198 protein-coding genes, 5 tRNA genes, 1 other RNA gene, 1 CRISPR repeat array and 1 riboswitch (1 of these 206 only partly in view) are annotated in these 230,686 nt (G+C 44.8%); of the genes, 27 read left to right on the forward strand and 177 right to left on the reverse strand.

All coding sequences use genetic code 11. The features are described 5' to 3' along the window. Positions 1-585: 585 nt before the first annotated feature. The 20 genes from DW694_RS01220 to DW694_RS01310 form a co-directional block, all read right to left on the reverse strand. A complete protein-coding gene (locus DW694_RS01220) occupies positions 586-828 on the reverse strand; it encodes a hypothetical protein (protein WP_015525915.1) in 243 nt (80 codons plus the stop codon). 124 nt (positions 829-952) lie between these two features. After that, a complete protein-coding gene (gene radA / locus DW694_RS01225) occupies positions 953-2,326 on the reverse strand; it encodes a DNA repair protein RadA (RefSeq protein WP_021650957.1) in 1,374 nt (457 codons plus the stop codon). Beyond that, positions 2,320-2,733 carry a hypothetical protein gene (locus DW694_RS01230; protein WP_015525913.1) on the reverse strand — a complete coding sequence of 138 codons (414 nt, stop codon included), beginning with the start codon at positions 2,731-2,733 and terminating at the stop codon, positions 2,320-2,322. The genes radA and DW694_RS01230 overlap by 7 nt, the downstream gene beginning before the upstream one ends. Positions 2,734-2,829: 96 nt before the next feature. Then, positions 2,830-5,295 (reverse strand): ATP-dependent Clp protease ATP-binding subunit, encoded by a 2,466-nt coding sequence (locus DW694_RS01235; RefSeq protein ID WP_114001469.1) that lies wholly within the window; start codon positions 5,293-5,295, stop codon positions 2,830-2,832. Positions 5,296-5,306: 11 nt separating this feature from the next. Further along, complete coding sequence (locus DW694_RS01240) at positions 5,307-5,684, reverse strand: GntR family transcriptional regulator (protein ID WP_015525911.1); 378 nt, start codon at positions 5,682-5,684, stop codon at positions 5,307-5,309. A gap of 72 nt (positions 5,685-5,756) precedes the next feature. Next, complete coding sequence (locus DW694_RS01245) at positions 5,757-6,530, reverse strand: SseB family protein (protein WP_015525910.1); 774 nt, start codon at positions 6,528-6,530, stop codon at positions 5,757-5,759. A 185-nt stretch (positions 6,531-6,715) separates the two neighbouring features. Beyond that, on the reverse strand, positions 6,716-7,990 hold the full coding sequence (purD, locus tag DW694_RS01250; protein WP_022426209.1) for a phosphoribosylamine--glycine ligase: 1,275 nt from the start codon (positions 7,988-7,990) through the stop codon (positions 6,716-6,718). Between the two features lie 32 nt (positions 7,991-8,022). Beyond that, positions 8,023-8,646: a phosphoribosylglycinamide formyltransferase gene (gene purN / locus DW694_RS01255; protein ID WP_022426210.1), complete on the reverse strand. Its 624-nt coding sequence runs from the start codon at positions 8,644-8,646 to the stop codon at positions 8,023-8,025. Next, the gene (purM, locus tag DW694_RS01260) at positions 8,640-9,665 is read right to left on the reverse strand and encodes a phosphoribosylformylglycinamidine cyclo-ligase (protein ID WP_015525906.1); all 1,026 of its coding nucleotides are present in this window, start codon (positions 9,663-9,665) and stop codon (positions 8,640-8,642) included. The genes purN and purM overlap by 7 nt, the downstream gene beginning before the upstream one ends. Before the next feature lie 49 nt (positions 9,666-9,714). Further along, positions 9,715-10,215, reverse strand: coding sequence for a 5-(carboxyamino)imidazole ribonucleotide mutase (gene purE / locus DW694_RS01265; RefSeq protein WP_015525905.1), 501 nt, complete (start codon positions 10,213-10,215; stop codon positions 9,715-9,717). 123 nt (positions 10,216-10,338) lie between these two features. After that, the gene (locus DW694_RS01270; RefSeq protein WP_182465466.1) at positions 10,339-12,423 is read right to left on the reverse strand and encodes an aminopeptidase; all 2,085 of its coding nucleotides are present in this window, start codon (positions 12,421-12,423) and stop codon (positions 10,339-10,341) included. Then, complete coding sequence (locus tag DW694_RS01275; RefSeq protein WP_118752432.1) at positions 12,401-13,012, reverse strand: HD domain-containing protein; 612 nt, start codon at positions 13,010-13,012, stop codon at positions 12,401-12,403. Before DW694_RS01275 ends, DW694_RS01270 begins: the two co-directional genes overlap by 23 nt. A 3-nt stretch (positions 13,013-13,015) precedes the next feature. Then, positions 13,016-13,330, reverse strand: coding sequence for a hypothetical protein (locus tag DW694_RS01280; protein ID WP_015525901.1), 315 nt, complete (start codon positions 13,328-13,330; stop codon positions 13,016-13,018). Next, positions 13,314-13,787: a VanZ family protein gene (locus tag DW694_RS01285; protein ID WP_022426214.1), complete on the reverse strand. Its 474-nt coding sequence runs from the start codon at positions 13,785-13,787 to the stop codon at positions 13,314-13,316. The genes DW694_RS01280 and DW694_RS01285 overlap by 17 nt, the downstream gene beginning before the upstream one ends. A gap of 64 nt (positions 13,788-13,851) precedes the next feature. Further along, the gene (locus DW694_RS16800) at positions 13,852-14,004 is read right to left on the reverse strand and encodes a hypothetical protein (RefSeq protein WP_022426215.1); all 153 of its coding nucleotides are present in this window, start codon (positions 14,002-14,004) and stop codon (positions 13,852-13,854) included. A gap of 70 nt (positions 14,005-14,074) precedes the next feature. Beyond that, positions 14,075-14,749 (reverse strand): orotate phosphoribosyltransferase, encoded by a 675-nt coding sequence (pyrE, locus tag DW694_RS01290; protein ID WP_015525899.1) that lies wholly within the window; start codon positions 14,747-14,749, stop codon positions 14,075-14,077. A 139-nt stretch (positions 14,750-14,888) separates the two neighbouring features. Beyond that, positions 14,889-15,785: a dihydroorotate dehydrogenase gene (locus tag DW694_RS01295; RefSeq protein WP_092069490.1), complete on the reverse strand. Its 897-nt coding sequence runs from the start codon at positions 15,783-15,785 to the stop codon at positions 14,889-14,891. Between the two features lie 5 nt (positions 15,786-15,790). Continuing rightward, complete coding sequence (locus tag DW694_RS01300; RefSeq protein ID WP_021650964.1) at positions 15,791-16,585, reverse strand: dihydroorotate dehydrogenase electron transfer subunit; 795 nt, start codon at positions 16,583-16,585, stop codon at positions 15,791-15,793. A 15-nt stretch (positions 16,586-16,600) separates the two neighbouring features. Further along, on the reverse strand, positions 16,601-17,527 hold the full coding sequence (gene pyrF, locus DW694_RS01305; RefSeq protein ID WP_118516102.1) for an orotidine-5'-phosphate decarboxylase: 927 nt from the start codon (positions 17,525-17,527) through the stop codon (positions 16,601-16,603). Continuing rightward, positions 17,524-18,822: a dihydroorotase gene (locus tag DW694_RS01310; RefSeq protein WP_015525895.1), complete on the reverse strand. Its 1,299-nt coding sequence runs from the start codon at positions 18,820-18,822 to the stop codon at positions 17,524-17,526. The genes pyrF and DW694_RS01310 overlap by 4 nt, the downstream gene beginning before the upstream one ends. A gap of 325 nt (positions 18,823-19,147) precedes the next feature. Between DW694_RS01310 and DW694_RS01315 the strand changes: the two genes are divergently transcribed. Then, complete coding sequence (locus DW694_RS01315) at positions 19,148-19,348, forward strand: cold shock domain-containing protein (protein ID WP_015525894.1); 201 nt, start codon at positions 19,148-19,150, stop codon at positions 19,346-19,348. A 144-nt stretch (positions 19,349-19,492) separates the two neighbouring features. Here the strand turns inward: DW694_RS01315 and DW694_RS01320 are convergent, their stop codons facing one another. Then, positions 19,493-19,747, reverse strand: a complete 255-nt coding sequence (locus DW694_RS01320; protein WP_015525893.1) for a hypothetical protein — start codon at positions 19,745-19,747, stop codon at positions 19,493-19,495. Positions 19,748-19,864: 117 nt separating this feature from the next. Next, positions 19,865-20,704 (reverse strand): DegV family protein, encoded by an 840-nt coding sequence (locus tag DW694_RS01325; protein WP_021650968.1) that lies wholly within the window; start codon positions 20,702-20,704, stop codon positions 19,865-19,867. 159 nt (positions 20,705-20,863) lie between these two features. Here DW694_RS01325 and DW694_RS01330 point away from each other — a divergent pair, with 159 nt between their 5' ends. Continuing rightward, positions 20,864-21,367: a DUF5721 family protein gene (locus tag DW694_RS01330; RefSeq protein WP_022426217.1), complete on the forward strand. Its 504-nt coding sequence runs from the start codon at positions 20,864-20,866 to the stop codon at positions 21,365-21,367. Here the strand turns inward: DW694_RS01330 and DW694_RS01335 are convergent, their stop codons facing one another. The 25 genes from DW694_RS01335 to DW694_RS01450 all read right to left on the reverse strand — a co-directional run bounded on the left by DW694_RS01335 (position 21,368) and on the right by DW694_RS01450 (position 46,896). Next, positions 21,368-21,700 (reverse strand): sporulation initiation factor Spo0A C-terminal domain-containing protein, encoded by a 333-nt coding sequence (locus DW694_RS01335; protein WP_044961168.1) that lies wholly within the window; start codon positions 21,698-21,700, stop codon positions 21,368-21,370. It lies immediately after the preceding gene. 280 nt (positions 21,701-21,980) lie between these two features. Further along, positions 21,981-24,035 (reverse strand): molecular chaperone HtpG, encoded by a 2,055-nt coding sequence (htpG, locus tag DW694_RS01340; protein WP_118752433.1) that lies wholly within the window; start codon positions 24,033-24,035, stop codon positions 21,981-21,983. A gap of 239 nt (positions 24,036-24,274) precedes the next feature. Further along, positions 24,275-27,256 (reverse strand): LPXTG cell wall anchor domain-containing protein, encoded by a 2,982-nt coding sequence (locus tag DW694_RS17085; RefSeq protein WP_243269242.1) that lies wholly within the window; start codon positions 27,254-27,256, stop codon positions 24,275-24,277. Positions 27,257-27,376: 120 nt separating this feature from the next. Continuing rightward, a complete protein-coding gene (locus DW694_RS01350; protein WP_015525887.1) occupies positions 27,377-27,634 on the reverse strand; it encodes a hypothetical protein in 258 nt (85 codons plus the stop codon). Position 27,635: 1 nt separating this feature from the next. Beyond that, positions 27,636-28,439, reverse strand: coding sequence for a Cof-type HAD-IIB family hydrolase (locus DW694_RS01355; protein WP_021650974.1), 804 nt, complete (start codon positions 28,437-28,439; stop codon positions 27,636-27,638). Next, positions 28,432-29,097, reverse strand: coding sequence for an HAD family hydrolase (locus DW694_RS01360; protein ID WP_044961208.1), 666 nt, complete (start codon positions 29,095-29,097; stop codon positions 28,432-28,434). Before DW694_RS01360 ends, DW694_RS01355 begins: the two co-directional genes overlap by 8 nt. Before the next feature lie 8 nt (positions 29,098-29,105). Further along, positions 29,106-29,711, reverse strand: coding sequence for a Maf family protein (locus tag DW694_RS01365; RefSeq protein WP_022426223.1), 606 nt, complete (start codon positions 29,709-29,711; stop codon positions 29,106-29,108). Positions 29,712-29,900: 189 nt separating this feature from the next. Continuing rightward, on the reverse strand, positions 29,901-31,568 hold the full coding sequence (locus DW694_RS01370; protein ID WP_015525883.1) for a glutamine--tRNA ligase/YqeY domain fusion protein: 1,668 nt from the start codon (positions 31,566-31,568) through the stop codon (positions 29,901-29,903). A 114-nt stretch (positions 31,569-31,682) separates the two neighbouring features. Next, positions 31,683-31,755 (reverse strand) — tRNA-Thr (locus tag DW694_RS01375). A 164-nt stretch (positions 31,756-31,919) separates the two neighbouring features. After that, complete coding sequence (locus DW694_RS01380; RefSeq protein WP_059085171.1) at positions 31,920-32,273, reverse strand: hypothetical protein; 354 nt, start codon at positions 32,271-32,273, stop codon at positions 31,920-31,922. A gap of 84 nt (positions 32,274-32,357) precedes the next feature. Beyond that, positions 32,358-32,942, reverse strand: coding sequence for an RNA polymerase sporulation sigma factor SigH (gene sigH, locus DW694_RS01385; RefSeq protein WP_059085172.1), 585 nt, complete (start codon positions 32,940-32,942; stop codon positions 32,358-32,360). A gap of 36 nt (positions 32,943-32,978) precedes the next feature. Beyond that, positions 32,979-33,704 carry a 23S rRNA (guanosine(2251)-2'-O)-methyltransferase RlmB gene (rlmB, locus tag DW694_RS01390; protein WP_227573913.1) on the reverse strand — a complete coding sequence of 242 codons (726 nt, stop codon included), beginning with the start codon at positions 33,702-33,704 and terminating at the stop codon, positions 32,979-32,981. Between the two features lie 10 nt (positions 33,705-33,714). Then, a complete protein-coding gene (locus tag DW694_RS01395) occupies positions 33,715-34,140 on the reverse strand; it encodes a ribonuclease III domain-containing protein (protein WP_021650980.1) in 426 nt (141 codons plus the stop codon). Further along, entirely contained in the window at positions 34,125-35,534 is a 1,410-nt protein-coding gene (gene cysS / locus DW694_RS01400; RefSeq protein ID WP_118752434.1) for a cysteine--tRNA ligase, read from the reverse strand. Before cysS ends, DW694_RS01395 begins: the two co-directional genes overlap by 16 nt. A 1-nt stretch (position 35,535) precedes the next feature. Continuing rightward, entirely contained in the window at positions 35,536-36,027 is a 492-nt protein-coding gene (gene ispF, locus DW694_RS01405) for a 2-C-methyl-D-erythritol 2,4-cyclodiphosphate synthase (protein WP_044961210.1), read from the reverse strand. Positions 36,028-36,097: 70 nt separating this feature from the next. Further along, on the reverse strand, positions 36,098-37,363 hold the full coding sequence (locus DW694_RS01410; protein WP_118752435.1) for a sn-glycerol-1-phosphate dehydrogenase: 1,266 nt from the start codon (positions 37,361-37,363) through the stop codon (positions 36,098-36,100). Between the two features lie 348 nt (positions 37,364-37,711). After that, a complete protein-coding gene (locus DW694_RS16805) occupies positions 37,712-37,873 on the reverse strand; it encodes a hypothetical protein (RefSeq protein ID WP_182465467.1) in 162 nt (53 codons plus the stop codon). 17 nt (positions 37,874-37,890) lie between these two features. Continuing rightward, positions 37,891-37,966, reverse strand: a riboswitch (cyclic di-GMP riboswitch). A gap of 199 nt (positions 37,967-38,165) precedes the next feature. Beyond that, entirely contained in the window at positions 38,166-38,543 is a 378-nt protein-coding gene (locus tag DW694_RS01415) for a RidA family protein (protein ID WP_044961177.1), read from the reverse strand. A gap of 91 nt (positions 38,544-38,634) precedes the next feature. After that, a complete protein-coding gene (locus DW694_RS01420; RefSeq protein ID WP_286186730.1) occupies positions 38,635-40,101 on the reverse strand; it encodes a serine hydrolase in 1,467 nt (488 codons plus the stop codon). A gap of 123 nt (positions 40,102-40,224) precedes the next feature. Next, positions 40,225-42,591, reverse strand: coding sequence for an ATP-dependent DNA helicase (locus tag DW694_RS01425; protein ID WP_118752479.1), 2,367 nt, complete (start codon positions 42,589-42,591; stop codon positions 40,225-40,227). 178 nt (positions 42,592-42,769) lie between these two features. Then, the gene (locus tag DW694_RS01430) at positions 42,770-42,991 is read right to left on the reverse strand and encodes an HPr family phosphocarrier protein (protein ID WP_015525837.1); all 222 of its coding nucleotides are present in this window, start codon (positions 42,989-42,991) and stop codon (positions 42,770-42,772) included. A gap of 334 nt (positions 42,992-43,325) precedes the next feature. Beyond that, positions 43,326-44,645, reverse strand: coding sequence for an aspartate kinase (locus DW694_RS01435; RefSeq protein ID WP_015525836.1), 1,320 nt, complete (start codon positions 44,643-44,645; stop codon positions 43,326-43,328). A gap of 182 nt (positions 44,646-44,827) precedes the next feature. After that, positions 44,828-45,109 carry a DUF2325 domain-containing protein gene (locus tag DW694_RS01440; protein ID WP_015525835.1) on the reverse strand — a complete coding sequence of 94 codons (282 nt, stop codon included), beginning with the start codon at positions 45,107-45,109 and terminating at the stop codon, positions 44,828-44,830. A gap of 143 nt (positions 45,110-45,252) precedes the next feature. Beyond that, a complete protein-coding gene (tsaA, locus tag DW694_RS01445; RefSeq protein WP_021650988.1) occupies positions 45,253-45,942 on the reverse strand; it encodes a tRNA (N6-threonylcarbamoyladenosine(37)-N6)-methyltransferase TrmO in 690 nt (229 codons plus the stop codon). An 87-nt stretch (positions 45,943-46,029) separates the two neighbouring features. Further along, a complete protein-coding gene (locus tag DW694_RS01450) occupies positions 46,030-46,896 on the reverse strand; it encodes a GGDEF domain-containing protein (RefSeq protein ID WP_182465468.1) in 867 nt (288 codons plus the stop codon). Positions 46,897-47,031: 135 nt separating this feature from the next. Here DW694_RS01450 and DW694_RS01455 point away from each other — a divergent pair, with 135 nt between their 5' ends. Beyond that, complete coding sequence (locus DW694_RS01455; protein WP_022426090.1) at positions 47,032-47,286, forward strand: hypothetical protein; 255 nt, start codon at positions 47,032-47,034, stop codon at positions 47,284-47,286. Positions 47,287-47,360: 74 nt separating this feature from the next. On the opposite strand, the gene DW694_RS01460 is transcribed toward DW694_RS01455, so the two are convergent. From DW694_RS01460 to ppdK, 12 genes are all read right to left on the reverse strand, one after another. Beyond that, positions 47,361-48,104 (reverse strand): DeoR/GlpR family DNA-binding transcription regulator, encoded by a 744-nt coding sequence (locus tag DW694_RS01460; RefSeq protein ID WP_044961183.1) that lies wholly within the window; start codon positions 48,102-48,104, stop codon positions 47,361-47,363. 71 nt (positions 48,105-48,175) lie between these two features. After that, positions 48,176-48,433: an HPr family phosphocarrier protein gene (locus DW694_RS01465; protein WP_015525831.1), complete on the reverse strand. Its 258-nt coding sequence runs from the start codon at positions 48,431-48,433 to the stop codon at positions 48,176-48,178. A 38-nt stretch (positions 48,434-48,471) separates the two neighbouring features. Beyond that, positions 48,472-50,385, reverse strand: coding sequence for a fructose-specific PTS transporter subunit EIIC (locus DW694_RS01470; protein ID WP_015525830.1), 1,914 nt, complete (start codon positions 50,383-50,385; stop codon positions 48,472-48,474). Between the two features lie 20 nt (positions 50,386-50,405). Next, complete coding sequence (gene pfkB, locus DW694_RS01475; protein ID WP_118752480.1) at positions 50,406-51,317, reverse strand: 1-phosphofructokinase; 912 nt, start codon at positions 51,315-51,317, stop codon at positions 50,406-50,408. Positions 51,318-51,581: 264 nt separating this feature from the next. Continuing rightward, complete coding sequence (locus DW694_RS01480) at positions 51,582-52,376, reverse strand: aminotransferase class IV (RefSeq protein ID WP_118752437.1); 795 nt, start codon at positions 52,374-52,376, stop codon at positions 51,582-51,584. An 86-nt stretch (positions 52,377-52,462) separates the two neighbouring features. Further along, complete coding sequence (gene pabB / locus DW694_RS01485; protein ID WP_118752438.1) at positions 52,463-53,884, reverse strand: aminodeoxychorismate synthase component I; 1,422 nt, start codon at positions 53,882-53,884, stop codon at positions 52,463-52,465. A gap of 4 nt (positions 53,885-53,888) precedes the next feature. Continuing rightward, a complete protein-coding gene (locus DW694_RS01490) occupies positions 53,889-54,476 on the reverse strand; it encodes an aminodeoxychorismate/anthranilate synthase component II (protein WP_044961185.1) in 588 nt (195 codons plus the stop codon). A gap of 153 nt (positions 54,477-54,629) precedes the next feature. Further along, positions 54,630-54,839, reverse strand: coding sequence for a DUF1858 domain-containing protein (locus tag DW694_RS01495; protein WP_015525823.1), 210 nt, complete (start codon positions 54,837-54,839; stop codon positions 54,630-54,632). A 144-nt stretch (positions 54,840-54,983) separates the two neighbouring features. Further along, a complete protein-coding gene (locus tag DW694_RS01500) occupies positions 54,984-56,345 on the reverse strand; it encodes an MATE family efflux transporter (RefSeq protein WP_353615787.1) in 1,362 nt (453 codons plus the stop codon). A 38-nt stretch (positions 56,346-56,383) separates the two neighbouring features. Beyond that, a complete protein-coding gene (locus DW694_RS01505) occupies positions 56,384-56,848 on the reverse strand; it encodes a GtrA family protein (RefSeq protein ID WP_118752441.1) in 465 nt (154 codons plus the stop codon). 141 nt (positions 56,849-56,989) lie between these two features. Beyond that, complete coding sequence (gene rsmH, locus DW694_RS01510) at positions 56,990-58,042, reverse strand: 16S rRNA (cytosine(1402)-N(4))-methyltransferase RsmH (RefSeq protein ID WP_110102119.1); 1,053 nt, start codon at positions 58,040-58,042, stop codon at positions 56,990-56,992. A 191-nt stretch (positions 58,043-58,233) separates the two neighbouring features. After that, positions 58,234-60,864 (reverse strand): pyruvate, phosphate dikinase, encoded by a 2,631-nt coding sequence (gene ppdK / locus DW694_RS01515; RefSeq protein ID WP_059085207.1) that lies wholly within the window; start codon positions 60,862-60,864, stop codon positions 58,234-58,236. A 271-nt stretch (positions 60,865-61,135) separates the two neighbouring features. Between ppdK and DW694_RS01520 the strand changes: the two genes are divergently transcribed. Next, positions 61,136-62,014 (forward strand): aldose 1-epimerase family protein, encoded by an 879-nt coding sequence (locus DW694_RS01520; RefSeq protein WP_022426297.1) that lies wholly within the window; start codon positions 61,136-61,138, stop codon positions 62,012-62,014. A gap of 90 nt (positions 62,015-62,104) precedes the next feature. On the opposite strand, the gene DW694_RS01525 is transcribed toward DW694_RS01520, so the two are convergent. The 4 genes from DW694_RS01525 to DW694_RS01540 are packed head-to-tail and all read right to left on the reverse strand — an operon-like array spanning position 62,105 to position 67,331. Continuing rightward, on the reverse strand, positions 62,105-64,285 hold the full coding sequence (locus DW694_RS01525) for an alpha-galactosidase (protein ID WP_118752442.1): 2,181 nt from the start codon (positions 64,283-64,285) through the stop codon (positions 62,105-62,107). 27 nt (positions 64,286-64,312) lie between these two features. Further along, complete coding sequence (locus tag DW694_RS01530; RefSeq protein WP_015525816.1) at positions 64,313-65,155, reverse strand: carbohydrate ABC transporter permease; 843 nt, start codon at positions 65,153-65,155, stop codon at positions 64,313-64,315. Beyond that, complete coding sequence (locus tag DW694_RS01535) at positions 65,155-66,033, reverse strand: sugar ABC transporter permease (RefSeq protein WP_022426299.1); 879 nt, start codon at positions 66,031-66,033, stop codon at positions 65,155-65,157. The genes DW694_RS01530 and DW694_RS01535 overlap by 1 nt, the downstream gene beginning before the upstream one ends. Before the next feature lie 2 nt (positions 66,034-66,035). Next, positions 66,036-67,331, reverse strand: coding sequence for an extracellular solute-binding protein (locus tag DW694_RS01540; RefSeq protein WP_022426300.1), 1,296 nt, complete (start codon positions 67,329-67,331; stop codon positions 66,036-66,038). Positions 67,332-67,792: 461 nt separating this feature from the next. On the opposite strand from DW694_RS01540, the gene DW694_RS01545 reads away from it, so the two are divergent. Continuing rightward, a complete protein-coding gene (locus tag DW694_RS01545) occupies positions 67,793-68,665 on the forward strand; it encodes an AraC family transcriptional regulator (RefSeq protein ID WP_118752443.1) in 873 nt (290 codons plus the stop codon). A gap of 31 nt (positions 68,666-68,696) precedes the next feature. Here DW694_RS01545 and DW694_RS01550 read toward each other — a convergent pair whose 3' ends face one another. The 8 genes from DW694_RS01550 to DW694_RS01585 form a co-directional block, all read right to left on the reverse strand. Continuing rightward, positions 68,697-70,091 (reverse strand): glycine--tRNA ligase, encoded by a 1,395-nt coding sequence (locus DW694_RS01550; RefSeq protein WP_092069375.1) that lies wholly within the window; start codon positions 70,089-70,091, stop codon positions 68,697-68,699. A gap of 193 nt (positions 70,092-70,284) precedes the next feature. Next, positions 70,285-71,043 carry a DNA repair protein RecO gene (recO, locus tag DW694_RS01555; protein ID WP_118752444.1) on the reverse strand — a complete coding sequence of 253 codons (759 nt, stop codon included), beginning with the start codon at positions 71,041-71,043 and terminating at the stop codon, positions 70,285-70,287. 2 nt (positions 71,044-71,045) lie between these two features. Next, complete coding sequence (gene era / locus DW694_RS01560; RefSeq protein ID WP_015525809.1) at positions 71,046-71,954, reverse strand: GTPase Era; 909 nt, start codon at positions 71,952-71,954, stop codon at positions 71,046-71,048. A 68-nt stretch (positions 71,955-72,022) separates the two neighbouring features. Further along, positions 72,023-74,944, reverse strand: coding sequence for an insulinase family protein (locus tag DW694_RS01565; RefSeq protein ID WP_092069361.1), 2,922 nt, complete (start codon positions 74,942-74,944; stop codon positions 72,023-72,025). 141 nt (positions 74,945-75,085) lie between these two features. Continuing rightward, positions 75,086-75,664, reverse strand: a complete 579-nt coding sequence (locus DW694_RS01570) for a DUF6553 family protein (RefSeq protein WP_015525807.1) — start codon at positions 75,662-75,664, stop codon at positions 75,086-75,088. Positions 75,665-75,721: 57 nt separating this feature from the next. After that, the gene (locus DW694_RS01575) at positions 75,722-76,315 is read right to left on the reverse strand and encodes a DUF5662 family protein (protein WP_021977109.1); all 594 of its coding nucleotides are present in this window, start codon (positions 76,313-76,315) and stop codon (positions 75,722-75,724) included. Beyond that, entirely contained in the window at positions 76,266-78,191 is a 1,926-nt protein-coding gene (locus DW694_RS01580) for a Type II secretory pathway, pullulanase PulA and related glycosidase (RefSeq protein WP_059085211.1), read from the reverse strand. The genes DW694_RS01575 and DW694_RS01580 overlap by 50 nt, the downstream gene beginning before the upstream one ends. 62 nt (positions 78,192-78,253) lie before the next feature. Further along, positions 78,254-79,009, reverse strand: a complete 756-nt coding sequence (locus DW694_RS01585; protein WP_015525806.1) for an exodeoxyribonuclease III — start codon at positions 79,007-79,009, stop codon at positions 78,254-78,256. Between the two features lie 200 nt (positions 79,010-79,209). Between DW694_RS01585 and DW694_RS01590 the strand changes: the two genes are divergently transcribed. Continuing rightward, positions 79,210-79,584: a DUF1292 domain-containing protein gene (locus tag DW694_RS01590; RefSeq protein ID WP_015525805.1), complete on the forward strand. Its 375-nt coding sequence runs from the start codon at positions 79,210-79,212 to the stop codon at positions 79,582-79,584. Between the two features lie 94 nt (positions 79,585-79,678). Here DW694_RS01590 and DW694_RS01595 read toward each other — a convergent pair whose 3' ends face one another. The 22 genes from DW694_RS01595 to cas3 all read right to left on the reverse strand — a co-directional run bounded on the left by DW694_RS01595 (position 79,679) and on the right by cas3 (position 102,177). Further along, a complete protein-coding gene (locus tag DW694_RS01595; protein WP_015525804.1) occupies positions 79,679-80,191 on the reverse strand; it encodes a deoxyuridine 5'-triphosphate nucleotidohydrolase in 513 nt (170 codons plus the stop codon). Between the two features lie 42 nt (positions 80,192-80,233). Beyond that, complete coding sequence (gene nrdG, locus DW694_RS01600) at positions 80,234-80,728, reverse strand: anaerobic ribonucleoside-triphosphate reductase activating protein (RefSeq protein WP_015525803.1); 495 nt, start codon at positions 80,726-80,728, stop codon at positions 80,234-80,236. After that, positions 80,729-82,822 carry a polyribonucleotide nucleotidyltransferase gene (locus DW694_RS01605; RefSeq protein ID WP_015525802.1) on the reverse strand — a complete coding sequence of 698 codons (2,094 nt, stop codon included), beginning with the start codon at positions 82,820-82,822 and terminating at the stop codon, positions 80,729-80,731. A 197-nt stretch (positions 82,823-83,019) separates the two neighbouring features. Further along, positions 83,020-83,286, reverse strand: coding sequence for a 30S ribosomal protein S15 (gene rpsO, locus DW694_RS01610; RefSeq protein ID WP_015525801.1), 267 nt, complete (start codon positions 83,284-83,286; stop codon positions 83,020-83,022). A gap of 155 nt (positions 83,287-83,441) precedes the next feature. Beyond that, positions 83,442-84,341 (reverse strand): bifunctional riboflavin kinase/FAD synthetase, encoded by a 900-nt coding sequence (locus tag DW694_RS01615; RefSeq protein ID WP_015525800.1) that lies wholly within the window; start codon positions 84,339-84,341, stop codon positions 83,442-83,444. A gap of 34 nt (positions 84,342-84,375) precedes the next feature. After that, positions 84,376-85,263 carry a tRNA pseudouridine(55) synthase TruB gene (gene truB / locus DW694_RS01620; RefSeq protein WP_114001444.1) on the reverse strand — a complete coding sequence of 296 codons (888 nt, stop codon included), beginning with the start codon at positions 85,261-85,263 and terminating at the stop codon, positions 84,376-84,378. A 10-nt stretch (positions 85,264-85,273) separates the two neighbouring features. Then, on the reverse strand, positions 85,274-86,230 hold the full coding sequence (locus tag DW694_RS01625; RefSeq protein ID WP_110102007.1) for a bifunctional oligoribonuclease/PAP phosphatase NrnA: 957 nt from the start codon (positions 86,228-86,230) through the stop codon (positions 85,274-85,276). A 9-nt stretch (positions 86,231-86,239) separates the two neighbouring features. After that, a complete protein-coding gene (rbfA, locus tag DW694_RS01630) occupies positions 86,240-86,608 on the reverse strand; it encodes a 30S ribosome-binding factor RbfA (RefSeq protein ID WP_015525797.1) in 369 nt (122 codons plus the stop codon). Positions 86,609-86,620: 12 nt separating this feature from the next. Continuing rightward, positions 86,621-89,314, reverse strand: a complete 2,694-nt coding sequence (infB, locus tag DW694_RS01635; protein WP_015525796.1) for a translation initiation factor IF-2 — start codon at positions 89,312-89,314, stop codon at positions 86,621-86,623. Positions 89,315-89,356: 42 nt separating this feature from the next. Beyond that, positions 89,357-89,674, reverse strand: coding sequence for a ribosomal L7Ae/L30e/S12e/Gadd45 family protein (locus DW694_RS01640; protein ID WP_021650310.1), 318 nt, complete (start codon positions 89,672-89,674; stop codon positions 89,357-89,359). Continuing rightward, a complete protein-coding gene (locus tag DW694_RS01645) occupies positions 89,661-89,939 on the reverse strand; it encodes a YlxR family protein (protein ID WP_015525795.1) in 279 nt (92 codons plus the stop codon). Before DW694_RS01645 ends, DW694_RS01640 begins: the two co-directional genes overlap by 14 nt. Next, positions 89,939-91,132 (reverse strand): transcription termination factor NusA, encoded by a 1,194-nt coding sequence (gene nusA, locus DW694_RS01650; RefSeq protein ID WP_015525794.1) that lies wholly within the window; start codon positions 91,130-91,132, stop codon positions 89,939-89,941. Before nusA ends, DW694_RS01645 begins: the two co-directional genes overlap by 1 nt. A gap of 41 nt (positions 91,133-91,173) precedes the next feature. Continuing rightward, positions 91,174-91,638 carry a ribosome maturation factor RimP gene (gene rimP / locus DW694_RS01655; RefSeq protein WP_021650312.1) on the reverse strand — a complete coding sequence of 155 codons (465 nt, stop codon included), beginning with the start codon at positions 91,636-91,638 and terminating at the stop codon, positions 91,174-91,176. A 216-nt stretch (positions 91,639-91,854) separates the two neighbouring features. Continuing rightward, a CRISPR array of direct repeats spans positions 91,855-93,327; the repeat unit is 32 nt; unit sequence ATTTCAATCCACGTTCCCTCGTGGGGAACGAC. A 160-nt stretch (positions 93,328-93,487) separates the two neighbouring features. Further along, a complete protein-coding gene (cas2, locus tag DW694_RS01660) occupies positions 93,488-93,778 on the reverse strand; it encodes a CRISPR-associated endonuclease Cas2 (protein WP_059085214.1) in 291 nt (96 codons plus the stop codon). Between the two features lie 9 nt (positions 93,779-93,787). Continuing rightward, a complete protein-coding gene (gene cas1c / locus DW694_RS01665; RefSeq protein WP_015525792.1) occupies positions 93,788-94,819 on the reverse strand; it encodes a type I-C CRISPR-associated endonuclease Cas1c in 1,032 nt (343 codons plus the stop codon). Next, positions 94,816-95,481: a CRISPR-associated protein Cas4 gene (cas4, locus tag DW694_RS01670; RefSeq protein WP_059085215.1), complete on the reverse strand. Its 666-nt coding sequence runs from the start codon at positions 95,479-95,481 to the stop codon at positions 94,816-94,818. The genes cas1c and cas4 overlap by 4 nt, the downstream gene beginning before the upstream one ends. Then, positions 95,481-96,392, reverse strand: coding sequence for a type I-C CRISPR-associated protein Cas7/Csd2 (gene cas7c, locus DW694_RS01675; protein ID WP_059085216.1), 912 nt, complete (start codon positions 96,390-96,392; stop codon positions 95,481-95,483). The genes cas4 and cas7c overlap by 1 nt, the downstream gene beginning before the upstream one ends. Next, positions 96,389-98,125, reverse strand: a complete 1,737-nt coding sequence (gene cas8c, locus DW694_RS01680; RefSeq protein WP_118752445.1) for a type I-C CRISPR-associated protein Cas8c/Csd1 — start codon at positions 98,123-98,125, stop codon at positions 96,389-96,391. Before cas8c ends, cas7c begins: the two co-directional genes overlap by 4 nt. Next, positions 98,122-98,784: a type I-C CRISPR-associated protein Cas5c gene (gene cas5c / locus DW694_RS01685; RefSeq protein ID WP_015525785.1), complete on the reverse strand. Its 663-nt coding sequence runs from the start codon at positions 98,782-98,784 to the stop codon at positions 98,122-98,124. The genes cas8c and cas5c overlap by 4 nt, the downstream gene beginning before the upstream one ends. A gap of 19 nt (positions 98,785-98,803) precedes the next feature. Continuing rightward, positions 98,804-99,244 (reverse strand): hypothetical protein, encoded by a 441-nt coding sequence (locus DW694_RS01690; protein WP_059085218.1) that lies wholly within the window; start codon positions 99,242-99,244, stop codon positions 98,804-98,806. After that, on the reverse strand, positions 99,228-99,695 hold the full coding sequence (locus tag DW694_RS01695) for a DUF3990 domain-containing protein (protein WP_015525783.1): 468 nt from the start codon (positions 99,693-99,695) through the stop codon (positions 99,228-99,230). The genes DW694_RS01690 and DW694_RS01695 overlap by 17 nt, the downstream gene beginning before the upstream one ends. Before the next feature lie 331 nt (positions 99,696-100,026). After that, positions 100,027-102,177 (reverse strand): CRISPR-associated helicase Cas3', encoded by a 2,151-nt coding sequence (cas3, locus tag DW694_RS01700; RefSeq protein WP_330591130.1) that lies wholly within the window; start codon positions 102,175-102,177, stop codon positions 100,027-100,029. Between the two features lie 135 nt (positions 102,178-102,312). Between cas3 and DW694_RS16810 the strand changes: the two genes are divergently transcribed. After that, a complete protein-coding gene (locus tag DW694_RS16810) occupies positions 102,313-102,453 on the forward strand; it encodes a hypothetical protein (protein WP_173733046.1) in 141 nt (46 codons plus the stop codon). 70 nt (positions 102,454-102,523) lie between these two features. Here DW694_RS16810 and DW694_RS01705 read toward each other — a convergent pair whose 3' ends face one another. From DW694_RS01705 to DW694_RS01720, 4 genes are all read right to left on the reverse strand, one after another. Beyond that, positions 102,524-104,770 carry a DNA topoisomerase (ATP-hydrolyzing) gene (locus DW694_RS01705; protein WP_118071137.1) on the reverse strand — a complete coding sequence of 749 codons (2,247 nt, stop codon included), beginning with the start codon at positions 104,768-104,770 and terminating at the stop codon, positions 102,524-102,526. Positions 104,771-104,785: 15 nt separating this feature from the next. Further along, positions 104,786-106,711 (reverse strand): DNA gyrase subunit B, encoded by a 1,926-nt coding sequence (locus tag DW694_RS01710; protein ID WP_022426613.1) that lies wholly within the window; start codon positions 106,709-106,711, stop codon positions 104,786-104,788. Positions 106,712-106,998: 287 nt separating this feature from the next. Then, positions 106,999-108,903, reverse strand: coding sequence for a GGDEF domain-containing phosphodiesterase (locus tag DW694_RS01715; RefSeq protein ID WP_118608264.1), 1,905 nt, complete (start codon positions 108,901-108,903; stop codon positions 106,999-107,001). Then, complete coding sequence (locus DW694_RS01720; protein WP_118608263.1) at positions 108,890-110,569, reverse strand: GGDEF domain-containing protein; 1,680 nt, start codon at positions 110,567-110,569, stop codon at positions 108,890-108,892. The genes DW694_RS01715 and DW694_RS01720 overlap by 14 nt, the downstream gene beginning before the upstream one ends. Before the next feature lie 213 nt (positions 110,570-110,782). Between DW694_RS01720 and DW694_RS01725 the strand changes: the two genes are divergently transcribed. Beyond that, a tRNA-Glu gene (locus tag DW694_RS01725) sits at positions 110,783-110,854 on the forward strand. 225 nt (positions 110,855-111,079) lie between these two features. Further along, complete coding sequence (locus DW694_RS01730) at positions 111,080-112,243, forward strand: ComEC/Rec2 family competence protein (RefSeq protein WP_118608262.1); 1,164 nt, start codon at positions 111,080-111,082, stop codon at positions 112,241-112,243. A gap of 127 nt (positions 112,244-112,370) precedes the next feature. On the opposite strand, the gene DW694_RS01735 is transcribed toward DW694_RS01730, so the two are convergent. Genes DW694_RS01735 through DW694_RS01755 form a run of 5 tightly spaced genes read right to left on the reverse strand, consistent with a single transcriptional unit; the run spans position 112,371 to position 119,878 of the window. After that, the gene (locus DW694_RS01735) at positions 112,371-114,524 is read right to left on the reverse strand and encodes an RNA degradosome polyphosphate kinase (protein ID WP_118752446.1); all 2,154 of its coding nucleotides are present in this window, start codon (positions 114,522-114,524) and stop codon (positions 112,371-112,373) included. Positions 114,525-114,540: 16 nt separating this feature from the next. After that, the gene (locus DW694_RS01740) at positions 114,541-116,076 is read right to left on the reverse strand and encodes an HD domain-containing protein (RefSeq protein WP_118752447.1); all 1,536 of its coding nucleotides are present in this window, start codon (positions 116,074-116,076) and stop codon (positions 114,541-114,543) included. A gap of 34 nt (positions 116,077-116,110) precedes the next feature. Next, positions 116,111-117,430 (reverse strand): ATP-binding protein, encoded by a 1,320-nt coding sequence (locus DW694_RS01745; RefSeq protein ID WP_021650328.1) that lies wholly within the window; start codon positions 117,428-117,430, stop codon positions 116,111-116,113. A gap of 22 nt (positions 117,431-117,452) precedes the next feature. Next, positions 117,453-118,583 carry a prephenate dehydratase gene (gene pheA / locus DW694_RS01750; RefSeq protein ID WP_021650329.1) on the reverse strand — a complete coding sequence of 377 codons (1,131 nt, stop codon included), beginning with the start codon at positions 118,581-118,583 and terminating at the stop codon, positions 117,453-117,455. Further along, positions 118,580-119,878, reverse strand: a complete 1,299-nt coding sequence (locus DW694_RS01755; protein ID WP_022426607.1) for a folylpolyglutamate synthase/dihydrofolate synthase family protein — start codon at positions 119,876-119,878, stop codon at positions 118,580-118,582. Before DW694_RS01755 ends, pheA begins: the two co-directional genes overlap by 4 nt. Positions 119,879-120,131: 253 nt before the next feature. Between DW694_RS01755 and DW694_RS01760 the strand changes: the two genes are divergently transcribed. The 4 genes from DW694_RS01760 (at position 120,132) to DW694_RS01775 (ending at position 123,397) form a co-directional block, all read left to right on the forward strand. Further along, positions 120,132-120,533, forward strand: a complete 402-nt coding sequence (locus tag DW694_RS01760; protein ID WP_022426606.1) for a hypothetical protein — start codon at positions 120,132-120,134, stop codon at positions 120,531-120,533. A 69-nt stretch (positions 120,534-120,602) separates the two neighbouring features. Continuing rightward, positions 120,603-121,526 carry an aspartate carbamoyltransferase gene (pyrB, locus tag DW694_RS01765; protein WP_022426605.1) on the forward strand — a complete coding sequence of 308 codons (924 nt, stop codon included), beginning with the start codon at positions 120,603-120,605 and terminating at the stop codon, positions 121,524-121,526. Beyond that, the gene (locus DW694_RS01770; RefSeq protein ID WP_015525765.1) at positions 121,520-121,957 is read left to right on the forward strand and encodes an aspartate carbamoyltransferase regulatory subunit; all 438 of its coding nucleotides are present in this window, start codon (positions 121,520-121,522) and stop codon (positions 121,955-121,957) included. The genes pyrB and DW694_RS01770 overlap by 7 nt, the downstream gene beginning before the upstream one ends. A gap of 555 nt (positions 121,958-122,512) precedes the next feature. Then, positions 122,513-123,397: a hypothetical protein gene (locus DW694_RS01775; RefSeq protein WP_059085225.1), complete on the forward strand. Its 885-nt coding sequence runs from the start codon at positions 122,513-122,515 to the stop codon at positions 123,395-123,397. An 89-nt stretch (positions 123,398-123,486) separates the two neighbouring features. On the opposite strand, the gene rnpB is transcribed toward DW694_RS01775, so the two are convergent. From rnpB to purF, 26 genes are all read right to left on the reverse strand, one after another. Next, positions 123,487-123,837, reverse strand: an RNA gene (gene rnpB / locus DW694_RS01780) — RNase P RNA component class A. Positions 123,838-123,905: 68 nt separating this feature from the next. Further along, positions 123,906-125,279, reverse strand: a complete 1,374-nt coding sequence (locus DW694_RS01785) for a sodium-dependent transporter (RefSeq protein WP_092069463.1) — start codon at positions 125,277-125,279, stop codon at positions 123,906-123,908. 678 nt (positions 125,280-125,957) lie between these two features. Continuing rightward, positions 125,958-126,992 (reverse strand): selenide, water dikinase SelD, encoded by a 1,035-nt coding sequence (gene selD, locus DW694_RS01790; RefSeq protein WP_330389301.1) that lies wholly within the window; start codon positions 126,990-126,992, stop codon positions 125,958-125,960. A gap of 215 nt (positions 126,993-127,207) precedes the next feature. Next, positions 127,208-128,875, reverse strand: a complete 1,668-nt coding sequence (locus DW694_RS01795; protein WP_182465469.1) for a nucleoside kinase — start codon at positions 128,873-128,875, stop codon at positions 127,208-127,210. Between the two features lie 148 nt (positions 128,876-129,023). After that, on the reverse strand, positions 129,024-129,806 hold the full coding sequence (locus tag DW694_RS01800) for a Nif3-like dinuclear metal center hexameric protein (RefSeq protein WP_118752448.1): 783 nt from the start codon (positions 129,804-129,806) through the stop codon (positions 129,024-129,026). Next, positions 129,793-130,521 (reverse strand): class I SAM-dependent methyltransferase, encoded by a 729-nt coding sequence (locus tag DW694_RS01805; RefSeq protein WP_243113438.1) that lies wholly within the window; start codon positions 130,519-130,521, stop codon positions 129,793-129,795. Before DW694_RS01805 ends, DW694_RS01800 begins: the two co-directional genes overlap by 14 nt. Beyond that, positions 130,514-131,641: an RNA polymerase sigma factor RpoD gene (rpoD, locus tag DW694_RS01810; protein WP_021651146.1), complete on the reverse strand. Its 1,128-nt coding sequence runs from the start codon at positions 131,639-131,641 to the stop codon at positions 130,514-130,516. Before rpoD ends, DW694_RS01805 begins: the two co-directional genes overlap by 8 nt. Positions 131,642-131,680: 39 nt before the next feature. Next, positions 131,681-133,474 (reverse strand): DNA primase, encoded by a 1,794-nt coding sequence (gene dnaG / locus DW694_RS01815; RefSeq protein ID WP_118752449.1) that lies wholly within the window; start codon positions 133,472-133,474, stop codon positions 131,681-131,683. Positions 133,475-133,493: 19 nt separating this feature from the next. Continuing rightward, entirely contained in the window at positions 133,494-134,504 is a 1,011-nt protein-coding gene (locus DW694_RS01820) for a deoxyguanosinetriphosphate triphosphohydrolase (protein ID WP_015525757.1), read from the reverse strand. Positions 134,505-134,793: 289 nt separating this feature from the next. Beyond that, positions 134,794-134,878: transfer RNA gene (locus DW694_RS01825), tRNA-Leu, on the reverse strand. 27 nt (positions 134,879-134,905) lie between these two features. Continuing rightward, a tRNA-Leu gene (locus DW694_RS01830) sits at positions 134,906-134,990 on the reverse strand. Positions 134,991-135,109: 119 nt separating this feature from the next. Then, entirely contained in the window at positions 135,110-137,353 is a 2,244-nt protein-coding gene (locus tag DW694_RS01835) for a leucine-rich repeat domain-containing protein (RefSeq protein ID WP_182465470.1), read from the reverse strand. Positions 137,354-137,491: 138 nt separating this feature from the next. Next, positions 137,492-137,576, reverse strand: a tRNA-Leu gene (locus DW694_RS01840). Positions 137,577-137,848: 272 nt separating this feature from the next. Continuing rightward, entirely contained in the window at positions 137,849-138,175 is a 327-nt protein-coding gene (locus tag DW694_RS01845; RefSeq protein ID WP_015525755.1) for a cupin domain-containing protein, read from the reverse strand. A gap of 306 nt (positions 138,176-138,481) precedes the next feature. Then, the gene (locus DW694_RS01850) at positions 138,482-139,705 is read right to left on the reverse strand and encodes an LL-diaminopimelate aminotransferase (RefSeq protein WP_021651140.1); all 1,224 of its coding nucleotides are present in this window, start codon (positions 139,703-139,705) and stop codon (positions 138,482-138,484) included. Positions 139,706-139,711: 6 nt separating this feature from the next. Further along, on the reverse strand, positions 139,712-141,151 hold the full coding sequence (gene gatB, locus DW694_RS01855; protein ID WP_118752451.1) for an Asp-tRNA(Asn)/Glu-tRNA(Gln) amidotransferase subunit GatB: 1,440 nt from the start codon (positions 141,149-141,151) through the stop codon (positions 139,712-139,714). Next, complete coding sequence (gatA, locus tag DW694_RS01860; RefSeq protein ID WP_118752452.1) at positions 141,148-142,620, reverse strand: Asp-tRNA(Asn)/Glu-tRNA(Gln) amidotransferase subunit GatA; 1,473 nt, start codon at positions 142,618-142,620, stop codon at positions 141,148-141,150. The genes gatB and gatA overlap by 4 nt, the downstream gene beginning before the upstream one ends. A gap of 15 nt (positions 142,621-142,635) precedes the next feature. Next, a complete protein-coding gene (gene gatC, locus DW694_RS01865; protein ID WP_110102034.1) occupies positions 142,636-142,929 on the reverse strand; it encodes an Asp-tRNA(Asn)/Glu-tRNA(Gln) amidotransferase subunit GatC in 294 nt (97 codons plus the stop codon). A 14-nt stretch (positions 142,930-142,943) separates the two neighbouring features. Next, the gene (gene aspS / locus DW694_RS01870; RefSeq protein WP_059085246.1) at positions 142,944-144,275 is read right to left on the reverse strand and encodes an aspartate--tRNA(Asn) ligase; all 1,332 of its coding nucleotides are present in this window, start codon (positions 144,273-144,275) and stop codon (positions 142,944-142,946) included. A gap of 130 nt (positions 144,276-144,405) precedes the next feature. After that, positions 144,406-144,960 (reverse strand): ANTAR domain-containing protein, encoded by a 555-nt coding sequence (locus DW694_RS01875; RefSeq protein WP_015525749.1) that lies wholly within the window; start codon positions 144,958-144,960, stop codon positions 144,406-144,408. A gap of 38 nt (positions 144,961-144,998) precedes the next feature. Continuing rightward, positions 144,999-146,321: a glutamine synthetase family protein gene (locus DW694_RS01880; protein ID WP_118608257.1), complete on the reverse strand. Its 1,323-nt coding sequence runs from the start codon at positions 146,319-146,321 to the stop codon at positions 144,999-145,001. Between the two features lie 229 nt (positions 146,322-146,550). Then, positions 146,551-148,038, reverse strand: coding sequence for a glutamate synthase subunit beta (locus DW694_RS01885; protein WP_118608256.1), 1,488 nt, complete (start codon positions 148,036-148,038; stop codon positions 146,551-146,553). A gap of 13 nt (positions 148,039-148,051) precedes the next feature. Next, positions 148,052-152,605, reverse strand: a complete 4,554-nt coding sequence (gene gltB, locus DW694_RS01890) for a glutamate synthase large subunit (protein ID WP_118752453.1) — start codon at positions 152,603-152,605, stop codon at positions 148,052-148,054. Beyond that, entirely contained in the window at positions 152,602-154,230 is a 1,629-nt protein-coding gene (locus DW694_RS01895) for a CTP synthase (RefSeq protein ID WP_022426745.1), read from the reverse strand. Before DW694_RS01895 ends, gltB begins: the two co-directional genes overlap by 4 nt. Positions 154,231-154,551: 321 nt before the next feature. Further along, positions 154,552-154,776 carry an HPr family phosphocarrier protein gene (locus tag DW694_RS01900; protein WP_022426744.1) on the reverse strand — a complete coding sequence of 75 codons (225 nt, stop codon included), beginning with the start codon at positions 154,774-154,776 and terminating at the stop codon, positions 154,552-154,554. A gap of 288 nt (positions 154,777-155,064) precedes the next feature. Next, positions 155,065-156,459 (reverse strand): amidophosphoribosyltransferase, encoded by a 1,395-nt coding sequence (purF, locus tag DW694_RS01905; RefSeq protein WP_015525743.1) that lies wholly within the window; start codon positions 156,457-156,459, stop codon positions 155,065-155,067. A 391-nt stretch (positions 156,460-156,850) separates the two neighbouring features. On the opposite strand from purF, the gene DW694_RS01910 reads away from it, so the two are divergent. Then, a complete protein-coding gene (locus DW694_RS01910) occupies positions 156,851-158,953 on the forward strand; it encodes a glutamine synthetase III (RefSeq protein ID WP_118608254.1) in 2,103 nt (700 codons plus the stop codon). A gap of 293 nt (positions 158,954-159,246) precedes the next feature. Beyond that, positions 159,247-160,971, forward strand: a complete 1,725-nt coding sequence (locus tag DW694_RS01915) for an ammonium transporter (protein WP_022426742.1) — start codon at positions 159,247-159,249, stop codon at positions 160,969-160,971. Between the two features lie 111 nt (positions 160,972-161,082). On the opposite strand, the gene DW694_RS01920 is transcribed toward DW694_RS01915, so the two are convergent. From DW694_RS01920 to DW694_RS01960, 9 genes are all read right to left on the reverse strand, one after another. Next, on the reverse strand, positions 161,083-161,733 hold the full coding sequence (locus tag DW694_RS01920) for a trimeric intracellular cation channel family protein (protein ID WP_118608253.1): 651 nt from the start codon (positions 161,731-161,733) through the stop codon (positions 161,083-161,085). Positions 161,734-161,949: 216 nt separating this feature from the next. Beyond that, positions 161,950-162,462, reverse strand: coding sequence for a transcription repressor NadR (locus DW694_RS01925; RefSeq protein ID WP_021651124.1), 513 nt, complete (start codon positions 162,460-162,462; stop codon positions 161,950-161,952). Between the two features lie 188 nt (positions 162,463-162,650). Next, on the reverse strand, positions 162,651-163,505 hold the full coding sequence (gene nadC, locus DW694_RS01930) for a carboxylating nicotinate-nucleotide diphosphorylase (RefSeq protein WP_021651122.1): 855 nt from the start codon (positions 163,503-163,505) through the stop codon (positions 162,651-162,653). Positions 163,506-163,606: 101 nt separating this feature from the next. Next, positions 163,607-164,866, reverse strand: a complete 1,260-nt coding sequence (locus DW694_RS01935) for an FAD-binding protein (protein ID WP_059086302.1) — start codon at positions 164,864-164,866, stop codon at positions 163,607-163,609. 73 nt (positions 164,867-164,939) lie between these two features. After that, positions 164,940-165,845: a quinolinate synthase NadA gene (gene nadA, locus DW694_RS01940; protein ID WP_118608252.1), complete on the reverse strand. Its 906-nt coding sequence runs from the start codon at positions 165,843-165,845 to the stop codon at positions 164,940-164,942. A gap of 360 nt (positions 165,846-166,205) precedes the next feature. Then, positions 166,206-167,126 carry a sugar phosphate isomerase/epimerase gene (locus DW694_RS01945; RefSeq protein WP_015525733.1) on the reverse strand — a complete coding sequence of 307 codons (921 nt, stop codon included), beginning with the start codon at positions 167,124-167,126 and terminating at the stop codon, positions 166,206-166,208. Then, positions 167,123-169,231 carry a cytidylate kinase family protein gene (locus DW694_RS01950; RefSeq protein ID WP_118752454.1) on the reverse strand — a complete coding sequence of 703 codons (2,109 nt, stop codon included), beginning with the start codon at positions 169,229-169,231 and terminating at the stop codon, positions 167,123-167,125. Before DW694_RS01950 ends, DW694_RS01945 begins: the two co-directional genes overlap by 4 nt. A gap of 45 nt (positions 169,232-169,276) precedes the next feature. Next, a complete protein-coding gene (locus DW694_RS01955; RefSeq protein WP_021651116.1) occupies positions 169,277-170,110 on the reverse strand; it encodes a sugar phosphate isomerase/epimerase family protein in 834 nt (277 codons plus the stop codon). Positions 170,111-170,312: 202 nt separating this feature from the next. Next, positions 170,313-171,317, reverse strand: a complete 1,005-nt coding sequence (locus DW694_RS01960) for a Gfo/Idh/MocA family oxidoreductase (protein WP_118752455.1) — start codon at positions 171,315-171,317, stop codon at positions 170,313-170,315. A 512-nt stretch (positions 171,318-171,829) separates the two neighbouring features. On the opposite strand from DW694_RS01960, the gene DW694_RS01965 reads away from it, so the two are divergent. Further along, positions 171,830-173,113 (forward strand): O-acetylhomoserine aminocarboxypropyltransferase/cysteine synthase family protein, encoded by a 1,284-nt coding sequence (locus tag DW694_RS01965; protein WP_118752456.1) that lies wholly within the window; start codon positions 171,830-171,832, stop codon positions 173,111-173,113. Between the two features lie 189 nt (positions 173,114-173,302). Here DW694_RS01965 and DW694_RS01970 read toward each other — a convergent pair whose 3' ends face one another. The 3 genes from DW694_RS01970 to DW694_RS01980 form a co-directional block, all read right to left on the reverse strand. Beyond that, entirely contained in the window at positions 173,303-173,596 is a 294-nt protein-coding gene (locus DW694_RS01970; protein ID WP_118752457.1) for a phage holin family protein, read from the reverse strand. Between the two features lie 212 nt (positions 173,597-173,808). After that, on the reverse strand, positions 173,809-174,819 hold the full coding sequence (locus DW694_RS01975) for a GGGtGRT protein (protein WP_015525727.1): 1,011 nt from the start codon (positions 174,817-174,819) through the stop codon (positions 173,809-173,811). A 40-nt stretch (positions 174,820-174,859) separates the two neighbouring features. Further along, positions 174,860-175,552 carry a hypothetical protein gene (locus DW694_RS01980; protein ID WP_015525726.1) on the reverse strand — a complete coding sequence of 231 codons (693 nt, stop codon included), beginning with the start codon at positions 175,550-175,552 and terminating at the stop codon, positions 174,860-174,862. A 246-nt stretch (positions 175,553-175,798) separates the two neighbouring features. On the opposite strand from DW694_RS01980, the gene DW694_RS01985 reads away from it, so the two are divergent. After that, entirely contained in the window at positions 175,799-176,536 is a 738-nt protein-coding gene (locus DW694_RS01985) for a TraX family protein (RefSeq protein ID WP_118752458.1), read from the forward strand. A gap of 123 nt (positions 176,537-176,659) precedes the next feature. Here DW694_RS01985 and DW694_RS01990 read toward each other — a convergent pair whose 3' ends face one another. From DW694_RS01990 to DW694_RS02020, 7 genes are all read right to left on the reverse strand, one after another. Beyond that, positions 176,660-177,328: a transferase gene (locus DW694_RS01990; protein ID WP_021651109.1), complete on the reverse strand. Its 669-nt coding sequence runs from the start codon at positions 177,326-177,328 to the stop codon at positions 176,660-176,662. Continuing rightward, complete coding sequence (locus DW694_RS01995) at positions 177,325-179,376, reverse strand: DNA topoisomerase (protein ID WP_118752459.1); 2,052 nt, start codon at positions 179,374-179,376, stop codon at positions 177,325-177,327. Before DW694_RS01995 ends, DW694_RS01990 begins: the two co-directional genes overlap by 4 nt. 1 nt (position 179,377) lies before the next feature. Next, positions 179,378-180,133: a formate/nitrite transporter family protein gene (locus DW694_RS02000; RefSeq protein ID WP_118752460.1), complete on the reverse strand. Its 756-nt coding sequence runs from the start codon at positions 180,131-180,133 to the stop codon at positions 179,378-179,380. A 181-nt stretch (positions 180,134-180,314) separates the two neighbouring features. Then, positions 180,315-180,551, reverse strand: a complete 237-nt coding sequence (locus tag DW694_RS02005; RefSeq protein ID WP_118752461.1) for a DUF3343 domain-containing protein — start codon at positions 180,549-180,551, stop codon at positions 180,315-180,317. 99 nt (positions 180,552-180,650) lie between these two features. After that, positions 180,651-181,736 carry an aspartate-semialdehyde dehydrogenase gene (gene asd / locus DW694_RS02010; protein WP_015525720.1) on the reverse strand — a complete coding sequence of 362 codons (1,086 nt, stop codon included), beginning with the start codon at positions 181,734-181,736 and terminating at the stop codon, positions 180,651-180,653. A 93-nt stretch (positions 181,737-181,829) separates the two neighbouring features. Next, the gene (gene argH / locus DW694_RS02015; protein ID WP_015525719.1) at positions 181,830-183,209 is read right to left on the reverse strand and encodes an argininosuccinate lyase; all 1,380 of its coding nucleotides are present in this window, start codon (positions 183,207-183,209) and stop codon (positions 181,830-181,832) included. Between the two features lie 151 nt (positions 183,210-183,360). Further along, positions 183,361-184,026, reverse strand: coding sequence for an epoxyqueuosine reductase QueH (locus DW694_RS02020; protein ID WP_059086312.1), 666 nt, complete (start codon positions 184,024-184,026; stop codon positions 183,361-183,363). A 129-nt stretch (positions 184,027-184,155) separates the two neighbouring features. On the opposite strand from DW694_RS02020, the gene DW694_RS02025 reads away from it, so the two are divergent. Both DW694_RS02025 and DW694_RS02030 read left to right on the forward strand, forming a co-directional pair. Then, a complete protein-coding gene (locus DW694_RS02025; protein ID WP_118752462.1) occupies positions 184,156-184,923 on the forward strand; it encodes an ABC transporter ATP-binding protein in 768 nt (255 codons plus the stop codon). Beyond that, positions 184,916-185,710, forward strand: coding sequence for an ABC transporter permease (locus DW694_RS02030; protein WP_118752463.1), 795 nt, complete (start codon positions 184,916-184,918; stop codon positions 185,708-185,710). The genes DW694_RS02025 and DW694_RS02030 overlap by 8 nt, the downstream gene beginning before the upstream one ends. A gap of 29 nt (positions 185,711-185,739) precedes the next feature. Here the strand turns inward: DW694_RS02030 and DW694_RS02035 are convergent, their stop codons facing one another. Beyond that, entirely contained in the window at positions 185,740-188,166 is a 2,427-nt protein-coding gene (locus DW694_RS02035; RefSeq protein ID WP_286186753.1) for an EAL domain-containing response regulator, read from the reverse strand. A gap of 159 nt (positions 188,167-188,325) precedes the next feature. Then, entirely contained in the window at positions 188,326-188,979 is a 654-nt protein-coding gene (locus DW694_RS02040) for a DUF3786 domain-containing protein (RefSeq protein WP_015525717.1), read from the reverse strand. Between the two features lie 356 nt (positions 188,980-189,335). Here DW694_RS02040 and DW694_RS02045 point away from each other — a divergent pair, with 356 nt between their 5' ends. Together DW694_RS02045 and glgD are read left to right on the forward strand one after the other, a co-directional pair. Beyond that, a complete protein-coding gene (locus DW694_RS02045; protein ID WP_118752464.1) occupies positions 189,336-190,475 on the forward strand; it encodes a glucose-1-phosphate adenylyltransferase in 1,140 nt (379 codons plus the stop codon). A 1-nt stretch (position 190,476) separates the two neighbouring features. Then, on the forward strand, positions 190,477-191,598 hold the full coding sequence (gene glgD / locus DW694_RS02050; RefSeq protein ID WP_015525715.1) for a glucose-1-phosphate adenylyltransferase subunit GlgD: 1,122 nt from the start codon (positions 190,477-190,479) through the stop codon (positions 191,596-191,598). Between the two features lie 86 nt (positions 191,599-191,684). Here glgD and DW694_RS02055 read toward each other — a convergent pair whose 3' ends face one another. Together DW694_RS02055 and DW694_RS02060 are read right to left on the reverse strand one after the other, a co-directional pair. Further along, positions 191,685-192,395 carry a hypothetical protein gene (locus DW694_RS02055; RefSeq protein ID WP_015525714.1) on the reverse strand — a complete coding sequence of 237 codons (711 nt, stop codon included), beginning with the start codon at positions 192,393-192,395 and terminating at the stop codon, positions 191,685-191,687. Positions 192,396-192,565: 170 nt separating this feature from the next. Continuing rightward, entirely contained in the window at positions 192,566-193,564 is a 999-nt protein-coding gene (locus DW694_RS02060) for an acyltransferase (RefSeq protein WP_015525713.1), read from the reverse strand. A 234-nt stretch (positions 193,565-193,798) separates the two neighbouring features. Between DW694_RS02060 and DW694_RS02065 the strand changes: the two genes are divergently transcribed. The 4 genes from DW694_RS02065 to rfbD all read left to right on the forward strand — a co-directional run bounded on the left by DW694_RS02065 (position 193,799) and on the right by rfbD (position 198,063). After that, on the forward strand, positions 193,799-194,980 hold the full coding sequence (locus DW694_RS02065) for a methyltransferase domain-containing protein (protein WP_118752465.1): 1,182 nt from the start codon (positions 193,799-193,801) through the stop codon (positions 194,978-194,980). 129 nt (positions 194,981-195,109) lie between these two features. Next, positions 195,110-196,006, forward strand: coding sequence for a glucose-1-phosphate thymidylyltransferase RfbA (gene rfbA / locus DW694_RS02070; protein ID WP_015525711.1), 897 nt, complete (start codon positions 195,110-195,112; stop codon positions 196,004-196,006). A gap of 93 nt (positions 196,007-196,099) precedes the next feature. Then, positions 196,100-197,134: a dTDP-glucose 4,6-dehydratase gene (rfbB, locus tag DW694_RS02075; RefSeq protein WP_015525710.1), complete on the forward strand. Its 1,035-nt coding sequence runs from the start codon at positions 196,100-196,102 to the stop codon at positions 197,132-197,134. Beyond that, positions 197,131-198,063: a dTDP-4-dehydrorhamnose reductase gene (gene rfbD / locus DW694_RS02080; protein ID WP_118752466.1), complete on the forward strand. Its 933-nt coding sequence runs from the start codon at positions 197,131-197,133 to the stop codon at positions 198,061-198,063. Before rfbB ends, rfbD begins: the two co-directional genes overlap by 4 nt. Positions 198,064-198,183: 120 nt before the next feature. Here the strand turns inward: rfbD and DW694_RS02085 are convergent, their stop codons facing one another. The 4 genes from DW694_RS02085 to DW694_RS02100 all read right to left on the reverse strand — a co-directional run bounded on the left by DW694_RS02085 (position 198,184) and on the right by DW694_RS02100 (position 205,166). Next, positions 198,184-199,809, reverse strand: coding sequence for an LCP family protein (locus DW694_RS02085; protein ID WP_118752467.1), 1,626 nt, complete (start codon positions 199,807-199,809; stop codon positions 198,184-198,186). A 219-nt stretch (positions 199,810-200,028) separates the two neighbouring features. Continuing rightward, positions 200,029-201,867 carry a glutamine--fructose-6-phosphate transaminase (isomerizing) gene (gene glmS / locus DW694_RS02090; RefSeq protein ID WP_118752468.1) on the reverse strand — a complete coding sequence of 613 codons (1,839 nt, stop codon included), beginning with the start codon at positions 201,865-201,867 and terminating at the stop codon, positions 200,029-200,031. 81 nt (positions 201,868-201,948) lie between these two features. Further along, on the reverse strand, positions 201,949-203,337 hold the full coding sequence (gene glmM, locus DW694_RS02095; RefSeq protein WP_015525706.1) for a phosphoglucosamine mutase: 1,389 nt from the start codon (positions 203,335-203,337) through the stop codon (positions 201,949-201,951). 128 nt (positions 203,338-203,465) lie between these two features. Then, on the reverse strand, positions 203,466-205,166 hold the full coding sequence (locus tag DW694_RS02100; RefSeq protein ID WP_114001421.1) for an AAA family ATPase: 1,701 nt from the start codon (positions 205,164-205,166) through the stop codon (positions 203,466-203,468). Between the two features lie 388 nt (positions 205,167-205,554). On the opposite strand from DW694_RS02100, the gene DW694_RS02105 reads away from it, so the two are divergent. Continuing rightward, the gene (locus tag DW694_RS02105; RefSeq protein ID WP_349073068.1) at positions 205,555-206,097 is read left to right on the forward strand and encodes an Rpn family recombination-promoting nuclease/putative transposase; all 543 of its coding nucleotides are present in this window, start codon (positions 205,555-205,557) and stop codon (positions 206,095-206,097) included. Between the two features lie 15 nt (positions 206,098-206,112). Here the strand turns inward: DW694_RS02105 and DW694_RS02110 are convergent, their stop codons facing one another. From DW694_RS02110 to DW694_RS02195, 18 genes are all read right to left on the reverse strand, one after another. After that, a complete protein-coding gene (locus DW694_RS02110) occupies positions 206,113-206,679 on the reverse strand; it encodes a VanZ family protein (RefSeq protein ID WP_021651080.1) in 567 nt (188 codons plus the stop codon). Positions 206,680-206,699: 20 nt separating this feature from the next. Next, positions 206,700-207,938 carry a nucleotide sugar dehydrogenase gene (locus DW694_RS02115; RefSeq protein WP_021651079.1) on the reverse strand — a complete coding sequence of 413 codons (1,239 nt, stop codon included), beginning with the start codon at positions 207,936-207,938 and terminating at the stop codon, positions 206,700-206,702. 35 nt (positions 207,939-207,973) lie between these two features. Continuing rightward, the gene (gene rfbC, locus DW694_RS02120) at positions 207,974-208,576 is read right to left on the reverse strand and encodes a dTDP-4-dehydrorhamnose 3,5-epimerase (protein ID WP_021651078.1); all 603 of its coding nucleotides are present in this window, start codon (positions 208,574-208,576) and stop codon (positions 207,974-207,976) included. Between the two features lie 5 nt (positions 208,577-208,581). Beyond that, positions 208,582-210,021: a flippase gene (locus tag DW694_RS02125; RefSeq protein ID WP_021651077.1), complete on the reverse strand. Its 1,440-nt coding sequence runs from the start codon at positions 210,019-210,021 to the stop codon at positions 208,582-208,584. Continuing rightward, positions 210,014-211,297 (reverse strand): DUF6337 family protein, encoded by a 1,284-nt coding sequence (locus DW694_RS02130; RefSeq protein WP_021651076.1) that lies wholly within the window; start codon positions 211,295-211,297, stop codon positions 210,014-210,016. The genes DW694_RS02125 and DW694_RS02130 overlap by 8 nt, the downstream gene beginning before the upstream one ends. A gap of 38 nt (positions 211,298-211,335) precedes the next feature. After that, a complete protein-coding gene (locus tag DW694_RS02135) occupies positions 211,336-212,316 on the reverse strand; it encodes a glycosyltransferase family 2 protein (RefSeq protein WP_021651075.1) in 981 nt (326 codons plus the stop codon). A 44-nt stretch (positions 212,317-212,360) separates the two neighbouring features. After that, positions 212,361-213,167: a glycosyltransferase family 2 protein gene (locus DW694_RS02140; protein WP_044961266.1), complete on the reverse strand. Its 807-nt coding sequence runs from the start codon at positions 213,165-213,167 to the stop codon at positions 212,361-212,363. A gap of 29 nt (positions 213,168-213,196) precedes the next feature. Next, positions 213,197-213,928: a hypothetical protein gene (locus tag DW694_RS02145; protein ID WP_147420720.1), complete on the reverse strand. Its 732-nt coding sequence runs from the start codon at positions 213,926-213,928 to the stop codon at positions 213,197-213,199. Positions 213,929-214,033: 105 nt separating this feature from the next. Next, positions 214,034-214,567, reverse strand: coding sequence for a hypothetical protein (locus tag DW694_RS02150; protein WP_147238608.1), 534 nt, complete (start codon positions 214,565-214,567; stop codon positions 214,034-214,036). A gap of 147 nt (positions 214,568-214,714) precedes the next feature. Continuing rightward, complete coding sequence (locus tag DW694_RS02155) at positions 214,715-215,485, reverse strand: glycosyltransferase family 2 protein (protein WP_114001417.1); 771 nt, start codon at positions 215,483-215,485, stop codon at positions 214,715-214,717. Between the two features lies 1 nt (position 215,486). After that, positions 215,487-216,335 carry a sugar transferase gene (locus DW694_RS02160; protein ID WP_353615789.1) on the reverse strand — a complete coding sequence of 283 codons (849 nt, stop codon included), beginning with the start codon at positions 216,333-216,335 and terminating at the stop codon, positions 215,487-215,489. A gap of 20 nt (positions 216,336-216,355) precedes the next feature. Continuing rightward, the gene (locus DW694_RS02165) at positions 216,356-217,639 is read right to left on the reverse strand and encodes a DegT/DnrJ/EryC1/StrS family aminotransferase (protein ID WP_118752469.1); all 1,284 of its coding nucleotides are present in this window, start codon (positions 217,637-217,639) and stop codon (positions 216,356-216,358) included. A gap of 41 nt (positions 217,640-217,680) precedes the next feature. Next, on the reverse strand, positions 217,681-219,888 hold the full coding sequence (locus DW694_RS02170; RefSeq protein WP_353615790.1) for a nucleoside-diphosphate sugar epimerase/dehydratase: 2,208 nt from the start codon (positions 219,886-219,888) through the stop codon (positions 217,681-217,683). Positions 219,889-219,991: 103 nt separating this feature from the next. Continuing rightward, positions 219,992-221,410: a sugar transferase gene (locus DW694_RS02175; protein WP_118752470.1), complete on the reverse strand. Its 1,419-nt coding sequence runs from the start codon at positions 221,408-221,410 to the stop codon at positions 219,992-219,994. Between the two features lie 95 nt (positions 221,411-221,505). Further along, positions 221,506-222,300 carry an immunoglobulin-like domain-containing protein gene (locus DW694_RS02180; RefSeq protein ID WP_118752471.1) on the reverse strand — a complete coding sequence of 265 codons (795 nt, stop codon included), beginning with the start codon at positions 222,298-222,300 and terminating at the stop codon, positions 221,506-221,508. A gap of 51 nt (positions 222,301-222,351) precedes the next feature. Further along, positions 222,352-223,086, reverse strand: a complete 735-nt coding sequence (locus tag DW694_RS02185; RefSeq protein WP_114002398.1) for a Wzz/FepE/Etk N-terminal domain-containing protein — start codon at positions 223,084-223,086, stop codon at positions 222,352-222,354. A gap of 12 nt (positions 223,087-223,098) precedes the next feature. Further along, positions 223,099-223,815, reverse strand: coding sequence for a CpsB/CapC family capsule biosynthesis tyrosine phosphatase (locus tag DW694_RS02190; RefSeq protein WP_015525687.1), 717 nt, complete (start codon positions 223,813-223,815; stop codon positions 223,099-223,101). A 36-nt stretch (positions 223,816-223,851) separates the two neighbouring features. Further along, complete coding sequence (locus DW694_RS02195) at positions 223,852-224,577, reverse strand: polysaccharide biosynthesis tyrosine autokinase (RefSeq protein ID WP_015525686.1); 726 nt, start codon at positions 224,575-224,577, stop codon at positions 223,852-223,854. Between the two features lie 299 nt (positions 224,578-224,876). On the opposite strand from DW694_RS02195, the gene DW694_RS02200 reads away from it, so the two are divergent. After that, entirely contained in the window at positions 224,877-225,755 is an 879-nt protein-coding gene (locus tag DW694_RS02200) for a homocysteine S-methyltransferase family protein (protein WP_022426289.1), read from the forward strand. 156 nt (positions 225,756-225,911) lie between these two features. On the opposite strand, the gene ptsP is transcribed toward DW694_RS02200, so the two are convergent. The 4 genes in view from ptsP to DW694_RS02220 are tightly spaced (at most 33 nt apart) and all read right to left on the reverse strand, a layout consistent with a single transcriptional unit that may run on beyond the window. Next, on the reverse strand, positions 225,912-227,564 hold the full coding sequence (gene ptsP / locus DW694_RS02205; protein ID WP_022426290.1) for a phosphoenolpyruvate--protein phosphotransferase: 1,653 nt from the start codon (positions 227,562-227,564) through the stop codon (positions 225,912-225,914). A 29-nt stretch (positions 227,565-227,593) separates the two neighbouring features. Beyond that, on the reverse strand, positions 227,594-228,634 hold the full coding sequence (locus tag DW694_RS02210; protein WP_118752472.1) for a spermidine/putrescine ABC transporter substrate-binding protein: 1,041 nt from the start codon (positions 228,632-228,634) through the stop codon (positions 227,594-227,596). 33 nt (positions 228,635-228,667) lie between these two features. After that, complete coding sequence (locus DW694_RS02215; protein ID WP_118752473.1) at positions 228,668-230,521, reverse strand: extracellular solute-binding protein; 1,854 nt, start codon at positions 230,519-230,521, stop codon at positions 228,668-228,670. Between the two features lie 12 nt (positions 230,522-230,533). Next, a protein-coding gene (locus tag DW694_RS02220; RefSeq protein WP_118752474.1) for an ABC transporter permease crosses the window boundary here: on the reverse strand, positions 230,534-230,686 show its end. The gene runs 666 nt beyond the window's last position; 153 of the gene's 819 nt are visible here — the last part of the coding sequence; its start codon lies off the right edge, out of view; the stop codon is at positions 230,534-230,536.

Raw genomic sequence — 230,686 nt, forward strand, 5'->3', positions numbered from 1 at the left:
AATCCCTGTATTCTTCGATATTTATGGTGGTACGCTGGGCCGATCTGGCCCTGTATTCTTCGATATTTATGGTGATACGCTGTGCCGATCTGGTTCCTGTATTCTTCGATATTTATGGTGATACGCTGTGCCGATCCCGTTTCTGTATTCTTCGATACTTATAGGAATATTCTGTACCAGTCTGACATTTCAGGACAGGACGCCCAGTCCGCTTCCATACCCCGCATGTTTTTTCCTGTCGGCTGGAAGCGTCAGCCAGAGGAAGGTGGCATCGGGCCGGGCTGCTGCGGAGGAGGGGTGATTACTACTAGGGCTCCGTGAGACGGCTAAAAGCATTGCGGCAGGGCCAGAACTCGCCTGCGGCTCAGACAGCAGACCCTGCCGCAATAACGCCGTCTCCCGCAGCCCTAGTAGTATCCCCCGACGGAGTCCCTGCCCGGAGCGATGCCACCTTCCTCTGGCGTCCCTCTCCATCCCAACAAAAAAAACGGCACCCGGCAGTTCCAACACTGCCAGACACCGAAACCAAAACACCCGTCAAACAGACCTATACAATATATAATCAACATTCGCTATCCGCTCAACTCAATTACCACCAGAAAGTTCTCTCAGCAACTCAAGATCGCTGGCCTGCACTTTAATATTCGTAGTCAGCTTCTCACCCTCAGGGCTAATATACGTCACCTCAAGAATGCTCCCCTCACGAATCCCACGCCGGGAAACCGCACTACAAAATGCCGGAAACTTCGGATGATTCTGTTTAAATGTATTCCATGCATTCATAACCTTCATCATATTTCCAATATTTCCAATATTACCAATACCCATAACCAACACCAGCCTTTCCCTTACTATCATCTATGTTTTTTTATCTATTAACCCAAACACAGCCGCCGTACAAACCATACAGCGGCTGACCACATGATCCTATTCAAAATAACCTGCCGGAAACTCACAACCCTCTGATAAAAGAAATCGCATCCCGGATCCCAGCCACATAAACCAATTTAATTCCTTTAATACTCTCTGTAGCCGTCCGGTTCACCTCAGGAAGTATCACCGTCTCAAACCCAAGCTTTTTCGCTTCCTGCACACGCTGTCCGGCCATACTCACTGCACGAACCTCGCCACTCAGACCAATTTCACCAAACGCCATCACAGAATCCGGGATCACGATCTCCTTCGCACTGGAAATAATAGCAAGACAAATACCCAGATCGATCGCCGGCTCTGTCATCTTCATGCCACCCGCAATATTCACATAAGCATCCGAAGCAGCAAGATGAACTCCCGCCTTCTTCTCCAGAACCGCCATCAAAAGATTCACACGATTAAAATCCGTACCAACTGCTGTTCTTCTCGGAATTCCAAAATTACTCTGACACACCAGAGCCTGGATCTCCACCAAAATCGGTCTCGTCCCCTCCATAGAACATGCAACAACAGACCCCGAAGCATTCTCCGGTCTTCCATTCAAAAGGAACTCGGAAGGATTCTTCACTTCTTCAAGTCCGGAATTCTGCATCTCAAAAACACCAATTTCATTGGTAGAACCAAAACGATTTTTCACCGCACGCAGGATCCGGTAAGAAGCATGCCTGTCTCCCTCAAAGTAAAGCACAGTATCTACCATATGTTCCAGTACACGAGGACCTGCCACATTTCCCTCCTTGGTCACATGACCCACGATAAAAATGGACACTCCCATACCCTTAGCGATCTGCATCAGTACATTGGTAGATTCCCTCACCTGAGAAACACTTCCCGGTGCAGACGAAATATCTTCATGAAACATCGTCTGGATAGAATCCACAACAGCTACATCTGGTTTCGTCCGCTCAATGATCTCCCGGATATTTTCAAGATTCGTCTCACAGAGCAGTTTCAATTTATCATTAAACGTTCCAAGCCGATCTGCCCGGAGCTTGATCTGTCTAAGAGACTCCTCACCAGAAATATACAAAACAGAAATCCCCTGTGAAGATAAATTTCTGCACACCTGCAACAACAATGTAGACTTGCCAATACCAGGATCTCCACCTACCAAAACAAGGGAGCCGGGGACGATTCCGCCTCCCAGCACCCTGTCAAGTTCACCGATTCCGCAGCTCTGACGTTCATCTGAAGAAAGACTGATATCTTTCAGAACTACAGGCTCCGTTTTCTTTTGTGTAGTTTTAATACTCCCTGAGGAAGATTTTTTGGAAGAAACCGTTTCCTCCACAAAAGTATTCCATGCCTTGCATGCCGGGCACTGCCCCATCCACTTGGCTGATTCATACCCGCATTCCTGACAAAAATAAACCGTTTTTTTATTTTTTAGCATTTTACAATTTTAACTTCTGCTTTGGTGTTCGCATCCAGTTCAACACTGAAAGAAAGCTTGCCGCCCAGGTTTGTGGTCATTGTACCTGTACTTACATCATCAATAAATACCTGATACTCTGTCTCAGCTTCCAGTTCAACAGTAATCTGAGAATCCTCAAAGCCCTGAACCTCAAAACTCATTGCTGTTCCATCCTGCTGAAGATGGAACACACTGGTTCCCGGAACAGACTCATATACGAACATTCCATTACGCTCAAGTTTGGTGATCTCCTTATATGTTTTTACTTTATACATATCTCCCTGATACTGATAATCCGACAATTTGGATTTCTGATTTAATTCATAATCTCCAAAACTGATAGTCCCATTATCTTCTGTGCGGATCAATTCCTGTACCACTGCCATGATCTTATGTCCTCCTGAAATCTTTCGTTGTATAGTTTTAATTTTGTTAATTATAACTTATTTCTGTTTTTTTGGCTATAGAAAGTAATAAAATTCTTACGCTTTCTCCGCATCTTTTACTTCAAAGTAGATTTTCTTGTCTTTGACCTTCACCTGTACGGTATCACCGGCTTTGATCCGACCTTCAAGGATTTCTGTTGCCATCTCATCCTCAATCTTTGTCTGGATCGCACGACGCAACGGTCTTGCACCGTATTTACTGTCAAAGCCTGCATCTGCGATAAGATCTTTAGCTGCTCCGGTAACTTTCAGTATGATATCCAGCTGTTCCTGACAGCGTTTTTCCAGGTTTTTCAAAAGAATAGTAACGATCTTCCTGATATTTTCTTTATTCAGAGAATGGAATACCATGATCTCATCGATCCGGTTCAGAAATTCCGGTTTAAACATCCGCCGCACTTCTTCCATCACTCCGGACTTCATACGTTCATAATCACGCTTTTCCGTATCTCCGGACATAAATCCAAGATGTTTCGGTTCCATGATCATCTGCGCACCTGCGTTGGAAGTCATGATAATGATCGTCTGCTTAAAATCCACTTTTCTGCCTTGAGCATCTGTAATATGACCATCATCAAGTACCTGCAGAAGAATATTAAACACATCCGGATGAGCCTTTTCAATCTCGTCAAAAAGAATGACACTGTATGGATTTCTGCGCACTTTTTCGCTGAGCTGTCCACCTTCTTCATAGCCTACATATCCGGGCGGCGATCCGATCATTTTAGAAACACTATGTTTTTCCATATATTCGGACATATCTACACGGATCATTGCCTGCTCACTTCCAAATACAGCTTCCGCCAGCGCTTTGGAAAGCTCCGTTTTTCCCACTCCGGTAGGTCCCAGGAATAAGAAAGAACCTATAGGCCTTGCCGGATCCTTTAATCCTACTCTTCCCCTTTTTACCGCCCGGGCAACTGCAGAAACTGCCTCATCCTGTCCGATCACACGTTTTTTCAGAACCTTTTCCAAATTTGCAAGCCTACGGGATTCCCCCTCTGTCAGACGCTGTACAGGTATTTTTGTCCAGTCAGACACAATACCGGCAACTGCCTCTTCATCAACTGTAAATGGATTTTTCCGATTTTTCCGCTCCGCCTTTCTTCGGATCTTTTCCAATTCTGCTTCCGCCTCATTTTGCTTTGCCTGTGCTGCTTTTGCACCTTCAAGATCTGCATTTATGACTGCCTGTTCTTTTTGTTTCAGAATATCGTGGATCTCTCTTTCCAGTGCTTCTGCTTTCGGAGACGGACGATATCCCGCCAGTTGTACTTTCGACGCTGCCTCATCAATAATGTCAATGGCTTTATCCGGAAGAAACCGGTCATTGATATAACGAACGGACATTTTTACAGCCGCCTCAAGGGCCTCATCCAGAATCTCTACACCATGATGTTTTTCATAATATGGGCGCAGCCCCTTCAGGATTTCAACAGCCTCCTCTTCTGTAGGTTCTTCCACGATGATAGGCTGAAAACGCCGTTCAAGCGCTGCATCCTTTTCAATGTATTTCCGATATTCTTCCAGTGTCGTTGCTCCGATCAGCTGGATCTCTCCACGGGAAAGAGACGGTTTCAGGATATTGGAAGCATCCAGTGCACCTTCCGCTCCACCTGCTCCGATGATCGTATGGATCTCATCAATAAAGAGCAATATTCCCTGCTGTTCGCTTACCTCATCGATCACATTTCGGATACGTTCTTCAAACTCACCGCGATATTTACTTCCTGCGACCATTCCGGAAAGATCCAGAACTACAACCCGCTTATCCTTCACAGTATCCGGTACCATTCCTGTGACGATCCGCTGTGCAAGTCCCTCTACGATAGCCGTTTTTCCTACTCCCGGCTCTCCAGTCAGGCAGGGATTGTTCTTTGTTCTTCTGCTCAGGATCTGGATCAGTCTGGCAATCTCTTTATCCCTTCCCACTACAGGATCCAGCTTACCTTCTTCTGCCATGGCCGTCAGATCTCGGCTATACTGATCCAGAGTTGGTGTTACACTGCTGTTTCTTCCCTTTGAAGCTTTTACAGCCTGGAATTCTTCCGCAATGGCATCGCTGTCCATTCCCATAGCTGTCAGCACTGCCGCATAAAGCTTCTGGATATTGGCACCCATTGTGTACAGCAGTCTGGTACCCACACAGTCTGTTTCTTTCAACATTGCCAGCAGAATATGTTCTGTCCCGACTTCCTCAAAACGCATGGATTCTGCTTCTGCATATGCACCCTCAAGAACTCTTCTGGTTCTCGGACTGAATCCCGGTTTCTGTGAAACAGCCGTATTTCCCGGCGGTGCGATCAGTTTATCGATCAGAGCCATCGCTTTATCAGCCTGGATTCCAAACTCCTCCAGAACTCTTCCTGCTGTGCCCTCCTTTTCTTCTACAAGCCCGACCAGCAGATGCTCCGTGCCGATATAACTATGTCCGCAGGAGCTGGCTGCCTCTTTTGCCAGAGCAAGAACATTCTCTGCCTGTTTTGTATATCGTTCCTGCATGATGTCTCCTCCTATCTGTCTGTGTCATACTCGTCAAAAATCTCGTCCACCAGCTGATGGACTTCTTCTCTTGTTACATTTTTACAGCATCCCCATGCCATTGCTACTGTCAGATTCTGTTTCATTTCTTCCAGTGCTCTGACCTTATCTGCATCTATGGAGATCACCGCTCCCTTTCGCCTGTCAATAGTCACAAAGCCTTCCTGACGAAGCAGCGCATATGCCTTATTCACAGTATGCATATTGATTCCTGCAATGCTTGCAAGCTGCCGTACAGAAGGCAGAGTATCCCCTTCATGAAGCCTTGATGTAGCGATCCCCATTATGATCTGATTGGTGATCTGCATATAGATTGCCTCATCACTGTTAAAATCGATTTCTATCACCATAGGGTAATCTCTCCTCTACAACAGCAAAAGGCTGCACAGTTTCATCCTGGCAGCCTGCTGTGATTTTTGTTTTTATTTACTGATCCCTGCAATCTTCTCTATCTGTTCTTTGTTAAGAACCAGATTAAATCCCATTGGATTTACCACATAAGCGTTTGCCTGCGGAATCATCAGGCTCGGAAGTTTGTCTATAGTCACTTTCGCAACACGGAGATTCTTGCCTCTTCCAAATTTCTCAAATTCCATAACATCTGTAAACACAGGCTGCATGATCTTATCCTCTTTATTTTTCAGATACGGAATATGGAGCTTTCCATCTTCTTCCTGCTCTGCATTGATCGCGATCAGGAATTCTGCCTTACGCAGGTTTGCTATCAGCTCTTCTTCCAACTCACGGATATTCTTATGCTCTTCCTGTTTTACCGGGCGACGCAATTCCTGCATAAAATAGATTCCGGAAAGTTCAAGAGACGGGTTCAGAAGCGGTCTCTTTGACGGCTCGATCTTACTCATATCTCTCTGGTTTGCGATCTTTCCGATCTCAATCTCGATCTTCTCTTCTCCGTCGATCCAGATCACACTGTTCACTCCGATCGCGTACAGCGTACCATACAGTCTTGGATAGTCTTTTTTCTCATATTTCATGCCCATAAGAAGGATCTTATCCTCAAGGAGCTGTTTACCATATTCTTTGATCTCTTCTTCTGTGGCAAAAATCCTTGCCTGGTCATTAAATGTTTCTTCATCACAGGTCACATATGGAAGTCTGGTTGCCTGTGAATATGCAACAAATACTTCCTCCCTGTTTCTGAGCTCATGGATTGCTTCTTCTACACTGATTCCCATTTTTCTGTCCTCTCTGCCTCATCACTTGGATGCGACACCTCATCAAGGAAAATGGTTGGTTCCTGTTGTGCCCTGTCAGCATCCAGCTTTTCATGTTCGTAACTACTCACTGTGTTTCATAGTTGTTACTATTGTACAATGAAATCCCTGTTTTCGTCAAGCTGTGCCTGTGAAAAATGACCAACTTAAGCCTCGTCGATAGCTTTTCCGATATCGTGACGCATATACTTATTTGCAAAGCTGATCCACTCTGTAGCAGCATATGCATTCTTTCTGGCTTCTTTTAATGTCTCTCCTTTGGCAGTGATGCCAAGAACACGCCCACCGTTTGTAACGATCTCTCCATCTTTAAATTTGGTTCCCGCATGGAAACAGTAGTATCCGTCTTTGTCCTTAAAATTCTCAAATCCATGGATCGGGATACCTTTTTCGTATTTTACCGGATATCCATCACTTGCAAGAACAACACAAACTGCTGCATTGTCCTCAAATTTCAGATCGATCTGATCAAGTTTGCCGTCTACACAGGCTTCCATTACTTCAATGATATCATTCTCCATACGCGGAAGAACAACCTGTGCCTCCGGATCCCCAAATCTTGCATTATATTCCAGAACCTTCGGGCCATCTGCAGTAAGCATCAGTCCGAAGAAAATGATTCCCTTAAACGGACGTCCCTCTGCTGCCATGGCATCTACTGTTTTCTGATAAACATATTTCTTACAGAATTCATCTACTTCCGGAGTATAGAACGGACTTGGAGAAAATGTTCCCATTCCGCCTGTATTCAGTCCCTGATCCCCATCCTTCGCACGCTTGTGATCCTGTGCGGATGTCATGGTACGGATCGTCTTTCCATCTACAAAAGAAAGTACGGAAACCTCACGGCCAGTCATAAATTCTTCAATTACCATGGTATTTCCGGCATTTCCGAATTTTTTGTCTTCCATGATCTCTTTTACGCCAGCTTCTGCCTCTGCAAGATCCTGGCAGATCAGAACACCTTTTCCAAGAGCAAGGCCATCTGCCTTCAAAACGATCGGGAATTTTGCCTCGGTCCTTAAATATTCCAGAGCTTTTTCCGGATCATCAAAATTCTCATAAGCAGCTGTAGGAATGTCGTATTTTTTCATAAGATCCTTGGAAAAAGCCTTGGAGCCTTCCAGAATAGCAGCATTTTTGCGCGGTCCGAACACACGCAGTCCCTCTGCCTCAAATACATCTACGATTCCGCCCACAAGAGGATCATCCATTCCCACGATAGTAAGATCGATCTCTTTTTCTTTGGCAAAGGCTGCCAGTTTTTCAAATTCCATTGCTCCGATATCTGCACATTCCGCATACTCTGCGATTCCTGCATTTCCAGGTGCACAGTAGATCTTGTCAACTTTCGGGCTTTTTGCAACACTCCATGCAATTGCATGTTCTCTTCCGCCGCTTCCTACGATTAATACTTTCATCTGTTTACTCCTTTGTTTCATCTGTCTGCTGATTACTTTAAAGAAACAATTCCATCTGTCACTGTGATTTTGTCATTGGCGATAAGATTGATTGCTTCCGGAAGGATCTTCCACTCTGCTTTTTCCATTACACGTCTCTGAAGCTCCTTGGATGTATCTCCGTCTTTTACCTTTACTGCCTTCTGAAGGATGATCGGACCTGTATCCGTTCCGGCATCTACGAAATGAACCGTAGCGCCTGTTACTTTCACTCCTCTTGCAAGAACTGCATCATGGACCTTAAGTCCATAAAAACCTTTTCCGCAGAAAGACGGGATCAGAGATGGATGGATATTGATGATCTTGTTGGGATACGCTTCCACCATCATCGGAGGGATTGCAACCAGATATCCTGCAAGAACGATCAGATCCACCTCTTTTTCCTGAAGCTTCGCCAGTAATGCTTTATGGAAAGCTTCTCGGTCCGGATAGTCTTTCGGTGCGATGCATACCGCCTCTATATCGTGCTTTCTGGCTCTTTCCAGAGCATAAGCGGAGGCATTATTACTGATCACAATATCCACTTTTGCATTTGTGATCCCTCCTGCATCAATAGCATCCAGGATCGCCTGAAGATTCGTTCCCCCACCGGAAACAAGAACACCGATCTTTAACATAAGGTCACTCCCTTTTCTCCCTCTTCAATGGATCCTACCACATATGGCTTATCGCCGGTTTTACGGATAGCTTCCATTGTTTTGTCAACATCTGCAGGATCTACTGCCAGGATCATTCCAAGACCCATATTATATGTATTATACATCATATGCTCATCAATATTTCCTTTTTCAGCAAGGAGCTTGAAGATCGGAAGTACCGGATAGCTGTCTTTTTTGACAACAGCTCTGGTTCCCTCTTTCAGCATACGTGGGATATTCTCATAGAATCCACCCCCTGTGATATGGCTGCATGCATGGATCTTCACGCCAGACTCTCGGATGCTCTTCAGCGCTTTTACATAGATTCTGGTCGGTGCGATCAGTGCCTCTCCCAGAGTTGTTCCAAGCTCTTCATAATAAGTATCCAGAGACTCTTTTGTCATGTCAAATACTTTACGTACAAGAGAAAATCCATTACTGTGAACTCCTGTGGAAGCCATACCGATCAGGACATCTCCTGGTTTCAGGGCCTCTCCTGTAAGAAGATCTTTTTTGTCAACGACTCCTACTGCAAATCCGGCAAGGTCGTACTCATCTTCCGGCATAAGTCCAGGATGCTCTGCTGTCTCACCACCGATCAGAGCTGCCTCAGACTGTACACAGCCCTCTGCAACACCTTTTACGATCTCTGCGATCTTTTCCGGATAATTTTTGCCGCAGGCAATGTAGTCCAGGAAAAACAATGGCTCGCCGCCTGCACATGCAATATCATTTACACACATGGCTACAGCATCGATTCCGATGGTATCATGCTTGTCCATAACCATGGCTACCTTAACCTTGGTTCCACATCCGTCTGTTCCGGAAACCAGAGTAGGCTCTTCCATATCTTTGAATTTCTCCATGGAAAATGCACCTGAGAATCCACCGATTCCTCCAAGTACCTCCGGTCTCATTGTCTTGGCAATGTGCTTTTTCATCAGCTCTACTGATTTGTATCCTGCCTCAATATCTACGCCTGAAGTCTTGTAATCCATAATGTCCTCCTTATGACAACACCTTTTTATTTTATGGTAAAAGATTTATTTAGTAATTTTTGTATCCAACTTCCTGAAGCCTTGCGTCTTTCTTCTCAACCTGCTCCTTCAGATCCTGACTGTAGGCTTTCAGTCTGGAAAGAAGCTCTGCATCGGAAGTTGCAAGGATCTTGGCAGCAAGAAGTCCCGCATTGGCGCCACCATTGATCGCTACTGTAGCAACCGGGATACCGCTTGGCATCTGTACAATTGAGTAAAGGGAATCTCGTCCTCCCAGAGAGGTTGTATGCATCGGAATACCGATCACCGGCATCGGAAAGATCGCTGCGCACATTCCCGGAAGATGAGCTGCCATTCCTGCGCCTGCGATGATAACTTTGAAGCCTTTTTCTTCTGCTGTCTTTGCATACTCGAAAAATACATCCGGTTCTCTGTGTGCGGAAATGATCTTCATTTCATAATCAATCCCCAGTTTCTCCAGGATATCTGCTGCTTTGCTCATAACCGGCATATCTGAATCACTACCCATTACAATTCCTACTTTTGCCATTGTGTTCTCCTTTCATGGTACACTAACTGAATATTAGCCTGTGTCCTTTGACTATTGTTATGGTTATTCTACGTATATTCTCACTTTCTGTCAATACGATCGAAAAAACTGTAAATTTACTAATTAACTTATATTATTATTTAATGGAAGATTCTCAAAAGGACGGTTCAATTCCTCTGTTCCGGGAAGAACAAACCTTCCGTTTTCGATAATGGAGATCATTTCTCCCTCATCATCGATCACCCGGATACTTCCAAGCTCATCATAAGGTATCGTAATATCTGTATGACAGCCATAATAAGCAAGGCTTACGTCATCCTTTCGCATCTCGGAAATCTCATTATCCCTGGCGATGATCTCTTTTCCATCCGGATTATATACCGGTGTATCCTCTGCCCAGCTGTAACAGGTATCGCCCACAGCAAAATGCGGTCCCATTTTTTCTGCGATCAGGATCGGAAGCTTATCCGCAATTCCGTATTTCAGCGCCGCCACATAAGCTGTGGTATTTGTACCGATGGCAAACTCTCCCATGGGGATCTTCGGATGGTGGTGGAGGATATTATCTTCAATATATTTCCGGTTTTCTTCTTCGGTTTTAAAATTCGAGCAGGTGTAATCAATAACCTGGCCGCAGTCAAATACCAGCTTCAGATCCCGGAACTGAAGACCGTTCAGATATACTTTTTTCACATGAAGGATTCCGCCTGTGCCTGCCAGCTGCGGAGATGTAAAGACTTCGCCCACCGGAATGTTCACATCTGCCACACAGTTCTCAAAATTCGTCTGTTTCTTCGGATCTGTCAGTTCATGAAGATGAATCAGAAGATCCGTCTCATTGTCTCCACGTCCTTTGACTTCCACCCACTCACAGGTATCCAGGGTATTGATGATCGTCTGCTGGATTTCCTGATAGAGATGGTAATCCAATGTATTGATCTTTACGATCTCACGGAAAATTTCCTCATAATTTCCACCAATCTCAGGAACCGGATATGCAATGATCGTAAAACTTCTCTCATCACCTTTGATGTATCGGTTTACGATCTGTCCGGATTCATTGTCAAGTTCTGTCTGAAGCTTCTGCTGTGTCTCGCTTAATGCATAAGCTTCCGGTTTACTTATCGGAGAGAAAGGATTTTCTCCAAATGTATCAATGCAGGCCGGACCGCCATGTACTTCTGCCAGTTCTCTGTACTTCTCATAGGAGGTCTGCATAGCACGAAGTTTTCGCTGAACAAAATCCCCATCCAGGAACAATGCACTGTCCTGACGATGATCGTAATCGTACTGCGGATTGGCAACGCCGCCTGTATAGCCTACTCTCACTGCGCCTCTCTTATTTACCACATGCGTTGCATGGCGATAGATCACCGGCTTCAGGCCCATTTTTTCAAACTGGAGGATCGCTGCTTTTACCATCCGTTCGAAGCCAAGACTATATCGGATATTTACTGTTTTCTTTTTTGTGATATCCTTCCGTCCGGTGATAAATCCGATCCGATAGCCTTCTGTATAGGTAGAAGCCATCTTATCGATCTCTTCCTGAGAAAGGGAATTCAGAAACTCTGCAACTCCTGTTTCATTCTCTGAAACAAACTCGCCATAGCGATACAGATATCTCAGATCGGAAAAATCCGAATTCATGATGATATCTGCCGCAAAGTCAAGCTCCGGATCTACACCTTCCCGTATCCTCTGCTCCATCATATCTTGGCAGTAATCATTTACATAGGAACGGAGAATCCCCTCCACTGTTGCCGCCTCCGGAAGTTCTTCCTCACAAAATGCAGAATATACTTCCAGAAACAGTTCCATGGATACAGTCATATCCCACAGCCTTTTCTCATGAGCATAAGCTACAGTTCCTGCGATCTCTGCATACAGAAAACTGAAGGCTTTTCCATATTCTCCCATCTGCTGTACTGCATACGCCGGATTTCCATAGCTGCTTTCATAATTTTCCGGGAGGATATCCTGATAAAAGCAATGATTTCTCTCTTTCAACGCCTCCATCGTAAGCTCTGCTGCGCTCTCATCCATCACATCTGCTGCCATGGAAAGAAACTTTGCCCTGTTTCTGAAAAAATCTCCAAACGGTTTTTTTACGGTTTCTTCTGTTATGATCTCACGGATCCGTTCCTTCGCAAGTCCATAACGTTCTTTCATGCATTCTTCCAAGACTTCATCTCCCATCTTTTTCATCATTGATCACATGCCCCAGGGCAATGTGTTTGTCAACGAGTTCTTTCATATATTCCCAGATCACTTCAGAACCCTCTCCTGTTTTCCGGTTTCTCTTATAAATCTGACTTTTCTTCACCTGATGCTCTTCCCAGCTTTTTCCGTTGGAAGCATCATTTAGAAACAATGGCTGACAATTATCTAGCACATGGGCAAATTTCGCCTCCGGGGTTTCGTAAGCCTCAAACTCCTCCCATAATGCTTTTAACCACTGTCCCTGATCTTCCGGCAATAGTCCATAGATCCGTTCTGCTGCCTGCTTCTCCCTGTATTCCTTGGTTGTCGCTCCTTTTTCATCATATGCATAGGTATCACCTGCATCAATCTCTACCAGATCATGCGCCAGTACCATAGGAATCACTTTCGAAAGATCCACTTCCTCATTGGAATATTCCTTTAAAAGCACTGCCATCAACGCCAGATGCCAGGAATGCTCCGCATCATTCTCTTTCCGCTTTCCGTCTGCAAGATATGTCTGACGGAAAATATTCTTGACTTTATCTATCTCCATAATAAAGTCCAGCTGTTTTTTTAAGCGTTCTTTTTTATCCATCTGTTATACCCCCGATAAAAAAAGTCCCAGCCAGATAACCAGGATCACTCCGTTCAAAATAGACCCGACCATGCTCGTCCTGTGTTTCCGGTTTTCTTCCGAAAAGCTGGAAAGCCCCAGTGTAAAGCCATATGCAGAAAGCAGCATGGCAAAAAGCCCGGTTCCGCCGATCAGGCCCCCGAGCTTTCCATCAAAAAAGAGTGCAAGCACAACTGCCGCGATAAACAGCACGAGGGAAGCCGCCGCAAGTCCTACAGACCATTTTCCCTTGGAAGCTTCTCTTTTTTTTGCAAATGCATATCTATATCTTCTTGCCATTAATTTTTCTCCTAATCCTGTCGCAGACTGCATAAATCCCATATCCAAGCGCTGCGCCCAGAGTATTCAATATCATATCATCCACATCAAAGCAGCCAACTTTTGTAAGCAGCTGGATCACTTCTATCGTCAGACTGATAAAAAAGCCGGATAATATGATAAAAAAGCCATTTCGCATTTTTCCGGTTATTACCGGAAGAATAAATCCGTATGGCACAAATCCCAGCACATTTCCAAAAACATTTGTGAAAAGCGCAAATGTACCCACTATTTTTCGATAAGTCCAGAAACGCCTGATCTCCACAAACGGAACAAGATTGTAACGGTATTCTCTTTCTGCATCCGCCACTCTTCCGTATCCTTCGGAAAAGAACAGAAGATACACAAGAACAAGAACATACAATACAAAAAAAGCTGTCCCGAGTTTTTTTACTCTGCGTTTTGTCCCTTTTTCCAATATTCTCCCCTGCTTAAATAGTCCGAAAAGCCACACGGAACAACGTGCGGCTTTTCAGATCATATTAGATTAATATCTCTGATTTTCTTCTGAGCAGTCTCGCACCGTTCACGATCATCAGAATTCCTGTGACAAGTCCCGTCACCAGAACGACAATACCGAGTGCAAGGCTTCCCGCCCCGCTGCTCGCCATAGTTTTATAAATTTTTTCATTCATAAGGCTGCGTCCTCCCAGTAAAAGCGGACCTTCGGAATCCGCCGCTCTTTTATGACCTTTTATAACAATATTATTCTGCGCCGTACTGGTCATAATATGCATCAATGGCAGCTTTCAGCTTATCATCGATCACAACACGGCCTTTGTATTCTTTGTTGTAGAGATGCTCAACAACCTCCGCCATAGTTACAATAGCTGTAGTCTGAAGGCCGTAGGTTTCCTCGATCTCTTTGAGCGCACTCTTTGTTCCCTGGCCGCGTTCCATACGGTCAACAGAAACCACAAGACCTATCGGATTTACATCTCCCTGCGCTTTGATGATCGGAAGTGTTTCTTTAATGGATGTTCCTGCAGTCGTAACATCCTCAATGATCACTACCTTATCCCCATCCTGGATCGGGCTGCCAAGAAGAATTCCTTTATCTCCGTGGTCTTTCACTTCCTTACGGTTGGAACAGTAACGGATATCCTTTCCGTACATTTCACTGATCTCCATAGTTGCTGCTACAGAAAGCGGAATTCCTTTGTATGCCGGTCCAAACAGCACATCAAAATCCAGTCCGAATTTGCTTTCTATCGCTTTTGCATAATACTGTCCCAGCTTGCGAAGCTGCGCACCGGTACGGTAAAATCCTGTATTTACAAAAAATGGTGTCTTTCTTCCTGATTTCGTAGTAAAATCTCCAAATTTCAGGACATTACAGTCAATCATAAATTCAATAAATTCCTGCTTATACTGTTCCATTTATCTAATCCTCCATGTTTTTCATATATACGACAAACCCAGGATCCACACTCTGCTGCAATCCCAGTGTAAAATCCCTTTATTTATCCTGTTAATTCTAACATATGAACAACAGAATTGCAAATACGGCAATCCTCCGTTATTTCACTACTCCGATCAGCTCATTGATGTCTTCCACTTTCTGTTTTTCAAGAAATGCCTGAATACCATCTGCGATCTCCACAGTAGCATAAGGGTTAAAAAAGTTTGCAGTTCCCACAGACACTGCAGTAGCACCTGCCATAATAAATTCCAGGGCATCCTCAGCAGTTGCGATTCCTCCCATACCGATGATAGGAAGGGATACTGCATTTGCCACCTGATATACCATACGGACAGCTACCGGTTTTACTGCAGGACCGGACATTCCACCAGTTTTATTTGCCAGTGCAAATGTACGTCTGTTGATATCGATCTTCATTCCTGTCAGGGTATTGATAAGAGAAAGAACATCTGCGCCGCCAGCTTCTGCTGCTTTCGCCATCTCGGTAATATCGGTTACATTTGGGCTCAGCTTCATGATCACCGGCTGTTTTGCATATTTCTTTACTTCTTTTGTGATCTCTTCAAGAGCTTTCGGATTCTGACCGAAGGCAATTCCGCCTTCCTTGACATTCGGGCAGGAAACATTAATCTCCAGCATATCCACAGGCTCATTTCCAAGGCGTTCTACAACCTCACAGTAATCCTTTGCAGATTTTCCACAGACATTGACGATGATCTTTGTATCATATTTTTTAAGGAACGGAATATCTCTTTCACAGAAAACATCAATCCCCGGATTCTGAAGACCAATGGCATTGAGCATTCCGGATGCTGTCTCTGTCACTCTCGGTGTAGGATTTCCCGGCCACGGTACATTTGCCACACCTTTTGTCACAACTGCGCCAAGTCTGTTCAGATCCACAAATTCACTGTATTCCGCTCCGGAACCAAATGTTCCGGACGCTGTCATCACCGGATTCTTAAGTTCTACGCCGGCAAGATTTACATTCATTCTGCTCATAGCTCTACCTCCGTGCTCAGGAATACAGGTCCGTCTTTACATACTCTCTTGTTATGGACATGAGAATGAGAATCCACATCTTTGGATTTGCACACACAGGCAAGACACGCGCCTACGCCACAGGCCATACGCTCTTCCATGGAGATCCAGCACGGAATTCCTTTTTCAAGGGCATATGCCTTGATGGCACGGAGCATCGGGGCAGGTCCGCAGGCAAAGATCGCATCTGCCTCAAGATCGTTCTCACGGATGGCATCCATAACATTTCCCTTTGTTCCTGCAGAGCCGTCTTCTGTTGCCACATAGACATCTCCATAAGCTTCAAATTCCTTATTTAAAAACAGCTCATCTCTGTATCCGAGAACCATGATCTTTTCTGCGTCCAGCTGTTTAGCAGTTTCCAACATTGGCGGGATTCCGATTCCTCCACCCATGAGAAACACTTTTTTGCCTTTTACTGCATCCAGCGGAAAACCATTTCCCAGAGGTCCCATAGTCTCAATGGGGACCCCTGCATGAAGTCTGGAAAATTCCTCCGTACCGGTTCCTTTTCCTGTAACGCGATATACCAGTCTCAGTTTTCCTTCTGCTTTATCGATCTCACAGAGACTGATGGGTCTTGGCAGAAGCTTACCGCCATTGCGGCTGTAAAGTGATACAAACTGTCCCGGCACTGCATTTTTTCCAATCTCACCTGCATCCAGCCACATACTGTAAATATCTGTACCAATACATTCCTGGCTGAGTATCTTACAGGGCTTTTTTGTTTTTTTACTTTCTGATGTACTCATAAAATGCCTCCTGTATTATCTGTTCTCCAGCGCACCGCTGATATCCGCGATCATATCTTTTACTGCCGCTCTGGAAGCATCTGCGTAATTTTCAGCGCCAAACTCTTTATATTTCTCCTGCTTATATGCAGCGATGATTCCTCTGGAAGAGTTTACGATAGCACCAAGTCCGTCCTCATTAAAGAAATGGACAAGATCTGCGCCCTTTCCACCCTGAGCACCATATCCGGGAACAAGGATAAATGTCTTCGGCATGATCTTTCTTAATACCTTTCCCATTTCCGGATAGGTCGCACCTACAACAGCACCAACATAACTATATCCATCACCCATAAGCTCATCGCCCCACTGTGCAACCTTCTCACCTACCAGCTCATAGAGCGGGCGACCGTCGATGACACGATCCTGGAACTCACCACTTGATGGATTAGAAGTTTTGACCAGAACAAAGATACCCTTTTTCTCTTCCTTGCATACATCCATAAAGGGTTTCACACCATCAGAACCAAGGTATGGATTGACTGTTGCAAAATCCTCATCAAAACCTGCATATTTTTTTGAGCCTACCTGAACCTGTCCCAGATGACCAACTGCATATGCTGCAGATGTGGAACCGATATCACCTCTTTTGATATCACCGATCACAACCAGATCTTTGGATTTACAATACTCAACCGTTTTCTTGTATGCGATCAGTCCCGGGATACCAAACTGCTCATACATGGCGATCTGTGGTTTCACTGCCGGGATCAGATCACAGGTTGCATCCACGATTCCTTTGTTATACTGCCAGATTGCTTCTGCAGCGCCTTCCAGAGTCTCCCCGAACTCTGCAAAAGCCTTCTTCTGGATATGCTCCGGAATATAATTCAGCATAGGATCCAGTCCTACAACGATTGGTGCATTTGTTTTGCGGATATTGCTGATCAGTTTGTTAATCATGATTCTTTCTCCTCCTGGTTATTAAATACAATTTTTCCGTCACAGATGGTATAAAGCACTTTTCCCTTTACTTTCCAGCCATCAAACGGTGTGTTATGTCCTTTGGAAACAAATTTATTTTTATCGATAGCATACTCCTGCTCCGTATCCACGATGATCACATCTGCCGGATGGCCTTTCTGGAGAGTTCCTCTGTCAAGCCCGAGGATTTTCGCCGGATTCAGGCACATCTTCTCAACCATCTGTTTCAGTGTGATCACATCTTTTTCCACCAGCTCTGTATAGGTGAGCGGAAGGCTTGTTTCCAGACCTACGATCCCAAATGGTGCATTCTTCATAGAACCTGTTTTTTCCTGTGCACTGTGCGGTGCATGGTCCGTGCTGATCACCTCGATGGTACCGTCCTTCAGGCCCTGTTTCAGCGCTTCCACATCCTTCGGTGTACGGAGTGGCGGATTCATCTTGTAATTCGGGTCATCTGTTTTAATATCATCGGATGAAAGGATAAAATGGTGCGGGCATACTTCAGCTGTGATATTGTCGTATCCTTTCTCTTTTACGATCTTCATCATCTGAGCATCCCCATAAGTGGAACAGTGGCAGAGATGAAGATGGACTCCTGTCTCCAGCGCCAGAATGATATCTCTGGCTGTAATGGTATCTTCTACTGCATTGCAGATTCCGGGAAGCCCCAGTCTTTTGGCGTTCTCATCCTCATTCATGCATCCATCTCCACGCAGATCGATATCTTCACAATGGTCAAAAAACGGCACGCCACATTCTGCTGCGATCCTCATTGCTTCTTTACAAAGTGCTGTATTCATCACAGATTTACCATCCTCGGACACTGCCGGGATCCCCGCTTTCACCATTCCGGCAATATCTGCAAGTTCAGTACCCTTTTCTCCCATGGTGGCTGCACCTGCCTGAAGTACATGAATACCGGAAACCTGTGCCGCCTTGTTATGTACATAGTTTACCCGGTCCGGATTATCAATAGTGGGAGTTGTATTTGGCATAGCAACTACAGTTGTCACACCACCACGTGCTGCCGCAGCAGCACCACTCTTGATATCTTCCTTATGTGTCTGGCCCGGATCACGAAAATGGACATGAAGGTCGATAATTCCCGGCATGACCAGCTTTCCTTTCGCATCGATCACACGGTCGCCGTCTTTCTTTTTCAGCTTCTGGCCTATTTCCGCAATGATTCCGTCTTCCAGATAAATATCGCCTGTTTTATCCGTATCTGTAGCCGCATCGACGATCCGGCCTCCTCGAATCAGAATCCCCATTTCTGTTCTCCTCTCATCCTGTATTTTCAAAGCAGATCCTTCAATCCGCTTGTATTCTCCTATATCATACACGAAATCTCTCTATTTATAAAGATTTTTTTTACAAAGCAATTTCGCCCCTTTTTACACCCCGGAATTGTTGGAATTTTCTCCTTGACATTTCAAAACACGGGTTATATAATCAGAGCATGGCAAAATATTTAATGTAAAATCACTAGTTTTTAGAGATTATATTTACATGAATATAGTCTGTAAAATCTGGTGATTTTTTATTATCATCAGAAGGCTATTTTAATTTTTTTTATTTTTATGGAGGTAACACAAAATGAACAAGGGAACTGTAAAATGGTTCAACGCAGAAAAAGGTTATGGTTTTATCACAGGTGAGGACGGACAGGATGTATTCGTACACTTCTCCGCTATCAACGGTGAAGGCTTCAAATCTCTTGAAGAAGGACAGGCTGTATCCTACGACTTAACAGAGGGCGCTCGCGGAATGCAGGCTGCTAACGTTACAAAGTTATAATTCTATAACCATAAAAAACGTATAAGTCAAAACGGGGCTGCTTTATGGCAGACCCGTTTTTTATTGCATTGTATTTATCCTGTATATAAAAATCCCCGGGATGCTTCAACACATCCCGGGAACCCATCATTTCATATGTGTTTTCTATTCCGCACTGTCTGAAGATAATCCGGAAATATAATCTGTCAATGCAGAAGTATCCATCACAGTATCCACCTTCACACTGGCTTCCTTCGCCTGGATCTTGGCATATGCGGAATATCCGATCCAGCCTACAAGCAGAACCGCGATGAGGATCCATGCCGCCATCTCAAGTACAAATTCTGCGCGTTCCTTCTTCAGGGCACTGTTTCGCGAGTATTTGTTGTTTTTATATTTGTCAACTTTCTTCTGGCTCATTGTCTTTCTCCTTTGCCGCTTCAGTACTTCGTTCATTATAGCACACTTGTTTTCAAAAGAAAAGCGGCAACTCCCTGAAGAAATGTGATAATTTTCTGAACTGGAGATTTTCTCTGATCAGACTGCTACGATAACGCCACCATCGTTGGCATACATACTGCTGACACCGGCAGTATCCATAACTACGATCTTTGCTGGGTGCAGTTTCTCACGGATAGCCTCCTCCAGCATCTTCGCTCTTTCCGGACAGTTGCAATGAGTGATGGCAACTGTCTTTTCCGGGATGTTGATCCCCTTCTCTCCAATGTGATCCACCATTTTTACGATTGCTTTATTCATGCCTCTGGCCTGATCCAGCTGACAGATCGTTCCTTCCGGAGTAGCTCCCATAACCGGCTTGATCTTCAGTGCACTGGCCACCAGAGCTTTCACTCTGCCCAAACGTCCGTTCTTGCGCAGAGTTTCCAGATTCTCCAACACAAAAAATGTGTTCATCTCTTCAATATATTTCTCTACTTCACTTACTACTTCTTCAAAAGAAAGTCCCTTTTCTTCACACTCCACGATCTTCATGGCAATCAGACTCTGACCACCGGATGCAGATTTGGAATTAAATACATGAACCTTTTTCTCCGGCTGCTCTTCCAGGAACAGGTTTTTTCCAAGAATCGCACTGTTATAGGAACCACTCAATTCTGCCGATAGCGTCACCGCATAAATGTGTTCCGCATCACACTCATATGCCTTCATATAGCGTTCCGGAGAAGGGCATGCAGACTTGGGGCATTCCGGGCAGGCCGCAACCTTCTTTAAAAAATCTTTCTGATCGAAATTCTCATCATCTATAATATTCTCACCGCCCACCGTCAGCGTCAGTGGTATGGATTCAATCCTGCCGTCATTTTTCCATTCATCTAAAAGCTCCCCACAGCTATCTATCGCAATCTTATAGCTCAATTATATCGTCCTCTTTTCCATTATATGTAGTATTCAATACCACATCTATCGTATCACATAAACAGATATTTGAAAAGAGTTTTTTAAAAAGTCTGTCCTTTTTTCTTTATCTGAGATATAATGTCTACACGCGATCACATAAAAGAAAGGAAGTGCGGCATGCTTGCATTAAAGATTACAGATATCCGGGATTTCACAAACAAACTTTTTATAGGAGAAGTATTTGACAAATTCTGTCTGTCCGAAGCGACTGTGACTACTTTTAATACTTTTACCATTGATGGCAGGCTTCAGAAAGATTTTTTTGATACAGACAGCATGAACAGACTCACAGAGCACGGCCGGACACATTCTCTCTGGAAGGACATCAGACCTTTCTGCTGGTCTGTGATCCGCGGTAAGCGTACGCCCTTAAGCTTCAGGATCGTGCTGCATTTAAGTCGGAGTGGAGTTGAAGCTGCAATGAGAAATACAGATTTCGGAATTTCCTCCGAACAGATAGACGGACTATTCTTAAATCTTCAATTTAAAAATAACAGCCTTCTTTGTACTACCGGAACCTCTCTTAAAACATTCTCTATGGATAAACGCCCAGAGCAGCTCTGGGATGATATGATCCTGAGCTTTCTGTCCAGGAATCAGATTCTTTTTGAAAGGCTATAGTCAATTCTCTTCTTCTATTTCCCTCAGATAATACGCAAGCATATCAATAAATTCACTGTTGGTAGGCTTGTATTCTAGAGGATATCCTGCAATCTCATCCAGCAGTTTTTTATTTCCTTCCCAACACACATTTACCATTGTTCTGATATCATGCTCAATATTGGTAGGTGTTGATCTGTACTTCCGCGCCAGGTATGGATAAATATCCTTTGTGATCCGCAATGGTTTATACTGATCCCCCATGGAAATCTTTACCGCTTCCGCAACGAAAAAATATCCTTTGTATTTCGAATTTGCACCAAGTCTTCTGATCAATCCATACACCTTTTTCATACATTTGTTCCTCCATTTCATTTTTTTCTCTTTTTAAAAGCACTCCCTTATGTATAATACGACAGTTATCTATATTTTTCGCTTTCTTCTGAAAATTTATTTTATACATATTAGATACTAATTTAAATTTTTAGTCATATTTTACAGGTTATTTTTATTTAATATCTATTATTTTATTTAAAATTCCTATAATTGTGTTAAAGATACACATATTGTTATAAAAAAAGCAAAGGCTTCGCCCCATTACGGGCAAAGCCTTTCGATCATTTTATATGTCGTTTTATTTTGTAAGGACCATAAGGATATCGTTGCTTCTCTTTACAAATTTTGTCATTTCTTCAGGAGAAAGCTGTTTATGGCTCATCATTGCAAGATCATAAAGCTGTTCACAGATCACCGGAACATACTCTGATCCCTGATTTTCTGCTATAAATCTTACAAGAGGATGATTTGCGTTCAGTACAAGTACTTCCTGACCACCGAACATATTCGGATCCATTCCGTACATATTGTACATTTTCATCATATCCTGCATACGGCGGCTCTCCTCAGGAAGAGTGATCATCGCTGCAGTTCCCTCATTTTTCAGCTTCTCTACTTTTACTTCAAGTTTATCCTTGCCAAGATTCTTACGGAACACCTCAGTAAGTGTCTTGACTGTTGTTTCATCCGCTTCTCCGTCTTCACGAAGCTCTTCTGTCAGATCTGCATCAATTCTCTTGAACTGGATCGTCTGATCCTGCTGTTCAAGATGGGAAATAAACTGTGAATCGATCACATGCTTCAGCAGTACAGCATCTTTACCCGCTTCACGGAACATATTAATGTACTGGCTCTGCTGTACCTCATCGGTCACATAATAGATCACCGTTTTTTCCGGTTCCTCATTCTGGGAGCCTTCAGAAGCTTTCTCCTCTGCCTTCTCCTCTTCAGCTGCTTTTGTTTCTTCTTTTTTATTTTCCTCAATGCAGTCTTTCAGGGTAAGATATTTGCCGTCCAAATTCTTAAAGAGGATATAATCGTTCATCTTCTCACCAAATTTCGCATCCTTGATGCATCCAAATTTGATAAACGGGCTGATATCATCCCAGTACTTCTCATAAGACTCTCTGTCTGTCTTGCACATTCCGGTGAGCTTATCTGCTACTTTCTTGGTGATGTATTCAGAAATCTTTTTCACAAAACCATCATTCTGCAGTGCAGAACGGGAAACATTCAGTGGAAGATCCGGGCAGTCGATCACACCTTTCAGAAGAAGAAGGAATTCCGGGATCACCTCTTTGATGTTATCTGCAATAAATACCTGATTATTATAAAGCTTGATGGTTCCCTCAATGGAATCATACTCTGTCCTGATCTTCGGGAAATACAGGATACCCTTCAGATTGAACGGATAGTCCATGTTCAGATGGATCCAGAACAGCGGCTCCTTATAATCCATAAATACCTTACGGTAAAATTCTTTATACTCTTCATCCGTGCACTCATTTGGGTGTTTCATCCAGAGCGGCTGTGTATCGCTTAAAGATACCGGCCTTTTATTGATCTTTACTTTATCTTTGGCAGGAGAAACTTCCACAACTTCTTTCTCGCCTTTATCATTCTCCTTTTCCTCTGTCTTGGCATCCTCATGGATATGCTCAACTACCACATCATCTTCACGGAGATCTGCCTCATCGATGGTTTCATACTCCTGTTCAGCATTTGCTTTGGAAAGATAGATATTTACCGGCATGAAAGAACAGTATTTCTCGATAACCTCTCTCATACGATATTCATTGGCAAACTCCAGGCTTTCCTCATTGAGGAAAAGAGTGATCTCTGTTCCCGGTTCTGTTTTGTTTCCGTCTGCCATCTCATACTCCGTACCACCGTCACAGGTCCAATGTACCGGTGTGGAACCCTCCTTGTAAGAGAGAGTATCAATATGAACTTCATCTGCAACCATAAATGCAGAATAAAATCCAAGTCCGAAATGACCGATCATCTGATCATCCGTTGTTTTATCCTTATATTTCTCAAGAAACTCTGTGGCACCGGAAAAAGCGATCTGTGTGATATATTCCTCTACTTCATCTGCTGTCATACCAATACCGTTATCGATAAACTTCAAAGTTTTCTGATCCGGATCAACGATAACATTTACAGCCGGTTTGTAACCTTCCGGAAATGTATAATCTCCCATAACTTCCAGCTTTCTCAGTTTGGTGATCGCATCGCATCCGTTGGAGATCATCTCTCTTACAAAAATATCATGGTCGGAATATAACCATTTCTTGATAATCGGAAAAATATTTTCACTGTTGATTGATAAACTGCCATGTTTTGCTGACATATATGTCACTCTCCTTTTGTTTTTATTTTTATTTCTGATGTTCCGACAGAGCCGGAAACCTGTTGTTTTTTCAATAAATATATACTAATACGACTTTTTACAAAAGTCAAGAAAAATTTAGCACTCATCATTATAGAGTGCTAGTAACAGCATGTAAAACGGATCTCTATGTGCAAAAAAATCCCTCCGTACATTTTTTGTACGGAGGGTGCTGTAAAACTATCTTCTACATTCTGTTCTTATTTTTTCTTTCTACGATATACAAGGATTCCTCCAATACATACCACAGCCACGATCAAAATGATCACAAATGTCATGATCGGTGTACTGTCTCCCGTCTGCACTGCAGATTTCTGATTTGTCTGTGTCACTGCCGGACTCGGAGTCGCAGTAAGAACTGCTGCCTGTGATACCGTAAAAGTAACCGTACTTTCTGACTGTGTACCGGTATCCTTCCAGCTGGAGCCGTCGTATTTCTGCTGTCCAAAGGTAACTTTCAGAGTATATTTTCCCGGCTTGCTGACACGGAATGTTGCAGTATAAGGCTCTCCATCCCAGGTACGGGTCTCTGTGATCTTCCAGCTCTTCGGCTGATATCTGGTATCTCCCTTACGCGGGTTTGTATTATCCATCCCTGCACCAGATGCTGTAAAGGTGATCTTTGTATTGGTATCATACTTGCCATTGGAATCAATGCCTGTGATCTTATTGTCCGATGCAGCGGCTTCCGTGCCCTGATATCCATTTACTGTAATACTTACTGCGATCACTGTACTGATCTTGTTGGGATTCTTAACCCCCTCCGGAAGAATGACGGTACCTTTTACGTTAAATATCTGACGTTCTGCAGAAGACGGATCATAGGAAGATCCCTTAACATCCCATTTAACAGATGCCTTCTGCTCTCCCTTTGTTGTAGTGATCTTTACTGTTCCCGGAAGCTTCAGGGCTTTCTGGGTTTTCTGGGTTCCATTGGGTAGATCTTTGATATCGGATGGCTTTTTGATGCCTGTAAGGTTATTCGCCTTCTTACCGTTATCTGTTTTTTTCTTTGTAACGCTGAAATGGACATTTACATAAGCTTCCACATTTGCATCATTGGCGATCACAATGTCTTCCAGATATTCCCCCTGTGAAAGTCCGCTGACCGGCTGTACGCTAAAGGTTGCATTATCTCCTGCTTCCAGCTCTGTGGCGGAAAGTGTACCAATTGTATATGCATTTGATGAAGGCTGTTTCAGAACGATCTTTGTATTTCCGGTGTTGGTAACTGTAACTTTCTTCGCATCAGGAAGTTCCTTATAGCCTTCCTCTTTGGTTCCAAACTCCAGACTATCTGTTACCGAAAGACCGGGATTGGGTTCCGGTTCCGGCTCCGAAACTGTAAATTCCAGCCGGACTTCAGCCAGTGTGTTTCCGGTATTCTGATCTGTCACAGAAATCGTATCGCTGTGATCTCCGACCTGAAGATCGGTCTTGGGCTGTACGGTAAAGGTTGCCGCCTTATCTCCGGGATTGAGCACTTCCGCAGAAGGCTCTCCCACCTCATAATCCTCCGGAGCAGAAAGCTGGATCCGGATAGCCTCTGTACCTGTATTCTCTACGGTTACAGGCTGTGCATCCGGCGCAGTCTCATAGCCCTGTTCCAGTGTTCCAAACTTCAGAGGACCTTCCGGTTTCACTGTTGCAGTAACTGTTTTTGGTGTTTCTGTCTTTACCATAACCGAAGCCGTCACTGTAGCAGATGCTTCCGTGCTTTCATCAGAAGCAAATACAAGCTCTTCCACGTATGGATCATCTTTTGCAGAGAGTCCAAGCTTAGGCTGTACGGTAAAGGTCTGCTCTCCTCCCTGCGCCAACTGGATATTTCCGCTACTCTCCACTTCACTGACCGGCGCAATATCAAAAAACTTCGACTCAGGCTGTACTAACGTCACAGCTTCTGTACCTTCGTTTTTGATCGTGACTGTACTTGTTGTTTCTACCTTTTCATAACCGGCAGTCAGATCATCAAAAGGCAGTTCTGTCGGATCCGCAATTAGCTTGTATATTTTTTCCGCTGCAGGGTCCGATGTTTCCCCGGGATCTGTCTGCTCATTATTTTCATGATCTTCGGCTTTTTTATTTTCCGGTTCTTTTACTGTAAAGTCCGCTTCAAAGAAGACATCGGCACCTTCTTCTGTCTGATACGTGATCAGATCTTTGTATTCTCCAGCCTTCAGACCTTCTCGTGGTTTTACCCACACAGTAACACTTTCACCACTCTTTAATGGCGCATCATTAATATCTGCAGCCATGAAATTCTCCGGGGCGATTTCTTTAAAATTAAGATCTCCGGTTCCGGAATTTGTGATAGTAACCATCTGTGCTTCCGGAATTTCCGTATATCCCTCTTCCACGGAACCAAAATCCAGAATTCCACTTCCATCTTCCGTGTATGCAGATGCCGAATATGTCGGTTCCTCATTTTTTTCGGAAGCGTCTGCTGCTGTATCTGCGGAATCCGGTGTCTCTGTCTGACTATCTCCGGATGTATCTGCCTCATCGGCATTCTGAGGCCCTGACTGTTCTCCGTTTACTTCTATAACAGAGTTTTCAGCAGGCTCCTGGGTATCTGCAGGTTCCTGTACATCTGTATTCTCCTGCACATCCGCAGACTCCGTTTCTTCTGCCGGCTCTATGGTTTCCTCAGGCTGAGCACTATCAGGCTCCTCTGACGTTCCAGCTTCTGTATCCGGCGTGTTCTCTGAAGACTCCGAAGCTTCACTTTCCTCCGCATCCGGATCTTCTCCTGCTGCTTTGGCTTCTTCCTTTTTCTTTTCTGCCAGTGCTTTGGCTTCCTCCTCTGTTTCGGAAACCTCCTGGGTCGTCACCGTAAGCTCACCACTGACTCCCGTCTCTTCTTTTCCGGTGATCTTCAGAACGATCGGAATACCCAGATCTTTTTCATCGATTTTATAAGTCTTGTCAGTTCCTACCTCTGTAAGAAGGTCTCCGTCTTTTAATGACCAGGAAAAACTCACATTATCATCTGTGATCCCCTCCGGCTTGACCTTTGAGTAATCTGCACTTAAGGTAGACCCGATCGCAAGTGTTCCTTTGACCTTCAGCTTTCCATCAAGATTTCCAGATGGAGCTGCAGTGGCAAATACCATCGATGGAAGCAGCGTTACCATCATAAGCACAGCCATGACGACTGCCAGCACTCTGCTTTTTTTCATATCCCATCCTCCTTTACATCATTTTATTTTCCCCACATTTACCCTTTCTACGCAGGGCTTTCTTTTTGCTGATGCAAGTTTATCATATTTAATTTTCAGAGGTGTAATCCCTGCTTTCCGTCAGCCTTCTACGATCATATATTTTCCGTCCGGGAGTTTAAATACTTCGCTTTCTTCTTCCAGCTCCTTCAGGGAAATCCCCTCCACATCTGCGCCCATTCCATCCAGATATTTTTTAACATCCTTCAGGGAATCCAGCACAACTGCCATGCAATCCTCGAGAAATTCCTCTGCCTCCTCAAAATCCTCTGCTACCGGCTCATCAAAAAGCTGACCCTGTTTTTCCAGAAATGTCTGGACATATTCTTTCTTGTACATATTAAAGTACCTCCTTTATATCTCCGCCCGCCGCGATCAGTCTGCGAAGTACTGGTTCCACCTTCTCTGTCTCGTAGAAAGCCGCCGCCTTTACCCCTGGCTTCGCATGCTTCATGGCAAAGCTGTATTTTACAGATTTCATCATTTCAATATCATTGTATTCATCCCCGAATGCTATGCATTCATCCGGTCCGATTCCCAAAAGTTCCTGGTATTTACGGATCCCTTTTGCTTTGTTCGTGGTAAATGGAACAAAATCCACCCACGCAAATCCGGATGTCACAACAGTACATCTGTCTTTGAACCGTTCTCTCCAGTACCGGATGGATTCCTCCGTCATTCCTTCTCTCTCATAAACTGCAACCTTCATACAAGGCTCTGTGATCTCATCAAAACTCTTTATGATCTTACACTGATTTTTTACTTCTTCGATCATCAGATGGCGATAATGTTCTGTCTTGGGCATGATATAATAAAAATCCTTTGTAGAACAGGAAAATTCCGCTCCGGGCTTTTCCCATATTGCCTGAATGATCTCTCTGACCAGTTCTTTGTCAAAGCTGTCGCAGTACAGAAGCTTCTCATTCTGGACAGCAAGCCCGCCATTTTCACTGATAAATGCCATCTCGTCCTTTACCGGCGCAAAAAGATTCCTCATATTGGCATACTGTCTGCCACTGGCTGCCACAAAGAGGATTCCCATTTTTTTCAGTTCCTTTACCAGCGGAAAAATCTCTTCCGGCAGCGTCTGTCTTCCACCGATAAGCAGCGTTCCATCCAGATCACTGGCAACCATCTTAATCATGCTGCTTCTCCTCATAGATAGTAAACAGATCACCAGGTACAGCTGCTACAATATCTGCACCGTTATTTTCAAGCTCTTCTCTGTCACGGAATCCCCATAGTGCACCAACGGTATACATTCCGGCAGCACTTCCTGTCTGCATATCTGTCTTTGTATCTCCGATATACATACATTCTTCCGGCTTTACGCCGAAATCTTCTGCAATCTTCAGCGGACCATCCGGCGCCGGCTTTCTGCGGATCCCTTCCTGCTGTCCCATCACCTCATCAAACAGATCGCCATAGATCGCCTTTACCACTTTCTGCGCCGCAACATGAGGCTTATTGGAGCATACAGCCATCTTAAGGCCTGTATGTTTCAGCTTCTGAAGGGTTTCCGGCATATCTTTATATGGCACAACTTTATACAACGGATCTTCATCAAATTTCCTGCGATAAAGTTCCCTGACTTCTTCGTAGTGTACCAGCTCCGGATCTCCTGCATCGATCAGGCATCTTCTGATCAGCATATCTGCACCTTCACCGCTGTAATAACGAAAATTATCTGCCGGCTGTGGTTTCAGGGAAAACTTTTCCATGATCTCATTCGCCACATATGCCATAGATTCCAGTGTATCCGCAATTGTTCCATCCAGATCAAATATACAAGCTTTTATCATTTTGTCTTTCATCCTCTCAGGTTCATTCCCAGTTTTTTTGTCTCATAGATCAGTCTTGCCACAGGCAGTCCCACCACGTTGTTATAATCACCACGGATTCCCTTCACATAGGCTCCCCAGGCGCCCTGGATCCCATAGCTTCCGGCTTTGTCCATTGGGTCTTTGCTGTTTACATATTCCTTTATTTCTTCCTCTGTCACCGGATAAAAGCTCACATCTGTGCACTCATGGAAGGTATGAGCTTTCCATCTCCCTTTTTCTCTTATCAACAAAGTTACACCGGTATATACCTGATGTGTATTCCCCTGCAGCATAGCGAGCATCTCTATTGCAGCTGTCTCATCTGCCGGTTTACCTAAAATCTTACCCTCATAAGATACAACGGTATCTGCACCGATCACAACCACATCTCTCAGATCTCGGTTCTCCTCTTCCTCCAGCGCGTATGCCGTAAACATAGCTTTCTGACGAGAAAGTTCCTCCACCACTTTCGCAGGCTCTGCACTGGTGATCCGTTCTTCCCCGCTGGCAGGCTTCACTTCAAAGGCGACTCCTACCTGGCTTAAAAGTTCCCGCCTCCTGGGAGATGCGGAAGCAAGCACGATTTTCTTCATGTGTAATTCCTCTCTTTCCTGTGTTATCAGTATAACCGTTTCTGTAAATGGGCGCAACCGAAATCGTTGCAGGAGCATTTTGTACTTATCCATTTATTCCTGATGACGATAAAACAAAACAAGCAGTACACCCTGATACCTGTTCACGGTGTACTGCTGTCATATGTTTCGTATTCTTTTTGACAGTTTTTATGCTTTCGGTAATTTGAAAGAGCTCTTCAGAGATACAATGCGGTTAAATACCGGTGCTCCCTCCCTGGAGTCATGGATATCTGCGCAGAAGAAACCGTTACGTACAAACTGATAGCTGTCATAACCTTTTGCTTTCAGAAGCTCCGGCTCTACATAAGCACTTGTTACTGTAAGAGAATTCGGATTTACATTAAGAGAACCATCTTCTTTATTGTAAACACCTTTTTCTTCATCTACGATATTCTCGTAAAGTCTTACCTCAACTTTACCTGCATTGGATGCTTCCACCCAGTGGATCGTTCCTTTTACCTTACGTCCGTCCGGTGCATTTCCGCCCTTGGTCTCCGGGTCATAGGTACAGTGGACTACACGGATCGTTCCGTCGTCATCTGCCTCATAACCTGTGCAGGTTACAAAATATGCATTCATAAGACGAACTTCATTTCCAATATAGAGACGTTTGTATTTCTTAGGAGGCTCTGCCATAAAATCATCACGTTCAATATAAAGTTCTCCACTGAACGGAATCTTTCTGGTTCCAAGCTCCTCATTCTCCATATTATTCGGAGCTTCAAGATACTCAACCTGTCCTTCCGGATAGTTATCGATCACGAGCTTGATCGGATCAAGGATCGCCATCATACGCGGACGTTTCAGCTTCAGGTCCTCACGGATGCAGTACTCGAGCATTGCATAATCTACAGAACTGTTCGCCTTTGAAACGCCACAGAGTTCTACAAATTTACGGATAGACTCCGGTGTAAATCCACGGCGGCGAAGTGCGGCGATGGATACTAGTCTCGGATCATCCCATCCATCTACGATGCCGTCCTCAACAAGCTTCTTGATATAACGTTTACCTGTAACAACGTTGGTCAGGTACAGCTTTGCAAACTCGATCTGCTTCGGTGGGTGCGGATATTCCAGTTCCTTTACCACCCAGTCATAAAGCGGTCTGTGGTCCTCAAACTCCAGAGTACAGATAGAATGTGTCACACCCTCAATGGCATCCTCGATCGGATGAGCGAAGTCGTACATCGGATAGATGCACCATTTATCTCCTGTATTGTGATGTGTCATGCGGGCTACACGGTAAATGACCGGGTCACGCATGTTCATATTCGGTGATGCCATATCGATCTTGGCGCGGAGAACCTTCTCGCCATCTCCGTATTTGCCCTCACGCATCTCTTCAAAAAGCTGAAGATTCTCTTCTACAGTACGGTTTCTGTACGGGCTCTCTTTACCTGGCTCTGTAAGAGTTCCTCGGTACTCACGAATCTGGTCTGCAGTCAGGTCGCAGACAAAGGCCTTGCCTTTCTTAATAAGCTTCACTGCTGCCTCATACATCTGATCAAAATAATCAGATGCAAAGAAAAGTCTGTCTTCCCAGTCTGCACCAAGCCATTTCACGTCAGCCTTGATGGACTCTACAAATTCGGATTTCTCCTTTGTAGGGTTGGTATCATCAAAACGGAGATTGAATTTTCCGTTGTATTTCTGAGCCAGTCCATAATTTAAAAGAATGGATTTCGCATGTCCGATATGAAGATAGCCGTTAGGTTCCGGTGGGAAACGTGTATGCACGGTGTCATAAACGCCTTCTTCAAGATCTTTGTCTATAATATTTTCAATAAAGTTTTTGGAAACTGTTTCGTTCTCCATTGCTTTCCCTCCTAAATATCATCCTGATGTTTTATCTTATCATAAATCCGGAGTTTTTGAAACCCGCAAAACCTGTATCTAAACAAAAAATTGTCTGTTTTTAGACACAAAAAAAGCTGCTGACGGGAATCGAACCCGTGACCTCCGCCTTACCAAGGCGACGCTCTACCGACTGAGCCACAGCAGCTTGTTTCGCGACGTTTGTGCCGCTCACAGTTGTTTATATTATCAGATGATTGTCATATTGTCAATACATTATTTTTATTTTTTTAAAAATTCATATTTTCATGATTATAGCACAAAAAATCCTGTGTGCTGTCGCTCACAGACACAGCACGCAGGATTCTCTTTTTACTCTTCTGTCTTTGTCTCTTCTGCTTCTGTCTCTTCTTCCGCTTCGGCCTCCGATTCATCATCTGCAGGTGTTTCCTCTTCTGCTTCTGTTGGTGCCTCTTCAGCATCCTCTGCCTCTTTGGAAACTTCTACAGTCTCAGATGCAGTCTTGTCCCAGTCCTGGAAGACTTCTTTCTCTTCTTTTTCTTCCTTCTTCTCGTCATCCTTGAAATCATCAAGATCTTCGAAATCATCCTCAAAGTCTTCTTCGCATACGGATCGTCTGGATACAAGTGCTGCGATAGCTCCTGCTGCGGCAGCGGTAAGCGCTCCTACTGCAACAAGTCCCCAATATTTATTGATCTTCGCCATAATTTGGTCTCCTTTCTTATTCTGCTCCTTATGAATATTATTTTAATACTTTTATATTCAAAAGGAAAGAGGTATTTACTCTTCTCAAAAATAGCTTTTAATTTTCCCACGGATCCTCTGCAGTGCATTATCAATGGATTTCGGTGTTTTTCCAAGGATCTGGGCAATATCCATATATCCATTTCCATCCAGATACAACTGCAGTACCCTGTTTTCCAGAGGGCTCAGGCTCTTTTTCATTTCATTTTCGAGAGCCGCCACATTTTCCCGGTCGATCAGGATCGATTCCGGATTATCATGCTCCACACAGGAATCTCTGAAGTTTTCCTCCGCCTCTCCGTCACTTAAAGACACATAAGTGTTCAGTGGCTGATGTTTCTGGCGGTTTGAACTTTTAATTGCAGTATATATCTGTCTGTCAATACATATATTTGCAAAAGACTGAAAAGACGACTCCCTGTCTGGCTGGTAATCACGGACTGCCTTAAACAGTCCGATCATCCCCTCCTGTATCAGATCATCTGTGTCCCCACCTATCAGAAACATGGCACGGGCCTTTTTTCTGACCAGACCTTTATACTTTTCCATCAGATAATCTGCAATTGCAGATTCCCCTGCACGAAGTCTTTCGATAAGAGCTTCATCCGTCATCTCATTATATCGGCACATTTTTTCTCCGAACAGCTATGGCTGTATTTGATGTATTTATTTTGACAGTCTCTGTCTCACGATCTCAAAAGCAAGCACCCCTGCTGCTACAGAAGCGTTAAGGGAATCGATATCCCCCTTCATCGGAATCGCGGTAGTAAAATCACATTTCTCTTTTACAAGGCGGCTTACACCATTTCCCTCATTTCCGATCACAAGGCCAATAGGTCCTGTCAGATTCTGACGGTACATCACCTCTCCGTCCATATCTGCACATACGAACCAGATGCCTTTTTCTTTCAGTTCATCAATAGTCTGTCCCAGATTAGCAACCTTGGCAACCGGTGTATAATTCAGTGCGCCTGCCGACGTCTTGGCAACCGTAGCAGTCAGTCCTACTGCTCTGTGTTTGGGAATGATCACACCATGAGCACCTGCGAGATTTGCGGTACGGATGATAGCTCCCAGATTATGAGGATCCTCAATATTATCAAGAAGAATGATAAACGGAGGCTCTCCTTTATCTTCTGCTTTTTTCAGGATATCTTCCACTGTAGAATAATCATAAGCCGCAACCTGTGCGATCACACCCTGATGTGCACCTGTCTCGCTCATGGAATCCAATCGTTCCTTTGGAACAAATTTTACAATGGTATCATGTTTTCTGGCTTCTCTTGCGATGGTGCGGACCGGTCCGTCCTGACAGCCATCCAGAATAAACAGTTTATCAACACATTTACCGGAACGAAATGCCTCAAGGACCGCATTTCTTCCTTCTATCATTTCAGTCAATTTAAATTTCCTCCTTCTCAAGTCCTGCATGGACCAGCTCCAGTATCCTTGAAAAATCCTCTTTCAGGTAAAGATATCCCATCAGCGCCTCAAACCCTGTGGCACGCCGGTAATCCGCCATGGTGGCATGTTTGGCCATAGTAGCGGAATGCGCATTCCTTCCTCTTCGATATACACTTTTTTCTTCTTCTGTCAAAAGTGGTTCGAGGATCTCCATCATACCCGACTGTGCAGATGCTTTTACAAGGCTGCTGGCTTTTTTGTGGAGACGATTTACCGGACAATTCGCTTTTTTCACAAGAATAGTACGGATCACCAGCTCATAAACGCCATCCCCGATATAGGCCAGCGTCAGCGGCGAATAGGTCCGAAGGTCTGCGTCTTTCAGATCAAACAGCTCTTTCAGTTTCTTTAAGCTCTCTGCCATTTCACACCTTCTCTTGTATCTTTAAGGATGATACCTTTTTTCAGGAGCTCATCTCGGATCTCATCTGCTCTCTGGAAATCCTTTGCCTTTCTTGCAGCCTGGCGCTCCTGGATCAGATCCTCGATTTCTTTGTCAAGAATCTCTTCTTTTTTCTCGATTTTCAGTCCCAGCACATCACTGAGCTTAAAAAGTTCCTCATAAAGACCACCGGCAAACTCCCTTGAGCTGTTCTCGTCTACGTTTGTGTTGGCAAATTTTACAAGCTCAAAAATTGCCGCAAGTGCATCTGCAGTATTAAAATCATCATCCATGGCAGCTTCAAATTTAGTAACAAAACCTTCTGCTTCTTTGAGAAGCGCAAGCTCTTCCTCTGTAATATTCTCTGCCGCCCCATTGTCTTTACGGTCGCTGAGCTTGCCTGCCGCCTCAAGGATACGCTCCAGAGAGTTCTTTGCTGCCTCCATCAGATCTGCGCTGAAGTTCAGCGGACTTCTATAATGTGCGTTCAGCATAAAGAAACGGAGAACCTGAAGATCATACTGTTCACCGATCTGACGAACGGTACGGAAATTTCCGAGAGATTTGGACATCTTGCGGTTGTCGATGTTCAGGAAACCATTATGCATCCAGTATCTTGCAAAAATCTTACCATTGCAGCACTCACTCTGTGCGATCTCATTCTCATGATGCGGGAAGATCAGATCCTCACCGCCTGCATGGATATCAATCTCTTCTCCGAGATATTTCTTGGACATAACAGAACACTCAATATGCCAGCCAGGACGTCCGTCGCACCACGGTGACGGCCAGGACGGCTCGCCCTCTTTCTTTGGTTTCCAAAGCACGAAGTCTAACGGATCTTCCTTCTGATCCTCACCGGATACCTTAAGAGAACGGAATCCTGACTGGAGATCATCCAGATTCTTATGAGAAAGCTTGCCATACTCTTTGAATTTCTTTACACGGAAATAAACGGTCCCGTCAGCTGCCGGATATGCATATCCTTTATCAATAAGAGTCTGGATCATGTCGATCATGCCCTGGATCTCCTGTGTAGCCTGGGGTGCAGTTGTAGCAGGTTTTACATTCATATCTGCCATATCCTTCTTGCACTCTTTGATATAACGGGTAGAGATTTCCTCTGCGGAAACGCCCTCTTCAATGGCCTTCTTGATGATCTTATCATCTACATCGGTAAAGTTGGATACATAATTTACTTCATATCCTTTATATTCCATATATCTGCGCACCGTATCAAAAATGATCATAGGGCGGGCATTTCCGATATGGATCAGATTGTATACCGTAGGTCCGCAGACATACATTTTTACTTTTCCTTCTTCCAGAGGTACAAATTCCTCTTTTCTGCGTGTCAGTGTGTTAAAAATCTTCATGTTACTCTTCCTCCAATTTCCCGATTCTGTACAGGGAGCAGATCGCCTGTGAGGAGATTCCCTCTCCCTGTCCTGTAAATCCAAGGCCTTCCTCTGTTGTCGCCTTGATATTCAGCTGTGATATTTTAATCCCAAGTGCTTCTGCGATATTTTCTCTCATCGTCGGAATATGTGGTGCCATCTTCGGTTTCTGAGCGATGATGGTGGCATCGATATTTCCGATCGCATAGTCATTCTCCTTCAGTAATCCGGCAACATGCACCAGAAGTTTCACACTGGAGATTCCCTTATATGCAGGGTCTGTATCCGGAAAATGCTTTCCGATATCTCCAAGAGCCGCAGCTCCCAGAAGTGCATCCATGATCGCATGGATCAGAACATCTGCATCCGAATGGCCCAAAAGACCTTTTTCCCAGGGAATATCAACACCACCAAGGATCAGTTTCCTGCCCTCTGTCAGTTTATGTACATCATATCCCATTCCTACTCTCATCAAACCGTTCATCACTGCCTTTCCTGAAATTTATGTCAAGTCAAAAGAACCTTTTATGAGCTGTTCCTGCTCAGTATGTGAGCATCTTCCGAAGTCTCAGAAGGCTCAACCTTCTTCTTGTATACGGTGCAAGTCTGAGACTCTCCTCGATCGCTTTTCCCGGCAGTCCGATATCCCGGACTCTGCTCACGCAGCCGACGATACTCATCATCTCCTGCATATCTGTAACTGCAGGAAGAAGATCTATGATCTTAAGGATTTCCGGAAGTGCACCGGAAAGTGTTTCTGTGCTTACATCATCCAGAAGTTCCGGAGTGTTTTCTTTTTCAAGTGCTCCAAGAATCCCTTTTCTGCCGAAGGTCTTCTGCAGGAGTTCTCTGTCTCCGTCTGTAAAGGCATGCACTCTGCAGGCTCCTCTTCGGATAGCATCTGCAAGCTTTTTATATTCCAGAAGGACCAACATGGTTGCTGCAGAAACCTTCTCCCCGTGAAGAGCATCCAGGTGACCATTGACCACTTCCATATCCCAGAGGTGGACCATATGGTGCTCCGCCCCGGATGCCGGTCTAGAGTTTCCTGTCATCTGCATGGCCAGTCCGGAAAGGATCAGCGCATACATCAGCTTCTCACATGCATCTTTCTCTCCTGCTGCAATTTCTTTCAGATTATCCTTAACAGTCCGGATCGCTTTTGTTTCCAGGTCTACCACCGCTGTACAATAGTATTCATCCATAAGAATACTTGCTATCTTCCAGTCTGCCAGCGCAATGTATTTTCCCAGAATATCCGACACCCCGGCTGCTGTAAGCCTTGCAGGCGCCTTAGCAAAAATATCCGTATCCGCAAAAACAAAAAGTGGCGCAGATGCCTGAAATACTTTTTTTACACCATTCCAGGTCATGTCTGCTACTGTGGAAGTAAATCCGTCTGAACTGGCTGCGGTGGGCACAGAGACAAAAGGGATCCGGTACTGATGGGCGACAAAACGGCTGAGATCATGGATCGTCCCCGCTCCAACTGCAAGAACAAGATCGATGTCCTCTTCCATATAATTCTCCACGATCTCCACGGCACGCTCATCTGCCTCAAGACCTTCAGCATCCAGGATCAGTACCTGACACCGGTCGTAGATATCCTCCATCAGTTCCTCTGTAGCTTTGTAACTGTTCGTGTCACAGATCAGAAGCGGGGAAATACATTCTTTCAGATCACCGTCTGACATTTCCTTTTCCAGTTTCCCGATAGCTCCTGATTCAATTACAATTTCTCTAACGTCTATGTGGTGCTCCCTCCCGCAGCTGCAAGGTCGGGCAAAATCGTCCGCATCGACTCGCATGTACTTATGTCCTCCTGACTTCTTTTAATGATTCACAGCGTATTTCTCTGTCCGCTGAATGATACAATATTACAGTTTGGTATTATACAGGATTTTTTTTTATTACGCAATGATAGAGTTCAACTTGTTTCATCATATAGCAAAAATCCTTTATTTTCAAGGATTTCCGGTGTTTCTACGCCAAACAATGTTTCGCCTGGTTGCGTCTATTTTCTTTTGTTTGTCACAAAAATTGTCATAATAAAAAGCCACTCACAATAAAGGGAAGTGGCTCTGATTATTACATTACATTTTCAAGCTTTTTCAATTCATTCTGTACTCTTGCTCTTCTGCATCCTTCCCCTCCGCTTATTTCCATTCAGCGTCTGCTTCACTTAAAGTCTTTAATTGCCCCAAAAACTCTTTTGCAGCATCCAGACCTACAACCCCACTGTCTGTCAAACGGATATTCGCAATCCGCTTCGCTACTTGCTCATAGCCGAATAACACCATAAAAAAACACCGTCTCACAGACAGTGCACCTCATTTCATGCAACTGGCTGCCATTTTACAGGCCCTATAGCTTTGCGTCCCAGACTTTCATCTGGTTTGCCAATCATCCTTATTAAGCTTTTATACGTATCCTAAAAAACTGGTTTTATTATACTACAGCGCTCTACTTTACACAAGAAAAAACATTACCGTTTTAACGCCTCAAAACACAAAAAAGAGATTGCTCCAAAACAGAGAAAAATACTTTATCCCCACGAAAAGAAATCCCCGCTGTCTGACTGAAATCAGACAACAGGGATTTTTTATCAGATCATCCGATCGCTGCGATCACTTCTACCTCACAGAGAACGTTCTTTGGCAGTGTCTTGACTGCAACACAGGAACGTGCAGGTTTATTTACGAAATATTTGGCATATACTTCATTAAATGCCGCAAAATCGTTCATATCTGCAAGGAAGCATACTGTCTTGATCGCATTCTCATAGCTGGAACCGGCAGCTTCCAGAACTGCTCCGAGATTCTTCATAACACGGTCAGCCTGCTCCTCGATGGTTGTGCCAACTACCTCTCCAGTTGCCGGATCCACTGGGATCTGACCGGATGTGTAAAGCGTATCTCCATGGATGATTGCCTGGGAGTATGGTCCGATTGCTGCAGGTGCTTTGTCTGTATGTACTGTCTTCATAATAGAATTCCCCTTTCATGAACATTTCGGATACTTCTCTGGCGGAAATATCCATCAGGATCTTGCTCAGCTGTTTTTTATTCTAACTCACAGATCACCCCTGGTCAAGGTCCATATTCAGATAATTATAAACAATACCGGAAATATCCCGGATATGCGAAACTGCATCCCCAGGTTTACAGTCTTCTGACATCACACAGAGGATATATATAGTCTTTTCTCCATATACAATGGCGATATCATGCTGGTCCGTATCCGTTTCTCCAGTCTTATTTGCAATTTCCACGGACACAGATATCCCGCTGGGGATCTTAGTAGTAACCTGCTGGTTCAGAAGCAGGTTCAGCATAGCCTCCGAAGCTTCTTTCGATACACATTCTCCTTTATAGATCCGGGAAAGAAGCTCTGCGCAGTCTTTTACGGAAGTGGTGTTCCTGCCACCGAGGCCGACGTCCTTTGAAGAGGACGGGCTTAAGATGTGCTGTACGGAAGTATCTGCAAATTTCTGTTCCGCAAGAAATCCATTTACAGCCTGTGCTCCGTCCTTAAAAACACCCGATGCTGTCTGCAGACGTACCAGCTCATTAAAGGATTCATTGTCACTGACTGTGATCATATTCCAGAGAAGGTCATTGACCTTTGTGGATACGGACGGATCTGTAACATCTTTTTTCATTTTTGCCGCTTCGTTCTGAAGGACTGCATCCATGTTGGCATAGGTCTGGGCCATGACAAACACTTTGATCAGACTGGCTGAGTACAGTGATTGACTGTTCTGTTCAAACTCCTGATCACTGGTCAGATCCTTTACATAAACGCTCCATGTACCCTCATAGGTTCCAAGAAGATCCGCAAGCCGTTTCTCAAGGCCATCCATTCCCAGATCTTTCGTCTCGACTTTTCCGGATTTATCCACGGAAAATCCCTCCGGAGTCTCTCCCTCTTCCTGGAGCAGAACGCCGTTTTCTCCGCCAAAATAATAATATCCGTCAAACATCTGTCCTGCAGCATTCATTTCCAGATAATGGATACCTGGATCTGTGACCATTTTTCCATATTCATCAAAATAATACAGCCCGTTGTATGTTGTTTTGTCCACCACCAGCTCATCCATATAACGTACCTGTGGAGAGGCGCTGAGTTTTCCCAGATTGTTTACCATATAACAGCCGTCAAAAGAAACTTCCTCACCGCTGCCGTCTTTTGCCGGAGCCTTCAGATCGGTGATCTGGACCATATGCGAGTTTCCCGCTGTAAATTTACCGCTTTCGTCGTGATAATAATATCCATCAAAAACCGTTCCGTCGATCTCAAAATGATCAAAATAATACACTGCCGGAGTATTTTCTTTGGTTCCATCTTCATTCAGGCAGTAAAAGCCATTGCTTTTCAGAATATATTTCCCGTTTTCACCGGGAATTGGAAGTATCTGGGACTCCTCCGTAACAGAACCAAGGCTTCCCTGTGCTGTCTGCTGCACTGTTGTCGCAAAAACCGGCTGTGCGAGCATCACTGTGCTCAGACAAAATGCCAATGCTTTATATATTTTTTTTCGTCTCATATACTTCTTTCACTTTTCTTATGATCCTATTTTACAGTTTCTTGTCCTGATCCGGCATCCACACATTCCTCCAGTGATTTTCCAGATAAAGACTCTATAAGTATATCGGATTTCTCCGTTCTGTCAAGTAAACCTCTTCCAGAACGTCTCCACTGCACCTTCTACCGTATCCAGCCTGCAGCCTGTACGGTCCTGCCATTCCCTGGGAAAGATTTCCTGGTAATCCCGATCCCAGAAGCGGTCATCCAGAAGCAATATCACGCCTTTATCCTCTTTTGTGCGGATCACGCGCCCGGCGGCCTGAAGCACCTTGTTCATACCCGGATAGCGATATGCATAATCAAAACCACAGTGATTCTTTTTATCGTAATACTCTTTCAGGATCTCACGCTGACTGCCGATCTGGGGAAGTCCGGTTCCTACGATCACTGCCCCGATCAGACTTTCCCCTGTCAGATCAACACCCTCAGAAAAAATTCCTCCAAGGACACAGAACCCTACCAGGGTACCTTCCCGTTCCTGAAATTCCTCCAAAAATCCTTCCCGTTCCTGTTCTGTCATATCCGGCGTCTGACACACGCAGCGCACCCAGTCTACGGAAAATTCTTCCTCATAAACCTGCAGTACGTCTTCCATAAGACGATACGACGGAAAAAACACCATATAATTTCCCTGCCTCTGCCAGACACATCTGGCAATATATCCGGCGATCTTCCGGTATTCTGCACGATTTCTCCGGGTATACCGGCTGCTTACGTCGCTGCCGATAAGAATCCTGCGGTTTTCTTTTGGGAAAGGAGACTGCACATAAATCCCATAGGCATCACGGTCTGTTGTCAAAAGCTCCCGGTAATAGAGCATGGGAAACATTGTAGCTGAAAAGAAAATAGCACTTTTCCCTTTTTTCAGGTATTCTCCCAGATTTTCTGCCGGGTTCACACAGAACAGCCTCAGACGAAATCCTTCTTCTGCGCTGTTTTCGGTATATACTACATAATTTTCATCTACCAGCTCTGAAACATTTAAAAAATCACGCACTATAAAATAAAATTCCAGTATTTCCCTGCGTAGTTCTTCTTCCAGTTCTTTTTCCTCCAGTATTTCTTCCAGTTCACCTGATATTGTAAGAAATGTGATCGGCAGTACTCCGGGATTGGGAAGCACCTGATACCCTTTTCCTGTTTCCGCAAGATTCTCTTCCAGTTCCATCATCTGGCGATTTGCTTTATCCAGTGTTCTGGCCAGTTTTGAAAATCTCTTTCTTATCTTCTTTCGAAGTGCTACCAGACTCTGACGGGAAATACCGGCACTGTACATCTCTCTGCCACGTTCTACCAGATTATGTGCCTCATCGATCAGAAAAATATAATCCCCGGAAATATTTTCCCCGAAAAAACGTTTCAGATGAACATTGGGATCAAACACGTAATTATAATCACAGATGATCCCGTCTACCCAGATTGAAAGATCCAGACACATTTCAAAAGGGCACACCTGCCATTTTTCTGCATGAGCACGGATCACTTCTCGGGAATATACCTCTTCAGTGGTCCAGAGCTCATAAACCGCATCATTTACCCGGTCAAAATGCCCCTTTGCATAAGGACATTTCTCCGGTGTACATTCCGGAGTATCCTGAAAACACAGCTTTTCCTTTGCCGTGATCGCCGTTACCTTGAATTTCAGACCTTTTTCCCGCAGGATGTGAAATGCCTCCTGCGCCACAGTTCCTGTGATGGTTTTTGCGGTAAGATAAAAAAGTGTTTCACCTTTTCCCTCACCGATGGCGCGCACGGACGGAAAAATGGCAGACATGGTTTTTCCCACACCGGTAGGCGCCTGAACAAATAAGGTCTTCCCGCTGGAAACCGTATGGTACACACCACTAACAATATCCCGCTGCCCTTCTCTGTATGGAAACGGAAACTGCAGATCCTTCATGGATGCATTTCTCTCTTTTTTCCAGTTAAGAGAATATGCGATCCATTTGTGATAGGCATCCAGAAGCTTCTGATACCAGCCTTTAAGCTCCTCTATGGAAAAATCCTCACGAAATCTCCTGGTTTCTTCCGTCTCAAGATGAGCGTAGGTCATCTGAATGTGGATTTCAGAAATCCCTTCTTTTTCTCCCCAGATCAGTCCGTAACACATGGCCTGGGCACGGTGGACAGGTATTGGCATGTCCATTGCCTGGACATTTCCGTAAGTCCCCTTGATCTCATCAATATAAACGGCTCCGTCCTCTGTAAAGATCCCATCTGCACGGCCCTCGACCTGAATGACCACATCGTCGTATTCACTTTCTTTTTTCAGAGAAACCTCTGCCTGATAATCGCCCTTCATACTCCGCTGTATCTTGCGGTGAAGCCTTCCGCCTTTTAACATGGCTTCCTTATCTCCGGATGTCCCACTGCTGTTATCCAGATCTCCGCTCCTCAGTATAAATTCCACAAGATTTCTGACAGAAATCCGCACTCTTGGTTTTTCCATATTTTCACTCCCGGCAGCTGCCGGAATTCCAGTCCGGCAGCTATTCTTTTTCCATGCTATACCAGGATTATACCATAAAATATGATCCGAAAGCTTCCCATAATAAAAAGGACGCATGTTCTGCTTTTCTTCTCATGAACTGCGCCCTTTTATCACCGTTTTTCTTTATTCATATTTCTCAACCTGCTGCATACTTGGAAAGAACACGATTAAAATCCTCATCTTCTCCGTAACACTTTACTGTCAGAGTCTTTGTCAGATCCAGACTCAAAAGTCCGAGGATCGACTTTGCATCAATGATAATACGGTTATAAAATACATCAATATCAAAATTACATCTGCTGGCTGCACTGACAAACTCCTGTGCACTTTTTTCATCCAGTTTGATCTGTTTCTCCATAGCTGACCGCCTGCCTTTCTGATTTTTTCATATTTCAGTTTTACACAAAAGTTAAGTTTTTGTCAATACTGTTTATTTCATATCAAACTTTTTTCGACACAATGTACAATATCTTTGTCTTTCCTTTGGAAATCCTGTTGAATTTGATTGTATTATTTTTAGATAAATCTTGGATTTTTTCCAAAAAAATCCGCCGCAGGACGGTATGTTACACGTACTGCGGCGGTTTTAAATAAATCGGATATTCGGAATCCGTTTCCGGATTTATATCAATCGGATATTCGGAATCCGCTTCGCTACTTCCTCATAAACAAAATCCGTTTCCGGATTTTGTTTATATCCGTGTCAGAACAAAAATATCGTAGATTGCTCTGACTGCCTTTTCGAAATCACGATTCTCTACACCGATGATGATATTCAGTTCACTGGAACCCTGGTCGATCATTTTTACGTTTACATTTGCATGGGCAAGAGCAGAGAAGATCCTTCCTGCAGTGCCTCTCTGGGATTTCATTCCACGACCAACAACTGCGATCAGTGCAAGGTCAGATTCCATCTCCACAAAATCAGGCTGCACCAGACGGTGGATACCTGCGATAACCTGCTGCTCTTTCTCCTCAAATTCGTCCTGATGAACATATACAGTCATGGTATCGATTCCGGATGGTACATGCTCAAAGCTGATCCCCTGATCTTCAAATACCTGAAGTACCTTGCGTCCGAACCCGATCTCACTGTTCATCATGGATTTCTCGATATTAATAGAGCAGAAGCCTTTCTTTCCGGCGATACCGGTAATAGTAAATTTCGGCTTCTTACAGGTGCTCTCTACGATCAGAGTACCTTTATCCTCTGGGCTGTTTGTGTTACGGATATTGATCGGAATTCCCTCTTTACGAACCGGGAAAATGGCATCCTCATGAAGAACAGTAGCTCCCATGTAGGAAAGCTCACGAAGCTCTCTGTATGTGATCGCCTCGATAGGCTCCGGATTGTGAACGATACGCGGATCTGTTACAAGAAAACCGGAAACGTCCGTCCAGTTCTCATAAATATCTGCATGGATAGCTTTTGCAACCAGGGAACCTGTCACATCAGAACCACCTCTGGAAAATGTCTTTACTGTGCCATCTGCACATGCGCCGTAAAATCCCGGAATAACCGCATGCTGGGATTTGCTGAGTTTTTTGGAAAGGAGTTTATTGGTCTCCTCCGCTTCCAGATTACCAGCTTTATCAAAACGGATCACAGAAGCTGCATCCACAAAATCATATCCAAGATATGCAGCCATGATCTTACCATTGAGGAACTCTCCTCTGGATGCCGCATACTGGATTCCTGCCTGTGCACGGAAATCCTCATCGATCTTCTTGAACTCCTCCTCAAGAGAAAGGCTCAGTCCGAGTCCCTTAATGATCTCATAATATCGCGCCTTAATCGCATTGATCTTCTCAGTGATATCCTCCCCTTTGGATGCTGCGTCATAACATCCATAAAGCATATCCGTCACTTTGATATCCTCGTCAAATCTCTTTCCCGGAGCTGACGGAACTACATAACGGCGGCTCTCATCACTGCGGATGATATCGCCCACTTTCTGGAACTGCTCCGCATTTGCAAGAGAACTTCCACCGAATTTTACAACTTTTTTCATGATAACACCTCTCACCTGTAATTTCGACTTCCAGCGCCGCCTTTTCACCATTCACTGCAACGCTTTACCACAGAAACCTACGGCTATTTTATTGAATAATTTATAATTTTGCAAGCCTTTCCGTAACATTTCTGCAAAAAAAGTCAAATTATACAAGAGAAAAGTATCTCCTGATCTGTTTCTTATGCACAGTACTGCTTCAGAATGTTCTCGAGAGCTGCAGCGCTGCTTGTGTGACAGCGGCATACCGGAATGGATTTTTTCTTTGCTTCTTCTACTGCGCAGTTTACCATTTTGTGGGAAACGGTACTGGTGAACAGGATCATCAGATCCGGCACCCCGATCTTTTTCTTCATGGCTCCTTTTTCCTTGGCAAAAACTTTCGCCTTGCATCCGAAGCCTTTGCAGATATCCTCATACTGACATACCATTCTTTCATTACCGCCTACAATTACAACGCTCATAATTCACTCTCCTTTGATCTTTGAACTTTTATATGACTGTTTCAAGGTTATTTTAAACTAACTTTGCTTTTAAAATATTGAGTTAGCACTTGCTAACTCAATTATTATAATACCATCTCACAAAAAGTTTGTCAAAGGTAATTTTAAATTCTGTCTGATTTTTTATATCCTGTGATCTCACATACTGTAAGTATGCCGTTTTTTACCTGAAAATGAACATCCATTCCTGCAAAAGGCATTCCGTATATCCTCTCCGGATCTTTCTGGTAGGCAGGCCTCGGATCCTCTCTGAGCACGCCTTCCAACGCAGTAAGCTTATCCTCCGGAATCCTTGCCTTCCATTCTTCCGGGATCTCTACCTGCAGAAAATGCTGCTCCACCTTCGTCGCAAAGCCACCCAGTGCTTCCGGATGGCAGTCTGCCACAGGCAGATATGGCTTGATATCATAGATGGGGGTTCCGTCCATCAGGTCCGCACCGGATACGATCAGTACAGGAGCTTCTTTGCTTTCCAGATCGATTTTTTCAAGCTTCACACAGGATAAGCCTACAGGATTGGGACGGAAGGGCGATCTGGTGGCAAATACGCCCATCCTTTCATTTCCGCCCAGGCGTGGCGGACGTACTGTAGGGGACCAGTTCTCACGGATCGACTGTGAAAACTCCCACAGCAGCCAGATATGCGAAAAATCTTCCAGTCCTTTTACCGCTTCCCGTACCCGGTATTCCGGTTCAAAAACAATACAGGCTGTCAGTTCTTCCACTCGACCGCTCTGACGCGGGATTCCGAATTTTGTCGGAAAATCACTTCTGATCCTTGCGATTATCTTCATATCCCTATTCTCCCTTTCACTTGCCAGATATACACCTCATGCGCCTGTTACATAATTCTGCTTTCAATGACTGTCATGTCATTTCCGTCAGATTCTCTTGTAGGCAACACAGTTTTTTTGCCGCTTGGCCTGATAGAGAAGCCTGTCCGCTTCCATCACTCCATCTCTGACCTTACAGCTTCCATATACACCTCCCACGCTCATGGAAAGCCGGATTTCTTTGTATTCCGGCACATCTGCCATTGCGATCTCTTCCCGGATATCTTCCAGCTTCTGCTGAAATACCTTTTCCGGGATTTCTTCAAACATCAGAAGAAATTCGTCTCCTCCATAACGCAGTACCACGTCATCTGCCCGCACATGCTCAAAGATCGTTCTGACAATGGTACAAAGCGCCGCATCTCCAGCTACATGGCCATAGCTGTCATTGATCTGTTTAAAATTGTCCACGTCGATCATAGCTATAGCCCCCATCTTATCCAGGGATTTCAGCTGTTCCTCAAAATATCTCCGGTTTCTGGCACCAGTCAGCGGATCTTCATATAATTCCCGGTTGAATCTGCTGATCTTATCGATCAGAAATCCGCTTCCATAAGCTCCCAGAAAGATCTTATCCGTCATTTTAAAGACCATTTCCATGACAAGAGGTGTCCCGTCTATAACCACATATTTGGCGATTACCTGATAAATGTCATCATTGACGAACTCAAATTTCGTCATTTTGTTTTTACGGGCAAAAACTTTGGCAGAAATACAGTTCTCACATCTTCTGCCTTTATTCCACACTGCAAAGCATTTATGTTCTGCTTCATAAGAGCAATCGTCTAAGCCAATATTTACCGGAGCTGTACGGCTAACATCCACCAGTCTTACAATGTCAAAAACCGTCTTCAGCATTTCTATTTCCATATTTACTTCCCGGGCAGTCATAAATACACCCTTATCTTTATCCATAGTATTATCCTGCGTTTCTGAAATATTATATACATTCATGATAACATATTGCACATCAATTCACAATTGTATTTCATCGTCGTTTATGCTATTGTATAGTGTATAAGAAGTAATATTTTTATCAGGAGGTTTCATATGGCACAGAGACGTACAAAGATAGAAGTACTCAATGAGAAAATTTCCAAAGTAGATTCCAAGATTGCTGCCTGCACCGAAAAGATAGCAGCGCTGGAGGATGAAAAAACTGCACTGGCAGCTCAGCTGGATGAGATCCGCAAAGCTGAAAAAAAGGCAAAGGAAGCTGCTGAACTGAAACGTCTGCTCAAGCTGATGCAAAAAAAAGACATTTCCGTAGAAGATCTGGAAGCCATGATCTCCAGGGAAGCCTGAAACAGATCCTCAGCAAACAAAAAACCGGTTTACGAAGAATTTTTTCTTCCAAACCGGTTTTTTTTGCGATCTTTCTATGATACGATCTGTATATTTCTGCAATCTTTATATTCTTTGGAACAGCTTTCCGTCAGGATCACTGCTCCGTCAAATGAAAAGAACGTCACCGCACTGATCTGTCCGAATTTGGAGCTGTCAGACACTACGTACTTTTCCAGACACTGCTCCATGGCGGTTCGCTTTACCAGTGCTTCATTGGATTCCGGCGTGGTAAAGCCTTCTCTCTGAGTCATCCCGTTGGTCCCGAAAAAGCCCTTTGTAAAATGATAATTCTTCAGCATTTGCATGGCCTGACTTCCGATCACAGCTTCCGTAGATCCCTTCAGTTCTCCGCCGATCAGCAGCACACGGACTCCCATCTGAGCCAGAGCCCTGGCATGGGAAACACCATTGGTGACAAAAGTCGCCCCGGAGCCTTCCAGATGCTCCAGCATATATCCGGTAGTCGTTCCCGCATCCAGATACACAAAATCTTCCGGACGGATCAGAGCTGCCGCATAGGCTGCGATCTTCTTTTTTTCTTCAATATTCAGCTCAACTTTCTGGGCTACGGTAGGCTCATAGGCATTGACAGTATGTTCCAGTGCCACCGCACCGCCAAAAACCCTGGTCAGCTTCCCCGCCTTGTAAAGCGCCGTGATGTCTCTGCGGACCGTAGATTCCGATGCATCCAGGATATCTTTCAGTTCTGTTACCGTAACACTGTTTTTTTCTCTGAGAAGGCCGAGTATGATCTCGTATCTCTGCTCCGTCAGCATTCCTTTTCCTCCTTCAAAAAAGACATCCCGATCGACCGGACCGGGATGCCTTCTGTTCACTCATTCTGAGATTACAGGTTCTCCTGCATGAATTTGCTTACTGCCTCGTATGCTGCATCCTCATCTGCACCATCGAATGTAAAGGTAACCTCATGTCCCTTCTTTACGCCAAGTCCCATAAGTGCAAGAAGCTTTCTGCACTCTACAGTCTTGCCGTCCTTCTCGATAGTGATCTTGGACTCGAAACCTTTTACAAGCTTCACAAGCTCTCCGGCCGGACGTGCATGGATTCCTTCGTTATCTGTTACTACATACTTGAATTCTTTCATTTCTTTATCCTCCAGTTTTCATTTTAATTTAAAAAAATTTAAGCAACTTTTTTCTTCAGTACCCCGAGAAGTACAGCTGAGATCAGAGTTCCCACAACCAGTGCGACCAGATACATCATTGCATTACCTACAACCGGGAATACGAAGATTCCGCCATGTGGTGCCATCAGTGTACAGTTGAAGAACATGGAGATCGCTCCAGCTGCTGCGGAACCGACGATACAGGACGGAAGTACATGGACCGGGTCAGATGCCGCAAAAGGAATCGCACCTTCTGTGATAAATGCAAGTCCCATAATAAAGTTGGTCGGTCCTGCCTCACGCTCTTCTTTTGTAAATTTGTCTTTAAACAGCAGGGATGCGAGTGCGATGGCACACGGAGGAGTCATACCTCCCACCATAACTGCTGCCATAATGTCATAGTTGCCTGCCGCAATAGCTGCTGTACCAAATACATATGCTGCTTTGTTGAACGGGCCGCCCATATCAATGGCCATCATACCACCAAGAACCAACCCTAAAATTACTTTACTTGAATTTCCCATGCCTGTCAAGGCATTATTTAATCCTGTATTAATACCGCCCATGATCGGCTCTACAACGAAGGTCATACAGAGTCCCATAAGAAGGACACCAACAACCGGATAGATCAGTACAGGCGCTATTTTTTCCAGTGCTTCCGGAAGCTTATCACAAACCTTACGAAGTCCAAGGATCAGATATCCTGCAAGGAAGCCTGCAAGAAGTGCTCCGAGGAAACCGGATTTTCCGTTTGCCGCGATCATACCGCCCACAAGTCCAACTGCAAGTGCCGGTCTGTCACCGATGGCCATTGCAATAAATCCGGCCAGGATCGGAAGCATGAAACCAAATGCGGTTCCACCAATGTTTTTCAGAACAGCCGCTACCGGTGTGATGGTACCAAAGTTTGCTCTCTGGTCTGCAGGAAGGGAACTCAAATCTACACTTAAACCATCGATCAGGAATGCTAGAGCGATCAGGATACCACCGCCTACAACCAGTGGAAGCATATGAGATACCCCGTTCATCAGCTGCATATAGATCTTGTGGCCTGCTCCGCCGCCTGCTTTTGCATTTGAGGAAGAGCTCTGACTGCCTGCTGCTGCATGATATACCGGAACATCTCCGGAAATCGCACGTTCAACAAGCTGGTCCGCTTTGCTGATTCCATCTGAAACCTGACATTCGATGACTTTCTTTCCATCGAAACGATCCATGGGAACCTTGGCATCTGCAGCTACAATGATGCAGTCTGCCTCCCGGATCTCCTGATCCGTAAGTACATTTTTTGCTCCACCGGAGCCTCGTGTCTCTATTTTAATGAAACAGTCTTTCGCCTTTGCTGCTTTTTCCAGTCCCTCTGCTGCCATGTAGGTGTGGGCAATACCTGTGGGGCAAGAAGTAACTGCCAGCAGTTTAGCTCTGGCTCCTTCGGAACTTCCTGTATCTGCCAGTCTTTCATCAATATCTTTTTTCTCCTCATCGGCCTTGTCGATGATCTCCATAAATTCATCTACAGAACCTGCGTTGCGTAAGGATTCTGTAAAATTATCATCCATCAGCATTACGGAAAGCTTGCTGAGTACATCCAGATGAATGTTATCTTCTGTATTCGGTGCTGCGATCAGGAAAAGAAGGGTAACCGGCTCATCATCCAATGCCTCAAATTCCACGCCGTTTTTTACTACCATGGCAGCAAGTCCCGGTTTCTTTACCGCATCACATTTTCCATGAGGAATAGCGATTCCCTCACCGATTCCTGTCGTACTTTCTTCCTCTCTTAAATACACCTGTTTCCGATAAGCTTCCCTGTCACTGATCTTTTCACTTTTTACCATAAGATCTACGGCCATGTCCAGAGCTTCAGATTTCGTCTTCGGTGCAGCATCCAGTGATATGCTTCGTTTGTCAAGCAGATCTGTGATTCTCATCTTCCCTTCTCCTTTCTTCTTTACCCCTCTGTTACCTGTTCATATACTGCCTGAACCTCTTCCCTTGTGGCAAGATTTTCAGAAAATGCACTTGCGCTTCCTGCGGAAATTCCCATATGGAATGCATATTCGTGATCCTGTTTTTCCATCCAGCCTGCCATAAAGCCTGCTACCATGGAATCTCCGGCTCCTACGCCGTTTACCAGTGTTCCTTTCGGCGCCGGTTTCTCAAACACCTGACCGTTTTCTGCTACCAGGACAGCTCCCTCACCGGCCATTGAGATCAGCACGTTTCTGGCTCCTTTTTCCTGGAGCTTCTTTCCGTAAGGGATCACATCCTGACGGTTCTTAAGCTCTACGCCGAAGATTTCTCCAAGCTCATGGTTATTGGGCTTCACCAGGAACGGATGATACTTCAGGACATTTACAAGAAGATCTCTCGTTGCATCCACAACGATCATCACGCCTTTTCCGTCCAGTCTCGCCATGATCTTCTCATACATATCATCCGGCATAGATGAAGGAATACTTCCTGCCAGAAAAAGCACATCTCCCTCTTTCAGTATGTCAAGCTTCTTCATCAGCTCCTGAACCTTTTCAGCGCTGATCTCCGGTCCCATTCCGTTGATCTCAGTTCCATCAATAGATTTCAGCTTCAGGTTGATCCTTGAAACGCCTTCCGGGATCCTGATAAAATCAGATTTCACTCCCATCTCCTCAAGCTTTCTTACAATCTCATCTCCGACGAATCCTGCCATGAAACCAAGTGCTGTATTCTCGATCCCAAGATTCATCAGCACGGTGGAAACGTTGATCCCCTTTCCGCCCGGAAGCATCAGCTCAGAGCTTGTCCGGTTGGTAAGTCCGAGTTTAAAATCCTCCACGGAAACGATATAGTCCAGAGACGGATTAAAAGTAACTGTACAGATCATTTTTTCTCCTCCCATATCTTTTATCCTGCGGTTTTTGACCGCTTTTTGTTGTTTTTCATTTGTTGAACTCAGTATACTTCCAAATTCATTCAAAGTCAATCAAATTACTTCACAAAATTCATGAACGTTTTTGGTTGAGTTTGCACAAAAAACGTGCATCAACCTTAGCTTTCCCTAGTTAATGCACGCTTATCTCTGACTGTATTGGTCACTTTCATTCAAATTCCATCACCTTTCCTGAATGTGATAGTTTCGCAATAACATTTATCTGGTTTGTTTCTTATTCGCAGTATCTCTGACCATCTTCCGATATCTTCTCATCAGCTCCCTTGTCACTTTGTCTTCCTCAAACCGGATTCCTCCGATCTGACGCACCGGCATGATTCCCATCAGGGAATTGGTGACAAAACATTCCTCATACCATTTAAGATCCTGAATATAGATATAGGCTTCTTCCACCTCTTCCGTGTCACAGAGATATTCACGGAGGATTCCCGGAAGAAGTCCGCAGCTGACTTTTGGTGTATAGATCACGCCTTTTCGCACAAAGAATACATTACTTACTGTCCCTTCCGATATCTGTTTCTTTGTATTCAGAAATAACCGTTCATCCATTCCTGCTGCTGTAGCATTACGTTTTTCCAGGATACAATCTCCGTAATTCATGGTTTTGTGATATACAAGAGGTGATGTTTCATTTCGTTTTACCTTGCTGACATCCATGATAAAGCCTTTTTCATAATTCTCCGGCGTATAATGATTGGCACGAAGAGAATACACTACATTTTCCTTTGTAAGCATAAGCTTCAGCGCACAATGTTCCAGTCCGTCAAATTCTTTCTGCACCTCCGGGCGTTTTTTTTGTTCTTCCAGATATTCTTCGATCCTCCCGGCTGTGATCCCACGTACTGACGGATCACCCAGCTTCAGGAAATCTGCCGCCCGTTCCAGTCTTTTCAGATGCTTTTCCAGAAGTATGGGGGTTCCCTTTTCTATTCCTATGGTCTCAAATGCTCCCAGACCGAACTGAAAACATTCATCTAAGGTTATGTTGTTCATTTCCTTTGACCTCCTTATGAAGTGTCCCTGTCAGATTCTCTGATCTGTCCACAGAGCCTTTCACTTTTACCGTTCTGTATGTTTCTCTACTGCAGTGCATCCAGGATTGCTTTCGCCTTCTGTAGAGTCTCCTCATACTCAAATTCCAGATCTGACTCTGCTGTGATCCCGCCGCCAACGCCAAGGTGATATTTTCCGTTTTTATGAAGAGCTGTACGGATCACGATGTTGAAATCGCAGCTTCCGTCCAGTGTCAGATAGCCGATAGAGCCTGTATAAAGATTTCGCTTGCCGTGTTCCAGCTCGTCAATAATCTCCATGGCACGGTATTTCGGCGCACCGGTAATAGAACCGCCGGGGAATGCAGCCTCCAGAAGATCCATAACATTTTTTCCGTCTTCCAGTTTTCCTTCAATATCCGATACCAGATGAAAAACCGTAGCGTATGCTTCCACTGTAAAAAGCTCGGTTACCTTCACGCTTCCCGGTGTACACACCCGGTTCAGATCATTTCGCTCCAGGTCTACGATCATAAGAAGTTCACTCTTATCTTTTCCGGAATCCTGAAGCTCCCGACGGAGCATTTCATCTTCCTCAGATGTTACGCCACGTTTTCTTGTTCCCTTTATAGGACGGGTATTTACATGACGGTCTTTCATCTTCAGAAAACGTTCCGGAGATGCACAGACGATCTGATAATCTCCGAAATCCAGATATCCGCCGAAAGGAGACGGATTATTTTTCCGAAGATCGTAGAAAACATCCAGAGGTGGTTTTTCGCTTTCAATGGTCAGCTGCTGCGTCATATTGGCAATATAGATATCACCCTCTATAATATAGCGGATCATCCGGTCTACTGCCTGCTTGTATTCTTCTTTTTCAAAATTGGGATGAACCTGGATCCTGAATTTCTCACGGTGAGAATTTTCCATGACCATCCTGTTTCCGGATTCCTTTTTTTCCCCTGTTTCCGATCCTTCCTGTTTCCCCGCCTCTGTAAATTCCCGGATTGCTTTTTCCATCGCTCCGATTTCTGCTGCAGCGTCTGCACTGATTCCGTTTGACACAAGATAGGTTCTTTTTTCCTGACAGTCTTCTATGATAAAACAGTCATAAAACGTCAGAACTGCCTCCGGAACAGTCACAAGATCCTTTTCTCCGGATGGTACTCCCATCTGTTTTCTTCCGTAATCATAGGAAAAATATCCTACTGCACCGGATACGATGGGAAGTCCGCTGTTATTTTTGTCTTCATGGGTATTTAAATATTCCCGCATATAGTCTTCAAAGGTTGTTTCTGTTTCCGGCCTTCCGTTGATAGTAAAGTTCTCTCCGTCCTTTACCAGCTTCAGATACGGACATCTTCCGATCACGGAATAATGTCCCAGCTCATTGACAAGGGAGGAATCCAGAAACGCTGCTCCGGGTTCTCTCTCGTAGATCCGAAAAATGTCCACTGCCGGGATATATGGGGTCAGTTCTTTTATTCTTCGCTGATTTTTGTACATATTTTTACTCCTCCTTCTGAAAATTCTCCGCGATCCTGCAAAAATTCTCAAGAAGCTCATGTCCATATTCCGTAAGAACGGCTTCCGGATGGAATTGCACACCATAGATAGGCAATGCTTTATGGGAAATTCCCATAACAGCACCATCATCAGAAAGCGCATCCACCTGATACTCCTCCGGAATGCTGTCTTCCCGCACAATCAGGGAATGGTATCTTGTCACCTTGTATTTCTCAGGCAGGCCTGCAAACACTCCTGTTCCGTGGTTGTGAATCTCTGTTACTTTTCCGTGCATGGGACACACTCCCTTTTCCACTACTGCTCCCGCACAGTGGCCAATCACCTGATGGCCCAGACAGACACCAAGAACAGGAATCCTTCCCTGAAATCTTTTTACGGTATCTACGCAGAGCTTCGCATCCCAGGGACGCTTCGGTCCCGGAGAAAGGATGATTCCTTCCGGGTTCAGCTCTTCCAGCTCCTCCAGGGTGATCTCGTCGCAGCGTCTGACCAGGATCTCTCTTCCAAGCTCCTGAAAATATGCCTTGAGATTATAAACAAATGAATCGAAATTATCGATCATCACATACATGCTTTTTTCCTCCATATCAAGCAGATATTTAAGACTCTCTTTATCGTCTGCTCACAAAAAAAGGGATAACGACGGCATGCCAAAAAGACATGCACAGTCGTTATCCCCTTGCGGTCCGTAATCTGTACGTTCTAATATAAATTGTACTGCTGATTATTTCTTTTTCTTGGTTTCCTCATAATGATGGATGTCTGCCAGTACAGCGTTTACATCAAGTCCGTGTACCATACATGCCTCCTCAAGAGACTCACCAATAGAAGACGGACAGCCGATGCAGTGCATTCCTTCCTGCATAAGAATGTATGCGATCTTCTCATCGTATGCAAGCATCTCGCCCATTGTTGTTTCCTTTGTGATTTCCATGATCTATATTCTCCCTTCTGGATCTGTAATCTTACCCGGAATCCCGGTTTCCTGGTTTTTTCCGCAGTTATAATATCATTATAACTGTATCTTCCATAATTGCAAGCCTAAATTTATTCTTTTCATTTTCTGTATTATACCCACTCAGGCAGCAGTTTCCTTTTTTCCCCCGCTCCACTTTTTCATCACATAAATATAATACGGGATCAGAGGGATCAGCGCTGCGATCCATGCGGCAGGATCTGCCAGACATACACCTGCAAAACTTGTTTTTCCTGCAATAAACATAACGATCGCACTTCTTGCCGCCAGTTCAAACACACCGCCCAGCATGGGAACCAAGCCATATCCCAGTCCCTGAAGTCCGTTTCTGTAGAGGAAGATACTTCCAAGGAACGGATATGCCCAGAATACCGTATGAAAATAAGTAACAGAAACATTAATAACATCTGTCTGGGACTTGTCAATAAATAACCAGGTCATGTACTTTCCGAAAAAGAACATTATGATCATAGTGATCACACTCCAGATCAGGACCATGATCTGGGTATATTTCATTCCTGCTTTTACACGGTCCATCTTTCCGGCGCCCCGGTTCTGTCCTACATAGGTTGCCATCGTCGCACCAAAAGCTACAAATACCGTTGCAATGATATTCTGTATTTTTCCCGCAGCGGAAAATCCTGCCATATATACAGAACCGTAAATATTTACCGCACCCTGCACAATAATGGTTCCGATCGCTGTGATGGAAAACTGAAGTCCCATGGGAATACCAAGGGCCAGCAGATAACGGAAGCTGGTAAAAGAAACTTCAAAGTTTTCTTTCTTCAGATGCAGGATCGGGAACTTTTTGATAATATAGATCAGGCAGCAGACTGCGGAAATTGCCTGCGCGATAACCGTAGCATAGGCACAGCCTTCCACTCCCATCCCGATTTTTACAATAAACAGAATATCCAGGAACACATTGATCACTGCCGAAATGATCAGAAAATACAGCGGAGATTTTGAATCTCCAAGTGCACGGAGAAACGCTGCCAGTGAATTATATGCCGCTGTTACGATCAGGCCTGCATAAATAATTCCCATATATCCCTTCACAGATCCCATCAGATCCTCCGGTGAATTCATCAGCCGCAGAATCGGTTCATTCAAAGCCTCAAAGCCAATGGTCATCACAATGGCAAAGGCTGCTGCCAGATAAATGGACATAGCTACGTAATGACGCATCTTATCATATTGCTTCGCCCCGAACCACTGGGATACCAGAATGGCAAAGCCACTGCTCAGTCCGTTAAGCCATCCGGTAACAAAAAACATCAGTGAACCGGTGCTTCCGATTGCAGCCAGCGCATCTACTCCCAGGAACTGCCCCGCAACAATGGAATCCGCAATGTTATAAAACTGCTGAAAAATATTTCCAAGACACATGGGAATCATAAACCGGATGATCAGGCTCACCGGATTTCCCACGGTCATATCATTGGTCTTGTCCTTTGTCAATTTCAGTCCAACTCCTTTTCCACAAATATAACTATCTTTTATTTTTTAAAAACGATCAATTTACTGATCACATAATTCAATACGATCACAACCACCTGAGCGACAAGTTTCACTGCCATGCTGTTAAATCCAAGCCAGGTGATAAATACCGCAAGGATTGCTTCCTCCACAATCAGAGTAAAGAGCCGGCCTCCGAAAAACGAAGCCATCTGCTTTAAAAATCCGGCGGCGGAATTCACCTGCCCGTCGAATACCCATGTCCTGTTTGTAAAATACTGGAACAGTACGCAGACCACCCAGCAGATCACATTGGCGATCAGCGCATTCATGCCCAGGCCCTTATCCAGCCATGCATACAACGCAATGTTCAGAAAAAATGTGAGCCCTCCAAAGAACAGATACATCAGAACTTCCTTATGTTTCTTATAAAAAGGTTCAAATATATTCAGCACCGGAAGATGCATCAGTTTATCAAAAATGTCCTTCTTTTCCTCCACATCCATATCCTTTCTCCTATTCAATTTAAGCCGTAGCTTTATCATATGTAAACTTATATAACATAGCAAAAAAAATCCCGAATGTCAACGCATTCCAGGATTTTTCTGTTTCTGTATTTGTATCAGAACTGCTCTTTCACTCTTCACTCAGGCCTTCACAGCCCAGCGCATCTTCGTGGATCTGGCGCGCCCATTCTGTGCACATTCCTGCGCGGAAGGACGGATCACATCTTTTGAATAGTCGGAATAGATGCCGTCTTTATAACCCTGCTTTAAGGCTTTCTTTACCAGCTTGTCCTCTCCGGAATGGAAGGTAAGGATTGCTACACGGCCGCCTGGCTTCAGCGCTCCGGGAAGTTTTTCCATAAAATCATAGAGGACCTCGAATTCCCGGTTCACATCAATACGCAGTGCCTGGAAAACTCTCTGGCATGTTTTTTTCACCGTGTCTTTCCTCTCTTTTTCAGGAAGAAAAGACAATGTCTTCTCAATGACTTCACGAAGCTTCGTAGTGGTATCTATGTGGTTTCCTCTTCGGATCTCATCTGTGATGGCCTTCGCGATCTCCTCACAGTACGGCTCATCGGAATTCTCATCCAGCATTCCGGCAAGCTCTTCTCTTGAAATGGTATCCAGACGCTGTGCTGCGCTGATCCCGGTTTCCTGGTTCAGCCTTAAATCCAGAGGACCATCCACCTTAAAGGAAAACCCTCTCTTGGGATTGTCGATCTGCATAGAAGACACCCCAAGATCCGCAAGGATAAAATCAAAACCTCCAACTTCCTCTGCGATCTCATCAATGGTGCAGAAATTCTGGAGTTTAATTGTCAGGATATTTTCTCCGAATCCCTGCTCTGCCAGACGTTTTCTTGTCTTGGCAGATTCTTCCGGGTCCACATCCGTGGCGTACATGTGTCCCTGACCTCTCAGACATTCCAGCATGGCCTTTGTATGCCCACCGTAACCAAGTGTAGCATCAAATCCAACCTGTCCCGGCCTGATCTCCAAAAAATCAATGATCTCTTTTACCATAATGGAAATATGCATTCCAGCCGGTGTGTTTCCCTTGCTGATCACATGTTCAATGGTATCCTTATACTTTTCAGGCTGAAGCTCTTTATATTTCTCCTCGAATTTCTTCGGATATTTTCCTTTATATCGTACACGTCTCTTATGAGGTGTCTGTGATTCCTGATTCATAAAATTCTCCTTATCCTCCGGCTTTATCTGCCCTGTTTCTTTCATGATACCATGAATCCTATTTTTCGTAAACCGTCGGAATACTTCAAAAAATATCATAAAAAAAAGCCTCTGACAATCTGTATTTCTACAGACTGCCAGAAGCTTTATATATGCTCAGACTGAAACTTCAGCCTGAAATGTATTCTTACTTATGCGTTCTTCTTAGCGATTGCTGCCTGTGCTGCTGCAAGACGAGCAATCGGTACACGGAACGGTGAGCAGGATACATAGTCAAGTCCGATCTCGTTGCAGAACTCTACGGAAGACGGATCTCCACCGTGCTCACCGCAGATACCTACGTGAAGTTTCGGGTTAACCGGTTTTCCAAGCTGGATTGCCATCTTCATGAGTTTACCAACGCCAACCTGATCAAGTTTAGCAAATGGATCGTTCTCGAAGATCTTAGCATCATAGTATGCGTTAAGGAACTTACCAGCATCATCACGGGAGAATCCGTATGTCATCTGTGTAAGGTCGTTTGTACCGAAGCAGAAGAAGTCAGCCTCTTTAGCGATATCATCAGCTGTAAGAGCTGCTCTCGGGATCTCGATCATAGTACCAACCTCGTACTCAAGGTCAGAACCTGCTGCTTTGATCTCAGCATCTGCTGTCTCTACAACGAATTTCTTAACATATTTAAGCTCTTTGATGTCACCAACAAGCGGAATCATGATCTCCGGTTTGATGTTCCAATCCGGATGATTCTTCTTAACGTTGATAGCTGCGCGGATAACAGCGCTTGTCTGCATCTTAGCAATCTCTGGATAAGTAACAGCAAGACGGCATCCACGATGTCCCATCATCGGGTTGAACTCGTGAAGGGAAGCGATGATTGTCTTGATCTGCTCTACAGTCTTGCCCTGAGCATCAGCCAGTTTCTTGATGTCCTCTTCCTCTGTAGGAACGAACTCATGAAGTGGCGGATCAAGGAAACGAATTGTTACAGGATTTCCTTCAAGTGCCTCATAGAGTTTCTCGAAGTCTCCCTGCTGCTCCGGAAGGATCTTAGCAAGTGCTGCTTCTCTCTCCTCTACTGTCTCAGAGCAGATCATCTCACGAAATGCATCGATTCTGTTGCCCTCAAAGAACATATGCTCTGTACGGCAAAGACCAATTCCCTCTGCACCAAGCTCACGAGCTTTCTTAGCATCAGCAGGAGTATCAGCGTTTGTACGAACTTTCATTGTTCTGTACTTGTCAGCCCATCCCATGATACGTCCGAACTCACCAGCGATCTTAGCATCTACAGTCGGGATAAGTCCGTCATAGATGTTACCTGTTGTACCATCAATGGAGATTGCATCTCCTTCATGGAACTCTTTACCAGCAAGTGTGAATTTCTTGTTCTCCTCATCCATAGCGATATCGCCGCATCCGGATACACAGCAGGATCCCATACCACGAGCAACTACAGCTGCGTGAGATGTCATACCACCACGAACTGTCAGGATACCCTGAGCAGCTTTCATACCTGTGATATCCTCTGGGGATGTCTCAAGACGAACAAGAACAACTTTCTCTCCTCTTGCAGCCCACTCAACAGCGTCCTCTGCAGAGAATACGATCTTACCGCAAGCAGCTCCTGGAGAAGCACCAAGACCTTTACCCATCGGTGTAGCAGCTTTAAGAGCAGCTGCATCGAACTGCGGATGAAGAAGTGTATCAAGGTTACGAGGATCGATCATTGCAACAGCCTCTTCCTCAGTTCTCATTCCCTCATCAACGAGGTCACAAGCGATCTTAAGAGCAGCCTGTGCAGTTCTCTTACCATTACGTGTCTGAAGCATATACAGTTTACCATGCTCTACAGTAAACTCCATATCCTGCATGTCTCTGTAATGTTTCTCAAGAGTCTCGCAAACCTGTTTGAACTGTACGAATGCTTCCGGGAACTTCTGCTCCATCTCGGAGATGTGCATAGGTGTACGAACACCAGCAACTACGTCCTCGCCCTGTGCATTGGTAAGGAACTCACCGAACAGACCGTTAGCACCTGTAGCAGGGTCACGTGTGAAGGCAACACCTGTACCACAGTCATCACCCATGTTACCGAATGCCATCATCTGTACGTTAACAGCTGTACCCCAGGAATATGGGATATCATTGTCACGACGATATACGTTCGCACGTGGGTTGTCCCAGGAACGGAATACGGCTTTGATTGCGCCTACCAGCTGCTCCTTCGGATCAGTTGGGAAATCAGAACCGATTTTAGATTTATACTCAGCTTTGAACTGGTCAGCAAGCTCATGCAGGTCAGCAGCTGTAAGCTCAACGTCCTGCTTAACACCTCTCTTAGCTTTCATCTCATCGATGAGCTCCTCGAAGTATTTCTTACCAACTTCCATAACTACGTCAGAGTACATCTGGATGAATCTTCTGTAGCAGTCCCAAGCCCAACGCTCATTGCCGGATTTCTCAGCAAGAGTGTTAACAACTTCTTCATTTAAACCAAGGTTGAGGATTGTGTCCATCATACCTGGCATAGATGCTCTCGCACCAGAACGAACGGATACAAGCAGAGGATTTTCTTTGTCACCGAATTTCTTACCGGTAACTCCTTCCATCTTGGTAATTGCTTCCATGATCTGAGCCATGATCTCATCGTTGATGGATCTGCCATCCTCGTAGTACTGTGTGCAGGCCTCTGTTGTGATTGTGAAGCCCTGCGGTACAGGAAGACCGAGGTTTGTCATCTCAGCAAGGTTGGCACCTTTGCCGCCCAGAAGATTTCTCATAGTAGCATTACCTTCTGTAAACATGTAAACCCATTTTGCCATTTTACATTTTCCTCCTAATTATTGTTCTTTAAAACATAAAAAATGTATGTTTTCTACGCACATAATTATTTTATAGATTTATCCTTCATTAGTCAAGGTTATTCTTCCAAAAAACAGCAATTTCTCTTGTGAAATATGACAGATTTTCCAGTTATATTTTTCACAGATTGTATTTTTCTCGTTATCATCTGAAAAATGTGCTAAAATAGAAAAAAACATGCAGCAATTCCGATGTAATATTACCCGAATGCTGTCATACAGGAGGTTTATCATGACACGAACGATTGAAAATAGCTTTCTTAAGATTTCCGTTTCCGATCACGGTGCTGAACTCACCGGCATCTATGACAAGACTAATGACAGGGAGATCCTCTGGCAGGCAGATCCGGCTTACTGGAAACGCCATGCACCTGTACTTTTTCCCAACGTGGGACGTAACTACAAAGATATCTGGCGTCTGAACGGAAAGGAATATCCTTCCAGCCAGCACGGCTTTGCAAGGGACAGCGATTTTATCTGCACGGATATCACCGATACTTCCCTTTCCTTTGTCCTTAAGTCCTCTGAAGAAACCTTGAAGGTTTATCCGTTTGCTTTCGCTCTGAAGATCACCTACACTCTGAAGAAGCACGACCTGGAAGTATGCTGGGAAGTAGTTAATAATGATTCTGAAACTATGTATTTTACCATCGGCGGCCATCCGGCATTCCGTGTTCCGGTACGTGAAGGCGAATCCCAGAGTGATTACCGTCTTGCTTTTGAAGGCCTGGACACTCTTACCTATCTCCTTATCGATACGTCTGTAGGAACAGTCCTTGCTGACGAGCCACATACACTTTCCCTTGAAAACGGAACCTGTTCCATTGCTCCTCATATGTTTGATAAAGACGCTCTTGTTTTTGATAACGGCCAGATCCAAAAGGCCGGTATCCTCTTCCCGGACGGAACTCCATATCTGACACTTACCAGTGAGGGCTTCCCGAATTTCGGTATCTGGTCCGTACCCGGTGCTCCCTTCGTATGCCTGGAGCCGTGGATGGGACGCTGTGATGACTGTGGTTTTGAAAAACCTCTTTCCGAAAAAGCAAATATCAATGTGCTGAAACCGGATGAGGAATTTATCAAGAGCTATCAGATCACCGTACACTGAGCTATGATAAAAAAAGATCCGCCATACATCGGCTTTTTCAGCTGTCTGTATGACGGATCCTTTTATTTATCTTACTGTCTCAATACGCTCTTATTCTCTCACAAAATGATACTGATAAGCTCTGTACTCCCCAAACTCTGCAGGAAGCGGCATTCCACCATGCATCAGAGCAGCTCCGGAATAGATCCTGCCGGTAGTCTGTTCCTTATAAAGTGCACTCTCATCAAGGCCGCGAAGCTGCACATAATTCACAGTCATATTTCCATGGATCTCCTCCATGACAACATTGAGCAAAACTTCTTCCTGAGAATTTCCAACGATCTCCCATGCACAGACCTCACTCTTAAACGGATCTGTCAGGCGATAGTACCGTCCATTCTGGATCAGTGGCGCATATTTACGGAATTCCCCGATCTGGCTGCGGACCTCGTCTTTTTCTTCCTCAGTCAGCTTCAGAAGATCCAGCTCGTAGCCGAAGGTTCCGGACATGGCAACCACACCTCTGGTATGTAACGGGGTGATCCTTCCTGTCTGATGGTTCGGTACTGCAGACACATGTGCTCCCATGGCCGATACCGGATATCCGAAGGAAGTGCCATACTGGATCCGAAGCCTGTCAATAGCATCAGAGTTGTCGCTGCACCAGATCTGCGGTGTGTAATACAGCATGCCTGCGTCAAATCTTCCACCACCGCCGCTGCAGCCCTCGATCAGAAGATCCGGATAACGGTTCACCATACGGTCCAGAAAATCGTACAATCCCAGGACATAATCATACATTACACGTCCCTGATCCTTTGTCATTACGGAAAATACATCCATCAGGCTTCGATTCATATCCCATTTAACGTACTCAATATTGGCATTATCCAATACCGCACTGATCTGTCCAAAGATTCCGTCTACAACTTCTTTTCTGGAAAAATCAAGTACCAGCTGATTTCTGGATCTCACTGGATTTCTTCCCGGAATCGTAAGTGCCCAGTCCGGATGCTCGCGGTAAAGATCACTGTCCTCAGAGATCATCTCCGGCTCGATCCAGATACCGAATTTCACTCCGAGGTCATTGACTCTTTTTACCAGTTCGCCGAGAGTCTCTCCAAGCTTCTTCTCATTGACATACCAGTCCCCAAGACCACTGTTGTCATCGTCACGTTTTCCAAACCAGCCGTCATCCAGAACCAGCATATCGATACCAAGGCTCCTTGCCTCTTTTGCCAGATTATATAAAGTCTCCCCTGTAAAATCAAAATATGCTGCCTCCCAGCTGTTTACCAGCACCGGACGAACCTCTGTCTTATATTTACCACGGCAGATATGGTGACGGATGCAGCTGTGCAGATTCTGGGAAAGGCGGTTCATTCCCTGATCTGTGTAGCTTAAGATCACCTCAGGCGCATAGAAGGTCTCCCCGGCTTCCAGCGGATACCGGAAGCACTCCTCCTGTACACCAAGGAGCATTCTTGTCTGATTGTACTGATCTTTAAGAACCTCACCCTGGAAATTTCCACTATATACAAAGGACATAGCATAGCAGCCTCCATGATCCTCTGTTGTGTCCTTCTCTGCCAGGATCATCATCGGATTATACTGATGACTGGATGTACCACGGACACTGCCGATCATCTGACTTCCGTGTGCTACCGGAACCCTCTGCAGATTCCGCTCCATGGCATGTCTTCCGTAAAAAGTAAGCAGGTCATAATCTCCGTAAAGAAAATCCAGTTCTGCGGACATCACCTTGTTCACATAGATCTTCTCACTGCTCTGATTGCGGATATAGACGCTTCTTGTAATGATATCTAGTTCCGGAAGTACACCGTAAAGAAGCATGGCCTCCACGCCGGTAGCCGGATCCTCCAGTACGATCTCCAGAGTCTGTGCCTCATCATTATCCGCATAAACAGCTGGAAGCCCTGGAAGGCTGTATTTACCGTCACGGATAGTATAGTTCTTGTAACGCATATCACAGCTCATGCTTCCGTCACCGTTTTCCAGCATCAGTGATGCACTGCGGAAATCTCCGTTTCCGTAGCAGGAAAGCTCCTGTGGAAGAGAGTCCATGGAATAGGTTCTGTCTGTTCCCGCATCATAGGGATTTCCGGAAAATCCTCTGTCATAGTAGGTCAGAAGATACTCCATGCAGCCTTCTGCCTTTTTACCATAATAGAGATGAAGAAGAAATCCGTACTGATCCACCTGCATCTGATATGTAGTTTCTTTTGTCTGCAGGGTAAACGTTCTGTCTTTCTCGCAGTAGATGATTCCCATATGTGAATCCTCCTTTTTCTTGTGTTTTTATTTTACGGCACCGTTTACAACACCATTTAAAATGTGCTTCTGGCAGATCAGATAAAACAGAAGGATCGGAAGCAGTGCCAGCAGATAAGAGGCAAACGCAAGGTTATAGTTTGTTCCGAACTGAGTCTGGAAATTCAGCTGTGCCAGAGGCAATGTGGTTCCACCCGTAGATCCGGACATAATAACCAATGGAGTCATAACATCATTCCAGGTTCCAAGTGCTGTCAGAACTGCCACTGTGGCATGCATCGGCTTCATGATTGGAAAGATGATCTTCCAATATGTTTTCCAGGTGCTGGCTCCATCCACACAGGCAGCCTCCTCAAGGGCCATTGGAATGTTTGTCAGATATCCGGAATAAAGAAGCACGTTCATAGGCATATAAAATACCGTATAAAGAATGATCACACCGACTTTGTTATCAAGGCCCATCTCAGCAGTCTGCTTTACAAGCGGCATCATCAGGATAGCAAACGGAACAAACATACCGCTCACTACATAGAGATAGATAAATTTATAAAATTTACTTCTCTTGTTTCTGGCTATAGCATAACCTAAAAGTGAATGAATTACAATAGCAAGAACCACTGTGATCACAGTGATCAATACACTGTTTCCAAGAGAATGCCAGAAGTCTGTTACCTCCATAGCTTCCCTGAAATTGGCAAGACTGAATTTCTCTGGCAGAGACAGGATCCCGGCTACACTGTTGGTCATCTCTGTCGGCTGCTTGAATGCGATCACAATTGTCATATAAAGCGGAAATACCACTGTGATAAGGCCAAGGATCAGAAGGATCGTTACCGGCCAGTTCGCTTTTTCTCTTACTTTCGTTTTCATTACAGCTGCTCCTCCTTTTTCCCTGTGATAGTCAACTGCACTGCAGAAATGATCACGATCACAATAAAGAATATAACCGCATTGGCACTCTGGAATCCAAACTGTCCTCCACTCATACCATTGTTATAGATCAGGTAAGAAATAGATTCTGTACTCTGTGCAGGACCACCCTTTGTCAAAGCCATGATCTGATCAAATACCATCAGGAAGTTTTTCACACAGAGAACCATGTTGATGCTGAAAAACGGAACGATCAGCGGGAATGTCAGGTAACGGAACTTACTGAATCCGGTAGCACCGTCAATAGCGCCTGCCTCGTATACATCCTCCGGCACTGTCTGAAGACCGGAAATGTAGATGATCGTATTCATTGCAATGGACTGCCATGCACACACGATCACGATGGCAACCCATGCCAGGCTCGTACTGGAAAGCATGCTGGAAGACAATGTTTTATTTCCGACCATCTTTCCGAATGCAGGCAGGATATATGTAAAGAAATAATTGAAAATATATCCTACGACCAGTGCGCCAAGTACATTAGGAATAAAATAAGCTCCACGCAGTGCACTCTTGAAACGGATCTTGCTGTTCAGTCCAAGTGCCAGGATCAGGCTGAGTACATTCGTTACGATAGTTGCCACGATGGCCAGCTTAAAGGTAAACAGATAGGAACCGCCAACACGGCTGTCTGTAAAAAGATCCTTATAGTTTCGAAGTCCTACCCAGTCATAGCTTCCATAGCCTTTAAAGTTTGTAAAGCTGTAGATCACACCCTTGATCAGAGGCAGTGTGTTAAAGCAGAAAAATAATGCCACGATCGGAATGGTGATCAGAAGAAAGGTCAGCTTTCTTCCACTCATAGATTTTTTTCCCATGATCAGTTCTCTCCTTCCCCGTTCTTCTCCTCATAGTCCTGTACTTTACGGATAATGTCACGGTTATATCTTGTCCAGTCTGTATCAAATTTTTTCAGGAATGCATCTTTATCCTTTTTCATCAGGAAGGTCTGGATCTGTGCATCCACAGCCATCTCTGTAGGATAATAATGATCCTGGTAGTCGGCCATCCTTCCCTCTTCTATGTATTCCTTCATACCATCCAGCGTAGAGGGAAGTGTGAAATCACCCTCTTTACAGGGAACTGCCTTCTGGTCATCCAGATATGTCTGTATATTCTCATCCTCAAGAAGGAAATCCAGCACTTCATATGCAGCTTCCTTATTCTCACAGTCATCCATCACACAGAACTGAAGGTCAACTCCGGAATTCAGTTTGTTTTCTGACGGATCATTGCTTGCCGGTGTTACAAAAGAATCAATATCCATATCCGGATTTACACTCTGGATCTGCGGGATCGCATAGCTTCCGATGGGATACATGGCAGCCTCCCCTTTTGCAAAAGCGGTGCAGGCTCCATTGTAATCATAGGCAAAGGGATCATCCGGTCCATACTGGATAAGCTCCAGCATACGGTCTGCTACTTCCTTATACTCTTTTGCAAAAGTAGTGTTTCCCTGGTTTACCTGGCGGCATACATCGGCTGGTGCAAGATCTACCGCAATAGAATTCCACGGTGCAAGACAGGTCCAGGTATCTTTAAATCCGAAATAAAGCGGCTGGATACCTGCATCCTGAATTTTCTGGCAAAGGCTCATAAATTCATCCCATGTAGTCGGGATCTGCCAGCCATGCTCCTTGAAAAGCTCACGATTGTAAAGGATTCCGGCGGCATTGGCCACGTAAGGAACCGCATAGACTCCGTCTTCCGGAACGAATTCCAGCGCTTTATCAATTTCTTTATATGCATCTTTGATCGAATCCAGTCCCTGATAATCGGAAATATCCATCAGCATATCAGAATCAATAAAATTGGAAAAGTTAACATCGCCTCCGATTCCAATGATATCCGGATTATCCTCACGGATAAATCTTGTCTTCAATACAGTCATAGCATCGTTTGGTGATTCGATGGTAAGATGGATATCATCATGAGTGGCATTGAATTTTTCTTCCAGTTTTTCAAATGCCTTAACCGCTTCCGGTTTATACTGCACAAGTTCGATCTCTGTCTTTCCGCTGTCCTTTTTACCTGTGCCGCATCCGCTCAATGTAACGGAAGCTGCCATGGTAAAGGCAAGTCCCATACAGAGGATCCATTTACTTCTGTTGCGCATCTTGTAATGCTCCTTCCTTTTCCTTTTATTTGATAAGTCGGATATCACCCATTTAACTGATATGGCTATCCGGGTTCTCCAATACTTATTCTCTGGTTTCTTTTTTCTGAAAGCTATTTTAACATAGCTTTATGCTTGCATAAATAGCAGTGTTTTTCTTGTTTTATACCAAAATGCAATTTTTCTCTGTCTTCATTAAAGTCATCTAGCATTTTGATATATTTTACGCCTATATCACTACTTTTATCTAAAATTAGTATATTCCGAATTTATCGAAAATCAACAGGTTTCTCGAGAAACTTAATTTTCTCACAAAGTTTTATCGATTATCCTTCTCTTTTTAGTATATTTTACAGGCTGTTTTTGTAATTGCATTTTTATACATATGTTGAAGTTCCCTGCTGTTTTAATATATAATGTTACTGAAACCAGACAAAATCATACGCCTAAAGGATAAAAATATGAATGACCTTCTCTTCTCCGTTTTTCCAAATGAAAACTTTGTTGATATCGGATTATACCAATACGGCTGGGAGCACTGCGCTCCGGCACATTCATTCGGCCCGGCAGCACGAAACCATTATATTTTTCATTATGTGATCTCCGGTACCGGAACTCTGATGGCAGACAATTCCGCAGGAGAGACCATCACCTATCAGGTAAAAAGCGGCCAGGGTTTCATGCTTTTTCCCGGTCAGATCAACACCTACATTGCAGATACCGACTTTCCATGGGAGTACACCTGGGTGGAATTTGATGGGCTCCGGGCAAAAGAGATCGTGGAAACTGCAGGTTTAAGTCCGGACCATCCGGTCTATCACAGCCACTCTGCAGATCTCCGCCAGAAAATGATGGAGGAAATGCTTTATATCAGCCATAATTCCCAGGAATCACCCTTTCATCTTATCGGACATACCTGGCTTTTTCTGGATTACTTTATGCGCTCTACGGAAACTGTCCGCATGAAACAGGATGGAAGTATCCGTGATTTTTATATCAAGGAGGCGCTCTCTTTTATTGAACAGAATTTCCAGAATGATATTTCCATTGAGGATATCGCAGCCTGCTGCGGCCTGAACCGAAGCTACTTCGGTAAGATCTTCCACGACACCATCGGACGTTCTCCCCAGGAATTCCTGATCAGCTATCGCATGACCAAAGCTGCAGAACTTCTTAAGATCACAGCCCTGTCTATCGCAGATATCGGAAATGCAGTCGGATATCCCAATCAGCTGCATTTTTCCCGGGCTTTCAAAAATGTATACGGACTGTCGCCAAGAAACTGGCGGATGAAAAACAGACTTATTGAAAAAAAGCCTCCGGCCAGAAAATAGCCGGAGGTTTTTTATTAAAAAATGTATTTACTTAAAATGTAAATTTATCAGCAAAGTATGCATCAAGCTCATCGATTTTCACACGTACCTGCTCCATAGTGTCACGGTCACGGACTGTAACTGCACCGTCATTCTCAGACTCGAAGTCATAAGTGATACAGAACGGAGTACCGATCTCATCCTGTCTGCGGTAACGTTTACCGATATTTCCACGGTCATCGTACTCACAGTTGTACTTCTTGGAAAGCTGCTGGTAGATCTTCTCAGCACCCTCGTTAAGCTTCTTGGAAAGCGGAAGCACACCGATCTTAACCGGTGCAAGTACCGGATGGAAATGAAGGACTGTACGGACATCGTTCTTCTCTTCATCCAGAACTTCCTCATCGTAAGCGCTGCAGAGGAAAGCAAGTACCATACGGTCTGCTCCAAGTGATGGCTCGATAACGTATGGGATATATTTCTGTTTCTTCTCATCATCAAAGTATGTGAGATCCTGGCCGGATACATTCTGATGCTGTGTCAGGTCATAATCTGTTCTGTCAGCGATTCCCCAGAGCTCACCCCATCCGAATGGGAAAAGGAATTCCACATCTGTGGTAGCCTTGCTGTAGAAGCTCAGCTCTTCCTTATCATGGTCACGGTAACGAACCTCATCATCCTTAAGTCCGAGAGCACTCAGCCAGTCAAGGCAGAACTTCTTCCAGTATGCAAACCACTCAAGATCTGTATCCGGCTCGCAGAAGAACTCAAGCTCCATCTGCTCGAACTCACGGGTACGGAATGTGAAGTTACCCGGTGTGATCTCGTTACGGAAGGATTTACCGATCTGGCCGATACCAAACGGGATCTTTTTACGAGATGTTCTCTGTACGTTCTTGAAGTTTACGAAAATACCCTGTGCAGTCTCCGGTCTTAAATATACAGTATTCTTGGCATCTTCGGTAACACCCTGGAATGTCTTGAACATCAGGTTGAACTGACGGATATCTGTGAAGTTGTGTTTACCACAGCTCGGACATCCTACCTCGTGTTCTTTGATGAAGTCCATCATCTTCTCCTGGGACCATGCATCTACGCTTCCCTCAATGGCAATGTCATGCTCTGCACAAAAGTCCTCAATGAGCTTATCTGCACGGAAACGCTCGTGGCACTCTTTACAGTCCATAAGAGGATCAGAAAATCCGCCAAGATGTCCGGAAGCGATCCATGTCTGCGGGTTCATAAGGATCGCACAGTCAACACCTACATTGTACGGAGACTCCTGAATGAATTTCTGCCACCATGCACGTTTTACGTTATTTTTAAGCTCTACACCGAGATTTCCATAATCCCATGTGTTTGCCAGGCCGCCGTAGATCTCGGAACCCGGGTAAACAAATCCTCTGGCTTTTGCAAGAGCTACGATCTTTTCCATTGTCTTTTCCATGATTTCTCTCCTCTTGACTTGCAGCTGTTCCGCCAAATGCGTCCGGAAAGCTCCGGAAAAAGCTGCTTTTTTACATTTTTGGTCTTATTATACTAGTATCCTCATGATTTTTCAAGGATATTTCCATTTGCATTGCATCCTGTCCTGCTTTTGAAAAATAAATCGTTACGGTTATTCCGCAGCCGGCAGTGATCTATCTCATCAATTCCAGGATCTCCAGACTTTTAAACCGCTTGTCTGTATTCAGCTCCGTATACCGGTAAATGTGGCGTTCCAGTTCCCGCAGCACATCATCCCGCACTGTAAACGTATACAGCTTTGCCAGGGGGGACACGGCTATGTAGCGCATGGCATACAGGGCAGCCGCTGAGATTCGTTTCCTGTCCATGGCCATCCTGCTGCAGTCCGCACACAGGATCCCATGCTCGCCCTGGGAGAAAAAAAGTTCTCCGGTTTCTTCCTCCGTAAGCTCTCTCCCGCAGCCCGCACACTGGAACAGCTGCGGCATCACGCCCTGGATCACCATAGTCCGCAGTTCATAGATACAGCGCACCAGCCGGTCTTCTATATGAGGATTCAAAATGGCTTTGATGGTCACATAGAGAAGATTCATCATCTCCTTCTCATCCGTTCCCTCTTTGCCAAAATAATCTGCCAGCTCCAGAAAATAATATCCATAGTAAACCCCCGGCTGCCGGGTGGCCAGCTCCACAAAATGATGCTGTACGCTGACCTGATTGAGATTATAACTTGTCCTTCCCTCATAAAGAGTAAAGCTTCCAAATACAAACGGGTTAGCTGCTGCCATGAACGGACTGTTCTGCCGTCTCGCTCCCTTGGCAAAAGCGGAGATCTTCCCCCTCTCTCTTGTGAGAAGGACGATCCGCTTGTCATAATCCCCTACCGGCATGGCAGAAAGTACCACTCCCTGTACGGTAATCAGATCACTCATTTTCAGATTTCTTTCTTATCATATCCAAAGTTCTTGATCAGGAAATCACTGTCTCTCCAGTTCTTAGTCACCTTGACCCAGAGCTTTAGGTTTACCTTTGCTTCCAGCATACGCTCCAGCTCATAGCGGGCATTGCTTCCGATCTTTTTCAGCATGGCACCCTGTTTTCCGATGATGATGCCTTTATGGGAATTACGCTCGCAGATGATGGTCGCATCAATATCTATGATGTTGCTTCTTCCCGGACGTTTCTTCATCCGGTCGATGGCAACGGCGATACCGTGAGGGATCTCCTCATCCAGTGCATGCAGAGCCTTCTCACGGATGATCTCTGCGGCGATCTGGCGCTGAGGCTGGTCGGTAACTGTATCTTCATCATAGAACATCGGTCCGTACGGAAGATATTTGAAAATACTTGGAATGATATCCTGTGTGTTTTTTCCGCGGAGGGCAGAGCAAGGAATGATCTCTGCAAAATCACAGATCTTACGGTAGGTATCGATCGCAGGAAGAAGCTCTTCTTTTTTTACCGTATCGATCTTGTTGATGATGAGAATCACTGGAACTCCAACCTTCTGCAGCTGCTCGGCAATGTGGCGCTCTCCCGCACCTACGAATGTGGATGGCTCCACCAGCCACATAATGGCATCTACTTCCTTCAGGGTTCTCTCCGCAACCTGTACCATGTATTCTCCAAGCTTGTTTTTTGCCTTGTGGATACCCGGTGTGTCCAAAAATACGATCTGTCCCTCATCACAGGTATACACAGTCTGTATCTTGTTTCTGGTTGTCTGTGGCTTGTTTGATGTGATGGCGATCTTCTGTCCGATAAGATGGTTCATCAGCGTGGATTTTCCAACATTCGGTCTTCCGATGATCGCAACAAAGCCTGATCTAAAATTATTATCCATTCTTTATCCTCTCATAATCCTTTCACAGCCTGCTATCCCATTTAACGGACAGCAGGCTTTGTTTCTCCTCAGCCGATCAGTGGCTTCACTTCCATGAATACATCTTCCGCCTTCTCTATTGCAGTCTCACTTCCTACTACGCAGATCTGATCATCGGAAAGTACTGCTTCTACAAGAGCTGCCAGTTTCTGGATATCCTCCTTCTGCGCTCCGAGGATCTGATTTCTTTCCTTCTGGAGCATATCCTCTGTAACATTGGAGAAATATGCGGTTTTTGAGATACTTCCCTGCATCTGCGGAGTTCTCGGCACATCCTTGTTGCTGATCGTTCCGATGATATATTTTGTCATCTCACGCTCGTCTGCCTCAAAGGCACGGATATAATCCGGCACTCCCTGGTATACTTCCAGGGTTCTCTTTAGATGGGGGTCACGGTAGGATACCAGGAAGCTCTCTCCGTTTCTCTTAAAGCCACTCATGCAGCCATACGCTCCACCCTTTACACGAAGGTTGATCCAGAGATAATCGTAGCTTAAGATCACTTTCAGGATCTCCAGTGCACCGGTATACTCCAGGCCTTTTTTGCGGAAGTTTCCATTCTGTGCCACATACTGGACCTGGCCGGAGGTCTTGAAGGCTTCGTTTTTCTTTATGCAGGGGGCCTGCTTCACAGGCTCCGGCTTCTGTCCGTTAAACAAGACTTTTTTGATCCCGGCAGCCTGTGCTTTTACTACATCCAGAGATTCTCTCTCTCCGGTATAGCTTACACAGAAATTCTCCGGACGAAGTACCTCTTCCATCACCTTACGGAGATTTTTCACGATCTCATCCTTGCAGCTGTCAAAATCCTTCTCCAGTTTTTCGATAAACTGATAATATCCGATTCCTGCCATCTCATCCTGGAATGCCGCCATCGGAGATGCGTAGGAGGCACCACGGAGAACGGCGGTGGAATGGCCTGCACTTGCAAGGCTGGCCTGGGCTCTGGATCTCACTCTGGCAATGATCTCGTAGAGACGTTTGGTGTCATCCAGCTTCGAAGTTGTAAGAACCTCCCGGATCATGGAAAACATGAAATCCATCTCCGGATATAACGCTTTTCCTCTTACGGCAAACATGGCACGGAACGCATCGGTATCCTGGGCATCATCAAAAACCTCGATTCCATAGGCAATACCGCCGGTTCTCGCATTCACTTCATTAAACAGCTCGCCATACGTGTAATTCTCCGTATCCACTGCACCAAGCACAGATTTCAGAAGTCCCAGATAATGGACTGTATCAACATCAAAGTCATGGATCTCAAAAAGAAGATCCGCATAACCGATACCATTGGTGCACACATCATGATACAGAAACAAGCTGTCCTCCACATGGTGCTCCTCGTTTGTCAGCCCTGTGATCTCTTTTTTGATGTCTTCTCTGGAGAGCATGGGGATGCAGGTCAGCGCTTCCGGAGCTTCCTCCGCTTCCTGATAAGCCTCCAGCGCTTTGGTATTCTCTACCATCCGGGTAAGCTCTTCATCAGAAAGGCTCTTTCTGTAATTCTCCAGCTTTTCTTCCAGTTCCTTATCCCTCTTTGCTGCAAGGCCCTTCTCCGGTACCAGGGAAAGGATCGCACCATGAGTGTTGCCCAGAAGATATTTTCGGATCAGCTCCTCAAAATATCCCTCTTCCAGGGCTTTCTTAAGGAACTCAAAGCCCTCCAGAAGCTGCACCTCACAGAACGGCTTCGTATCATCATAAAGCCAGCTGCTTAAAATATCCAGGCCATACATCAGCCCCTTCGGATAGGAAGAAAAATCTGCTTCGCGGAAACGGAATTCATAGTAATTGATTCCGGCTGTTACCGCCTTTTTGTCGATGCCTTCCTCTGCGATCTTTGTGAGAGTGTCACGGATCACCTTTATGAATTCCTCTTTCCGACTTAAGTTTGCTCCCTTTGCCACAATGGAGAAATAGGTCTGCTTGATACCGTCCTCAAAGGAGCCGTAGATATCTTTGCCGATCTTTGCATCCAAAAGTGCCTGCTTCAGTGGTGCACCCGGTGCGCTTAAGAGAGCATAATCCAAAACCTCGAAAGCAAGACTCAGGTTGATATCTGCCGCTTCACCCACAACCATATTGTAGGAAAGATAGGTGTTATCCTCTTCTCCCTCATCCTCTGATACCGGATAAGACTTCTGGATGTCCTTTACCTGAGCAAAGGCTTCCTGATCCCGGATCTCGGAATCAATGACAAGAGAATCAAAGGCAGACAGATAATGGCTGTCAAGAAATTCCAGCTTCTCCTCCATATCCATGTTTCCGTAGAGATAGATAAAGCTGTTGGACGGATGATAGTACTGTCTGTGGAAATCCAGAAATTCCTCATAGCTGAGATCCGGAATATTTACAGGATCTCCGCCGGACTCACAGCCATAGGTTGTATCCGGGAACAGCGAATTCATGATCTCTCTCTCCAGAACATCATCCGGTGAGGAAAAAGCACCCTTCATTTCATTGTAAACGACACCGTTGTATTTCAGCGGGCCTTCTTTTTTCTCCAGATGGTAGTTCCAGCCTTCCTGACGGAAGATCTCTTCTTTTTTGTAAATATTCGGATAGAATACCGCATCCAGATATACATGCATCAGATTCTGGAAATCCCGGTCATTACAGCTTGCTACCGGGTAGCAGGTCTTATCCGGATAGGTCATGGCATTAAGGAAGGTATTAAGAGAACCTTTTACCAGCTCCACAAAAGGATCCTTAAGCGGAAATTCCCTGGAGCCGCACAGTACGCTGTGTTCCAATATATGAGCAACACCTGTGCTGTTTTTCGGCGGTGTACGGAATGCAATGTTAAAAACCTTATTCTCATCACTATTCTCGATGAGCATCACTCTGGCTCCTGTTTTTTTGTGTCTCAGAAGCCATCCTTTTGAATGAATATCCTGAAGCTCCTCTTCCTTCAGGACTTCATATGCGTTCAGATGATTGGGATTCATAAAATAGTAACCTCCTGAATGTTTCTCTTCACACCCGACATGGATCTTCGTTCAAAAAATCTCAGAATATTTTATCGGATGCATGGCAACAAAAGGCTGCCTGAGTAGTCAGACAGCCTGAAACGGAAGCTCTCCGGCCTCCTAAATGTTTCCTTCGTTGGGATAATACTGCCTGTAGATCTCTCTGGCAGCTCTTGTGATGATTCCAAGCTCAGCTTCCATTCCAAGATTAGCCGGAAGCTCCACAGCTGTTTCCCTGATGTCTCTCTGGACCTTGGCCTTCGCACTGTCCTCCTTGATGTGGATCAGGCCGAAAATCGTTGTGTTATAGGATTTATCTGTCTGACAGAGATCCATGTAGACCAGAACCAGATGACAGCATTCCCGGTAAAGAAGCTCCTCATAAAGGCCGCCCCTTTCCTGGAGCTCCTGAAATTTCAGCTTCTTAAGATACTTGCCTATCTCTTTCTTCGCACTTCTTGTACCAAAGAATCTGGAAGCGGAATTCCGGTTAAACTCCATGGTCATCCAGAGACCGAGATAACCGTCTGCCCTGGTATCACCAGTCTCAGCTTTATCGCTGTAACGGATCTCCCAGAGTTCCTTGCGGATCCTGTTTTCTTCCGGTTCTTCTCCTGCTGCAATGGACTGCTCCAGAAGCTTCAGGCGCTCCATGGGATCTTTCTCTCTATAGTATTTCGCAATTGTTGGTGTATCCATTCATTCTTCCTCCTGATATCTGAATATTATATCAGACAACCTGCCAAAAATACACCCCTATCTGTGATTTCGAAGCTTTTTCCCAGGGCTTTTCACTTTTTTTCCGCGGTTATCACATAGATATACATTGCGGATATACCACAGGGTCTTATCCTCTCCGTATTTATCCAGGATCCGGAGAAGTCCCTCCAGCTCTTTCTTTGTCTGTGGGTGGATAAACCACAGCTTCTCCTTGCTTTTCAGAAAATACTGCAATGGTTCATGATAGGTATATTCCTCTCCCAGATAGTTTCTGGATGCACTGATCCGGTCCATGACCATTTCCGCCACATATTTTCTGGGCATTCTGGCTCCCATGATCACATGCTCACCGTCAAGGGAATAGTCTACCCAATGTTCAAAATGGTGTCTGTTTCTTCCCTTATGGTGCAGCCAGGACATGGATACGCCGGTTGCCTCACGTTCTGCGTTGTTGGGACTTCTTGTCCCCTGATAATATTTACAGCCTACCAGAAATTCCGTCGGGGAATATTTGGACAGGTCATGAAGCAACCCCTGCTTATATAACCCGATACGAAAACAATATTTCATCACCAGAAGCTTATGCCTCGTGATGGTCCTGAAGTGCAGCCACGGGTGCCATGATCGCATCTTTCTCCGCCTCCTGTCTGCCCAGCAATACCACAATGGCGCGGGGGCCTATTTCGATTGATTTTTTATATTCTTCTTCCTCCTCCAGACAGAATCCTGTTCCGTGAAGAGAGGTATCTGCGATTTTTTTCCAGCACATGCCTTCCGGGAGATTGGGCAGAGCAAGGCTCCGGTTTTCCCAGTGGAAATTATAGCCGATGTAAATAAAATCATCCTCTGCAGCCTCCAGATCCTCTTTTTCCCTTGCATAGGCTCCGTAGTACATCATACCAAGAAGCCTGCTGGTATTCTCATAGCTCAGATACCAGGCACGTTCCCCGTGAAGAGACACATCCGGGAACCCCTTGGTCAGATAATCTACCCCTTTCAGTTCCACCGGCATATGAAGAACGGGATGGGCCTTACGAAAAGCAATGGCATCCTTTACAAATTTCCTCAGTCCCTGGTTTCTGGAAAGGCCCTTCCAGTCTGTCCAGCCGGTAGCATTATCCTGACAGTAGGCATTATTGTTTCCGCTCTGGGAATTGCCGAATTCATCACCGTGATAGATCATGGGAACACCCTGACTCAGCAGCATCATCAGAAAGGCATTTTTGATCTGGCGTTCCCTCATCTGACGGACGGAAACCTTACGGGTAGGGCCTTCCACACCACAGTTCCAGGAATAATTATAGCTGCTTCCGTCCTGATTGCCCTCGCCATTGGCCTCGTTATGTTTATAATTGTAGCTCACCAGGTCATTCATGGTAAATCCGTCCTGGCAGACCATGTAATTGATCACTCCATGATTCTCGCTGTTATGACGGATATGCCATGCTGCAGCCTCCACCATACCTTCATCGCTTTTCAGGAAACGGCGCATATCCTGGAGAAAATTCATATTGCTCTCCGCTCCGCAGCGTCTGACCGGAAGCTTTCCTCTGTAAAAATGATCAAAATCAAAGCCCTGGAAGATCAGTTTTGCTCCGGAAAGGATCCCATCCCGAAGAAGCATCTCCCGGTTAAAGCCCTCTCCCAGCACATGAAATCCATCTACATGGTAAAAATCTCTCCAGAACTGCAAAGCTCGAAGAGCCATCAGGCTGTCTGTTTCCTCTGGAAAATAGAATTCCATGATACAGGCAATGCCGTTCTTGTGCAGCTCCCGGATCATATACCGAAATTCCTGCTCCGGTTCTCTGGTGCTGCAGTAAGCACTCTTCGGGCTGAAATAGAAGCCGGATGCATAGCCCCAGTAATTCACTACATTTTCCTTTCGACGGGTCTTGATGTGTTCACTGCCTTCCTTCGGTTTATTGATCGGAACCTCACAGAATTCATAGGCAGGCATCAGTTCAATGGCATTGATCCCAAGTTCTTTCCAGTAAGGGATCATCTCTGTCAGGCCAAGAAAAGTCCCCTTATGGGAAACCATCTTTCTGGCAAGCTTCGTATAACCACGGACATGAAGCTTGTACAGGATCATATTTTCATATTCTACTGCCGGTGCAGTTTCATTTTCCCAGCCGGAAACATTCTCATTAAGGAAGCGACAGCGGACCTCCTTTTCCGGATCGTAAGGTACTCCGAAATGCTCTCTCCCGTGAAGTCCGTATGCATACGGATCCTGCACGATCTCACCGTCTATTTTATAATTATATTCAAACTCCTTCAGAGAAGCACTGCACAGCTTCAGTGCCCACACACGTCCTGTATGGAAATCCTTTGGAAAAACGATCTCCACCGGTGCGGCAGCTCCTCTTTTTTTATATAAAAGCAGGGACACTTCGGAATCCTCCGATGCCTCCACTGCAAAATTATAACCGCCCTCCATTTTGTTGGCGCCAAGTATCAGCGGCTGACCTTTTTCCACTCGACCTAATCTGCGGCTTGCCAAGGCAACTCCTCCTTTTCTCTTTTTATTATTCAAATCCATAGAAATCCTTTTCGCCGGATCCGTCACAGATCAATATCCAGCTCAACCGGGCAATGATCGGATCCCATGATCTCTCCGTGGATCTTCGCATCCTGAAGCTTTTCTTTCAGGGAAGGGGAAACAAGGAAATAGTCGATACGCCAGCCGGCGTTCTTCTCTCGTGCACGGAAACGGTAGGACCACCAGGAGTAAACGCCCTCTTTATCCGGATAAAAATAGCGGAATGTATCAATAAAGCCACTCTCAAGGGCTCTGGTAAAGCAGGCTCTCTCTTCATCCGTAAAGCCTGCATTTTTGCGGTTGGTCTTCGGGTTCTTGAGATCGATCTCCTGATGTGCCACATTAAGGTCGCCACAGCAGATCACCGGTTTCTTCTCCTGCAGTTTCAGGAGATAAGCCAGGAAATCCTCTTCCCATTTCATACGATATTCCAGACGGCGGAGCTCACTCTGGGAGTTGGGAGTATATACAGTCACAAAATAATACTCATCGAATTCCAGCGTGATGACACGTCCTTCTTTATCATGCTCCTCTATCCCGATCCCGTAAGCCGCAGACAATGGCTCCCTCTTCGTAAAAATGGCTGTACCTGAATAGCCTCTGCGGTTTGCGTAGTTCCAGTACTGATGATATCCGGGAAGTTCCAGCTTTACCTGTCCCTGCTGGCATTTCGTCTCCTGCAGACAGAAAATATCCGCATCCAGCTCATGAAAGCGTTCCTCAAAGCCCTTGGTGATACAGGCCCGGATCCCATTTACATTCCAGGAAATAAATTTCATATTTTTATATTTTCTCCTCATTTTTTCGTCATATTTTTATTATATCTCACATTGTCGGATTAAGCAAAAAATATTTTGAAAGTTTTCTCAGGCTCTCAAATATTTTGTTGCTGTTCTACGTCATATCTGTTAAAATGTTCTCTATATCATGCAGAGCTGCCCCCTTATTTACAGGCAGCAGCAGAACGGAGGATTTTTTTATGAGTGATGAATTTAACAAAAGCGGATGTGCACCAAGCGACTGCGCTTCCTGTACAGCCAACTGCGAAAGCAAGGTAGATGAGGCACATCATACCATTACCCTGACTATGGATGACGATACTGAGGTAGAATGTGCCATCCTTACTATTTTCCCTGTAGAGAACAAAGAATATATCGCACTTCTCCCACTGGATGAGAACGGCCAGAATGAGACCGGTGAGGTTTATCTCTACAGCTTCTCCCGCACAGCAGACGGCGATCCGATGCTGGCAAACATTGAAGATGATGAAGAGTACGACGCTGCCGCAAATGCCTTTAACGCAGTCGTGGAAAAAGCACGTGCAGACGAGGAGGCAGACGCACCTCTCAGCTAAACAGTGCATTTATCGGAAAGCAGTAACTACACAAAACAAGCCCGGAAAATCGGATGTATGTGGTCTTCACACCTCCGCCTTCCGGGCTTTTGTTTTATTTTGTGGTACTTCCGAAGCCACCGTTTCTTACTGCATCTGCATCGTCATCCACAGTGATTCCGTATTCCACAAAGATCCCCTGCATAAAACCGGTTCCTGCCGGGATCTGGATCGTTTTATCTTCTCTTGTATCGTTAGTCAGCTTGGCAAAGATATGACCTTCGTTGTCGGAAAAGAAATAATCGCTGTCAATGATTCCCACTGTGTTATTCAACTGCAGCCGGAATTTAAATCCCAGTCCGCTTCTCGGATAACATTTCAGAACCCAGCCCTCTTCCATCTCTACACGGATACCAGTCGGTATCTTTACGATCTCACCTGGCTTCATGGTCACATCCACAGGTGCATAAAAATCATATCCTGCACTTCCGGTCGTAGCTCTCTTCGGAAGCTTCAGACTGTCGTAGATATTCCGGATCTCCTCTTCTGAATACTGTTCAAAGGTATCCTTCCAGTCCTTTGCAAACTGTTCAAAACTTACCTTGTGAAATTTCGCAATTCTTTTCATTTTTCGTTCCACTCCCAATAGGTAATTTCAAAAAACCTCTGATCACTCCGTGTACAGAACCACACGGTTCTCACGAAGTGACGCCTGTACATCGATCACCCTCTGATTTGAGGAGCCTTTCCATTTCAGACGAACCTCTTTCTTGTCCACCTGAAATTCCCCGTCCACGCATACATCCAGATAATGGATGATCTCGTACTGCTGGATTTCTTCCCAGAGAGAACCCGTATACAGCCAGATCGTCTTATCCGGATACTTCTCTCTGATCTCTCTTGCAAGAGCTGTTACCTCAGCGATATTGGAAGGATGCAGAGGATCGCCTCCCGAGAAGGTGATCCCGCTGATATAATCTTTGTCCAGCTCTGCAAATATCTCAGCTCGCTCGCTGTCCGTAAAGGGCAGACCTCCATTCGGATCCCAGGTAATGGGATTCTGGCACTCCCGGCAGCCGTGTGAACAGCCGGCTACCCAGAGCACTACACGAAGTCCGTCTCCGTTTAACATATCGTCCTTGGTAATATTGTGGTATCTCATCATTTATGCTTCTTCCGGTACATCCTTCATGCTGAAGCTGATTCTTCCCATCTTGTCCTTGCCAAGGCAGATAACCTTAACTTTGTCGCCAAGTGTAAGAACATCCTCAACACGGTTGATCCTCTGTTTGGAGATCTTGGAAATGTGTACCATTCCCTCCTTGCCCGGTGCAAACTCAAGGAATGCGCCAAACTCTTTGATGCTGACTACGCGTCCTGTAAAGATCTGTCCTGCCTCAAACTCGGTAGTGATGATCTCGATCATACGTTTTGCTTCATCCATACCCTTCTGGTCTGTTCCGCAAATAGAAACTGCGCCGTCGTCTGTGATGTCGATCTTCACACCTGTACGCTCGATGATCGTGTTGATAGTCTTTCCTCTCTGTCCGACTACATCACCGATCTTCTGCGGGTCGATCTGGATCTGGATGATCTTCGGAGCAAACTCCCCAACAGTTGTACGAGGCTTGTCGATACATTTCTCCATAACTTCTGTCAGGATATATTCTCTTGCCTCTTTTGTTCTGCGGATCGCTTCCTCAACGATCGGTCTTGTAAGACCATGGATCTTAATATCCATCTGGATCGCTGTGATTCCGTCATGTGTTCCGGCTACCTTGAAGTCCATATCTCCGAAGAAGTCCTCAAGGCCCTGGATATCTGTAAGAACGATGTAATCATCGTCTGTTTCACCTGTAACAAGTCCGCAGGAAATACCTGCAACCGGTTTTCTGATCGGTACACCGGCAGCCATCAGTGACATGGTAGATGCACAGATACTTGCCTGGGATGTGGAGCCGTTGGACTCAAATGTCTCAGATACGGTACGGATTGCATATGGGAATTCTTCCTCTGTAGGAAGTACCGGTACCAGTGCTCTCTCAGCAAGTGCTCCGTGACCGATCTCACGACGTCCCGGTCCTCTGGAAGGCTTGGTCTCACCTACAGAGTAGGACGGGAAGTTGTAGTGGTGCATATATCTCTTGGATGTCTCAAACTCATCCAGTCCGTCAAGACGCTGTGCCTCTGTAAGAGGAGCAAGTGTAGTAACGGTACAGATCTGAGTCTGTCCTCTTGTGAACATGGCAGAACCATGAACTCTCGGGATGATATCTGTCTCTGCAGCCAGCGGACGGATCTGTCTGATCTCACGTCCATCCGGACGTTTATGATCTTTGAGGATCATCTTGCGGACAGTCTTCTTCTGGTACTGATATACAGCCTCACCGAGAACGGCAAGCCATTCCTCATTGTCTGCAAAAGCTTCTTTCAGCTTATCAGTGATCTCGCTGATGTTATTCTCACGTGTCTGCTTGTCATCAGAGAATACGGCAACCTCCATCTCTTCCGGAGGAACGATCTTCTTGATCTCATCAAAAAGCTCCTGAGGTACTGCACAGGACTCGTAGGAATGTTTCTCTTTTCCGCACTCTGCTACGATCTGGTCGATGAATTTGATGATCTCCTGGTTCACTTCATGAGCCTTGTAGATAGCCTCGATCATCTTATCTTCCGGGATCTCATTAGCTCCGGCCTCAATCATGATAACCTTCTCTCTTGTAGAAGCAACCGTAAGCTGAAGATCAGAAACTGCCTTCTGTGCAAGTGTCGGGTTGATGATAAACTCGCCGTCGATCATACCAACCTGTGTGGTTGCGCATGGACCGTCAAATGGGATATCAGAAATACAGGTTGCAATGGAAGAACCAAGCATAGCCGGGATCTCCGGATTGCATTCCGGATCAACAGACATAACCATATCTACCAGAGTTACGTCATTTCTGTAATCCTTTGGAAACAGCGGACGCATCGGACGGTCGATAACACGGGATGTAAGGATTGCATGCTCGCTTGCCTTACCCTCTCTCTTGTTGAATCCTCCCGGGATCTTTCCTACTGCATACATCTTCTCCTCATACTCAACACTTAACGGGAAGAAATCGATTCCTTCTCTTGGCTCTTTGGATGCGGTAGCAGTAGCAAGGACTGTAGTATCACCATAGTGCATAAGAGCAGCACCATTGGCCTGTTTCGCTACACGTCCGATATCTACAGTCAGTGTTCTTCCTGCAAGTTCCATGGAATAACTTTTGTACATATTCGTTCTCCTTTTCTTATTATATTAATATCTGACAGGAGCCCGAAACAACTGAAAAGACCACTTCCTTTGAAAAAGATCTCGACCGGAAATGGGCTTTTCAGTAGTCTCGGAAATCACTCCTGCGGTAATTCCGTCTGTGTTTATCACACATGTTAAAATGGGGCGGATGGAATCATCCGCCCCTCCCGTAGCAATTATTTTCTTAAACCTAATTTCTCAATCAGTGCACGGTATCTTTCGATGTCTGTTTTCTTAAGATAAGCAAGAAGGCCACGTCTCTGACCTACCATTTTCAGAAGACCTCTTCTGGAATGATGATCTTTGTGGTGTGTTTTAAGATGCTCTGTGAGCTCCTGGATTCTTGCTGTAAGAACTGCAACCTGAACCTCCGGTGAACCTGTGTCACCCTCTGTTCTTGCATACTCTTTCATGATCGCTGTTTTCTTTTCTTTAGAAATCATTATTGTTTCCTCCTTGAAATTTTAATTAAACGCCGGGTATTAAGAAGTGGTCGGAGTCTCCGGCTTCTGAATACTGGCTTTTTTCACCTCGAACAGTATAGCACACGGTTTCTGACCTGTAAACTGTTTTTTCGAAAAGTTTTTCCCGAAAGTTTTTATTTTTCGAGGCTGCGGAAATAAGCCTTTCCCTTTTCTGCATCCTTCAGGAGCTGCTGCTTCAGTGCTTCTATGGACGAAAAGCGCTTCTCCGGTCTGGAATAATGAAAGAATTCCACTCTGCAGGGCTCTCCGTACAGATCCTCTTCACAGTCAAAAAGATAGGTCTCAACACCCAGGAATTTCTCTCCTATGGTTGGTTTATATCCTACGTTTGTGATCCCGCAAAGGGTTCTGTCCTTAAAATGGGACACTGTATCATAAACGCCATTTGGCGGCATCAGCTTTTCTTTTGCAGGAACGATATTAGTAGTGGGAAGAAGGACCTTATGTCCCATTCCTCTTCCATGTTCGATCACACCGTCCACAAAAAAGGGGATTCCCAGCAGATCATTAACCTTTTCCATATTTCCCTTTTTCAGTTCCTCACGGATAAATGTACTGCTGATCTTTCTGCGGCCTTCCATTTCTTTCGGAACAACATCCACAGTAAAGCCAAGCTTCCTTCCCATAGTCTCCAGAAGCTGTGGTGTTCCCTTGCGTTCATACCCGAACCTGAAATCTTCTCCCACTGCAACATGCTCCGCCTGAAGATCTCCCACCAGGATCTCTTTAACAAAGGTTTCTGCCTTCATATGACGGATCCGGTTATCCAGCGGACATTCGATCAGCACATCCACGCCTGCTTTCTCAAGAAGCTGACATCGTTCCTCTTTTGTAAAGATCATCTGACTGCCGATGCCAAGAGAAAAAAGGACTGTCTGCAGACCTTTTTCTTTCTGTTCCAGGATCTTCTCCACCAGTTTCTGGTGTCCACGGTGTATGCCGTCAAATTTTCCAAGTGTCACCGCACTCTTTGAAAGGCGCGGAAATTCTCCGTCGATCTTCAAGTATTCCATATCTTCTGCTGCTCCTGCAAGTTTTTATAAAATGTCATACAAAAAACATGCGGATGGGTACGTATTTCTGTTTTCTTTCATCCCAGCCGTATATTCCTGTGAAATTTCCGCTGCTTTTATACATCCGGACTTTTTCTTCCCTGCTGCCTCCCTGTACCAGTTCTTCCGGAAGCGGGTTTCCGTTATTGAGAAGTCTGTCTCCCTCCGGTGTACAGGTAAGGACCGGATACATGGAAAGTACATCCTCGATGGAAACAAGCTTTTCCCCGATGGTCCCATCGGCAACCGCCTCCTCCACCTGGGAAAGTGTCATGCTCTCTTCCAGAGTGAAATTTCCGGACCTGGTCCGAAGCAGCTCTTCCATGGCTCCGCCGCAGCCTAATTTTTCTCCGATGTCATTGCAAAGTGTACGGATATAGGTGCCCTTGCTACAGGTAACGCTTATGCGTACCAGCGGAAGCTCCATATCCAGTATCCTTATCTCATAAAAAACCACAGGGCGCGGCTTACGCTCTATGGTTTTTCCTTCTCTGGCCAGTTCGTAAAGCTTCTTTCCATTTACCTTCAGGGCCGAATACATAGGAGGGACCTGCTGCTGTTCTCCCACAAAGGATCCCACTGCCTCACGGACTTCCTCTTCCGTGACGGTCACAGGTTTCTCAGAAAGAACAGCTCCGGTCATGTCCTGGGTATCTGTGGAAACTCCCAGCCTTAAAACCGCCTCATATGTTTTTTCTTTTTCTGTAAGAAGCTCCACCAGCCGGGTCCCCTTGCCCAGTGCAACAGGAAGTACTCCCTCTGCTGCCGGATCCAGAGTCCCGGTATGGCCGATCTTTTTCATGTGGAGAATCCCACGCAGCTTTGCAACAACATCATGAGAGGTATAACCTTTTTCCTTTCGGATCACAAGTATTCCGTCCATGATCTTATCTTTACTCCTCTGCAAGCTGTTTTTCAATTTCAGCGGTAAGGTTGTTGATCACATCGTACATGGAGCCCTGCATATCACAGCCGGCTGCACGCACATGTCCGCCGCCTCCGAAAAATACGGCAATCTTGCTTACATCCACCTTACCATTGGAACGGAGAGATACCTTAAAGAACTGCGTCTGCATCTCATAGATAAAGATCGCAACCTCCACACCAGCAGTCAGACGGAGCTGGCTCACGATTCCCTCCAGATCCTTTCCTTCCACACTGTAGAAATCCATCTCCCGTTTTTTCAGATATCCGACCACACACTTACCGCCCTGAAGGAGAATACTCTCTGCCAGGACACGTCCCATGACCTGATTCTGAAGATATGTTTTCTGGTAAAAGGACTCATCGATGATCCTGCTGAAATCAAATCCTGTTTTCATCAGTTCTCCGGCAATCCTCATGGTTTCCGGTGTTGTGGAAGAATACTGGAACACGCCGGTATCATGTGCCATTCCTGTATAAATAGGAACCGCAATGGAACGATCGATCTTGTCTGAATCCAGAAGTCCGTAAAGAACTTCGCTGGCAGAGCTGATCTCGCCTCTTACATGATTGACATCCGCAAATCCGTTATTGCTCACATGATGATCAATGCAGGCTGTCTTTTTTGCTGCATCGAAATATTTCCGAGCAACAGCAAGCCTGTCCAGTGCGCTGACATCACAGGTGATAAAAAGATCATACACCTTATCTTCTTCTGCTTCTGTCTTAACCTCATCCATTCTGTCAATGTAATCAAATACAGGTTTCCGGTCTTCCAGATAAACATCTGCTTCTATATCAGGAAAATATTTCCGGATATAGAGATACAGAGCCATACAGGAACCAATGCAGTCCCCATCCGGACGGATGTGACCGCCAATGCCAACGGTTTTTACATTTTCCAGTATTTCTGAAATGTTTTTCATTTTTTCCACCTATTCCTCTGTTTCCATCCCACTCATTACGTCATTGATCTTCTTTGACATATTTACACCATATTCAATAGACTCATCCAGAACAAAACGGATCTCCGGTGTATTGCGGAGATTCAGTCTTCTGGCCAGTTCTCTCCGAACATAGCCCTCTGCATTCTTTAAGCCCCGGAGGGTGGAATCCTTGGCCTGTTTCTCGCCCAGCACACTGATGTAAGCTTTGCAGGTCTTAAGATCCGGTGCCACCTCAACAGCTGTCACAGAAGTCATCGGATGAATTCTGGGGTCCTTGATCTCGCTGTGTATGATGGTGCTGAGTTCTTTTTGAACTGCACCATTCACACGTGTATTTTTAATGCTGTTTTTTCTCATTACGAATCACTCCTATCTTGGTACCTCTACCATGATATATGCTTCGACTTTATCTTCTTCTTTGACATCATTAAAGTCATTAAATACAAGACCGCACTCATATCCGGCACGAACTTCCTTGACATCATCCTTAAATCTCTTCAGGGATGCAAGCTCACCCTCGAAGATCTGGTCCTCACCTCGTGTGATACGAACCTTACAGTTACGCTGGAATGTACCATCCAGCACATAGCTTCCTGCGATGGTTCCGACACCGGATGCCTTGAACAGCTGACGAACTTCTGCGTGACCGATAACCTTCTCCTCGAATACAGGATCCAGCATACCCTTCATAGCTGCCTCTACATCCTCGATCGCCTGATAAATGACTTTATAAAGTCGAAGGTCAACGCCCTCCTGCTCAGCAAGCTGTTTTGCTGTAGTATCCGGACGTACGTTAAAGCCGATGATAATCGCATTGGATGTTGCAGCAAGGCTGACATCAGACTCATTGATGGCACCTACACCACCATGGATCACCTTAACGATAACTTCCTCGTTGGAAAGCTTGGTAAGGCTCTGTTTAACAGCCTCAACAGATCCCTGTACATCGGCCTTGACGATGATCGGAAGCTCCTTAAGATCGCTGGCCTGGATCTGGTCAAACAGGTTATCCAGAGAAAGCTTGCCTTTGGTCTCCTCGAGAAGACGGCTCTTGTTCTCTGTAACGAATGCGCCTGCAAAGTTCTTGGCTTCTTTATCGCTCTCAAAGGACATCAGGATCTCACCTGCATTAGGAACATCACCAAGTCCGAGAATCTCAACCGGAGTAGACGGACCTGCCTCTTTTACACGACGTCCCTTATCATCCATCATTGCACGTACCTTACCATTGCATGCACCTGCGGCAATAAAGTCTCCCACATGAAGAGTACCCTTCTGAACAAGGATGGTAGCAACCGGTCCTTTACCTTTATCAAGCTGAGCCTCAATAACAAGACCTCTTGCCTCACGGTTCGGATTGGCTTTGAGCTCGGAAACCTCAGCAGTAAGAAGAATCATCTCAAGAAGATTCTCAATTCCTTCTCCTGTATGTGCGGATACCGGAACAAAGATGGTGCTTCCGCCCCAGTCCTCAGGAATCAGTTCATACTCGGAAAGCTCCTGTTTTACACGCTCTACATTTGCACTTGGTTTATCGATCTTATTGATGGCAACGATGATCTCAACACCGGCTGCCTTTGCATGGCTGATCGCCTCTACTGTCTGCGGCATTACACCATCGTCTGCGGCAACGACCAGAACTGCGATATCTGTAGCGTTGGCACCACGCATACGCATAGCTGTGAACGCCTCATGTCCCGGTGTATCCAGGAATGTGATCTTCTGACCTTTGATATTTACCACGTAAGCACCGATGTGCTGTGTGATTCCGCCGGCCTCGCCTCTGGTTACGTTTGTATTACGGATGGCATCCAGAAGAGATGTTTTACCATGGTCAACGTGACCCATAACACAGACTACCGGAGGTCTCGGAACCATATCATCCTCATCCTCTTCGTCCTCTTTGAGGAGCTCTGCGATCACATCCACCTTTTCTTCCTTCTCAGCAATGATATCAAAGCCAAGTGCGATCTCTTCTGCCTTTTCAAAGTCGATCTCCTGGTTTACGGTTACCATGACACCTTCCATGAAAAGCTTCTTAACGATCACTGACGGCTGCATCTTCATCGCGTCCGCAAGCTCACGGATAGTAAGCTTCTCCGGAATGGTGATCTCCTTGATCTCCGGTTTCTTCTCTTCCTGCTTCGGCTGTGGATTCGGTTTCTGAAGTGCTTTCGGGATTCTGGAATTCGGTCTGCGTCCGCCCTGATTTGGTCTGCGTCCGCCCTGGGTACCTTTCTCGAATTCTTTCTTCTTGTTCTTATTCTCTCTGTCACGCTCACGCTTGCTGTCCTTGGATGTCTTGGTCAGCTCCGGAGTGAATACAGCATCTGAAGAGCCACCGCTTCTTCTCTGTCCCGGACGCTGTCCGCCGCCCTGGCCACCACGGTTTGCTCCGCTGAAACGGTTGTCTCCGCCTCTTCCGCCTTCGGAACGTCCGCCCTGGCCACCCTGGCCACGGTTTGCTCCACCGCCAAAACGGTTTCCTCCGTCTCTTCTTCCTTCAAAGCTTCCGCCCTGACCTCCCTGGCCACGGTTTGCTCCACCGCCGAAACGGCTTCCGCCTCTTCCGTCATTCTGACGTGGGCCTCTGTTTCCCTCGCCCTGTCTTGCCGGACGTCCCTCACCATTCTGGGAACGGTTTCCGCCAAAACGATTTCCGCCGTCTCTTCTTCCCTCGAAGGTTCTTCCGTCACGATTTCCGTCTCTTCTTCCTTCCGGACGGTTGCCCTGCGGTCTTCCGCCCTGAGTACGATTCTGGCCACTCTGACCGTTTCTCTGCTCACCGGACTCACCGTTTCTTGTGTTTGCTCCTGCGCTTCTCTGACCGCCGTTCTGTGGACGTGCCGGTCCCTTTCTCTCGCCTGCTGCCGGTTTTCTTCTTCCTTTACCGCCATCGCTGGCATTCTGTGCATGAAATACACGGATGATATTTTTTTTCTTTTTCGGTGCTTCAGATTTGTTACCCTCTGTATTCACCGTTGTTGTCTTTTCTTCTGTTTTTGGAGTATCCAATTGTCTATATTGCTCCTTTCCCGATCTGTTGAATTTATCTTTTATCATTTCTATCGTCAAACCTCCTTACAGACGCCTGTATCATGCAGGTTATCTGCCGGATTCTTTTTCCAGCGCCTTCATGATCGCCTTTGCAAAATTTTCGTCCTGCACGGCAAGGCTGGCACGGAATTCTTTGCCCATTGCTCTGCCCAGGCTCTCTTTGTCTGAAAGGAAATATAACGGAACTTCATAATAGGTACACATATTCCGAAATTTCTTTTTTGTGTTTTCGGAAGCATCATCTGCCACCAGTGCCAGGAAACCTTTTCCTGTTTTTACGGATTTCTCTGTGGAAAATTCTCCGCTCACTGTTTTTCCTGCTTTTGTCGCAAGTCCGATGAGTGATAAAACCTTATTGTTTTTCAATTGATCCAAACTCCTTTTTGAGGTTCTGATACACTTCATCCGGAACTGCCATTTTCAAGGAACGCTCCAGGCCATGGTTTTTGATAGCCTTTTCCAGGCATTCCTCTGAGAAACAAAGGTATGCGCCGCGTCCGTTTTTCTTACCTGTAGCGTCCAGGATGATCTCATTCTCTGATGTCCTGAGAACTCGTATCATTTCCTTTTTGCTTTTCATTTCCCTGCAGCCGGTACACTGACGCATGGGAATCTTGGTTCTCGTTTTCATTATTCTTCGGCATCTCCATCTGCTGTTTCTTCAGCTTCTGTTTCTGTCTCTTCTGTATCTTCCTCTACTTCTTCAAGCTCTTCGGAAACAGCCTCTTCTGTCATTTCTTCCTCTGCTTCCTCGTGTTCCTCATCGTAATCATCGTAGAAGTCACCGGACTCTCTTGCCTGTGTCTCGCTCTTGATGTCGATCTTGAAGCCTGTAAGTCTTGCAGCAAGACGTGCGTTCTGTCCTTCCTTACCGATAGCAAGGGAAAGCTGGTAATCCGGAACTACGACCAGTGCGGTCTTCTCATCCGGGTCAGCCATAACTGCGATAACCTTTGCAGGGCTTAATGCATTCTCAATAAGGATCGCCGGGTTCTCATCCCAGTTGATGATATCGATCTTCTCACCGTGAAGCTCGTTAACAACTGCCCCTACACGTGCACCGTTCATACCAACGCATGCTCCCACAGCATCTACATCCGGATCGTTGCTCCATACAGCGATCTTGGTACGGGAGCCTGCCTCACGGGCAATGCTCTTGATCTCAACGGTACCGTCTCTTACCTCTGCAACCTCGGACTCGAAAAGTCTCTTTACAAGACCGGGATGTGTTCTGGAAACCAGGATACGCGGTCCCTTCGGGGTATCCTTAACTTCAAGAATGTAAACTTTTACTCGCTCAGTTGGCTGGAAGGTCTCACCCTTTACCTGTTCGTTCTCTGTAAGTACTGCGTCTGCCTTACCAAGGTTGATGCTGACATTTTTGCCCATTACTCTCTGAACAATACCGGTTACCACTTCTTTTTCGATTCCATAGTACTGATCGTAAAGAACTTTACGCTCTTCCTCACGGATTTTCTGAAGAATGACATTCTTTGCATTCTGGGTTGCGATACGTCCGAATTCCTTGGACTGGATCTCAACCTTCATAACATCACCGATCTCTGCGTTCGTGTTTGTTTTCTGTGCATCCACCAGAGAAATCTCCAGCGCCGGATCCTCCACATGCTCTACAACAGTTCTGTCAGCGTAAACACTGAAGTCACAGGTCTCCGGATCGATCATAACGTGAACGTTATCTGCCTTTCCGAAATGGTTCTTACATGCCTGGATCAGTGACTGCTCAATTGCCTCCAGCAGTGTATCCTTACTGATGTTTTTCTCTTTTTCGAGAACGTCCAGCGCATCTCTTAAATCTCTGCTCATTTTTCTTTTTTCCTCCTGAATTTTACAGATTCGATTCTCTTTTAGAATTCGATCGCGAGACGAATCAGGGCAATATCTTTTTTATCAAAGGTACGTTCTGTGCCGTCTTCATCGATTGTCACACTGTTACTATCATATGCATTTAAAATACCGCAGAATTCTTTCTGTTTCTCGATGGGCCGGTAGGTACGGATCTCCACCAGCTTGCCAAGGCTTCTCTTAAAGTCTTTTTCTTTTTTAAGAGGCCGGTCAAGTCCCGGAGAACTGATCTCCATAATGTAGCTGTCCTCGATGAAATCCTGCTCATCCAGTATATCGCTGAATGCACGGCTTACGTCCTCGCAGTCATTGACTGTGATTCCGCCCGGCTTGTCGATATAGCCTCTGAGATACCAGGTTCCGGCTTCCTTGACATACTCCACGTCTACCAGCTCAAAGCCCCTGGACTCCACGATTGGTGTAAGGATCGCCTCTGTCTTCTGTTCATATTCTTCCCGTCTGCTCATGCTTCCCACCTGCCTTTCCTATTTCTGCCTATTTCTGAACAAATTCCTTCTCAGCAAATAGGAGCGGGCTCTCGCCCACTCCTATGCCAACAAGTTCTTAGTTTCGTTCATTGTAACACCAATGTCTGTTAAATGCAAGTATTAATTGCGATTTCCGGTTTTTGTCCCCGCATAGGGAATGTCCCATGTACCACACCGTTTGATTTCCTCTTTGTTATTTCAATTCACGTTCCCACGTGGGGAACGACCCTTTCAATCTCCACGAATCTCTTTGCGTTGATATTTCAATCCACGTTCCCTCGTGGGGAACGACATCATCAACCAGGCTATCACTATCTTCTACACTCATTTCAATCCACGTTCCTGTGTGGGGAACGACGGCATATTACCAGAATGCAGCTAACTACTTTGCATTTCAATCCACGTTCCCGCGTAGGGAACGACGGCTGGAGCTACAGTGATCGCATATGTGATCGGGATTTCAATCCACATTCCTGCGTAGGGAACGACACGAAATGCGAAAAAAAATTAAGGTCATATCCAGATTTCAATCCACGTTCCCTCGTGGGGAACGACGATAGCAAGCATCCCAGACATTGCTTCTTTTCCATTTCAATCCACGTTCCCTCGTGGGGAACGACGGTGTTAGCCCTATTACAAATACCATTTACTATGATCTCAATCCACGTTCCCTCGTGGGGAACGACACATGTACCACAACTTTTCTGCTGACCTGTGATAATTTCAATCCACGTTCCCTCGTGGGGAACGACGGTGGCAGTATACTGTAACTCGTGGAGTAAGCGATTTCAATCCACGTTCCCTCGTGGGGAACGACTATACGCTCCCTTCTTTTATAATTCAATTTAATTATTTCAATCCACGTTCCCTCGTGGGGAACGACGGTAAAGATAGTGGCCAGGAAAAAGGCGGATATATTTCAATCCACGTTCCCCCGTGGGGAACGACCATGGAGAAACCTCTAAGTTATCCCAATCAGCAGATTTCAATCCACGTTCCCTCGTGGGGAACGACGAGGTCCTTATTTGATCTTCCTTTCCCCTTGCCGATTTCAATCCACGTTCCCTCGTGGGGAACGACATCTATGCTGGCTGGTTGCGGTAAAGCATATCCATTTCAATCCACGTTCCCTCGTGGGGAACGACTATATTCCAGTAGGAACCTATACCATTGTTGAGATTTCAATCCACGTTCCCTCGTGGGGAACGACGATTTTTACGAGGAGGCAGCCGCCTTGTATCTTATTTCAATCCACGTTCCCTCGTGGGGAACGACGGCAGTTAAGAAAAATACTTCACAAGACGAAACAGATTTCAATCCACGTTCCCTCGTGGGGAACGACGCAGTGTTTAGCTAACACAAGACGCATGAGGTTATTTCAATCCACGTTCCCTCGTGGGGAACGACGAAGGCGGTGGATTTGCTCCACTGAAGAAGGTAATTTCAATCCACGTTCCCTCGTGGGGAACGACCGGAGACTTCGCCAGGACATCCGGCTCCTGGGCATTTCAATCCACGTTCCCTCGTGGGGAACGACCGGAGACTTCGCCAGGACATCCGGCTCCTGGGCATTTCAATCCACGTTCCCTCGTGGGGAACGACTTGCACGACTTGGTAAGTTTGGCTGGACAGCACTATTTCAATCCACGTTCCCTCGTGGGGAACGACGGCAAATTTTCACAAATATTCTTTGTTTTTTTATGCAATAAATATAATTTTTCTACTTTTTATTATCCCTTCTCTCTTTTCTTTAGTGTTATTCATGTTACTTTTCTGATTTTTGTAGTGCGAATCCTGCCGGCATTTTATGTGTACTTCTGATTCGCACCTACATAATTAAAGGTTGATCTACTGGAATTCCACGTTCTATACCTACATGTTCTATTTTAGTCTGATAATTATTTCCGAGGTAATAAAAACGTAAGCTATCTTTATTTTTGTCAATAATATCAGACAATATCCCCTTCAAAGCAACACTTTGAGCGCTATCCAAAATACACTCAAATACAGAATTTTGCACCCTTCTTCCATAATTTGTACATTGCTTCGCCACTTTACGCAAACGAGTTCTTCCTGCAGTTGTCTCTGTATTTACATCATAAGTAATCACTACCAACACTTTGTCACCTCATTTCCACAAAAACACTGGATAACTGTCCAAATCTCCTCTTAAATATCTTGCCAACAACATTGCCTGTACATAAGGAACCATTCCCCATTCCACCTTTTCTTTCAAGAACGGATGTGTGATGGTTTCCTTCTTTTTCTTCTGCCATTCTACCAACAGCTTTTTTCGCAGCTCATCATCCATCAGAACAGCTCCATTTTCTTTTTTGGTAAAATTCTTTCCATTTACAATCTTTTTGTTAACAAGCGATAATACAAAACGATCTGCCAATACAGCTCTTAATTCCTCTATCATATCCAAAGCCAGTGATACTCTACCTGGTCTTTCGGTATGAAGATATCCCACATAAGGATCCAGCCCCACACACTCCAGGGAAGAAGCAATCGTATTTGTCAACAACGTATATACAAAAGACAACATTGCATTCATATTATCTAACGGTGGTCTTTTATTTCTTCCTTGAAATGAAAAATCCTTTTTCTGTTGCAAAATCATTTCATCAAAAACTCCAAAATACACGCTGGCCGCTTCCCCTTCAAAACCTCTTAATTGTGCTTTTGATTCACATGTTTGAATTAATCCCAACGTATGTTTCAGCTTTTCTGATGCTATTTTTATTTTGTCCGCATCTACCTGCATACTATGATCTCTAACACAGCGTTCCAACACCCATCTTGCATTATACACCTTTCCAAGTATACAGTTTTTTGCAATTTCCAGGCTGATTGCTGAATCCAAACTGCTTGCATACTGCTGTTCTCGCAAAAGCACATTTCCTCTTGTCTTTCCGGTTATCCTCGCAAGAAATTTTCCCTGGGGCGTCATAAAACAAAGAGAGATATTTTTTTCTGCACAAGATCCCATCAATGCCGGACTGACGCCCCTGTATCCAAAGGAAACTATCCCTTCCAGATTATGTAATGGAAGTCTTCCTTTTTCTTTATCCTCTTCAAAAACAACTATATTTTCTCCATCTAAACCCAAATAGCTGTTTTCAGAAGTTACATACAACGTATTCAAAAGTTTTTTCATGTCTCTTCCTCCTTCAGCATCTGGTCTATATAATGTTTCACAGAAACTTGTTTGTTTAATTTGGGCAGACAAAGTTCCTTTAATGAACAGGAATTACACATTTTACCTGTTTTTACCTTCGGAGTATAACCTCTATTGTAATACTGATGCATCTCTTCAAATATATCTTTGACTGCATTTCTCAGATCCTCTGTAATTTCCACAACTTCTCTTCGTCTTGTTTCTCCATAAAAAAGAGCTGCTTCAGGTATTGTTGCAGAAAACATTTCTTCGAGACATAAAACCTGTGCCACAAGCTGCAATCTATCGGCATCTGTTGATTTTTCTTTTCCTTTTTTGTATTCTACCGGATAAACAGAATACATTCCCCGATGTCCATGAAGCCGTATTCCATCTTCACATTTATGAAATTCTACAAGATCACACTCTCCACTCACTCCCATAATTCTTGAAGAAACCGGCAAAGCTCTTACCAAAATAGTATCTTTTCTTTTTTCCGTCAAATATGGATCATGTACCTTCTGGTGCATCAGTTTTCCAACAGCTGTATGAACATTTTCTGCCCACTGCTGCTCAACATGGATCAATGCCCACTGTCTTCTGCAAAATTTAAAATGCTGTATACCTGATATCATCAAATAATCATCTTCTGTATACTCCATCAAATCATCCTTTTTACTTCAACAGATTCCGGTATTTTATCATTATGAATTTCAACTGTATAATCCTGATATCTTCTCGGATATTCTACATTTTCTTTTCGTGTTACTTCAACTGCATCAAACAATTTATATGCCGGACAATCTCCCAATTCTTTACTGTGCTTAAACACGATCAGTTCACGTACTGACATTTTTCCACGGGCTGCTGAATGGTCATTTTCAAACATATTTATGATCGCATCCCACAGAAGTTCCAGATCTTCTTCTGTAAATCCTGTTGTTTTTCGTGCAAGATTTGCAGATATAAAGCCCTCTGCGCGATACAATGCATATGGCACAATACTCTTTCTTCCCATTTCGGTACTTTTATTTTCGGCATCTTTTTCTGTTGTGATTGCCACACGGGTAATGGTAACTTCCTGACTGATCACTGGGTCGATACTTCTGGCAAATCCAAGCTGAACTGGGCCACGCACCTGTCCGCAGTTTAAAGAAGCTTTTACAAAAGTAGTCATTACTGCCCCAAAAGTTCTGATATCATAATAATTTTCACACATGTAATCCCGCAATTTTGAATCCACACCCGGATCACTTTTTTTCAGTTTTTTTAATGCTTCCGTTACTTTCTTATCATCTGTTTCTTTGATTCCAACATTTTCACATGCCGTTCGGTCACTTCGATTCAACGGAACATCTTCTTTAATATAAATTTTGTAACCCTGTGCATCCTCTTTTACTGTTTCCACATAATTTCTTATTTTTCTTTTCAGGCAGACATCCGTAACAAGCCCTAAGCCGCTTTCCGGATCTATTCTTGGCATATTTCCTGCATCCGGATCTCCATTTGGATTACCATTTTCCACATCAAATAAAACTACAAACTCATATCTGTTTTTAATAACTTCGCTCATCTATTTTCCCTCCCGTTTTCCCAAATACTTTCCTGTTTCTGGTGGTAATACCCCAAAATAAATTTTCCTTGTTCCTCCAATGGCAAACGTTTTGGATAAGCTTCTAGCTTACTCACCAATTCGCCCAAAAGATCTTCATATTTTCTTTTCAAATACCCTTTATCTCTTTCTATTTTTTTTATATGACTATTCTTTAATTTAAACAATACTGGAAATACTGATGCCGGTGTTGCACATGCTGAATTAAAATACCGATCTCGAATTGTTGATTTTATTCCAGGATTTGCCTCTGTCTGAATCGACTCCAACACAGAAAATAATCTTCCCAATACATATGCTACATCATTAGATTCTTCATTTAATCCCATACAGATCTCTCCTTCCGTATTTTTATAATTTTTTATCAGAAATGCCTTAACAATAGAAACTCTTCCCCATGTTACACATCCCTGCTCAGCCCGTATTCTTATTAATGTATCTGTATACAAACTTGCCGGATACCTGGAATTTTGTAAAATAGCTGAAAACGCCATAGCGGCCATATTGGAGATTGTTTTTTTATCCCGTGAATTCATATTCACTGTTTCTTTTAACATATCTTCAATTCCAAGATATTCCCGCTCTTCCCATTTAGGTTTTATCATCTGCATTCGTTCATAATGACATGCCAGATTTTTCGTAATATTTCCAAATGAACTCTGATAAAAAAATCTTACAGATAACCTGGCAGCATTTGGTGCCAGACATAAAATATAAAACTTCTGAGATGGATTTAATTCAATGTCATCAATTATGATCTGTTCATCTTTTCTGAGTTTTTCAAAAAATCCATGTACCTCACTTTGATTATCTTTTACCGGATTTAACAATGCTAAAAGCGCATCCTGATATTCCGTCTTTGCCTCCTCTGCCCAATATACAATAATAGAATCTCCCAGCGGAAACGTATATTTCTTTTGTGCCAGCAAATAATTCAACGCACTTGTGTAAGCAAACTCTGCATATTTTCCGACCGGTGCATTATAGCTCTGTTCTTTTCCATAAGATTCAAATGATGGTGCATTAAAAGAAACCAAAGCTGCACCACTGGACTGTGCTCCCGGCACCCCTTTTATATTCCTGTGAATTCTTGAAATTTCAGTTTTTTCTCCTGTTACCAGACAAATTCCACTTATATCTGTTTCCGACTGTTTACTTTCTACATTCCATATTTGCTCTATTTCCTTGTCATCCTGGGCATATTTTTTATCCATACAGAATATAAGATTTCCACCATCCGTGATCTCCTCCCAGTTTTCTAAAACAGCAGCATTTTCTTTTGCTTTTTCCGGATTCCATTTATAAAAAAAAGCACATATAGCCTGTGCCATTTCTCCGGAAGTATTTTTCAACAACTTCAGATGCTTCTCCTTTGCCGCTTCAAAGCATTCTGTAATTCTTTTTCCTGTACCACTCTTATCAATTCCAAGCATATATTTCGAATTATCACATAAAAAATTCGCCGCAACTCCGGATGATCGCGTGAGCATTGCCGGAACTTTCATTGTTTGTGAAATCCAAATCTGTTTCTTCCCTGTCTGTCTCTCCTCCTTCAGCCATAAGATATTCTTTATATCCCCGTCTGTAGACAAATTGATTCCATAAGAAACTTTTGCCTGACACCACCCCTGTTTGGGTAATTTTTCTTGTCTTTCCAAATCTTCATAATATTTCACCAATGCCTGCAGTATCATCGAACCACCTCGCAGTTTCGCACATCTATTACTCCCTGTTTCATGATTGCTCTAAAAAACATGGGGCTAAGATTCTCTTCATCCGAATAATCAATATCATATAGCATAAATCCAAAATCTTTTTCCTCTACATCGTCATATGCAGTATGAATTTCCTCTTCATTACACAACTCAAAATTTGCAGGAAATTCCCGACACCCAAAATAAGGCATACTGTAACATGCGCCTCTTTTCAATCTCCTCATAATAATATCCTTGAATTTCCCTGGATTATCCGTTTCATTTGCTTTCTCCGTCATTTCAAAATGAGCTTCAATAACATACTCTACATCACTTAACAACAAAGACGCTCTCTGTACAATTTCCTCTTTACTGCTTAAATATAGGGGTTTCATTCCTCCATTATAGGCTTCAAGCACTTTACTTGCAGATACCTTACTCTTCACTTCATTTCTTCTTACACTGGTAAATTTAACCGGTTTCTTCACATAAATCTTATCTATACACCATTTCATGCCCGGATGCCAGTAAATTGCTTCCAAAATTCCTCTGGCAGCCGACGGTGTTATTACATCATAAGAACACCGTTCTACTTTCATCTCTGGTCTTGAAAATAATGCATAATCCCCCCACACTCTGACCTTTACTCCCATTCCCATAGGCACTTTCCCTCTTTTCTCATATTATTTCACCAGCTTTATAACATGCTGCTATATAATCTCGTGATTGATAATAAAAATCTGTATTATAGTCCGAAATATGTGCATCAATCCAGGAATGATAAATTTCCCATATTCCCTTTTCAAGTTCTGTATCATCGTATATGTCTTCTATTAATCTCTCATATACTTCTCCAATATCCCAGTAATCCGGAATTGCATACCTGCATATTGATACATTGTCAAATTCGCCCTCCGGAATATCACATTGCTCTGTAAATTCTGCCGCAACTTTTTCTATTGGCTCACAGTGAAAGACATCCGCATAGTTATATATTCGCTTTATATTTTCCATTCCAAGATAATCCGTAACTTTCCACCGACGTTGTTTTTGAGTTCGTCCTATGTACTCGATCAAACTACAGGTAAAAAACAAAGCATTATTATTTTTTCTCGCCATAAACAACCTCACTTCCTACAAATTTCAATGTATCCAGTGCTGAAATTGTATGAAAACTGATTTGATGCGTTGGATACTTGAATTTTACCAATTCCCAGAAAGCAGCTCTTGAAATCTTTCCATCCAGATAATTTTGCAGATAATTGTAGATTGTATCATCTGCCATTGGTCCTTCCACAATATCATACTGATGTGCCTGTCCCTTTCGACAGGAAATAATAAAATCCAGCCATTCTTCCGTCATTTTATCGAATTTAAGAATATTTAATCTCTGATTTTCTGTATACTCATACTTGTTAATATATCCTTTTTTACCATATCTTATAGCCCATCGTTCTGCCTGCTTTTCAATATTTGTACAATAAAAACCAAAATAAAAATCTTTGTTAAATCTGGCTTTTCTGATTTCCGGATATTCCACTACCTCTTTGCTCCCATGATATAGAATCATATGCAGCTCCTTTTTTCTGTAAATTCTTTTTATTTTTAATAATTTTCTTTTATTTTTTCTCGTCATCTTAAATATACTACACTCATCCAAAATATACAATACTTGCCCCTAAATTATTTACATTTAAATTTATTGAATTCTTTTTATTTATATATTATATTTATAGTATGTCAGAAAACATTTTAATGCCTATGAAGGCAGGCGACTTGCTTGATTCGATTAAAATGGTTCCTGTGGATTGAAATAATAATTTTAAATGTAACCGTGTAGAATTAGAACAGGGAGATTAAGGTTTTTCCACCTTAATCTCCCTGCTCTAATCTACATATTTTCACAACCAAACTGCCATGCCACAGTCAACCTCAAGATTCAGTCCTGTCTCCTCTGAATATTGTTCTAAATCTGTCAGTTCATAGAAATCCTTTATATCTTCCGAAACCAGCTTCAGCATCCCCGCATCATTATATTTCTCAAATTCCTGTTTATACAAATTCACACAATATTGTACAGCCCGTCTCATTCCGGATTTTGTAAAACCTTTATTTTTCAGATCCTGTATCACTTCCTGAGCATCTTCTTCCTGATTTACAAAAACGGTTACCGTGTTTTCATCTATCAGTTTAAACTCTCTTTCCACTGTAGCAAAATGATGCCATCCCCCATTAAACTCTTCGCAGATTTTCTTTTTATCCAAACTTTCACCTCGCATATGATAAAGCATTTCAAAGTATCTTGTTACAGTCTGCATATCTTCAATTTTACATTCATTCGCAAGCAGCGCTTTCGAAACATCCATCTGCTGTCTCTGCCCTGGAACTTTTTCAGCATCATCAAACTGAAAAATCACCACTTTGCTTTCTTCTATCGTCCGTTTTCCCTCACGATTACACCTTCCTGCCGCCTGAATGATAGAATCTATTCCTGAAAGCTGTCTGTATACTGTATAAAAATCAAGATCTACTCCTGCCTCTACCAGACTTGTTGAAATTACAATGCACTTTTTCCCTTCTCTCAATCGTTCTTTTATCTGCTTTAACATACGCTTTCTATGTTTTGGATACATGCTCGTAGATAAATGATAAACGCCATCTTCTCTCATAGCATTATAAATTTTTTGAGCTTTCTTTTTTGTATTCACAATGCATAATGCCTGTGTTTCTCTTAACAGACATTCTTCCACGTCTTCTTCTGACAATTTTCCATCGTTTTCAAAGTGAACTCTTTTAAAAAACTCAAACTGTTCCTCTGTCCTTGGACAAAGCTCAGTAATCTGCTTTATATTGCAAAAAAAAGCATCCAATGCCGGTTGTGTAGCTGTACATAATACTGCACTCACCTTATAATTTATCACCAGTTCTTCAATTGCTGTCAGACAGGGTTTCAAATAGTCATTTGGCAACATCTGTGCTTCATCAAATATGATCACACTATTTGCCATATTATGTAATTTTCTGCATTTTGAAGATTTATTTGAAAACAAGGATTCAAAAAATTGTACATTCGTTGTAACTACTACTGGTTTATCCCAGTTTTCAGAAGCAAGCTGCATAGGTTTCAGTTCTTCTGCTTCCTCATAATCTATGTTGCAATGATTTTCCAGAACATTTTCATCTCCTAATATCCTTCGAAAAACTGCTGCATTTTGTTCGATAATACTGGTATAAGGTATCACATAAATAATACGTTTCATGTGATGCTTAACTGCATGCCTTAATGCAAATGCAAGCGATGCAACCGTTTTACCTCCACCAGTCGGAACCGTCAGCCGAAAAAGGCCTTTTTCTCTCTCTCCGTTTTCCAGGCAAGCTTTTAAAATCTCTGTTCTTCTGCCATTTACACTTTCTGTTTCTGTATTTTTCAGCCACTCTGTTATATATTTTTCCAATTTATCCAGAAGCACCTGTATCTCTTGCCCCTGCTGTCGTCCCGATCTTTCTTCTGTCATAAATTCTTCTGTATCAAGAAAATCGGCATCGACAAGACAAGAATACATCATTCTCGTAAACATACTTAAAGAAAAATTTAAATCCTTCGTTTTCTCTACATTAACTGGTGATGTTTTTAACTCTGGAATCTTCACTTCTTTTTTGTATGCATAAAAATCTTCTATTTTCTTCTTTCTTCTTCCAAGTGTAGTAGATGAATTTCCTGTATCTGTGCTGACGCCATAATCGGATAAGCCAGCATGATGTCCCGCAATACACATCTCCAAAAACGGATACATCCCACCCAATTCCATGCAAACTCTTGCTCCTGCTGTTGCATGATCCACTTTTATTTCTTCTCCACGAATCCGACGTTGAAATTTATCGCTATATTTTCCGATATCATGCAGCATTCCACAGCAATATCCCCAATCTCCTTTTTCAAAAACTTCTGCAAAATCTTTTGCTTTTTCTGCCGTTCCCTGCAAATGCTCTAATATACTTTGTTCACGTTCACCATCACAATGTGCAATATAATTCATCTTCTTCTCTTCCATTTACAACACCGTACCCTCACTACAAGTTATATATTATACTGCTTTAGTTCATCTATATCAATGTATCCAAAGCGCCATCTCTTATGATAATCTCCCATTCTCCATCTCATACACCACATTCATAGTGGAGACTCTGTGGGATACCAGGACTACAGTGCGGCGGGTGGTGTCTTCTTTCAGGGACTTGAGGATGGTGGCTTCGTAGAGCTGACCTTTGTCTACGTATTTCAGGGAGGAGAGCCTTCCCCTCATATCTGCCCGTCAAACCGGGAATGAGCGTGCATCTCACGAATGGTCAGTTCCAGCCAGATCACCGTAAGCTGTGAGGTAGATGGCGGGGTGGTGATCAGATTCTCGGCTTCACACCTTTGGTGTCTCGCTTGGCGAGTTTGACTTTGTTAAGTACATATGGTTTGTCGTGGTAGGTAATGGCATACTCCTGCCTGCTTTCCAAAAGATACGCATGGTGGATCCGGTCTTCGCCGGTAAGCTTCATGCCGCGGACACCCATAGCGTTTTTCTTAGTGACGGAGATCTCGGTTTTCATGATACGGAGAAAGTAACCCTTTTCAGACTGGAACACAACCTGATCCATCTCGTCCGCTGCTCCTACGAATACAAGGCGGTCATCCTCTGCAAGCTTGGTGGAAACAATGGTACGCTTGGAAGCACGGAACTCTTCTCCTTTTACCAGCTTGCACATGCCGTTCTCTGTAACAAAGAGCACTGTGGAGGCTGCCACCTGGCTCAGCGGTGCCACATAAAGGATCTGCTCGGAAGTACTATCATAATTACCCAGATTATCTGCCGGAACACCTTTATCACGGAAACGCACCAGCGGGATATCCTCTGCCTTCACGGTGTGGAGCTTGCCGGTATCTGTAAAGATACAGATCTTGTCCGTATTCATGCAGGTAAAGACATAGCGGCTCTCTGCATGAGCGGCATCCTTATTACGCTCGTAGGCATTCTTGTCAATGAGACGCATATATCCGAAACGATCCATCAGGAAGCAGACTTCGGTCTCTTCCATCTTCTTCTCCTCATAAACAGCTTCCTCGGCGTTTTCAATGGAAGTCTTACGCTTACTGCCGTATTCCTTCTTGATCTGATCCAGTTCACCCATGATCACTGCTGCCATGGAGTCATAATTATTCAGGATATCCTCATAAGCAGCAATGTTCTTCATGGTTTCCTCATGCTCCTTCATCAGAGCATCGATCTCCAGACCGATCAGCTTGTAAAGACGCATGTCCAGAATAGCTGCGGCCTGTTTTTCTGTGAATTTCAGGGTTTTTGCCGCTTTTTCGGAGGTCTTGGTCTTGAATTTAATCCCTTCTGTGATACCATCGGTCAGGCATTTCTTTACCTGGTCACGGCTCTTGCTGCCACGGAGGATCTCGATGATCAGATCAATGACATCGCAGGCTTTGATAAGGCCTTCCTGGATCTCCCGTTTCTCCTGTTCCTTGGCAAGAAGGGTTGTATATTTTCTGGAATTTACTTCAAATACAAAGTCCACATGGTGAGCAATGATCTGCTTCAGTCCCAGTGTTTCCGGTCTTCCGTCTGCAACTGCCAGCATGTTGACACCGAAGGTATCCTCCAGTCGGGTCTTCTTATAGAGCATGTTGGTAAGGTTCTCCACGTCTGCATCGCGCTTCAGTTCCAGAACGATACGGATCCCCTCTTTGGAGGACTGGTTGGAAATATCCACGATATCTGTGGTCTTCTTGGTCTCTACCAGGGTTGCGATATCATTAAGGAATTTTCCGATGTTTGCACCGATCATGGTGTAAGGAATCTCTGTGATCACCAGCTGCTGGCGACCGCCCTTCAGCTTCTCTATTTCCACCCGTCCACGGATACGGAGCTTACCTGTTCCAGATTCATAGATCTTTACAAGGTCGTCCTTATTTACTACGATACCACCTGTCGGAAAATCCGGGCCCTTGAGATAACGCATCAGCCCACGGGTGCTGATATCATTATTCTTCATGTATGCCTTCACAGCATCCACCACTTCGCCCAGGTTATGCGGCGGGATACTGGTAGCCATACCAACGGCGATTCCGTCTGCTCCGTTTACAAGGAGATTTGGGATACGCACCGGAAGTACTACCGGCTCCTTCTCTGTTTCATCAAAGTTCGGCATGAAGTCCACAACGTTCTTATCAAGGTCTTCCAGAAAAACCTCCTGGGTCAGCTTCTCCAGGCGGGCCTCTGTGTATCGCATGGCTGCGGCTCCGTCGCCTTCAATGGAACCAAAGTTTCCATGTCCGTCCACCAGTGTACGACCCTTTTTAAATTCCTGCGCCATGACTACAAGCGCATCATAAATGGAGCTGTCACCGTGGGGATGATATTTACCCATAGTATCTCCTACGATACGGGCACATTTACGGTACGGGCGGTCGTAACGGATGCCAAGCTCATACATATCGTAAAGGGTACGGCGCTGTACCGGCTTCAGTCCGTCACGTACATCCGGCAGTGCTCTGGAAATGATAACGCTCATGGCGTAATCGATATATGATTTCTGCATGATCTCCGCATAATCGGTGCGGATGATATTGTCCTGTTTCGTATTCATAGTTTATTCTCCCAATCAAATATCCAGCTCTGCATCTGTTGCATGCTCATAGATAAAGGCCTTACGTGGCGGAACATCGCTTCCCATCAGGATCTCTGTCACATCGGAGGCCATGCGGGCATCTTCGATCTCCACACGCTTCATCATTCTTGTCTCAGGGTTCAGGGTAGTCTCCCAGAGCTGCTGGGCGTCCATCTCACCGAGACCTTTGTATCTCTGGAGCGTGAAGCTTCCCGGTTTATGGCTCTTACGGTATTTCTCAAGAGCCTTGTCATCGTAGAGATATTCCTCCTGCCCCTTCTTCGGCATTACCTTATAAAGAGGTGGCATGGCAATATACACATGTCCCTCATAGATAAGCTCCGGCATAAAACGGTAAAACAAGGTCAGAAGCAGAGTAGAGATATGAGCACCATCCACATCCGCATCGGCCATGATCACGATCTTGTCATAACGAAGCTTCGTGATATCAAAATCATTTCCGTAGCCTTCGGAAAAGCCGCAGCCAAAGGCATTGATCATAGTCTTGATCTCTGCGTTGGCCAGCACCTTGTCGATGGTAGCCTTCTCTACGTTGAGGATCTTACCGCGGATTGGAAGGATCGCCTGATAGTTACGATCTCTGGCTGTCTTGGCCGAACCGCCGGCGGAATCTCCCTCTACGATAAAGATCTCACACAGTGACGGATCCTTTTTCTCACAGTTGGCCAGCTTGCCGTTGGAATCAAAAGAGTATTTCTGTTTGGTGAGAAGGTTTGTCTTGGCACGCTCCTCGGTCTTACGGATCTTGGCCGCCTTTTCCGCACAGGAAAGGACGATCTTCAGTGTTTCCAGATTTCGGTCAAAAAACAGTACCAGCTGTTCTCCTGCTACCTTGCCGGTGGCTCTGGATGCGTCCTGGTTATCCAGCTTGGTCTTGGTCTGTCCCTCAAAGCGGGGTGCCGGATGTTTGATGGAGACTACAGCAGTCATTCCGTTTCGGATATCTGCACCTGTAAAATTGGGGTCTTTATCCTTCAGTACACCGATCTCACGTGCGTAGGTGTTCATTACCGTTGTGAATGTAGTCTTAAATCCGGTCAGATGAGTTCCTCCCTCTGCATTGTAGATATTATTGCAGAATCCGAGAACGTTCTCACGGAACTCATTGGTAAACTGAAAAGCAACCTCCACCTGGATCCCGTCTGCCTCTCCTTTAAAATAAACCGGATCATGGAGAGGCTGTGCATTCTTGTTAAGGTCACGGATAAAGCCTACGATTCCCTCCGGCTCATGATACTCGATATCCTCAGGAGTGTCCCCTCTTCGATCCTCAAAATGGATGGTAAGCTCCGGATTCAGATAGGCAGTCTCATGAAGACGGCTCTTTACATCCGCTGCTCCAAATCTTGTTTTCTCAAAAATCTCCGGATCCGGAAGGAAATTCACACAGGTTCCGGTACCTCTGGTCTTCCCTAATTTGGGGAGAAGTCCTGCTTCCAGTTCAATGGTAGGGATTCCTCTCTCATAGTGGTCATGATGTATATAGCCATCACGGCTGATCTTAATATCCAGATACGTAGATAATGCGTTCACTACGGAAGAACCTACACCATGAAGTCCGCCGCTTGTCTTATATGCGGAATTGTCAAACTTACCGCCTGCATGAAGGGTTGTAAAAACAAGACGCTCCGCAGATATTCCCTTGGCATGCATATCCACCGGGATCCCTCGTCCATTATCCTCTACTGTACAGGAACCGTCCTTCTCAAGAACTACATGGATACGGCTGCAGTACCCTGCAAGGTGCTCATCCACCGCATTGTCTACGATCTCATATATCAGATGGTTCAGTCCCTTTCTGGATACGCTTCCGATATACATACCGGGGCGCTTTCGCACGGCCTCGAGGCCCTCCAGGACAGAGATACTGCCCGCATCATAAGTGTCTTTTTTTGCCATTCCACTGATTCCTTTCTTTTTTATATTCGAACATTTGTTTGTATTATACTCAAAATATATGTACTTGTAAAGTCCACATGATCATCTTTTTTCTGCAATTTTTCCAAAAGATACGCGTGGCAGTTCAAGGAACCGATCTTCCGAAAAATCGCTTTCTTCAGCCGCCACAGCCTATCTATTCTATCAAAAGTATCTGTAAACTTCAAGCAATTTGTGTCTGTCTGAATACAACAGGCGGAAAACCCTGCTTTTTATGAAAGCATGTTTTCCGCCTGTTTCTGATCATTTCAGGAAATTTTTTCCAGAAGCTTCTCCTCGCACAGGGGCCTGGAAAAATAATATCCCTGTATCATATCCACACCCCATTTTTCCAGAAGCTTTACCTCCTTTTCGGTCTCAGCGCCTTCTGCGATCACCTTATATCCCATATGCTGCAGGATCATGACAATGCTGCGATAAAAGGTAGCCGTCTGAGGATCGCTGCTGACCCCGGACAAAAGAGAACGGTCCATTTTTACTGCTGAAAACGGGATGCGAAGAACTGCGTTCAGATTTGCATAACCGGAACCGAAATCATCCAGGCACATGTGGATCCCCACTTCTGCAAAATCATCAATGGCTGTGCAGAAGCTTTCGCTGTATTCGGTTGCCACGTTTTCCGTGATCTCAAACTGAAAATATCCCGGATCTAATCCATACCCCTGTATGATCCCGATAAGCACATGGCTGTATCCGGGTTTCATCAATTCGGAAGGAGAAAGATTGAATTTCACATTCCGGATCTTCTTCATGATATATTCATGTTCTTTTATAAAACGGCAGACCTTGTGAAGCTGAAGACAACCCACTGCAGAGATCATTCCCTGTTTTTCCGCGATCCCGATAAACACATCCGGCGGGATCATTCCCAGAACAGGATGTTTCAGCCGGCTCAGTGCCTCCAGAGTAATAAAATCCTGGTTTTTTATAGAATATACCGGCTGATAATATACTTCAAACAGATCCTCTTTCACAGCCTTCTGAAGAAAATGCTCCACTTCCTGCTCATAGCGGAAGCCCTCCAGGATCTTGCTGTCCGACTGGATCAGGACCGTATCCTGACGGTTCTGTATCAGAGAGATCATATATTCAATATAAGAAAGAATACTATCCTCTTTTTCCAGTTTTTCCGCATTCATGATCCCGCAGATCGCAGCATGGAACGACACCTTTTCGTTTTCGATAAAAAACGGCTTTTTCAGAAATTCTTCTATGCCGTCTCTGGCTTTTTCATAATCTGTCAGCGAGTCCAGCACTGCCAGAAAGCAATTGCCTGTGATACGAAAGATCTGCACTGAATCCGTGATCTCCCGAAATCCCTTCGCCGCCCGGATCAGCAGCTGATCTCCCACTCTGGTACCGTAGATCCGGTTGATCTGCTTCATATTGCGGGCATCCACAGCAAGCAGATGAAAGCTTTCTTTTCGATAGAGCTTTTCTCCGATCCATTTGTCAAAATACTGTTTGTCAAATAAACCTGTCATACTGTCCGTATATTCACCTGGATTGTTCATAGTAAGATAGATCAGCCAAAGTCCTACAGAAAGTCCGAAGCCGGTAAGCAGTATTCTTTCCGCGGCAATCTGGAGAAACAGGCAGGCTGCTTCGATAAACCAAAATCTCCATATGGTGCGCCGTATTTCTTTTTCTGCTGTTTTTCCATAAAGTAACATAAATGCAACGATTACCAGCATAAAAAAGAATACATATCCATAGAGCAGAAAATGAAAACTTCCCCGGATAAATCTACCTTCCTGGTCAAAATAAAAAAGCCATCCCGTCCGTAAGTTTGCTGTAACTGCCAGCAGCATTGCAGCCGGCAGGACCACCCAGCCGGTTTTCAGCCATTTATACTTCTCCTTCTGTCTTCCGGTGATGATCCGAATGTAGCAGAAAAGCCCATAGGTAAGTATGACATCACAGAAATAATAGAGCGTCAGGACCAGCGCTGACATTCTGCAGACTTCGCTGCTGCCGCCTCCCGCGATCACCGCACTCAGCATATCCAGCAGCACGTAAACGCCGCTGAAAGCCAGAAAACATACAAAATTCCTGTTTTCCGCATTGTTCAGTCTTTTATGAGAAAAATAATGTATCGCGATCATCGTCACCAGAACAAGGGATGTGATCTGAAAACAGTTAATATACTCCATTTTTCAAATCCTCCTTCTTTTTGTTCTCATAAAGCTTCCTGTCTGCCTCATATTTCCATTCTCCTATGGATTTCAGAGAACCATCCTTATTCCGCAGATGGCTGTATCCCAGAGATAACGAAAAACGATGTCTGCATCCTCTCCCAATATTCCGGAGCTCTTCTTTCAGGCGTTCCGGCCAGAATTCGTCCGGTACTTCCGGCTCATAGACCAGAACCGCAAATTCATCCCCGCCGATGCGGTAGCAGGTTCCTTTTTCCCGGAAAACGTTCTCCACACATCTGGCCGAGATCACCACCATCTCGTCTCCTGCAGCCCGTCCGTATTCTTCGTTGATCACGCGAAGCTGATCGATATCGATATACATAAGAAGGATATCCCGGTATCTGCCCATATCTGCGGAAATACTTTCCAGTTTTTTCTCAAAATTGGCTCTCGTCTCAAGTCCTGTCATCCCATCCTCTCTGGACAGTCGTTCGTAAGCCTGGGATTCCAGACGGTAACGGACATTGTCTGCCATCATCATGACTGCGTCTGCAATGACCAGCACAAGAAACACAAGATTTCCCAATTCAAAAATGGATCCATAGTAGGAAATCTCGAACAGCCAGTACAGGATCAGCGCTATGATACCACTTGTTCCCACGATGATATATGCAATGAGAAGCAGATGTATCTCACGCTGTTTATGCTTCCGGTACTCCCGGATCAGAAGTACCGCTGATATCAGGACCCACACAAACAGCAGGATATGTGTTACAAACAGCATATCCTTAAATTCAAAGACTCCCAGGATCACCAGAACTCCCTGTAAAACAGCATTCAGATAAAATGTAAAGATTCCAAGATCCAGGAGCCTGTATTTTTTCATGTTTCCGATATTCTGCAAAAAACGCAACATCGGAACTGCTAGCAGCATGAACATATAAAAAGAAATGAGACATAATACTTCGGGGCATCTGCTGTAGCTTTGTGCCAGTGATGAGTCCGTCACCAGCCAGATACTGCACATCATAAGGAACAGTGCCACATCCCGGAACCGTCTGTCCGGCATCTGCCTTATTCTCATATAGATGCAGATGCACAGGGCGATCATACTTAATACGATCATGATCGTTGCCGCCCCTAAAGGAATGGCTGCTTTTCTGATCTGATACCAGGCTATTGCACTTCCGGTTCCTATGCATACCGGCTCTATAACATATTTTCCTCTCTGAGGCGCAGAATAGCTGAACGTCAGGACTTTTCCCTCTGTGTCATTACCCAGAGCGGCGATGCACTGCACCTTGGAACGCATCTGCACATTTTTGGAAAACATGGCCTCCTTATATTCATACAGGATCTTTCCATTCAGGCGTATCACCAGATCGTACTGGGCTCCTGTAGAAACCACGGTCATTCCTCTGCTTTCCGCTCCCAGACTTTCATTGTACAGGATCAGCTTTTCACCTGTTTTTGCCGGAATTTCCGCAGGCAGGGTGATCTCCTGTTTTTTTCCGTCTTTTATGTAGTACCATCCTTTGTTAAGAAGCTGTACACTGTCCTGCTTCTGGATCAGCCCCCCTGTGTGGATCGCCGCAAAGATCGCGCCAAAAACCAGCAGTACCACAACAAAAAGAAAGGATTCTCCCTTCCATATCAAATTTTTCTTTTTTCTGTAATCCATACTCTTCCTCTTTATATTTTTTTATTCCATTTCGTTTTGTATCTATCATATCATCAATCGATTTTTCCGTCAAAAAAATTGTCAAAAAACAGGGTGAAAATTTTTTTCAAAAAAAGAAAAAAAGTGCTTGCATTTTGTAAGAAAGTATTATATACTAACGAAGTCGGTTGCGGGAAACAACAGAAATCAAGAGCAAACGACACAAATGAATATGGCCAGTTGGTCAAGGGGTTAAGACGCCGCCCTCTCACGGCGGAAACACGGGTTCGATTCCCGTACTGGCTATCAACAGAAAGCAGTTAGGATTTTTATTCTGACTGCTTTTTTTGTGATTGTTATACTTCACTTTTTCCTGTTATCGCTTTCAAACGTTGCTCTGAACATTGCATATAAAAATTTCGTTCTTCCTGTTTATCTGTTTTCTGTATTTTCACATATATTATTTTGCTTTTCTTTCTCTTCTGTTTTATAATTTCCCCTGAAAATACTTAAGATAAGGGGTGACTTCTCATGCATCACAAACGTTCTTTTCGCAGAAAGCTGCAGACATTTTTTCTTTCTCTGCTGCTTGTTCTGCTAACAGTCGCAGGAGTTCCCTCTGCTGCTTACACAGCCGAGGCTGCTTCTGCTGACACAACAATGGCTGTACACTTTCTGGATGTAGGGCAGGGGCTTTCGATCCTGGTCCAGTCACAGGGGCAGAATCTCCTGTATGACGGCGGTGACCGAGGACATTCCAGTTTCGTGGTTTCCTATCTGCAGAAACAGAATATTTCCATCATTGACTATATGATCTCCTCCCATTATGACGAGGACCATGTGGCTGGTCTTGTAGGATGCCTAGACAGCTTTTCCGTAAAAAATGTGATCGGTGCAGATTATGTACAGGATACAAAGATCTATCAATCTTTTGAAAACAGTGTTGCCGCTCAGGGATTAACTGTGCAGCATCCGAAGCCCGGAACGGATTTTGCTTTCGGAGGCGGGAAATTTACGGTTCTTTCTCCTCAATCGATCAGTAGCAACGATAACGACAATTCTGTTGCGATCCGGCTGGAAAACGGAAATAACCATTTTCTTTTTACCGGGGATGCAGAATCTGCCGGGGAGGAAGCGATCTGTGATCTGGGACTTGATCTTTCCTGCGATGTGATCGTTCCGGGACATCACGGTTCTGCCACTGCCACCACCTGGGATCTGCTCCAGAAGACTGTTCCGGAATATGCAGTGATCAGCTGCGGCGCCGGTAATTCCTACGGACATCCTCATAAGGATACCATGGATAAGCTTGCGGATATGGGAATACAGGTATTTCGTACTGATGAGCAGGGTACGGTGATCGCAGTCAGCGACGGAAGCAATATCCAGTGGAACCAGAGTCCCTGTAATGATTATTCTGCTGGAGATGAATCGGATACCGGCACACAGCCTTCCTCCGCTTATAAGGATTCCGGTGCGTCCGGCTATGGATCTTCTGATTCGGCTGCTGCAGATCCTCAGACCGGAGTGCAGGCCGATCCGGAGCCAGTGGGTGATATGGTCTGGATCTCCGCTACCGGAAGCAAGTACCACCGGATCCCTAACTGCGGAAATATGAATCCGGATAATGCCACAGAGATGACACGCTCCCAGGCTGAAGCTGCAGGGTATAAAGCCTGCAAGAAGTGTTATTAGAAACGTCCGCATGCTGTCAGTTTTTCTGAATATCATGCAGTATTGACATAATATGGATAATCTTTGAGAACATTATTTAAGGACAGCTGTATCATAAATTGATATGACAGGCTGTCCTTTTCTTTTACTATTTTATAATATCCTCCGCCGGTTCAGCCGGTACGAAAACTCTCTTCTTTTCTTTTTTCTCCTTTTTTGCTGCCTTTGCCCGCTCGGTAGCCTCCCTGCAGAATTCCATCTGGGAATTTATCAGCGTTTTGCCACGTTTGTCCTGCTTCTCATACAAACCGGAGGGCTGCAGGATATGTGCTTTTACATTGTCACGGAATTCCAGATCCAACACATGCATGATCTCTTCCTTGATCCGCTCATCTTCCACAGGGAAAACAATCTCCACACGACGATCAAGGTTACGTGGCATCCAGTCCGCACTTCCCATATAGATTTCATCGGAACCGCCATTGCGGAAATAGAAAATACGGCTGTGCTCCAGGAAATTACCGACGATCGAACGCACGTGGATATTTTCGCTGATACCCGGAATGCCCACCTTCAGGCAGCAGATGCCGCGGATCAGAAGATCGATCCTGACACCACAGGAAGAAGCATAATACAGCGCTGCAATGATCTCAGGGTCACACAGAGAATTCATCTTTGCCGCAATGTGAGCCTCTTCTCCCTTTTTCGCATGCTCCGCTTCTCTTTCGATCATTTTTACAAAACGGTCCTTCATCCAGATCGGTGCAACGATCAGGCGATTCCAGCGCTTCGGCTCGGAATATCCGGAAAGCATGTTGAACACAGCAGTTGCATCCTCTCCAAACCGTTCGTCACAGGTAAATATACCACAGTCTGTATAAAGCTTGGCTGTGGAATCGTTATAGTTTCCGGTTGCCAGATGCACATATCTGCGGATCCCGTTTTCTTCTCTTCTCACAACAAGAGTGATCTTACTATGTGTTTTCAGGCCCACCAGACCATAGATCACATGACAGCCTGCCTTTTCCAGCATTTTTGCCCAGACGATATTGTTTTCCTCATCAAAACGCGCTTTCAGCTCTACAAGAACGGAAACCTGCTTGCCGTTTTCTGCGGCTTGAGCAAGTGCCGCAATGATGGGTGAATTGCCGCTGACGCGATACAGAGTCTGCTTGATCGCCAGTACATCCTGGTCCTTTGCCGCCTGACGCACAAAATTCACCACCGGATCAAAGCTCATATACGGATGATGCAGGAATACATCACCTTCCCGGATTACCTGGAAAATATCCTTGTCATTCTGAAATGCCGGCACTGCTGCCGGTTTGTATTTCGGTTCCTTGAACTGCTCGTATCCGTCAATACCATAAACCTTCATCAGCATGGTCAGATCCAGCGGTCCGTTGATAAAAAAGATATCATCTCCATGAACCTGAAACTCCATTTTCAGAATATCCAGAAGCCGCGGATCCATCTTATCTTCCACTTCCAGGCGGATCACCTCTCCCCACTGGCGTTTTTTCAGCTGTTTCTGAATCTCAACCAGAAGATCCTCTGCCTCATCCTCGTCAATAGGAAGATCCGCATTACGCATGATCCTGTACGGATGGGCACAGATCACATCATAGCTTAAGAACAGCTTGTCGATGTTGCGCTCAATGATCTGTTCCAGAAGTGTTACGGTTGTATGGCCTTTTTTCTCAGATGGAATGATCACTACTCTCGGAAGTACAGAAGGCACCTGTACAGTGGCAAAATCAATCTCTTCTTTTCCTTTTTTGGTATCTTTTTTGGAAAGAAGTGCTCCGATATTCAACGTTTTATTACGGATCAGAGGAAACGGTCTGGAAGAATCCATTGCCATTGGTGTCAGGACCGGATATACATTATCTTCAAAATACTGATCCACAAATTCTTTCTGCTTCTCGGAAAATGCCTCATGCTCAAAGATCACATGAAGTCCTGCTTTTTCAAGCGCAGGGACCAGAGACCGGTTTAATGTACTGTACTGTACGTGAACAAGATCATGTGTCTGCCGGCTGATGGCTTTCAGCTGTTCCTTGGCTGTCATTCCTGCAATATCTGTTTTTTTGTACCCTGCATGAACCTGATCCTTCAGGGATGCAACACGGACCATATAAAATTCATCCAGATTGGATGAGGTGATACTCAAAAATTTCAGTCTCTCAAACAGAGGTAGATTTTTGTCTCTGGCTTCACTGAGCACACGATCATCAAATTTGATCCAGCTCAGCTCTCTGTTTACAAAATATTCCGGTTTGTCAAATTCCTTAAATTTCATACAAAAACCTCCTCCGTTATCTTCTTCCCTTCCGTCTCATTACAAGCCGGATTCCAAACACCTCTTCAAAAAATTCTTTTTTATCTTTCAGAAGCCCCAGCTCCAGAGAAACATCCCTTGCGGAATCCACCACCAGGTAAAGGATCCTGTCTTTTAAGGTTACATTAAGCGCTTTTACCTTCTGGTAATGGCTTCTGTCCATAGCATTGGCCAGGCGGAGAATCGCGGTCAGCTTCGCAGTCAGGAGATAATTTCCCCTATTCATGGATGTTTCACGGTTGATTTCTTTGTAGCAGCCGAATTCTCTGGTATTGTACCTCACCGCACTAGCGATCACCTGCCGCTCCTCTGTGGAAAGACCTATGATCTCCGTAGCCATGATGATCCGGTAAGAGCATTCTGCCACCTCACTCATACTGATATATTTTCCGCAGTCATGAAGAAGAACTGCAATCTGCAAAAGAAGCCGTTCACGTTTTCCCATGCCGTGGATCTTCCTTGTGCTGTCAAAAATATCCAGTGCCACATCGGTAGTTCCTGCAATGTGGTTCTTTCCACTGGAATACCTTTTGGCAATGTTCCTGGATGCCACCAGGATATCATTTTCAAAATTGTGTACACTTTTCAGATATTTGTTTTTTTCCGCATAGTCATAGGCAATCCCGTCCAGAAGAGAAACACCCGGGATCCAGAGTGCTTCTGCCTGAAAGATTTCTATAAAGTTTCGGATGATAACCATGTTCGGCACGATCAGAGACGCATATTCCGGTTCCAACTCCATGGATTCGGCAAGGTCATGATCGGACATGTTTACAATGGTCTCGTATTTCTTCAGGAATTCCTCCTTTGTGATGATATTCTCTCCGGATCTGTCCTGAAAGATCGTATCTGTGAGAAAATCTCCCATCAGGATCAGATTGGAGATTTCCTTGTCCTTAAGATAAAGACGTTGAAAGCTTATCAGATCATTTCGGATAAATTCCTCTATCAGCCGGTCATAATGTGGAGTTGTTTTCTCCAGTTCTTTCAGACGTTCGCGGATACGAAGACTTCCCATACGGATACTCTGGGTCAGCACCAGAGCATCTTTATCAAAGAGAGAGATCTGCAGATTTCCTCCTCCGATATCCAGGATCGCCGTCCCCTTCTGAATAGCCTTTTTGAAGCCGGATTCAATGGCAGCAATGGATTTATATCCCAGAAAATGCTGTTCCGCATTACTCAGGATCTCTACCCGGATGCCAGTTCTCTGATAGATCTGCTCCAGGATGATCACCGGATTTTCCAGCTCACGGAGAGAGCTTGTTGCACACGCACGCCAGCTTTCTACCCCAAATTCAGCCATCATGCGTTTAAAATCATTAAGGATCTCGCAGAGCTCATCTACAGTCTCCATCTCTAGCCGTCCTGCAGCATAAGTTCCACGACCCAGCTCCAGCTGGTAACGGACATCATTGATCTCCCGGAAGCCGATCCGCTTTGACATTTCAAAGATCTTCATACTGACTTCATAGGAGCCTATATCAATTGCTGCAAAGGTTGTCACCGCCATAGTTTTTCATCCTTTCCCCCAATACACAGGTAAACTATTTCTTTTTTTCTTCCTCTGTTCCCACAATGTAATCAATAAACTGCTGCGCTGCACGTCCGGTCAGTCCGCCGTGAGAGATCTCCCACTGGTTGGCTTTCAGAAGCAGTTCCTCCTCCGGCATGGTAACTCCATAACGGGCTGCCAGTGTACGGACGATCTCCTGGAACTGTTTTTTGTCCGGTTTGCCAAAGTAGATACGGACACCAAAGCGATATACCAGGGAAAGCTTCTCCTGCACGGTGTCGGAGGAATGCAGATCATTGTCATCTGCGATCTCCAGCTTGTCTGTGGCACGCTCACGGACAAGATTACGCCGGTTACTTGTGGCATAGATCAGGACATTGTCCGGTTTTTTCTCAAGACCGCCCTCGATCACTGCTTTCAGGTATTTATATTCAATCTCAAATTCCTCAAAGGAAAGATCATCCATATAAATGATAAAACGATAGTTACGGTTTTTGATCTGGGCGATGACTTCATTAAGATCCTGGAACTGATGCTTATAGGCCTCAATGATACGAAGTCCCTGATCATAATACTGGTTCAGGATTCCCTTGATACTGGAAGATTTACCGGTTCCCGCATCACCAAAGAGCAGACAGTTGTTCGCCTTTCTCCCCTGTACAAATGCCTCTGTATTATCAATGAGCTTTTTCTTGGCGATCTCATATCCTACCAGATCATCGATCTTCACATGTGCGATCCTTGTGATAGGCTGGATCTCCACCTTTCCCTCCTCATCGTGGCCGATACGGAATGCCTTATGGAGACCAAGCTTGCCAACACCGAAATCTTTATAGAAGGATACCATATCATCCATAAATTCTTCGGTTGTGGTGGCTGCTGCCAGGGTTTTGCTCATCTGACAGATACGGTCACGGATCCTGGTATTAAAGAGCTTGCTGTTCTCATCCGGTGTCTGGTAATCACAGATCACCCTGCAGCATACAGTTCCGAACACTTTATCAAAGACCGTGATGTCAAAATCATACAATTCCTTGAAAATCTGGAAATCATTTTTTGCCAGGTCGTTAATGCTGCCCTTGATCGCTCCTCGTATCTCGCTTGCCATACTGAAAGCGTTCTCATGATTTACCAGAAGGAAGGTAAGATATGTATGCCAGATATTTCCGGAAAAACCGTACATTCCTGCCAGCTCCACCAGCCCGTTGACACTTTTGAAAAACTGGTCTTCTCTTGCCTTGAGTGCTTCTTCATCTGCTTCATAAAGATTAATAAGTTCTGTCATATCGTCCAGTATCTCACCGTTTGAAAATCCACGGTAAAGGATACATTCCTGAATTCTTGCCAACATAATAATTTAGCTCCTCTGTCTCTTAATAATTTCCAAGAACACGGAGAACATTCGCCTCCGCCTCGATTCCTCTTAACGCATTCTCCACAGCGCTTTCGCCAAGTTTCCCTGTGAAATCCACGAAAAAACGGTATTCCCAGGATTTTCCCGGAATCGGACGGGATTCAATTTTGGTCATGTTCAGTCCGTTGTAGATAATATGGGAAAGCATGTTGTAAAGAGTTCCGCTTTCATGAGGCAGCTCAAAACAGATGCTGATCTTCCCGGCCTTTTCCTCGTATTCCGGTTTCCTGCTTACAATAATAAAACGTGTAGAGTTTGCTTTTTCTCTGCAGATATTTTCTGCAAGGACCTTCAGACCGAATACCTCACCAGCCTCACGGCTTGCGATAGCTGCCACGCCTTTGTCCCCCACCTCACTGACCTTTTTGGCCGCGCCTGCGGTGTTTTCCACTTCCTTCTTTTTCCAGGAAGGGTTTTCCTCCAGAAATGCCTTGCACTGGGCAAGCCCCTGAGGATGAGAGCAGACTTCCCTGATATCCCCTATCTGTGCATCCGGCATGCCCAGAAGCACATGGTCCACACGGATGATCTGCTCGCCTACGATATACAGCTTGTACTCCATAAGAAGGTCATAGATATCAGCCACGATACCTGCAGTAGAATTCTCAATAGGAAGTACCGCATAATCGGCCTTTCCATGGGTTACATCCTCCATAGCTGTCCTCCATGTTTTTACATGGTAGCTTTCGATATTTTTCCCAAAGTACTGCCGCATAGCCGCATAGCTGTAGGCTCCCTCTACACCCTGGAACACAACCGTTGCGTTTTCAAGGGGAACATGCTTCACAGTTGTGAAATTGCGCTCTCCGTAAATCCCATGCTCTGTCAACAGCTGGTACTGTCTCTTACGGCTGATGGCCATGATCTGACGGAAAAGCTCCTGCACGCCGAGGCTGTTAAAGTCCCCGTGGGCCTTGTTTTTCAGCGTATGGATCTTCTGGCTCTCACGTGCCGGATCCAGTACCTGCTTACCGGTTTTTATTTTATATTCAGCGACTTCCTCACTCACCTTCATTCGTTTTTCAAAGAGACGTACGATCTCACTGTCGATCTCATCGATCTCGTCTCTGTATCTTTCCAAATCCGTCATTGGTTTCCTCCGTTATGTTTCCTGATAATTTCTGTAAGATCCCCCAGGAACGCCAGGGAACCAAAAGCAATGATCACATCCTCTTTTCCTGCCAGCTGATAGGCCTCTGCTACTGCGGCTTCGATGTTGTCAAAGGGCCTTACATCAGAATGAAATTCCCGCACCGCATCTGCCAGCTCCTGCGGGGTCAGAGCCCTGGGGTTATCCGGTGCCGCAATCGTCAGGATGGTATCTGCGTATTTTTCTGTTTTCTGGATGACCTTGCGGTAATCCTTGTCACGGAACATTCCCATGATGTAGATGATCCTTTTTCCCTTAAAATACCGTTCAATGGATGCAGCCAGCATGTCTGCCGCTGCAGGGTTATGAGCTCCATCAACCACAAAATCCGGTTCTGTCCCGAGAAGTGCAAATCTTCCCGGCCAGGTGGTACGTTTCAATCCATCCTGTCTCTGGACCAGTGTTGTGGGATATCCCTGTTCATTCAGGATTTCCAGTGCCCGGAGCGCTGCCACCGCATTTTCCTTCTGATAGGCACCTGCCAGGGATATTGTATATTTTTCTCCTTTATAAAGAAAGGTCTGGCCGGTTATGGATGCTTCCAGTACCTCTGCGCTGTCCTGGTCTGCTGCCTCGTATGGCACATTCTGTTCTGCGCATATTCTTCGTATGACTGCCTCTGCCTCCGGCTGCTGTTTTACAGTTACCATATGACTGTTCGGTTTAATGATGCCGGCCTTTTTTTCTGCTATCTCGCCCAGGGTATTTCCAAGAAATGCCGTATGATCCATACTGATGGATACCAGAATGGAAAGAACTGTAGTACTTATAATGTTGGTGGCATCCAGATCACCGCCCATACCAACTTCCATTAATACCAGATCACATTTCTCATCCCGAAAATAAAGAAATGCGGCTGCAGTTTCAATTTCAAATACTGACGGATGCGGTTTTCCCTCTTTTACGATCTCATCGATCACCTCCGCGATCCTTGTCACATATGCTGCAAATTTCTCTCTGCTGACAGGTTCTCCGTTAACCTCCATCCTCTCTCTGTAGGAATAGACCGCCGGGGAAATATATCTTCCGACCCGGTATCCTGCACCTGATAAAGCGGAATACAGATATGCGATCACAGAACCCTTTCCGTTAGTTCCCGCTACATGAACATACTTCAGTTCATCCTGGGGATCTCCAAGCCGCCTCATCAGTTCTCTCATATTTTCCAGTCCCAGAACAATTCCCTTTTTCAATTCCGCAGCTCTGATGTAGGCACGACTTTCTTCATAATTCATCGTCTGTTTTCTCCTTCCGCATGTGTTGATGATCCATTACTGCTTTTTCACTTTGCAGTAATAATTTTGTTCATTATAACCCACGTGTATATTTTTTTCAAGGCAGGGAAGGCTATTAAAGACGCTTTTCCACGTTAAATATATTTAAAGTCCAGGCGGATATTCGCAGCCCCGCAGGGGACTTTCTTAATTCAGTTAAACTGACATTTTTCCGGAAAGCGCAGGATTTCTGCTGATGAGAAGGAGCTTTAAAATGCAAAAGAAGGATTTTTTTCTGTGTGGTTTTACAGGCTGGTGTCTGGAGATCTTATGGACAGGACTGCACTCTCTTGTCACCGGACATTTTACTATGATGGGCAAAACCTCTCTTCTGATGTTCCCTGTTTACGGACTTGCAGCACTGATCCGTCCGGCTTACTACAAGCTTGCCCGCTTTCCGGTTATGGTACGGGGGATCATTTACAGCTGCGGGATTTTTTTCGTGGAATTTTTAAGTGGATCTTTTTTTCAGAAGCTTCACATCTGTCCCTGGGATTATTCTCATGTTCCGCTTCAGTATAAAGGAGTGATCCGACTGGACTATGCTCCTCTGTGGTTTTTTACCGGTCTCTTTTTCGAATGGCTTCTTCGACAAAATCCTCGGAAAGTCTCTTGAAAATCTCACAGTTATATTATATGATAACTGGAAGGAATCTTATTTCCAGTAAATAATTGGAGGTACAACATGAGACATTTAATGAGTCCATTGGATTTCTCGGTTGAAGAGCTTGATAAGCTTCTGAATCTCGCCGACGACATCGGGAAAAATCCAAAAAAGTATGCGCATACCTGTGATGATAAAAGGCTTGCGACATTGTTTTACGAACCAAGTACACGTACACGTTTAAGTTTCGAAGCAGCCATGATGAATCTTGGAGGAAAGGTTCTCGGTTTTTCTTCTGCTGATTCCAGCTCCGCATCCAAAGGCGAAAGCGTTGCCGATACTATTCGCGTTGTTTCCTGTTATGCAGATATCTGTGCTATGCGTCATCCGAAAGAGGGTGCTCCGCTTGTAGCTTCTATGTCATCCAATATTCCGGTGATCAATGCCGGTGATGGCGGCCACCAGCATCCTACCCAGACATTAACCGATCTTTTAACTATCCGCTCCCTGAAGGGCAGACTTGACAATATTACCATCGGCCTCTGTGGTGACCTGAAATTCGGCCGTACCGTTCACTCTCTGATCGAGGCTCTGGTCCGTTATGAAAATGTGAAATTTGTTCTGATTTCTCCGGAGGAGCTTCGTATTCCAAGCTATATCCGTGAGGATGTTCTGAAACGCAACAATGTCGAGTTTGTCGAGGAGGAACGTCTGGAGGATGCACTTCCGGATCTGGATATCCTGTACATGACCCGTGTTCAGAAGGAACGTTTCTTCAACGAAGAGGATTATGTCCGCATGAAAGATTTCTATGTTCTGGACAAACAGAAAATGGAGCTTGCACCGAAGGATATGTATGTCCTCCACCCACTCCCACGTGTTAACGAGATTTCTGTTGAAGTGGATTCTGATCCACGTGCCGCTTATTTCAAACAGGTCCAGTATGGTGTGTATGTCCGTATGGCCCTGATTCTTACATTACTGGAGGTGGAACTGCCATGTTAAACGTAGGTGCTCTTCGTGAGGGTTATGTTCTGGATCATATCAAAGCCGGCAAGGCAATGACGATCTATCATGACCTGAAGCTGGATAAGCTGGACTGTACGGTTGCTATCATCAAAAATGCCCGCAGCCAGAAAATGGGAAAAAAGGATATCATCAAGGTTGAATGCCCCATCGAGGATCTGGATCTGGATATCCTTGGTTTTATCGATCATAATATTACCGTAAATATCATCAAGGACGAAAAGATCGTTGCAAAGAAAGAGCTGAAGCTGCCGAAGCAGGTTGTGAACGTGATCAAATGCAAGAATCCTCGCTGCATTACTTCCATCGAGCAGGGACTGGATCAGATTTTTGTTCTTGCAGATGAAGAGAATGAGGTTTACCGGTGTAAGTATTGCGAGGAGAAATATAGAGGTAAACGGAATAAATAGAGTTCATATGAGCATGATTAACAAACGGACGCGTCCGGTCCCCGCTTCGATATTTGGCTGTTTCGGAGCCTAGTAATACTAAGCCTGCGAAAGACTGCTAAAAACATTTTCCAAAATCATGAACTCGCTCCTGACGTCGCTCAGACAGCATGATTTTGAAAAATAACGCAGTCTCCCGCAGACCAAGTATTACTACGGCTCCTGTAAAGGCCTGAATATCGACGCGGGGACCGGGCGCTGTGTTTTCATAGATTTTGAAATGGTGGGTTTCTGCTCATTGCTCCTCTGTTTTTTTATTGTTGACTTTTTGTGTTAGATATTTTATTCTTTTAGAAACAGATTTGCATTTCCGGAAAGGATTGTCTGTATTACATTTTTTAGTTTTTCTATTTCTATTCTTATTATAATCTACCGATTCTGGTATTTTTTCATTTTATCAAGTTTACATACACATAGCTGTTGCGCAAAGGAAAATGTATTGTCTGTTTTTATTTTTTCTGTTATATTGTAATCAGACAATTTCTTTCTGATTTCCTTTTGCAGGAAGGATTTTTTATGACACAGAAAGAAATGATTACAAATGATAAAATCGGTTCTGCAACTGTATTTCAGCATGAAGATACGGTTCTAAAGACTGCCGCTCAATTCTTTGCCGAGGAGCTGATTCCTTATCTTGGCATTGATGGAAAGGTTGTATCTTCTGCTCCTACAGAGTCCATTGTTCTTAATCTTAAGAAATTCTATGAAGATATCAATCTCATCATGGAAGATGGTACGTGGAAACACTTTGAATTTCAGAGTAAGAATGAAGGGATTCCCGGTTTGAAGCGTTTTCGATCCTATGAAGCTGTGACCAGTTATCAGTATGGCGTTTCTATCACCACATACGTTCTTTATTCGGGAAATATCCGAAATCCGGTCACTTCATTTACTGAAGGAATAAATACTTATCGTATTATTCCGATCATAATGAAGAATCACAATGCAGATAGGCTGATTGAAACGCTGAAAGAGAAATTTTCCTCTGAAGACATTCTTACAAAGGCTGATCTCGTTCCGTTAACACTTATCCCTCTGATGGATGGTCAACTTTCTCAAAAGGAACGATTCATTCAGGCATTCTCTCTGACCGAAAATACAAAAGATATTCCATCGGAAGATCTGCAAAAAATTGAGGCAATGCTCTACACTATGGCAGATAAGTTTCTTGAAAATGATGATTTTGAACATGTAAAGGAGTGTATTCGTATGACACGTTTGGGTCAGATGCTGTTTAATGATGGTTTTAATGATGGTTTCAACAATGGTTCCCAGAAAAAGCAGCTTGAAATTGCCCGAAATCTGATAGGAAAACTCAGTGATACTTCTATCGCTGAAACTACCGGTTTGTCTTTGGATGTGATTTTGGAGCTGAAAAAAGAAAAAACTATGAAACTATAAAAAGCTGTCATTCTTTATCAAAAAAGCAACTGGTATTTCACAGATCAGATCTGCAAAATACAGTTGCTTTTATTATGTGCTTATTATCATACACAGTCAGACCGATAAGCCGGGTTATGTCGTTGGGTGATCATCTATCTAGGCCTTCCGTTGCCAGAAGGCTCCAGCGACCTACCTGAAAGCACGACGGGCCGCCGTATGGCTTTCTTCTCGGTCTTGCTTCGAATGGAGTTTACATGTGCCCGCTCTGTTACCACAGCGGCGGTAGTCTCTTACACTGCCTTTCCACCCTTACCCCGCAAAACGGGGCGGTTTATTTCTGTTGCACTGGTCTGGGAGTTACCTCCACCGGACGTTATCCGGCATCCTGCCCTGTGAAGCCCGGACTTTCCTCGTCTGGACCCTTTCGTCTGTCCAGCCGCGATCACCTGGCCTGGCTGCGCACCTGCTATTTTAACACAGGTGTATAGACTTGTAAAGTTGGAATTTTCTTGGTCTCCTATGTCTTTTACATGGAAATCCATCCAAATGCATTTGCCACAGAACTGAAAAGAATGATCGCCGCAAAGATTGGGCAAAGATACTGGATCATAAAATTAAAGATTCTTTTTCTGCGGAAAGTACCACCTTCCTGCAGTACTTCCTCTTCAATCTTCTTTGTACCAACTACTCTGGATATCAGAAGACAGGTAGCAATCGCTGCGATCGGCATCATGACAGAGTTCGTCAGGAAATCAAAGAAATCAAGGAACTGCATTCCAATGATCTTAACACACGCCAGAGGACCATAGCCAAGAGAAGAAAGACTTCCGAGAACAACCATGATAATTCCGACAAATACTGTTGCCTTCTTGCGTCCCCATTTCAGTTCATCCTGAAAAGTAGATACTGCACTCTCAGTCAATGCAATAGAACTGGTCAAGGCTGCACAGAGAACCAGTACAAAAAACAGGATTCCAACCAGAGTTCCAAATCCCATGCTTGCGAATACCTTCGGAATCGTAATAAACATCAGTGCCGGTCCCGCCTGTAACGTATCCGGATCTCCACCGGAGAATGCAAACACAGCCGGAATGATCATCAGACCTGCCATCATTGCGATCGCTGTGTCAAAAATTTCTACATTTTGTGTAGACCCTTCAATAGATACATCCTTTTTCATATAAGAACCAAAAGTTACCAGAATACCCATTGCGATCGACAGAGAATAAAACATCTGTCCCATTGCCGCAACCACTGTCATCCAGGAGAAGTTTTTGATATTTGGTATCAGAAAATATTTCACACCTTCCAGTGCTCCTGGCCTCGTTACCGAATAAATGACAATGACCACAGACAAGAATACCAGTATCGGCATCATTAATTTGGAAACTCGTTCCACGCCATTCTGCACACCTGCATAAATGATCACCAGCGTAAGCAGTGTAAAAAACAGGAAACAGGTTTCTGTAGAAAATCCATCCGCTATAAAAGCAGAAAAATATCCGTCTTCAGCAAGAGTCTGACTGCCTCCCTTTACATACTCCACCAAGTATTTAATTACCCAGCCACCGATCACGGAATAATACGGCACGATCAGAACCGGTATGATCGCATTGATCCAACCGCCCAAAGACAGCCACTTTGATTTACCAAAAGTTCCAAACGCACCTACCGGACTTTTCTTTGTCATACGTCCCAGAGCTGTCTCTGCCACGATCATAGAATATCCAAAGGTCAATGCCAAAATGATATAGATCAGTAAAAAAATTCCACCGCCGTACTTTGCCGCCAGATAAGGGAATCTCCATATATTCCCAAGCCCTACCGAAGCACCAGCTGCAGACAGTACAAATCCAATCTTCCCGGAAAATGTACTCCTCTCATGTTTATGTTTCTCCATAATTCTTCCTTTCCCGTCACATATTTGTTTTTCATATTCTTTATGTCTTCTCAATTTCCGCTCATATGATAATACCATGCTTTTATCCCTCAGGCAAACAATATATTAAAAAAATGCAGAGCCTATATTTCCTGAATTACTGTTCACTCCATTCTCAATAACACGCTTCGCGATGCTCAGAATTTATGCTAATCACATAAATTCGCACAGTATGGCTCGGGTTTTCTGTGACCTTCGCTCACAAAAAACACCTCGCGGAATATTACCAGTGAGCAGTAACTTTCCTTCTCTGCATCTCACAACCATACTCTCCGCACATTTTATGTTTTTCCTACCAGTTGGATGCACCAGCCTGGGGGAGAGGATATCGGTTTGGGCTGCTGCGGAGGAGGGGTGATAACTACTTGGGCTGCGGGAGTCGGCGTTATTGCGGCAGGGTCAGCTGTCTGAGCCAACGGCGAGTTCTGGCCCTGCCACAATGCTTTTAGCCGACTCACGGAGTCCTAGTAGTATCCCCCGACGGAGTCCCTGCCCGGACCGATATCCTCTCCCCCAGGCGTCCGTCGTCCGCCATCCACCATCCGTCATTCTGCTACCACCACTTTCCCCAGCAGTATCCCCCTACGCAACCATCCACTCTGACGTTATCGTCCAAACATTTGTTCGTAAATTAATTTCCTACCGGAGCACCAACGTCCACTCCTGCCGATCCACAACCTCACCGATCACCCCAGCCTGCAGACCAGCCGCATCCAGCCGCTTCATGATCTCCGGCACATCCCTCTCCGGAACCGCCGCCAGCAATCCCCCAGAAGTCTGCGGATCAAACACCAGATCCTCCCGCCAGAGTACCGCCGAACTCTTCACTCCGGTTTTCTCAGCAAACTCCCGGTTCCTGTAAGCCCCACCCGGAATCAATCCCATAGAAGCAAACTCCTTCACATCCGGAAGCACCGGCAGCTTCTCCGTATCGATCACAACCGTCCGGTCACTGGCCACAGCCATCTCCGTAGCATGTCCCCCAAGACCAAACCCCGTCACATCCGTACAGGCATGAACCTCAAACTTTTTTAAAACCTCACAGGCATCCCGGTTCAGTTTCTTCATGGAAGCCAAAACCGCCTTACGTGCACCTTCCGTCACCAGATCCGCCTTGATCGCCGTATTCACGATCCCCGCACCCAGCGCCTTCGTCAGGATCAGCTTATCCCCGGTCTGCGCTCCAAAATTCTTCCAGAACTTCCTCGGATCTACAAAACCCGTCACACTGAGCCCATACTTTGGTGTATCATCCTGGATCGTATGGCCACCGGCAAGAACCGCACCAGCCTCCATCACCTTATCTGCACCACCACGCAGGATCTCCCCGAGGATCTCCACATCCATATCCTTCGGAAACGCCACAATATTCAAAGCTGTCTTCGGAGTTCCACCCATGGCATATACATCACTCAATGCATTTGCCGCCGCGATCTGCCCGAAATCATAAGGATCATCTGCCACCGGAGTAAAAAAATCCAGTGTCTGGATCAGTGCCAGATCTTCGGAAACCTTATAAACGGCAGCATCATCCGAAGTGTCTGTTCCAACCAGAAGATCCGGATCAGAGAACTTTGGCAGCCCTCCAAGAACTCCCGCCAGAGTCCCCGGTCCTACCTTAGCTGCACAGCCACAGTTTGGAGCCAGTTTTGTCAGTTGTACTTTTTCTTTCATGATCATTTTCCCTTTCCTTTAAGCCCTGTAAATCCCGTTATCCATCCGCAGCACCACAGAAAACTTTAACTTTTCCGATTCACACTCAAAAGGCTCCACACACCACAGATCCTATGCACAGAGAAATCCTAATTTTCTCATCTTTGTGCCAACCGATATCTGCATTGCATAGAGCCTTATATCTACACATAGCTTTTTTTATTCATACAATTAATTTATACATTAAAACAACTACCGCCAATAAACTCCCTCAGAAGCGAATTAAACGGAACACCCTCACTGGGCACCGGCACAAAATAATCCAGGAACTTCAAAAGCCGCTTCGCCTCCTGATACTCCGGTTCACTCTTGTCAATTCCAAAAAGCAGCGGTTCCGCATAAACCTTCAGGCAGGCAAGCTCATACACAAGAGCTGAATTAAACATCACATCTGCTTCCTCCTGGAACGGAAAAATATTCTGCTCCTCGCCTCTCCGTACAGAAGGCCACCTTGCAATGGTATCCTTTGCGGAAGTTCCACGTGTACGTGCATCACGGACAATTCGGCGTATCAGTCTTCCATCCGTTGTGGGGATCCGGTTATGCTCATCAATGTTCAGCTGTGTCAACGCACTGATATAGATCTTAAACTTACTCTCTTTTGGAAGGGCATAACTCAGCTTGTCATTAAGCCCGTGAATGCCTTCGATAACCAGGATATCATCTTTTCCAAGCTGAAGCTGGTCTCCCCGGTATTCCCTGCATCCGGTCTTGAAATTAAATATAGGAAGATCCACGTTTTTTCCCGAAAGAAGATTCAGCATATCTTCATTAAACTGCTTCGTGTCAATGGCTTCCAGACACTCATAATTCTTTTCTCCGAATTCATCCAACGGCGTATGTTCACGATCCACAAAATAGTTATCCACAGCAATGGGATGCGGCTTCAGACCATGAGCAGAAAGCTGAATAGATAATCTATGAGAAAAACTGGTCTTTCCGGAAGAAGACGGGCCTGCGATCATTACGAACTTTACATTGCCCCTTCTCCGGATCTCCTCGGCAATCGAAGAAATCTTGGCCTCATGGAGTGCCTCCTGGATCAGCATCAGGCTCTGCACACCTTCTCTTGTGATCCGGTCATTGAGATCTCCTACAGTGGCAACATCCAGCTTATCGCCCCACTCTTCCGATTCCTTCTGCACATGGAAGATCTTATCCTGGGGTTCAAAAGGCTCCAGCACATCCGGGTTTTTCTGCCTCGGAAGGATCAGCACAAAGCCTTCATCATAAAGCTGCAGATCAAAATACTTCACATAGCCGGTATCTGGTGCCATAAATCCGTAAAAATAATCCTCAAAATTTTCCAGGCTGTAAATATTCACTCTGGAAACCCGTCGATAACGGAACAGCTTTTCTTTATCATACATATGATGCCTGTGGAACATGGAAACGGCATCATCCGTGCTGACACTGCGTTTGCAAATCGGAAGCTTCCGTTCTACCAGTTCCCGCATCCGCACTTTTACCCGGTCAAGAAGCTCCTGATCCAGGGTAGCACTGCCTTTCATGGTAAAATAAAGAGCATTTCCAATAGAATAATGGATCACAACATGATCCACATTCTCTTTTCCAGCTACATCAAAAATTGCCTTCAAAAGAATAAAGATCGCACTTCTCCGATAGGTTTTTCGACCGGCACTGTCCTTTGCGGTTATAAATCCCAGTGTACAGTCATGCTGAAGCTTCTTGTGAAGCTCACGGAGCTTTCCGTTCTCAGTCACAAGGATCACCGGATACTCTGTTTTGCCCTCATAATCCCTTATGATCTCAGAATACGGTGTCATTTTGGGGTATTCCCTTGTTTCTCCGTTTATGGTCACTTTAATCATTGTCTGTTCCATAACGATCCCCTCCACAGGCTTACATATTTATACAGCTGCCCGATTTTTTCGGACAGCCATGTGTTGCACAATTCATTTTTCCGAAACGGATAATCGTATTCCGTCCCACTACATATTCATGAATACAAGCACTTTTTGCAATCCGCTTTTACAAAACAGTATATGGATTTTTCACACTGGCGCAGGTTGTCTTAAGCGCAGAGAATGCCGCATTCAGTTCCTTCTCCATAGCTTCCGCAAAAATATACTCTGTACCGTAATGTCCGGCATCTACGATTGCCAGACCATCTGCCATAGTATCGATGGCAGTATGATAATCAATATCTCCGGTCACATATACATCCGCACCGGCGGCCATTACATCACCGATCATACTCTTTCCGCTTCCTGTACAGATCGCCACAGTCTCGATCTTCCGATCCAGATCACCGTAAACCCGCACATCCGGAAGATGATTGCATTCTTTTACATATTTTCCAAACTCACCAAGAGTCATAACATGGGGAAGCTTTCCTACTCTTCCGAACCCCTCCGGCTGCTCCCCGGATCCATCGGTAACTGTAAGCACCCTTGTATCCTGAAGCTTCAGATGCTCTGCGCTTAAATCTGCCATTCCGATCACATCATAATTGGTATGCATGGCAAAATACGGGATATCCTCCTTTATCAGACGGAGGATCTTTCTTCCGGTAAAGGTATGGTTGTTGATCTTTTTGATTCCGGAAAAGATCATTGGGTGATGGGTAAGGATCATATCCGCACCAGCAGACACCGCCTCATCCAACACCGGTTCCGTAAGATCCAGTGCAAGAAATACATGGGAAATCTCTTTCTGGTCATCTCCCACCAGCAGTCCCACATTATCCCAGTCCTCCGCAAATTTTTGCGGATGATGCTCATTCAGCCATTCGATCAGTTCATATGCTTTCATATCGTTTCAGAGCTGTATGGATCAGCTCCATTTCCTCCTTTACTTCTGCCAGACGAGTTTTTGCGGAAACAGACTCTGCCCCGGAAAGACCGGCAAGTATTTTCTTACGGATCATTTCCTCCCGTAGAAGATACTCTTTAAGGACCGGGTGACATTTTTTCAGAAGGAGAGGTCCAAACCAGGCCTCTTCCTCTGTGTAAACAGTCTTTTCTCCCGAATTGTTACGTACCGCTTTCATCATAGGATAAAATTTTCCGTCTTCTTTTATCATTTCTTCCCTTACGATCTCCCAGCCGATCTCAGAAAGAAAATGCCGGAAATGAGGAAGGTCCGACTGAGGCTGCAGGATCAGTTCCTGAAACCCCTCCCGGACCTTCGCTCCATCCTTTAATATCCTTTCCATCAGAGGACCACCCATTCCCGCGATCACCAGGGTATCACCTTCTCCCGGCTCAAGCTTCGCAAGCCCGTCGCTCAAACGGGTCTCTATGTAATCTTCAAGGCCATAACGGGTAATATTCTCCCTGGCTCTTGAAAGCGGTCCCGGACGTACATCCATGGCAATGGCTGACGGAACTGTTTTTTCACTGACAAGCCAGATCGACAGATAGCCATGGTCACATCCTACGTCTGCCAGCCGGTTTCCTTTTGTTACCATACCGGCAATGGCACGAAGACGCATGGAAAGCTGTACGGATATATTTTTATCAGTCAAGATAATCCTTCAGCTTGCGGCTGCGGCTGGGATGACGCAGCTTGCGCAGAGCTTTTGCCTCGATCTGACGGATACGCTCTCTTGTGACATTGAACTCTTTACCAACTTCCTCCAGAGTTCTGGCACGTCCGTCGTCCAGTCCGAAACGGAGGCGGAGAACCTTCTGTTCACGGTCAGTAAGCGTACTTAAGACTTCTACCAGCTGCTCCTTCAGAAGTGTAAATGCAGCTGCATCTGCAGGTACCGGAACATTATCATCCTGGATGAAATCGCCAAGATGACTGTCTTCCTCCTCACCGATAGGAGTTTCCAGAGATACCGGCTCCTGGGAGATCTTAAGGATCTCACGTACACGGTCTACCGGCATGTCCATCTCCTCAGCGATTTCCTCCGGCGTAGGTTCACGTCCAAGCTCCTGGAGCAGCTGACGGGAAACACGGATCAGCTTGTTGATAGTCTCAACCATATGCACAGGGATACGGATGGTACGTGCCTGATCTGCAATGGCTCTTGTGATAGCCTGACGGATCCACCAGGTTGCATAGGTACTGAACTTGTAGCCTTTTCTGTAATCAAATTTTTCAACAGCTTTGATAAGGCCAAGATTTCCCTCCTGGATCAGGTCGAGGAACAGCATTCCACGTCCAACATAACGCTTTGCAATGCTGACAACAAGACGGAGATTGGCCTCTGCCAGACGTTTCTTGGCAGCTTCATCCCCCTTTTCCATTCTCTTGGCAAGCTCGATCTCCTCATCTGCACTTAACAGACTGACTTTACCGATCTCTTTCAGGTACATACGGACCGGATCCTCGATGCTGACACCTTCCGGTACAGAGAGGTCGATCTTATCAAGCTCTACCTCTTCTTCATCTTCCATCCCATCCATATCCATATCGTTATCAAGGAGGAGTTCGTCACCGCTGTTTTCTGTGATACGGAGAACGTCCACACCGCTGGCCTCCAGGAAGTCAAAAACCTTCTCCATCTGATCCACTTCCAGTGGAGAGTCCTTGAAAAAGTCGCTGATCTCCTGATATTCCAGCACATTCTTTTTCTTTTTTGCAAGTTCAAGAAGCTCTACAAGTTTCTCGCTGAATTTTGCCATATTCATTTCCATAGGTGCTCTATACCTCCATATAGTGTTTATATTTTATCCTTAATTGAAAGAAATATGCAGCTGCTGCCTCTTTCTTCCAAGGTCTTCCAGTTCTTTTTTGGCTTTTATCAGTTCCTGAAGCCCGGCCATGTCTGACGGGTCCCAGGTACGGTTTTTTTCTTTGAGGCTTTCTTCCTTGATCCGCAACAGCGCATCGGAAAAAGCCCTCTGCTGTTCTCCTTCGTTTTCCAGATGGATGGTGGCGTTAAAAAGAGATGCCACCTCCCGCTGCTCCTCACTGTCTGTAAAGGCGTTGAGAAGCTTTCCCGGATTGGTCTCTCCCTCCTTATGCTGTTCAAACAGCATCTGGGCTACCTCTTTATACAGCGGTACCACAAAATCGGAAGGGGAAATGTATTTTTCCACCTGTTCAAAAATACCCGGATAATTTACAAGCCAGGTCAGCATCAGCTTCTGTGCTTTGTCTGCGGCGGATTCCTTTTTCTTTGTTTCCGGAGTCCCGGACTTTGGCTGGATCCGTTTCTCTGCAGGCGTTCCCTTCAGAGCCAGCGTGTTGACCCTTTTCCGGATATCCTCCGTGCCCACTCCATAGCGGCCGTATTCCTTTACAATGGCTTCTATATAAAGATTCCTCTCCAGTTCATCGGAAAGCTCCAGAAGCATCCCGGCACACCGCTCAAAAAACTGATTCTGTCCCTGGGGTGCATCCATGGCAAATTCCTGTTCCGCAATATGTACACGGAACATAAAGCTGTCCATGGCCCGGTCCAGACGTTCCTCAAAGGCCTCCGCTCCTTCATTCTTGATGAACTCGTCCGGATCCTTCCAGGGCTTCAGGCTTACTACCCTGGACGTGACTCCCGCCTCCCGCAGGATCGGGATCGCACGAAGGGCCGCCCGGATCCCTGCACCGTCACTGTCATAAAGAAGCAGGACTTCCTTGGTGTAACGTTTCACAAGACTTGCATGTCCAGAGGTCAGTGCAGTTCCAAGCGACGCCACTGCATTGGTAAAGCCTGCCTGATGCATGGCGATCACATCCATATATCCCTCACAGAGGATCAGATAATTCTTCCTGGTGGTCCTGGCCACATTCAGCCCGTAAAGATTCCGACTCTTATCAAAGATCTTCGTCTCCGGTGAATTCAGGTACTTGGGCTTGCCATCTCCCATGACACGACCTCCGAAACCAATGACCCGGTTGTTTACATCCATGATCGGGAAGATCACACGGTTCCAGAACTTATCATACATGCCTCGCCGCTCATCTACATTGAACAGGCCGGATTCCCTGAGAAGTTCATCACTGTAGCCCTTACCCTTAAGATATTTGTACAGATCATCACTATACTTATCCGAATATCCAAGACCGAATTTACGGATGGTTTCCTCGGAAAGACCTCTTCCTGTCAGATATCCGTAAGCCGTCTTTCCGCCTTCTCTTCGGAGCTGATAATAAAAGTACTGCGCTGCCAGCTTGTTGATCTCCAGAAGATTTGCTCTCTGTTCTGCTTTTTCTCTGGCTTCTCTGGAATACTCGATCTTCGGAAGCTCTACCCCTGCCCGGTCAGCCAGATGTGACAGCGCCTCACCAAACGAGTAATTCTCATATTCCATGATAAAATTGTATACGTTTCCTCCTGCCCCGCAGCCAAAGCAGTAATACATCTGCTTGGATGGCGTTACGGAAAAGGAAGGGGTTTTCTCATTATGGAAGGGACACAGCCCAAAATAGGAACTCCCCCTCCGTGTCAGTTTCACATACTGGGATATCACGTCTACAATGTCATTTTTCATTCGGACTTCTTCTATGATGTCATCTGAATAACGCATGCTTATCCCTCTTTTCCATTTAATAGACCTCCCAGGCTCTCGGTATATAGATCTCCCTGAATTTCTCCATGGAATACTGATCCGTCATTCCCGAAATATAATCACATACTGCCTGTTCCTTAGGTACTCCCCGGTATTCCACCAGTTCCCTGTATTCCCGGGACATTGCCTCCGGATGGTCAGTATAATATCCGTACAGTTCACTCAGCATCTGGATCACTTTATCCTCTTCCTTCCTGGCAACCGGATTCTCATAGACATTCCGGAACATCAGCGCCCGAAGCTCCATCATCGCCTCAAAAACATCCGGCGACATGGAGATGCTGTCTTTCCCCATACTGTTCTCTATAATATTATGTACGAAAGTATTCAGCCGTTCTCTCGTGGTATAGCCCAGAAAAGTTCTCATTGTGACAGGAATATCATCTTCTGTGATGATCCCTGCCCGCTGGGCATCGTCCATATCATGGTGGATATAGGCAATCTTGTCAGAAAAACGTACCACCTGTCCTTCCAGTGTGAAAGGATTTCCACTGGTGCGGTGATTCATGATCCCATTGCGGACTTCCCAGGTAAGGTTCAGCCCGTTTCCGTTCTTCTCCAGTACTTCCACGACCCGGACGCTCTGCCTATAGTGTGCAAAGCCACCCGGATGTACCTGATCCAGCGCTCTCTCTCCTGCATGTCCAAAAGGCGTATGCCCCAGATCATGTCCCAGAGCGATCGCTTCCACCAGATCTTCATTTAAGCGAAGTGCCTTGGCAATAGTCCGGGCGATCTGCGATACCTCCAGTGTATGTGTCAGCCTGGTACGGTAATGATCTCCCTGTGGTGCCAGAAACACCTGTGTCTTATCCTTCATACGGCGAAAAGCCTTACAGTGAAGGATCCTGTCTCTGTCTCTCTGATACGTTGTCCGCACATCGCATTCCTCTTCCGGATGCTCCCGGCCTCTGGTATCTGCGCTGTGAGAAGCATAAGGACTCAAAAGCTCCCGTTCTCTCTGTTCCATGCTCTCTCTGATGTTCATAAGCATTTCCTCCACAGTCTGACAAACAGCGGCGACAAAATACCCTCTGTTAATTATATTCTACACAAAACCACAAATTCCTCTTTTCTGAAAAAATAATTCAAAAAATATTGGAGTTACGGTCTGATCAGCCCTTAAGATGTCCAAAATTATCCTATTGTATATGAAACGAATACAAATATATCACGCAGATCTTCCCATTTCAGCTTCTCACCAGTGCAGGCATGCAATAATTTACTTTCATATAGCCAAAAACAGAGCTGCAATTCACAGCTCTGTTTTAAAGTCATGCGGAAGATGGGACTTGAACCCACACAAGCGCAATGCTTACAAGATCCTTAGTCTTGCTCGTCTGCCAGTTCCGACACTTCCGCATATCGCATTTCATTGGAAATTTCCAATGCGGAAGATGGGACTTGAACCCACACGAGCGCAATGCTCACAAGATCCTTAGTCTTGCTCGTCTGCCAGTTCCGACACTTCCGCATGACCGCATTTCCTTGGGATTTTTTATTTTCTCCCTCGCGACAAGTGATAGTATAGCAAAGTGGATCTTGTATGTCAACACCTTTTTTCAAAAGTTTTCTATTTTTTCGGTTTTTCTGTTATTTTGTCACGATTATCTTTGGTCCGGCACCCTTTGCACGGAGGAGTTTTTTGTATGCACTTACCCTGGAAGCCGGTACTTTAAATCTGCAGTTGGAACGGATCCCCTTAAACGCATTGGCTCCTGTCTTCGCTGTCGTAAGCTTTGTGCTGAAGATCGTTACATTGGAGAGGTTACTGCAGCCGCAGAAGGCTTTCGCACCTACTGTCATTATATTCGCTCCGATTTTCACTGTTGTCAGTTTCTTTGCTCCGCTCATTGCAGAACCTCCAATGGCTGTCACTCTGAAATTTTTTCCTCCGATCTTTACTGTTGTCGGGATCGTAAGGGCCTTTCTTGCTGCCTTGTCCGTAGCTCCGGTAAAGACTACAGTTCCCTTGCCGGACGTGTCTGCATTGGATATCTTATATTTCAGCCTGCTGACTGTATAGACCGCGTTTTTCTGAACCGTGATCCGGAATTTTTTTGTAACAGAACCGTTATATTTTCCTTTTCCTTTGATAGTAACGGATGCAGTTCCGATGTTTTTATTATTCTTCCAGGTAAGGGTGTAATCCCTTCCGTTTACAAGCTTCTTACCGCCGTAGGTTATGGTAAGTGCCTGGGTCAGCGGCTTTCCGGTAAAGGCCCTGGTCTTAAGTGCAGATATCTTTGTTTTGCTGATATTGGTAACCGCTGCAGTCTGTCCACCAATGGAAACAAATTTCACATCTTTAAAAAATACATGATATAAATTTTCACTTTGATGCATTCTCTTTACATATCGTTCCGCTGCCGAGCCTGTATAACCTTCTACTGTAAAACCACCGGGAATAACTTCCTCTGCACCATTTCCCCTGTTATAACGTATTCCTAATGCCAGTCCACCAATATCTGTAACTGATTTCGGAATACGGATCTTTTTCAGCTTAAGGCAATCATGAAACGCCCCATCTTCGATCTTCGTCAGTCCCTCATGTAAGGTCACACTGGTCAGCCCGGTATTGCAAAATGTATCAGGCTCGATCTGCGTCAGACCGGCAGGTATGTCAATCTTATCCAATGATGTACAATTTCTGAATGCATCTGTCCCTAATTTATTTAACTGAGCCGGAAGCTGGATCTGTGTCAGATTTTCGCAGTTAAAAAATGCACCCTCACCCAGCTCTTTTAATTGAGGCGGAAGCTGTACCTGCTTCAGATTTTTGCAGTTACAAAATGCCCCTCCTCCTATCAGCGTCAGTTTTTCCGGAAGCTGGATATTTCTGAGTCCGGTCTCGAAAAATGCATTCCTTTCTATTTCTGTTACGGAATCCGGTAACGCAATAGAACTCAGCGCACTGCAGCCCCAAAATGCTCCGTCACTGATTTTTTCCAATACTGTATTCTCAAATATCACACTCTCCAGACTGCTGCAATCTCGAAAGGCATCCTCTCCAATAGACCTCACTCCATTTTTTAATGTAACCTTTTTCAGCCCGGTACATTTTCCAAACATATCTCTCGGCACATCCACTGCACCGGATATCACCACACTCTCTATATTTGGCACATCGTAAAAGCATTGCTCCGGCATATTCATGCCTGCATTTCCATGGATTTCCAGTTCCTTAATATATTTTTTCAGATTCCACATGCCCCATCTATCAAAGCCTGTGATCCCATTCCCGATTACAAGCTTATTTACTCTAGAAAAATCGATGCCTGCCTTCTCCAAAGCACTTTCAGATATCTCATTTTTTGTCAACTCCATGTTATTTCCCGTAATGGTCAGTGTTCCATTCCCGTCCAGTACCCACGTAAATTTTCCATCAGAGTATTCTGCGGATGCCTGCACTGCATCCTTCGTTCCATCATCAAAAGCTGCGTTTTCTTCTGCCTGTTCGCATTCCTCCAACGCTTCCTCTTCATCCATTGCCGCTTCCGGAGCCTCCAGTTCTTCCTCTTCCGCAGTACCCTCTGGCGCTTCTTCACCAGGCTCCATTACGCCGGTTTCCGCATTCTCCTGTACGTTGTTCCCGGTATCTGTATCTGTGGTTTCCTGCTCCTCTATGGCAGCTGATCCATCTGTGATCTCTGTTTCCGTCTCTGCAGTATCTTCCGGATCTGAGGATGCAGTATCTCCACTTTCTTCTGCCAAAAATGCTGCTTCCTCACCCTCTGGTTCCATTTCTGCCGCCACTGTCAGCTCTGCCGGAGTCAGCGCCAGGCTTGCCGCTATAAGTACGGCCATGAGCTTTTTTCCTGCACTTTTTCTTCTCATATGACTATGCTCCTTCCATTTTCTTCTATCATAACATATAAACACGATATATTCTATCCGGATTCCTTTTTTACAGATATTTTTAGGTAACAAAAAAACCTGCATCCGTTTCCAGATGCAGGTTTCCTAAATAAAAAATGCGGAAGATGGGACTTGAACCCACACGAGCGCAATGCTCACAAGATCCTTAGTCTTGCTCGTCTGCCAGTTCCGACACTTCCGCATATCGCATTTCTTCGGGATTCTTTATCTTCTCCCTCGCGACAAGTGATAGTATAGCAAAGTGCTTTTTGTATGTCAACAGTTTTTTTCTAAAAAAATCCAAAAATATTTTTTGTTTATACAATTAATACATTTCGTTTAATAACAATCTGAGACAGAGAATCTTTCATCCCAGAATTTATACTCCGACACAGGTTACGCCTCAGTCGTAAAAAGAGCAGCCTCTTCAAAAAGGCTGCCCTTCTGTCTCACTTCTGTTTTCTTCTATATGGATCAGTCAAAAATGATCAGTGCCATGAACACAAGATCTGTGTCGCCTGTATTGGTAAGACCGTGTCCTTTTCCATCTGGTGTGATGGTGATGTCGCCGGCCTTTACCGGGCGTTTCACGCCGTTATCGTCGTACTCGCCTTCACCGCTTAAGATATAGTAGGTTTCTGTCTCGCCATGATGCTCATGGTATCCCAGAGAACATCCTTTTTCGATGGTAACCTGTGCGTAAAGTCCGCATTTTCCCTTCAGCTCGTCTCCCTCAAGAATGTCTTTGATGATCACATGGCCTTTACCGCCGCACATATTTTCTACTCTTCTGATACCCATGATAAAATCCCCTTTCGTGATTGCGTAAATTTGTGAAATTTTATGAACACAGGCTTTCTGCGGCCTGTGCCTTACTTCCTGTACAATTATAAATGATATGATAAATTTTCGCAATCCTTATTGTTATTTTCACAAATTAACTTACAGGCAAATTTTTCCCACTGCTTATTGCTTTTCGCAACCCTGCCGGGAGCTTCTTTGATCCAGATCAAGTGGATATTCGCAATGAAGCAGAATATTTCTTTGATTCGGTAAAAAAACGAAGCAGCTCTTTTACAAAGACCTGCTCCGCAATTTATACTCATATTACAGATTTTTAATTCTCTCAATTGCCTCAAGAGTATTCTCATAGCTTCCGAATGCTGTCAGACGGAAATATCCCTCACCATGTGCACCAAAGCCTGAACCTGGTGTTCCTACGATGTGTGCTTTCTCAAGGAGATAATCAAAGAACTCCCAGGAGGTCATCTGATCCGGTGTTTTCAGCCAGATATATGGAGCATTTTTTCCACCAGACACGGAAAATCCTGCTGCGGAAAGTCCCTCCAGGATCGTCTTTGCATTACGCATGTAATAAGCGATCTGCTCCTTCAGCTGTGCTTTTCCCTCCGGAGAGTAAACAGCCTCGCCTGCTCTCTGTACAATGTACGGAGCACCGTTAAACTTGGTTCCGTGGCGTCTTGCCCAGAGACTGTGAAGCTCTACGCCATCACGCACCAGTTCCTTCGGAACAACAGTAAATCCAAGACGAACGCCTGTAAAGCCAGCATTTTTGGAAAAGCTTCGAAGCTCGATGGCACAGGTTCTCGCACCCTCGCACTCATAAATGCTGTGCGGGACATCCTCCTCGGAAATATATGCCTCATATGCTGCATCATAGATGATCACGCAGCCGTTTTTGTTGGCGTAGTCGACCCACTCCTGAAGAGCTGCCTTTGTGATAGCACCGCCGGTAGGATTGTTCGGGAAGCAGAGATAGATCAGATCCGGTACTTCATCTGCCGGTATCTCCGGAAGGAAACCATTCTCCTCTTTGCAGGGCATGTAGATCACACCGTCAAAGTTCTCACGCTCTTTGTTATAAAGACCAGTACGTCCGGCCATAACGTTGGTATCTACATATACAGGATAAACCGGGTCGCAAACTGCAACCTTGTTATCCAGTCCGAAGATCTCCTGGATGTTTCCGGAATCACTTTTTGCTCCATCGGAAACAAAGATCTCGTCTGCGCTGATGTCGCAGCCTCTGGACTGATAATCATTTTTTGCAATGGCACTTCTTAAGAATTCATATCCGAGATCCGGAGCATATCCGTGGAAGGTTTCTGCGTGTGCCATCTCGTCTACGGATTTATGAAGGGCATCGATGATCGCCGGTGCAAGCGGCTGTGTCACATCACCGATTCCAAGACTGATCACAGAATCCTTAAATTCCGGATTGGCCTCCTTATATGCGCTTACCTTCTTTGCGATATTGGAAAACAGATAGCTTCCCGGAAGTTTTAAATAATTCTGATTTACTGTAACCATAGTATTTTATCTCCTTCTCTCAATTTCCTCTGCCAGTGCTTTTCTGACGCTGTCAGGATTTGCCTTGCCTTTCAGTTCTCTCATCAGCTGTCCTACAAAAAATCCCATAACCTTATCCTTGCCGCCCAGAAGCTCTGCCAGCGGTCCAGGGTTTGCATCTACGATCTTTTTCACAGTTTCGGTGAGAAGGCCTGTATCTTCTACGATCTTAAGACCATTCTCTTCTATATATACAACCGGATCAATATCCTCGTCAAACACTTTTTCAAATACTTTCTTGGCATTCTGTGCGCTGACCTCTTTTTTCTCCACCATGGAAAGAAGGTCTGCCAGATGCTTCGGGGTAAAGCTTACCCTTTCCGGATCAAGGCCCTTGTCCTTTGTCAGGCGGAGAACCTCCACCATAAACCAGTTTGCCACCTTTTTCGGGTTTCCGAGAAGAACTGCTGTCTCCTCAAAAAGTCCTGCCAGATGTCTGGATTCGGTCAGGATCCCTGCATCATAAACCGGAAGCTCATACTCCTTCTGATAACGCTCCATCTTGGCTTCACGAAGCTCCGGAATGGAAGTACGTAGCTCTTCGATCCATGCATCGGAAATGTGGATCGGCGGAAGATCCGGGTCCGGGAAGTAACGGTAATCCTTTGCATCCTCCTTGGAACGCATAGCATGAGAAGACTCTTTGTTATCGTCCCATCTTCTTGTCTCCTGTACAACGGCTCTTCCTTCTTCCAGAAGCTCGATCTGACGTTCTCTCTCTCCTTCGATTGCTCTCGCAATGGCCTTGAAGGAGTTCAGGTTCTTCATCTCTGTTCTTGTTCCGAAGGTCTCACTTCCCACCTCACGGACAGAAAGGTTGACATCGGCACGCATGGAGCCCTCCTGGAGCTTACAGTCAGAAACTCCAAGATACTGCATGGTGCAGCGGAGCTTTTCCAGATATGCGATAACCTCCTCGGAGCTTCTCATATCCGGCTCGGATACGATCTCGATCAGCGGTACCCCGCTTCGGTTGTAGTCAACCAGGGAGCAGTCTTCCCACTCATCATGGATCAACTTACCGGCATCCTCCTCCATATGCATCTCATGGATACGTACAGTCTTTTTGCCTGCGGAAGTCTCGATCTCAACAGCTCCGTCATAGCAAATCGGCAGATACAGCTGAGAGATCTGATAGTTCTGGGGGTTATCCGGGTAAAAATAGTTCTTACGATCAAACTTACAGTACTGATGGATATGACAGTTTGCCGCAAGACCTGCCTTGATGGCAAACTCTACCACTTTTTTGTTGAGGACCGGAAGAGAGCCCGGCATACCGGTGCAGACCGGGCAGGTATGTGTATTTGGTGCGCCTCCGAATTCTGTGGAGCAACCGCAGAAGATCTTTGTTTTTGTGGCAAGCTCCACATGCACCTCAAGTCCTATGACTGTCTCATACTGTTTCATGCCTTTTCTCCCCCTTCCATTGCTGTTCCGAAATCGCCGCGTTTTTTCTCATATGCATGTGCTGCGCGGAACAGGTTGTTTTCTTTGAAGCAGTCACCGATCATCTGGATCCCGATCGGAAGTCCTGCTGCGTCTTTTCCGCATGGAACTGTGATTCCGGGAAGTCCGCACAGGTTTACTGCTACCGTATAAATATCGCCAAGATACATGGCAAGCGGGTCTTTCAAGCTCTCTCCAAGCTTCGGCGCCGTAAACGGTGATGCCGGGGCAAGAAGAACATTATATTTGGAAAAGGCCTGATCAAATTCCTTTTTGATAAGGGCTTTTGTGCGAAGTGCTTTCAGATAATAAGCATCGTAGTAACCGGAGCTTAACACAAAGGAGCCAAGCATGATACGGCGCTTTACTTCCTCGCCGAAACCTTCAGTCCTTGTCTTCTTGTACATATCATGAAGCCCCTCGTACTCTTTTGCACGGAAACCGTACTTCACGCCGTCAAAGCGCTCCAGGTTTGAGCTGGCCTCTGCGCTGGCAATGATATAGTAGGCAGGGATCATATATTCTGTTGTCTTCATGGAGAAAAATTCTACCACTGCGCCCATCTCGGTAAGGCTCTTCAGCGTATTCATAAAGGCCTCTTTTACCTCCGGGTTCAGTCCCTCTGAGAGATATTCCTTCGGCACGCCGAATTTCATTCCCACGATCTTATCTGTCATAGAAGCGGAGAAATCAAGATCCTCTCTCTTCATGGATGTGCTGTCCTTGGCATCGTGTCCGGCAATGATCTCAAGAAGTGCCGCACAGTCCGCAACATCCTTTCCTACCGGTCCGATCTGATCCAGAGAGGATGCATAGGCGACCAGTCCGTAACGGGATACTGTTCCGTAGGTCGGTTTGATTCCGGTAACACCGCAGTAGGAGCTTGGCTGACGGATGGAACCGCCGGTATCAGACCCCAGTGCCAGGTAAGTCTCTCCTGCTGCCACTGCCGCACAGGAACCGCCGGAGGAGCCGCCCGGAACATGCTCCAGATCCCACGGGTTTCTGGTGACGCCGTAAGCGGATGTCTCTGTGGTACTTCCCATGGCGAACTCATCCATGTTTGTCTTTCCGATGATCACAAGACCTGCCTGTTCCAGACGGTCAATAACCTCGGCATTGTACTGCGGCACAAAATTCTCAAGGATCTTTGATGCACAGGTAGTTGTTTTTCCCTTAACGCAGATATTATCCTTAATTGCAATAGGTACACCGGCAAGAGGTCCTGTATAGGTTCCATCCTCAATGCCCTTCTGTACCTCTTTTGCTCTTGCATAGGCTTCTTTTTTGTAAGTATCAAGATAAGCGTGGACCTTGTCCTCTTTTGCTTCGATCTGATCAAATACGTATTTCACACCGTCCAGGACGCTTATCTGATGCTGCTTGGTCTTTTCCGCAAGCTGTAATGCGGTTAATTTTCCCAAATCCATGTCCTGTCTCCTGTCTTATCCAATTGTTTTCGGAACCTGATACTGGTTTTCTTTCTGTTTCGGTGCATTGGCAAGCATCGCCTCATGATTGTCTCCGTTTGTCACAATATCTTCACGAAATACATTTTCATCCTCAAAAATATGGGACATGGGCTCTACGGAAGAAGTGTCCAGTTCATCCAGCTTGTCTACATAGTCCAGCATCTTCTGCATGTCCTCTTTTGCTTTTTCCTTTTCATCCTCTGTCAGAGAAAGCTTTGCAAGGATGCAGACATTTTCCATTGTTTCATCATCGATTATCTTTGCCATCTTTTTTCTCCTTATTACGGCTCAAGTCTGTTCATATCACGTGGGAACAGACAGGTCTCACGAACGTTTTCTTCTCCGAGGATCTGCATGGTAAGACGTTCCAGTCCAATTCCAAGTCCTCCATGAGGCGGCATTCCATGCTTGAAGGTATCCAGGTACTGCTCCATACCCTCTTCATCCATACCACGGGCTGCGATCTTATCCTTCAGCATCTGATAATCATGGATACGCTGTCCGCCTGTAGTTACCTCAAGTCCCTTGAACAGAAGGTCAAAGCTTAATGTAAATTTCTCATCTGACGGATCATCCATTGCATAGAACGGACGCTTCTTAGACGGATAATGTGTGACAAAAACAAAATCAGCATCATATTCTTCTTTGAAATATCTTCCGATCAGCGCTTCTTCCTCCGGCTCCAGATCATATGGGTTGCGGATCTTACGATTATATTTTTCAGCTACCAGCTCTTTGGCCTTGTCAAAACGTACTGCCGGGATCTTGTCCACCTTCGGAAGCTCCACCTTCAGAATGGAAAGCTCATGAGCGTAGTCTTTCTTAAGAAGTTCTACCGCATACTGGAGAAATCCGGTTTCCATCTCCATGATATCCTCAAATCCGTTGATATAGCCCATCTCAAAATCAAGGCTTGTATATTCATTCAGATGACGTTTTGTGTTATGCTTCTCTGCACGGAATACAGGGCCGGTCTCAAATACACGGTCAAAAACACCTACCATCATCTGTTTATAAAACTGCGGGCTCTGTGCCAGAACTGCCGGTTTATGGAAATAACTCAGCTTAAACAGGTTTGCACCACCCTCTGCACCTCTGGCTCCGATCTTCGGTGTGTGGATCTCGGTGAACCCCTTCTCATAGAGGTAATCACGAAATGCCCGCACCAGAGCCTCCTGGATCTTGAATTTTGCACGCTCCTGCACATTACGCAGGGCGATAGGACGATAATTCAGCTTTGCCTCCAGGGAAGTGTTCAGCTTCCATTTGTCGATGGCCAGCGGAAGAGGCTCTGCAGGTGAGGAAAGGATCTCCACATGGCTGATGCGGAGTTCTCTTCCGTGAGGCGCTCTTTCTTCCTCATGAAGAGTTCCTGTGAGGCGCACACACATTGCCTCCTTCAGATCATGAATGGAAACATTTGTCTTGTCGTTTTCATATACGGTCTGAAAAAGCCCTTCTTTTTTTCGAAGTATCACAAATGCCACGTCACCCATATTACGGATGCTGTGTATTGCACCTTCCACTGTTGCTTCCTGGTCTTTCATGCTCTCAGAAAGAAGCACATCCCAGGCACATTCTCTAGTCTTACAGATTCCATCCATAAATTCCATTCCCTCATCCTCCAATTCAAAGTAGTTTCACCGAATCAGGAAATCCCCTGCGGAATTTTTCCCGATCCGGTGTGATATCAGTCATTCAGAACAGATCATTCCTGTCCGCTCTGCTGTTTTTTGTTGTTTTTTACACAGAATCATATAAAAGCATCAGAACCATCTGGGCCGTCTCCACCATATTGGTCCCGGAATCCATACTGCATTTCTGGATATAGCGGTATGCGTCATCCTCGCTCAGGTGATTTCTTTCCATTAAAAGCATCTTTGCATTTGAAATATAATTCTGTTCTTTCCATGAACGCTGCTTCGGCTTTTTCTTATCTTTTTTCCAGCGCCTTTCGATCTGGGAAAGCATCATGCTTACCGTATTTACCAGATCTCCGACTTTCAGAGGCATTCCCACGCATAAAATGGATGTTGGCGCCTCACTGATCACTCCCCGGGAGGCCATAAGCAGCATTTCAAAATAATCCGGCATATAGTCCAGAAGATCACGGTAGTACATATCCTGAAGATGATAACCGCAAAGCAGAACGCCGCCATCAAGCTCCGAGATACTGGCAAGGGCATTGGCACCTGAATTGCATACTGCCGCCACCGTGAATCCATATCGGTTAAGGACTGTGCGGATCTTTTTGGCATCTTCTATTTTCGGTAATGCAATCACGATACTCGTGTTCATAAGCCGCCACTCTCTTTCGTCCCATTATGCCTCGTTCATCAGATCCGATACAGATACTCCTCGATCTCCCAGTCGGAAATCTCCTGGGAATAACGCAACCACTCTTTTCTCTTTGCCTGCGCATACTGTTTGCAGAAAGCTTCTCCAAGGATTTCCTTCATCCAGCTGCTGTCCTCAAACAGTGTGATCGCTTCCCGCAGGTTCTCCGGTAAATTCTCGATACCCTGTTCCTTCTGATCCGACTCGGAAAGAGAACGGTTAGAAGCTTTTGTAGGATAGATCTTCTTCTGGATTCCATCCAGGCCCGCTGCCAGGCATACCGCAAAAACAAGGTATGGGTTGGATGCAGCATCCGGGCTTCGAAGCTCGATCCTGGTATCAGCACCATTGACTCTCGAAATCCTTACCAGTGAATTCTGGTTATTTCTCGTCCAGGTCAGCTCTGTAGGCGCATCAAATCCAGGTACAAGACGCTTATAAGAATTTACAAGCGGATTGGTGATCAGAGTCATCTCACGGCTGTGAGCCAGAAGACCTCCGATAAAATAGTATGCCTCTTCACTTAATCTGGACGGATCCTCCGGATCCACGAAAATATTTTTTCCATTTTTAAACAGTGAAAAATGGATATGCATGGCTGAACCGTTTACTTCCCGTCTTGGCTTCGGCATAAATGTCGCATGAAGTCCATGACGTTTGGCTACAGTTCTTACTGCCATCTTAAAGGTTATAACTTCGTCTGCCATCTCACGTGCTTCCCCGTAATGAAGGGCGATCTCATGCTGTGCAGGTGCTGTCTCATGATGAGAGGATTCCACCTCAAATCCCATATCCTCAAGAGTCAGTACCATGTCACGTCTTGCATTTTCGCCTAAGTCCACCGGACTTACATCCAGATATCCGGCCTTTTCGTGAGAAACCGTTGTAGGCATTCCGTTATCATCAATATGAAACAGGAAAAACTCGCATTCCGGGTCAACATAACAGGTATACCCTGCCTCCTCTGCTGCCTGCGCTGTTTTTTTCAGAATATATCTGGAGCTCATCTCATGCTCTGATCCGTCTGCACGGCGCATATCACAGATCAGTCTTGCAACCTTTCCCTGCTGAGGACGCCATGGAAGAATTGAAAAAGTATTATAATCCGGATACAGGATCAGATCCGGCTCCTTTTCTCCCACAATGCCCGCAATATGAGAGCCATATACAACGCACTGGTTATCCAGGGCTCTTGGAAGCTCTCTTGCTGTGATCGCAATATTTTTCAGAGTTCCAAACATATCTGTAAACTGGAGGCGGATGAACTCTACGTCTTCCTCCTCTGCCATTGCAAGAATCTCTTCTCTGGTATAATTCCCCATAGTATTCTCTCCTTTATTTCCTCATCACACAAAATAATTACCCTCAAAATCAGAAAAAGGGTGCACTTCAGAGAGCTTCCGCTCCTGAAGAACACCCTTGTTCATGGACGTAATTATAGCAATCGGTCAATTCTTTGTCAACCATTTTTTAAAAGGGGCAAAAGTTCAAAAGCTTTATCGCGGAAACACGAACAGTTTTTTTGACCTTTTGCCCCTGGTATCTGTTATTTTACTGTAAATATGAATAGCTCATCAGTGATTCATCCACTGCTTTCGCAGCCTCACGTCCCTCATGGATCGCCCATACGACAAGGGACTGTCCACGATGCATATCACCTGCTGTGAACACACGATCTACGCTTGTTGCATACTGCTCCGGTTTTGTTTCCACATTGGTTCTTGGTGTAAGCGCTACACGGAAAGCATCTGTCACATATTTCTCGCTGCCAAGGAAGCCGGCTGCAATAAGGACCACATCTGCAGGAATCACTTCCTCACTGCCCTCAACCGGTACCATATTGAATCTTCCGGTCTTTTCATCCTTTACGCCTTTCAGTTTTACGATCTTGGCCTTGCAGACATTTCCTTTTTTGTCCTTGATAAACTCGGTAACGGTTGTCTGATAGATCCGAGGATCATGGCCAAATACTGCAATAGCCTCTTCCTGGCCGTAATCGGTTTTCAGGACCTTCGGCCACTCCGGCCATGGATTGGAAGGAGTTCTTGCTGCAGGAGGCTGCGGCATCATCTCAAGCTGTGTTACAGATTTCGCACCCAGACGGATGGAGGTTCCCACACAGTCATTACCGGTATCACCACCGCCAATGACCAGAACATTTTTGCCCTTTGCAAGCTCATATGGGAATTTTGCAAAATCTGTATCCAGAAGACTTTTTGTTACCTGCTTCAGGAAATCCACTGCAAAGTAAATTCCCTTGGCATCTCTTCCCGGAACCTTGATATCTCTCGGATGAGAAGCTCCACAGCAGAGAAGGACACGGTCATAATCCTTCAGAAGCTGTTCTGCCGTGATGTCAACACCAACATTGATATTGGTAACAAATTTCACGCCTTCCTCTTCCATCAGCTTCAGTCTGCGGTCAATGACCTTTTTCTCCAGCTTCATGTTCGGAATGCCGTAGCGGAGAAGTCCTCCGATACGGTCGTTTCTCTCAAATACGGTTACGCTGTGGCCACGGCGGTTCAGCTGCTGTGCTGCTGCCAGTCCGGAAGGACCACTTCCGATGACTGCGATCGTCTTTCCTGTGCGGACAGGCGGGATCTGCGGTTTTACCCATCCTTCTGCATAGGCTGTCTCAATGATCGCTTTCTCATTCTCTTTTGTGCTGACCGGATCTCCGTTTAGGTTACAGGTACATGCAGCTTCGCAAAGTGCTGGACACACTCTGGATGTAAACTCCGGAAAGCTGTGTGTCTTGTTTAAACGAAGGAATGCCTGCTTCCAGTTTCCTGTGTACACAAGATCATTTGTCTCAGGAACCAGGTTGTGCAGCGGGCAGCCGGAAGCCATTCCGCCGATCATCATACCTGACTGGCAGAAGGGGACGCCGCAGGCCATGCAGCGTGCTCCCTGAAGTTTCTGTTTTTCTTTATTTAATGGAATACGAAATTCGTTGAAATTCTGAATACGTTCCTTTGGCGGCAGAACCTTTGCCGTTTCTCTTTCATAATCTAAAAATCCAGTTGGCTTTCCCATTTCCTCATCCTCCTTAATGTTTCACGCCGATGCTCTCATAGAACGCTTCCATCTGTGCCTGCTGGCTGGTCAGACCTTTTTCTTCCAGCTTTGCACTTAATGTGATCATTCTCTTGTACTCATCCGGAATGAGTTTTTTGAAGTGAGGCAGATAGGAATCAAAATCAGCCAGCACCTTCTTACCGATCTCAGAGCCTGTTGCTTCCACATGAGCCTCGATAAGATCACGAAGCTCTTTTTTATCATATTTATTATCCACTTTTTCAATGGAGATCATTGCTTTATTGAGGTTCTTGTAAAGAACGTTATCCACATCAAGGACATAAGCGATACCGCCGCTCATACCTGCTGCAAAGTTCTTTCCTGTTTTTCCAAGAACTACCACACGGCCGCCTGTCATGTACTCGCAGCCATGCTCGCCAACACCCTCAACAACTGCAACCGCACCGGAGTTACGTACTGCAAAACGCTCACCGGCAACACCGTTGATAAATGCAGTTCCGCTGGTCGCACCATAGAGTGCCACGTTTCCGACGATGATGTTCTCTTCAGCCTTGTATCCGGCCTTCTCTGGAACCTTAACGATCAGCTTTCCACCGGAAAGGCCTTTTCCGAAGTAGTCGTTGCTGTCACCGGTCAGTTTCAATGTCAGTCCTTTCGGAATAAAGGCACCGAAGCTCTGTCCGCCTGCACCTGTACAGTTTACAGTTACCGTATCCTCCGGAAGTCCATCCTTATGATTTCTTGTGATCTCAGATCCGAGGATGGTACCAAATGCACGGTCTGTATTGGTAACATTTACATCAACAGAAACTTTCTCCCCCTTCTGGATCGCCGGTGCACATTTCTTGACCAGAACTTTTTCATCCAGAGTTTTCTCAAGATTGAAATTGTATACAGCCTTCGGATCAAAGGTTACTTTGCCCTTTCCTGCATATGGGTTATTCAGGATGGCACTTAAGTCAACCTTACCCTTATGCGGCTCCTGCACACTGTCAGAAACTGTAAGAAGGTCTGTACGACCTACCATCTCATCGATGGTGGCAACACCAAGGCGTGCCATGTACTCTCTCAGCTCCTGTGCAATAAAGCGCATGAAGTTCTCCACATACTCCGGTTTTCCGCGGAATCTCTTACGCAGCTCCGGGTTCTGTGTAGCCACACCTACCGGGCAGGTATCCAGATTGCAGACTCTCATCATCACGCAGCCCATCGTTACAAGTGGCGCTGTTGCAAAACCGAATTCCTCTGCACCGAGAAGTGCTGCAATGGCAACGTCACGGCCGCTCATCAGCTTACCATCTGTCTCGATACGTACACGGTTACGAAGTCCGTTCATGATCAGCGTCTGGTGTGTTTCTGCAAGTCCAAGCTCCCATGGAAGTCCTGCATTATGGATAGAGCTTCTTGGCGCTGCTCCTGTACCTCCGTCATATCCGGAGATCAGAACAGTCTGTGCACCGGCCTTTGCAACACCGGCTGCAACCGTACCAACACCCGCCTCAGAAACCAGCTTTACGGAAATATCCGCATATTTATTGGCGTTTTTCAAGTCATAGATCAATTCTGCCAGATCCTCGATAGAATAGATATCATGATGTGGCGGCGGAGAGATCAGGCTGACTCCCGGTGTGGAATGACGGGTTTTTGCGATCCACGGATATACCTTCTTTGCAGGAAGATGTCCGCCCTCACCCGGCTTTGCACCCTGTGCCATCTTGATCTGGATCTCTCTTGCGGAAACCAGATAACGGCTGGTAACGCCGAAACGTCCGCTGGCTACCTGTTTGATCGCAGAGCAGCGGTCATTGTCTGTTCCTGCTGAATCCAGACGCTCATCACTTTCACCACCCTCACCGGTGTTGGATTTTCCATGGAGATGGTTCATGGCAATAGCCAGTGTCTCATGTGCTTCCTGGGAAATAGAACCGTAGGACATGGCACCTGTCTTAAATCGTTTTACAATATCCTCAACACTCTCAACCTGGTCAATCGGAATAGGCTCCTTGGCAAACTTAAAGTCCAGAAGACATCTTAAGTTTCCATGACCCTCGTCATCTACCAGCTTTGTATATTCCTTGAACATCTCATAGCTGCCCTGTTTTGTGGACTGCTGGAGAAGATGAATGGTACGCGGGTTATATTTGTGCTCCTCACCCTGGCTTCTCATCTTATGGGCACCTACGCTGTCCAGAGTAAGATCTGTGGCAAGCCCAAGGGGATCAAATGCCTCAGAATGAAGTTTTTCTACATTATCCTCGATATCTTCCAGTGTGATTCCGCCTACACGACTTACGGTTCCTGTAAAGTAACGATCGATCACATCCTGGGAAATTCCGATTGCCTCAAAGATCTGAGATCCCTGATAGGACTGGATAGTGGAAATACCCATCTTGGAAGCGATCTTTACGATACCGCTGATCACTGCATGATTGTAATCATCAACGGCTGCGTAATAGTCCTTATCCAGCATATGTGTATCGATCAGCTCATGGATCGTATCCAGTGCCAGATACGGATTGACTGCACTTGCACCATATCCGAGGAGTGTTGCGAAATGATGTACCTCTCTCGGCTCACCGGACTCCAGGATCAGGGCAAGGGAAGTGCTCTTCTTTGTTTTTACAAGATGCTGATGTACTGCGGAAACCGCCAGCAGGGACGGGATCGGCATATGGTTCTCATCCACACCGCGGTCAGAAAGGACCAGGATGTTTGCTCCCTCACGGAAGGCTTTGTCTACCTCTACGAACAGACGGTCAATGGCACGTTCAAGCTTTGTGCTCTTATAATATAATGTGGAAATAGTCACAACCTTGAAGCCGTCCTTTTTCATATTCTTGATCTTCAGCATATCGGTGTTGGTCAGGATCGGATTGTTGATCTTCAGCACCTGACAGTTCTCCGGCTTCTGGATCAGAAGATTTCCGTCTTTTCCTACATATACACTTGTAGAAGTAACGATCTCCTCACGGATCGCATCGATCGGCGGGTTTGTTACCTGTGCAAAAAGCTGCTTGAAATAATCGAACAACGGATAATGTTCCTTGGAAAATACTGCAAGGGGAGTATCATGTCCCATGGCTCCGATGCTTTCTGCGCCGTTTAATGCCATGTTTCGGATCGAAGTACGGTACTGCTCATAAGTATATCCGAAGGCTTTCTGAAGGCGTGCTCTCTCCTCCGGAGTGTATTCGACAACTCTCTGATTCGGGATCTTGATATCACGAAGCTGTACCAGATTGCTGTCCAGCCACTCACCATAAGGCTGTTTTTTCGCATATTTTTCTTTGAGCTCATTGTCATCAATGACACGACCCTGAACGGTATCAACCAGAAGCATTTTTCCCGGATGAAGACGTTCTTTTAATACGATCTTCTCCTCATCCACAGGAAGAACACCAACCTCGGAGGAAAGGATCATATAGCCATCAGATGTGATATAGTATCTGGATGGACGAAGACCGTTTCTGTCAAGAACCGCTCCCATCACATCACCATCTGAGAACAGAATGGACGCAGGACCGTCCCATGGCTCCATCATAGTCGCATAGTACTGATAAAAATCTCTCTTCTCCTGAGAAATCGTATCGTTGTTTGCCCATGGCTCCGGAATCGTGATCATCACTGCAAGTGGAAGATCCATTCCACTCATAACCAGGAATTCCAGGGTATTGTCAAGCATTGCAGAGTCAGAACCATTGCGGTTAACTACAGGAAGGACCTTGTGAAGCTCATCCTTCAGATACGGAGACTCCATGTTTTCCTCACGTGCAAGCATCTTATCGGCGTTTCCGCGGATTGTGTTGATCTCACCGTTATGTACGATGAAACGGTTCGGATGTGCTCTCTCCCAGCTTGGATTCGTGTTGGTACTGAAACGGGAATGTACCACTGCAATGGCAGACTCGTAATCCTGGCTCTGAAGATCGCCAAAGAAGGTACGGAGCTGTCCTACCAGGAACATACCTTTGTATACGATGGTACGGCTGTTCATGGAAACTACGTAAGTATTATCATTACTCTGTTCAAATTCACGACGTGCGATGTAAAGCATACGGTCAAAGGCAAGACCTTTTTCCACATCCTCCGGTTTTTTAACAAATGCCTGCATAATGCACGGCATGCACTCTTTCGCTTTATGACCAAGAACCTCCGGGAAGACCGGTACTGTACGCCATCCAAGAAGTTCCAGGCCCTCTTTTTCCACGATGATCTCGAACATCTTCTTTGCCTGGGCACGTTTGATCTCCTGCTGTGGGAAAAAGAGCTGGGCTACACCGTATTCTCTCTCTCCGCCGATATCAAAGCCTTCTTTTTTACAGACCTTCTTAAAAAATTTGTGGGAGATCTGAAGAAGGATACCGACACCATCACCGGTTTTTCCTTCTGCATCCTTACCAGCACGATGCTCAAGATTCTCTACGATCTTAAGAGCATTGACAACTGTATCATGTGTTTTCTTTCCTTTTATATTAACAACGGCTCCGATACCGCAGTTATCATGTTCAAATTCAGGGCGGTAGAGGCCCTGCTGCTGATTTGCTACTTCTCTCATTTTTCTCATCCTTTCATTGCAGCTTCTTCTGCCGTCTTTTTATCAACTGCCGCCTGCACAAATCCACGGAACAGTGGATGTGCATGGTTTGGCCTGGATTTAAATTCCGGATGTCCCTGTGTTCCCACAAAGAACGGATGTCCGGCAATTTCGATCATCTCAACAATGTGAGCATCCGGGGATGTTCCTACAATGGACATTCCCTTTTCGTCCAGTTCCTTACGGAATGCGTTGTTTACCTCATAACGATGTCTATGACGTTCCTGGATCTCTTTCTTTCCAAAAAGCTCATAGGATCTGGAGCCTTCTGCAAGCACACACGGATAGCTCCCAAGACGAAGAGTTCCTCCAAGATCTTCCACATCCTCCTGATCCGGCATCAGGGCAATAACCGGATGTGTTGTTTCCGGTGCCAGCTCAATACTGTTGGCATCTTCATATCCAAGCACATGGCGGGCAAATTCCACAATAGCCATCTGCATTCCCAGGCAGATTCCAAGGTATGGGATCTTATGAACTCTTGCATACTGTGCCGCAAGGATCATTCCTTCTGTACCACGGTTTCCGAATCCTCCCGGAACCAGGATTCCATCTACAGAATGGAGAGTCTGATCCAAATTTTTTTCATTGAGTTCTTCGGAGTCCACCCAGGTGATATCAACCTTTGCACGGCAAGAGATCCCGCCATGCTTCAGCGCTTCCACAACACTCAAGTATGCATCATGAAGCTGTGTATATTTACCAACCATGGCGATTTTCACAGTTTTATCCGGGTGGCGGAGATTTTCTACCATATTTTCCCAGTCTGTAAGATCTGGTTTGCGATTCTCCAGTCTTAAGCTCTGCAGTACTACGTCTGCAAGCTTTTCTCTCTCCATTGCAAGAGGAGCTTCATATAAATATTCCACATCCAGATTCTGAAGCACATTGCTTACAGGCACATTACAGAACAGGGCGATTTTTCCACGGATATCCTCGGTAAGAGGATACTCACTTCTGCATACCAGGACATCCGGCTGGATTCCCATTCCCTGAAGCTCTTTTACACTGGCCTGGGTCGGTTTGGTCTTCATCTCTCCGGAAGCACGGAGATACGGGATCAGAGTTACATGGATAAGGATCGCATTGTCATGTCCCACATCATGCTGGAACTGACGAATGGATTCCAGGAACGGCTGGCTCTCAATATCACCGACTGTACCACCAACCTCGATGATGGCAATTCTGTCTTCGTCTGCGGATTTTGCTCTGTAAAAACGGCTCTTGATCTCATTGGTAATATGCGGGATCACCTGAACGGTACCTCCGCCGAAATCACCATGACGCTCTTTCTGAAGAACAGACCAGTAAATCTTACCGGTTGTCACATTGGAATTTTTGTCAAGGCTTTCATCAATGAAACGCTCATAATGTCCAAGGTCAAGGTCAGTCTCTGTACCGTCATCCGTTACAAAAACCTCTCCATGCTGAATGGGATTCATAGTTCCCGGGTCAATATTAATGTAGGGATCAAATTTCTGCATGGTCACCTGATACCCTCTGGCTTTCAGAAGGCGCCCAAGAGACGCTGCGGTAATTCCTTTTCCCAGACCGGAAACAACTCCACCTGTTACAAAAACATACTTTACTGCCATCTTCGATTTCCTCCTCCATTTTGTGTCCCACAACAAAAAGGCGTCCGGAACAGATTCCAAGGGGTGAGAATTCCCCTGTGGTATCCGTTCCTGACGCCTTTGTCAGTTATCTTTCATATAAAATATGGTTTACTATAAACTATTTTTTTTTATTTGTCAATAACTGATTTTTCATATAGTCTGCGGAATTTCTTCCTATGAAATGGATGCAAAGAAAAAACAGACGCCTGCTGAGGATTTCAAACTGATCTCCTGTCTCTGCAGTCACGTCTGCCTTTTCTTTTTATGTCTTTCATATCTTGTCTGTCTCTGCACTGTCTGTCAGGCAACTGCATATTTCTGAAGGAAACGATCAAACTCATGATCCTCGCCATGACAGGTTACTGTAAGAACTCTGGTCAGATCCATGCTGAGGATTCCAAGAATAGATTTTGCATCAATTAAAATTCTGTTATATGAAATATCTACATCAAAATCACATTTACTTGCAGCCTTAACAAATTCTTTAACATCCTCTGTCGCATTCAATCTAATTTTTTTAGACATAAATATCATCCTCTCTTTTATCTCGGCAAAAAACCGGCCTTTTTTCGGCCTTGCTGTTTTCCTGTATATTCCAGACCAGCGGCCCTTTTTCATCTGGCTGTTCCACATTATGTCTCATGTTGTCAGATTTGTCAAGTTGATGTTTTTTATCGTTTTTAAGAGTCTTTCTATAAAAACCCGGATTTTATATGACAAAATCCGGGTTTTTTATATATTTATTGTGCAGTTTTTACATTTTCGTTTTTCAATCCATTATTTTTTACTGTGAGATTAATTCCACATAGTTCATTAATCCTGTTTGATTTCTGCCGGTATTTCCATCGGATAATTGCCATCAAAACATGCTTTACACAGCGGAAGTCCACCTGCCATGCCTTCCAGATAATCGATCTGCATATAACCCAGGGAGTCTGCACCGATCATCTTACGGATTTCTTCCGTGCTGTGCTGTGCTGCGATGAGCTGGTCATTGGACGGCACATCGGTACCAAAATAACAGGGATGTAAAAATGGCGGGGAGCTGATACGTACATGGACTTCTTTTGCTCCTGCTTCTTTCAGCATGTGGATCAGATTGGCAATGGTAGTTCCGCGGACAATGGAATCATCCACCAGAACGATTCTCTTCCCCTTCACCACAGATTCCAGAACGCTCAGCTTCAGATGGACACTGGACTCTCTCTCCTGCTGTGTAGGCTTGATAAAAGTTCTTCCAATGTAACTGTTTTTATAGAACGCAAAGCCAAACGGGATTCCGGATTCCTCAGAATAGCCTTTTGCTGCCGGAAGTCCGGATTCCGGTACACCGGTCACCAGGTCCGCTTCTACCGGATAGGATTTTGCAAGAGATTTTCCTCCACGGATCCTTGCATCATAGATTTTCACGCCATCCATGGTGCTGTCCAGTCTTGCAAAATAAATATATTCAAAAACACAATGAGCATGCTTTTTCTTCTCAGTCAGTTTACTGGATTTCAGTCCGTTCTTGGTGATCGTGACGATCTCACCCGGTTCAATATCACGGATAAATTCCGCTCCTACAGATGTCAGCGCGCAGCTTTCAGATGCAAGGACATAGGCATTATCTCTTTTTCCAAGACAGAGGGGTTTCAGTCCGTAAGGATCACGGGCACCGATCAGCTTCCGGGGGCTCATGATCACAAGAGCATATCCTCCGCGGATCTTCTCTACGGTTTTATGTACTGCTTCCTCTACAGTGGCAGAATGCACACGTTCTCTTGCGATATGGAACGCGATAACCTCTGAGTCGGTAGTTGTATGGAAAATTGCGCCTGTCTGAATCAACTCCCATTTCAGAGCTTCTGTATTAACCAGATTTCCGTTGTGCGCAAGTGCCAGACTTCCCTTGATATAAGAAAGTACCAGCGGCTGTGCATTCTCTGCGACAGATTCTCCGGTGGTGGAATAACGAACATGTCCGATTCCAATATCACCATTCATATTATGTACAACATCTTTTCGCAAAACTTCGCTTACCAGTCCGAGATCTTTATGGAACTGTACGTTTCCTCTTTCTCCGTCCGTCCTTGAAACGGCCATTCCGCAGGACTCCTGTCCCCTGTGCTGCAGCGAGGTAAGACCATAATAAATAGATGGTGCAATATTCCCTCCATCCAGATCATAAATCCCGAATACGCCACATTCTTCCTTTACTCCTGACATATTTCCCTCCATCTGTTCTTTCCGTATTGTACATCTTTGTCACTGGTCAAAAAGCTTCTTTTGCCTCAATCACTTATAGCGATTGCTGACTTTTCGACTGTATAACTACGATATCAGATTATAATAAAAGGACAAGATTTGTCAACCCTGCCTATTTTCCGACAGTCCGATCGCCCTGGTCAATTTTTTAGATTTTTTCAAAAAAGCTCTTGACAATATTTTATTTTGGTGTATACTGCAACACATAAAGCAAAGGCGCTTTGGATACGGCAGGTATCTGAAGCGCTTTTTTTGTTTTCCGGTCCGTTTATACTCGGTTCTTCCGGCAGCGGTCCTTATAAAATAATTAAAAATTATAATGAATGAGTGAAATCGAAAGGAGTGTACCTATATGGCACAGAGTATCCCTGAAATGTATGGCAGCCTTGTATTCAATGACAAAGTGATGCGAAGCAAACTGCCAAAGGACATGTACAAAGCATTAAAGAAAACAATTGAAAACGGAACTCATCTGGAACTGGACGTTGCAAATTCCGTAGCAGTTGCAATGAAAGAATGGGCTACTGAAAACGGTGCGACACATTACACACACTGGTTCCAGCCGATGACAAACGTAACTGCTGAGAAGCATGACAGCTTCATCTCCCCTACAGGTGACGGACAGGTGATCATGGATTTCTCCGGTAAAGAGCTGGTAAAAGGTGAGCCGGATGCATCCAGCTTCCCGTCAGGCGGACTTCGTGCTACTTTTGAAGCAAGAGGATATACAGCATGGGATCCTACTTCACCTGCATTCATTAAAGATAAAACTCTTTACATTCCTACTGCATTCTGTTCCTACAGCGGAGAGGCACTGGATAAGAAAACTCCTCTTCTTCGTTCCATGGATGTTCTGAACAAAGAAGCGGTTCGTATTCTTCACATCCTTGGAAACAAAGAGGTCCGTCACATCGACACAACCGTAGGACCTGAGCAGGAATATTTCCTGGTTGACAAGGATCTTTACAAAAAGAGAAAAGACCTGATCTTCTGCGGCCGTACTCTTCTGGGCGCTTCTGCACCAAAAGGACAGGAAATGGAAGATCATTACTTCGGAGCCCTGAAGCCTCGCGTTGCTGCTTACATGCATGATCTTGACGAAGAACTTTGGAAGCTTGGCATTCCAGCAAAAACAAAACATAACGAGGTTGCTCCTGCACAGCACGAACTGGCTCCTGTATTTGATACCACAAATGTTGCTGTTGACCACAACCAGCTGACCATGGAGATCATGAAGAAGGTTGCCGACAAGCACAACATGGTCTGCCTCCTTCACGAGAAACCATTTGAGGGAATCAACGGAAGCGGTAAACACAACAACTGGTCTATGAGCACAGACACAGGTGTAAACCTTCTTGATCCAGGAAAAACACCGGCAGAAAATACACAGTTCCTGGTATTCCTGGTAGCTGTCATCAAAGCCGTTGACGATTATGCTGATCTTCTCCGCGTATCCGTTGCAAGCGCCGGAAACGATCATCGTCTTGGAGCAAACGAGGCACCTCCTGCGATCGTATCCATCTTCCTTGGAGATGAGCTGACAGACGTACTGAAATCTATTGAAAACGATACCTTCTTCAGCAATAAGCATGCGGTACAGATGGATATCGGAGCAAAGGTACTTCCGCACTTCATAAAGGATACCACAGACAGAAACCGTACTTCACCATTTGCATTTACCGGAAACAAATTTGAGTTCCGTATGCTTGGTTCTGCAGCATCTGTCGCAAACCCGAACATCGTACTGAATACCGCTGTTGCAGAGGTTCTTGCAGAATTCAGCGCAGCTCTTAAGGATGTTCCGGAAGAAGAAATGGAAAGCGCAGTACATGCACTTCTTAAGAAGACCATTGAAGAGCATAAACGCATCATCTTTAACGGAAACGGATATACAGACGAATGGGTTGAAGAAGCTGAGAAACGTGGTCTCTACAATCTGAAAACAACTCCGGATGCACTTCCGCATTTCATTGCTGAGAAGAACATTGCGCTGTTTACAAAGCATGGCATTTTTACAAGGGAAGAGCTTTTCTCCCGTTACGAGATCTGGCTTGAGAACTATTACAAGACCATCAACATCGAGTCCAACACTCTGGCTGAGATGATCCAGAAGCAGGTAATTCCTTCTGTATATACATATGTTGAAAAGCTTGCAGATACTGCAGCTGCAAAGAAATCCGTAGTAGCTGATATTTCTGTAGCAAGTGAAGCTGCTCTGATCTCCAAACTGAGTACACTTGCAGATACCATGGCAAAAGATCTGGAAACTCTGAAAGCAGATACATCAAAAGCTCTTGCTTCTTCTGACGATGTACTTGCATGCTCCAAGGCTTATCAGGAAACTGTTCTGGAAGACATGGAAACTTTAAGAAAATCTGCAGATGAGGCAGAGGCTCTGATCCCGGATGAGTTACTTCCTTATCCGACCTACGACGAGCTGTTATTCTCCATCTGATCACGGATATCAGATAACAATTTCATACGGTAAATACAGGGGATATCCCTTATGAACTCTACTTCATAATTCATTATCGATTTCCTCATCCATTAATCACACGATACAGATATCCCCTGTTTTACATATACTAATTTTGATTTCGTAAAGGCGCGGAAGAGAATTTCCTCTCTCCTGCGCTTTTTCGTTATACTGATACTGGATAAATTCTATCTGTTTTTTTCTGTCCGGTATTACAAAAATTCTTTCTATACATAATAAGAAAGAAAAAAATTGGGAAAGGGAGTGTTACTATGTATTCTTCAGTAAACACAACTTGGGTCCTCGTCGGTGCAGCACTGGTCTTCTTCATGCAGGCTGGATTTGCAATGGTCGAAACAGGATTCACAAGAGCAAAAAACGCAGGAAATATCATCATGAAAAACCTGATGGACTTCTGTATCGGTACACCGGTCTTCTGGCTGGTTGGATTTGGCATCATGTTCGGTGCAGGAAACGGTTTCTTCGGCAAAATTGGCGGAATCGCCTCAGAGGCAAACTACGGAAACGCAATGCTTCCGGATGGAGTTCCTTTCTGGGCATTTCTCATCTTCCAGACTGTATTCTGTGCTACTTCTGCTACCATCGTATCCGGTGCCATGGCAGAGCGTACTAAATTCATCTCCTACTGTATCTACAGTTTACTGATCAGTCTCGTTGTATATCCTGTATCCGGTCACTGGATCTGGGGCGGCGGCTTTATCAGCCAGATGGGATTTCATGATTTCGCAGGTTCCTGTGCCGTTCACATGGTTGGTGGTGTTGCTGCACTGATCGGTGCCATCATCCTCGGACCTCGTATCGGAAAATATTCCAAATCCGGTAAATCCAGAGCGATCCCGGGACATAACCTTACAGTTGGTGCACTTGGTGTATTCATTCTCTGGTTCTGCTGGTTCGGTTTCAACGGTGCATCTACTGTCAGCATGGAAGGCGATGCCATTGTAAGCGCCGGAAAGATCTTCGTAACAACAAACCTTGCAGCTGCTGTTGCTACTGTAACAGTTATGCTGATCACATGGATCCGCTATAAAAAACCGGATGTTTCCATGTCCCTGAACGGTTCTCTTGCAGGACTGGTAGCCATCACAGCAGGCTGTGATACCGTATCTCCTACATCTGCAGCTATCATCGGAATCCTCTCCGGATTCATTGTAGTATTTGGTATTGAATTTGTTGATAAAGTTCTCAAAATTGATGACCCGGTTGGTGCTGTTGGCGTTCACGGTCTTAACGGTGCTTTCGGAACTCTTGCTGTCGGTCTTTTCTCCGACGGTGCAGGTACCGAGTGGAAGGGTCTTCTCACAGGCGGTGGTTTCCATGGCTTCGGTGTTCAGTTTATTGGTATGGTTATCACCATCGCATGGGTTGCTGTTACTATGACAATTATCTTCCAGGTAATCAAACACACGATCGGACTTCGTGTTTCCGCTGAGGAAGAGATCGCGGGTCTGGATATGAAAGAGCATGGCCTCGCAAGTGCTTACGATGGATTCTTTGTACAGGATACCATGACAAAGGCTCCGACTCCAATGGGAACTTCCGTAAAAGCCCCTGTTGTAAAACATGCTCCTTCTGCTCCTGCTGAATCTGTTCCTGAAATTCCTGCAGACGGCGTACACAAACTGACAAAGGTTGTTATCATCACACGTCAGAACAAGCTGGATGAGTTTATGCAGGCTATGAACGAGATCGGCGTAACCGGTATCACTATCACAAACGTTATGGGCTGTGGTGTTCAGAAGGGTGCTCCAACCTACTATCGTGGTGTTGAAGTCGACATGAACCTCCGTCCGAAGGTTAAGATCGAGATCGTTGTAAGTCTTGTACCGGTTCAGAAGGTTATTGATACTGCAAAAGAAGTTCTTCATACCGGTCAGATCGGTGATGGTAAGGTCTTCGTTTACGATATCGAAAACGTTGTCAAGATCCGTACCGGCGAGGAAGGCTTCCTGGCTCTGCAGGATACAGACGCATGATTCTCTTATGAGAGGAACAGATAAAATCTTCTACGCAATATAAACCAAATAAAAGCCAAAAAGCTCCGGAACATTATTCCTTAAATGTTCCGGAGCTTTTCATATCTTTTTTTATTCTCTTCTCAGTCTCGGCAGATTCCACCGGTAATGTGCCGCCAGGTACCGGATCAGGATCACTACCACCGTTCCGATCACCATGGCCGGCACTCCGCCCCACAGCCTGTATATCCAAACACAGGCAATGGCCCCTACAATAGACGCACAGGCATAAATATGGCGCACAAAAATATATGGCGGTACTCCTGCCATCATATCACGGATCAAGCCGCCTCCAACTCCTGTGACAGTCCCAAGAAATACAAGAAAAAATGTTCTTTCCATATACCCCTGGGAAATCCCCTTATCAACCCCCATGACAGTAAACACACCAAGGCCAACCGTATCCATCACCAGCATCACCTTATCATAGACCAGCCGGTTCCCGCCTTCCAAAAGCTCCTGCTTCCAGTACATCACTGCAAAAACAATACAGGCCGTCACGGTTGCCACAATGGTATACAGCGGATCCTGAAACATTCCCGGCGGCACGATTCCCAGGATAATATCCCTGGTAGCTCCTCCGCCCACTGCAGTCACCACTCCAAGAACGCAGACCCCGAAAATATCCATTCCTCTCTGCGCCCCCACCATAGCTCCGGAAGCAGCAAACGCAATAGTTCCTGCCATCTCCAGCATAAATGTAAACATACTCTGATAATCCATTTCCCCCTCCATGCATATCAAGCCGTATTTTTTCTCACCCTCATATCTGCATCCTGTTTTCCCTGTCTGCACATTTCCACAAGGTGCACATTTCCGCAGGGTGCAAGAAGGAACCCTGACATGCAGGATTCCTTCTCTTATCTTCGTGATCACTATATTTCATATTAACAGAATTTTCTCATTCTGTATATCTTTTCTTTTTGTATCTGACTTCTGCTATTCTGCTTCGATCAGAAATCCTCGCCGTTTCAGCATATCCTGGATCATATCCAGGATTTCCTCGGATTCTGCTTCTACTTTATGATAATGATAATCCGATGTGATATTCTTCAGAGGACTGGACTTGCCGCTTCGGATATCCTCCATAAAATTCTCAACCTGGCGCCTGGAGCTGATATTCAGTTCTGCCTCGATATGCCCGTAAACTCTGTGATTCACCATTACGTTGATCACTTTTCCGCCAAGATCCACAATCCCGCAGAGCTCGTTTTCCAGATCCGCATCTGTATGATGCACCTTGAATATCCGGCTCACAGTATGGGGAGCAGTAAAAATATATCCTCTATTGGTGGAGATCACGTCATTCCCCTCCGCGCGTATCAGCGCAATATCCTGCACGATCACCTGTCTGCTGACCTGAAATGTTCTGGCCAGAGCACTTCCTGAGACCGGCCGTTCACTGTTTTTAATTTGATCCATGATCGCTGTCCTGCGTTCTGAACCAGTCATTTAAGTTCCCCTTTCCTGGCTGTGCCTGTACTTTTTGTTCCGATACCTCTCTCCTTCATTCTCGCGATCTCTCCACCTCGGCCCGACATCACCTGCTATGCCTCTGCTTCCGGCAATTCACGCTTCTTTTCTGATATTCGGGGTATTTCCTGTCACAGCACTCGGTATTCTGTAAAATCCTGCATTTTTCAGGAAAGCGGATGAAGATTCTTAAGCGAAATATCAAGGATCGGTGCAGAATGCGTTAACGCACCACTTGATACATAGTCTACACCAACATCCCTGATCTTTGCAATGTTTTCTTTTGTAACATTTCCAGAACATTCAGTTTTGGCTCTTCCGCCGATCAGCTGCACCGCTTCTTTCATCATCTCCGGAGTCATATTATCAAGCATGATGATATCTGCGCCGGCCTCAACAGCTTCTTTTACCTGATCAAGAGTTTCTACCTCAACTTCGATCTTGCGGACAAAAGGAGCGTACTCCTGCGCCATTTTTACAGCATTCGCAACGCTTCCTGCTGCTCCGATGTGATTGTCTTTCAAAAGAACTCCATCTGAAAGATTATATCTGTGGTTCTGTCCGCCGCCTACACGAACAGCATATTTCTCAAAAATACGCATATTCGGCGTCGTTTTTCTGGTATCCAGCAATGTGATCCCTGTTCCTTCAAGAAGTGACGCAACCGAATGTGTATAGGTTGCGATCCCGCTCATTCTCTGAAGATAATTCAGCGCCACACGCTCGCCGGAAAGAAGCACCCGGATATCTCCTGTAACTTTTCCCATTTTCTGACCTTTTTTTACTTCATCTCCATCCTTGCAGAACAGCTCCACTTTTGTGTCAGCATCCAGAAGCGTAAATACACGGCTGAAGATTTCCAGTCCCGCAATGATTCCATCCTCTTTACAGATCAGATCTACCTCTCCCGGAACTGCTTCTTTCATAACAGAGTTTGTGGTAACGTCTTCACTTGAAATATCTTCCTTTAAAGCCTCCAGGATCAGGTGATCTACCTGAAGTGTCATTGTGATCTTATTCATTTTACAATACCTGCTCTTTCTTAATTATCACAGCAGCCCTGTTCTCCAAAGCAAGGCTGCTCCTGTCTTTCATAATACGGATATTTATATTCCGGCTGCATTCACGCCGCACCTGCAGCACTTTTCTTTTCTGCTGAGATTGCTTTGGCTGCACGTTTTGCAAATACAAGGCTCTCCAGCAGGGAATTACTTGCCAGTCTGTTCGCGCCATGTACACCGTTGCAGCTGGTTTCTCCCACTGCATAAAGCTGGTCCATGCTGGTCTTGCTGTCAGAATCCACCCAGATACCGCCCATGAAATAATGCTGAGCAGGAACAACAGGGATGCATTCTTTTGTCACATCATAGCCTTCTTCCAGGCATCTCTGATAAATATTCGGAAAATGATTCAGGATCGTATCTTTATCAATATTTTCCATGGAAAGCCATACATGGTCTGTTCCTTCTTTTTTCATTTCTTCCCGGATCGCATTTGTTACTACATCTCTTGGAAGAAGTTCATTGACAAAACGCTCTTTTTTGCTGTTATAAAGTACTGCACCTTCTCCTCGAACCGATTCTGAGATCAGGAATCTGCGGCCCGGTTTCTTGGAATACAGCGTTGTCGGATGGATCTGCACATAATCCAGATGTTCCAGACGCACATTGTGTTTTTTTGCAATATCAAGAGCATCCCCTGTAAGATGCGGATAGTTGGTGGAATGCGCATATCTTCCTCCGATCCCGCCGCTGGCCAGGATCGTATCCTGTGCATAAATCTCTACCGGGATCTCTCCGCCCGGCTGGATCTCTTCCTGGCTTTTCACTGCTTTTCCGGCTTCCATAGCTTCAAGACGTGCCCTGTTCGCTTCTGCGGAAACTGCCTTCAGACCTGTACATTTGCCATTTTCCACAAGAATATCCTGCATGGTAGTATATTCCAGAATTGTTACATTTTCAAGCTTCAGAACCTGCTGGAGCAGTTTTTCGGAAATTTCTTTTCCTGTGATATCCTCATGATAAAGGATCCTCGGTCTGGAATGTGCACCTTCTCTTGTATAGGCAAAATCATCTCCATCCATCTTGAAATCCACGCCATATCCGACAAGATCATTAATGATATCTCTGGAGCCTCGGATCATAATGTCTACCGACTCTTTTCTGTTTTCGTAATGTCCTGCCTTCATGGTGTCTTCAAAATAGCTGTCGTAATCGTTTTCATCACGAAGCACACAGATTCCCCCCTGCGCCAGGAAAGAATCACTACTCCTCATATCCTCTTTTGTGATGATCACGATCTTTTTGTCCCGCGGAAGCTTCAAGGCACTGAACATACCTGCAACACCTGTTCCCACGATTACTACGTCTGTTTTAATTCTCATTGCTTTTCGCCTCTCTGTCTTGATTTCTCTTTTCAGCCAACTCAGACAAATCTTTTATACAAATGTGTTTTATTTATTTTGCCAGTTCCAGCATCCGCTCCAGCGGTCTCTTCGCGTTTTCACGTGTCTCGTCTGTTACATGAACCTCATTCTCCCCGGTTTTCAGAACGTGGAGAACTTTTTCCAGAAATACTTTTTTCATGTTTTTGCAGACCGGTACGGTTTCTGTGAAGTAGAATTTTTTATCCGGGCAGGTAGTTTCCAGCTTGTACTGAACGCCACATTCTGTGCAGATGATAAACTCTTTATTGTCACTTTCCTGTGCATATTTAATGATTCCGGATGTGCTTCCGATGTAATCAGCCTGTTTCAGAACTGTCTGAGGACATTCCGGATGTGCCAGAACCAGTGCATCCGGGTGCGCTTCTTTTGCTGCTTTTACTTCTTCCGGATTCATAAATTCATGGACAATACAGAAACCTTCGTTATAAATAAAGTTCTTCTCAGGAACCTGTTCTGCAATAAAATGTGCAAGATTTCTGTCCGGGATAAAAAAGATGTTTTTGTTCGGAAGCGCTTTTACGATCTTTACTGCATTTGCGGAAGTAACACATACATCAGAAAGCTCCTTCAATGTTGCTGTGGAATTAATGTAACAGACAACTGCCACATCGTCATATTCCTCTCGCACCTTGCGGATGCCTTCTTCTGTTGCCATATGAGCCATCGGACAGTCTGCATCCATGGCAGGCATCAGAACAGTTTTATCCGGACTTAAGATCTTGGCGCTCTCTCCCATAAATCCTACTCCACAGAACACGATCGTCTTCTCTTTCGCGCTGGCTGCGATCTTGCTGAGATAAAAGGAATCTCCTATATAGTCAGCTACATCCTGCACTTCGGGACGCACGTAGTAGTGTGCAAGGATGATGGCATCTTTTTCTTTTTTTAATTTCTGGATTTCTTCTGCAACTGTCATTATCTTTCACCTTTCCTGCAGGATTTCTTTTTTGAGTTCCTGCTTTTGCTTTCTAGTACAGCGAATATTAAGTAACCGCCATATTGACTTGTCTGATTTTTTATTATCATGTAACTTTTTTTCAAAACATCTTACACATAATACCACAGTCCTTTACATGTGACAAGACAGTTGTTTGATATATGTAAAGTTTTTTTGTAAAGAAAGACATCAAAAAACACGGTTTCCACAATGAAACTTTCATCCTGGAAACCGTGTTTCTGCACACATTCATTATTTTATCAGTCTTATTCACCGTTCTGCGTACTGTCAGCTGCTCATTTATTACAGTTTTCTTTCTGATCTGCCGCGATCACCCGATCATTTCCCCAGCAGTTCTCTCTCAATCCGCTCTCTTGCTTCCGGGGCCTGCTTATCCATCTTTTCCGGAAAACCAAACATGGAAACGCAGGCAATGTTATCGCCGCCGGCTTTCGGTGCATCCGGTTTCAGCTGCTTGCTGGCAAAATCCATTTCTCTCAATGTTTCAAAAATACCATCAAAATCCACATCACCCTCACCCATTGCAAGATGCTGATGCACCGTCACATCCGCTTTTCCACGGCCATTCAGCCACGGCGGATTTAAAATGTATCTGCAGTCCATGGTCTGGTTAAAGGTATCCGCAAAAAGTACATGGGTCAGTTCATCTCCCGCATATTTCAGCATGGACCGCACATCTCCTTTGCCCTCATCGTAGAAGAAGCCGTGAGGAGAAGAATACACATAACCAAGGTTTGGAGAACGGAAGGATTTCACCATATCACAGGTCTCATTATTCAGCTCACAGAAATCATAAGGATGAGACTGGATCTCCACACGGATACCCTCACGCTCGATCAGCGGAAGCAATTCCTCCATGGATCTAAACCACATTCCATTGCAGATCTCCTGCTGGTTCGGATCACCCGAAAGCTCTGTATTGATAACCTTCACTCCCATATCTCCGGCGATCTGGATCATCCGTTTCCAGTTTGCAACTGCAAACTGTCTCTGTTCCTCCGTCGGACCAGACCAGCGATACACTACGATAAAGGACGAAATCTCAACGCCAGTCTCTTTAAGAGCCTGTCTGTATTCCTGTTCACATTCTTTTGAAAACAACGGATGCTTATAGAACGGATTGATCCTCGGATGCGGAGACTGTTCAATATATTTATATCCCCAGTCCGCCACCTGATGGACCATACGGTTGATATCCATCTGTTTCGCAAGAACATCTACGTCAAATGCGATCTTCATGATGCATTCCCTCCTTTTTCCTCTTCTTTATTCCGGATATAATCCAGAATCAGGCTGGCCGCTCCGGCTGCACCTGTTTTGGATACATTGATCACCATATCGTAATAATGGGGATCGTCTCTGCGGATTCCGGTAAACTTCTCATAATATTCATTTCGGATCTGATCACGTTTCTTCAGTTCTCCAAGAGACTGGCCTTTATAATATTCCTGGCCCTCTTTTTCCCGGTAAGCATCATCTGCATAAACGAAAAAGCTGTATGTATGCGGCTCTCCACGAAGCACATAGTTGGCACATCTTCCCAGGAATACACCTGGTCTTCTCTCAGAAAGCTCACGGATGATCCGGCTCTGCACCTCAAACATCTGAACACCTGTATAATCTGCTGCCGCACCTGCCGATGAATGTCCATACGGGGAAAATGTAAGCTCAGAATCCTCATAATTGTAGGAATCCAGATACTGCCTTACACTTTCCAGATCTGCTTTTTCCATACCGAACTTTTCTGCCATAAGACAGATGATCTGACGATCATAAACCTTGCAGTCCAGTGCTTTTGCAACATCCTCGGCAATCTTTCTTCCACTGCTGCCATACAGTCTTCCAATTGCCACGTTGATCCGGTTTCCGGAAGCTTCCGGTAACGGCATGGACTGAATCTCGCCCGGCACAGAGCCGCTTTCCTCTCCCGATTCTCGCTGGATCAGTTCACGCATCATTTTGTCATAAACTTTGTCCAGCTGGTAGCATGCTGCGATCACAAACATCACTACCCAGATCGCTATCGGAACATACAGATAAAATCCCTTGATCACGCGGATTGCCTCTGCAGACTGCTCTGCCGCTGTCGCCTTTGTTCCGTCAAAGTATGCCGCCGAAAGAATTCCTCCCATAATAGCAGAAGTCAGTCCGGAACCGGCTTTCTGACCCATGCTCATAGATGAGAACATCAGACCCTCCACACGCTTGCCTGTTTTCCACTGGCCATACTCAATAGCATCGCTTGGAAGAGAATACTGCACACCATAGAAAGGTGCGATTCCGATACCTCTCATGATACAGGTTACAACACCAAGCGAAACACTGGTAATATTCATCAGGAACAGAAGCTGTCCTGCAACGCCCAGGATGCAGCCGGCACAGATGAGATTTCTTTTTCCATAACGGGGAAGTACCTTCGGCAGAAGGGCAATTCCTGCCACAGTTGCCAGTTTCTCAGCTGCGGAAAGAGGCATGACGAGGTCTACATTTCCGAGTACATACTGGCAGTAATAGGTAAGGTCCGTTCCGATAATGATTTGATATGCGGTATAAAAGATCATCAGCCCCAGAGCGATAAGGAAATACCGGTTGGTAACGGTTGCTTTAAATGCTTCCACAAAAGGAATATCTTCCTTTTCCTGTTTTGCTGCAGAAACACGCTCTGTACAGACCATATAAGTATTCACAAGTACACCGACAGAAATGATCGCATAGCCGGCAGTTACTAGGATCCAGGCCATCTGCTGATTGCCGGTAATATTCGCTACGATATTGATCAGCGGCAGTGTGAACGCAGTAATGATCATACTTGCTGTGATCGACAATACCATGCGGATGTTACAGATCACATCACGTTCACGACGGTCACGGCTCATCAGAGATCCCAGTGCATGGAATGGCTGGCTGATAGCAGTGTATACAACCGTATTCATGATATTATAGGTAACAAAAGCATAGATGATTTTTCCCATATTTCCCATTGGCGGCATGGTGAACAAAAGCACCGCTGCCAGCGCATAAGGAACCGCAAGTCTTAAGATCCAGATCCTGGCTTTTCCATACTTGGAATGAGTCCGGTCGATAATAGTTCCCATCAGCACATCGGAAAATCCATCAAAAACACGGGACAAAAGCATGATCATTCCTACCGCACCTGCTGATATTCCAACAACGTTGGTATAAAAATAGATCAGCAGAGTTGTAGTCATGGTATACATCAAGGTCAGTGCCGGATCACCAAAACAGTATGCCAGCTTTTCCGACAACGGAACCTTGATGAATTCATTCAAGTCTTTCCCCTTCTGCTTGTAATTCAACAATTCAGGGATTCCCTTACCAGCCATAGTATCTACCTCCTATCGGTTTAAGGTCGGACCTTTCTGAATGAATTATCCGAAATATTTCTGCACAAAGTCTCTGGTAACTTCCGCAGCCTTTTTCACGTTGTCCTCATGGCTCATTGCATAGTACTCCGGACGGAACTCTTCGATGGTGCAAACGCCATCAAAACCAATCTCCTTCAGTGCAGCTGCGATTCCTGCATGATCTACAACACCCTCACCCGGCCACAGTCTCTTGTCGTCTCCGCAGGAGCCAAGCGGAAGATCCTCACAGTCATTTAAATGGTATGCAAAAATCTTCTTGCCATCAGCAGCTCTCAGGTCCTCAAGGCGGGAGCACATCTCATGGAAATGGAAGGTATCCACGGTAACGCCTACATTATCTCTGTCTACTGCTTTTACCACATCATAGGCTGTTCCAAACTGGTTGATGGAGCAGTTCGGTGCACCACAGAACTCCAAGGAGATCTTCATATCCGCGCCAACCTTATCGGAAAGATAACGAAGACGTGCAACTGCTTCTTCTTTGATCTCACTGACAGATTTGTCTTTTACATCAAAGCTTGGAACGGTGATCAGCATTTTCATTCCGATCGCTTTGGAAACCTTCAGGATAAAATCAACTTCTTCGTCAATCTCTTTTTCCCCTGCCTCATCTCTCTGGTTAAAGAAGATCAGAGTGTTGTATGCCCATGGTTTCAGATGATGATTCTTAAACCAGTCTGCAAGTTCTTCCAGTGTATGCTCTTTGAGATAGTCCTTTACGCAGTCAAAGCGGATCTCAATATAATCAAAACCATATTTCTCGCACATCTCCAGGTCTGCCATAAGAGACTGTCCTTTACATTCCAGTGCAGTTGCTTCATTAAATCCTAATTTCATCTTCAATACCCTCCATATGTTTTTACTTTTCAGCCAATTTTTCCGGTTAATCTCACCGGCAGGTTTTCCACTGCAGTTTCAACAAAGCCGAAGCGGAATCGGATCCTGCCGGTAACTGCCGCCGCAGACTCATTGGGGAAGTCTGTAGCAATAAGTTGGTATGATAACTCACACTTGATGAGGTGGAGCTCGTAAAATATATTTATTTATAAAATTCCGGCTTCTCAACTGCTGAAACGATTTTCTCGATCTGTCCGGTTTCCTGCGCTTTTACAAGAGCATCTGCTGTGATCGCTGCCAGGTATCCATCCCATGCATTCGGTCCTGTGATCACTCCTGCCTCTGCGTTATCAACCCAGTCCTGAACCTCTTTATCATAAGCGTCTTTAAATCTTACGAAGCAGTCTGTGTCAATAGCAGTGGACACTGCCGCATTCTTGCGGATAGACGGATAAGCCGGCTGTGCCATTTTCAGTGCACCGTCCTCACATACAACTTCACAGTTGATGTCATATCCAAACTTGCAGTTTACAAATACTTCTACATCAATGCATACACCTTTTTTAGTACGGAGCATCATGATCTGCGGATCCTTCAGCTCAAAGTGGGAATATTTCGTCACTTTTGGCATTACTACCTGTGCTGATTCATACTCATCATCTACAAGCCAGTGAAGGACATCGATCTCATGGATTGCGGTATCGTGCACAGCCATTGGTGTATTGTAATTGGTACCTACCTCCGGATTTCTGTGTGTACAGTGAAGGATCAGCGGCTCGCCGTATTCTCCGGTTGCAAGTGCTTCCTTGATCTGCTGATATCCCTTGTCATAGCGTCTCATAAATCCAAGCTGGATGAGATGTTTGCCGGCTGCCTCCTCTGCCTTTACTACTTTCAGGCAGTCCTCAGCAGTTGTACATAATGGTTTCTCACAGAAAATCCTCTTACCGGCCTCGATCGCCTGAAGAAGAGAATCTACATGTGCGAAGCCCGGAGATACGATAAATACTGCATCTACGTTCTCTGCATTGATGAGCTCCTTACTGTCTGCATAGACTTTTGCTCCGCAGATCTCGGCTGCTTTCCTGGCACTTTCCTCAAATACATCGGAAACAGCTACTACTTCTGCTCCCTGGATCTTCTCTGTCAGTCTTCTGATATGATCTCTTCCCATTCCGCCGCATCCGATAACTCCTACTCTTAACATTTTAAATTCCTCCGTTCATTTTTTATTGTTTTCTGTTTTTGTGTTCTTTTTGATGATGTTATATTATCATTTTGTGCGCGTGAACGCAATGTCTTTTTTGTACAAAATTTCCATTTTGTTTTTATGCGATTTTCACTATTTGTTACTTCATTCACATATTTTGTTTGTTTTACAGTATTTTTTCGGCATTCGCTCACATTTTCGCATCTATAAAATGACTTACTATGCTTATTACAAACGTTGACCATATAGCGTTTTATTATGTGCACCAGAACGCAATATTTCATTTCCCTTATACCCTAGTAGAGTTTATGTAGAATATTATTGTATTTCAACACATAAAGAGTTATACTTATATGTAGTTTTATTTAAAATACACAAATGCATTTTTCATACTTTATTTAGCCGAACTGTAAGGATCAAAGCTTCTCTCAGAAATCCCTGAAACGCAGGCAGACTTCCCTGATTCGGTTAAATTCATACGAAAAACACAGCAGAAAGGACTTATCCCTATGAGCGACTATAATTTAGAAACTAAATGTATCCACTCCGGCTATACCCCATCCAAGGGCGAGCCCTGTGCACTTCCTGTTTATCAGAGCACTACTTATAAATATGACACCACTGACGAAATGGGCCAGTTATTTGATCTGAAGGCAGACGGATATTTTTACACCCGTCTCCAGAACCCGACCAACGATGCCGTAGCTGCAAAGATCGCAGATCTGGAAGGCGGTGTTGCTGCGATCCTGACTTCTTCCGGACAGGCAGCCAACTTCTACGCAGTATTTAATATCTGTGAGGCAGGCGATCACGTTGTTGCCGCTTCTACCATTTACGGAGGAACCTTCAACCTTCTTGCCGTCACCTTCAAGAAACTTGGCATTGACTGCACCTTTGTTGATACCGATGCAACAGAAGAAGAGATTGCTGCCGCATTTAAACCGAACACAAAGGTTCTCTTTGCAGAAACCATCGCCAATCCGGCTCTGGTCGTCCTGGACATCGAGAAATTTGCACACGTTGCACACCAGAACGGCGTGCCTCTTATTGTGGATAACACCTTTGCCACACCGGTAAACTGCCGTCCCTTCGAGTGGGGTGCAGATATCGTTACCCACTCCACCACCAAATATATGGACGGGCATGCCGTTCAGGTAGGCGGCGCCATTGTCGACAGCGGTAACTTCGACTGGGATGCCTATGGCCATAAATATCACGGTCTGACAGAGCCGGATGAATCCTATCACGGTGTTGTCTATACAAAGCAGTTTGGAAAAAAAGCTTACATCACTAAGGCTACTTCCCAACTGATGCGTGATCTGGGCTCTATTCCGTCTCCGATGAACTGCTTCCTTCTGAACCTCGGCCTGGAAACGCTTCCACTGCGTGTTGAACGCCATTGCTCCAATGCCCAGAAGATCGCAGAATACCTGAACGCACACGAAAAGGTTTCTCATGTAAATTATGCAGGACTTCCAGAGGATAAATATCACGCACTGGCTCAGAAATATATGAAGGATGGTCGTACCTGCGGCGTTATCTCCTTTGAACTGACCGGTGGCCGTGATGCAGCAGTCCGTTTTATGGACAGTCTGAAGCTTGCCACCATCGCAACTCATGTTGCTGCTTCCATCACTATGGTCCTTCACCCAGCCAGCCATACCCACCGTCAGATGAACGACGAGCAGCTGGTTGAAGCAGGAGTTTCTCCCGGAATGATCCGTCTTTCCATTGGTATCGAAAATGTGGATGATATTATCAAAGATCTGGATCAGGCACTGAAAAATGCATAAATAACCAATTCAAAAAGGAAGGATACATCTGCTCATGCATGATGTATCCTTCCTTTTTATGATATATTTTCTCCTACTCTCAATTATGGCATTTCCGCAAATTACCTGCATCCTGTTCTGAACGGCTTTCTTCTGGCGCATAAATTCCTGCAGCTGCTGCATGTATCTGAAACTACCTTACAAAATCCATTATTCATCTTTTTCCAGCTGTTTGATCAGCTGATTCACATATGTAGAAAGCCCCGCCACCAGGACTCCCTGTGTCGTGGATGTAAATACTGCCATTGCAATATCCTGTGCATTTTTACAGGAACAGGTAGCAAAAACATAAATTCCGCATATAAGGATCCCTGCACACCCCAGTATCAGCGGAATATATTTGTCCTTCACAGCCTGAGCCTCCTTCAGTGCGATCCCCATAAAATACAAAGCGATCGCTGTGATCAGCAATTCCGGTTTAATATAATCCTCAAGCGCTTCCATAAATATTCTCAGTATCTCCCCTGCCGCTTTGATTTATTTTATGAATTTCTCCAAAAAATATTTCATAAATTCCCCAAAAATGTTAGCTACGTGTTCGCTATTACTGTTTTTTCGCACTTTTTGAGAATATTTTGTTCTATTGCAGAGCAAAAAGAAAAAGGCCATAGACCCTAAGGTTTACAGCCTTTCCCACTATTTTTCGTTATCTAAAATCAGAATTTGCCAGCGTCAGCAGCTTCCTGTACGGAAACAGCTACAGCAACTGTCATACCAACCATCGGGTTGTTTCCAGCGCCGATAAGACCCATCATCTCTACGTGAGCCGGTACGGAAGAAGATCCTGCGAACTGAGCGTCAGAATGCATACGTCCAAGTGTATCAGTCATACCGTAGGAAGCAGGACCTGCTGCCATGTTGTCCGGATGAAGTGTACGTCCTGTACCACCGCCGGAAGCAACGGAGAAGTATTTTTTGCCTTTCTCGTTGCACTCTTTTTTGTATGTTCCTGCTACCGGATGCTGGAAACGAGTCGGGTTCGTGGAGTTTCCTGTGATGGAAACGTCAACGCCCTCTTTCCACATGATCGCAACACCTTCCGGAACGCTGTTAGCGCCGTAGCAGTTAACCTTTGCACGAAGTCCCTCTGAATAGGATTTACGGAATACTTCCTTAACCTCGTTCTTATATGGATCATATTCTGTCTCTACATATGTAAAGCCGTTGATACGGGAGATGATCTGAGCAGCGTCTTTTCCAAGACCGTTCAGGATAACACGAAGAGGTTTTTTACGAACCTTGTTTGCTTTCTCTGCGATACCGATCGCACCCTCAGCTGCTGCGAAAGACTCATGTCCTGCAAGGAAGCAGAAGCAGTCTGTCTCTTCCTCAAGGAGCATCTTTCCAAGGTTTCCATGTCCAAGACCTACTTTACGTGTGTCTGCAACGGATCCCGGGATACAGAAAGCCTGAAGGCCTTCTCCGATAGCTGCTGCTGCGTCAGCGGCTCTTCTGCAGCCTTTTTTGATCGCGATAGCTGCACCTACTGTGTAAGCCCAGCAAGCGTTCTCGAAGCAGATCGGCTGAATGCCTTTGATCTGATCGTAAACGTTCAGTCCTGCGTCTTTAGTGATTTTCTCAGCTTCTTCGATAGAAGCGATTCCATAGCTGTTTAAAACAGAATTGATCTTGTCAATTCGTCTCTCATATGATTCAAATAAAGCCATTTCCTGTAACCTCCTGATATTTTCACCTTACGAAGTGTAATTACTCTTTTCTTGGGTCGATGATCTTAACAGCATCTGCAACACGGCCGTACTGACCCTTTGCTTTCTCCCATGCTGTGTTCGGGTCATCACCTTTCTTAATGAAGTCAGTCATTTTTCCAAGGCTTACGAACTGATATCCGATGATCTCATCGTTCTCGTCAAGAGCGATACCTGTAACATAACCCTCAGCCATCTCAAGGTAACGAGGTCCTTTTTTCAGAGTTCCATACATTGTACCAACCTGAGAACGAAGTCCTTTTCCAAGGTCCTCAAGACCAGCGCCTACTGCAAGTCCGTCCTCGGAGAATGCAGACTGGGAACGTCCGTAAACGATCTGAAGGAAAAGCTCTCTCATAGCTGTATTGATTGCATCACATACAAGGTCTGTGTTCAGTGCCTCCATAACGGTAAGTCCTGGAAGGATCTCAGAAGCCATAGCTGCAGAATGAGTCATTCCTGAACATCCGATTGTCTCAACAAGTGCCTCCTGGATGATTCCCTCTTTAACGTTAAGGGACAGCTTACATGCACCCTGCTGCGGAGCACACCAGCCAACACCGTGTGTAAATCCGGAGATATCCTTTACTTCTTTTGCCTGAACCCATTTTGCTTCTTCCGGGATCGGAGCGGCACCATGATGTACGCCCTGTGCCACTGGACACATTTCTTCTACTTCGCGTGAATAAATCATTTTAAAACTCCTTTCAAGTATAGATTGACCGATGTTATTGAGAAAAAAAGTTCGATAACACCCTACGGCTATTTTCTCACAAAACCGTTGTTTCGTCCAGTCATATTTGATAAAATTTTGCCATAAAACGCATAATATTGGTAGTTATTCCGGCAGTATTGCATGCCTAACTGTCAAATATTTCTGGCAACTACTGTATGTATGTGATAATATATTAGCAAGTTTAACCCTGGAGGTATATTTTTCATGAATGCATCTGTGGATTCTGTTTTTCCAGAAAAATACCGCATTCTCAGCGGAAGCGCTCTGAAGATGATCGCGGTCATCACCATGCTGATCGATCATATCGGAGCTGTGCTGCTCAGTATGTATCAGCCTGCACAGAAAATCCTGTTTACACTTTTCGGCAGAGAATATACTGTATATCTTATTTTCCGCGATATCGGAAGAGCTGCTTTTCCCATCTTCTGTTTTCTCCTGCTGGAAGGCTTCCGGCATACACGGAGCCGGTTCCTCTATGGAAGAAATCTCCTTCTTTTTGCGCTGCTCTCAGAAATTCCGTGGAATCTGATGTTTACAAATACGCTGCGTTACGAAAGACAAAATGTGTTTTTCACGCTTTTCCTCGGATATCTGGCCTTTTGTGCCATCGAATATTTCCAGACCAGACCTTCGATGCAGCTTCTCTGCATCCTGGGACTGCTTGTTGTTTCCATTTTTCTGAAAGCAGACTATGGATGGCGGGGGTATATCTTCCTGCTGATCATGTTCTATATGCGAAACGATAAGCCAGGCCAGGCAATCCTCGGAAGCTGCTGGCTTTACTATGAATGGAGAGCCTCCTTTGCCTTTCTGTCCATTAACCTGTACAATGGAAAAAGAGGCTTCATCCGCGGAAAATCAGCAAAATATTTCTTTTACTGGTTTTACCCAGTCCATATTATAGGACTGGTCATACTTCGACAGCTTTTGTTTTTATCTTAATCCCGCCCGCTCCCGGTCGGTTCATCCTTCCACGACCAATACTGTTGCATCCATCACCCCATCAAAAAAAGCTGCACTCTCTCAAAAGTGCAGCCTAAATGCGTGTCCAGAAGGATCTGTTTCTTATTTTTTCTTTACGATCTCTTTTGCATTTTTATAAATGGAATCTGCAGGAACACATCCACGTACCGGTGACAGCGGGTAGATATTAGAATTCCGTCCGATCACAGTACCGGGATTCAGCACAGAACCGCATCCGACTTCAACATGATCTCCGAGCATCGCTCCGAATTTCTTAAGACCGGTTTCGATCTTTTCATCCCCGTCTTTTACGACAACCAGCTTCTTGTCTGATTTTACGTTGGAACAGATCGATCCGGCACCCATGTGGGACTTATATCCCAGCACAGCATCTCCAACATAATTATAATGAGGAACCTGAACCTTGTTAAACAGCACTGCATTCTTAAGCTCTGTGGAATTTCCCACAACTGCGCCCTCACCAACGATAGCCTTGCCGCGGATAAATGCACAGTGGCGCACCTCGGCGTCTCTGCCAATGATAGCCGGTCCGGTGATACTTGCAGTCGGCGCAACTGTAGCGGATCTTGCGATCCATACATTTTCGCCCTTCTCCTCATATTCAGAAGGATCCAGTGTTTTTCCCAGCTTAATAATGAAATCTCCGATCTCCGGAAGAACCTCCCACGGATAGGTTTTTCCCTCAAAAAGCTCTGCTGCAATAGTCTCATTCAGATCCAGCATATTGCTGATAGTAAAATCTTTCATCATGATGATCTCTTTCCTCCCTGTCTGGAAGCTCGCTCCGGCTTCCTGTAGTTTACAGCGGCCGCATCAAAAAACTGCCGCAGGTTATACTGATAATTGCTTGCCTCCACCTGCCGGGTACGTACCCGCACAAAATGCTCCAGCTTGTCCATATATTCCTGTTCCGTGATGCTGCCCTCTGCCACATAGGTGAGGCCCTTTTCCCAGCTTGCCGTAAGCTCCGGGTTCAGAAGCTGCCGGATAGAACAATTTACCACATCGAAGATCATTTCCCCAAGAAGTGTTGGAGTGATCACCTGGGTCTTTTTGTTCAGTGCCAGATATTTGATGTTAAAAAGCTTCTTCAGGATCTCGGCACGGGTAGCACTGGTGCCGATCCCGCTTCCCTTGATCTGGGCTCGAAGCTCCTCATCCTCGATCAGCTGTCCCGCATTTTCCATGGCAAGGATCATGGAACCGGAATTGTATCGTTTGGGCGGTGAAGTCTCACCTTCCTTGATACTCAAACCGTTCACAGGAAGTATATCACCCTTTTTCAGCTTCTGCAACGCCTCCAGGAGCACAGTATCACAGGAAACCTCGTCTTCCTCTCCATTTCTGTTTTTCTCACTGTCTGAAGCCCTTTTCCGCGAAAAAGAATTCGTGGCGATCTTCAGATAGCCTTCTTCTTTGAGAACCTTAAAGGATGAAAAGAATGCCTCGCCGTCCAGCTTCGTCACAAGACTCACCTTCTGATAAACGGCCGGCGGATAAAAAATACACAAAAATCTCCGTACAATGGTCTCGTACACACGCTGTGCAGTAAGAGACACGCTTCCAAGCGCATTCAATCCCTGACCGGTAGGAATGATCGCGTAATGGTCTGTGATCTGCTTGTCATTCACATATCTGGTCTTTGCAATGCTTTTCCAGGATTCCATCCCCAAAACCTCTGCCGCCGCAGCACCGGCCTGCTGATAATTTCGAAGACCGGATATATTCTTGTATATCTCCTTGGCCACTGCCGTGGAAAGAACTCTGGCATCCGTTCTCGGATAAGTCACCAGCTTCTTCTCATAAAGCTCCTGTACGATCCGGAGTGTCTCGTCCGGACTGATCTTAAACAGCTTTGAGCACACATTCTGAAGCTCCGCCAGGTTAAAAAGAAGCGGCGGATTTTTGTTTTCTTTTTTTCGTTCCACCTTTTCCACAATACAAGAAAGGGGCTGGTTCACCATCAGCTGATCGATCAGCATCTGTGCATGCTCTTTTTTCCTGAAGCCGTTTTCTTTATAAAGATACGGGGACTGGAAATACCGGCTACCTTCCACAGCCCTCCATTCACCGTCAAAATTTTCACCTGCAAGTCCAATGCTGCCAAGGACACGGTAAAACGGTGTCTTCACAAAGACACGGATCTCCCGTTCTCTCCGCACCACCATGCCAAGAACACAGGTCATCACACGCCCAACTGCAATGGCCTGATATTTGGAATGGAGATAATTGGTGACACTGCTTCCGTAGCGCAAGGTCAGAACTCTGGAAAAATTGATTCCCATAAGATAATCTTCCTTTGCGCGGAGATACGCAGATGCTGCCAGATTATCATACTCCGAGATATCCTTCGCTTCACGGATCCCTCTTAAGATCTCTTCCTCTGTCTGGGAATCGATCCACACACGTTTCTGGACTTTCCCCTTTACTCCTGCCATCTGGGCTACCAGACGGTAGATATATTCACCCTCACGTCCGGAGTCGGTACACACATAAATGGTATCCACATCCGGCCGGTTCAGCAGTCCTTTTACGATCTCGAACTGCTTTTTGACCCCGGGGATCACTTCATATTTAAATTCGCGCGGCAAAAAAGGCAGGGTATCAAAACTCCACCTTTTAAACTTGATATCATATTTTTCGGGATAGCTCATGGTAACCAGGTGTCCTACACACCAGGTTACCACAGAATCATCAGATTCCAGATATCCGTCTTTTCTCTGACCGTTGATCTTCAAAGCCTTCGCAAATTCCTGTGCCACGCTGGGCTTCTCCGCTATGTATAAAGCCTTTGCCATACTATTTATCTGCACTCATCTTTCTAAGCGGCCATGCCAGAAGCACAGCTCCGCCAACTATATTTCCCAGTGTTACGATCACCATGCTTTTAAGCATAGCGCCGACAGACAATCCTGGCACCATACAGAATGCAACTGTAAAAATACCCATATTTGCAATACAATGCTCAAATCCGCTGACAACGAAACCTGAAATACAGATCACGATCATCAGGAACTTGCCTGACTCACTCTTCAGCTTAATGCCGCAGAGAACAGCAAGACAGACGAAGAAATTACAAAGTACCGCACGGAAAAACATCTGTCCTGCCGGAATACTCAGTTTTCCGTTTATAAATCCGGCAAAATAATCTGCTGTACCGGACGCTCCGGCACCTGCAAAGATCAGCGCCAGGATCAGGCATCCCACAAAATTGCCGATGTAACTGATTCCCCAGACCTTGCCTACGTCTTTCCATGATACGCTCTTGTCATACGCACCAAAAGCCATTACCAGATTGTTACCGGTAAACAGCTCTCCTCCTACCATTACGATCAGCAGGACCGCAATAGAGAACACGATGGCTCCAAGGAATTTCCCCCATTCCGGGAATGTCTTGGAAAATACATTTCCAACAACGTTACAGTAGATCATCGCCACATCAATAAAAAATCCGGCCATGATCGCCCGCATAAAGTATTTTCCGAAATTGCTGTTCAGTAAGTTTATCTTACCCTTCGCAGCGGTTGACAGTTTCTCTACATCCTCCCTGTTCATAAATAGCACCTCCACATATTTTTAGCAAGCGTGGCACTTTGTTGCTGCTTCTTTGTTCACAGCAACACGCTTTCCGGAAATCTGCTTGTTATATTGTAACACTTTACTAATTATTTAACAATAAAAATGCGAAAATTTTCAAAAATTTCCGTTTTGTTACATACAACAAATAATATCCGTTTTATACCAGAACACGATAGATGCCATCCCAGGCCAGTTCCTTTTTTTTCAGGAAATTTTCTGTTTCCTCCTCTGATTGCTCCACGCATTTCCATGCCAGTCCGCACTGGGCACTGATCTCTGAAGGGATCGGAATCAGCCTTCCCGGAAATTCAGATTCCCTGGCCGTTTTTTCCATTTTCATGGCAGCCGTGGTTGTGGAAAATGTCACAACTGTAGTAATTACTTTTCTGCGCATATCTCCTTTGGTCCTTCCACACACGCAAAAACAGGACACCGGAAAAACCGATATCCCGTTTCTGATGATTTTCTTTATTTCCTGTAAAGGATCCAGTTCTTATTTAGCCTGGATATATCCTTTCGCTTTCAGAGTTTCTGCACAGAGAACTGCTCCGCCTGCGGCACCTCTTACTGTGTTATGGGAAAGTCCGATGAACTTGTAATCATAAACAGTATCCTCACGAAGACGTCCTACAGATACTCCCATTCCATTCTCATAGTTTACATCCATCTGTACCTGCGGACGGTTGTCCTCCTCAAGATACTGGATGAACTGCTTCGGAGCGCTTGGAAGCTCAAGCTCCTGCGGAAGTCCCTTAAACTCAACCAACTTCTGGATCAGCTGCTCTTTGGTAGGTTTCTTGCGGAATTTAACGAATACAGCTGCTGTATGTCCGTTGAGGACCGGAACACGTACACACTGGCATGTGATGACAGGTGTGGTAGCCGGAACGATCACGCCGTCCTCGATCTTGCCCCAGAGTCTTAATGGCTCCTTCTCACTCTTCTCTTCCTCACCACCGATGTACGGAATGATGTTGTGCTCCATCTCCGGCCAGTCCTTGAAGGTTTTTCCTGCTCCGGAAATAGCCTGGTATGTAGTGGCAACTACTTCATACGGCTCGAACTCTTTCCATGCGGTAAGTACCGGAGCGTAGCTCTGGATAGAGCAGTTCGGTTTAACAGCTACAAAGCCGCGTTTTGTTCCGAGACGTTTCTTCTGGAATTCGATAACCTCGAAGTGCTCCGGATTGATTTCCGGAACTACCATCGGAACGTCCGGTGTCCAGCGGTGTGCGCTGTTGTTGGACACAACCGGTGTCTCTGTCTTTGCATATTCTTCCTCGATCGCCTTGATCTCATCCTTCGTCATATCAACTGCGGAAAATACAAAGTCAACAGTAGCTGCAACCTTCTCAACCTCGTGGATATCCATAACAACCAGCTTCTTTACTGCCTCCGGCATCGGAGTATCCATTTTCCATCTGCCGCCTACAGCCTCCTCGTAGGTCTTGCCTGCGCTTCTCGGGCTTGCCGCTACAGTAACCACCTCAAACCACGGGTGATTCTCCAGAAGAGAAATGAATCTCTGACCAACCATTCCAGTTGCACCTAAAATACCGACTTTAAGCTTTTCACTCATAATAAAACTCTCCTCATCTCGTGTCCCTCCATGGCACACATTTGTCTTTTCTGTAAATACTATACCAATTTTTCCTAAAATGCAAGCATTATCTTAATTTTTTTCAAGATATTCTTTATTCTGAGCGATCACCTGCTCCATCACGTCCGGTCCCGGCGCTCCCAGAGTCACACGTTTTTCCACGCAGGTCTTCATACTGATGGCTTCATAGATGTCCTCCTCAAACACAGGACTGATCTCTTTGTACTCGGAAAGCGGAAGCTCATCCAGAGAGATTCCCTTATCCAGACAGAGAAGGACCAGTCTTCCGACGATGCCGTGAGCATCACGGAACGGTACACCGTGGTTAACCAGATAGTCTGCTGCGTCTGTGGCGTTTGTAAAGCCTCTCTTTGCACTTGCCTCCATGTTGGCTTTGTTGAACTGCATAGTGGAAACCATGCCGGTAAACAGGGCGATACAGCCCTTTACGGTGTCGATGGCATCAAAGGTCAGCTCCTTGTCTTCCTGCATATCTTTGTTGTATGCAAGCGGGATTCCCTTCATGGTTGTGAGAATAGATGTCAGCGCTCCGTAAACACGGCCTGTTTTTCCACGGACAAGCTCTGCGATATCCGGATTCTTCTTCTGCGGCATGATACTGCTGCCTGTGCTGTATGCGTCATCGATCTCAACGAAACGGTACTCATTGGAATTCCACAGAATGATCTCCTCTGAAAAACGGCTCAGATGCATCATGATCGTAGAAAATGCACTGAGAAGCTCGATGACATAATCTCTGTCAGATACGGAATCCATACTGTTTCTGGTTGGTGCATCAAAGCCGAGAAGCTCTGCAGTATAGGCACGATCCAACGGATAAGTGGTTCCTGCCAGTGCTCCCGCTCCAAGCGGACAGGTATTCATTCTCTTACGGATATCAAAAAGTCTGTCACGGTCTCTGCGGAACATCTCAAAATATGCGCCTACATGGTGTGCCAGAGTTACCGGCTGTGCCTTCTGAAGGTGGGTAAATCCCGGCATGTAGGTGTGAACATTCTCTTCCATGATCTTCTGCAGGGCAAGAAGAAGGTCCTTCAGCTCCTTATCTGTCTCATCGATCTCGTCGCGGACATAAAGCTTCATATCCAGAGCTACCTGGTCATTACGGCTTCTTCCTGTGTGAAGCTTCTTTCCGGCATCTCCGATACGGTCGATCAGGTTTGCCTCCACGAAGCTGTGGATATCCTCATACTCCGCTGTGATCTCCAGCTTGCCTGCTTCCACGTCTGCAAGGATACCGTCCAGTCCTTCTGTGATCTGCTCCTTTTCTTCCTCTGTCAGGATCCCCTGTTTTGCAAGCATGGCAACATGTGCCTTGCTTCCACGGATATCCTGTCTGTAAAATTTTTGATCAAAGGAAATGGATGCGTTAAAATTGTAAACCAGCTTGTCCGTTTCTTTTGTAAAACGGCCTCCCCATAACTGTGCCATATTGATTCTTCCTCACTTTTCTTTTTTGCGGCAGAACTGTCTTCTCCGGACATACACGAGCTCCGTCTCCCGGACGTCTGCACTTTTCTGTGTTAGTGTAACATATTTTTATAAAAATGCAAAGTTTTTCATAATTATACGTTTGCTGTCTTCAGCCGTTGTTACTGTTCACTCGATTCTCAGTAACCAGCCGTTCTCTGTCCATGGCTTCTTTCTTTGAAAATACACAGCCGCAATAATTCTGCCGGTACAGAGCATGCTCATGAGACAGTTCAATAGAACGCTTGTAGCCATTCTTTTTCTTAAAATCCGAAGTCAGATGTGGCACTTTATAGATTTCTGCCAGCTCCTCGCCAATCTCATTGATCTTCTGTGCATTTTTCAGCGGACTGATACTTAATGTTGTGGTGAAATAATCATATCCTCCCTCCTTCGCCAGCTTTGCCGCCTCTTCCATCCGCAGACGGTAACACCGAAAGCACCTCTCTCCTCCTTCCGGAACATCTTCCAGGCCTTTTGCCATCTCATAAAATTCCTTCGGGTCATACCGTCCCTCCACCAGCGTTACCGGATGTACAAACTCCATCTCCCCGATCAGGCGGCGGATCTCAGCCACGCGGTGTGAATATTCCTCCACTGGTGCGATATTGGGATTATAAAAAAATATCGTGATCTCAAAATACTGCGACAGGTATTCCATCACATAGCTGCTGCATGGCGCACAGCAGGCATGCAGAAAAAGTCTGGGGGTTTTCCCTTCTTTCTGGTTTCTTTCAATCAGTTTATCCAGTTCTTTCTGGTAGTTTCTCTTGTTCAATGTTTGTAATTCCTTTCTCTATAACTGTTTTCAGGCAGACATCAAAGTATACATCTCTGCCATTGGCCTTCTCATGTTTCAGACATATGATAATATTATACCATTATCTACGAAAAGGAGGCAATATCCATGAATCCTGTCCTGAAAGTGCGGGACGTGTGTCTCTCCTATCACACATTATCCGGTGAGACACCCGCCCTTTCTCATATATCCTTTGACCTGATGCCCGGTGAATTTCTGTCCATTGTAGGACCTTCCGGATGCGGAAAATCCACTCTTCTGAATCTCATTGCCGGCCTGCTCACTCCGGAGCACGGTTCCATTACTCTGGGAGGCCGGCCGGTATCCTCCGGCAGTGCCACTGTAGGATATATGCTCCAGAAGGATCATCTTCTGGAATGGCGGAGCATCTACAAAAACATCCTTCTCGGCCTGGAGATCCGGAAAGAACTCACACCTGAAAAGCTGGCACATGCAGAAGCCCTTCTTCAGACCTACGGTCTGGACCGTTTCCGTGATGCCCGCCCTTCCCAGCTTTCCGGCGGTATGCGCCAACGTGCCGCTCTGATCCGGACCCTTGTGCTGGAACCGGAGCTCCTTCTTCTGGATGAACCTTTTTCTGCACTGGATTACCAGACCCGCTTAAATGTCAGTGATGATATCGGAAAAATCCTCAAAAGCTCCGGCAAGCCTGCGATCCTGGTCACTCACGATATCTCAGAGGCCATCAGCATGGCCGACCGGGTACTGATCCTTTCTGCACGTCCTGCTACTGTACGAAAGATCATTGATATCGATCTGGATATCAGCGACCGCACTCCCCTCTCCTCCAGAAATGCTCCGGATTTTAAGAAATATTTTAACATCATATGGAAGGAGCTCAATGAAAATGCCTGAAATTTCCAGACAGCAGAAACAATATCTTGCACGGCAGAAAAAAGAAAAACACATTATCCTGGCTGCACGAACACTTCTTTTTGTTCTGTTTATGGGACTTTGGGAAATATCCTCTGATCTTGGATGGATCGATTCCTTTATCTTCAGCAGTCCTTCCCTGATCGCAGAGACCTTTCTTTCCATGTGCAGGGATCAGTCCCTGTTTGCACATATTGCCGTGACACTGGCAGAAACTCTTATCAGTTTCTTTTTTGTTGTGATCCTAGGTGTAGGAACCGCAGTACTTCTCTGGTGCTCCCGACGGATCGCACGGATCCTGGAGCCATGTCTGGTGGTACTGAACAGTCTCCCGAAATCTGCTCTGGCCCCTCTTCTGATCGTATGGCTTGGTGCCAACGAACGTACCATTGTAGTCGCCGGCATGTCTGTAGCCATCTTCGGTTCCGTTATCAATCTGCACTCCGGCTTCTGCCAGGCAGATCCGGAAAAGCTGAAGCTGATCGAAACTCTGGGGGGACACAAAAAGGAAAAGCTTCTGAAGATCGTCCTGCCCTCCTCCGTTCCTCTTATCCTGAGTGTGATGAAGGTCAACATCGGGCTTTGCTTGGTAGGCGTGATCATCGGAGAATTTATCGGTGCCCGAAAAGGCCTGGGATACCTGATCATTTACGGAAGCCAGACATTCAGACTTACATGGGTCCTGATGTCCATTGTGATCCTCTGCATCATTGCCATGCTGCTGTATTTTGCACTTTATCTTATTGAAAAACAGGTCCGGAAGCATTAGCTGTAAAAAGGGCGTGTAAAAATGATCTCTCATTTTTTACACGCCTCTTTTGCTCTTATAACCTTTGTTTCAAAGTTTTCCCACGGCAAAGGCCGTGCATAATAAAAGCCCTGGATCTCATCGCAGCTCAGGCTTCGCAGGATCTCCACCTGTTTTTCTTTCTCCACGCCCTCGGCAAGAACCTTCATTCCAAGGCTATGTGCCAGCGAAATGGTATGACGGATCACCTGCTGCCCACGAAAATTCTCTATGTAATCGATCAGACTTTTATCCAGCTTCAGAGTATCGAATGGCAGCTGGTTCAGACTTGTCATAGATGAATAGCCGGAGCCAAAATCATCCATATGCAGCTCGAATCCTGCATCCACCATCTTCTCTATGAGCTTACTAATCCGATCATTATACAACGTAGCAGTTTCTGTCAATTCAATGGGAACAGAAGAAAACGGAATGCCATTTTCTTCCACGATCTTCACATAACGACAGATCATATTATCGTAATGGATACTGGCACGTGACAGATTCACCGAAATCGGAAGTATCTTTTTCCCTGATCTTATACGTTCCCCCTGGATGCTGCATACCTTTCGGAAAACATATTCATCAAGGCGTACGATCAGACCATCCTTCTCAAAAAGAGGGATAAATTCTCCCGGCGAAACCATAGTTCCTTCCGCTCTCTTCCAGCGCACCAGTGCCTCCGCCCCAACGATCTCTTCTGTCTCCACACTGTATTTCGGCTGCAGGTAGACTACGAATTCTTCATTGCGTATAGCCTCCACGAAAGCATTCTCCATCTGTCCGTTACGGATATGCCTCTTTCTCATCTCATCATCATAAAAAGCGATCTGGTGCTCATAGTCATCCCGGATACTCTTCATGGCCAGAAAAGCCCTGTCACAGATCAGGGTAAAAGGCAGTGTCTTATCCACATTCTCATAGACCCCATAGTTGACCACCAGATTAGGAATCGGTGCTCCACTCTCGACCCTGTGGATAAATTTCTCCATATCTGCCATACGGATCTCTTTCTTTCCATATATGATGGCTACAAACTGGTCTCCTCCATATCTGCCCACCGTCCCGTAGCGAACCTGATTTCTATACGTATCTCCCAGATAGGTAAGAACCTGATCACCGGTCTTCTCTCCATAGGTTCCGTTGATCCATTTAAAGTTCTTTATATCTGCCACCACCACATGAAAATCCTGATTCGTATTAAAGCGCATCAGCGTCTTTGCATGATGGAAAAAGGCCTGTCTGATATAAAGCCCTGTAAGATCATCATATTCCAGAGCTGAGAGTACCATCACGGACTCTCTCAGCTTGATCACATTGTTGATCTTACTTTTTAATATACGGACATTATACGGTTTCCGTACAAAATCCACTGCTCCCAGTTCCAGACATCGCACCTCATCCTCCAACCGGTTACTTCCGGTTATGATGATCACAGGCACAGAGGTCAGCATCACATCATCACGGATCAGCTCCAGAAACTGAAATTCATCACATACCGGCACACTCATATCAAGAAGAATTGCAGAAAGGGTTTTGTAATTCTCAGACAGACGCTTCATCCCCTCTGCTTCATTCATCGCAGTGATAACCTCAAAACTGCCCTCCAGATGTTCTGTAAGCGCTTTCCGATCCGTCTCGTCATTCACTACAATAAGAAGTTTTCTTCCGGATGCTGTTCCTCCTGGTTCCAGTACGGCCTCCATCTCACTGTACCGTACATCCATATCCTCATTGGCAAAAGCAAACACCACGGCCTGAAAATCCTCAGCCGTTCCTACCCTGGCACATTTCACATAGAAATATTCAATCCTCCCGTTGCTTCGGCGTACACGATAATGTACCATCAACTGGGGAATCCTTGTAAGACGTTGGCATATCTTCTCAAAATCCATCATCTGATGCATCCGGATCCTGTCCTCTGCCGCAACACTGCTCTCAATATAAATATCCATGATCTTCTCATAGGATTCATCACTGCGAAGTCCCTCCTCCACATAAGCTCCACTCTGCCCCTGGAAGCGGCATACCTGGACCTTATGAGTCTCTCTGTCAACAGAGTAGATATTGATAAAATTTTTTCCGAGAACATTAATGATCCCCATAAGAAGCGGATTCTCCATCATTCCGCTGCTGATCTCATCATTCGTCTCTGTATCCGAAAAAACAAGGGCATGTCCTGTCCCGCCGGATTCCAGCGGAATCTCCACAGCATCAACCGAACGCAGGATATTCCGTCCCGGTTCCAGATAGTTCTTCGGACCTTTGATCCCGTTAACGACCGGACAGATCTCACAGGGAGTTTCTCTGTTTCTCAGACAGTGATAGCATTTCTCGCCCCTCTTCAGCTGCGGATAGATCTCACGTGCTGCCAGGTTATAGCTGATAATCTTATAATCCTCATCTATGACATACATTCCCGATGCATTTTTCCCCACGAGCATCACCTCCGGATTCGTAAATTTCTCATAGATCCTTCGTGACAGTTACTGTCTCAAAATCCTTAAATATTCCTTCATTATATACGATTTTTCTGATAACTGCAATTATCTTTCGTATTATTTATTTTTCATATTGGTTTTATTATATTTCGGTTATCAGCGCATCTGAAAAGATTTCCCCCTGAGCGGAACCCCGGCAAGCTCCGCAAGCCTTTTGATCCCGGAATCTGCTATGGATACCGCACTCTCCACATGATTGAAATCTGTGGCGCTGTAATCAAACAGGATATTTCCCTGTGCTTCAAACTCCTCGTCCCGTTCCCAGAAAAAGAATCTCATAGGCATACAGTCAAAGGCCCTGATCTCATATCCCACATCACCCTGGGGCAGTTCCCTGCCGTCAAGCTTCTGAAACGCCTCCCTCAATTCCTTTTCATGGCCGGAAAATGTAGCACTGAACACATCCGTCTCTCCGATCTGATACGCCGGCGCAAATGGTCTTGCATTCCTGAGATCTGCAAAAGGGACCCACTTATCCATAATAAAAGCCCCCTCTTTCGCATACCCCAGAAGCGTATAAATATTCAGCATCTCCGTAGTATCCGGTTCTCTCTGTCCATCCAGGCTCCGGATACTGCCGTCTTCCAGACTCACCCCATATCTTCTTCCGAAATGAATGATCGTGAGAAACCCGTTTTCTTCCTTCAGTTCCGGCACCCGTTTATGCAGATCTGCCTGATCCATCTTCAAAAAGCGTTGTGCCCACTCTTCACATAGTTTTACATAGTTGGAAATTCTTTCTTCTTTCATCCTGTCTTCTCCCTGTCTGATATCGATATCCTTTCTCCGCTGTATTCCGGACTTTTTTTACAGAATACACTGCTTTCACATTTTCCGCAAGAATCTTCGCCGATGTATCCGAAATCCGGCTATTTTCAGTGTTACTGTTTTTTCAGCATCCCGGAACCTTCTTAAACGTTTCTTTTTTTCGACAGATCATCCATCAATTTTCCCAAATCCGTCTAATTTCCCAATATAAAAATAACGTTTTTTTGCACAAAAAACTGGATTTTCTTTTTCGAAAGGTGTATAATATTAACAAAGTTTATTGTTTTTATGGTTAAAGACACCTGGCAGTAAACAAGAAATGAAAGTGAGGATTCGCCATGAAACAAAACAGTATGTTAGCAATGATCCTGGCCGGTGGAAGAGGAAGTCGTCTTCACGAGTTGACGAATAAAGTTGCCAAGCCAGCCGTTGGTTATGGCGGTAAATACCGTATCGTGGATTTTCCGCTCAGTAACTGTGCCAACAGTGGCATTGATGTCGTAGGTGTACTGACACAGTATGAATCAGTTTTACTGAACAGCTATGTAGCAGCCGGTGGCCGCTGGGGCCTTGATGCCAAGGACAGCGGAGTTTATGTACTTCCTCCACGTGAGAAAGCGGATGCCGATCTGGATGTATACCGTGGAACAGCTGATGCGATCTCTCAGAATATTGATTTCATCGACTCACAGAACCCGGAATACCTTCTGATCCTTTCCGGTGACCACATCTATAAGATGAATTATGCAAAGATGCTTGATGACCATATCCAGCATAAGGCAGATGCCACTATTGCAGTTATCGAGGTTCCCATGAAGGAAGCCAGCCGTTTCGGTATCATGAACACCGGTGAAGATGACCGCATCGTGGAATTTGAAGAGAAACCGGAACACCCGAAGAGCAATCTTGCCTCCATGGGTATCTACATATTCAACTGGAAGCTTCTGCGCAAGCTCCTGCTGGCAGATATCAAAAATCCGGATTCCAATCACGATTTCGGTAAAGACATCATCCCTACACTCCTTGCACAGGACAAGGCGCTCTACGCCTACAAGTTCAAAGGCTACTGGAAGGATGTAGGAACCATCGATTCCCTCTGGGAAGCGAACATGGATCTTCTCAGTCCTAACAGTGAACTGGATCTTAACGATCCTACCTGGAAAATCTACACTGAGGATGCTACCTCTCTTCCACAGTATATCTGTGATACCGCTGTGATCAACACTGCTTTCATTACTCAGGGCTGTGTTGTAGAAGGTGAAATCACCAACTCCGTACTTTTCACAGGCGTCAAGGTCGGTCCTGGTGCCAAGATCATCGACAGTGTCCTGATGCCGGGTGTTGTTGTTGAAGCAGGTGCCGTTGTCCAGCGTGCTCTCGTTGCAGACGGAGTCGTGATCGGTACCAATGCTCGTGTCGGTTCCAAGGACAGTGAGCACATCGAACTTGTATCAAAACGTGTAAAGGGGGCTGAGTAATATGTTTAAAGCATTTGGAATCGTGAATTCCTCAGAAAGAAATATCCATGTGGAGGGGCTTCAGGACTACCGTGCGATCGGCGCCTTTTCATTTCTCGGAAGATATCGTGTCATCGACTTCCCGATCTCAAATATGACCAACAGCGGAATTGAGTACATTCAGGTCTATGTAAAGAACAAACCCCGTTCTCTTGTAGAACATCTCGGAACCGGACGTCACTACAACATCAACTCCAAGAGCGGTAATCTCCAACTCCTCTTTTCAGAGCATTCCGGAGTCAACGATATCTATAACACCGATATCGACAACTACTACTCCAATCTGGAGTGCATCGAAGCAGTTCATTATCCGTATGTTGTTATCGCTCCGAATTACATGATCTACACCACCGACTATTCCAAGCTGATCGATGCCCATATCGAATCCGGTGCAGATGTGACCATGCTTTATCATTCCGTTGATAATGCCAAGGAGAACTATCTGAACTGCCACATCCTGAACCTGAACCGTCAGAAGGGTGTTCTCTCCATTGAGCACAACCACGGCAATGCAAAGAACCGCAACATTTTCATGGATACCTACGTAATGAGCAAGGAGCTTTTCATCAGCCTCATCCATAAGGCAAAAGAGATCTCCTCTCTTTATACCCTTGCAGACGTGATCAATGCCGGCTGCAGAGACGGTGAGCTGGATGTGCGTGGTATATCTCATCGCGGATATTTTGCATCGATCACTGATTTCAAGAGCTATCACGATGCAAATATGGATCTGATCGACTACAAAACTGCAACCGATCTTTTCCATGATAACTGGCCGATCTATACACGCACCAACAACTCCTGTCCGACCCATTATTTTGACACAGCCAATGTTTCCAACTCCGTTATCTCCAACGGCTCCATGATCGAGGGAACTGTAGAAAATTCCATTGTCGGACGTGGCTGTACCATCAAAAAGGGCGCTGTTATCAAGAACTGTGTCGTTCTTGCAGACTGTACCATCGGTGAGAATGTCCATATCGAAAATCTGGTGGTAGACAAGCATGCCAAGATCACGCATGCCAAGGAGATCATCCGTCCTGCGGATGAGCCTGGCTACATCAAACGTAACGATACACTGTAATATTCATATATAATAAGGCCTCCGGTTCCTGTGTTACGAACCGGAGGCCTTATTTATCTCTGTACTCAGCTAAACATATGGATCCATCATTTCAGAACAGACTGGATCCATTTCAACGCATTCTCTTTATTCTTCACATTACCCGGAAGGCAGATGCACACCGGATCATATCTCAGGCCAAAGTCCTGAGCAACACTACTGCTGCCGTCAAGCTCCAGATGCTGATCATCCACAGCGCCCAGAGACTCAAACACCTCATCTCCAAACGTTTCCCTGAGATTTGCATACATTCCGCTATCTTTCTCATGTTCATAGAGTTCCTTCGGCATGATCAGGACATCAACGGTAGCACTCTGGATTTCCGTCACATATGCGATCCTGGCATAGTAATCAAAATCCTCTCCTGTCTCGTCCGTCATCAGATTCTGCGCCACACTGACTTCTGCATATTTATCCTCTGTTCCCAGTGTCTTCAAAACATCCTCTTCCACCTTCTCAGAGTCATAATTCCCTGCATTCACCACCGCAATGGAAAGCACCGTCTTCATCTGTGCGTGACGATAAATATTCACTCCCAGACAGACTCCGCCAATGGCAAGAAGCACGCACAGCATATGTATCTTATAATACATCCAGATATACTGAATCTTCTTACCTGTTCCCATTCCCTTCAGTTTCTCTCTTTCGATCCGGCGGCGTTCCTTCTTCGTCAGATCAGTTTCGTTGGGCATCTCCGGATTCAGTACACTCTCATCGTGTCCGTCACTGCCGGCCTCCGCTCTGTTTTGTAAATCCATAAAAATCTCCTTTTTCTTTCATGTCTCAGTATTTTTTACCCTGAAGCGGGATATTCCAGTCGCTTTCCCCACATCCTCCGGGTGGGTGCTGTGACTTATCAATAAAGGATATTTTAGCATATTTTGGTACAAAATCACAGCGCATAAATATGAAAATACCATAAACTCTTCTATTTCCGGCAGATCTTCATTCCATATCCATACATTACCGCCACAGCAGTCACAAGAACACAGACCATCACCGGTCTCATCCACAGATATAAAAGATTTTTCTCAATTCCAGCTGCCACAGCCACATCCTTCAGGATATCAGCCACGCAGAGATGGAACAGATAAATAAAAAACGCATATTTCTGACCGATGGCTGCCGGAAGCTCGGGCACTTTCCGATTCTTTCCCATGATCGCAATGAGAAAAAGACCAACAGCCATAAATACTGACCCCAGAAACAATTCCAGTTTGCCAAAATACCGGTATTCCAGCAGACTTGCGATCCCGCCGCCAGCTGCCATGCCATACAAAAGAAGCACTTTTTTTCCGGCAAACCAGGCTTCCAGCTTTTCCTGATGTCTGTGTATCAGATGTCCCAACATAAAAAACGGAAATCCGGTAAACAGATAGTTTCGAAACTGCATAACACGGAAATGCTTTTCCGGGAACAGGAAGGTCGAAAATTCCTCCATTCCGAAATGGATCAGAAGAAGCACCGGTATCAGAACATATACCTGCTTACAAATCCGGAATCTTGCTGCCAGGGCAAAAAGAAGATAACAATAGAGCAGTGCCGGGAGAAACCACAGATGCCATTTCACCTGAGAGCTGTTATTATATAGAAGAAACTGGCGGATATGTTCCCCCGAAACCAGGGCTTCCAGCCATTCCTTCTGGCTTGCTCCGTCGATGTGGTTCTGGATCAGCTCCCACAGACAGCAGACCGGAAATGCCACAAGCATCAGCTTCAGAACATGCCGGATCTTTTTTCCGGTTCTTATAAATTCCGTATCATCGCCACGGAAACAAAAATATCCGGATACCATAAAAAACACAGGTACTGCAAATCTGGCAAGTACATTGGCTATGATTCCGGCATTTCCCGGAAAATGGACGTGAAGAAGCACAACTGCATAAGCACAGATTGCCTTTACCATATCCAGAGTACGGTTTCGCATAAAAATTACTCCTTTTTATATCGAACGCTTATCCCGGAAATATGATTCCGGGGTTCCCTTTTTTTCGAAACGATATACTAACAAACCAGCAGAATTTTGTCAATGCTGTTTTTCTCCTGTACGGTTTACTCTTATACGTTTTACTCTTGTACGGCTTCCGGATCTGAATTATAATTCTTTTATGACTTCTATGACAGGATGTTTGTTATTTCCTCAGAAAGGATTCTATTTTTTATGAAAAAAGACGGCTACTATTCTTCCGGCGAATTTGCACGCATGGCACACGTAACTCTGCGTACTGTCCGCTATTATGATAAACAGGATATCCTGAAACCCTCTCTCGTCACCGAATCCGGCGCACGTTTTTATACAGACGAGGATTTTGCAAGGCTTCAGCAGATCCTCCTTCTGAAATACCTGGGCTTTTCCCTGGATGACATCCGTGAAATGACCATCGGTGATTCCGATTATCATTTCATGCTGAATTCTCTGAATATCCAGCTTCGTCTGGTCCGTGACCGGATCGAACAGATGCAGCTGGTGGAAAAAGCGATCCAGGATACCGCACAGATGATAAAGGAACAGCACACCATTGACTGGAGCCAGATGCTGAACCTGATCCACCTGACCGGCATGGAAAAAAGCCTCAAGAATCAGTATCAGAATGCCACCAACATTTCCTCCAGGATCAACCTCCACAGCCTGTACTCCCAGAACAAACAGGGATGGTTTCCCTGGATCTTTGAGCAGTGCCGGATCTCACCCGGTCTTCGTATTCTGGAGCTGGGCTGCGGGGACGGAACGTTATGGACCGACAATTTTTCCCTTCTGCCGGAGGATATCTCCATCACACTTTCCGATATTTCCAGCGGTATGCTCCGCGATGCCAGACGAGCCATCGGTTCCTCGGATACCCGGTTTGCATTCCGGGCCTTTGACTGCAGAAAAATCCCCTGCAAGGACGAAAGCTTTGATCTGGTGATCGCCAATCACGTGCTTTTTTACTGCGATGATATTCCCTCCGTCCTGAAGGAAGTCCGCCGTGTCCTCGCTCCCGGCGGAAGATTTCTCTGCAGTACTTACGGAAAGGCACATATGCAGGAGGTCAGCCAGCTGGTGCAGGATTTTGATGAACGGATCGTGCTTTCCGCAGACCGGCTTTATGAACGGTTCGGACGTGAAAACGGCCAGAGTATCCTGGCGCCTTTTTTCCCAAAGGCTCAGTGGCTTTCTTATGAAGACTGCCTTCTGGTCCAGGATGCGGAGCCGCTGATCTCCTACGTCCTCTCCTGCCACGGCAACCAGAATCAGTATATCCTGGACCGTTACAAGGAATTCCGGGCCTACACCGCCAGAAAAACTGCCAAAGGATTCCGCATTACCAAGGATGCCGGCGTATTTCTTTGTGAAAAATAGCCAAAAATAAAAAATATGAAAAAAGCTCTTGAAGGTGACCTTGCGTCACCTTTTATAATACAGTTACAGTAACAAAGTTATGTGCAGGCACGACTTATGCTGCACATCATCACGCAAAGGAGAAAACATATGAAAGGAATTATTTTAGCCGGAGGCTCCGGAACACGTCTTTACCCGCTTACCATGGTGACCTCCAAACAGCTTCTGCCGATCTTTGACAAACCGATGATCTACTATCCTATGTCTGTTCTTATGAACGCAGGCATCCGTGATATCCTGATCATCTCCACCCCGCAGGATACCCCGAGATTTGAGGAGCTTCTCGGTGACGGCCATCAGTTCGGTGTCAACCTTACCTATGCTGTACAGCCAAGCCCGGACGGACTTGCTCAGGCATTTATCATCGGCGAGGAATTCATCGGCAACGACACCGTATGTATGGTCCTTGGGGACAACATTTTCGCAGGGCATGGCCTCAAAAAGCGCCTGAAAGCTGCCGTAGACAATGCAGAGACAGGCAAAGGTGCCACTGTTTTCGGATACTATGTAGATGATCCGGAGCGTTTCGGCATCGTGGAATTCGATCAGAACGGAAAAGCTGTTTCCATTGAAGAGAAACCGGAAAAACCCAAAAGCAACTACTGTGTAACCGGTCTCTACTTCTACGACAACAAGGTTGTAGAGTACGCAAAAAATCTGAAGCCAAGCGCAAGAGGCGAGCTTGAGATCACAGACCTGAACCGTATCTACCTTGAGAAGGGACAGCTGAACGTTGAGCTTCTGGGCCAGGGCTTCACATGGCTGGATACCGGTACACACGAAAGCCTTGTAGAGGCAACCAACTTCGTAAAAACCATGGAGCAGCATCAGCACCGCAAGATCGCATGCCTTGAGGAGATTGCTTACTTAAACGGCTGGATCACAAAGGAGGACGTGCTCAAGGTTTACGAAATCCTTAAGAAAAACCAGTATGGCCAGTATCTCAAGGATGTTCTGGACGGAAAATATCTGGACGCGCTTCACTAAGCCGATCTGATTTTCCGACACTGAATTTACCTGCGGACTCCGTTTCGACGGAATCCGCATAAGATCAATCATTTATTATAAAGGAGATTTTTTATGACAATCATCGTTACCGGCGGCGCCGGATTTATCGGAAGCAACTTTATTTTTCATATGATGGAGGCTCATCCGGATTACCGTATCGTATGCCTGGACTGCCTGACCTATGCCGGAAACCTTTCCACTCTTGCACCGGTCATGGACAAGCCGAACTTCCGCTTTGTAAAGGAAAGCATCACAGACCGTGACGCTGTTTACAAGCTTTTCGAGGAGGAGCATCCTGACATCGTGGTAAACTTCGCAGCTGAGAGCCACGTAGACCGTTCCATCGAAAACCCGGAAGTATTCCTTGACACCAACATCAAGGGTACTGCTGTTCTCATGGATGCCTGCCGTAAATACGGAATCCAGCGTTATCATCAGGTTTCCACAGACGAGGTTTACGGAGATCTTCCACTTGACAGACCGGACCTCTTCTTCACAGAGGAAACTCCGATCCATACAAGCAGCCCGTACAGCTCCTCCAAAGCAGGTGCTGACCTTCTTGTTCTCGCATACCACAGAACCTACGGCCTGCCTGTGACCATCAGCCGCTGCTCCAACAATTACGGCCCGTATCACTTCCCGGAAAAGCTGATCCCGCTGATGATCGCCAACGCTCTGAACGACAAACCACTCCCGGTTTACGGAAAGGGTGAAAATGTCCGCGACTGGCTCTATGTTGAGGATCACTGCCGTGCCATCGACCTGATCATCCACAAAGGACGTGTAGGCGAGGTTTACAATGTAGGCGGACATAACGAGATGAAAAACATCGATATCGTAAAACTGATCTGCAAGGAGCTTGGCAAACCGGAAAGCCTGATCACACATGTAGCAGACCGTAAAGGCCATGACATGCGCTACGCTATCGACCCGACCAAGATCCACAACGAGCTTGGATGGCTTCCTGAAACAAAATTCGCAGACGGAATCAAAAAGACCATCAAATGGTACCTTGACAACAAGGAATGGTGGGAAACCATCATCTCCGGTGAGTATCAGAACTACTACGAAAAAATGTATGGAAACCGCGAGGAGGTTAAAGCATGAGATTTTTCGTAACAGGTGTTGGCGGCCAGCTTGGCCATGACGTAATGAATGAACTGTCCGGCCGTGGACATGAAGGCGTAGGAAGTGACATTGCTCCTTCCTACAGCGGCATCGCTGATGGTACTCCTGTTACCACCATGCCTTATGTGCAGCTTGATATCACAGATAAAGAAGCGGTAGCAAAAACCATCCGTGAGGTAAAGCCTGATGCAGTAGTACACTGTGCCGCATGGACAGCCGTAGATGCTGCAGAGGACGAGGAAAACCGTGAGAAGGTACGTCTTGTCAATGTTGTAGGAACACAGAACATTGCGGACATCTGCAAGGAGCTTGGCATCAAGATGATGTATATTTCCACAGACTACGTTTTTGACGGCCAGGGAACCACACCATGGGATCCAGACTGCAAGGACTACGCTCCACAGAACGTATACGGTCAGACCAAGCTTGACGGTGAACTGGCAGTATCCGGCACTGTAGATAAATTCTTTATCGTACGTATTGCATGGGTATTCGGCAAAAACGGCAAAAACTTTATCCGTACCATGGTAAATCTGGGAAAAACCCATGACAAGCTTACCGTAGTCAGTGACCAGATCGGAACTCCGACCTACACCTACGACCTTGCACGTCTTCTGGTAGACATGGTCGAGACAGAGAAATACGGCTACTATCACGCAACCAACGAAGGCGGCTTCATCAGCTGGTATGATTTCACTAAAGAGATCTTCCGCCAGGCTGCTGCCCTCGGCCACAAGGAATACGAAAAAGTAGATGTATCTCCTGTCACAACTGCAGAGTACGGCGTTTCCAAGGCTGTACGTCCATTCAACAGCCGCCTGGATAAATCCAAGCTTGTAAAAAACGGCTTCCAGCCACTTCCAACATGGCAGGATGCCCTGGAAAGATATCTGAAAGAGATCCTGTAAAAAAAAATCCATCGGTGATCGCCGGTGGATTTTTTTCGTTCTGTTTCTCATGAAAAAACAGCCGGTGGAAAGCTTTACGCTTCCCCGGCTGTTCTTATGCTAAAATTTAATAATTTTATCTTACTGCTGTGCAACAGTTCCGTCTGCTGCCTGGGCATCTGCTGTGCCATCCTGTGTGGCATCTGCAGTCTCACCCTGTGCTTCTGCTGTACTTCCCTCTGTAGCTGCCTGTGCATCATTATCCGTAGCTGCTGCCGCTGATGTTGCACTGTCTGCCTCCTCCTGGGAAACAGTCTCTCCGTCACGAACCTTCTTCATCATGGCCTCCGCCTTCTGAACGGTAGACTCATCCGGAATCATAACGTAAGCCTTCTGGCTCATAGAATACGGCTTCTGTGTGTCACCGGTACCATTTACACTGTAGCTTACGATGTTCCAGTCACCGCCGTTGTTCAGCTGCTGCTGGAGCAGTCTGGCGATCTCCTCGTAGGAGATATTGGTCTCAAAGCATCCCTGGATGCTGGAAAGAACAGAAGAATAATTCTTCAGAAGCTCCGGTGAAAGAGCCTTGTTGATCACACCCTTAATCACTGCCATCTGGTTCTTGCCACGCTGACGGTCGCCCTCTTTAAAGGCATAACGCTCACGGCTGAATACCAGAGCCTGCTCACCGTTCAGGTAGTTCTCTCCCTGATTGAAGTGATATCCTGTCTCATTCTTGGAATCAAAGTCATAGTCAGAATAAACAGTAACTCCGCCAAGCGAATTGATCAGCTGCTCAAATCCCGCAAAGTTGATACGGAAATAATAGTTGATATCCTCATTATAAAGCATTCCCAGAGTATCCATACATACATTGATACCATAGATACCTGCATGTGTCAGCTTATCTCTCTGTCCGCCTGAAATAGAAAGCGGTACAAAATAATCACGAGGTGTGGAAACCAGAAGCACCTGTCTGGTAGCTGTATTTACCGTAGCAATGATATTGGAATCGCTTCGGCTCTTTGCAACAAGGCCGCTGCGGCTGTCGATACCACTGATAAAGATGGTATATACAGAACCGTCATTGGTACTCTCTTCAGCCTTCGCCTCTGTCTCCTGGGGTTCAATGGTCGTCTCCACCTTCTTCACGGTCAGCTCTTTGATCCTGGAAGAAATATCGGAATATCCATCCATCTCTTCAATAACACTTAAATATGCGCTGTTCAGCACGATCGCACCTGTCTGTCCGTTCAGAAGACCGTCAACCAGCTCTGTAAGTCCTGCATACTCCTGGACCTGCACAGTCTTGCCTGTCTCGGAATCCACGTCCTGGATAGCCTTGTCCGAATTGGCTCTGTCAAGATCTGTCAGCACACCATACACATAATCTGCTGTAGCCTCTATGGAATCTGCAGAATCATCTGCACGGACATAAATACCGACCTCTGTAACCTCTGTGTTCACACCGGAGATCCCTGCCAGTGTGGAATGTGTCTTATAAACATACATACTTCCGAGAATGAATACTGCTGCAAAAACTGCTGCCAGGATCACTCCCACTACAAATCTTATCTTACCATCCGTACTCCATACAAGCGCTCCGACGATCACGATCAGGACCAGCATTACCAGTCCGATCACTGCAATGAACTTCGTCGGGATCACCTTCATATTCAGAAGCATGACCGCAAATACGATCGCTGTGATCAGAACCACAAGCGTCACGATCAGCCCTGGGATATGTTTCCCCATTTTTCTCATATGCAATCCTCCATTTTTGATGGTACAGAGAATATTACATATGGACACTCTCTGTACAGATTCAAATATCCTAATCATTTTACGCTTTTTTACTGATAAAAGCAAGAAATATCGTAAATCGCCAAATGCAAAAACAGTTCCGTGATATCATGATTCTTTTATGCTCTCACGATGTCACGGAACTGCCGCTAAAATGTTCCTTCTGTGAAATGGATCTCCTTATTCCACGGTAACACTCTTGGCAAGATTTCTCGGCTTATCCACATCCAGACCTTTATTTACACTGACATAGTAACCCAGAAGCTGCAGCGGGATCACTGCCAGAGAAGTTGCAAAATGCGGATCTGTTTTCGGGATATAAACCGTAAAATCTGCAGTATCCTCGATATTATAGTTTCCAAACGTAGTAAGCCCCATCAGATACGCCCCACGGCTTCTGCACTCCACCATATTGCTGACTGTTTTCTCATAAAGCTCCGGCTGTGTCAGGACACCGATCACAAGGGTGCCGTCCTCGATCAGGGAAATGGTGCCATGCTTCAGCTCGCCAGCCGCATACGCCTCAGAATGGATGTAGCTGATCTCCTTCATCTTAAGGCTGCCCTCAAGGCTGATGGCATAATCGATCCCTCTTCCGATAAAAAAGATATCCTTTGCATTGGCCTGCTTGGAGGCAAACCACTGAAGCCTTTCCTTATCCTCGATGATCCTGCCGATCTTGTCCGGAAGTGTCTTCAGTTCCTTAATGTAGGACTCACACTGCTCCTCTGAGATCTTTCCGCGGACCAGTGCCATCTGCAATGCCAGCACATAGGAAGCGATCAGCTGTGTACTGTACGCCTTGGTGGTAGCAACCGAGATCTCCGGTCCTGCAAGTGTGTAGAATACATGATCCGCCTCTCTTGCAATGGAAGAGCCGACCACATTGACAATAGCCAGTGTGCGGATCCCCTTCTCCTTACATTCCCGAAGCGCAGCCAGACTGTCCGCAGTCTCACCGGACTGACTGATGATCACTGCCAGGCCATCAGGATCCAGAAGCGGCTTCCGGTAACGGAACTCCGAAGCAAGCTCCACACGCACCGGAAGACCTGCCAGATCCTCGATCACATACTGTGCAGCCATTCCCACATGGTAAGCAGAGCCACAGGCCACGATATAAACCTGGCTGATGCTGCGGATCCTCTCATCATCCAGACCGATCTCTGTCAGATCCAGCTTGTCCTCCCGGATAACGGAATTCAGTGTATCTGCGACTGCTTTCGGCTGCTCATGGATCTCCTTCATCATGAAATGCTCAAAACCGGCTTTCTCCGCCGCCTCTGCATCCCACTCAATGATCTTAGGCTCCTTCTCGATCTCCTCACCATCCAGATTGTAAAAAGTGATCTCTCCCGGTTTTACACATGCCAGCTCCAGATTTCCGATATAATAAACATTTCTTGTATACTTCAGGATCGCAGGAACATCCGATGCGATATAGGATTCTCCATTCTCCAAACCCAGGATCATAGGGCTGTCTTTTCTCGCTACAAAGATCTCTTCCGGATAATCACGGAACATCATTGCCAGCGCATAGGAACCACGGATACGCACCATGGCATGACGCACTGCCTCAACCGGAGATCCGCCGTATTTCTGGTAGTAATAATCCACCAGCTTCACAGCAACCTCCGTATCTGTGGAAGAATAAAAAGAATATCCCCTGCGGAGAAGCTTCTCCTTCAGCTCCTGGTAATTCTCGATAATGCCATTATGCACAGCTGCCACATTTCCGTTATCACTGACATGAGGATGGGCATTGACCTCTGATGGTTCTCCGTGAGTTGCCCAGCGGGTATGACCGATCCCGCACATACCCGGAACAGATTCACCTGCGTTTGTTTTCTCCAGAAGGACCTTCAGACGGCCCTTCGCCTTAATGATCTCGATATCCTTTTCCCCGTCACGCACTGCGATGCCGGCGGAATCATATCCTCTGTATTCCAGTTTGGAAAGCCCGTCCAGAAGGATGGGTGCTGCCTGATGCCTGCCTGTAAAACCTACAATTCCACACATGATTTTTTTCTCCTCTTATTGCATTTTTATATTCTTCTGACTACTCCGTTCTTCAGACACCTGCGGTCTGCATCCAGGACATCACTCTGCCACATGCCCCTTCTTACGGACGATCTCAACCACCTGGTCCACATATTTTCTGCAAAGCTCCTCACTCTCTGCCTCTACCATAACACGGAGCAGAGGTTCTGTACCGGATTCTCTCACCAGGATCCTTCCGGTGTCTCCAAGCGCCTCAGCCACACTCTCTACTGCTGCCTGCACATCCACATCTGCCTGCGCTGCTGCCTTGTCATGGACACGCACGTTCTCAAGAACCTGGGGATAGATCGCCAGATCAGCAGTAAGCTCACTGAGCTTTTTCTTCCTTGCCATTATAACTTCCATCATCTTCAGACTTGTAAGGATGCCATCCCCGGTAGATGCATACTTAGAAAAAATAATGTGCCCGGACTGCTCACCACCAATACGGCAGCCATTCTGCATCATATATTCATAAACATATTTATCACCTACTGCTGTCTTCGCATACTCGATATCAAGAGCATCAAAAGCCTTGTAAAGGCCAAAATTGGACATTACCGTAGTTACAACCGTATTGGTGAGAAGCTTTCCTCGCTCCTTCATGTAACGGCCGTACACATAAAGGATCGCATCCCCGCTGACCACATTTCCCTTCTCATCCACACAGAGACAACGGTCCGCATCTCCGTCGTAGGCAAAGCCAACATCCAGCCCCTTCTCCACTACAAGCTTCTGGAGACCCTCGATATGGGTGGAACCGGCATTGTTATTGATATTGGTACCATCCGGCTCAGCATTGATCACATAAGTCTTCGCTCCCAGCGCATCAAAAACCGCCTTTGCGATATTCCATGCACTTCCGTTGGCACAGTCCAGACCAATCCGCATTCCCTTAAAGGAATATACTCCCAGGGAGATCAGATATCCTATGTAACGGTTCCGGCCTGCCGAATAATCCACCGTCCTGCCGATCTCACCGCCCTTTGTAAAAGGAATCTCATGCCATTTCTCTCCGAACAGCTGAAGACGGTCATCCAGATAATCCTCCACCAGAGCGATGATCTCCTCTTCCATCTTCTCACCCTGGCCGTTGATCAGCTTGATCCCGTTATCATAATAAGGATTATGGCTGGCAGAGATCATAATACCGCAGTCAAAACCATCGGTACGGGCAACATAAGCCACAGACGGCGTTGTTGTCACGTGGAGAAGATAAGCATCCGCTCCGGACGCCACCAGTCCGCCAACCAGCGAATACTCAAACATATAGCTGGAACGTCGGGTATCCTTGCCGATCACGATCCTGGCCGCAGCCGTCTCCCCCGCTCTTCTGCGCAGCTCATTATAATACCATCCCAGAAAACGCCCGATCTTAAATGCATGATCTGCAGTTAACGAAACACCCGCTTCTCCACGGAAGCCATCTGTACCAAAATATTTTCCCATTTCTAGCTCTCCTTTGTATGTTAATATTTATAACTTATCTTGTATATTGATGTGTCATACAGATCGATCAGAATTGTTCTTACCTTTCTGTATGAACATCAATAATATTATCTATATTTCCAGCAGATTTACAGCCTCTGAACAGCCACTTTACATCGCTTCTTACAAAAAGCAACTCCATACGCCAGAATATTATTTCTTCCTTCATTACGTAACCGTTCATCGTACCGCTTTTCTCTGATCTGTGCCAGCGCTCTTTCACATGCATTTTGCAGTCCTGAAAAAGTCTGAGAATACTTCAGCTCGATAACGATCCCGGCATCCGGATCTTCCGGTTCTGCCAGAATATCTGCAAAACCATCTCCAGATTCCGCATTAGACTGAACAAGCCAGTTTGGATCACTACGCAAAAGCCCCAACAAAAGTCCATGATAAAAAATTTCTTTTTCTTCATTTCGTCCTTTTGTATCAAAAATACTGATCGTATTTCCCAGAATCTTTGTAAGGCGTTCCTCAATCTCACCTGCATTCCCTTCTTTTATTGCTTTCAGCAGATTTTTCGTCGGCTCCGCCTCTTTCAGCACTGCGCGTTCAAACCATTCCTTTATCTGAAGCACATAAACTTCTCTTATCTCCCTGTTCGGAATGGTCAGACGATACACTCCCCGTTCGGTCTTCCCCGCCTGTGTAAGATATCCTGTAGTAAATAATACACTCCAGAGATTATCCAGACTGTTATCGATTTCATCATAGGTCAACTCCATACGGACCGTTTTCTCAATAGACTCACCTGCGATCAGACGCTCTATCTCATCTCTTGTAGTCTTATCTGCCCTGTCAATAAATCTCCTTACCAGTTCATTCCCACTGGTATTGATCCAGTAAGACAGCGGCTCCGCATCCGGATTCCCACGCAGACAATCTACATGATTGATCACATCCCATGGGCAGTACACATCCGTATTTCCAAAATGATATCCATCATACCATTCCTTTGTTTCGGAAAGATGATCCTCCATGCCATATGCTGTAAGCAATCTGCAGACCTCATCATCTGTGAAACCAAAATGCTCATCAAATCGATGATCCGTGATCGAAAGCACTTTGAAGTTATTAAGTCCTGTAAAAATACTCTCTTTAGACACGCGAAGACACCCTGTTAATACTGCAAAATACAGAGAATCGTTAGTCTTAAGTGCCTGTCCGAACACACCACGTATCATGAGCACCATTTCTTTATAATATCCATGCTGAAAAGCCTTATCCAGAGGAACATCATATTCATCTATAAGAATGATCGTCTTCTGCCCATAATGCTTATGCAACAACTGAGACAATATCTGCAACGCAGAAGAAAGAATATTTTCATCCATAGAATATCGTCCATTCTCCACAGAGATCAATGTACGATATATATCTTTATCCGTTTCTGTCAGTCTGTCACTCTCCAATAAAAACAGAAAACGACTGGCCTCTCTGCCTACCAGTTCTGTCAGCTGATAGCGTGCATTCTCAAAGGTAAGTCCATCAACATTCTTCAGCGATAAAAACACTACCGGAAATTTCCCCATATACTGTTCACACAGTTCTTGTTTCCGGGAAATATAAAGACCTTCAAACAGCGCTTCATCTGCCCCAATCTCGAAGAAACAACGAAGCATACTCATATTCAATGTTTTCCCAAAACGCCGAGGTCTTGTAAAGAGATTTACTTTCCCCCACTGATCGATCAATTGTTCGATAAGCCTGGTCTTATCTACATAATAAAAATCCGCCTGACGAATTTCCTGAAAATTCTCAATTCCCACCGGTAGCTTCGGTCTCTTCATATTCCGCGTTCCACTCCCTTTCAATGCGAAAAATCACATACAAATATGCCAATTGCCACGTGATTCGTGCTTTCAGAGTAGCACAATACGCTCTTTTTGTCTATTGATTTATTTCGACTCCGTTCGACAAACATATCCGCTTTACCTGCGCAGCTCTGAAGCTTTTTCACAAAATCCTCTTTCCAAAAGCAATGAACTATGTTACCCTGAAAATGGATCAGATGATAAAATAACTCTGATCACATAACAAGATCGAAGGTGGTGAAACCTATAGGTACAAAGGATACCATCACCAAAGATTACATGGCTGACAACCCACAGAGAAGCAAAGCAATGGCCCTCCACATCCGGAGAATATCTCACCGGCTTCTACAAGGATGACCGGCTGATTCCGGTCATCACCGTAGTCGTATACTTCGGCTCCGATACCTGGAAAGCTCCCAGGAGCCTCCACGAAATGCTCTCTGTCCAGGATTCCGAGATCCTTTCTCTGGTCCCCGATTATCGGATCAATCTCTTCTCACCTGCTAAGATAAAAGATGAGGAACTCAATAACCTCCAGAGCAATCTACGGGAAGTCATGCTCTTCATCAAATATGTCAAAGACAAACGGAAACTTAAGGAGCTCACGTCCGAGAACTCCGGTTTCCAGTCGCTCGAGCTCAAAGCAGCCCGGAGCATCGATTCCATAACAGGTATCCATTTACGTTTCACGGAAACAGAAAGGAGCGTTAATATGTGTCAGGCTGTTCAGGAAATGTACGATGACGCACGCGCCGAAGGTCATCTGGCCGGACGTACTGAAGGTCTTCAGGACCATGCTTTACTTACTGCACAGCGCATGCTAGAGGATTCCAGATTCTCACCTGAAGATATCTCCAGATTTTCAGGGTTGCCACTTGAGGATGTTCTGAAATTGCGGGAGAAATGATGATTGAGAAAATGCTCAGGAAGCGTGAGGCTTCCTGAGCATTTTAAATTTCTTTAGCATTCTCAGCCAACACCAGGAACCCAAAACAGCTCCCATCATACATCCAACCCCATTGTGGATAATATCATCAAACTCAAACAATCCTCGGCAGGTGATCAACTGCAATAGTTCTATCACAAACGATGTTCCCATTCCAATCACCAAACCTCTTTTCCAGCTGATTCTCTTATCTAAAGCACCTGGCAATAAACAGCCATACGGCATCAATAATATGCAATTTAGAATATTTTCCTTCAGCATCTCATTGTCATGATATACAAAAAATGCTTTCCAGGACCAGAATATATGAAGTTCATATTGAGGATATGCCTGTGGAATGCGAGTAAAAACTGTAGACTCCAATACCGTCCAAAGAAATATATAAATTGCAATATACGCCAGACTTTGTGAAAAGTTAATTCTGTTACTTTTGTATGACTGTTTTATGATCCGGCTAAAACACAATAAAAATACGAAAAACCAACAACCCCCTGTTATTCCCCAACTGGGATTGTGCTTAGTAATTGTTTTATAAATATCCATTTAAATTTATAACTTATCTTTTAATCTCTGTAAAAGATATCTCTTGTGTATACTCGTTCTTTTACATCATCCAGACATTTATCATATCTATTTGCAATAATCGCCTGACTCTGCTCTTTAAATGCCTCAAGATCATTTACAATTTTACTTCCAAAAAATGTTGTCCCGTCCTCTAATGTCGGTTCATAAACAATAATGGTGGCACCTTTGGCTTTAATGCGCTTCATCACACCTTGTATAGAAGACTGACGGAAATTATCTGAATTTGATTTCATGGTAAGACGATATACACCAATTACAACCTCTTTTTCCATTGAAACATCATAAGTATTTTCATCACCATAAGCATAGTATTCTGCCTTCTGTAAAACTCTGTCGGCAATAAAGTCTTTCCTCGTTCTGTTAGATTCTACAATGGCAGACATCATATTCTGTGGAACATCTTCATAGTTTGCCAAAAGCTGCTTCGTGTCTTTCGGCAAACAATATCCACCATATCCAAAGGATGGATTATTATAATGAGAACCAATACGCGGATCCAGACATACTCCGTTAATAATCTGCTGTGTATTCAGTCCTTTCATCTCAGCATAAGTGTCAAGTTCATTAAAATAAGATACCCTCAGTGCCAGATATGTATTTGCAAAAAGTTTAACCGCCTCTGCTTCAGTGAATCCCATAATCAAAGTATCAATGTTTTCTTTAATTGCACCTTCCTGCAACATTCCTGCAAAAGTATTGGCTGCCTTTACAAGCCTTGCGTTCTGTACATCAGTTCCCACGATAATTCTGGATGGATATAAATTATCATATAGCGCCTTTGATTCCCTAAGAAACTCTGGACTGAAAATAATATTGTCACAATGATACTTCTCTCTGACACTGGCTGTAAAACCAACTGGGATCGTAGACTTAATGATCATTACCGCATCCGGATTATACTGAATCACTAGCTTAATAACTGCCTCTACTGCAGAAGTATCAAAGAAATTCTTCTTACTATCATAATTCGTCGGAGCGGCAATGACAACAAAATCCGCATCCTTATATGCCTCCTCTGCATCCAGTGTAGCTGTCAAATTTAATTCTTTTTCTGTTAAGTACTTCTCAATATACTCATCCTGAATCGGACTGATTCTCTTATTAATTTTTTCTATTTTTTTCGGAATAATATCAACTGCCATTACTTCATGATGCTGTGATAACAATGTCGCTATGGATAAACCAACATATCCTGTTCCTGCTACTGCAACTTTCATATTTTATGCCTTTCTTCATTTATCATAAAATGAAACTAAAATTTGAATGTTTCCTTAAGTCTCTGCCATTTTTGATCTTTATCTGACAAATTAAGCTTCGTTCCATCATTCAACGTATATCCTTTTCCAGATGCTGTACCGTTATATTCTCCCTTCAATTCCGGCCAAGTAATTCCAATCTCAGGATCATTCCATGCAAGACCACCTTCATCTCCTGGATGATAAAAATCGGTACATTTATAACAAAACTCTGCCATGTCACTTAACACCAAGAATCCATGCGCAAATCCTTCAGAAATATAAAATTGTTTTTTGTTTTTTTCAGTAAGTTCAACACCATACCACTGTCCATATGTTCTACTGTTAGCTCTTAAATCAACTGCAACATCAAATACAGATCCTCTGATAACCCTTACAAGTTTACCTTGCGGATATTGTTTTTGAAAATGAAGTCCTCGTAATACCCCCTTAGTACTCATACTTTGATTGTCTTGAACAAAATGCAGATTAAGCCCAGCTTCTTTCATATCATTAAGATTATATGTTTCCATGAAGTAGCCTCGTTCATCTCCGTGAACAGCAGGCTCAATCACATATAATCCTTCAATTGATGCTTTTGTTACTTTTATCTGTCCCATTTCTATTACTTCCTTTTTAAAATCTTGTTTATATTGTCAATGAAAAATCTATCTCTTAATATTAATAAAACACCAACATAACTCAATCCGCCTGTACAAATCAGAACGCATAATGAAACAATACCGCCTGAGAACTTCGTTTTCAATGTCTCTACAAACAATAGCATGATACTTCCAGATAAGAGATACTTCCAACAAGGCACAAAAATCTGTTTGGCATTCAATTGTTTCTTTGATATACAATATATAATTTGAATAGCAGTTCCTATTGTTTCCGCTACAATTGATGCAATTGCTGCGCCAAACACCCCGACTCTTGGAATCAATATAAGATTCATACAGAAATTTACAATTGCCGCTATAGTAACTGCTGCGGTATAAACATTTTGCTGTTTGGTAGGTATCAGATAAGATATTCCAGTCACATATGCTAAACTCACAACCAATACTAAAATGGAAAAAATACACAACAGCCCTATTGCATCATCAAAGCCAGATCCCAGAAATAAAGGTATAAATACCGATGAAACCCCCATCAAACCAAACATAATAGGAATCGCAAGCAGCCACACAACCCGAAATGCCTGATATACATATCTTTTTGCTTCATCAAGATTAGACTTTTGAAACAGATTAGCTACTCGTGGAAGAACAACCGTACCTATAGAAGTTACAACAGTCATTGCAAGGCGCGCGATTCTCTCTGATTGTTCATAACAACCATTAGCATAATCTGAACCAGTAATCCATCCAATCATACTCTTATCAAGAATCGTATATACTTGAATTGCAATAGATGGTAAAAAAATCAATAAAATATCCTTAAACCCGTCAAATGGATTAATTCTTTTCACAAAGCATATGTATTGAGGCATCACTCGCCACATCGAAAGACTTCCTAAAATCTGGGCCAGCATCAAAATCAGTACATATTTCCACGTATCATTTGCTGTCTTTATAAAAATAAAAATTCCACTAAGACATATAATCCTGACTATCAAATTTCTTATTACTACACTTTTAAAATCCTCAATACCTTGATAAAACCACGAAATATCAAATGTAACATTTAATATACTAAGTGCAATAATAATGTTAATCAGATTTAATCCTTCAAAAAAAATTGCATATATAAAATATAAGATGAATGAAATTAAACTCATAACGCAACGGAAGAAAAAGGTATTCCAAAATACTTGACTCATTTCTTCTTTATTGTCGCGATAATACGCAATTTTTCTTTGCCCATAAATAGTTGAACCTAATGCAGCCAGCAAAGTAAAATATGTAACCATTGCTGATGCATAACTGTATTTTCCAATGTTATCCGCACCCAAAACTCTTGAAACATACGGAGTTGTCACAAAAGGAACTAACAAAATTAATACCTGAAAGGCAGAGTTATATATAAAATTTTTCTTTACACTAATAGATTTATTATCCATTAAAATATCTTCCTGTTCTATTTTGTTTTTGTGGAGTAATTCTCATTTTTAAAATAACACTTACTAAAATTGCTATAGCAATTAAATACACCCAAAATGTATGTACAAAATAATACTCAAACCATCCAAGAGAAAAAGCTGCACAAAATAAAGCAGATAATGCTGTCAAAATATCGTTTCTTTTTGAAAATACTTCATCCATGAAACTTGTTATAAATACCCATAAAATATTTAATAAATTTCCTATTATCATACCATTATATAAATATAATGTTCCAACATAAGTATTAACATTTGATGTAATACTTATATCACGTATTGAACTGAACCCAAAAGTCTGCCATACTGTATTAACTGTGTCAATAGATTCTCCAAATCCAAATTTAGCCATAAAATTAATAAATGGAGCCAATGTCACATTATCCAAATGTTTGAATGAATATACATTATGTGTAGATATATTTTGACTAAATGATTGGACACCTGCTATTAGATAATCAATTAATTTAGAACCAATAAACTGATAAGTATCAATTTTTAATAATATATCCGGATCATAAACACTCATTTCAACTAAATATACACCAAAAAATACCATAATTCCCACAAAAACAATTGTAATTCCAGCTTTTAGTGAAATTTTTATATCTCCATTTTTTAATCTCAATAAAATACTGGCTAAACATGGAATAAATACAATACCCTTTACAAATGTAAGTATATTTGGAATTAAACAAAGCAACCCTAGAAGAATGTTTTTTTTGGATATCTTAGCACATCCTAAATAATATGCTGTTGCAATCATCATAAATAGCCGAATATAAAAATTCAATCCAGCCGAATATTGATTTTGAAATTGTTCTTGTACAACATAGTACATCTTCGGAAATCCACCTGCTAAATAAATAAAATGAGTGACGGAGTACATTGCTGCAAACACACATATAATATTAAATCTCTTTTCATGTTTACTCATAAAAGTACTTTCACATGAACTTTTTAATTTAATACCATTAAATGACACTTTTTTCGCAAATCTACTTGCAACAAGATCTGTTAATAAAGCAATAACAATAAATACCGTTAATATCATCCAATATTCCATGGTTGCGGTTTCATATTTTAACCAAAGACATGCTATAACTTGTACTCCAGTTATTACAGAAAATGTAATAATCAAATAATTTGATACAGTAAAAAAAGATTGTCTTAATGTTTTGTTTATCCATAATAAAACTATCATTATTACAAGAAATACAATATACTCCAGTATCATCACACCCAAATTATCACCTCACAATCATATTCTTTACATCATAAAAATAATGCTACAAAAAACTCCCTTATTGCTCCTTTTTTTCCATTAAAATAATTTTCAAAATCTCCATTTTTTACATGTTTTTTTATAATTTTAATACGTGTTAATCTTTTTAAATTTTTATCACTTTCTACTAAATCTTTCCAAAACAAAATGCAAGCGTTTAATTTTTCTTGTTGCTGTTCAGAAAACATATAACCCATTTTATCTTTCAATTCAATATATCTGTTATATCGAATGATATGTGTCTCTTTAATAATTTTAAAATTATTTAGATAACTCTTTATTCTCGTTATTGAAGTTACGTTGCTCATACCGACAACATTATCTCCATGCTGTCGATATAGAAGTAATTTATCCTGACATGGGACAAGCCCCCCTCTGGCAACAGCTTTCCATGCAAGCCACCCATCATGAAGCCAACTAGATGGAATTTTCTCATTTTCTGAAAATAACTCCCGCTTAAATGCCATTGCTGCGCCCGTAACAAAACAACGGTTCAACATATATTCAAACCACTTATTTTCTTCAAGCATTTCGGTAGCAATTCCTACAGACTTCCACATATCACAATTCAATAGTTTTAAATTCTGATCTACTAATTCACCATTCGTAAATACAAGCAATGCTTTATTGTTATTTTCAAATATTTTGAGAATAATTTCAGCTTTGTTATTAACCCAAACGTCATCCTGATCAGATGTGAAAATTATATTTTCTGAACATCTTGAAATCGCATTACAAAAATTTTTAGTAACTCCATGAGTTCCTGTATTTTTCACAATTCTATATTTAACAGAACAATGACTTAATAAATTATCAACAATCTCTAAAGTCTGATCCTTTGAACCATCATCACTAATAATAATTTCTTTTGGCGGAATAGTCTGAGATAAAATACTATTTAACTGTTCTGCTATGTACCGCTCGCCATTATATGTACATAGCGCAACACTATAATTACAATTTGCTTTCATTTCCCTTCATCCTCTATATTTTTATTCACAATATAAATTCAAATCTATTTCCAATATCTTTCAACCAGAAAATTAATAGATTGGCTACACCATTTCTGTTTTCTTTGACTGGCTATTTTTCCTGTACTCTGATTTTCATTGTGAATTATTTTCAAATTTTTATCATAATATGATAAAAATTGATTTTCTTTTAACTTTTCAGCAATATAAAGTTCTTCACCATACATAAATATCTGAATACTATCTTCTAGGAATTTATCAATGCACTCTTTTCTTAATATAACTACACTTCCATGAACTCCATATACATATTCATTTTCCTTACGCGTTTCCGTATGACTGATTTTGTTTTTTATATCCGATAATACATAATACAATCTGTATAAGAAATAATTTGCATATACCACTTTTCTAAATTTCATCAGTGCATTTCCTGGTCTGGATAAAGCAAACGGATTCTGTTGTTTTCCTGTTACTTTTAAAGTAATATCTGGTCCTATACATCCTATTTTAGAATCATAATGATTATCCAGAAGTTTTGAAAAAAAACTATCTGATACAAAATCAATATCTGTATTTGATATAACAGCCCATTCATATTCCTCGCCAAACTCTTTAAAACCATATAAACATCCATGTAAATATCCCAGATTTTCCCCTGGCTCAAATATCTGTGAGGATATTTTAATTTCATTTAAATCATTTATTAGTTTCTTTACATTCATACACTTATTGCATGTAACTAAAAGTACAATTTTTTCAGAATCTTTTTGTCTGCTCAATTTATCTGCAAAGTCTAATACTTCCTCTTCATTATCATAACAAATGACGGATACTGCTATTTTATACATTGTGATCATTCCTTATTCTTGATTACTAATTACATCCTTGCGATTTCTTCCATTTGAAGAACAGTATTAATCGCATGAATGAGTTTATTTCCATCTAATCTTTTTAACAAATGTCGAAACCTGTATAAAATCTTCACAATTGGATAAATACATGGACGATACTGAATATGCATTTTACAATACGCTTTATGAAATCCAAATGTATTGATTTTATATTCCTGTACATTCGTCTCATGATTAAGGCTTCTGCTATCACTACTTATATATTTAATTTCAGGTTTGTTCATCCATAAATTCAAAACAAAATCATATAAAGCATCCGATGGACGTAGTGCCATATATTCTGGATTAAACTTCGACATATTAATTTCAAAATATTCCTGATAGCAAGTACAGATAAAAAAAACAATTAAACTGTTTGTTTCTAATTCAAAAGCACCATAATAGAACATATTTTTATTTTTCCTATTTAAAAACTCATCTTTTATAGACTCAAAACTTCTGAAATTGTCTGCTTTTTCATATCGTTTATATGCAGCTTGATAACAGGAATACATTTTCTCTATCTCATTATCTTCAATTTTCCTAACATAACACTTTTTGAACGCCTGCCTAATATGTTTTCTAGTGGATTTCGATAATTGTTCTATCTCATATGAACCAGTTCTAATAATATACCAAAATTGAGTTGCTAATTCACAATCGAAATCCGAAATCCATCGAGCAAGCAAAGGATATCCCCCCACCTGAATTTTTGTCAAATTTGGGAATTTCTATTGTTTCATGCGGTGCTATATCTGGAATTAACGCATGATTATAATATATCCATTTAGTTTGCATTTTTTTCTTCCATTCATTCTATCCAATTAATTTCTTTCCTCATCGGTTTTACTGGAACACCAGCGTATAAATATATGATTCTCTGGTTCTGCCTTGGTAAGTAAACTACCATACCCAACAACGCAATGATTACCAACATTAACACCCTTTAATACGGTACTATATGAACATAACCAAACATGATTACCAATATATACAGAATCCGCTTTCTTCTTCTGCCTTCCGTTTTGAATAACTGTATGTCCATCATTGTTTTTTACAGTCACATTCCATCCCAAAACAACATCATTACCAAAAACTATATTTTCATCTGTACAGTCAATAGTAGTAGAATAATTGCATCGAAAATGATCGCCCAATACAAGTGACGAATTATTAACTAACAAAACAACTCCCTGTGATAATCCAACTGTGCCTTTCAGAATAATTTTTCCTCCATTAACAATCCGAATCAGACCTTTTTTACTTTCTCTACATCCATTCGCAGAATCTCCAAATCCGATTCTCATAGATGCTGTTGATAAATTCTTCTTTTCTACAATAAAATTGTCACGTGTCACCCCCCAGTTTTACATTATAAGATACGATAAATGGCATTTTTATTGCACTTTTTACGGGTAATACTTTAAAGTTAAAAATTACTGTTTTAGGAATGCTAAGCAATATTTTAACAATATTTTCTCTGATAAAGTGTTTTGTGTATTCATTCATTTTCTATTTTTCTTTACATATCGTTTCTTTTTATATAAGCCAAATGTCATATTTCTTATAGTGTTTACTAAGCTACATATAGGATTTTCTTTTTCAGCAAATCGAAACAATCTATAATGCCATTTAATCAGTTCTTTATATCCATGTGTACTGATACTTCCGCTTCTTCCACGTCTGTATTCTGCCAAAACTTCATCCAATAAATAACATCTGGTTTTTTTGCATATCTTCAACCATATTGCATAGTCGTTATTCTTCTTTATATCTGCAATCTGAACCAGACCGATTTTTTTTCGATCATACATAACTGTCAGACATCCCGGCCAACAGTAATTAAACATTCCTGTTTTAGATATCACTTTTGGTCCTGTAACAATTACATTTGTTTTATTTCCATCAGCATCTATTTCTTCATAATTGGTATATGAAAAATAATATCTATTTTTCATCATAAAACAAATTTGCTTTTCCAGTTTTTCTGGTTTCCACAAATCATCCGAATCCAAAAACGCAACCCATCTTCCATTAGCTTCCCTTAACGCCCTATTCCGACTAACCGCTGCTCCTGAATTTTTTTCATTTTTTATATATCTGATTCTTGGATCCTTTATTTTTCCAATCACTATGTCAGTATTATCTGTTGAACAATCATCCACAATAATCAATTCCCAATTGTGGTATGTCTGATCAATTACTGATTGTATTGTTTCAGTTATATATTGTGCTGTATTATAAGACGGCATTATAATTGACACTAAATCACTCATGTTATTTCCCACTCTTTATTAAAATTTCTTTTGCCATTTCTTGTTTTTCCAGATATTCTTCCAAGCTAATCTTACCTGTTCTCAACAGATAATCCCCAAAATCCTCTGCCGTAGCCATATCATCCTGTGAAATGCCTTCCTGCTTGATAAATGCCTTTTTGACTGTTTCTAAAATAATGTTGATATCTTCTATCAGCCCAACTTTTTTGATATATTTCTGATCCCACTCCAATTTATCTTCCCAGGTAATCGCATTTCGCCCATTAACCTGTGCCAGTCCTGATAAGCCAGGTTTTGCGGTATGACGCATTCTTTGTTCATCCGTCATAAATACCATATCCCTTACCAGCTGAGGTCTTGGACCAATTACTGACATCGTTCCGTTCAGGATGTTAAAAGCTTCCGGCAGCTCATCTAGGCTTGTCTTTCTTAACCATGCGCCAAACTTCGTCAGTCTTATTTCATCAGGAAGCAGATTTCCTTCTTCGTCTCGCTCATCTGTCATCGTACGAAATTTATACATTTTGAAAATCGTTTCTCTTCCATTCTTATCTACCAAACCTGGACGATCCTGCGTAAAAATAACTGGTGATCCCAGTTTTATTTTTACTAAAAGAGCAACTCCTGCATAAATCGGACTAAAACATAAAATTGCCGCAGATGCACATATTACATCCATCCCTCGTTTTATATACTTCTCATAAAATCCCATCTTACGGGTTTTAATCGCACTCATTAATTCAGCAGTATATGTAGTCTTATCTGCTTCCTTTTTCATTGCATGTGCTGTTGTCGCAGTCGTTACTGCTGTACTTCCTGCCAGAAGACCTAATTTTTTCTTTTTAGACACAATCTCATTCCCCTTGAATATTATTCAAAACAAGCCCGAATAACCTCAATGATCCTCTCCTGCTGCTCCACTGTCATCTTATTATCACTAGGCAGACACAGACCTCGGTTGAAAATATCCATTCCTACATCAGACACGCTACCTGCAATATATGCATTCGATCTGGCTCTTCCATTTCCGTCTTTTACAACAAATGGATTCAGACGATAAATCGGCTGCATATGCATCGGTTTCCAAACTGGGCGTCCTTCTGCATTAATAGATGCAATTGCTTCCAGAATCTCTGTCGGACAGGTTTTTCCTGTTTCTTTTATGTAGCAGACATCCTGCTCGCCACGAACCTGCTTGCACATCGCTTCCTTATCAATAATCAGACAAGACAGCCAGTAATTTGGCTCAGAATTTTCCAGATTCATTGGATTCATGGATACTGGTAATCCTTTTAATCCCTCTTTATATCTCTCATAGATTGCTTTTTTCTGTGCAATGTGTTCATTTAAATATGGAAACTGCCCACGTACAACGCCAGCAACCACATTACTCATTCGATAGTTATATCCCAGTTCTTCATGCTGGTACCATGCAGCATTCTCTCTGGCCTGCGTTGACCATTTACGTACTTTATTTGCAGCTTCTTCATCATCTGTCAGGAAACATCCGCCTGAACTTCCTGTAATGATCTTGTTTCCATTAAAAGAAATCGTATTATACTTTCCAAACGTACCTGTCTGAACACCTTTATATGTGGCTCCCATAGATTCTGCCGCATCCTCGATCAAAATAGCTTCATGCTTTCTGATCACAGCATTTAATTCTTCTATCTTTCCCGGAGTTCCGTAAAGATGTGCAATAACCACAACCTTCGTATCAGGATAGATTTCAAAGGCTTTTTCCAATGCTTCCGGATCCATGTTCCAGGTATCATACTCTGTATCTATAAATACCGGTTCTCCGCCTTCGTATACAACTGGATTTACTGTTGCATCAAAAGTCATATCGGAGCAGAAAACTTTCTTTCCTTCCAACGCTCCATGACCTACTTTCGGCATACCATATGCTTCGATTCCAGCCATTTTCATAGCCAGATGTAAAGAAGCCGTTCCTGCTGATAAAGCTACTGCATATTTGCAGCCAATATATTCACAGGCAAGTTTTTCTACTTCATTAATGTTTTTTCCTACTGTAGACATCCAGTTTGTTTCATATGCTTCTTTTACATATTCAATTTCCGGTCCATGCATTGTTGGACTGCTTAACCAAACTTTGGATTCAAATTTTTCAAACTTATTACTTTCTTTGAACATGGCTCTCTACCTCTTTTTATGTACTTTCAGTTTATGCTTAATCACTTCTCCGCAGCCACAGCCGCCTCACTCATCAGCTCCTCATACACCTTCTTATGCAGCTTCAGGTCGGAATCCGCAGAGTGATAGGTCGGTACGATCGCGGCTACGATGTCTCGGATCTTTTCGCTGTTGGCGTAGCCGTATGCTGCCAGGACTTCCAGCTGTTTGAAGAATTCCTGTACGTCCATTTCGATGGGTTTGCCGATGTGGATGAGGTCGTTTGGAGTTTTCTCCATGCCTTCTTCGGCCATCAGCTTTTCTTCGTAAAGCTTTTCGCCTGGGCGGAGACCAGTGTAGGTGACTTTGATGTCTACATCCGGGGTGTAGCCGGAAAGCTTGATCAGGTTTCGGGCAAGGGTGTCGATCTTTACCGGGGCTCCCATGTCCAGGACGAAGATCTCGCCGCCTTTGGCGTAGGTTCCTGCCTGGAGGACAAGGCTTACGGCCTCCGGGATAGTCATAAAGTAGCGGATGATGTCCGGATGTGTGACGGTGACAGGGCCGCCTTTTTCGATCTGGCGCTTGAACAGCGGGATCACACTTCCGTTGCTGCCGAGAACGTTTCCGAATCGTACAGCTACGAATTCTGTGCCGGTTCCTGTTTTCGATGTATGGTTCTCACTTACATATGCCTGACCTTCGTTGTCGTGAAGTGCATCCAGGGTATCCTTTCTGTGTCCGCCAAGTCGTGGCAGCCAGTCGGTGTGTCCGTTGTGGCTGACCATGTTCATGCTCTGGACTACCATTTCGCAGAGTCGTTTGCTGGCGCCCATGATGTTGGTCGGGTTTACAGCCTTGTCGGTACTGATCAGCACAAATCGCTGGCAGCCGTTCATCATTGCCGCATATGCAGTCTTATAGGTTCCTACCACATTGTTCTTGATCGCCTCACAGGGGCTGTTCTCCATCAGCGGTACGTGCTTATGTGCGGCTGCATGATATACGATCTCCGGCTTATAGGTTTCAAATACCCAGTTGATCCTTTTGCTGTCACGGACGGAGCCGATCAGTACCTTCAGGTTCAGGTTCGGATAACTGGCCTTCAGCTCCTGCTCAATGTCATATGCATTATTTTCATAAATATCGAAGATCACCAGAAGCTCCGGCTCATGACCTGCGATCTGACGGCAGAGCTCGCTTCCGATGGAACCGCCGCCTCCTGTTACCAGGATCCTTTTGCCCTTCAGATACTGAAAGATCTCTGACATGTTGACTTTGATGGTGTCTCGTCCGAGAAGATCCTCCACTGCTACTTTTTTCATCTTGCTCAGGGATACTTCTCCGTTTACAAGCTGATATACACCCGGGAGCTGCTTCAGCTCGCAGCCGGTTTCCTTGCAGATGTTCAGGATATCCCGCTTCTGATGCGGTGTTGCCGTCGGGATCGCAAGAAGGATCTGATTGATATGATACTTGTCCACATTGAGAAAAATATCGTCTCTTCCGCCTACCACCGGAACGCCTTCCATGTATCTTCCCCATTTATTCGGGTTGTCATCGATCAGGCAGCGTACTCTGGAATTGGTTTCCTTTGCATTCTGAAGCTCCCGGACAATGGTCCTGCCCGCTTCTCCTGCACCGATGATCATCACGTTTTTGCTCCGCTCCTCACGCTCGCTCTTTTCTCTGCGGTTCCGCTCAAGAAGTACAAAACGATAGGAGAAACGTACGTCTACAGTCAGGAAAAACTGCAGCATGATACCGATCAGATAATAGGAAGCCGGCATCCGTCCCCAGAAGATCGTAATACCCACAATATGCAGAACACCTGTGATCACAGTTGCAACCGTGATCTTGATCAGCTCATGGAAGCTTGCGAAACGCCATACACTGTTATACAGATGCAGGCATCCGAATACTGCCAGGATGATAATGGTATAGATTGGTGCAAAGCTCCTCCATGCATCAAAATAATCTGTGGGAATCGAGGAATACCGAAAATCGAATCTCACCAGCAGCGCCATAAAATAAGAAAAATTAACAGCTATCATGTCATAGATGATCAGATATATCGCAATTACTTTCCAATGTTCTAACTTCTTCATACTTCCTCCGGTCTGTCTTACTGTTTCTGCATAATCCCTGATGTATTCTTCCTGCTCTTTGTCTTCTGTCTGCTTTTCCCTGGGACTTTGTTTTGCCAGTGCCAGAAGCATGACCGAGAACGCAAGAAGTACTACGATCAGCATGATCAATAAAATCTGCATTTTTACTTCCTCTTTTATATTTATAACTTATCTAATTTATTTTTATCCCCGAACTGCGTCTCCGCAGCCCGGGTTATTATATTCGAATCTCAATATGTATGAATCATTTGGCGCCGCTTCCGCGGAAAACGACCATAACTGTCTTAACCAGGATCTCAATATCCAGCTTCAGACACCATTCGGCAATGTACTTTGTGTCAAGCTCTACGACTTCCTCGAAATCCGTAATATCACTTCGACCGCTTACCTGCCACATACCGGTAAGTCCCGGCTTGATGGCCAGACGTTTGCGATGGTGAAGCTCATACTTCTCCCACTCATCCATTGTCGGCGGTCTGGTTCCTACAAGACTCATATCTCCTTTCAGAATATTCCAGAACTGTGGAAATTCATCCAGGGATGTCTTTCGGATAAAATGTCCTACTCCTTTGATGATTCGTGGATCATCATCCATTTTGAACATCATTCCATCTTTTATGTTATTCTGTTTCATCAGTTCTTTTTTGCGTTCTTCTGCATCCATATACATGGAGCGGAATTTATAGATCTTGAACGGACGACCGTTCTTTCCCATGCGGACCTGTGAGAAAAATGCAGGACCCGGAGATTTGATCTTAATGGCCGGAACCAGAAAGATCGCTGCGATTCCTGTAAAAAGACAACCTACCAGACCGCCTGCGATATCCATAGCTCGTTTCACAAACATCTGGCGCGGTGTCACAATGTGGATACTGCTGGAAAGCACAGTGTATCCGCCAAGCTCCTCCACCACCTGGTTCTTGCCAAGTGATTTCATGGTTGCCAGTCTCATATGGATGACAACTCCCATTGCAGAACAATCCTTGATCATCTGCTCCGGGATCGGAATTTGCTTAGGTACTGCAAAAAATACTTCGTCGATCCAGTTCTTATGGATATAGGAAATCATATCCTCCTTCCCGGCTACTACCGGTACTCCACAGACGGATGCTCCCTTCCTGTCACAATCCATAAAAACAATTCCTGCCAGATGATAGGTTCCGTAATTATTCTTGCGGATGGTTTCCACCACATTGTCTGCATTTTCACTGACTGTAACGATCAGCAGAGATCGTTTCTCGCTTTCTTCGTATCTGCGATCCTTCAGGAATTTCTTCAGTGCCTGTCTGCCGCAATAGCTGAAGCAGGTATAAAGCACATAGGTGATCAGCAGGATCATTCTGGAATAATTGTTTCCAATTCTTAAAAGAAACATATATGCCAGAACCAGAAGGCAAACCAGTGTACACTGTTCAAAGGTTTTCTTCAGTTCCACCAGCATTCCTCTTCGCAGAACTCCGCTGAAGCTCTCATTAAAAAATGTGACCATCAGCTGGATAAGAAACATCACCACTGCCACATTTCGGTACAGCTCTGTCTCGTATGGCTGATCGATCCCGTTTCGGATCCAGTATGCAAGTACAAACGCAAGCTGCAGACACAGCATATCGCAGATCGTAAAATCCGCATGTTTTACCCAGCTACTGTTTTCTTTTTGATACATATCCTTTTATACGCCTTCCCTCGCTTACAGTATGTTATACTGTGTTTATTTTACCCCCCCCCGGTATTTTGAAGACCAAGGAGGGGTATCATGCACTATTTTACAACAACAGTCAGTACGGCTCCGTTGGAGCTGTTTCCACTGTTGTCGACTACATAATATGTAAGCTCGTAAGTTCCCGGTGCGGCTGTATTTACATCACCGGTGATCTGGATTTTTTTGAAAAGATCACTGGTTGATTCTGTATCATCCTGGATATCCTTTACATAGCTTAATTTATCCAGCGTAGTTCCTACCGGTACCTCTACGTAATAGGTAGTCAGATACATCTTCGGATCCTGCGGAGAAAGCTGCTCGATCTTGTCTTCCTGTGTCTTCTGCGCCTGTTCCTCCGGAGTCAGTTCTCCTTCTGCGGAATCTCCGCTTTCAGCATATGTGCTGTCTGCTTCTGTCCCATCCTGCATATCTGTCTCTTCTGCAGGCTCTGTGGTGTCTGTGGAATCTCCGTCCTCTGTGAGACCGTCATTATCGATCAGTCCCAGCTGCGGATTTTCGGCACTGCCGTCCTGAGCTTCCATGGTAAATTCTTTTTTTGTTACATTGTTGTTTTTGTCCTTTGCAACAAAGATAACAGAAACCTGTTTTCCGTCAGTCTTCGGATATATGGTTTCTACAGTAAGAGACTCTGTAACATCTCCATCTCTGTCATCCTGTGCCTTTACATCCTTCAGAAGATCCTCTTCTGTCATATCGGATGTATAATTCGTATCTTTTCCCTCTTCAAATGTGATCTTCGGTCCTTCATTATCCTCGGAGCTCTTCATGTATACTACACCGACTCCCATACCAAGGCAGATGACCACTAATAAAAACACAAAAAATTTCTTCATATTTTTGCTGCTCCCGGCCTTTCCCAACACTTTGATCCGTTGTTGTTATTTTTATGCGTGACGTTTCTTTTTCTTTTTGGATTTCTTGCCCATTTTGGAAGAGTATGGGATTGTACCAAGTACGCTTAATCCAAGATATTTCTCTACGTCTTCCGGTGTCTTTACAGTATCGTTTGTCAGATATACGATGAGCACAACGGCTGCTGCCAGAAGGATACCCAGAAGTCCGCCGATCACACCGTTTTTCGGTACGCTTGGGCTTGATGGCTCATCCGGGATGTTTGCTGTCTCTACCACATTTACTGCCTTGATATCCATAACCTGCTGGATATGCTTGGAAGCAATATCTCTTACTGCGTTTGCGATCTCTGCCGCTGTATAAGGATCGGTATCTGTAACTGTGATGGATACTACTCGTGTATCCGTTGGTGTATCTACGGAAAGCTTCTTAAGAAGCTCCTCATGTGTCATATCCAGTTTCAGCTGTGCGATCACACCCTCAGTAACTGTACGGCTCTTGATCAGCTCCGCATAGTCCTTGGTCAGTGATGTACTTGTCTGGATATCCTGATTGGTCAGTGTGCTGCTGTCCTGCTTGGACAGTACCACGATCTTGGTTGTGGATTCATACTTCGGTGTGATCAGAAGCATGGTTCCCATAACAGCTGCCAGGCAGAAAACAATACCGGATAAAATGATAACACCCAGCTTGCTCAGTAACAGGTGAAATACCTCACCAAGATCGATCTCTACTTCGTCGTTGTTGTTAACAGTCTGATTTTCCATTTCTTTTCTCCATTACCCTGTGATTTTCCGGGGATTTTTGATAAAGATCTTCTTTACATATTCGCTCCCCATTGTTTTTTCCATTTTGGCGACACATTTGCCGATCTCCGGGATACGCTCCGTCTTACGGTGTCCGTCAGAACCGACAAAATCCAGAAGCCCATGCTTCATGACTTTCCGTGCAAAGGTTTTTGCCCCGAATCCGTCCTGACCGCTGATGGTATCTGCGTTGACCTGGATATGTGCTCCCATATCCTTCAGCTCTGTCAAAAATCCAATATCGTTCCGGGTAGCCTTATAACGTTCCACATGAGCGATGATCGGGATAAAACCATTCATCAGAAGACTTCTGACCCGTTCTTCAATATAATTTTTCTCATCTCCGTTGCTGAATTCCACAAGCACATATCTGGAACCTGCAAGGGTAAGCCGCCGTCCCTTCTTAAGGCATTCCACCATATCCATACTGGAATGGAGTTCACAGCCCAGATAAAGTCTCATGCCTTCATCACCAATATTCATGGCTGCTCTACGCAGCTGCATGAACTGTCTTGTCACAATGTTCATATGCGGCTCAAACATATCGTACCGGAAATGTGGTGTCAGGATCACATGACGTACGCCCTCCTGATACTCCTTGTTGAGCATCCAGAGTGATTCTTCCATGTTTCTTGCACCGTCATCCACCCCGGGGAGGATATGACAATGAATATCATAAAGTCCCTTCATTAAAATAACCCACTCATTTCTGTTGTCAATGTTTTTTTATTTACTGCTGCTCTCACCATAATCTCCGTAGGAACCATACTTACCGTACTTGCCGTATTTACCATACTTGCCATAGTGACCGTAATTGCCGGCCTTGCTGTAGTCCACCTTGTTCAGGATGGTTCCCAAGATCGGGCAGTTGCTCTTGGCAAGCTGATCTCTTACTTCCTGTACAAAACGGTAGCTGATGGTACCGGATTCAACGACGATTACAGATCCGTCGCAGGAATCTGCTATGATAGCACTGTCGATGATCAGTCCAAGCGGCGGTGTATCTACAATAACGTAATCATAAACATCTCTTACCACGCGGATCATATCCTTGAAGAGTCTGTTTCCGAGAAGCTCTGCCGGGTTCGGAGGTACGATACCGGAGAAGATAATATGGAACTTCGGAAGTGTAGTGGCACAGATCACGTCAGAAAGCTTAGCCTGCTTGGAAAGATAATGAGCAAGTCCCATTACCTCCTGGTCTACTGTCACACGTCCCATCAAAACGGATTTACGCAGATCGGCATCGATCAGAAGCACTGATTTGCCGCTCTCAGCAAGAGAGGCAGCAAGATTAAATGCCACACTGCTCTTTCCCTCATTAGGAGTACAGCTGGTAAGTGCGATCACTTTTTTATCTGCTCCGCAGAACTGGATATTTGTTCGCAGAGCTTTATAAGCCTCATCCATCTGGTGATCAGACTTCCAGTTGCTCAGTTTAACTTTAATCATAATTCCTTTTCACCTTTACCTTTATGTTCTATCTGATGACAGTCTTGCCCTTTGGGCATGTCTATAGGTTATTATACAATCCTATTTTCTAATACGCAAGTTCTTTATTCGACAGAAAAGTCGTTAAATATGTACAATTTGCCTAATTTTTATTATTTTTTATTCCCCGGCCCAGAAACAGGATAGATTATTTTTATTCCCTGTGTTAAAATAAACCCACGGCAATGAGTGCAGCGGTTACAGGAGGAGCCTTATTTTTTGCCAACCGTGATTGGCTGCCATAAGGAGGATATAAACATATGACAAAACAGGAATTTCAGAAACTGACCGAAGATCATGTCCTGCTGCTGGATGGTGCTACCGGCTCCAACCTGATGAAGGCCGGCATGCCACGTGGTGTCTGCACAGAGAGCTGGGTGCTTGAGCACAAGGATGTGATCCAGTCTCTGCAGAAAGCATACATCGAGGCGGGAAGCCATATCATCTATGCGCCTACCTTCGGCGGAAACCGTATTAACCTCACTATGCACGGACTGGAGGATCAGATCGAACAGATCAATCATACCCTGGCCGGCTATTCAAAGGAGATCGCACCGGAGGGTGTTTTCGTAGCAGGTGATATCACCACCACAGGCAAGATGATGGCACCGGCCGGTGACATGACTTACGAAAAAGCCTTCGAAGTCTATCAGGAACAGATCGGCTATCTCCGTGATGCGGGTGTGGACCTGATCGTAGCGGAAACCATGATCAACATCGAGGAGACACTGGCTGCTGTAGACGCCTGCCAGAGTGTCTGCGAGCTTCCTATCATCTGTACCGTGACTGTAGAAGCAGACGGAAGTATCTTCAGCGGCGGAAATGCCATAGAGGCTGCCATGTCCCTGGAAGCTGCAGGTGCAGACGCTGTCGGCATCAACTGCTCGGTTGGCCCGGATCAGCTGGTATCGGTTATCCGCAATATCAAAGAGAACGTTTCCATTCCGGTCATTGCCAAACCCAATGCGGGAATGCCCCAGATCGATGATCTTGGAAATGCAGTTTACAGTATGACCCCTGCGGATTTTGCAGGTTATATGAAGGTGCTGGTGGACAACGGTGCTTCCGTGATCGGCGGATGCTGTGGTACCACACCGGAGTTTATTTCGGAAACCGCCCAGGTGCTTGGACTTCGATAACTTTAACCGGAACAGATATGCTTCCACGCACTGCTTCAATTTAGAACAGCAATAAGCCGTGAGTGAAAGATTCCGTCAAAAAATTCCTGAGGATCCTATGTGAGATATCAACAGATATCAACATAGAAATTCTCAGGATTTTTATTTTTCCGGATATTATTTCTCTTTTACTGCTTCTTCCGGCCGGTTTGCCTCATCCGCATAGGAGCTGCGGATCGCTTTTCGCACTGGAAGTACACAGGCAGGAACAACGGAAAGGCCGTCCACTCCCATCTGGATAAAAGCTTCTGTAAGATTGGAATCTGCTGCCAGCTCTCCGCATATGTAAACTTCACATCCTGACTTATGTCCTGCCTCTGTTACCATGCGGATCATCTTTACAAGCGCTGGATGATGATCGTTGTATTTATCCTTCAAAAGAAGATTCTGCCGGTCCATAGCCAGGGTATACTGGGTCAGGTCATTGGTTCCAAGGCTCAGAAAATCCACACGTTTTCCAAGTTCTTCACTGATCATGACCGCTGCCGGTGTTTCGATCATAATTCCGGTACGGATGTTTTTGTAAGGAATGTTCTTCTCATCCAGGCCCTTTTTTACCTCACGGATCAGCTTCTCGATCTCATCCAGTTCATCCTCGGACGTGATCATCGGATACATCAGGTTGATATTTCCATAGGCACTTGCACGGTAAATAGCCCGAAGCTGCGCTTTAAACATTTTTTTGCGATCAAGGCAGAGGCGGATGCCGCGGTTTCCCATCATAGGATTGACCTCATCAGGAATTGCCATATATTCTGCCTGACGGTCTGCCCCCAGGTCCACGGTACGGATCACTGCCGGACGTTCATCCATATCCTCGGCTACTTTTTTATAGGCACGGAACAGCTCATTCTCTCTTGGATAATTCTCTCTTCCGAGATACTGGAATTCACTTCGAAGAAGGCCGATACCTGCTGCTCCGTAATAAAGAACCGTATTCAGATCATCCAGATTTCCGATGTTTGCCAGAAGCTTGATCTCCTTGCCATCGGCTGTGATATCCTTCTGGTTCCGAAGTCTCAAAAGTTCTTCCCGCTCTTCCTTATCTGCTGCATGACGGATCTCATATTCCTTAAGAAGCTCCGGCTCCGGATCGATATACAGTGTTCCTGTATACCCATCTACAATAGCCATATGGCCATCCCATTCTTTCTGTATCTCCACCTCGACCAGGGTGGGGACTTCCATGGATTTTGCCATGATCGATACATGGGAAATAACAGACCCCTGATGCATGACTACCGCCAGAAGACTGGCTTTGTTCATCTCCAGAAGTTCATTGGGGGAAAGCTGCTCTGCTGCAAGGATCACCGGCTCATCTCCCAGATTGATCCGTGCATGGGAGCCACCCATGGCGCCGATCAGCAGCTCGGAAATCTCCCTGATATTTTCGATCTGTTCTTTGACAGCCTCGTCCTCCAGCTTGCGGAACACATTTGCAAGCTCATCCCTGGTTGTCTGGACTGCGTAAGCTGCACTGACCTTTTCTGTCGTGATCATGCTTTCCACGGCCCGCTGGAAGCTGCCGCCACTTAAGAGCTTCAGCTGCCGTTTCAAGGTCAGCTCCTGCTCTTTGGGGAGGGGTGCTCCGTTTTTATACATATGTTGGATCTGGTTCTTTACCGCTGTTCTTGCATTATCCAGACGATCCAGCTCCTTTTTTACATTGTCTACCATGGACTGACGGATCTGATATTCGCCTCTGTGGTAATACAGTATTTTTCCAATGGCTATTCCGGAAAAAGCGGATGTGCCTTTGTATATCTCCACCTGAAAAACCCCCTTACTGGTCCGTCTGCTTAATCGCAGGCAGCTTTAAACTCTGTCCAGATCTTATTGTATTCCTGCTCTGCTTCCTGGCTTACATTCTGTACGATCTCACCCTTTGTCACGCTGTCCGGAACAACCAGGCTCTCGTCTACCAGATCATCTGCTGCCTTGTTTGTATTGTAGTATCCGATATAGTTGATGCACTGTGCAGATACTTCCGGCTCCAGGATATAATTGATAAATTCATTGGCAGCCTTCGCATTCGGTGCTTCACTTGGCACAAACATTCCCATAATACCAAATCCAAGACCTTCCTCCGGATAAACCACCTTAAGATCCGGATTATCCTTCAGCGCCTGTGTTACCTGTGATGTATAAAGAAATGCCACACTTGCCTCTCCGTTGAGAAGTGCATTCTGTGTATTGTCATCCTGGATCATACGAATGTTCGGTGCCAGCTCTTTCAGCTTCTCACCTGTCTTGTCGATCACGGCTACATCTTCTTCGTTCATGCTCTCTCCCATGGAAAGCTGTGTGATGCCACAGATCACGCGGTAATTACCTACGATGGCAATGCTGTCCTCCAGAGACTTATCCCAGAGATCCTTGTATCCTTTAATGTCGATATCTACCTGCTCCGGATCATAAACGATCAGTGGGATTCCTGCTCCGTAAGGTACTGTATATTCGTCATCCGGATCATAAAACTGTCCCTGATAAAGGGAGTTGATGTTCTTAAAATTGGAAACGGTATCCTTGTCGATCTTCTGGACAAGTCCCTCTTTTACCGCGCTGTCGATAATGTAATCATCTGCAATTACCACATCGTAATCGCCACCCTTTGCCTGGGAAAGCTTCTCAAGCATGGTCTCATCGGTATCAAAGTTGGAATATACTACCTTGGTCCCTGTTTCTTTTTCAAAATCATCCAGCACTCCCTGCGGAAACATTCCGTCCCATGTATAAAGTACCAGTTCATCCTTATCCTTTGCACTGACACTGACACCTGTTATCATAGATGTTCCAAGTACCGCACATAACATGATCGCTGCTGCTTTTTTTGATCTCATAGAACCTCCTTCATGTCTCTCTCTGACGTCTTGTTATTTTGCTTTTACCTTTGTCCAAAGCTCTGCGAATTTCTGCTTGATCTTTGGCTTCTGGTATCCGAAGATCTCATTCTTTGGATTGTCGATCTGCGGAATATAGGAAGAAATTCCCTCATAAGTTCCGTTCTTCATCTCCTCGAATGCACTCTTTACAGTAGAAGTATATCCTACTTCTTCGGTATTGGAAAGAGCATTTTCATCATCCAGCATAAAATTGATGAACTCATGAGCCAGATCTACTTCATTGCAGTCCTTGGTAATGACCATGGCATCATACCAGGTATTGGTTCCCTGCTGCGGAGTATAATAGCCAAGCTCCGGATTTTCGCTGATAATATAGGAAGCATCTCCGGAATAAACAACCGCCATTGCCTTGTTTCCTGAGATCATGTTGTCGATCACATCATCACCTGCATAGATCGGATCCATGGTATCTCTCTGCCGGATCAGCCACTCATAAGCCTGCTGGATCTCATCAAGATTTTTTGTGTTCATGGAATACCCCAGCGCTTTCAGGGCGATCATAAAGGAATCCCTTTCGGAATCATACATATAAAGATCTCCCTTATATTTTTCATCGCAGAGAATATTCCAGCCCTCTTTGTCAAGATCCTCCTGAGAGACTACATTCTTATTATAAAGGATTCCTACAGTTCCCCAGAAATACGGACAGGAATAACGATTTCCCGGATCATAGTCCTTATTCTGTACCTCGGGAAGAAGATTTTTGCTGTTTGGAATTTTTTTCCAGTCAAGGGCCTGAAGATATTCCTCCTTGATCAGTCTTTCAATCATATAATCTGACGGAACCAAAACATCGTAGGTTTCACCACTGGCCAGCTTGGTGTACATCATCTCATTGGACTCGAAGGTTTCATATACAACAGTACAGTTATACTGCTTCTCAAATTTGTCCAGAAGACTCAGTTCCATATATTCTCCGGCATTATATACACGAAGCACGTGGTTTCCCTGACTTACGAGCGTCCACTTTCCCAATACCAGAACAACCGCAGCAGCTGTGATAACCGCAACGATCCTTCTTTTTTTCGGATCCATTTTTTTCACGGTGGAGGCCTGAAGCTTCGGCATGATCAGATTTGCAAAAAGAAGCACCAGTACAATGACCACGATCACAATGGTAGAAAGGGCGTTGATGGTGGGATTGATGCGCTTTGTCATATTATATACAACAATGGATATATTTTTTACTCCGTTTCCGGAAACAAAGTAGGAAATTACGAAATCGTCAAAGGACATAGTAAAGGCCAGGAGCGCTCCCGCAAAAATCCCTTCTTTGATCATGGGCACGATAACCTTGGTAAGTGCCTGATATGGCGTTGCACCAAGATCCATGGCTGCATTGGCAAGGTTCGGATCCAGGCTTCGTACCTTCGGATATACACTGGTGATCACATAGGGCGTACAGAATGCGATATGTGCCAGCAGCATGGTCAGATAGCCTTTCGTCATTCCCAGCGAAGAAAACAGCAGCATCAGACCAATCGCGGTTACGATCTCCGGATTCAGAATTGGAAAGTTATTGATGGTAAGAACCATCTCCTTCAGCACCTTTCTGGATTTTGAAAGTCCGATGGCTGTGATGGTTCCCAGCACTGTAGAAATAACAGTTGCCAGAATTGCCACTGTGACCGAAACATAAACTGCCTTACTGATCTCCATGTTGTTTATCAGCTCTCCGTACCAGCGCAGGGAAAATCCTGTAAATCTGGTCAGGGACTTGGATGAGTTAAAGGAAAAGATCATGGTCACAAGGATCGGCAGGTAAAAAAATGCCAGACACAGCACTACATATAATTTTGAAAATATGGTATTTTTTCTTTTCATCTCCTGCCTCCTTTAATCGTCCTGAGTATCCATCTTCTTCATCAGGCTCATAAAGATCAGGATGATCACTGCCAGGATCAGAGAGATGGCACTTCCGAAGTTCCAGTCACCTACAGAAATAAACTGTGACTCGATGAGATTACCGATCAGCATGTACTGGCCGCC

The organism is Ruminococcus sp. AM26-12LB (genome assembly GCF_003480785.1).
Classification (GTDB): Bacteria; Bacillota; Clostridia; order Lachnospirales; family Lachnospiraceae; genus Blautia_A; species Blautia_A fusiformis.

Coding starts and splice junctions, on each gene's coding strand:
- DW694_RS01220 (WP_015525915.1), bottom strand. CDS start 828: ATGGGTATTGGTAATATTGGAAATATTGGAAATATGATGAAGGTTATG.
- radA (WP_021650957.1), bottom strand. CDS start 2,326: ATGCTAAAAAATAAAAAAACGGTTTATTTTTGTCAGGAATGCGGGTAT.
- DW694_RS01230 (WP_015525913.1), bottom strand. CDS start 2,733: ATGGCAGTGGTACAGGAATTGATCCGCACAGAAGATAATGGGACTATC.
- DW694_RS01235 (WP_114001469.1), bottom strand. CDS start 5,295: ATGCAGGAACGATATACAAAACAGGCAGAGAATGTTCTTGCTCTGGCA.
- DW694_RS01240 (WP_015525911.1), bottom strand. CDS start 5,684: ATGGTGATAGAAATCGATTTTAACAGTGATGAGGCAATCTATATGCAG.
- DW694_RS01245 (WP_015525910.1), bottom strand. CDS start 6,530: ATGGGAATCAGTGTAGAAGAAGCAATCCATGAGCTCAGAAACAGGGAG.
- purD (WP_022426209.1), bottom strand. CDS start 7,990: ATGAAAGTATTAATCGTAGGAAGCGGCGGAAGAGAACATGCAATTGCA.
- purN (WP_022426210.1), bottom strand. CDS start 8,646: ATGTTAAAGATCGGTGTTCTTGTTTCCGGTGGGGGAACGAATCTTCAG.
- purM (WP_015525906.1), bottom strand. CDS start 9,665: ATGGATTACAAGACTTCAGGCGTAGATATTGAGGCAGGATACAAATCA.
- purE (WP_015525905.1), bottom strand. CDS start 10,215: ATGGCAAAAGTAGGAATTGTAATGGGTAGTGATTCAGATATGCCGGTT.
- DW694_RS01270 (WP_182465466.1), bottom strand. CDS start 12,423: ATGATGAAAAAGATGGGAGATGAAGTCTTGGAAGAATGCATGAAAGAA.
- DW694_RS01275 (WP_118752432.1), bottom strand. CDS start 13,012: ATGGATAAAAAAGAACGCTTAAAAAAACAGCTGGACTTTATTATGGAG.
- DW694_RS01280 (WP_015525901.1), bottom strand. CDS start 13,330: ATGGCAAGAAGATATAGATATGCATTTGCAAAAAAAAGAGAAGCTTCC.
- DW694_RS16800 (WP_022426215.1), bottom strand. CDS start 14,004: ATGAATGAAAAAATTTATAAAACTATGGCGAGCAGCGGGGCGGGAAGC.
- pyrE (WP_015525899.1), bottom strand. CDS start 14,749: ATGGAACAGTATAAGCAGGAATTTATTGAATTTATGATTGACTGTAAT.
- DW694_RS01295 (WP_092069490.1), bottom strand. CDS start 15,785: ATGAATGTAAATCTTGCCGGCGTAGAACTTAAGAATCCGGTGATGACA.
- DW694_RS01300 (WP_021650964.1), bottom strand. CDS start 16,585: ATGAGTACATCAGAAAGTAAAAAAACAAAAAAGCCCTGTAAGATACTC.
- pyrF (WP_118516102.1), bottom strand. CDS start 17,527: ATGATTAACAAACTGATCAGCAATATCCGCAAAACAAATGCACCAATC.
- DW694_RS01310 (WP_015525895.1), bottom strand. CDS start 18,822: ATGGGGATTCTGATTCGAGGAGGCCGGATCGTCGATGCGGCTACAGAT.
- DW694_RS01315 (WP_015525894.1), top strand. CDS start 19,148: ATGAACAAGGGAACTGTAAAATGGTTCAACGCAGAAAAAGGTTATGGT.
- DW694_RS01320 (WP_015525893.1), bottom strand. CDS start 19,747: ATGAGCCAGAAGAAAGTTGACAAATATAAAAACAACAAATACTCGCGA.
- DW694_RS01330 (WP_022426217.1), top strand. CDS start 20,864: ATGCTTGCATTAAAGATTACAGATATCCGGGATTTCACAAACAAACTT.
- DW694_RS01335 (WP_044961168.1), bottom strand. CDS start 21,700: ATGAAAAAGGTGTATGGATTGATCAGAAGACTTGGTGCAAATTCGAAA.
- htpG (WP_118752433.1), bottom strand. CDS start 24,035: ATGTCAGCAAAACATGGCAGTTTATCAATCAACAGTGAAAATATTTTT.
- DW694_RS17085 (WP_243269242.1), bottom strand. CDS start 27,256: ATGAAAAAAAGCAGAGTGCTGGCAGTCGTCATGGCTGTGCTTATGATG.
- DW694_RS01350 (WP_015525887.1), bottom strand. CDS start 27,634: ATGTACAAGAAAGAATATGTCCAGACATTTCTGGAAAAACAGGGTCAG.
- DW694_RS01355 (WP_021650974.1), bottom strand. CDS start 28,439: ATGATTAAGATGGTTGCCAGTGATCTGGATGGAACGCTGCTTATCGGT.
- DW694_RS01360 (WP_044961208.1), bottom strand. CDS start 29,097: ATGATAAAAGCTTGTATATTTGATCTGGATGGAACAATTGCGGATACA.
- DW694_RS01365 (WP_022426223.1), bottom strand. CDS start 29,711: ATGAAGAAAATCGTGCTTGCTTCCGCATCTCCCAGGAGGCGGGAACTT.
- DW694_RS01370 (WP_015525883.1), bottom strand. CDS start 31,568: ATGGAGAACGAAACAGTTTCCAAAAACTTTATTGAAAATATTATAGAC.
- DW694_RS01380 (WP_059085171.1), bottom strand. CDS start 32,273: ATGGCGAAGATCAATAAATATTGGGGACTTGTTGCAGTAGGAGCGCTT.
- sigH (WP_059085172.1), bottom strand. CDS start 32,942: ATGTGCCGATATAATGAGATGACGGATGAAGCTCTTATCGAAAGACTT.
- rlmB (WP_227573913.1), bottom strand. CDS start 33,704: ATGATAGAAGGAAGAAATGCGGTCCTTGAGGCATTTCGTTCCGGTAAA.
- DW694_RS01395 (WP_021650980.1), bottom strand. CDS start 34,140: ATGGCAGAGAGCTTAAAGAAACTGAAAGAGCTGTTTGATCTGAAAGAC.
- cysS (WP_118752434.1), bottom strand. CDS start 35,534: ATGAAGATTTTTAACACACTGACACGCAGAAAAGAGGAATTTGTACCT.
- ispF (WP_044961210.1), bottom strand. CDS start 36,027: ATGAGAGTAGGAATGGGATATGATGTACATAAACTGACAGAGGGCAGG.
- DW694_RS01410 (WP_118752435.1), bottom strand. CDS start 37,363: ATGCGAGTCGATGCGGACGATTTTGCCCGACCTTGCAGCTGCGGGAGG.
- DW694_RS01420 (WP_286186730.1), bottom strand. CDS start 40,101: ATGAGACGAAAAAAAATATATAAAGCATTGGCATTTTGTCTGAGCACA.
- DW694_RS01425 (WP_118752479.1), bottom strand. CDS start 42,591: ATGGAAAAACCAAGAGTGCGGATTTCTGTCAGAAATCTTGTGGAATTT.
- DW694_RS01430 (WP_015525837.1), bottom strand. CDS start 42,991: ATGGAGAAACAGATCAAACTGGATGAAAAAAGTGCACAGGAGTTTGTC.
- DW694_RS01435 (WP_015525836.1), bottom strand. CDS start 44,645: ATGAAAAAAGTTGTAAAATTCGGTGGAAGTTCTCTTGCAAATGCGGAG.
- DW694_RS01440 (WP_015525835.1), bottom strand. CDS start 45,109: ATGAGCGTTGTAATTGTAGGCGGTAATGAAAGAATGGTATGTCAGTAT.
- tsaA (WP_021650988.1), bottom strand. CDS start 45,942: ATGAAGATAATCGCAAGGATCAGAAGTGATTTTCCGACAAAATTCGGA.
- DW694_RS01450 (WP_182465468.1), bottom strand. CDS start 46,896: ATGGATAAAGATAAGGGTGTATTTATGACTGCCCGGGAAGTAAATATG.
- DW694_RS01455 (WP_022426090.1), top strand. CDS start 47,032: ATGGCACAGAGACGTACAAAGATAGAAGTACTCAATGAGAAAATTTCC.
- DW694_RS01460 (WP_044961183.1), bottom strand. CDS start 48,104: ATGCTGACGGAGCAGAGATACGAGATCATACTCGGCCTTCTCAGAGAA.
- DW694_RS01465 (WP_015525831.1), bottom strand. CDS start 48,433: ATGAAAGAATTCAAGTATGTAGTAACAGATAACGAAGGAATCCATGCA.
- DW694_RS01470 (WP_015525830.1), bottom strand. CDS start 50,385: ATGAGAATCACAGATCTGCTTGACAAACGAAGCATATCACTGGATGCT.
- pfkB (WP_118752480.1), bottom strand. CDS start 51,317: ATGATCTGTACAGTTACTTTTAATCCGTCTCTGGACTATATCGTTTCC.
- DW694_RS01480 (WP_118752437.1), bottom strand. CDS start 52,376: ATGAACAACATAACCTTAGATGAATGTTTTCAGTTCGGTCTGGGAGCA.
- pabB (WP_118752438.1), bottom strand. CDS start 53,884: ATGTACAAAAATCAGCGAAGAATAAAAGAACTGACCCCATATATCCCG.
- DW694_RS01490 (WP_044961185.1), bottom strand. CDS start 54,476: ATGTATGTGATGATCGATAATTTCGATTCATTTGTTTATAATCTCAAG.
- DW694_RS01495 (WP_015525823.1), bottom strand. CDS start 54,839: ATGGAAATCACAAAGGAAACAACAATGGGCGAGATGCTTGCATACGAT.
- DW694_RS01505 (WP_118752441.1), bottom strand. CDS start 56,848: ATGGATGTGGAGGAAAAGAAGGACATTTTTGATAAACTGATGCATCTT.
- rsmH (WP_110102119.1), bottom strand. CDS start 58,042: ATGAATCAGGAATCACAGACACCTCATAAGAGACGTGTACGATATAAA.
- ppdK (WP_059085207.1), bottom strand. CDS start 60,864: ATGGCAAAATGGGTTTACATGTTTACAGAAGGTAATGCTACTATGAGA.
- DW694_RS01520 (WP_022426297.1), top strand. CDS start 61,136: ATGACACGAACGATTGAAAATAGCTTTCTTAAGATTTCCGTTTCCGAT.
- DW694_RS01525 (WP_118752442.1), bottom strand. CDS start 64,285: ATGGGAATCATCTACTGCGAGAAAGACAGAACGTTTACCCTGCAGACA.
- DW694_RS01530 (WP_015525816.1), bottom strand. CDS start 65,155: ATGAAAACGAAAGTAAGAGAAAAAGCGAACTGGCCGGTAACGATCCTT.
- DW694_RS01535 (WP_022426299.1), bottom strand. CDS start 66,033: ATGGGAAAAAAATCTATGAGTGGAAGAAAGCTGACCTTTCTTCTGATC.
- DW694_RS01540 (WP_022426300.1), bottom strand. CDS start 67,331: ATGCGCAACAGAAGTAAATGGATCCTCTGTATGGGACTTGCCTTTACC.
- DW694_RS01545 (WP_118752443.1), top strand. CDS start 67,793: ATGAATGACCTTCTCTTCTCCGTTTTTCCAAATGAAAACTTTGTTGAT.
- DW694_RS01550 (WP_092069375.1), bottom strand. CDS start 70,091: ATGGAAAAGACAATGGAAAAGATCGTAGCTCTTGCAAAAGCCAGAGGA.
- recO (WP_118752444.1), bottom strand. CDS start 71,043: ATGAGTGATCTGATTACCGTACAGGGAGTGGTACTTTCTGCCATGCCG.
- era (WP_015525809.1), bottom strand. CDS start 71,954: ATGGATAATAATTTTAGATCAGGCTTTGTTGCGATCATCGGAAGACCG.
- DW694_RS01565 (WP_092069361.1), bottom strand. CDS start 74,944: ATGAATCCCAATCATCTGAACGCATATGAAGTCCTGAAGGAAGAGGAG.
- DW694_RS01570 (WP_015525807.1), bottom strand. CDS start 75,664: ATGGATACACCAACAATTGCGAAATACTATAGAGAGAAAGATCCCATG.
- DW694_RS01575 (WP_021977109.1), bottom strand. CDS start 76,315: ATGCGATCATGGCACCCGTGGCTGCACTTCAGGACCATCACGAGGCAT.
- DW694_RS01585 (WP_015525806.1), bottom strand. CDS start 79,009: ATGAAATTTATTTCCTGGAATGTAAATGGGATCCGGGCCTGTATCACC.
- DW694_RS01590 (WP_015525805.1), top strand. CDS start 79,210: ATGAGTGATGAATTTAACAAAAGCGGATGTGCACCAAGCGACTGCGCT.
- DW694_RS01595 (WP_015525804.1), bottom strand. CDS start 80,191: ATGAAAAGAATTGCGAAATTTCACAAGGTAAGTTTTGAACAGTTTGCA.
- nrdG (WP_015525803.1), bottom strand. CDS start 80,728: ATGATGAGATACCACAATATTACCAAGGACGATATGTTAAACGGAGAC.
- DW694_RS01605 (WP_015525802.1), bottom strand. CDS start 82,822: ATGTACAAAAGTTATTCCATGGAACTTGCAGGAAGAACACTGACTGTA.
- rpsO (WP_015525801.1), bottom strand. CDS start 83,286: ATGATTTCTAAAGAAAAGAAAACAGCGATCATGAAAGAGTATGCAAGA.
- DW694_RS01615 (WP_015525800.1), bottom strand. CDS start 84,341: ATGGAATACTTGAAGATCGACGGAGAATTTCCGCGCCTTTCAAAGAGT.
- truB (WP_114001444.1), bottom strand. CDS start 85,263: ATGGACGGAATACTTGTGATCCGAAAGGAAAAAGGTTATACCTCTCAT.
- DW694_RS01625 (WP_110102007.1), bottom strand. CDS start 86,230: ATGAAAAACATTTCAGAAATACTGGAAAATGTAAAAACCGTTGGCATT.
- rbfA (WP_015525797.1), bottom strand. CDS start 86,608: ATGAGAAAAAACAGCATTAAAAATACACGTGTGAATGGTGCAGTTCAA.
- infB (WP_015525796.1), bottom strand. CDS start 89,314: ATGATAAAAGATAAATTCAACAGATCGGGAAAGGAGCAATATAGACAA.
- DW694_RS01645 (WP_015525795.1), bottom strand. CDS start 89,939: ATGAAAACGAGAACCAAGATTCCCATGCGTCAGTGTACCGGCTGCAGG.
- nusA (WP_015525794.1), bottom strand. CDS start 91,132: ATGAGCAGAGATTTAAGAGATGCGCTGGACGTTCTCGAAAAAGAGAAA.
- rimP (WP_021650312.1), bottom strand. CDS start 91,638: ATGAGCAGACGGGAAGAATATGAACAGAAGACAGAGGCGATCCTTACA.
- cas1c (WP_015525792.1), bottom strand. CDS start 94,819: ATGAAAAAACTTTTGAATACGTTGTATGTAACTTCTGAAAACAGCTAT.
- cas4 (WP_059085215.1), bottom strand. CDS start 95,481: ATGGAGTATACAGAAGATGATTATTTGATGATATCAGGTATACAGCAT.
- cas7c (WP_059085216.1), bottom strand. CDS start 96,392: ATGAGCGAAGTTATTAAAAACAGATATGAGTTTGTAGTTTTATTTGAT.
- cas8c (WP_118752445.1), bottom strand. CDS start 98,125: ATGATACTGCAGGCATTGGTGAAATATTATGAAGATTTGGAAAGACAA.
- cas5c (WP_015525785.1), bottom strand. CDS start 98,784: ATGGGAATGGGAGTAAAGGTCAGAGTGTGGGGGGATTATGCATTATTT.
- DW694_RS01690 (WP_059085218.1), bottom strand. CDS start 99,244: ATGGCGAGAAAAAATAATAATGCTTTGTTTTTTACCTGTAGTTTGATC.
- DW694_RS01695 (WP_015525783.1), bottom strand. CDS start 99,695: ATGATTCTATATCATGGGAGCAAAGAGGTAGTGGAATATCCGGAAATC.
- cas3 (WP_330591130.1), bottom strand. CDS start 102,177: ATGGAAGAGAAGAAGATGAATTATATTGCACATTGTGATGGTGAACGT.
- DW694_RS01705 (WP_118071137.1), bottom strand. CDS start 104,770: ATGAATACGAAACAGGACAATATCATCCGCACCGATTATGCGGAGATC.
- DW694_RS01710 (WP_022426613.1), bottom strand. CDS start 106,711: ATGGCAAAAAAAGACACTTATGATGCGGGCAGTATCTCTGTCCTGGAG.
- DW694_RS01715 (WP_118608264.1), bottom strand. CDS start 108,903: ATGGAGTATATTAACTGTTTTCAGATCACATCCCTTGTTCTGGTGACG.
- DW694_RS01720 (WP_118608263.1), bottom strand. CDS start 110,569: ATGGATTACAGAAAAAAGAAAAATTTGATATGGAAGGGAGAATCCTTT.
- DW694_RS01730 (WP_118608262.1), top strand. CDS start 111,080: ATGCATCACAAACGTTCTTTTCGCAGAAAGCTGCAGACATTTTTTCTT.
- DW694_RS01735 (WP_118752446.1), bottom strand. CDS start 114,524: ATGAAATTTAAGGAATTTGACAAACCGGAATATTTTGTAAACAGAGAG.
- DW694_RS01740 (WP_118752447.1), bottom strand. CDS start 116,076: ATGGCGGTGACAACCTTTGCAGCAATTGATATAGGCTCCTATGAAGTC.
- DW694_RS01745 (WP_021650328.1), bottom strand. CDS start 117,430: ATGTTGGCAAGAATTCAGGAATGTATCCTTTACCGTGGATTTTCAAAC.
- pheA (WP_021650329.1), bottom strand. CDS start 118,583: ATGACGGATTTGGAAAGATACAGAGACGAGATCGATGAGATCGACAGT.
- DW694_RS01755 (WP_022426607.1), bottom strand. CDS start 119,878: ATGAATTATGAAGAAAGTCGTGCCTACATCAGAGCTGCGGAATTGAAA.
- DW694_RS01760 (WP_022426606.1), top strand. CDS start 120,132: ATGCAAAAGAAGGATTTTTTTCTGTGTGGTTTTACAGGCTGGTGTCTG.
- pyrB (WP_022426605.1), top strand. CDS start 120,603: ATGAGACATTTAATGAGTCCATTGGATTTCTCGGTTGAAGAGCTTGAT.
- DW694_RS01770 (WP_015525765.1), top strand. CDS start 121,520: ATGTTAAACGTAGGTGCTCTTCGTGAGGGTTATGTTCTGGATCATATC.
- DW694_RS01775 (WP_059085225.1), top strand. CDS start 122,513: ATGACACAGAAAGAAATGATTACAAATGATAAAATCGGTTCTGCAACT.
- DW694_RS01785 (WP_092069463.1), bottom strand. CDS start 125,279: ATGGAGAAACATAAACATGAGAGGAGTACATTTTCCGGGAAGATTGGA.
- selD (WP_330389301.1), bottom strand. CDS start 126,992: ATGAAAGAAAAAGTACAACTGACAAAACTGGCTCCAAACTGTGGCTGT.
- DW694_RS01795 (WP_182465469.1), bottom strand. CDS start 128,875: ATGGAACAGACAATGATTAAAGTGACCATAAACGGAGAAACAAGGGAA.
- DW694_RS01800 (WP_118752448.1), bottom strand. CDS start 129,806: ATGAAAGCATATGAACTGATCGAATGGCTGAATGAGCATCATCCGCAA.
- rpoD (WP_021651146.1), bottom strand. CDS start 131,641: ATGGAAATGAATATGGCAAAATTCAGCGAGAAACTTGTAGAGCTTCTT.
- dnaG (WP_118752449.1), bottom strand. CDS start 133,474: ATGCGTTATTCAGATGACATCATAGAAGAAGTCCGAATGAAAAATGAC.
- DW694_RS01820 (WP_015525757.1), bottom strand. CDS start 134,504: ATGAACATCAGAGAGAGCATGGAACAGAGAGAACGGGAGCTTTTGAGT.
- DW694_RS01835 (WP_182465470.1), bottom strand. CDS start 137,353: ATGAGAAGAAAAAGTGCAGGAAAAAAGCTCATGGCCGTACTTATAGCG.
- DW694_RS01845 (WP_015525755.1), bottom strand. CDS start 138,175: ATGGGTATCAGAAGAGTAGAAAATATGTGCGGCGGTAAAGGCCATGTG.
- DW694_RS01850 (WP_021651140.1), bottom strand. CDS start 139,705: ATGGTTACAGTAAATCAGAATTATTTAAAACTTCCGGGAAGCTATCTG.
- gatB (WP_118752451.1), bottom strand. CDS start 141,151: ATGAAACAGTATGAGACAGTCATAGGACTTGAGGTGCATGTGGAGCTT.
- gatA (WP_118752452.1), bottom strand. CDS start 142,620: ATGGATTTGGGAAAATTAACCGCATTACAGCTTGCGGAAAAGACCAAG.
- gatC (WP_110102034.1), bottom strand. CDS start 142,929: ATGGCAAAGATAATCGATGATGAAACAATGGAAAATGTCTGCATCCTT.
- aspS (WP_059085246.1), bottom strand. CDS start 144,275: ATGGAATTTATGGATGGAATCTGTAAGACTAGAGAATGTGCCTGGGAT.
- DW694_RS01875 (WP_015525749.1), bottom strand. CDS start 144,960: ATGAACACGAGTATCGTGATTGCATTACCGAAAATAGAAGATGCCAAA.
- DW694_RS01880 (WP_118608257.1), bottom strand. CDS start 146,321: ATGGGGAATTATACCAGAGAAGAGATTCTTGCAATGGCAGAGGAGGAA.
- DW694_RS01885 (WP_118608256.1), bottom strand. CDS start 148,038: ATGGGAAAGCCAACTGGATTTTTAGATTATGAAAGAGAAACGGCAAAG.
- gltB (WP_118752453.1), bottom strand. CDS start 152,605: ATGAGAAAAATGAGAGAAGTAGCAAATCAGCAGCAGGGCCTCTACCGC.
- DW694_RS01895 (WP_022426745.1), bottom strand. CDS start 154,230: ATGGCAGTAAAGTATGTTTTTGTAACAGGTGGAGTTGTTTCCGGTCTG.
- DW694_RS01900 (WP_022426744.1), bottom strand. CDS start 154,776: ATGTCTAAAAAAATTAGATTGAATGCGACAGAGGATGTTAAAGAATTT.
- purF (WP_015525743.1), bottom strand. CDS start 156,459: ATGTCAGGAGTAAAGGAAGAATGTGGCGTATTCGGGATTTATGATCTG.
- DW694_RS01910 (WP_118608254.1), top strand. CDS start 156,851: ATGGCACAGAGTATCCCTGAAATGTATGGCAGCCTTGTATTCAATGAC.
- DW694_RS01915 (WP_022426742.1), top strand. CDS start 159,247: ATGTATTCTTCAGTAAACACAACTTGGGTCCTCGTCGGTGCAGCACTG.
- DW694_RS01920 (WP_118608253.1), bottom strand. CDS start 161,733: ATGGATTATCAGAGTATGTTTACATTTATGCTGGAGATGGCAGGAACT.
- DW694_RS01925 (WP_021651124.1), bottom strand. CDS start 162,462: ATGACTGGTTCAGAACGCAGGACAGCGATCATGGATCAAATTAAAAAC.
- nadC (WP_021651122.1), bottom strand. CDS start 163,505: ATGAATAAGATCACAATGACACTTCAGGTAGATCACCTGATCCTGGAG.
- DW694_RS01935 (WP_059086302.1), bottom strand. CDS start 164,866: ATGAGAATTAAAACAGACGTAGTAATCGTGGGAACAGGTGTTGCAGGT.
- nadA (WP_118608252.1), bottom strand. CDS start 165,845: ATGACAGTTGCAGAAGAAATCCAGAAATTAAAAAAAGAAAAAGATGCC.
- DW694_RS01945 (WP_015525733.1), bottom strand. CDS start 167,126: ATGAAGATCGCATTTGACGTAGATGTTCTTGCGAAACAGATGGATATC.
- DW694_RS01950 (WP_118752454.1), bottom strand. CDS start 169,231: ATGGCTGGTAAGGGAATCCCTGAATTGTTGAATTACAAGCAGAAGGGG.
- DW694_RS01955 (WP_021651116.1), bottom strand. CDS start 170,110: ATGAAATTAGGATTTAATGAAGCAACTGCACTGGAATGTAAAGGACAG.
- DW694_RS01960 (WP_118752455.1), bottom strand. CDS start 171,317: ATGTTAAGAGTAGGAGTTATCGGATGCGGCGGAATGGGAAGAGATCAT.
- DW694_RS01965 (WP_118752456.1), top strand. CDS start 171,830: ATGAGCGACTATAATTTAGAAACTAAATGTATCCACTCCGGCTATACC.
- DW694_RS01970 (WP_118752457.1), bottom strand. CDS start 173,596: ATGGAAGCGCTTGAGGATTATATTAAACCGGAATTGCTGATCACAGCG.
- DW694_RS01975 (WP_015525727.1), bottom strand. CDS start 174,819: ATGGCTTTATTTGAATCATATGAGAGACGAATTGACAAGATCAATTCT.
- DW694_RS01980 (WP_015525726.1), bottom strand. CDS start 175,552: ATGATTTATTCACGCGAAGTAGAAGAAATGTGTCCAGTGGCACAGGGC.
- DW694_RS01985 (WP_118752458.1), top strand. CDS start 175,799: ATGAATGCATCTGTGGATTCTGTTTTTCCAGAAAAATACCGCATTCTC.
- DW694_RS01990 (WP_021651109.1), bottom strand. CDS start 177,328: ATGATGAAAGATTTTACTATCAGCAATATGCTGGATCTGAATGAGACT.
- DW694_RS01995 (WP_118752459.1), bottom strand. CDS start 179,376: ATGGCAAAGGCTTTATACATAGCGGAGAAGCCCAGCGTGGCACAGGAA.
- DW694_RS02000 (WP_118752460.1), bottom strand. CDS start 180,133: ATGAACAGGGAGGATGTAGAGAAACTGTCAACCGCTGCGAAGGGTAAG.
- DW694_RS02005 (WP_118752461.1), bottom strand. CDS start 180,551: ATGCGCAGAAAAGTAATTACTACAGTTGTGACATTTTCCACAACCACG.
- asd (WP_015525720.1), bottom strand. CDS start 181,736: ATGAGTGAAAAGCTTAAAGTCGGTATTTTAGGTGCAACTGGAATGGTT.
- argH (WP_015525719.1), bottom strand. CDS start 183,209: ATGGCACAGTTATGGGGAGGCCGTTTTACAAAAGAAACGGACAAGCTG.
- DW694_RS02025 (WP_118752462.1), top strand. CDS start 184,156: ATGAATCCTGTCCTGAAAGTGCGGGACGTGTGTCTCTCCTATCACACA.
- DW694_RS02030 (WP_118752463.1), top strand. CDS start 184,916: ATGCCTGAAATTTCCAGACAGCAGAAACAATATCTTGCACGGCAGAAA.
- DW694_RS02040 (WP_015525717.1), bottom strand. CDS start 188,979: ATGAAAGAAGAAAGAATTTCCAACTATGTAAAACTATGTGAAGAGTGG.
- DW694_RS02045 (WP_118752464.1), top strand. CDS start 189,336: ATGAAACAAAACAGTATGTTAGCAATGATCCTGGCCGGTGGAAGAGGA.
- glgD (WP_015525715.1), top strand. CDS start 190,477: ATGTTTAAAGCATTTGGAATCGTGAATTCCTCAGAAAGAAATATCCAT.
- DW694_RS02055 (WP_015525714.1), bottom strand. CDS start 192,395: ATGGATTTACAAAACAGAGCGGAGGCCGGCAGTGACGGACACGATGAG.
- DW694_RS02060 (WP_015525713.1), bottom strand. CDS start 193,564: ATGCGAAACCGTACTCTGGATATGGTAAAGGCAATCTGTGCTTATGCA.
- DW694_RS02065 (WP_118752465.1), top strand. CDS start 193,799: ATGAAAAAAGACGGCTACTATTCTTCCGGCGAATTTGCACGCATGGCA.
- rfbA (WP_015525711.1), top strand. CDS start 195,110: ATGAAAGGAATTATTTTAGCCGGAGGCTCCGGAACACGTCTTTACCCG.
- rfbB (WP_015525710.1), top strand. CDS start 196,100: ATGACAATCATCGTTACCGGCGGCGCCGGATTTATCGGAAGCAACTTT.
- rfbD (WP_118752466.1), top strand. CDS start 197,131: ATGAGATTTTTCGTAACAGGTGTTGGCGGCCAGCTTGGCCATGACGTA.
- DW694_RS02085 (WP_118752467.1), bottom strand. CDS start 199,809: ATGAGAAAAATGGGGAAACATATCCCAGGGCTGATCGTGACGCTTGTG.
- glmS (WP_118752468.1), bottom strand. CDS start 201,867: ATGTGTGGAATTGTAGGTTTTACAGGCAGGCATCAGGCAGCACCCATC.
- glmM (WP_015525706.1), bottom strand. CDS start 203,337: ATGGGAAAATATTTTGGTACAGATGGCTTCCGTGGAGAAGCGGGTGTT.
- DW694_RS02100 (WP_114001421.1), bottom strand. CDS start 205,166: ATGAAGAGACCGAAGCTACCGGTGGGAATTGAGAATTTTCAGGAAATT.
- DW694_RS02110 (WP_021651080.1), bottom strand. CDS start 206,679: ATGGATATTTATAAAACAATTACTAAGCACAATCCCAGTTGGGGAATA.
- DW694_RS02115 (WP_021651079.1), bottom strand. CDS start 207,938: ATGAAAGTTGCAGTAGCAGGAACAGGATATGTTGGTTTATCCATAGCG.
- rfbC (WP_021651078.1), bottom strand. CDS start 208,576: ATGGGACAGATAAAAGTAACAAAAGCATCAATTGAAGGATTATATGTG.
- DW694_RS02125 (WP_021651077.1), bottom strand. CDS start 210,021: ATGGATAATAAATCTATTAGTGTAAAGAAAAATTTTATATATAACTCT.
- DW694_RS02130 (WP_021651076.1), bottom strand. CDS start 211,297: ATGATACTGGAGTATATTGTATTTCTTGTAATAATGATAGTTTTATTA.
- DW694_RS02135 (WP_021651075.1), bottom strand. CDS start 212,316: ATGAAAGCAAATTGTAATTATAGTGTTGCGCTATGTACATATAATGGC.
- DW694_RS02140 (WP_044961266.1), bottom strand. CDS start 213,167: ATGTATAAAATAGCAGTATCCGTCATTTGTTATGATAATGAAGAGGAA.
- DW694_RS02155 (WP_114001417.1), bottom strand. CDS start 215,485: ATGAGTGATTTAGTGTCAATTATAATGCCGTCTTATAATACAGCACAA.
- DW694_RS02165 (WP_118752469.1), bottom strand. CDS start 217,639: ATGTTCAAAGAAAGTAATAAGTTTGAAAAATTTGAATCCAAAGTTTGG.
- DW694_RS02170 (WP_353615790.1), bottom strand. CDS start 219,888: ATGCAGATTTTATTGATCATGCTGATCGTAGTACTTCTTGCGTTCTCG.
- DW694_RS02175 (WP_118752470.1), bottom strand. CDS start 221,410: ATGTATCAAAAAGAAAACAGTAGCTGGGTAAAACATGCGGATTTTACG.
- DW694_RS02180 (WP_118752471.1), bottom strand. CDS start 222,300: ATGAAGAAATTTTTTGTGTTTTTATTAGTGGTCATCTGCCTTGGTATG.
- DW694_RS02185 (WP_114002398.1), bottom strand. CDS start 223,086: ATGGAAAATCAGACTGTTAACAACAACGACGAAGTAGAGATCGATCTT.
- DW694_RS02190 (WP_015525687.1), bottom strand. CDS start 223,815: ATGAAGGGACTTTATGATATTCATTGTCATATCCTCCCCGGGGTGGAT.
- DW694_RS02195 (WP_015525686.1), bottom strand. CDS start 224,577: ATGATTAAAGTTAAACTGAGCAACTGGAAGTCTGATCACCAGATGGAT.
- DW694_RS02200 (WP_022426289.1), top strand. CDS start 224,877: ATGACAAAACAGGAATTTCAGAAACTGACCGAAGATCATGTCCTGCTG.
- DW694_RS02210 (WP_118752472.1), bottom strand. CDS start 228,634: ATGAGATCAAAAAAAGCAGCAGCGATCATGTTATGTGCGGTACTTGGA.
- DW694_RS02215 (WP_118752473.1), bottom strand. CDS start 230,521: ATGAAAAGAAAAAATACCATATTTTCAAAATTATATGTAGTGCTGTGT.